Source organism: Variovorax paradoxus (genome assembly GCF_030815855.1).
GTDB lineage: Bacteria > Pseudomonadota > Gammaproteobacteria > Burkholderiales > Burkholderiaceae_C > Variovorax > Variovorax paradoxus_M.
In genome coordinates this window covers 3916499-4143171 of the sequence record NZ_JAUSXG010000001.1, presented here as the reverse complement: position 1 = coordinate 4143171, position 226673 = coordinate 3916499, and the positions used below count along the sequence as shown (strand labels likewise).

At 65.7% G+C, this 226673-nt stretch carries 208 protein-coding genes, 1 tRNA gene, 3 pseudogenes and 1 other annotated feature (2 of these 213 running past the window's edge); of the genes and pseudogenes, 136 read left to right on the top strand and 76 right to left on the bottom strand.

The annotated features are described in order from the left end of the window. A protein-coding gene (locus tag QFZ42_RS19900; RefSeq protein ID WP_307702615.1) for an MFS transporter crosses the window boundary here: on the top strand, nucleotides 1-1236 show its 3' portion. It extends 18 nt beyond the left edge of the window; the window shows 1236 of its 1254 coding nt (coding positions 19-1254); its start codon lies off the left edge, out of view; its stop codon occupies nucleotides 1234-1236. 9 nt (nucleotides 1237-1245) lie between these two features. Here QFZ42_RS19900 and QFZ42_RS19895 read toward each other — a convergent pair whose 3' ends face one another. From QFZ42_RS19895 to gspG, 15 genes are all read right to left on the bottom strand, one after another. After that, nucleotides 1246-3489 (bottom strand): phosphocholine-specific phospholipase C, encoded by a 2244-nt coding sequence (locus QFZ42_RS19895; protein ID WP_307702614.1) that lies wholly within the window; start codon nucleotides 3487-3489, stop codon nucleotides 1246-1248. A gap of 14 nt (nucleotides 3490-3503) precedes the next feature. Then, nucleotides 3504-5708 (bottom strand): phosphocholine-specific phospholipase C, encoded by a 2205-nt coding sequence (locus QFZ42_RS19890; protein WP_307702613.1) that lies wholly within the window; start codon nucleotides 5706-5708, stop codon nucleotides 3504-3506. Between the two features lie 52 nt (nucleotides 5709-5760). Next, entirely contained in the window at nucleotides 5761-5967 is a 207-nt protein-coding gene (locus QFZ42_RS19885; protein ID WP_307702612.1) for a hypothetical protein, read from the bottom strand. 198 nt (nucleotides 5968-6165) lie between these two features. Further along, nucleotides 6166-7065, bottom strand: coding sequence for a 5'-nucleotidase (locus QFZ42_RS19880; protein WP_307702611.1), 900 nt, complete (start codon nucleotides 7063-7065; stop codon nucleotides 6166-6168). Nucleotides 7066-7089: 24 nt separating this feature from the next. Next, nucleotides 7090-8325, bottom strand: coding sequence for a type II secretion system inner membrane protein GspF (gspF, locus tag QFZ42_RS19875; RefSeq protein ID WP_307702610.1), 1236 nt, complete (start codon nucleotides 8323-8325; stop codon nucleotides 7090-7092). A 19-nt stretch (nucleotides 8326-8344) separates the two neighbouring features. Continuing rightward, nucleotides 8345-9736 carry a GspE/PulE family protein gene (locus QFZ42_RS19870; protein ID WP_307702609.1) on the bottom strand — a complete coding sequence of 464 codons (1392 nt, stop codon included), beginning with the start codon at nucleotides 9734-9736 and terminating at the stop codon, nucleotides 8345-8347. A gap of 46 nt (nucleotides 9737-9782) precedes the next feature. Then, nucleotides 9783-12104: a type II secretion system secretin GspD gene (gene gspD / locus QFZ42_RS19865; RefSeq protein WP_307702608.1), complete on the bottom strand. Its 2322-nt coding sequence runs from the start codon at nucleotides 12102-12104 to the stop codon at nucleotides 9783-9785. 2 nt (nucleotides 12105-12106) lie between these two features. Continuing rightward, a complete protein-coding gene (gene gspN, locus QFZ42_RS19860; protein ID WP_307702607.1) occupies nucleotides 12107-12907 on the bottom strand; it encodes a type II secretion system protein N in 801 nt (266 codons plus the stop codon). A gap of 16 nt (nucleotides 12908-12923) precedes the next feature. Next, nucleotides 12924-13454, bottom strand: coding sequence for a type II secretion system protein GspM (gene gspM, locus QFZ42_RS19855; protein ID WP_307702606.1), 531 nt, complete (start codon nucleotides 13452-13454; stop codon nucleotides 12924-12926). Further along, nucleotides 13451-14662: a type II secretion system protein GspL gene (gene gspL / locus QFZ42_RS19850; protein ID WP_307702605.1), complete on the bottom strand. Its 1212-nt coding sequence runs from the start codon at nucleotides 14660-14662 to the stop codon at nucleotides 13451-13453. Before gspL ends, gspM begins: the two co-directional genes overlap by 4 nt. A gap of 136 nt (nucleotides 14663-14798) precedes the next feature. Further along, nucleotides 14799-15800 carry a type II secretion system minor pseudopilin GspK gene (gspK, locus tag QFZ42_RS19845; RefSeq protein ID WP_307702604.1) on the bottom strand — a complete coding sequence of 334 codons (1002 nt, stop codon included), beginning with the start codon at nucleotides 15798-15800 and terminating at the stop codon, nucleotides 14799-14801. After that, nucleotides 15797-16480, bottom strand: a complete 684-nt coding sequence (locus QFZ42_RS19840) for a PulJ/GspJ family protein (protein WP_373423399.1) — start codon at nucleotides 16478-16480, stop codon at nucleotides 15797-15799. The genes gspK and QFZ42_RS19840 overlap by 4 nt, the downstream gene beginning before the upstream one ends. 2 nt (nucleotides 16481-16482) lie before the next feature. Then, nucleotides 16483-16857 (bottom strand): type II secretion system minor pseudopilin GspI, encoded by a 375-nt coding sequence (gene gspI, locus QFZ42_RS19835; protein ID WP_307702602.1) that lies wholly within the window; start codon nucleotides 16855-16857, stop codon nucleotides 16483-16485. After that, on the bottom strand, nucleotides 16854-17324 hold the full coding sequence (locus QFZ42_RS19830) for a pilus assembly FimT family protein (RefSeq protein ID WP_307702601.1): 471 nt from the start codon (nucleotides 17322-17324) through the stop codon (nucleotides 16854-16856). The genes gspI and QFZ42_RS19830 overlap by 4 nt, the downstream gene beginning before the upstream one ends. Next, nucleotides 17299-17739 carry a type II secretion system major pseudopilin GspG gene (gspG, locus tag QFZ42_RS19825; protein ID WP_307702600.1) on the bottom strand — a complete coding sequence of 147 codons (441 nt, stop codon included), beginning with the start codon at nucleotides 17737-17739 and terminating at the stop codon, nucleotides 17299-17301. The genes QFZ42_RS19830 and gspG overlap by 26 nt, the downstream gene beginning before the upstream one ends. A gap of 49 nt (nucleotides 17740-17788) precedes the next feature. Between gspG and QFZ42_RS19820 the strand changes: the two genes are divergently transcribed. Then, the gene (locus tag QFZ42_RS19820; RefSeq protein ID WP_307702599.1) at nucleotides 17789-18418 is read left to right on the top strand and encodes a type II secretion system protein N; all 630 of its coding nucleotides are present in this window, start codon (nucleotides 17789-17791) and stop codon (nucleotides 18416-18418) included. A 12-nt stretch (nucleotides 18419-18430) separates the two neighbouring features. Here the strand turns inward: QFZ42_RS19820 and ilvA are convergent, their stop codons facing one another. Both ilvA and QFZ42_RS19810 read right to left on the bottom strand, forming a co-directional pair. Next, complete coding sequence (gene ilvA, locus QFZ42_RS19815) at nucleotides 18431-20020, bottom strand: threonine ammonia-lyase, biosynthetic (RefSeq protein ID WP_307702598.1); 1590 nt, start codon at nucleotides 20018-20020, stop codon at nucleotides 18431-18433. Nucleotides 20021-20097: 77 nt separating this feature from the next. After that, a pseudogene (locus tag QFZ42_RS19810) lies at nucleotides 20098-20635 on the bottom strand (porin); the annotation flags it as partial. A gap of 329 nt (nucleotides 20636-20964) precedes the next feature. On the opposite strand from QFZ42_RS19810, the gene QFZ42_RS19805 reads away from it, so the two are divergent. After that, nucleotides 20965-21414, top strand: a complete 450-nt coding sequence (locus QFZ42_RS19805; RefSeq protein WP_307702597.1) for an OsmC family protein — start codon at nucleotides 20965-20967, stop codon at nucleotides 21412-21414. 12 nt (nucleotides 21415-21426) lie between these two features. Here the strand turns inward: QFZ42_RS19805 and coq7 are convergent, their stop codons facing one another. Next, nucleotides 21427-22056 carry a 2-polyprenyl-3-methyl-6-methoxy-1,4-benzoquinone monooxygenase gene (gene coq7 / locus QFZ42_RS19800; RefSeq protein WP_307702596.1) on the bottom strand — a complete coding sequence of 210 codons (630 nt, stop codon included), beginning with the start codon at nucleotides 22054-22056 and terminating at the stop codon, nucleotides 21427-21429. Nucleotides 22057-22336: 280 nt separating this feature from the next. Here coq7 and QFZ42_RS19795 point away from each other — a divergent pair, with 280 nt between their 5' ends. The 8 genes from QFZ42_RS19795 to ygiD all read left to right on the top strand — a co-directional run bounded on the left by QFZ42_RS19795 (nucleotide 22337) and on the right by ygiD (nucleotide 31674). After that, nucleotides 22337-23530, top strand: a complete 1194-nt coding sequence (locus QFZ42_RS19795) for a porin (RefSeq protein ID WP_307702595.1) — start codon at nucleotides 22337-22339, stop codon at nucleotides 23528-23530. 193 nt (nucleotides 23531-23723) lie between these two features. Beyond that, nucleotides 23724-24704 carry an ABC transporter permease gene (locus QFZ42_RS19790; RefSeq protein ID WP_307702594.1) on the top strand — a complete coding sequence of 327 codons (981 nt, stop codon included), beginning with the start codon at nucleotides 23724-23726 and terminating at the stop codon, nucleotides 24702-24704. 1 nt (nucleotide 24705) lies between these two features. After that, nucleotides 24706-25971 carry a M20 aminoacylase family protein gene (locus QFZ42_RS19785; RefSeq protein ID WP_307702593.1) on the top strand — a complete coding sequence of 422 codons (1266 nt, stop codon included), beginning with the start codon at nucleotides 24706-24708 and terminating at the stop codon, nucleotides 25969-25971. A 33-nt stretch (nucleotides 25972-26004) separates the two neighbouring features. Further along, nucleotides 26005-27588 carry an ABC transporter substrate-binding protein gene (locus QFZ42_RS19780; protein ID WP_307702592.1) on the top strand — a complete coding sequence of 528 codons (1584 nt, stop codon included), beginning with the start codon at nucleotides 26005-26007 and terminating at the stop codon, nucleotides 27586-27588. A 71-nt stretch (nucleotides 27589-27659) separates the two neighbouring features. Continuing rightward, nucleotides 27660-28571: an ABC transporter permease gene (locus tag QFZ42_RS19775; protein ID WP_307702591.1), complete on the top strand. Its 912-nt coding sequence runs from the start codon at nucleotides 27660-27662 to the stop codon at nucleotides 28569-28571. 21 nt (nucleotides 28572-28592) lie between these two features. Continuing rightward, nucleotides 28593-29663, top strand: a complete 1071-nt coding sequence (locus tag QFZ42_RS19770) for an ABC transporter ATP-binding protein (protein ID WP_307702590.1) — start codon at nucleotides 28593-28595, stop codon at nucleotides 29661-29663. Beyond that, nucleotides 29660-30688 (top strand): ABC transporter ATP-binding protein, encoded by a 1029-nt coding sequence (locus QFZ42_RS19765; RefSeq protein ID WP_307702589.1) that lies wholly within the window; start codon nucleotides 29660-29662, stop codon nucleotides 30686-30688. Before QFZ42_RS19770 ends, QFZ42_RS19765 begins: the two co-directional genes overlap by 4 nt. 56 nt (nucleotides 30689-30744) lie before the next feature. Further along, a complete protein-coding gene (gene ygiD / locus QFZ42_RS19760; RefSeq protein WP_307702588.1) occupies nucleotides 30745-31674 on the top strand; it encodes a 4,5-DOPA dioxygenase extradiol in 930 nt (309 codons plus the stop codon). Between the two features lie 59 nt (nucleotides 31675-31733). Here the strand turns inward: ygiD and zwf are convergent, their stop codons facing one another. Continuing rightward, nucleotides 31734-33200, bottom strand: a complete 1467-nt coding sequence (gene zwf, locus QFZ42_RS19755; RefSeq protein ID WP_307702587.1) for a glucose-6-phosphate dehydrogenase — start codon at nucleotides 33198-33200, stop codon at nucleotides 31734-31736. 140 nt (nucleotides 33201-33340) lie between these two features. On the opposite strand from zwf, the gene QFZ42_RS19750 reads away from it, so the two are divergent. Genes QFZ42_RS19750 through QFZ42_RS19735 form a run of 4 tightly spaced genes read left to right on the top strand, consistent with a single transcriptional unit; the run spans nucleotide 33341 to nucleotide 38412 of the window. Beyond that, entirely contained in the window at nucleotides 33341-34354 is a 1014-nt protein-coding gene (locus QFZ42_RS19750) for an ABC transporter substrate-binding protein (RefSeq protein ID WP_307702586.1), read from the top strand. Continuing rightward, the gene (locus tag QFZ42_RS19745; protein ID WP_307702585.1) at nucleotides 34355-36628 is read left to right on the top strand and encodes an ABC transporter permease; all 2274 of its coding nucleotides are present in this window, start codon (nucleotides 34355-34357) and stop codon (nucleotides 36626-36628) included. It begins immediately after the preceding gene. Between the two features lie 59 nt (nucleotides 36629-36687). Then, the gene (locus QFZ42_RS19740; protein ID WP_307702584.1) at nucleotides 36688-37737 is read left to right on the top strand and encodes an ABC transporter ATP-binding protein; all 1050 of its coding nucleotides are present in this window, start codon (nucleotides 36688-36690) and stop codon (nucleotides 37735-37737) included. A 12-nt stretch (nucleotides 37738-37749) separates the two neighbouring features. Continuing rightward, nucleotides 37750-38412, top strand: coding sequence for an HAD family hydrolase (locus QFZ42_RS19735; protein ID WP_307702583.1), 663 nt, complete (start codon nucleotides 37750-37752; stop codon nucleotides 38410-38412). Here the strand turns inward: QFZ42_RS19735 and QFZ42_RS19730 are convergent. Beyond that, nucleotides 38399-39076 (bottom strand): lipocalin family protein, encoded by a 678-nt coding sequence (locus QFZ42_RS19730; RefSeq protein WP_307702582.1) that lies wholly within the window; start codon nucleotides 39074-39076, stop codon nucleotides 38399-38401. The genes QFZ42_RS19735 and QFZ42_RS19730 overlap by 14 nt on opposite strands. Nucleotides 39077-39319: 243 nt before the next feature. On the opposite strand from QFZ42_RS19730, the gene tal reads away from it, so the two are divergent. From tal to QFZ42_RS19715, 3 genes are all read left to right on the top strand, one after another. Then, nucleotides 39320-40279: a transaldolase gene (gene tal / locus QFZ42_RS19725; protein ID WP_307702581.1), complete on the top strand. Its 960-nt coding sequence runs from the start codon at nucleotides 39320-39322 to the stop codon at nucleotides 40277-40279. Nucleotides 40280-40281: 2 nt separating this feature from the next. Next, nucleotides 40282-41838 (top strand): glucose-6-phosphate isomerase, encoded by a 1557-nt coding sequence (pgi, locus tag QFZ42_RS19720; protein ID WP_307702580.1) that lies wholly within the window; start codon nucleotides 40282-40284, stop codon nucleotides 41836-41838. Nucleotides 41839-42022: 184 nt separating this feature from the next. Next, nucleotides 42023-42355 carry a DUF805 domain-containing protein gene (locus tag QFZ42_RS19715; protein WP_307702579.1) on the top strand — a complete coding sequence of 111 codons (333 nt, stop codon included), beginning with the start codon at nucleotides 42023-42025 and terminating at the stop codon, nucleotides 42353-42355. 97 nt (nucleotides 42356-42452) lie between these two features. On the opposite strand, the gene QFZ42_RS19710 is transcribed toward QFZ42_RS19715, so the two are convergent. Both QFZ42_RS19710 and QFZ42_RS19705 read right to left on the bottom strand, forming a co-directional pair. After that, nucleotides 42453-43520, bottom strand: a complete 1068-nt coding sequence (locus QFZ42_RS19710; RefSeq protein WP_307702578.1) for a 4-hydroxythreonine-4-phosphate dehydrogenase PdxA — start codon at nucleotides 43518-43520, stop codon at nucleotides 42453-42455. Nucleotides 43521-43555: 35 nt separating this feature from the next. After that, on the bottom strand, nucleotides 43556-44533 hold the full coding sequence (locus tag QFZ42_RS19705; RefSeq protein WP_307702577.1) for a Bug family tripartite tricarboxylate transporter substrate binding protein: 978 nt from the start codon (nucleotides 44531-44533) through the stop codon (nucleotides 43556-43558). 92 nt (nucleotides 44534-44625) lie between these two features. Between QFZ42_RS19705 and QFZ42_RS19700 the strand changes: the two genes are divergently transcribed. The 11 genes and pseudogenes from QFZ42_RS19700 (at nucleotide 44626) to xylB (ending at nucleotide 56669) form a co-directional block, all read left to right on the top strand. After that, nucleotides 44626-45561, top strand: a complete 936-nt coding sequence (locus QFZ42_RS19700) for a LysR family transcriptional regulator (protein WP_307702576.1) — start codon at nucleotides 44626-44628, stop codon at nucleotides 45559-45561. 176 nt (nucleotides 45562-45737) lie between these two features. Then, nucleotides 45738-47048 (top strand): ABC transporter substrate-binding protein, encoded by a 1311-nt coding sequence (locus QFZ42_RS19695; RefSeq protein WP_307702575.1) that lies wholly within the window; start codon nucleotides 45738-45740, stop codon nucleotides 47046-47048. 134 nt (nucleotides 47049-47182) lie between these two features. Next, on the top strand, nucleotides 47183-48040 hold the full coding sequence (locus QFZ42_RS19690) for a carbohydrate ABC transporter permease (protein ID WP_307702574.1): 858 nt from the start codon (nucleotides 47183-47185) through the stop codon (nucleotides 48038-48040). A 10-nt stretch (nucleotides 48041-48050) separates the two neighbouring features. After that, nucleotides 48051-48875 (top strand): carbohydrate ABC transporter permease, encoded by an 825-nt coding sequence (locus tag QFZ42_RS19685; protein ID WP_307702573.1) that lies wholly within the window; start codon nucleotides 48051-48053, stop codon nucleotides 48873-48875. Between the two features lie 17 nt (nucleotides 48876-48892). Next, nucleotides 48893-49930: an ABC transporter ATP-binding protein gene (locus QFZ42_RS19680; RefSeq protein ID WP_307702572.1), complete on the top strand. Its 1038-nt coding sequence runs from the start codon at nucleotides 48893-48895 to the stop codon at nucleotides 49928-49930. An 81-nt stretch (nucleotides 49931-50011) separates the two neighbouring features. Continuing rightward, nucleotides 50012-51400, top strand: coding sequence for a D-arabinitol 4-dehydrogenase (gene dalD / locus QFZ42_RS19675; RefSeq protein WP_307704272.1), 1389 nt, complete (start codon nucleotides 50012-50014; stop codon nucleotides 51398-51400). Then, on the top strand, nucleotides 51397-52185 hold the full coding sequence (locus QFZ42_RS19670) for an L-iditol 2-dehydrogenase (protein ID WP_307702571.1): 789 nt from the start codon (nucleotides 51397-51399) through the stop codon (nucleotides 52183-52185). Before dalD ends, QFZ42_RS19670 begins: the two co-directional genes overlap by 4 nt. 355 nt (nucleotides 52186-52540) lie before the next feature. Next, nucleotides 52541-53212, top strand: coding sequence for a transaldolase family protein (locus QFZ42_RS19665; RefSeq protein ID WP_307702570.1), 672 nt, complete (start codon nucleotides 52541-52543; stop codon nucleotides 53210-53212). Between the two features lie 17 nt (nucleotides 53213-53229). Further along, a pseudogene (locus QFZ42_RS19660) lies at nucleotides 53230-54199 on the top strand (carbohydrate kinase family protein). A gap of 11 nt (nucleotides 54200-54210) precedes the next feature. Continuing rightward, on the top strand, nucleotides 54211-55149 hold the full coding sequence (locus QFZ42_RS19655) for an AraC family transcriptional regulator (protein ID WP_307702569.1): 939 nt from the start codon (nucleotides 54211-54213) through the stop codon (nucleotides 55147-55149). 50 nt (nucleotides 55150-55199) lie between these two features. After that, nucleotides 55200-56669: a xylulokinase gene (xylB, locus tag QFZ42_RS19650; protein ID WP_307702568.1), complete on the top strand. Its 1470-nt coding sequence runs from the start codon at nucleotides 55200-55202 to the stop codon at nucleotides 56667-56669. Nucleotides 56670-56742: 73 nt separating this feature from the next. Here xylB and groL read toward each other — a convergent pair whose 3' ends face one another. The 7 genes from groL to QFZ42_RS19610 form a co-directional block, all read right to left on the bottom strand. Then, nucleotides 56743-58395, bottom strand: a complete 1653-nt coding sequence (groL, locus tag QFZ42_RS19645) for a chaperonin GroEL (protein WP_307702567.1) — start codon at nucleotides 58393-58395, stop codon at nucleotides 56743-56745. 85 nt (nucleotides 58396-58480) lie between these two features. Then, nucleotides 58481-58774, bottom strand: a complete 294-nt coding sequence (locus QFZ42_RS19640) for a co-chaperone GroES (protein ID WP_307702566.1) — start codon at nucleotides 58772-58774, stop codon at nucleotides 58481-58483. Nucleotides 58775-59381: 607 nt separating this feature from the next. Then, nucleotides 59382-63311, bottom strand: coding sequence for a hypothetical protein (locus tag QFZ42_RS19630; RefSeq protein ID WP_307702565.1), 3930 nt, complete (start codon nucleotides 63309-63311; stop codon nucleotides 59382-59384). Nucleotides 63312-63502: 191 nt separating this feature from the next. Then, entirely contained in the window at nucleotides 63503-68887 is a 5385-nt protein-coding gene (locus QFZ42_RS19625) for an ATP-binding protein (RefSeq protein WP_307702564.1), read from the bottom strand. 8 nt (nucleotides 68888-68895) lie between these two features. Further along, on the bottom strand, nucleotides 68896-70128 hold the full coding sequence (locus QFZ42_RS19620; protein WP_307702563.1) for a hypothetical protein: 1233 nt from the start codon (nucleotides 70126-70128) through the stop codon (nucleotides 68896-68898). A 589-nt stretch (nucleotides 70129-70717) separates the two neighbouring features. After that, a protein-coding gene (locus QFZ42_RS19615; protein WP_307701677.1) for an IS3 family transposase occupies nucleotides 70718-71949 on the bottom strand; the annotation gives its coding sequence in 2 pieces (ribosomal slippage) (nucleotides 70718-71661 and nucleotides 71661-71949; 1233 coding nt in all). Then, nucleotides 71555-71671: a sequence feature (AL1L pseudoknot), on the bottom strand. (Overlaps the previous gene by 117 nt.) Next, nucleotides 71912-72292 carry a DUF4124 domain-containing protein gene (locus QFZ42_RS19610; protein ID WP_373423352.1) on the bottom strand — a complete coding sequence of 127 codons (381 nt, stop codon included), beginning with the start codon at nucleotides 72290-72292 and terminating at the stop codon, nucleotides 71912-71914. The genes QFZ42_RS19615 and QFZ42_RS19610 overlap by 38 nt, the downstream gene beginning before the upstream one ends. 384 nt (nucleotides 72293-72676) lie before the next feature. Here QFZ42_RS19610 and QFZ42_RS19605 point away from each other — a divergent pair, with 384 nt between their 5' ends. The 3 genes from QFZ42_RS19605 to QFZ42_RS19595 all read left to right on the top strand — a co-directional run bounded on the left by QFZ42_RS19605 (nucleotide 72677) and on the right by QFZ42_RS19595 (nucleotide 74993). Next, on the top strand, nucleotides 72677-73627 hold the full coding sequence (locus QFZ42_RS19605; RefSeq protein WP_373423398.1) for a TRAP transporter substrate-binding protein: 951 nt from the start codon (nucleotides 72677-72679) through the stop codon (nucleotides 73625-73627). Nucleotides 73628-73887: 260 nt separating this feature from the next. Then, nucleotides 73888-74478, top strand: coding sequence for a Crp/Fnr family transcriptional regulator (locus tag QFZ42_RS19600; protein ID WP_307702560.1), 591 nt, complete (start codon nucleotides 73888-73890; stop codon nucleotides 74476-74478). Nucleotides 74479-74582: 104 nt separating this feature from the next. Further along, nucleotides 74583-74993: a VOC family protein gene (locus QFZ42_RS19595; protein WP_307702559.1), complete on the top strand. Its 411-nt coding sequence runs from the start codon at nucleotides 74583-74585 to the stop codon at nucleotides 74991-74993. Nucleotides 74994-75042: 49 nt separating this feature from the next. Here the strand turns inward: QFZ42_RS19595 and QFZ42_RS19590 are convergent. After that, a protein-coding gene (locus QFZ42_RS19590; protein ID WP_307702558.1) for an IS3 family transposase occupies nucleotides 75043-76286 on the bottom strand; the annotation gives its coding sequence in 2 pieces (ribosomal slippage) (nucleotides 75043-75989 and nucleotides 75989-76286; 1245 coding nt in all). A gap of 576 nt (nucleotides 76287-76862) precedes the next feature. Next, nucleotides 76863-77441 (bottom strand): TetR/AcrR family transcriptional regulator, encoded by a 579-nt coding sequence (locus QFZ42_RS19585; RefSeq protein WP_307702557.1) that lies wholly within the window; start codon nucleotides 77439-77441, stop codon nucleotides 76863-76865. Nucleotides 77442-77922: 481 nt separating this feature from the next. Between QFZ42_RS19585 and QFZ42_RS19580 the strand changes: the two genes are divergently transcribed. Beyond that, a complete protein-coding gene (locus QFZ42_RS19580; RefSeq protein WP_307702556.1) occupies nucleotides 77923-78816 on the top strand; it encodes an NAD(P)/FAD-dependent oxidoreductase in 894 nt (297 codons plus the stop codon). Between the two features lie 143 nt (nucleotides 78817-78959). After that, nucleotides 78960-79421 carry a methyltransferase family protein gene (locus tag QFZ42_RS19575; protein ID WP_307702555.1) on the top strand — a complete coding sequence of 154 codons (462 nt, stop codon included), beginning with the start codon at nucleotides 78960-78962 and terminating at the stop codon, nucleotides 79419-79421. 137 nt (nucleotides 79422-79558) lie between these two features. On the opposite strand, the gene QFZ42_RS19570 is transcribed toward QFZ42_RS19575, so the two are convergent. The 3 genes from QFZ42_RS19570 to QFZ42_RS19560 all read right to left on the bottom strand — a co-directional run bounded on the left by QFZ42_RS19570 (nucleotide 79559) and on the right by QFZ42_RS19560 (nucleotide 83005). Next, the gene (locus QFZ42_RS19570) at nucleotides 79559-80491 is read right to left on the bottom strand and encodes a universal stress protein (protein WP_307702554.1); all 933 of its coding nucleotides are present in this window, start codon (nucleotides 80489-80491) and stop codon (nucleotides 79559-79561) included. Between the two features lie 136 nt (nucleotides 80492-80627). Next, a complete protein-coding gene (locus QFZ42_RS19565) occupies nucleotides 80628-81029 on the bottom strand; it encodes a GreA/GreB family elongation factor (RefSeq protein ID WP_307702553.1) in 402 nt (133 codons plus the stop codon). A gap of 362 nt (nucleotides 81030-81391) precedes the next feature. Next, nucleotides 81392-83005: a phospholipase D family protein gene (locus QFZ42_RS19560; protein ID WP_307702552.1), complete on the bottom strand. Its 1614-nt coding sequence runs from the start codon at nucleotides 83003-83005 to the stop codon at nucleotides 81392-81394. 183 nt (nucleotides 83006-83188) lie between these two features. Between QFZ42_RS19560 and QFZ42_RS19555 the strand changes: the two genes are divergently transcribed. From QFZ42_RS19555 to QFZ42_RS19545, 3 genes are read left to right on the top strand one after another with little or no spacing between them, the layout of a single operon-like run. Next, nucleotides 83189-85291, top strand: a complete 2103-nt coding sequence (locus tag QFZ42_RS19555; RefSeq protein ID WP_307702551.1) for a TonB-dependent siderophore receptor — start codon at nucleotides 83189-83191, stop codon at nucleotides 85289-85291. 33 nt (nucleotides 85292-85324) lie between these two features. After that, complete coding sequence (locus QFZ42_RS19550; RefSeq protein WP_307704271.1) at nucleotides 85325-86524, top strand: PepSY-associated TM helix domain-containing protein; 1200 nt, start codon at nucleotides 85325-85327, stop codon at nucleotides 86522-86524. Next, nucleotides 86521-86700, top strand: a complete 180-nt coding sequence (locus tag QFZ42_RS19545; RefSeq protein ID WP_307702550.1) for a hypothetical protein — start codon at nucleotides 86521-86523, stop codon at nucleotides 86698-86700. The genes QFZ42_RS19550 and QFZ42_RS19545 overlap by 4 nt, the downstream gene beginning before the upstream one ends. 46 nt (nucleotides 86701-86746) lie before the next feature. Here QFZ42_RS19545 and metK read toward each other — a convergent pair whose 3' ends face one another. Beyond that, nucleotides 86747-87931 carry a methionine adenosyltransferase gene (metK, locus tag QFZ42_RS19540; protein ID WP_307702549.1) on the bottom strand — a complete coding sequence of 395 codons (1185 nt, stop codon included), beginning with the start codon at nucleotides 87929-87931 and terminating at the stop codon, nucleotides 86747-86749. Nucleotides 87932-88148: 217 nt separating this feature from the next. Between metK and QFZ42_RS19535 the strand changes: the two genes are divergently transcribed. Both QFZ42_RS19535 and QFZ42_RS19530 read left to right on the top strand, forming a co-directional pair. After that, the gene (locus QFZ42_RS19535; RefSeq protein WP_307702548.1) at nucleotides 88149-89048 is read left to right on the top strand and encodes a lysophospholipid acyltransferase family protein; all 900 of its coding nucleotides are present in this window, start codon (nucleotides 88149-88151) and stop codon (nucleotides 89046-89048) included. Beyond that, the gene (locus QFZ42_RS19530) at nucleotides 89045-89929 is read left to right on the top strand and encodes an LpxL/LpxP family acyltransferase (RefSeq protein ID WP_307702547.1); all 885 of its coding nucleotides are present in this window, start codon (nucleotides 89045-89047) and stop codon (nucleotides 89927-89929) included. Before QFZ42_RS19535 ends, QFZ42_RS19530 begins: the two co-directional genes overlap by 4 nt. 25 nt (nucleotides 89930-89954) lie before the next feature. On the opposite strand, the gene QFZ42_RS19525 is transcribed toward QFZ42_RS19530, so the two are convergent. Both QFZ42_RS19525 and yihA read right to left on the bottom strand, forming a co-directional pair. Beyond that, nucleotides 89955-90866, bottom strand: a complete 912-nt coding sequence (locus QFZ42_RS19525) for an alpha/beta fold hydrolase (protein WP_307702546.1) — start codon at nucleotides 90864-90866, stop codon at nucleotides 89955-89957. 80 nt (nucleotides 90867-90946) lie between these two features. Then, nucleotides 90947-91702, bottom strand: a complete 756-nt coding sequence (gene yihA, locus QFZ42_RS19520) for a ribosome biogenesis GTP-binding protein YihA/YsxC (protein ID WP_307702545.1) — start codon at nucleotides 91700-91702, stop codon at nucleotides 90947-90949. Nucleotides 91703-91772: 70 nt separating this feature from the next. Here yihA and QFZ42_RS19515 point away from each other — a divergent pair, with 70 nt between their 5' ends. The 5 genes from QFZ42_RS19515 to QFZ42_RS19495 all read left to right on the top strand — a co-directional run bounded on the left by QFZ42_RS19515 (nucleotide 91773) and on the right by QFZ42_RS19495 (nucleotide 97856). Beyond that, nucleotides 91773-92438, top strand: coding sequence for a c-type cytochrome (locus QFZ42_RS19515; RefSeq protein WP_307702544.1), 666 nt, complete (start codon nucleotides 91773-91775; stop codon nucleotides 92436-92438). A 116-nt stretch (nucleotides 92439-92554) separates the two neighbouring features. Next, nucleotides 92555-94726 carry a cytochrome c biogenesis protein ResB gene (locus QFZ42_RS19510; protein ID WP_307702543.1) on the top strand — a complete coding sequence of 724 codons (2172 nt, stop codon included), beginning with the start codon at nucleotides 92555-92557 and terminating at the stop codon, nucleotides 94724-94726. Then, on the top strand, nucleotides 94723-96039 hold the full coding sequence (ccsB, locus tag QFZ42_RS19505; protein WP_307702542.1) for a c-type cytochrome biogenesis protein CcsB: 1317 nt from the start codon (nucleotides 94723-94725) through the stop codon (nucleotides 96037-96039). Before QFZ42_RS19510 ends, ccsB begins: the two co-directional genes overlap by 4 nt. Nucleotides 96040-96157: 118 nt before the next feature. Next, the gene (gene msrP, locus QFZ42_RS19500; protein ID WP_307702541.1) at nucleotides 96158-97168 is read left to right on the top strand and encodes a protein-methionine-sulfoxide reductase catalytic subunit MsrP; all 1011 of its coding nucleotides are present in this window, start codon (nucleotides 96158-96160) and stop codon (nucleotides 97166-97168) included. Nucleotides 97169-97193: 25 nt separating this feature from the next. Continuing rightward, on the top strand, nucleotides 97194-97856 hold the full coding sequence (locus QFZ42_RS19495) for a sulfite oxidase heme-binding subunit YedZ (RefSeq protein ID WP_307702540.1): 663 nt from the start codon (nucleotides 97194-97196) through the stop codon (nucleotides 97854-97856). Nucleotides 97857-97878: 22 nt separating this feature from the next. On the opposite strand, the gene lysA is transcribed toward QFZ42_RS19495, so the two are convergent. Both lysA and lptM read right to left on the bottom strand, forming a co-directional pair. Beyond that, nucleotides 97879-99159: a diaminopimelate decarboxylase gene (gene lysA, locus QFZ42_RS19490; protein WP_307702539.1), complete on the bottom strand. Its 1281-nt coding sequence runs from the start codon at nucleotides 99157-99159 to the stop codon at nucleotides 97879-97881. After that, nucleotides 99156-99431: an LPS translocon maturation chaperone LptM gene (gene lptM / locus QFZ42_RS19485; protein WP_307702538.1), complete on the bottom strand. Its 276-nt coding sequence runs from the start codon at nucleotides 99429-99431 to the stop codon at nucleotides 99156-99158. Before lptM ends, lysA begins: the two co-directional genes overlap by 4 nt. Before the next feature lie 12 nt (nucleotides 99432-99443). Here lptM and cyaY point away from each other — a divergent pair, with 12 nt between their 5' ends. Beyond that, on the top strand, nucleotides 99444-99776 hold the full coding sequence (gene cyaY / locus QFZ42_RS19480) for an iron donor protein CyaY (RefSeq protein ID WP_307702537.1): 333 nt from the start codon (nucleotides 99444-99446) through the stop codon (nucleotides 99774-99776). Nucleotides 99777-99786: 10 nt separating this feature from the next. On the opposite strand, the gene QFZ42_RS19475 is transcribed toward cyaY, so the two are convergent. Beyond that, on the bottom strand, nucleotides 99787-102195 hold the full coding sequence (locus tag QFZ42_RS19475) for a penicillin-binding protein 1A (RefSeq protein ID WP_373423351.1): 2409 nt from the start codon (nucleotides 102193-102195) through the stop codon (nucleotides 99787-99789). 238 nt (nucleotides 102196-102433) lie between these two features. On the opposite strand from QFZ42_RS19475, the gene QFZ42_RS19470 reads away from it, so the two are divergent. The 34 genes from QFZ42_RS19470 (at nucleotide 102434) to QFZ42_RS19305 (ending at nucleotide 136038) form a co-directional block, all read left to right on the top strand. Next, entirely contained in the window at nucleotides 102434-103513 is a 1080-nt protein-coding gene (locus QFZ42_RS19470) for a pilus assembly protein PilM (protein WP_307702535.1), read from the top strand. Further along, entirely contained in the window at nucleotides 103510-104130 is a 621-nt protein-coding gene (locus QFZ42_RS19465) for a PilN domain-containing protein (protein WP_307702534.1), read from the top strand. Before QFZ42_RS19470 ends, QFZ42_RS19465 begins: the two co-directional genes overlap by 4 nt. Nucleotides 104131-104137: 7 nt before the next feature. Next, nucleotides 104138-104818, top strand: coding sequence for a type 4a pilus biogenesis protein PilO (locus QFZ42_RS19460; protein WP_307702533.1), 681 nt, complete (start codon nucleotides 104138-104140; stop codon nucleotides 104816-104818). Then, a complete protein-coding gene (locus QFZ42_RS19455; RefSeq protein ID WP_307702532.1) occupies nucleotides 104815-105357 on the top strand; it encodes a pilus assembly protein PilP in 543 nt (180 codons plus the stop codon). The genes QFZ42_RS19460 and QFZ42_RS19455 overlap by 4 nt, the downstream gene beginning before the upstream one ends. Next, nucleotides 105354-107492 (top strand): type IV pilus secretin family protein, encoded by a 2139-nt coding sequence (pilQ, locus tag QFZ42_RS19450; protein ID WP_307702531.1) that lies wholly within the window; start codon nucleotides 105354-105356, stop codon nucleotides 107490-107492. Before QFZ42_RS19455 ends, pilQ begins: the two co-directional genes overlap by 4 nt. A gap of 23 nt (nucleotides 107493-107515) precedes the next feature. Then, the gene (locus QFZ42_RS19445; protein ID WP_307702530.1) at nucleotides 107516-108064 is read left to right on the top strand and encodes a shikimate kinase; all 549 of its coding nucleotides are present in this window, start codon (nucleotides 107516-107518) and stop codon (nucleotides 108062-108064) included. A gap of 32 nt (nucleotides 108065-108096) precedes the next feature. Further along, nucleotides 108097-109209 carry a 3-dehydroquinate synthase gene (gene aroB, locus QFZ42_RS19440; protein WP_307702529.1) on the top strand — a complete coding sequence of 371 codons (1113 nt, stop codon included), beginning with the start codon at nucleotides 108097-108099 and terminating at the stop codon, nucleotides 109207-109209. Between the two features lie 22 nt (nucleotides 109210-109231). After that, complete coding sequence (locus QFZ42_RS19435) at nucleotides 109232-110362, top strand: deoxyguanosinetriphosphate triphosphohydrolase (RefSeq protein WP_307702528.1); 1131 nt, start codon at nucleotides 109232-109234, stop codon at nucleotides 110360-110362. Further along, the gene (locus QFZ42_RS19430) at nucleotides 110359-111621 is read left to right on the top strand and encodes an MFS transporter (protein ID WP_307702527.1); all 1263 of its coding nucleotides are present in this window, start codon (nucleotides 110359-110361) and stop codon (nucleotides 111619-111621) included. The genes QFZ42_RS19435 and QFZ42_RS19430 overlap by 4 nt, the downstream gene beginning before the upstream one ends. After that, entirely contained in the window at nucleotides 111618-112193 is a 576-nt protein-coding gene (locus tag QFZ42_RS19425; RefSeq protein ID WP_307702526.1) for a DUF1415 domain-containing protein, read from the top strand. The genes QFZ42_RS19430 and QFZ42_RS19425 overlap by 4 nt, the downstream gene beginning before the upstream one ends. Beyond that, the gene (locus tag QFZ42_RS19420; protein ID WP_307702525.1) at nucleotides 112190-113071 is read left to right on the top strand and encodes a class I SAM-dependent methyltransferase; all 882 of its coding nucleotides are present in this window, start codon (nucleotides 112190-112192) and stop codon (nucleotides 113069-113071) included. The genes QFZ42_RS19425 and QFZ42_RS19420 overlap by 4 nt, the downstream gene beginning before the upstream one ends. A 32-nt stretch (nucleotides 113072-113103) precedes the next feature. Continuing rightward, a complete protein-coding gene (locus tag QFZ42_RS19415) occupies nucleotides 113104-113799 on the top strand; it encodes a transposase (protein WP_307702524.1) in 696 nt (231 codons plus the stop codon). Between the two features lie 176 nt (nucleotides 113800-113975). Beyond that, nucleotides 113976-118724: a glutamate synthase-related protein gene (locus QFZ42_RS19410; RefSeq protein WP_307702523.1), complete on the top strand. Its 4749-nt coding sequence runs from the start codon at nucleotides 113976-113978 to the stop codon at nucleotides 118722-118724. Between the two features lie 35 nt (nucleotides 118725-118759). Then, entirely contained in the window at nucleotides 118760-120238 is a 1479-nt protein-coding gene (locus QFZ42_RS19405) for a glutamate synthase subunit beta (protein ID WP_307702522.1), read from the top strand. A gap of 65 nt (nucleotides 120239-120303) precedes the next feature. Continuing rightward, entirely contained in the window at nucleotides 120304-121161 is an 858-nt protein-coding gene (locus QFZ42_RS19400) for an ABC transporter ATP-binding protein (RefSeq protein ID WP_373423350.1), read from the top strand. An 82-nt stretch (nucleotides 121162-121243) separates the two neighbouring features. Continuing rightward, complete coding sequence (mlaE, locus tag QFZ42_RS19395) at nucleotides 121244-122026, top strand: lipid asymmetry maintenance ABC transporter permease subunit MlaE (protein WP_307702520.1); 783 nt, start codon at nucleotides 121244-121246, stop codon at nucleotides 122024-122026. A 37-nt stretch (nucleotides 122027-122063) separates the two neighbouring features. Further along, a complete protein-coding gene (gene mlaD, locus QFZ42_RS19390; RefSeq protein ID WP_126745807.1) occupies nucleotides 122064-122555 on the top strand; it encodes an outer membrane lipid asymmetry maintenance protein MlaD in 492 nt (163 codons plus the stop codon). Then, on the top strand, nucleotides 122552-123298 hold the full coding sequence (locus tag QFZ42_RS19385; RefSeq protein ID WP_307702519.1) for an MlaA family lipoprotein: 747 nt from the start codon (nucleotides 122552-122554) through the stop codon (nucleotides 123296-123298). Before mlaD ends, QFZ42_RS19385 begins: the two co-directional genes overlap by 4 nt. A 187-nt stretch (nucleotides 123299-123485) precedes the next feature. Beyond that, complete coding sequence (locus QFZ42_RS19380; RefSeq protein WP_307702518.1) at nucleotides 123486-124145, top strand: MlaC/ttg2D family ABC transporter substrate-binding protein; 660 nt, start codon at nucleotides 123486-123488, stop codon at nucleotides 124143-124145. A gap of 4 nt (nucleotides 124146-124149) precedes the next feature. Further along, nucleotides 124150-124422 carry an STAS domain-containing protein gene (locus QFZ42_RS19375; protein WP_307702517.1) on the top strand — a complete coding sequence of 91 codons (273 nt, stop codon included), beginning with the start codon at nucleotides 124150-124152 and terminating at the stop codon, nucleotides 124420-124422. Between the two features lie 78 nt (nucleotides 124423-124500). Continuing rightward, entirely contained in the window at nucleotides 124501-125448 is a 948-nt protein-coding gene (locus tag QFZ42_RS19370) for an ABC transporter ATP-binding protein (protein ID WP_307702516.1), read from the top strand. Nucleotides 125449-125530: 82 nt separating this feature from the next. Further along, nucleotides 125531-126295, top strand: a complete 765-nt coding sequence (locus tag QFZ42_RS19365) for an ABC transporter permease (RefSeq protein WP_307702515.1) — start codon at nucleotides 125531-125533, stop codon at nucleotides 126293-126295. 119 nt (nucleotides 126296-126414) lie between these two features. After that, nucleotides 126415-126657 carry a BolA family protein gene (locus QFZ42_RS19360; protein WP_307702514.1) on the top strand — a complete coding sequence of 81 codons (243 nt, stop codon included), beginning with the start codon at nucleotides 126415-126417 and terminating at the stop codon, nucleotides 126655-126657. Nucleotides 126658-126696: 39 nt separating this feature from the next. Further along, complete coding sequence (gene murA, locus QFZ42_RS19355; RefSeq protein WP_307702513.1) at nucleotides 126697-127986, top strand: UDP-N-acetylglucosamine 1-carboxyvinyltransferase; 1290 nt, start codon at nucleotides 126697-126699, stop codon at nucleotides 127984-127986. A 28-nt stretch (nucleotides 127987-128014) separates the two neighbouring features. Then, nucleotides 128015-128656, top strand: coding sequence for an ATP phosphoribosyltransferase (hisG, locus tag QFZ42_RS19350; RefSeq protein WP_307702512.1), 642 nt, complete (start codon nucleotides 128015-128017; stop codon nucleotides 128654-128656). A gap of 8 nt (nucleotides 128657-128664) precedes the next feature. Beyond that, a complete protein-coding gene (locus QFZ42_RS19345; protein ID WP_307702511.1) occupies nucleotides 128665-129075 on the top strand; it encodes a hypothetical protein in 411 nt (136 codons plus the stop codon). A 37-nt stretch (nucleotides 129076-129112) separates the two neighbouring features. Continuing rightward, entirely contained in the window at nucleotides 129113-130435 is a 1323-nt protein-coding gene (hisD, locus tag QFZ42_RS19340; RefSeq protein ID WP_307702510.1) for a histidinol dehydrogenase, read from the top strand. Nucleotides 130436-130473: 38 nt separating this feature from the next. Then, nucleotides 130474-131295 (top strand): hypothetical protein, encoded by an 822-nt coding sequence (locus QFZ42_RS19335; protein WP_307702509.1) that lies wholly within the window; start codon nucleotides 130474-130476, stop codon nucleotides 131293-131295. A 5-nt stretch (nucleotides 131296-131300) separates the two neighbouring features. After that, on the top strand, nucleotides 131301-131651 hold the full coding sequence (locus QFZ42_RS19330; RefSeq protein WP_307702508.1) for a hypothetical protein: 351 nt from the start codon (nucleotides 131301-131303) through the stop codon (nucleotides 131649-131651). Next, nucleotides 131648-132736, top strand: a complete 1089-nt coding sequence (gene hisC, locus QFZ42_RS19325) for a histidinol-phosphate transaminase (RefSeq protein ID WP_307702507.1) — start codon at nucleotides 131648-131650, stop codon at nucleotides 132734-132736. The genes QFZ42_RS19330 and hisC overlap by 4 nt, the downstream gene beginning before the upstream one ends. Further along, the gene (gene hisB, locus QFZ42_RS19320; protein WP_307702506.1) at nucleotides 132733-133356 is read left to right on the top strand and encodes an imidazoleglycerol-phosphate dehydratase HisB; all 624 of its coding nucleotides are present in this window, start codon (nucleotides 132733-132735) and stop codon (nucleotides 133354-133356) included. Before hisC ends, hisB begins: the two co-directional genes overlap by 4 nt. A gap of 19 nt (nucleotides 133357-133375) precedes the next feature. Next, on the top strand, nucleotides 133376-134032 hold the full coding sequence (gene hisH, locus QFZ42_RS19315) for an imidazole glycerol phosphate synthase subunit HisH (RefSeq protein ID WP_307702505.1): 657 nt from the start codon (nucleotides 133376-133378) through the stop codon (nucleotides 134030-134032). A gap of 63 nt (nucleotides 134033-134095) precedes the next feature. Continuing rightward, entirely contained in the window at nucleotides 134096-134839 is a 744-nt protein-coding gene (hisA, locus tag QFZ42_RS19310; protein WP_307702504.1) for a 1-(5-phosphoribosyl)-5-[(5-phosphoribosylamino)methylideneamino]imidazole-4-carboxamide isomerase, read from the top strand. Between the two features lie 20 nt (nucleotides 134840-134859). Further along, a complete protein-coding gene (locus tag QFZ42_RS19305; protein ID WP_307702503.1) occupies nucleotides 134860-136038 on the top strand; it encodes an AAA family ATPase in 1179 nt (392 codons plus the stop codon). Nucleotides 136039-136076: 38 nt separating this feature from the next. Here the strand turns inward: QFZ42_RS19305 and QFZ42_RS19300 are convergent, their stop codons facing one another. Continuing rightward, the gene (locus QFZ42_RS19300) at nucleotides 136077-136997 is read right to left on the bottom strand and encodes an amino acid ABC transporter substrate-binding protein (protein ID WP_307702502.1); all 921 of its coding nucleotides are present in this window, start codon (nucleotides 136995-136997) and stop codon (nucleotides 136077-136079) included. A gap of 8 nt (nucleotides 136998-137005) precedes the next feature. Beyond that, the gene (locus QFZ42_RS19295; RefSeq protein ID WP_307702501.1) at nucleotides 137006-138313 is read right to left on the bottom strand and encodes a dicarboxylate/amino acid:cation symporter; all 1308 of its coding nucleotides are present in this window, start codon (nucleotides 138311-138313) and stop codon (nucleotides 137006-137008) included. A gap of 189 nt (nucleotides 138314-138502) precedes the next feature. Between QFZ42_RS19295 and QFZ42_RS19290 the strand changes: the two genes are divergently transcribed. The 9 genes from QFZ42_RS19290 to tatC all read left to right on the top strand — a co-directional run bounded on the left by QFZ42_RS19290 (nucleotide 138503) and on the right by tatC (nucleotide 143362). Next, nucleotides 138503-139339, top strand: coding sequence for a D-hexose-6-phosphate mutarotase (locus tag QFZ42_RS19290; protein WP_307702500.1), 837 nt, complete (start codon nucleotides 138503-138505; stop codon nucleotides 139337-139339). Between the two features lie 21 nt (nucleotides 139340-139360). After that, the gene (hisF, locus tag QFZ42_RS19285) at nucleotides 139361-140140 is read left to right on the top strand and encodes an imidazole glycerol phosphate synthase subunit HisF (RefSeq protein ID WP_307702499.1); all 780 of its coding nucleotides are present in this window, start codon (nucleotides 139361-139363) and stop codon (nucleotides 140138-140140) included. Nucleotides 140141-140169: 29 nt separating this feature from the next. Then, on the top strand, nucleotides 140170-140568 hold the full coding sequence (gene hisI, locus QFZ42_RS19280) for a phosphoribosyl-AMP cyclohydrolase (RefSeq protein WP_307704270.1): 399 nt from the start codon (nucleotides 140170-140172) through the stop codon (nucleotides 140566-140568). Beyond that, the gene (locus QFZ42_RS19275) at nucleotides 140565-140945 is read left to right on the top strand and encodes a phosphoribosyl-ATP diphosphatase (RefSeq protein WP_307702498.1); all 381 of its coding nucleotides are present in this window, start codon (nucleotides 140565-140567) and stop codon (nucleotides 140943-140945) included. Before hisI ends, QFZ42_RS19275 begins: the two co-directional genes overlap by 4 nt. 13 nt (nucleotides 140946-140958) lie before the next feature. Next, on the top strand, nucleotides 140959-141348 hold the full coding sequence (locus QFZ42_RS19270) for a DUF4870 family protein (protein ID WP_307702497.1): 390 nt from the start codon (nucleotides 140959-140961) through the stop codon (nucleotides 141346-141348). Then, nucleotides 141338-141697 (top strand): histidine triad nucleotide-binding protein, encoded by a 360-nt coding sequence (locus tag QFZ42_RS19265; RefSeq protein ID WP_307702496.1) that lies wholly within the window; start codon nucleotides 141338-141340, stop codon nucleotides 141695-141697. The genes QFZ42_RS19270 and QFZ42_RS19265 overlap by 11 nt, the downstream gene beginning before the upstream one ends. A 62-nt stretch (nucleotides 141698-141759) precedes the next feature. Continuing rightward, a complete protein-coding gene (gene tatA, locus QFZ42_RS19260) occupies nucleotides 141760-142008 on the top strand; it encodes a Sec-independent protein translocase subunit TatA (protein ID WP_307702495.1) in 249 nt (82 codons plus the stop codon). 13 nt (nucleotides 142009-142021) lie between these two features. Continuing rightward, nucleotides 142022-142480, top strand: coding sequence for a Sec-independent protein translocase protein TatB (tatB, locus tag QFZ42_RS19255; protein ID WP_307702494.1), 459 nt, complete (start codon nucleotides 142022-142024; stop codon nucleotides 142478-142480). A gap of 75 nt (nucleotides 142481-142555) precedes the next feature. Beyond that, a complete protein-coding gene (gene tatC, locus QFZ42_RS19250; protein ID WP_307702493.1) occupies nucleotides 142556-143362 on the top strand; it encodes a twin-arginine translocase subunit TatC in 807 nt (268 codons plus the stop codon). 135 nt (nucleotides 143363-143497) lie between these two features. Here tatC and QFZ42_RS19245 read toward each other — a convergent pair whose 3' ends face one another. Then, on the bottom strand, nucleotides 143498-144658 hold the full coding sequence (locus QFZ42_RS19245; RefSeq protein WP_307702492.1) for a S1C family serine protease: 1161 nt from the start codon (nucleotides 144656-144658) through the stop codon (nucleotides 143498-143500). A 288-nt stretch (nucleotides 144659-144946) separates the two neighbouring features. On the opposite strand from QFZ42_RS19245, the gene QFZ42_RS19240 reads away from it, so the two are divergent. Genes QFZ42_RS19240 through pdxA form a run of 3 tightly spaced genes read left to right on the top strand, consistent with a single transcriptional unit; the run spans nucleotide 144947 to nucleotide 148124 of the window. Then, nucleotides 144947-146290 (top strand): MFS transporter, encoded by a 1344-nt coding sequence (locus QFZ42_RS19240; RefSeq protein WP_307702491.1) that lies wholly within the window; start codon nucleotides 144947-144949, stop codon nucleotides 146288-146290. Next, nucleotides 146287-147060, top strand: a complete 774-nt coding sequence (locus QFZ42_RS19235) for a Nif3-like dinuclear metal center hexameric protein (RefSeq protein WP_307702490.1) — start codon at nucleotides 146287-146289, stop codon at nucleotides 147058-147060. The genes QFZ42_RS19240 and QFZ42_RS19235 overlap by 4 nt, the downstream gene beginning before the upstream one ends. Then, on the top strand, nucleotides 147057-148124 hold the full coding sequence (pdxA, locus tag QFZ42_RS19230) for a 4-hydroxythreonine-4-phosphate dehydrogenase PdxA (protein ID WP_307702489.1): 1068 nt from the start codon (nucleotides 147057-147059) through the stop codon (nucleotides 148122-148124). The genes QFZ42_RS19235 and pdxA overlap by 4 nt, the downstream gene beginning before the upstream one ends. 21 nt (nucleotides 148125-148145) lie before the next feature. Here the strand turns inward: pdxA and mscL are convergent, their stop codons facing one another. Next, nucleotides 148146-148580 carry a large conductance mechanosensitive channel protein MscL gene (mscL, locus tag QFZ42_RS19225; RefSeq protein WP_307702488.1) on the bottom strand — a complete coding sequence of 145 codons (435 nt, stop codon included), beginning with the start codon at nucleotides 148578-148580 and terminating at the stop codon, nucleotides 148146-148148. Between the two features lie 186 nt (nucleotides 148581-148766). On the opposite strand from mscL, the gene QFZ42_RS19220 reads away from it, so the two are divergent. The 9 genes from QFZ42_RS19220 (at nucleotide 148767) to QFZ42_RS19180 (ending at nucleotide 159517) form a co-directional block, all read left to right on the top strand. Next, the gene (locus QFZ42_RS19220) at nucleotides 148767-149456 is read left to right on the top strand and encodes a phosphatase PAP2 family protein (RefSeq protein ID WP_307702487.1); all 690 of its coding nucleotides are present in this window, start codon (nucleotides 148767-148769) and stop codon (nucleotides 149454-149456) included. A gap of 415 nt (nucleotides 149457-149871) precedes the next feature. Then, nucleotides 149872-151002 carry a polysaccharide biosynthesis/export family protein gene (locus QFZ42_RS19215; protein ID WP_307704269.1) on the top strand — a complete coding sequence of 377 codons (1131 nt, stop codon included), beginning with the start codon at nucleotides 149872-149874 and terminating at the stop codon, nucleotides 151000-151002. Beyond that, nucleotides 150999-151454 (top strand): low molecular weight protein-tyrosine-phosphatase, encoded by a 456-nt coding sequence (locus tag QFZ42_RS19210; RefSeq protein ID WP_307702486.1) that lies wholly within the window; start codon nucleotides 150999-151001, stop codon nucleotides 151452-151454. The genes QFZ42_RS19215 and QFZ42_RS19210 overlap by 4 nt, the downstream gene beginning before the upstream one ends. Continuing rightward, the gene (locus QFZ42_RS19205; protein ID WP_307702485.1) at nucleotides 151451-153703 is read left to right on the top strand and encodes a polysaccharide biosynthesis tyrosine autokinase; all 2253 of its coding nucleotides are present in this window, start codon (nucleotides 151451-151453) and stop codon (nucleotides 153701-153703) included. Before QFZ42_RS19210 ends, QFZ42_RS19205 begins: the two co-directional genes overlap by 4 nt. A 341-nt stretch (nucleotides 153704-154044) precedes the next feature. After that, nucleotides 154045-154755, top strand: coding sequence for a sugar transferase (locus QFZ42_RS19200; RefSeq protein WP_307702484.1), 711 nt, complete (start codon nucleotides 154045-154047; stop codon nucleotides 154753-154755). Between the two features lie 13 nt (nucleotides 154756-154768). Continuing rightward, nucleotides 154769-155917, top strand: coding sequence for a polysaccharide pyruvyl transferase family protein (locus QFZ42_RS19195; RefSeq protein ID WP_307702483.1), 1149 nt, complete (start codon nucleotides 154769-154771; stop codon nucleotides 155915-155917). An 11-nt stretch (nucleotides 155918-155928) separates the two neighbouring features. After that, a complete protein-coding gene (locus tag QFZ42_RS19190; protein WP_307704268.1) occupies nucleotides 155929-157008 on the top strand; it encodes a glycosyltransferase in 1080 nt (359 codons plus the stop codon). Between the two features lie 53 nt (nucleotides 157009-157061). Further along, nucleotides 157062-158288, top strand: a complete 1227-nt coding sequence (locus tag QFZ42_RS19185) for a hypothetical protein (RefSeq protein WP_307702482.1) — start codon at nucleotides 157062-157064, stop codon at nucleotides 158286-158288. 2 nt (nucleotides 158289-158290) lie between these two features. Beyond that, nucleotides 158291-159517 (top strand): lipopolysaccharide biosynthesis protein, encoded by a 1227-nt coding sequence (locus QFZ42_RS19180; RefSeq protein ID WP_307702481.1) that lies wholly within the window; start codon nucleotides 158291-158293, stop codon nucleotides 159515-159517. 134 nt (nucleotides 159518-159651) lie between these two features. Here QFZ42_RS19180 and QFZ42_RS19175 read toward each other — a convergent pair whose 3' ends face one another. The 3 genes from QFZ42_RS19175 to QFZ42_RS19165 all read right to left on the bottom strand — a co-directional run bounded on the left by QFZ42_RS19175 (nucleotide 159652) and on the right by QFZ42_RS19165 (nucleotide 163804). After that, nucleotides 159652-162747, bottom strand: coding sequence for a YjbH domain-containing protein (locus QFZ42_RS19175; protein WP_307702480.1), 3096 nt, complete (start codon nucleotides 162745-162747; stop codon nucleotides 159652-159654). Beyond that, nucleotides 162744-163373, bottom strand: coding sequence for a YjbF family lipoprotein (locus QFZ42_RS19170; RefSeq protein WP_307702479.1), 630 nt, complete (start codon nucleotides 163371-163373; stop codon nucleotides 162744-162746). Before QFZ42_RS19170 ends, QFZ42_RS19175 begins: the two co-directional genes overlap by 4 nt. A 134-nt stretch (nucleotides 163374-163507) precedes the next feature. Then, entirely contained in the window at nucleotides 163508-163804 is a 297-nt protein-coding gene (locus QFZ42_RS19165) for a hypothetical protein (protein WP_307702478.1), read from the bottom strand. 295 nt (nucleotides 163805-164099) lie between these two features. Between QFZ42_RS19165 and petA the strand changes: the two genes are divergently transcribed. The 6 genes from petA (at nucleotide 164100) to QFZ42_RS19135 (ending at nucleotide 168419) form a co-directional block, all read left to right on the top strand. Beyond that, entirely contained in the window at nucleotides 164100-164717 is a 618-nt protein-coding gene (petA, locus tag QFZ42_RS19160; RefSeq protein WP_307702477.1) for a ubiquinol-cytochrome c reductase iron-sulfur subunit, read from the top strand. 14 nt (nucleotides 164718-164731) lie between these two features. Continuing rightward, nucleotides 164732-166168 carry a cytochrome b gene (locus QFZ42_RS19155; RefSeq protein WP_307702476.1) on the top strand — a complete coding sequence of 479 codons (1437 nt, stop codon included), beginning with the start codon at nucleotides 164732-164734 and terminating at the stop codon, nucleotides 166166-166168. A 29-nt stretch (nucleotides 166169-166197) separates the two neighbouring features. Continuing rightward, nucleotides 166198-166971, top strand: coding sequence for a cytochrome c1 (locus QFZ42_RS19150; protein WP_307702475.1), 774 nt, complete (start codon nucleotides 166198-166200; stop codon nucleotides 166969-166971). A 95-nt stretch (nucleotides 166972-167066) separates the two neighbouring features. Continuing rightward, nucleotides 167067-167678, top strand: coding sequence for a glutathione S-transferase N-terminal domain-containing protein (locus tag QFZ42_RS19145; protein WP_116908513.1), 612 nt, complete (start codon nucleotides 167067-167069; stop codon nucleotides 167676-167678). Nucleotides 167679-167719: 41 nt separating this feature from the next. Then, nucleotides 167720-168304 (top strand): ClpXP protease specificity-enhancing factor, encoded by a 585-nt coding sequence (locus QFZ42_RS19140; RefSeq protein WP_307702474.1) that lies wholly within the window; start codon nucleotides 167720-167722, stop codon nucleotides 168302-168304. Nucleotides 168305-168343: 39 nt separating this feature from the next. Continuing rightward, nucleotides 168344-168419: transfer RNA gene (locus tag QFZ42_RS19135), tRNA-Thr, on the top strand. 110 nt (nucleotides 168420-168529) lie between these two features. Here QFZ42_RS19135 and QFZ42_RS19130 read toward each other — a convergent pair. Continuing rightward, nucleotides 168530-168934, bottom strand: coding sequence for a hypothetical protein (locus QFZ42_RS19130; RefSeq protein WP_307702473.1), 405 nt, complete (start codon nucleotides 168932-168934; stop codon nucleotides 168530-168532). Nucleotides 168935-169084: 150 nt separating this feature from the next. Here QFZ42_RS19130 and QFZ42_RS19125 point away from each other — a divergent pair, with 150 nt between their 5' ends. After that, nucleotides 169085-169873: a YoaK family protein gene (locus QFZ42_RS19125; RefSeq protein WP_307702472.1), complete on the top strand. Its 789-nt coding sequence runs from the start codon at nucleotides 169085-169087 to the stop codon at nucleotides 169871-169873. On the opposite strand, the gene QFZ42_RS19120 is transcribed toward QFZ42_RS19125, so the two are convergent. From QFZ42_RS19120 to QFZ42_RS19110, 3 genes are all read right to left on the bottom strand, one after another. Then, nucleotides 169848-170870 carry an SDR family oxidoreductase gene (locus QFZ42_RS19120; protein ID WP_307702471.1) on the bottom strand — a complete coding sequence of 341 codons (1023 nt, stop codon included), beginning with the start codon at nucleotides 170868-170870 and terminating at the stop codon, nucleotides 169848-169850. The two genes, QFZ42_RS19125 and QFZ42_RS19120, sit on opposite strands and share 26 nt — an antisense overlap. 108 nt (nucleotides 170871-170978) lie before the next feature. After that, nucleotides 170979-172700, bottom strand: coding sequence for a single-stranded-DNA-specific exonuclease RecJ (gene recJ, locus QFZ42_RS19115; RefSeq protein WP_307702470.1), 1722 nt, complete (start codon nucleotides 172698-172700; stop codon nucleotides 170979-170981). Next, nucleotides 172697-173665: a hypothetical protein gene (locus QFZ42_RS19110; RefSeq protein ID WP_307702469.1), complete on the bottom strand. Its 969-nt coding sequence runs from the start codon at nucleotides 173663-173665 to the stop codon at nucleotides 172697-172699. The genes recJ and QFZ42_RS19110 overlap by 4 nt, the downstream gene beginning before the upstream one ends. A gap of 88 nt (nucleotides 173666-173753) precedes the next feature. Here QFZ42_RS19110 and QFZ42_RS19105 point away from each other — a divergent pair, with 88 nt between their 5' ends. The 3 genes from QFZ42_RS19105 to QFZ42_RS19095 all read left to right on the top strand — a co-directional run bounded on the left by QFZ42_RS19105 (nucleotide 173754) and on the right by QFZ42_RS19095 (nucleotide 176398). Further along, nucleotides 173754-175010: a lipoprotein-releasing ABC transporter permease subunit gene (locus tag QFZ42_RS19105; protein WP_307702468.1), complete on the top strand. Its 1257-nt coding sequence runs from the start codon at nucleotides 173754-173756 to the stop codon at nucleotides 175008-175010. Then, a complete protein-coding gene (gene lolD, locus QFZ42_RS19100; RefSeq protein WP_307702467.1) occupies nucleotides 175003-175710 on the top strand; it encodes a lipoprotein-releasing ABC transporter ATP-binding protein LolD in 708 nt (235 codons plus the stop codon). The genes QFZ42_RS19105 and lolD overlap by 8 nt, the downstream gene beginning before the upstream one ends. 94 nt (nucleotides 175711-175804) lie before the next feature. Then, nucleotides 175805-176398: an ATP-dependent Clp protease proteolytic subunit gene (locus QFZ42_RS19095; RefSeq protein ID WP_307702466.1), complete on the top strand. Its 594-nt coding sequence runs from the start codon at nucleotides 175805-175807 to the stop codon at nucleotides 176396-176398. Nucleotides 176399-176406: 8 nt separating this feature from the next. On the opposite strand, the gene QFZ42_RS19090 is transcribed toward QFZ42_RS19095, so the two are convergent. Further along, nucleotides 176407-176793 (bottom strand): RidA family protein, encoded by a 387-nt coding sequence (locus tag QFZ42_RS19090; RefSeq protein ID WP_307702465.1) that lies wholly within the window; start codon nucleotides 176791-176793, stop codon nucleotides 176407-176409. Between the two features lie 186 nt (nucleotides 176794-176979). On the opposite strand from QFZ42_RS19090, the gene QFZ42_RS19085 reads away from it, so the two are divergent. The 10 genes and pseudogenes from QFZ42_RS19085 to QFZ42_RS19040 all read left to right on the top strand — a co-directional run bounded on the left by QFZ42_RS19085 (nucleotide 176980) and on the right by QFZ42_RS19040 (nucleotide 188162). Further along, nucleotides 176980-178554, top strand: a complete 1575-nt coding sequence (locus QFZ42_RS19085; protein ID WP_307702464.1) for an ABC transporter substrate-binding protein — start codon at nucleotides 176980-176982, stop codon at nucleotides 178552-178554. 19 nt (nucleotides 178555-178573) lie between these two features. Continuing rightward, a complete protein-coding gene (locus QFZ42_RS19080; protein ID WP_307702463.1) occupies nucleotides 178574-179830 on the top strand; it encodes a lactonase family protein in 1257 nt (418 codons plus the stop codon). After that, nucleotides 179830-180783 carry an ABC transporter permease gene (locus QFZ42_RS19075; protein WP_307702462.1) on the top strand — a complete coding sequence of 318 codons (954 nt, stop codon included), beginning with the start codon at nucleotides 179830-179832 and terminating at the stop codon, nucleotides 180781-180783. The genes QFZ42_RS19080 and QFZ42_RS19075 overlap by 1 nt, the downstream gene beginning before the upstream one ends. A gap of 12 nt (nucleotides 180784-180795) precedes the next feature. Further along, nucleotides 180796-181635 carry an ABC transporter permease gene (locus tag QFZ42_RS19070; protein ID WP_307702461.1) on the top strand — a complete coding sequence of 280 codons (840 nt, stop codon included), beginning with the start codon at nucleotides 180796-180798 and terminating at the stop codon, nucleotides 181633-181635. Then, nucleotides 181635-182672 (top strand): ABC transporter ATP-binding protein, encoded by a 1038-nt coding sequence (locus QFZ42_RS19065; RefSeq protein WP_307702460.1) that lies wholly within the window; start codon nucleotides 181635-181637, stop codon nucleotides 182670-182672. Before QFZ42_RS19070 ends, QFZ42_RS19065 begins: the two co-directional genes overlap by 1 nt. A 157-nt stretch (nucleotides 182673-182829) precedes the next feature. After that, entirely contained in the window at nucleotides 182830-183807 is a 978-nt protein-coding gene (locus tag QFZ42_RS19060) for an ABC transporter ATP-binding protein (protein WP_307702459.1), read from the top strand. Between the two features lie 2 nt (nucleotides 183808-183809). Further along, complete coding sequence (locus tag QFZ42_RS19055) at nucleotides 183810-185120, top strand: amino acid deaminase (RefSeq protein WP_307704267.1); 1311 nt, start codon at nucleotides 183810-183812, stop codon at nucleotides 185118-185120. A gap of 13 nt (nucleotides 185121-185133) precedes the next feature. Next, nucleotides 185134-186045: a MurR/RpiR family transcriptional regulator gene (locus QFZ42_RS19050; protein ID WP_307702458.1), complete on the top strand. Its 912-nt coding sequence runs from the start codon at nucleotides 185134-185136 to the stop codon at nucleotides 186043-186045. Then, a pseudogene (locus QFZ42_RS19045) lies at nucleotides 186042-187518 on the top strand (N-acyl-D-amino-acid deacylase family protein). Before QFZ42_RS19050 ends, QFZ42_RS19045 begins: the two are co-directional and overlap by 4 nt. A gap of 35 nt (nucleotides 187519-187553) precedes the next feature. Then, the gene (locus tag QFZ42_RS19040; protein WP_307702457.1) at nucleotides 187554-188162 is read left to right on the top strand and encodes a flavin reductase family protein; all 609 of its coding nucleotides are present in this window, start codon (nucleotides 187554-187556) and stop codon (nucleotides 188160-188162) included. Nucleotides 188163-188186: 24 nt separating this feature from the next. Here QFZ42_RS19040 and QFZ42_RS19035 read toward each other — a convergent pair whose 3' ends face one another. The 16 genes from QFZ42_RS19035 to QFZ42_RS18960 form a co-directional block, all read right to left on the bottom strand. Beyond that, entirely contained in the window at nucleotides 188187-188981 is a 795-nt protein-coding gene (locus QFZ42_RS19035) for a CPBP family intramembrane glutamic endopeptidase (RefSeq protein ID WP_307702456.1), read from the bottom strand. After that, the gene (locus tag QFZ42_RS19030) at nucleotides 188978-189538 is read right to left on the bottom strand and encodes a methyltransferase family protein (protein ID WP_307702455.1); all 561 of its coding nucleotides are present in this window, start codon (nucleotides 189536-189538) and stop codon (nucleotides 188978-188980) included. The genes QFZ42_RS19035 and QFZ42_RS19030 overlap by 4 nt, the downstream gene beginning before the upstream one ends. Nucleotides 189539-189568: 30 nt before the next feature. Then, nucleotides 189569-190324, bottom strand: coding sequence for an SDR family NAD(P)-dependent oxidoreductase (locus tag QFZ42_RS19025; protein ID WP_307702454.1), 756 nt, complete (start codon nucleotides 190322-190324; stop codon nucleotides 189569-189571). Continuing rightward, nucleotides 190324-192384 carry a phenylacetic acid degradation bifunctional protein PaaZ gene (paaZ, locus tag QFZ42_RS19020; RefSeq protein WP_307702453.1) on the bottom strand — a complete coding sequence of 687 codons (2061 nt, stop codon included), beginning with the start codon at nucleotides 192382-192384 and terminating at the stop codon, nucleotides 190324-190326. The genes QFZ42_RS19025 and paaZ overlap by 1 nt, the downstream gene beginning before the upstream one ends. A 164-nt stretch (nucleotides 192385-192548) precedes the next feature. Further along, complete coding sequence (locus QFZ42_RS19015; RefSeq protein ID WP_307702452.1) at nucleotides 192549-193280, bottom strand: ABC transporter ATP-binding protein; 732 nt, start codon at nucleotides 193278-193280, stop codon at nucleotides 192549-192551. After that, nucleotides 193277-195184 (bottom strand): branched-chain amino acid ABC transporter ATP-binding protein/permease, encoded by a 1908-nt coding sequence (locus QFZ42_RS19010; protein ID WP_307702451.1) that lies wholly within the window; start codon nucleotides 195182-195184, stop codon nucleotides 193277-193279. Before QFZ42_RS19010 ends, QFZ42_RS19015 begins: the two co-directional genes overlap by 4 nt. Continuing rightward, entirely contained in the window at nucleotides 195181-196209 is a 1029-nt protein-coding gene (locus QFZ42_RS19005) for a branched-chain amino acid ABC transporter permease (RefSeq protein ID WP_307702450.1), read from the bottom strand. Before QFZ42_RS19005 ends, QFZ42_RS19010 begins: the two co-directional genes overlap by 4 nt. 170 nt (nucleotides 196210-196379) lie before the next feature. After that, on the bottom strand, nucleotides 196380-197525 hold the full coding sequence (locus tag QFZ42_RS19000; protein ID WP_307702449.1) for an ABC transporter substrate-binding protein: 1146 nt from the start codon (nucleotides 197523-197525) through the stop codon (nucleotides 196380-196382). Between the two features lie 39 nt (nucleotides 197526-197564). Beyond that, complete coding sequence (paaE, locus tag QFZ42_RS18995; protein WP_307702448.1) at nucleotides 197565-198656, bottom strand: 1,2-phenylacetyl-CoA epoxidase subunit PaaE; 1092 nt, start codon at nucleotides 198654-198656, stop codon at nucleotides 197565-197567. A gap of 6 nt (nucleotides 198657-198662) precedes the next feature. Next, complete coding sequence (paaD, locus tag QFZ42_RS18990; protein ID WP_373423349.1) at nucleotides 198663-199190, bottom strand: 1,2-phenylacetyl-CoA epoxidase subunit PaaD; 528 nt, start codon at nucleotides 199188-199190, stop codon at nucleotides 198663-198665. Further along, nucleotides 199187-199966, bottom strand: coding sequence for a 1,2-phenylacetyl-CoA epoxidase subunit PaaC (paaC, locus tag QFZ42_RS18985; protein ID WP_307702446.1), 780 nt, complete (start codon nucleotides 199964-199966; stop codon nucleotides 199187-199189). Before paaC ends, paaD begins: the two co-directional genes overlap by 4 nt. A gap of 172 nt (nucleotides 199967-200138) precedes the next feature. Then, a complete protein-coding gene (gene paaB, locus QFZ42_RS18980) occupies nucleotides 200139-200435 on the bottom strand; it encodes a 1,2-phenylacetyl-CoA epoxidase subunit PaaB (RefSeq protein WP_307702445.1) in 297 nt (98 codons plus the stop codon). Further along, entirely contained in the window at nucleotides 200432-201445 is a 1014-nt protein-coding gene (paaA, locus tag QFZ42_RS18975; protein WP_307702444.1) for a 1,2-phenylacetyl-CoA epoxidase subunit PaaA, read from the bottom strand. The genes paaB and paaA overlap by 4 nt, the downstream gene beginning before the upstream one ends. Nucleotides 201446-201491: 46 nt before the next feature. Next, nucleotides 201492-202808 carry a phenylacetate--CoA ligase PaaK gene (gene paaK / locus QFZ42_RS18970; protein ID WP_307702443.1) on the bottom strand — a complete coding sequence of 439 codons (1317 nt, stop codon included), beginning with the start codon at nucleotides 202806-202808 and terminating at the stop codon, nucleotides 201492-201494. Nucleotides 202809-202823: 15 nt separating this feature from the next. Then, complete coding sequence (gene paaI / locus QFZ42_RS18965; RefSeq protein WP_307702442.1) at nucleotides 202824-203267, bottom strand: hydroxyphenylacetyl-CoA thioesterase PaaI; 444 nt, start codon at nucleotides 203265-203267, stop codon at nucleotides 202824-202826. A 3-nt stretch (nucleotides 203268-203270) separates the two neighbouring features. Further along, entirely contained in the window at nucleotides 203271-204074 is an 804-nt protein-coding gene (locus QFZ42_RS18960; protein WP_307702441.1) for an enoyl-CoA hydratase-related protein, read from the bottom strand. Between the two features lie 150 nt (nucleotides 204075-204224). Here QFZ42_RS18960 and QFZ42_RS18955 point away from each other — a divergent pair, with 150 nt between their 5' ends. Then, the gene (locus QFZ42_RS18955; RefSeq protein WP_307702440.1) at nucleotides 204225-204827 is read left to right on the top strand and encodes a phenylacetic acid degradation protein PaaY; all 603 of its coding nucleotides are present in this window, start codon (nucleotides 204225-204227) and stop codon (nucleotides 204825-204827) included. Between the two features lie 64 nt (nucleotides 204828-204891). After that, a complete protein-coding gene (locus QFZ42_RS18950) occupies nucleotides 204892-205536 on the top strand; it encodes a TetR/AcrR family transcriptional regulator (protein ID WP_307702439.1) in 645 nt (214 codons plus the stop codon). On the opposite strand, the gene QFZ42_RS18945 is transcribed toward QFZ42_RS18950, so the two are convergent. Continuing rightward, complete coding sequence (locus QFZ42_RS18945; RefSeq protein ID WP_307702438.1) at nucleotides 205518-206321, bottom strand: SDR family NAD(P)-dependent oxidoreductase; 804 nt, start codon at nucleotides 206319-206321, stop codon at nucleotides 205518-205520. The two genes, QFZ42_RS18950 and QFZ42_RS18945, sit on opposite strands and share 19 nt — an antisense overlap. Before the next feature lie 142 nt (nucleotides 206322-206463). Between QFZ42_RS18945 and QFZ42_RS18940 the strand changes: the two genes are divergently transcribed. Beyond that, nucleotides 206464-207060, top strand: a complete 597-nt coding sequence (locus QFZ42_RS18940; protein WP_307702437.1) for a TetR/AcrR family transcriptional regulator — start codon at nucleotides 206464-206466, stop codon at nucleotides 207058-207060. Here the strand turns inward: QFZ42_RS18940 and QFZ42_RS18935 are convergent. From QFZ42_RS18935 to QFZ42_RS18920, 4 genes are read right to left on the bottom strand one after another with little or no spacing between them, the layout of a single operon-like run. After that, on the bottom strand, nucleotides 207044-208081 hold the full coding sequence (locus tag QFZ42_RS18935) for a VWA domain-containing protein (RefSeq protein ID WP_307702436.1): 1038 nt from the start codon (nucleotides 208079-208081) through the stop codon (nucleotides 207044-207046). The genes QFZ42_RS18940 and QFZ42_RS18935 overlap by 17 nt on opposite strands. Further along, nucleotides 208078-209067, bottom strand: a complete 990-nt coding sequence (locus tag QFZ42_RS18930; protein WP_307702435.1) for a DUF58 domain-containing protein — start codon at nucleotides 209065-209067, stop codon at nucleotides 208078-208080. The genes QFZ42_RS18935 and QFZ42_RS18930 overlap by 4 nt, the downstream gene beginning before the upstream one ends. Next, the gene (locus QFZ42_RS18925) at nucleotides 209048-210061 is read right to left on the bottom strand and encodes an AAA family ATPase (protein ID WP_307702434.1); all 1014 of its coding nucleotides are present in this window, start codon (nucleotides 210059-210061) and stop codon (nucleotides 209048-209050) included. Before QFZ42_RS18925 ends, QFZ42_RS18930 begins: the two co-directional genes overlap by 20 nt. A gap of 51 nt (nucleotides 210062-210112) precedes the next feature. After that, complete coding sequence (locus QFZ42_RS18920; protein ID WP_307702433.1) at nucleotides 210113-211111, bottom strand: S1C family serine protease; 999 nt, start codon at nucleotides 211109-211111, stop codon at nucleotides 210113-210115. 88 nt (nucleotides 211112-211199) lie between these two features. Here QFZ42_RS18920 and QFZ42_RS18915 point away from each other — a divergent pair, with 88 nt between their 5' ends. The 7 genes from QFZ42_RS18915 to QFZ42_RS18885 all read left to right on the top strand — a co-directional run bounded on the left by QFZ42_RS18915 (nucleotide 211200) and on the right by QFZ42_RS18885 (nucleotide 217947). Beyond that, on the top strand, nucleotides 211200-212060 hold the full coding sequence (locus QFZ42_RS18915; protein ID WP_307702432.1) for a TatD family hydrolase: 861 nt from the start codon (nucleotides 211200-211202) through the stop codon (nucleotides 212058-212060). A 131-nt stretch (nucleotides 212061-212191) separates the two neighbouring features. Then, nucleotides 212192-212590: a hypothetical protein gene (locus QFZ42_RS18910; RefSeq protein WP_307702431.1), complete on the top strand. Its 399-nt coding sequence runs from the start codon at nucleotides 212192-212194 to the stop codon at nucleotides 212588-212590. An 87-nt stretch (nucleotides 212591-212677) separates the two neighbouring features. Next, nucleotides 212678-213205, top strand: coding sequence for a DNA-deoxyinosine glycosylase (locus QFZ42_RS18905; protein WP_307702430.1), 528 nt, complete (start codon nucleotides 212678-212680; stop codon nucleotides 213203-213205). After that, nucleotides 213205-213987, top strand: a complete 783-nt coding sequence (locus QFZ42_RS18900; RefSeq protein ID WP_307702429.1) for a spermidine synthase — start codon at nucleotides 213205-213207, stop codon at nucleotides 213985-213987. The genes QFZ42_RS18905 and QFZ42_RS18900 overlap by 1 nt, the downstream gene beginning before the upstream one ends. Further along, nucleotides 213984-215780: a GspE/PulE family protein gene (locus QFZ42_RS18895; protein WP_307702428.1), complete on the top strand. Its 1797-nt coding sequence runs from the start codon at nucleotides 213984-213986 to the stop codon at nucleotides 215778-215780. Before QFZ42_RS18900 ends, QFZ42_RS18895 begins: the two co-directional genes overlap by 4 nt. A 151-nt stretch (nucleotides 215781-215931) precedes the next feature. After that, the gene (locus tag QFZ42_RS18890) at nucleotides 215932-216420 is read left to right on the top strand and encodes a tripartite tricarboxylate transporter TctB family protein (protein WP_307702427.1); all 489 of its coding nucleotides are present in this window, start codon (nucleotides 215932-215934) and stop codon (nucleotides 216418-216420) included. Between the two features lie 15 nt (nucleotides 216421-216435). Next, nucleotides 216436-217947 (top strand): tripartite tricarboxylate transporter permease, encoded by a 1512-nt coding sequence (locus tag QFZ42_RS18885; RefSeq protein ID WP_307702426.1) that lies wholly within the window; start codon nucleotides 216436-216438, stop codon nucleotides 217945-217947. A 131-nt stretch (nucleotides 217948-218078) separates the two neighbouring features. On the opposite strand, the gene QFZ42_RS18880 is transcribed toward QFZ42_RS18885, so the two are convergent. Then, nucleotides 218079-219005: a LysR family transcriptional regulator gene (locus QFZ42_RS18880; RefSeq protein ID WP_307702425.1), complete on the bottom strand. Its 927-nt coding sequence runs from the start codon at nucleotides 219003-219005 to the stop codon at nucleotides 218079-218081. A gap of 97 nt (nucleotides 219006-219102) precedes the next feature. On the opposite strand from QFZ42_RS18880, the gene QFZ42_RS18875 reads away from it, so the two are divergent. The 4 genes from QFZ42_RS18875 to QFZ42_RS18860 are packed head-to-tail and all read left to right on the top strand — an operon-like array spanning nucleotide 219103 to nucleotide 223495. Continuing rightward, a complete protein-coding gene (locus QFZ42_RS18875; protein ID WP_307702424.1) occupies nucleotides 219103-220077 on the top strand; it encodes a Bug family tripartite tricarboxylate transporter substrate binding protein in 975 nt (324 codons plus the stop codon). Nucleotides 220078-220091: 14 nt separating this feature from the next. Next, nucleotides 220092-221705: a gamma-glutamyltransferase family protein gene (locus QFZ42_RS18870; protein ID WP_307702423.1), complete on the top strand. Its 1614-nt coding sequence runs from the start codon at nucleotides 220092-220094 to the stop codon at nucleotides 221703-221705. Between the two features lie 21 nt (nucleotides 221706-221726). Beyond that, nucleotides 221727-222674, top strand: a complete 948-nt coding sequence (locus QFZ42_RS18865; protein ID WP_307702422.1) for a DMT family transporter — start codon at nucleotides 221727-221729, stop codon at nucleotides 222672-222674. Between the two features lie 26 nt (nucleotides 222675-222700). Further along, entirely contained in the window at nucleotides 222701-223495 is a 795-nt protein-coding gene (locus tag QFZ42_RS18860; protein WP_307702421.1) for an SDR family oxidoreductase, read from the top strand. 116 nt (nucleotides 223496-223611) lie between these two features. Here the strand turns inward: QFZ42_RS18860 and QFZ42_RS18855 are convergent, their stop codons facing one another. Then, nucleotides 223612-224517, bottom strand: coding sequence for a DMT family transporter (locus tag QFZ42_RS18855; protein WP_307702420.1), 906 nt, complete (start codon nucleotides 224515-224517; stop codon nucleotides 223612-223614). Between the two features lie 101 nt (nucleotides 224518-224618). Between QFZ42_RS18855 and QFZ42_RS18850 the strand changes: the two genes are divergently transcribed. Both QFZ42_RS18850 and QFZ42_RS18845 read left to right on the top strand, forming a co-directional pair. After that, on the top strand, nucleotides 224619-225602 hold the full coding sequence (locus QFZ42_RS18850; RefSeq protein WP_307702419.1) for a quinone oxidoreductase family protein: 984 nt from the start codon (nucleotides 224619-224621) through the stop codon (nucleotides 225600-225602). Nucleotides 225603-225725: 123 nt separating this feature from the next. Beyond that, nucleotides 225726-226136, top strand: a complete 411-nt coding sequence (locus QFZ42_RS18845) for a response regulator (RefSeq protein WP_307702418.1) — start codon at nucleotides 225726-225728, stop codon at nucleotides 226134-226136. Between the two features lie 31 nt (nucleotides 226137-226167). On the opposite strand, the gene QFZ42_RS18840 is transcribed toward QFZ42_RS18845, so the two are convergent. Continuing rightward, nucleotides 226168-226673 carry the 3' portion of a Na/Pi cotransporter family protein gene (locus QFZ42_RS18840; protein WP_307702417.1) on the bottom strand. Its footprint extends 1156 nt past the window's final position, so only the last 506 of its 1662 coding nucleotides appear in the window; its start codon lies off the right edge, out of view; the stop codon is at nucleotides 226168-226170.

Below are 226673 nucleotides of genomic sequence, written 5' to 3'. Positions count from 1 at the left end.
GCTATCCACCAGGCCGATTCACGCTATGCCATGCTGCGGCTCGGCATCACCTTGCTGGTGATGACGGTCGGCAGCAGCGGCATGTATGTCGTCTCTGTGATGCTGCCCGCCGTGCAGGCCGAGTTCGGCGTCGCGCGCGCCGATGCCTCCTTGCCGTACACCCTGCTGATGCTCGGCTTCGGCGTGGGCGGCGTGCTGATGGGGCGGTTGGCCGATCGCTTCGGCGTGATGTGGCCTTTGCTGATCGGCGCGTTGAGCCTCGGTATCGGCTATGTCGCGTGCGGCATGGCCGGCAGCATCGTCGGCTTCATTGCGGCGCAGGCCGTGCTGGTCGGGCTGCTGGGCAGTGCTGCGGCTTTCGCGCCGCTGGTGGCGGACACGTCGCTGTGGTTCGTCAAGCGGCGCGGCATTGCGGTGGCGGTGTGCGCAAGCGGCAACTATGTGGCCGGCGCCATCTGGCCGCCGATCGCACAGCACTTCATCGAGACGGTCGGCTGGCGCCAGACCTACATCGGCATGGGCATCTTCTGCGGCCTGGCTATGGCGGCGCTCGCGCTTTTCTTTCGTGCACGGCCGCCGGCATTGGCCGCCGCGCCGGTGGGCGCTGCATTCAGCGCGGCGCCTATGCGCGACATGACGCGGCCCTTCGGCCTCAGCATGGGCACGGCCCAAGGCCTGCTGTGCGTGGCGGGCGTGGCCTGCTGCGTGGCCATGGCGATGCCGCAGGTCCACATCGTCGCCTATTGCGGCGACCTCGGCTACGGTGCCGCGCGGGGTGCGCAGATGCTGTCGCTGATGCTGGGCTTCGGCGTGGTGAGCAGGCTCGTGTCGGGCGCCATCTGCGATCGCATCGGCGGGTTGCGCACGCTGCTGCTGGGCGGCCTGCTGCAGTGCGTGGCGCTGCTGCTGTTCCTGCCGTTCGACGGGCTGGTGCCGCTGTATGTGATCTCGGCGCTGTTCGGCCTGTTCCAGGGCGGCCTCGTGCCGTCTTACGCAATCATCGTGCGCGAGCACTTTCCGCCCGCGGAAGCAGGCGCGCGCGTGGGCACAGTGCTGATGTTCACGTTGTTCGGCATGGCGCTCGGCGGCTGGATGTCGGGCAAGATCTTCGACCTGACGGGCAGCTACCACGCAGCGTTTTTGAACGGCATCGGCTGGAACCTGCTGAACGTCAGCATCGCGGCGATGCTGACGTTCAGGATTCGGCAACTGTGGCTTCGCACTGCCGCGGCGTAGCGGGCGCCGTCAGAAATCGGCCAAGCCCATCGCCGGGTCGCTCACCGAGTGCTTGCCGGTTTCCACACGGCCGGCAAAGCGGCGCAGGTAACCGGAGTCGGCATCGCAGGTTACCGCGAAGTCATACCACTGGCCGCTGGTGGCGAGCTCCCAGTGCTGTTCGGCTGCGGCGCCCCCATTCACGGTTGCAATCCACGGACCGTCGTCGCGGTAAGCCTTGGCGCTCACCGTGAACTTGCAGCCCTTCGTTCCGCCGTTGCGCATGTCGAGGTAGACGTTGCCGTTGGCAATGTCGTAGCACACCCGTACTTCAGGGTTGGCGCCGCTCGTGCGCAGCGCGTCGAGATTGCCCTTGAAGTGACGGTGAAAACCGTTGGGGCCGAGCACCCACAGGTCGTAGAAGCCGCTGTTGTCGGCGGCCACGTTCCAGCTGTCGTCGAGCGTCTTGCCGGCTTCCACCGTGTAGCGGCGCGGCAGGCGGCCGAGGTTGAGCTTGTCGTACACATGGAACACCGCGCCTTCCTTGCCTGTGTTCGAGAACAGCAATTGCACCGTGCCGGCCGCCGCATCGGCGCGCGCGCTGGCATGCAGCTCGTAAGGCAGCGCGCGCGAGGGACGCGTGCCCGTCGGTTGGCGCGGCACCTGTGGGTCGATCGGCAACGGCACCTGGCCCAGCGCCTCCTGGCTCAGCCGGAGCTGGTCGGCCTGATCGCGGGTGCTGCGGCCCGCCAGCGTGGGCAGAGGTTCGTCGTTCGGGTTGGCGAAGTTGAAGGCGCTGGTGAGGTCGCCGCACACCGTGCGCCGGAAGGCGCCGATGTGGGGCTCCTTCACGCCGAAGCGCGCTTCGATGAAGCGGATCACCGACGTGTGGTCGAAGGCCTGCGAGTTGACCCAGCCGCCGCGGCTCCACGGCGAGATCACGTACATCGGCACGCGCGGGCCGGGGCCGTACACGCGTCCGTCCGGCGAAGGTTGTTTGGTGCTGCCGGGCGGTGCCGCCTGGGTGAAGTACTCGGGGACCAGGTCCGTATCGGGCAGCGTGGTCTTGCCGGCAAAGGTGCCGTCGCCGACCGGCGATGGCGCCGAAGGCGAGGGCAGATGGTCGAAGTAGCCGTCGTTCTCGTCGAAGTTGACGAGCAGCACGGTCTTGCTCCACACCTCGGGCACGGCCGTGAGCGCATCCAGCACCTCTTGCAGGAACCATGCGCCTTGCACCGGACTCGACGGGCCCGGATGCTCGCAGTAGATGGACGGCGCATTCATCCAGCAGACCTGGGGCAACTTGCCTTCGCGGATGTCGCGCCTGAAGGCGTCGAGGTAGTCCTCGGGCCGAGTGCCCGGCAGCGTGTTGGCCACGCCCTTGTAGAGCGGGCTCTTCGCGTCGTCGGTGGCAGGGTCGTAGGCGCGGTAGGGCAGGGGTTGGCCCGTATTGGCATACGGCGTGTTCGGCTTGCCGCCGCTGGACACCGGAAAGCCCGAGTCGAGGTTCGCCTGGCGAAACTGGCGGAACGCTCCCAGCATGTTGTCGCCCCATTCGTCGGGCATGTTCTGGTAGCTGATCCAGCGCACGCCCGCTTCTTCCAGGCGTTCGGCATAGGTCTTCCATGTGTAGCCGGTGTTCACCGACGCGGGGCGTCCGTCGATCCAGTCCCACTCGTTGGTGACAAAGGCGGTGCCGGCGGCGGTCGCGCCATTGGTGCCGGTGAGATGGAAGGCCCGGTTCGCATCGGTGCCGGTGTGCATGCTGCAGTGGTACGCATCGCAGAGCGTGAAGGCGTTGGCCAGCGCGAACTGGAACGGGATCTCCGCCTCCTTGTGATACCCCATGGCCCTGCTGGTCTTGTAGCGCGGCCACTGGTACATGCGGCCGCTGTCCCAGGCGTTCTGGCTGTCGGCCCAGTCGTGTGGCGTGCCGCCGTCGCGCTGGGCGTTGCCTTTGCGGCTGTCCAGGTGATAGGGCAGCACCAGCTTTCCGCTGGCGTCGGTCTGCTGCCACACGTTCAGGCCCTTGGGCAGCGGAATGGTGAAGCGGTCGCCGAAGCCGCGCACGCCCATGAGCGTGCCGAAGTAGTGGTCGAACGAACGGTTCTCCTGCATCAGGATGACGATGTGCTCGACGTCGTTGATGGTGCCGGTCTTGTTGTTGGCGGGAATGGCCAACGCGCGGCGGATGCTCGGCGGAAAGGCTGAGAGCGCGAGCGCGGCGGCGCTCGTGGTTGCAGCGCCTGTAAGAAATCTGCGGCGTGAGCTCATCGTGCGTGCAGCCCTCACAGGTCGGCCAGGCCCATCGCGGGATCGCTCACCGAGTGCTTGCCGGTTTCGACGCGGCCCGCAAAGCGGCGCACGAAGCTCGTGTCGGCATCGCAGGTCACGGCAAAGTCGTACCACGCGCCGCTCTTTGCCAGGTCCCAGTGCAGCTCGGCCTTGGCGCCACTCGCCACTGTCGCGGTCCACGGGCCATCGGTGCGGTAGGCCTTGGCGCGCACGGTGAACTTGCAGGCGCTCTTGCCGCCGTTGAGCATTTCCAGATAGACGTTGCCGTTGGCGATGTCGTAGCACACGCGCACCTCAGGCGCGGCCGCGTCGCCGCTGCGAAGGGCGTTCAGGTCGCCCTTGAATTGACGGTGGAAGCCGTTCGGCCCCAGCACCCACAGGTCGTAGAAGCCGCTGTCGTCGCTCGTCGAGTTCCAGGCGTCGTCCAGCGTCTTGCCGGGCTCGACCATGTAGCGGCGCGGCAGGCGGTCGAGGTTGAGCTTGTCGTACACGTGGAACACCGCCGCGGCGGTGCCGGTGTTGGCAAACAGCAGCCGGGCTTTCCCGCCGACGGCATCGATGCGGGCGCTCGTGTGCAGCTCGTAGGGCAGCGCGCGCGAAGGGCGCGTGCCCTTGGCTTGAAACGGCAGTTGCGGCAGCGCCGGAACCGCGACCTGCGAAAGAGCCTCTTGATCGATGCGCAGCTGGTCGGCCTGCGCTTTGGTCTTGCGGCCTGCGAGCGCGGGCAGCGCTTCGTCGTTGGGCGACACGAAGTTGAAGGCGCTGGTGAGATCGCCGCACACCGCACGGCGGAAACCGCTGATGTTCGTTTCCTTGACGCCAAAGCGCGCCTCGACGAAGCGCAGCACCGAGGTGTGGTCGAAGGCTTGCGAGTTGACCCAGCCGCCACGGCTCCAGGGCGACACCACATACATCGGCACGCGCACGCCGGGGCCGTAGACGCGGCCGTCGGGCGGCGGCTGATCGGTCGTGCCTGGCGGATTCGGATGGTTGAAATACTCGGGCGCAAGTGCGTCGAGCGGCAGCGTGGTCTTTCCGGCGGGCGTTCCGTCGGCGTTGATCGACGGTGCGGCCGGCGAAGGCACATGGTCGAAGTAGCCGTCGTTCTCGTCGAAGTTGATGAAGAGCACCGTCTTGCTCCACACCTCCGGTACCGCGGTGAGCGCGTCGATGGTTTCCTGGATGTACCAGCCGCCCTGCACCGGGCTCGACGGGCCGGGGTGTTCGGAATAGGCCGCGGGCGCGACGATCCACGACACCTGGGGCAGCTTGCCGTTCTTGATGTCCTGGCGGAACTGCTCGAGAAAGCCGCCGTCGGGCATGGTGTTGGCAATGCCCTTGTAGAGCGGGTTGCCTGCGTCATCGCTGGCGGGGTCGTAAGCCGGCGAGGCCGCGTCGCCGCTCACGGGCTTGCCGGAGGCTTCGTTGGCGAGTCGGTACTGCTTGAAGCCGGCCAGCGAGTTGTCGGTGAAGTTGTCGGGCATGTTCTGGTAGACGATCCAGCTGACCTTGGCTTCCTGCAGGCGCTCGGGGTAGGTCTTCCAGCTATAGCCATTGGCGGAGCTGTCGATCCCGTCCCATTCGTTGTTGACCGTGGCCACGTTCGCGCCGGTGGGGCCGTTGGTGCCGGTCCAGAGAAACATGCGGTTCGAATTGGTGCCGGTGTGCATGCTGCAGTGGTACGCGTCGCAGAGCGTGAAGGCGTTGGCCAGCGCGAACTGGAAGGGCAGTTCCGCCTCCTGGAGGTAGCCCATCGATTGCGTGAAGGGCGCCGTCTTGGTTTTCTTGTATTTCACCCACTCGTGCATGCGCCCGCCGGCCCACGCGTCCTGGCCGTCGCTCCAACCGTGCGGCGTGCCGGTCACGCGTTGTGCATTGCCCTTCGAGCCGTCGAGGTAGTAGGGCAGCACTTCCTTGCCGGTGGCGTCCAGTTGCTGCCACACGCTGCGTCCGTTGGGCAGCGGAATGGTGAAGCGGTCGCCGAAGCCGCGCACGCCCATGAGCGTGCCGAAGTAGTGGTCGAACGAACGGTTCTCCTGCATCAGGATGACGATGTGCTCGACGTCGTTGATGGTGCCGGTCTTGTTGTTGGCCGGAATGGCCAGCGCGCGGCGGATGCTCGGCGGAAAGGCCGAGAGTGCGAGCGCGGCGGCACCGGTGGTGGCGGTGCTTGTGAGGAAACTGCGGCGTGAAGTCATGGTCTTGTGGTGTGGGTTCATGTGCTGTTGCGATGGGCGCTTCGATGGGCGCTCAAGGCGCGCAGCGCATCTCGGGCTTCACGCCCGTGTCCGGAGCGGGCGGGTTCGGATTGGCCGGTGCGTCGGGTGCAACTGGCGTGCCGGTGCCGGGCAGGAAACCGGAGAAGCCGCCGCCCCCGTCGCCGCCGCCGCAGGCGGAAAGGGCGCAAGCCAGGATCAATGCGGGAAAGAGCCGCACGAAGGGGGATGAAAGTCGCATGGTGGGTTCCTTGGAGTAGTCGTGTGTGGACGCTCGGATGCGGCAAAAAAAAGGCGCCATGAAGGCACCGCGCACCGGACAGACCGCAAGACTAGGGAGAACCCGTTACACCGCCATGAAGGAGCGATGACAACGCGAAGGCGCAGGGTGCGCCGAGGGGGACGGGGGCGCCGCGAAGGCGCCTGCCCCGCAAGAGGCTCAGTGCTCGTTGCTGATGCCGCTGGAGACGTGGCCCGCCGGCACGTGGCGTGCCGCGGCATCGACGTGGCCGGTCTGGTCGTCGAAGAAGAAGTCGGGTTCGAACTCGCGCAGGAATTCGCCCTTGGGCAGCCCGCCGAGGAACATCGCTTCATCGACGCGGATGTTCCACTTCATCAGTGTGCGAATCGCGCGTTCATGCGCGGGCGCGCTGCGTGCGGTGACGAGGGCGGTGCGGATGCGCATCTGCGCATTGCCGGCCATCTGCAGACGGTGCAGCGCGGACAGCAGCGGCTTGAAAGGGCCTTCGGGCAGCGGCAGGTCGGCCTTGCTGAGCTCGTGTGCCTGGAAGGCGTCGAGGCCCTCGGCCTGGAACACGCGCTCGGCCTCGTCGGAGAACAGCACCGCGTCGCCGTCGAAGGCAATGCGCACTTCGTTGGGCCACGCATCGCTGGCCTTGACCGATTCGACCAGCACCCGCGCGGCCGGAAAGCCCGCGTTGAGCGCCTCGCGCACGTCTTGCGCATTGACCGACAGGAACAGGTGCGCGCGCAGCGGCCGCAGGTAGCCGAAGGGCGGGCGCCCCTGCGTGAACACGCCGCGCTGCAGCTTGATGTCGGCGGCTGCACTCGAACGGAAGATGCGCATGCCCGACACAGGATCGTTGCGCGAGAGGATGACAACCTCCACGCGCTGCACGCCGTCGTCATTGAATCGCAGCAGCTTGCGGATCAGCGAGTACGCGATGCCCGGCGCGGCCGGCACGTCGATGCGGTCGAGCTGCAGCTTCATGTAGCCCTCGTTGTCGCCGGCCTCGAAGATGCGGTTTTCTTCTTCGAGGTTGAACAGCGCGCGCGACGAGATCGCGACCACGAGTTTGTCTTCGAGCGTGACGGGCATGACGTGCAGTGCTTCCTGACGGTGTTACTTGACGAACTGGTTCAGCTGGATGATAGGCAGCATCACCGCCAGCACAATGAGCATCACCACACCGCCCATGGCCACGATGAGCAAGGGTTCGAGAATGGTCGCCAGGTGCATCGCGCGGCGCTGCACTTCGGCGCCCAGCTGGTTGGCTGCGCGCTGCAGCATCAGCGGCAGCGTGCCGGTTTGTTCGCCGAGGCGGGCGAACATCGACACCAGGCCCGGAAAGCGCTTTTTCTGCGCCAGCGCCGAGGCCAGCGGCGCACCTTCGCGCACCAGCACCAGCGCATCGAGCGCATCCGCCCGCATCGCGCGATTGCCGAGCGTTTCGGAGGCGGCTTGCAGCGCGCGCAGGATCGGCACGCCCGCAGTCGCGAGCATGGCCAGCGTGCTCGCAAAACGCGCCGCGTTGTAGCCGCGCGCGAGCTTGCCGACCAGCGGCAGCGTGAGCCAGGCCGCGTCGAACTTCAGGCGAAACGCTTCTTGCGCCAACGCCAATCGCGCGGCGATGGCGGCGAACACCACGCCGCCCAGCATCCACCAACCGTAGTTGCGCACCGCGGCGCTCAGCGACAGCATCACCGTGGTGAGAAAAGGCAGCGAGCGCTTGGTGCCCGCGAACACCTGCGCCACCTGCGGCACGACATAGCTCACGAGGAAGATCACGATCACGATCGCCACCAGTGTGACGATGGCCGGATACAGCGCCGCGCCGACGAGTTTTTGCTGCAGCGCTTGCCGCTCTTCGAGGTCGTCTGCGAGCCGGTCGAGCACGAGGCCCAGGTTGCCGCTTTGTTCGCCCGCACCGATCACCGCGGTGTAGATGGGCGAGAACTCGCGCGGATGCGCGGCGAGCGCGCGTGCGAACGGCGAGCCGGCATTGACTTCGGCGCGCAGCGACGCGACGAGGTTGCGCTGCGGCTCGGTTTCCGCCTCGTCGGTGAGCGCGGTCAGCGCGCGCTCGAGCGGCAGGCCGGAAGACACCAGGCCAGCGAGTTGGCGCGTCCAGACCGCGAGGCCGGTCGAGTTGAAAATCCTTGCGCCGCCGCCGAGCCACCGGCGCAGGCCGCCGTTGCCGGTGCCGTTGACGTGGCTGCTGCTTACCGGCGTGACCGACAGCGGAATGAGTGCCTGTGCGCGCAGCAGGCTGCGGGCGCTGCGCGCGGTGTCGGCTTCGAGCACGCCTTCGCGCGACTGGCCGCTGGCATCGATGGCTTCGAAGGAATAGGCGGGCATGGCAGACCGAAAGGGCTATTTATTCGCGCGTGACCCGCACCAGCTCGGCGCGCGATGTGATGCCGGCCTGCACCAGCCGTTCGCCGTCCTCGCGCATGGAGCGCAGGCCGCCGCGCGCGCCGGCCTCGAAGAGCTGGCTCTCGGCGGCCTTGCCGTGGATGAGCGCTTGCACTTCGTCATTGGCCACCAGCAGTTCGAAGATGCCGGTGCGACCCTGGTAGCCGGTCTGGCCGCAGACTTCGCAGCCGGCGCCGCCGCAGGCCGTGCAGACCTTGCGCACCAGGCGTTGGGCAAGCACGCCCAGCAGCGACGAACTCAGCAGGAAAGGCTCCACGCCCATGTCCGTCAGGCGCGTGACGGCGCTGACCGAATCGTTGGTGTGCAGCGTGGCGAGCACGAGGTGGCCGGTGAGCGAAGCCTGGATGGCGATCTGCGCGGTTTCGAAATCGCGGATTTCGCCGATCATGATCACGTCCGGGTCTTGCCGAAGAATGGCGCGCAGTGCCTTCGCAAACGTGAGCTCGATCTTGGCGTTGATCTGCGTCTGGCCGACGCCCGCCAACTCGTACTCGATCGGGTCTTCCACCGTCATGATGTTGCTGCGGCTCGCATCGAGCCGCGCCAATGCGGCGTACAGCGTGGTGGTCTTGCCCGAGCCGGTAGGCCCGGTCACCAGGATGATGCCGTGCGGCTGTGCGATGAGTTTTTCGAAGCGCTCCAGCGTGTCGCCCTGCATGCCCACCGATTCGAGCGTGAGCTTCGATTCGGTCTTGTCCAGAAGGCGGAGCACGGCGCGCTCGCCATGGGCGCTTGGCAGCGTCGAAACGCGCACGTCGACCGCGCGCGTGCCGATGCGCAGCGAGATGCGTCCGTCCTGCGGCAGCCGCTTCTCGGAGATGTCGAGGTCGGCCATGATCTTCAGGCGCGAGATCAATGCCGCATGCAGCGCGCGGTTGGGCTGCACCACTTCGCGCAGCGTGCCGTCGATGCGAAAGCGCACCGACGACGTGCGCTCGTAAGGCTCGATGTGGATGTCGCTCGCGCCGTCGCGTGCCGCCTGCGTGAGCAGCGCGTTGAGCATGCGGATGATGGGTGCATCGCCCGCGCTTTCCAGCAGGTCTTCGACCGCGGGCAGCTCCTGCATCATGCGCGAGAGGTCGGCGTCGCTCTGCACCTCGCTCACCACCGCGGCGGCGCTCGATTCGCCTTGCGCGTAGGCCGCACTGATGCGCTGCGCGAGCGGGCCGTCGGCCAGCACTTCGAAGGCCTGCACGCCGTACTTGCGCGTGACCTCGCTGATCGCGCTGCGCGAGGGATGGTTCGACATCCACAGCGTGCAGCGGCCGTCGTCGGCCTCTTCGAGCAGCAGTTGCTGGCTGCGTGCGAACGCATAGGGCAGGGGGTGGCGCATGGGCGGGGTCAGCGAGGCGAGGCCGTGGGAATGATGAACGCGTGCCTCAGGGCAGTTCGCGCGAAGTGGTCGGATCGGCCGTGGGCGGCAGGGCGCCGCGCAGCGGGCTCGGGCGCAGGCTGCGCGTGTCGGCCGGCGGACGTGGCGGCGGAATGAGCTGCGTGCCCTGGATGCGCTCGCTGCTGTTATTGCTGCTGCTTGTGCGGTCGGCCGGGCGTGGCGGCGGCGCTTCGGGCAGCACCGGTGCGGAGTCCACTCCGCGCAGCATGATGTTGTCGGTGTTCGGCTGGGCGCGCTGCTGCATGCCGCGGATCTCGTCGTAGCGGTCGTACGAAAACGCTTCGGTCGAGGCGCCGTCGCGCATGACCGCGGGGCGCAGGAACATCATCAGGTTGCTTTTGGTGCGCGAGCGGATTTCGTTCTTGAACAGGTTGCCGAGCACCGGAATGTCGCCGGCCAGAGGCACCTTCTCGATCGTGTTGTTGTAGTCGTCCGAGAGCAGGCCGCCGAGCATGACGAGGCCGCCGTCTTCCACCAGCACGCTGGACTCGATCGAGCGCTTGTTGGTGGTGGGGCCGTTGGGGTTGCTGACCGTGTTCTGGTCGACCGTCGAGGTCTCCTGGAAGATGGTCATCTTCACGGTGCCGTTCTCGTTGATGGTCGGGCGCACGCGCAACGTGAGGCCGACGTCCTTGCGCTCCACCGTCGTGAATGGGTTGATGCCCACCGAGCCCGAGGTGCTCGCGTACTGGCCAGTGACGAAGGGCACGTTCTGGCCGATGACGATCTTGGCCTCTTCGTTGTCCAGCGTGAGCAGGTTGGGCGTCGAGAGCACGTTGGCGTCGCCGTCGCTGTTGAAGAAGTTCGCAATCGCGCCCAGGATGTACTGGCCGCCGATCTTGCCGGCGATGCCGAGGTTCAACCCCGATGACGGCCGCACGTTGGCGACGTCGCGGGTGGCCAGTGCCTGCGTCAGTGCCAGGATGTTGGCGCTGGCCAGGCTCGAATTGGTGCCGATGACCCCGTTGTTGCCCAGCGCGCTCTGCCACTGCACGCCGAAGTTGGCGGCCTTCTTGGCGCTGACCTCGACGATCAGCGCCTCGATCATGACCTGCGCGCGCCGGCCGTCGAGCTTGTCGATCACCGCGCGCATCTGCCGGTATTGCGGCTCGGGCGCCGTGATGATCAGCGAATTGGTCGACGGGTCGGCCTGGATCTGCCCGCCGGTCGAAGGCTGGTTGGCGTTGTTCAGCGGCGCGTTGGCGGCCGCCGAGCCGCTTTGTCCGCCGAGGCTCATCTGCTGCATGGCCTGCGGGGCGCTGGCCTGCTGCGGCTGCGCCTGGCCGCCACCGGTGGCGCCCGGCGCGCCCGTGGTGCCCGGCAACTGGTTTGCGGCCATCGCGGCGCGCAGCGTGGCCGCAAGGCGCACGGCATCGGCGTTCTTCAGGTACACCACGTAGATGTTGCCGGCAGCGCCGTTGCTGCTTTCGGCCGGCGCGCGGTCGAGCTTCTCGACCAGCGTGCGCACCAGCGCCGCACGCGCCGGATTGGCCGCGCGCAGGATGAGTGCATTGCTGCGCGGGTCTGCCAGCAGGGTGGTGCGGAACGAAGAGTCGGCCGTGCCCGGCGCGGCGGCGCCCGGTGCGCCCGAGCCGCTGCCGTCGACAAGGCGGGTGATCAGCGGCAGCATGTCGGTGGCGATCGAGTGCTTGAGCGGAATCACTTCGATGTCCGACGCATTGGGCACGTCGAGCGCCGCGATGATGCGGCTGAGCCGGCGCATGTTGTCCGCGTAGTCGGTGATCACGAGCGAGTTGTTGCCCGGGTTCACGTTGATTGTGTTGTTGGGCGGAATGAGCGGGCGCAGCACCGGCAGCAGGCTGTTGGCCGACTCGTAGTTGAGCCTGAAGATCTGCGTGACGATCTGGTTGCCGGCAACGGAGCCCGCGCTGGGCGTGGCGGTATTGACGGTCTGGGTCTGCAGCTTGGCGTCGGCCTCGGGCACCACCTTGTAGAGCCCTTCGGACTCCACCACCGCGAAGCCCTGCAGGCGCAGCGCGGAAGCGAACTGGTTGAACGCGGCGGTCGGCGCAATGGCGCGGTCGGTCACGAGATTCATCGTGCCCTTGACTCGCGGATCGACCACCACGTCGCGGCCGGTGACCACTGCCATGGTGCGCGCGACGGCTTCGATGTCGGCGTTGGCGAAGTTGAGCGTGATGGGCTCGCCCCGGCGCGGCGCATCAGGGCTGCCGGCTTGCGCTAACGCAGGCGGCACGGCCTGCAGGAAGGTGGCGGCGATCAGCATTTGCGCTGCGAGTGCAACGATGCCGAGGCGGCTGCCGTGCGAAGTCGATGGCTTCATCATGATCAACCCAGGGTGATGATCGAACGCGTGTTGTCACGCCGTCCGATGATGTTCAACAAATTGGAAAGCGCGTCTTCGCGGCCGGGCGCGGCACTGGCTTCGCCGTTGAAGCGAAAGGCCGTGCCGTTCCAGCTGCCGCTGCCGTTCAGCTGGAGGCTGCCTTCGCGCGTGCTCAGCAGCAAGCTCGGCCGGTTGCCGCCTTCGAGCGTGAGCCGGTAGCTGCCCATCGGCTTCAGAGTCGAAAGGCTCGAGGACACATCGGTGGCGTCAAGCGTGGCCTGGCCCGCGATGCGCAGCACCGGGCCGTCCCACTGCATCGACAAGGCCTTGGTGGAAAGATCGAGAGTGCCCTCGAGCCTGAGCGTGTTCCAGGGTGCGCCCAGGCCGGTCAGCAGGGTGGCGGGCCAGCGCGAGCTGCCGTCGCCCCACTGAAGCTGCATACCGCCCGCGCGCGGGCTGGCCTTGAGCTGGAGCGGCCGGGCCGCGCAGCAGGGGAGGTCGAGCACGGCGAACATGCCGTTCCAGGTAGGCCGCATGCGCCAGTTGAGAGAGCCGGGCAGCGACACCGCTTCGGCGCCGCCCGCACCGTTTGCAAGCACCACCGCCGCCGCACCGTTCCAGACCGTGCCGCGCGGGTTGACAAGCAGCAGCCGGCCCTGGCTCCAGTTCGACAGCGCCGAGGCCAGCCACCGGGCCGGTGCGAACATGGCAAGCGCGAGCAAGGCGCCGACCACGATGCCGAGCAAGGCCCAGCGCCAGCCGCGGCCCGGGGTGGGCTCTGAGAGGGAGGAGCGCGTCACCATGCGGCGGTGCTCGTGCTCAGCGGGCCGCGGGCAGCGCCATCACGAGCGTGCCCTCCCAGCGCACCTTCGGCGGTTGCGGGTCTTTGCTGCCCGCCGCTGGCGGCGCCGCGGCGGCGCGGGTCAGGTGGGCTTCGCGCGGCACCGCGTGAGCATTGCCGCGCGCCTGCGAAAGCCACTGGGCCAGGTCGTCCGGCGTGGCGCGCAGCGTGACGGTGGCGGCACCGTCGCCGCTGGCCGTGATGAGCTGCGCATTGCTGCCAAGGCTCTGGCGCACGGAAGTTTCCAGGGCGCGTAGCGCATCGTCCCGGGTCAGGCGGGGCTGGGCCTGCAGCGCCTTTGCGCGGTTCTGCAAGGTGGCCATCTGCTGCAATTGCGCGTCGAGCCGTGCGTGTTCGGCCGGCGCCGCGGCAAGCGTGCGCAGCGCGGGCGCGAGCGCAATCCACCACAGCAGGGCGAGCACGACGAGCGTCACGGCGATGGCGACCATGCGCCGTTCGCGCAACTCGAGGGAAGCCCAGCGGGCCCGGAGTTGTTCGCCGACGTTCATCGCGACGCCTCGGCTTGCACCAGCAGCAGATCGCCTTCCGCGCGCACGCTGTAGCCGCGCGGGCCCATGGCACCCGAGAGTTGCGTGAGCTCGGAAGGCTGCAGGGCCAGGCCGCGCAGACGCAGCTGGCCGGCGCTGTAGTCGACGGCGGTGGGTATGCGGCCTGGCGGAAGGTTGGTGGCGAGTGCGCCGATCATCGGTTCGAAGTCGCTGCCGGCGACATCGCCCACGGCCTGCTGCAGCGCCGCGACTTCGCGTGCCATTTGCACAGGGGCATCGACCACCAGCTTCACGGAGGGAAAGGTCTCGGTCAGCATGGTCTTGACGGCTTGGCGCTTGGCGTCGAGGGCATTGCGTTCCTTCCAGGCCCAGGCGTTGAGGCCGATCAGGTGGGTGAGCAGCAGGGCAATGACGCCCCAGCGCGCGGCGCGCCATTCGGGCGCATAGCGAAGTGTCTGGACCACCGACGCAAATTTCTTGCCGGCGCGGGCGCGGCCCGTCACGGCAAGGTCGAACTGCGCGAGCTCCCACGGCGAACGCGAGGCCTGGAGCCAGCGCTGAGGTGCCTGCACGATGGGCAGCCGACGCTCGAGCAGCTGCTCGGCGGCTTGGGCCACGGCGGGTTCGGCGCTGATGACCGCGGTGTCGAGCGGCAGGCTGCCGGACAGCGCCAGCCCGGCACCCGCGAGCGGCAGCGAGACCACGCCGTCGGCGTCGCACACCGTGAGCTGCGGCGCCTCGGCTTCGCCGGTGATCTGCAAGAGCGGCGGACCGTCGGCGGGCTGCGGCGCGAATTCAGGAACGATGCGCACCACGCGCCGCCCTGCCGACTCCAGGCCCTGCACGACAGTGCGCAGCCAGATGCGGTTGCACGCGGCCACCCAGACCGGCGCGCCGGCCTTGGCCTCGGGTTCGAGCGCAAAGTGCAGCGCCTCGGGTTCGTCGAGCAGGTGTTCTTCGAGCAGGCCGTCGAGCACGGCCCGCAGCTTCGAGGTGCTGCCCATGCTGCCCTTGGGCAAGGTGACGCGGTGCCACGAGAGCGCCGCCGCGGGAATGCCGAGCGTGACTTCCGCGCTGGCCGGAAGCAGCGCGAGCAGCGCGCGGCCATGGTCGCGCAAAGCGATGCCATCGTCGCCTGCCTGGGCCCAGTCGTACTCGCCTGCGGCGTCGGCCGGAGGGAGCGGGGCAATGAGCAACAGCGGTGTCATTTCGATTTCGGAAGGGCGGGTGATTGTAGGGGTGCGCCGAGTGCGTCAGTGCTACTTTATTTGTAGCGTGTGACGTAGATGCGACGGGCGTTAAACGATAGTTCTGCTGCAAGAAAACTGGCGGGGAAGCCGGGACTCAGGGTTTAGCCGGAGGCGCTGTCATGCCGGCCCCGCGATTGCGCCAGATCGTCTTCACCGTGACGCCGTCGCGTTGCAGCAGCGAGCGTTCTTCCACCCAGGTGCGATCGAGCCGCAGCCTGCCGTAGACCTCGAAGAACTGGGTGCTGACGCTGTGCTGGCTGGCATTGAACTGGGTGCCGCCGTTGGGGAGGGCGGTGTTGGCGTCGGCAATCTGCTTGAAGAACGAGCGGGTTCGCTTCTCGACCACCTGGCGCGCATCGCTGATGCTCAAGGACGGCAGGCTTGCGCTGATGGCCTCTGCGCTCGCGGTGTTGATGTTGAGCGGGGTCCGTATCGGCAGGACAGTCACATAAGGCTCGAGGGCGGCCGCGGTCGAGGGCGAGAGGCCGAGCCACACCAGCTGCGAGACCTCTTGCGGCATGAGCGGCGCGGCGCCGGCATCGCCGCCGCTTGCAGCATCGGTTCCGGTCGCCAGCGCGCGCACGAGCGAGGTCGTCATCACGCTGAGCTCCGAGGCTGGCAGGCCCAGGATGTTGAACAGCTTGGTGAAGGTGGCAATGCTCGCCGGCACCGGCTTGTTGCCGTCCACCAGCGACAGCACGTTGAGCTTCGATTGCGCATCGACGACGCGGCCCGACAAGAACGCGTCGGGCAGTCCTTCGAGATTGTCGCTGGCCACGTTTTTCTCAGCGGACAGAAAGCTGGTGAGCCGCGCCTCCGCCAGCGGCACGGCCCAGGGTTCGGCCAGGTGGTCGGGTCCGCCGGTGAGGGCGTCTTCACGCAGGATGAGGCGCGACCAGTCGAGCGCGCCGATCAGCACCCACGCGGCCTGCACGCGCCCGCGTTCGGCGGCCTCGACTTCGGACGAGCGCCATTGCTGCCACAGCGCCGCGGCGGAGAAGGTGGCGACCAGCATCACGGTGAGCATTGCGGCGAGCAATGCGGCGCCGCGTTGGCGGTGCGGGCGTCGGCGGCTTGCGAAGATGGGCGCGGTCATGAGCGCGGCGCTCCGACCGTGGGCTTGACCCAGTCGCGCGTGAGCGTGCCCGCGAGCCCTTCGCCGGGCGACAGGTTCAGCACCAGCCGAATGCCGTCCGGCATGGTCACGATGGCGCCTGTCGGATTGGAGGGGTTCGCCGGATTGGGCGCACCGCTCGGCAACTCGCCCGCCGGCGCCCAGGTGTTCTCACGAAAGTAGTAGAGCTGCCAGCTGGCGACCGGCATCAGCGCGACGTCTCCGGCGCCGCCTTCCTGCGCCCACGACGCGGCCAGGTTCCAGGCCTGCTGCCATTCGCCGCGCGTGGTGAAGGGCGGCGATTGCCAGCGCCGCCAGCGGGTGCCATCGGCACCGGTGCGAAGCGTCCACGCCACCACGTGCACGGCCGGCGCCGACGCATCGCTGCCGCGGCGCGTGAGCCGCAGCAGGCGGCCGTCCCAATCGATCGGCCGGGTTTGCGCAAGCGCGGTCACCGCGTCGAGGTCGGCGCTCCATTGCGCGAGCGTGGTCTGCAGCGTCAGGACCGCATCGGAGCGCTGCTGATTCTGCGTGGTGGCGCGCGACATGCCGTCGAGGCCGCGCCAGCTCACGAGCGCCAGCAGCGCCATCACGGCAATGGCCACCAGCAGTTCGATCAGGGTGAAGCCGCGGTGGCTTCGTCGGCTCACGATGCGCGGCATCATCAGAAGCGGCCCACCACGGTCGAGATGCGCAGCACCGGCGCGTTCGCTTCGTCGCGCACCTGCACGTCGACGCGCCGGAAGTTCGGGTTGAGCGTGGCGAGGGTGGAGGTGGTGACGTTGAACGAGACGCCGGCTTGCACGCAGATCGAGCCCGAATCGCCCACGGCCGGCATTTGCCGCGCGAGCCGCGCCTTGGCGAGTTCGTTCTCGGCGCACAGGTCGGCCAGCAGCAGGTCCGACTGGCGCTGCGCATTGCGCGTCAGCGACATCGTGGCCTGCGAACCGGCCGCGAGCGCCAGCGCGACGATGCCGAGCGCAATCAGCACTTCGATCAGCGTGAATCCGCCGCAGGCCGAACGCTGGCGGGTGCTCATGGCGTGGTGACGGTGAACGGCCGCAAGCCGTCGGTGGCGACGCGCAGCGAACGCGCAGGCGGGCCTTCGGAATTCAGCACGATCTGCTGCGCGGCAATGATCGGATCGGGGCCCAGCTGCACGGCGGCAACCGGTGTGCCGTTGGCCAGCGAAGCCTGGGCGCTGATGCCGCTCGCGGCCCAGCCACTGGGCAGTGCATCGGGAGGCAATCCGTCGAAGACGAAGCTGCCGCCTTCCACGAGGCGCCAACGCACCGCGACGCCGCTTGCGCGCGACTGAGCGCGCGCCGATTCGAGCAAGGCGGCCAGCCGGTCGGCCTCGCGGTCGAGCGTGGCCGCGCTGCTGTCGCGCAACGCAAAGCTGACGCCGGCCGTGGCCATCGCGATGATCGCGATCACCACGATCAGCTCGAGCAGCGTGAAGCCGCGGGTGCGGCTACTGCTACTGCCAGCTGCCGATGTCGGCATTCTTGCCCTCGCCGCCGGCCTGGCCATCGGCGCCGAGCGAGAGCACGTCGATTTCGCCCTTGATACCCGGATTCATGTATTGGTACGGATGGCCCCACGGATCGTTCGGCAGCTTCTCGACGTAGGGCTTCCAGTTCGGCGCGGCCGGGCCTGCGGTCGGGCGCACGAGCAGCGACTGCAGGCCCTGCTCGGCCGTCGGGTAGCGCTGGTTGTCGAGGCGGTAGAGCTTGAGCGCCTGCATCAGGTTGTTGATGTCGGTCTTCGCGGCGGTCACGCGGGCGTCGTCGGCCCGCTCGATCACGTTGGGCACGATCAGCGCGGCGAGCACGCCGATGATGACCAGCACCACCATCAGTTCGATCAGCGTGAAGCCGCGCTGGGCGGTGCGGGCAGCGTCGCGAAGGATTTTTTTCATAGCTTGGATGACATGTTTCGGAAAGCGCGCTGCATGATAATCCGCGGCCATGACAAGTCCCTATTCCGCCGCCCGCTGGCACGCCCCCATTGCAACCACGGGGCTCTGGGCGCTGGCGGCCGGCGCCGCGGTGTTCTGGGGATTGCGGCTCGCGAGCCCGGCTGAGCCCGTGGCCGCCGCGGCAACAATGCCGCGCGCGGCGGTTTCGGCCGATGCGGACGCGGTCGCGCGGCTGCTCGGCGCGGCTTCGGACGTGGCGCCCACGGCGCCCGAGGCTGCCAGCCGGTTTGCGCTCTCGGGCGTGGTGGCGGACCCTTTCAACCAGGGGGCCGCGCTGATTTCCATCGACGGCAAGCCGCCGCGCCCGTTCCGCGTCGGTTCGCGTGTCGGCGACAACTATGTGTTGCAGTCGGTGGGAGTGCGCGCGGCAACACTCGGCGCCAGCGCACAGGGGCCGGCGGCGTTCACGCTGCAGTTGCCGATACGGGCGCCGATCAGCGTCAGCAGCCCGGGGTTGCCGACGATGCCGGCTGCGCCTTCGCCGGCCGCCCGGCCGAACGGACTTTTCCCGGCTACGGTGCCCCCCGTGATGGCACCGCCGCCCGCCGATGCGGCTGCGCAGCAGCAAATGCCGCCGCCAGCGCCCGGGCAGCAGCCGCCCGCGCAACTCGCGCAGTAGGCGGGAGCTCGGTCAGGCCTGCAGGAACAGGCGATACGCCGGGTTCGCCGTCTCCTCGACATAGGGATAACCCAGCGTTTCGAGGAAGGCGTCGAAGGCGGCCGCATCGCCCGCAGGCACCTGCAAGCCCACCAGAATGCGCCCGTAGTCGGCGCCCTGGTTGCGGTAATGAAAGAGGCTGATGTTCCAGTTCGGCCGCATCAGGTTCAGGAACTTGAGCAGCGCGCCCGGGCGCTCGGGAAAGACGAAGCGCAGCAGCCGCTCGTCGTGGGCAAGGCCCGTGCGTCCGCCCACCAGATGCCGCAGATGCTCCTTGGCGAGCTCGTCGTGCGTGAGGTCGAGCGCGTCGAAGCCGTGGGCGATGAAAGTCTGCGCGATGGTGCTCGATTCGCCGCGCGTCGACGTCGTCAGGCCCACGAACACGTGCGCCTTGGCCGCGTCGCTGATGCGGTAGTTGAACTCGGTCACGTTGCGCGGCGCGCCGCCGGTCGAGCCGGTTTCCCGCGATTCGCCGGCCGGCATTTCGCCGACCAGTTCGCAGAAGCGGCGGAAGCTGCCGCGCTCTTCGGGAATCGTGACCGCGAACAATGCTTCGCGCTCTTCTCCGACCTCGGCACGCTCGGCCACGAAACGCAGCCGGTCGAAGTTCATGTTGGCGCCGCAAAGGATGGCCGCGTAGGTTTCGCCATGGCGGCCGTGCCCGGCCACGTACTGCTTGATGGCGGCCACGGCAAGTGCGCCCGCCGGCTCGACGATGCCGCGGGTATCGACGAACACATCCTTGATGGCTGCGCACACGGCATCGGTATCGACCGCGATGTATTCATCGACGAGGTTGCTCGCGATGCGGAAGGTTTCTTCGCCCACGAGCTTGACCGCCGTGCCGTCTGAAAACAGTCCGACGTCGGACAGGCTCACGCGTTGATGCGCCGCCACCGATTGCATCATGGCGTCGGAGTCGTTCATCTGCACACCGATCACCTTGATCTCGGGACGCACCGCCTTGATGTAGTTGGCCACGCCCGAGATGAGCCCGCCGCCGCCGATGGCCACGAAGACCGCGTCGAGCCGGCCCTGATGCTGGCGCAGGATTTCCATGGCGATGGTGCCCTGGCCCGCGATCACATCGGGATCGTCGAACGGGTGCACGAAGGTCAGGCCTTGCTGCGCCTGCAGTTCGAGCGCATGCAGATAAGCATCGGAATAGCTGTCGCCATGCAGCACGACTTCGCCACCGAAGCCGCGCACCGCATCGACCTTGAGCCTGGGTGTGGTCACCGGCATGACCACCACCGCGCGCGTGCCGAGCTTGCGCGCCCCCAGTGCCACGCCTTGCGCGTGATTTCCGGCCGATGCACAGATGACCCCACTTGCCAGCTGTTCGGCCGTGAGATGCGCCATCTTGTTGTAGGCGCCGCGCAGCTTGAAGCTGAAAACCGGTTGCTGGTCTTCGCGCTTGAGCAGCACGGTGTTGCCAAGCCTCTCGCTGAGCGCGCGCGCTTTTTCGAGCGCGGATTCGACCGCCACGTCGTAAACGCGGGCGTTCAGAATTTTTCTGAGGTAGTCCGCAGGCGTCAGCGCCGGTACAGGGGCATCGCGCACGTTGTTTTTTCCAAGGGAGTTTTTATTGATAACTGACGATGATAAGAGGCATCGGGATTGCTTGCGGATATGACACGGCCGGTCGAGTTCTTCGGGGTGAAGACACCGGTGTTGATGAAAGCGGGGGCGCCAACGGTCAGCGCTGCACCGTTCTTGTTGCTCACGCGAGCAACGGTAGCGTACAGAGCCGTGCGCTTCGACAGGTTGTGCACGTAGCCGAGAGCCAACTTGCTGGCCTTCGGATCTGCTTCTGCCGGGAGGAACGGGCTTTGGACTTCGTTGAAGTCGTACTTGACGCGCGAGTAGGAAGCGCGGATCAGGCCAGCACCAACGGCACGGTCACGCCGAGCAGGTAGCCGGTCAGATCGGTGTCAGGACGGCCGCCGGTGAACAGCGGGGTGACTTCGTAGTCAACCTTGTTCTTCGGGCGCGACACTTCACCGAACAGCTTCACGGGACCGAAGTCATACACGAAGCGCCGAGGTTCAGCGTGTTGACCTTGCGTTGGCTGACCTTGACGCTGCCTTGGTTCAGATACGACGGGTTCAGGAGCGTGGCACCGTTCCGGTCACGCGAGCTGCTCGAATAGCCGCTGATCGACGCGTCGACCACACCGAAAAGCGTGACGGACGACTGAGCCGAGGCAACACCGGCAACAGCCAGGGCAGCCAGAGCAACTGCCCTTTCGGCGCTGAAACTAGAGTGGGTGCCGTCGTATCGGGCAACCGATGCGGAAAGAAAAAAGCCCCGAGCTTTGCAGCTCGGGGCTAAATCCACCAATTGGAAGGGTGGAGGAGACAACCGGTGCGCACGGCTTCGTGCGCGATGAAATAAAGTATATCGACTGTTTGCTGCGTTGCAACAAGCGAGTGACGCTTTTCCCACACACAAATTGATGTCTCTGCGAACTTTTTCGCCGAACGTCCCGATTGGATCTGACAAAGATGGAATGCACAGTAAGTTGGACCGGCGACGCCGGCACCCGCTCGGCCATGGGTTTCGTGGCCGAAACAGGCAGCGGCCACGTTTTGACCATGGACGGTGCGCCCGATGCGTCGAAGCCTGAAAACGGGGGGCAGAACCTGGCGCCCAGGCCCATGGAAACCGTGCTCGCGGGGACGGGGGGCTGCACGGCCTACGACGTGGTATTGATATTGAAGCGAGGCCGCCATCGTGTGGAGCGCTGCAGCGTCAAGCTGACCAGCGAGCGCGCGGAAAAAGACCCCAAGGTCTTCACGAAGATCCACATGCACTTCACCGTCGCGGGCAAGGGCATTCCCGCCTCCGCCGTCGAGCGTGCGATCGCCATGAGCCACGACACCTACTGCTCGGCCAGCATCATGCTTGCGAAGACCGCCGAAATCACCACCAGCTTCGACCTGATCGAAACCTGAGGCCGCGAACCCTCAGATCCGGTGCGCCACCGTGGTCATGACCCGGGAAGCGAAGCGCATCAGGGCCTTCGCCGGTGCCGGCAACTCCGCAGCGCCGGCATCGAGGGCCTGAGCGGCGTGCCGCGCTTCGTCGACTTTCATCTGCTCGACGACGGCCCGTGAGGCGCTGTCGGCGGGCGGAAGGCGGCCCAGATGGTTTTCCAGATGGGTTTCCACCTGGCGTTCGGTTTCCGCGACGAATCCCAGGCTGAGCGGATCCCCCAGGCGCCCGGCCACCAGTCCCAGGCTGAACGCGCCTGCATACCAGAGCGGGTTCAAGACCGAGGGACGGGCACCCAGTTCGTCCAGGCGCTGGCGCGTCCACGCCAGATGATCTGTTTCTTCGTGAGAGGCCTCGAGCAATCGAGCACGGAGGGCCGGATCGCGCGCCACGGCGGCCTGCGCCGTGTAAAGCGCCTGTGCGCACACCTCGCCGACGTGGTTCACGCGCATCAGCGCGCCGGCCTCGCGTCGTTCCGATTCAGTCATTTCACCCGGCATCTGGGTGGGCGATGGCATGGCCCGGGTGGGATGGGAGCGGGCAAAAAGAGTACGCAATGCCGCATCCGCCGCGGTCAGAACGGGATCGAGCGAGAAGGTCATGGATCTATTTGAACCCATGCGGAAAAGACGGAGCCCGGCACCCGTTCCATTTCACATGGTGAGTTGTGAGCTTGCCCGGCGCTTTGTTGCAGGACTGCAACGAAACGCGCGAGCGACCCGAGTTTTCGGGCGAATTGTTTTGCCCTGCCGCGGCGGCTCTGGTGCAATAGCATCAACTTCCCAAAAGGAGGTTGGCCCGGGGTCCGGTGGGAGCACAAAGTGCCAGTCACAGTGAGCCCTTCGCACCGGAGCCCTATGTTTAACCTTGGAGAAACTTGCAATGAAAAAATCTCTAGTTGCTCTGGCTGCCCTGGCTGTTGCCGGTGTTGCCTCGGCTCAGTCGTCCGTCACGCTTTTCGGTGTGGTCGACGCTTCGATCAGCAGCTACTCGTCTACCTCGCGTGACCTGAATGGCGCCACGCTCCTGAACCCGTTCTACCAGAACCAAGGCAGCGTCAAGGTTAGCCGCCGCGAACTGGCTAACTCGGGCTACAACTCCAGCCGTCTGGGCTTCCGTGGTACGGAAGACCTCGGTGGTGGCCTGGCAGCCAGCTTCTGGCTCGAAGCCCCGATCACCAATGACGACGGCGCTACCGGCGTTTCGACGTTCGCTCGTCGTTCGACCGTGAGCCTGTCGGGTGGTTTCGGTGAAGTCCGCCTCGGCCGCGACTACACCCCCACGTTCTGGAACCACACCGTGTTCGATCCGTTCGGCACCAACGGCGTTGGCACCAACCTGGTTCACACGGCTGCTGCCGACTTCGGTCACCCGACCCGCGCCAGCAACACCATCGGCTACTTCCTGCCGCCGAACCTGGGTGGCTTCTACGGTCAGCTGCAGTACGGCCTGAGCGAGAAGACCAAGTACAGCCCTGGCCTGGCTACGCCTGATGTCGCGAACAACTCGCGCACCGGCCGTAACATCGCTGGCCGCTTCGGTTACGCCAATGGCCCGCTGGACGTCGCAATTGCCTACGGCAGCAGCACGGTTGGCGACCAGTTCTACATTGGCACGACCACCAAGGTCAACACGCTGAACCTCGGCGCTTCGTATGACTTCGGTCCCGTGAAGCTGTTCGGTGAAGTGTCGCGCCTGAAGAACAAGGTTGACTACGAAGTCACCCCGCTGTTCACCGGCGGCCGTCCTGACACCGATCTGACCGGCTACCTGCTCGGCGTGACCGTGCCGGTTGGTGCTGGCCTGATCCGCGCTTCTTACTCGCGCGTCAAGTACGACTTCAACGAAGTCCAAAGCCCGTTCCTCCCGGCAGAAGCAGATCCGAAGGCCAGCAAGCTGGCTCTCGGCTACGTGCACAACCTGTCGAAGCGCACGGCTCTGTACGCCACCGTTGCTCGCGTGAGCAACAAGAACGGTGCAGCTCTGACCGTTGGCGGCCCCGCTTTCATCAACACCGGTGTCTTCACCCCGAAGAACTCGACCGGCTACGATTTCGGCATCCGTCACGCCTTCTAATTTGAGGCTGGCTTAGCCAGCTTTGAATCGAAAGACTCAAAAGCCACTCGACGAAAGTCGAGTGGCTTTTTTATTTGTGGCTTTGCCGGTGCATCGGCACAAGCAGAACGCACCATCGGCGTGCACCCCCGGGGAACCACCGTGCGGGCACGCACCTTGCACTGCTAGCATGCCTGCTCACTCTGTTTGCTGAATGATTGCTTTCGTCCTGCGCCGCCTGATCCAGGCCGTGATCGTCATGATCACGGTTGCGTTCATCGCCTTTCTTCTCTTTCAATATGTGGGCGACCCCGTCGTCTTTCTGCTGGGCCAGGACGCGAAGCCCGAGCAGATTCGCGAGCTGCGCGCCGCATTGGGGCTCGATCAGCCCTTCTTCGTGCAGTTCTGGCACTTTCTCGTCAACGCGGCTCAAGGCGAATTTGGCCTGAGCCTGCGCCAGGGCGCCAAAGTGTCGCGCCTCATCGGCGAGCGCTTTCCGGCCACGCTCGAGCTGGCACTCGTTGCGGCCGTGCTGGCCTTGTTCATCGGCATTCCGATGGGTGTTTACACCGCGCTGCGCCGCGGCACCTTTCTGAGCCAGGTCTTCATGACCGTGTCGCTGCTCGGCGTGTCGCTGCCAACGTTCCTGATCGGCATCTTGCTGATCCTCGTTTTTGCGGTATTGCTGGGCTGGTTCCCGAGTTTCGGGCGCGGTGAAACCGTGCAGTTCGGCTGGTGGAGCAGCGGCCTTCTCCGCGCCGACGGATGGCATCACATCGTGCTGCCGGCCGTGACGCTCGCAATCTTTCAGCTCACCTTGATCATGCGGCTGGTGCGGGCGGAGATGCTCGAGGTCCTGCGCACCGACTACATCAAGTTTGCACGCGCGCGGGGCCTCACGAACCGCGCCATTCATTTCGGCCACGCACTCAAGAACACGCTGGTGCCGGTGATGACCATCACCGGATTGCAGCTCGGCGGCCTCATTGCCTTTGCCATCATCACCGAGTCGGTGTTCCAGTGGCCCGGCATGGGGCTCTTGTTCATCCAGGCCGTGACTTTTGCCGACGTTCCGGTGATGGCGGCCTATCTGTGTCTCATTGCCTTGATCTTCGTGGTGATCAATCTGGTGGTCGATCTGCTGTATTTCGTCGTCGATCCGCGGCTGCGCGTCGGCAAGGCGGGAGGACATTGAAATGACGGTTGCTGCCGCACCGCGGCTGAAAGCCTCCGGAAGGGCGTTTGCGCACATCGCGAGCTTCTATCCGGAGATCGCGGCCTTTCGCCGTGACCTGCACGCCCATCCCGAGCTCGGCTTCGAAGAGGTCTACACCGCGGGCCGCGTGCGCGAGGCACTGCGTGCCTGCGGCGTGGACGAAATCCATGACGGCATCGGCAAGACCGGCGTGGTGGGTGTCATTCGCGGCCGGTCCACGGCGAGCGGGCGAATGATCGGCCTGCGCGCCGACATGGACGCGCTGCCCATGCGCGAGGACAACGACTTCGGCTGGCGTTCCGCCAACGACGGCCTGATGCATGGCTGCGGTCACGACGGGCACACGGCCATGCTGGTCGGCGCGGCGCGCTACCTGGCCGAAACGCGCAACTTCGATGGCACGGCGGTGCTGATCTTCCAGCCCGGCGAAGAAGGCTTTGCCGGTGCGCGCGTGATGATCGAAGACGGCCTCTTCGACCGCTTTCCGGTGCAGTCGGTCTACGCCATGCACAACTGGCCCGCCATGCCGGCTGGCACCGTGGGCATCAACCGCGGCGCCATGATGGCTGCGGCCGACCGCATCACGATCGAGATCAAGGGCAAGGGCGGGCATGGTGCCCATGCCTACCAGACCATCGATCCCGTGGTGGTGGCCGCACACATCATCACGGCCTCGCAAACCATCGTCTCGCGCAGCGTGCGCCCGATCGACGCGGCGGTCGTCAGCATCTGCGCGGTGCAGGCAGGCGACCTCGGCGCGATGAGCGTCATTCCCGGCGAGGCCACGCTCGTCGGCACCGTGCGCACCTTCAGCGCGCGCGTTCAGGCGCAGATCGAGCAGCGCCTGACCGAACTCTGCACGGCGGTGGCCGCGGGCTTCGGTGCCACCGCCACCATCAAGTACGAGCGCATCTATCCGGCCACCATCAACACCGCCCCCGAGGCGATGTTCGCGGCCGACGTGGCCGAGTCGCTGGTAGGCGCCTCCAACGTCGATCGCAGCATGGAGCCCAGCATGGGCGCCGAAGACTTTTCGTTCATGCTGCAGAAAAAGGCCGGCGCCTACCTGCGCATCGGGCAGGACGTCAGGAACGGCGCCTTCCTGCACAACAGCCGCTACGACTTCAACGACGAGATCCTGCCGCTCGGCGCCGCATTGCATGCGGGGCTCATCGAGCAGGGCATGCCGCTGGCTGCTACCCGCAGCGAGCAGCCCGTGAAAGACGCCGCTACCGCGACGTCTTGATGTTTTTAGGTTCCAACCCGAGGAGTGTTCTCAATGAGTTTCAAGAAGAAAGTGGCCGCGGCCACCGTTCTGTGCGCTCTCAGCGCCATCAGCCTGGTCGCGAGCGCGCAGACCGTCCGGATCGCGAACCAGGGCGACGCGCTGTCGCTCGATCCGCATTCGCTCAACGAGTCGCTTCAGTTGAGCGTCACTTCCAACGTCTATGAAACCCTCGTGGGCCGCAACAAGGACCTGAGCCTGGCACCGGTGCTCGCCAGCAGCTGGAAGCAGGCCACCCCCACCGTGTGGCGATTCGAACTGCGCAAGGGCGTGCAGTTCCATGACGGTACCCCGTTCACCGCCGACGACGTGGTCTTCAGCTTCGCCCGTGCGGCCGGCGAGGGCTCCGACATGAAGGCGCATGTGAGCGAGATCAAGGAAGTGCGCAAGGTCAACGACCTGACCGTCGAGATCGAAACCCGCGAAGCCTTCCCGATCCTGCCCGACGTGATCACGCAGATCATGATCATGAGCAAGAAGTGGTGCGAGACCAACCAGGCCAGCAAGCCGGTCGACCGCCGCAAGGGCATCGAGAACGCCGCCTCGTTCAAGGCCAACGGCACGGGCCCGTTCCGCGTGCGCGAGCGCCAGCCGAACGTGCGCACCGTGTTCACGCGCAACGGCACCTACTGGGGCAAGATCGAAGGCAACGCGCAAGAAATCATCTTCACCCCCATCGCCAACCCCGCCACCCGCGTGGCCGCGCTGGTTTCGGGCGAAGTCGACGTGATGGAGCCGGTGCCCGTGCAGGACATCGCCCGCATCAACGCAAGCCCCAACGCACGCGTGATCACCGGCCCCGAACTGCGCACGATTTTCCTGGGCATGGACCAGAAGCGCGACGAATTGCAGTACTCGAACATCAAGGGCAAGAACCCGTTCAAGGACAAGCGCGTCCGCCAGGCCTTCTACCAGGCCATCGACATCGCCGGCATCCAGCGCACCGTGATGCGCGGCGCCTCGCGGCCTACCGGCCTCTTGGTCGGCCCCGGCATCAACGGCTGGACGGCCGAACAGGACAAGCGCCTGCCCTACGACGTCGAGGCCGCCAAGAAGCTGCTGACCGAAGCGGGCTATCCGAACGGTTTCGAAGTGGCGATGAACTGCCCGAACGACCGCTACGTGAACGACGGGCAGATTTGCCAGAGCGTGGCCGCCAATCTCGCGAAGATCGGCGTCAAGATCAACCTCGCGGCCGAGACCAAGGGCACCTACTTCCCCAAGATCCTGCGCCGCGACACCAGCTTCTACATGCTGGGCTGGACGCCGACCACCTACGATGCGCACAACGCGCTGAGTTCGCTCACGGCCTGCCCCGACGACAAGGGCACGGGCCAGTTCAACCTGGGCGCGTACTGCAATCCGAAGCTCGACGAGCTGACGAAGAAGATCCAGTCCGAGACCGACAAGGCCAAGCGCAGCGAGCTGATCAAGGAAGCCTTCAAGCTGCATGCCGACGACATCGGCCACCTGCCGCTGCATCAGCAGTCGCTGGCCTGGGGCGTGAGCAAGAAGGTCGAGCTGGTGCAGCTGGCAGACAACTTCATGTTCTTCAAGTGGATCAGCATCAAGCCCTGATCGCAGAAACGGCCGCTCCGGCGGCTTGACCATGGGCCCGCTTCTTGCGGGCCCATCCTTTTTGCTGCACGATGAAAAAAACATTTGCCCGCTGGCTCGACAGCGATGTCGGCTACAGCTTTCGCACCTCGCCCGTGGCAATGGCGGCGGCGCTGATCGCGCTGGTCTGCGTGTTCTGTTCGGTGTTTGCCGGATGGGTGTCGCCGCACAACCCTTTCGACCTCGCGACGCTCGAACTGGGCGACGCGCGCCTGCCGCCCGCATGGAATGCCGAGGGCTCCTCCAAATACCTGCTGGGCACCGACGACCAGGGCCGCGACATCCTCTCGGCCGTGATCTACGGCGCACGCATCTCGCTGATCGTCGGCATCGTGTCGGTGGTGTTGTCGATCATGGTCGGCGTGGTGTTCGGCCTGCTCGCGGGCTTTCTCGGCGGCTGGCTCGACTCTTTCCTGATGCGCGTCTGCGACGTGATGCTGTCGTTCCCGCCCATCCTGGTGGCGCTGCTCATTGCGGGCGTCGGCCGCGCGCTGTTTCCCAATGCCCACGAGTCGCTGGCCTTCGGCGTGCTCATCATCTCCATCTCGCTGACCGGCTGGGTGCAGTACGCGCGCACGGTGCGAGGTTCCACGCTGGTGGAGCGCAACAAGGAATACGTGCAGGCCGCTCGCGTGACCGGCGTGGCGCCGTTGCGCATCATGCTGCGCCATGTGCTGCCCAATGTGATGGGGCCGGTGATGGTGCTGGCCACCATCCAGGTCGCGACCGCGATCATCACCGAGGCGACGCTCTCGTTCCTCGGCGTCGGCGTGCCGCCGACCTCGCCTTCGCTCGGCACGCTGATCAGCATCGGCAACCAGTATCTGTTCTCGGGCGAATGGTGGATCACCGTGTTTCCGGGCCTGATGCTGGTGCTGATCGCGCTCAGCGTGAACTTGCTGGGCGACTGGCTGCGCGACGCGCTCAACCCGCGCCTGCGCTGAGATAGAAAGGACAACGCCACCATGACGCTGCTCCAGGTCAAGAACCTTGTCGTCGAGTTCCCGCACCGCCGCGGCACGCTGCGCGCAATCGACGGAATTTCATTCGACATTGCCCCCGGCGAAATTTTGGGCGTGGTCGGCGAGTCGGGTGCCGGCAAGTCGCTCACGGGCGCGGCCATCATCGGGCTGCTCGAGCCGCCGGGCCGCGTGGCCAGCGGAGAAATCGTGCTCGAAGGCCAGCGCATCGACAACCTCGGCTTCGATGCGATGCGGCCCATTCGCGGCCGCAAGATCGGCGCGATTTTCCAGGACCCGCTGACCTCGCTGAACCCGCTCTACACCGTGGGCCGTCAGCTGACCGAGACCATTCGCGCGCACCTGCCCGTGACCGAATCCGAAGCACGCAAACGCGCCATCGGCCTGCTGCAGGACACCGGCATTCCCGCCGCCGAGCAGCGCATCGACCACTTCCCGCACCAGTTCTCGGGCGGCATGCGCCAGCGCGTGGTGATTGCGCTGGCGCTGGCGGCCGAGCCCAAGCTCATCGTGGCCGATGAGCCCACCACCGCGCTCGACGTGTCGATCCAGGCGCAGATCATCCAGCTGCTCAAACGCATCTGCAAGGACCGCGGCGCGGCCGTGATGCTGATCACGCACGACATGGGCGTGATTGCCGAAACCTGCGACCGCGTGGCCGTGATGTACGCGGGCCGCATCGCCGAGATCGGTCCGGTGCATGAAGTGATTCACCAGCCGGCGCATCCCTACACCTCGGGCCTGATGGCCTCGATTCCCGACATGGCGAGCGACCGCGAACGGCTCAACCAGATCGACGGCGCCATGCCGCGGCTCAATGCCATTCCGCAGGGCTGCGCCTACAACCCGCGCTGCCCGCGCACCTTCGCACGCTGCCTGGTCGACCGGCCCGAGCTCATGCACGCGGGCGCCACGCGCGCGGCCTGCTGGCTGCACGACGCCGCCGATCCGCACCAGGGCCAGGCCGAACTCGCGGCCCGGCACCATGCAGCCCAGCTGGCCGGCGAGCGCGCCGTGCCCGATGCGGCCGCACCGCTGGCCGAGGTGAGCCGATGAGCGCCGTGATCGAACCCCGCAAGACAAAAGGCGGCGAGCCACTCGTGGTCGCCCACGACCTGGCCCGCACCTTCGACGTGTCGCCACCCTGGCTCAACCGCGTGCTCGAGCGCAAGCCGCGCGTGCTGCTGCACGCGGTGGACGGTGTGAGCTTTTCCATCGAGCGCGGCAAGACGCTGGCGCTGGTCGGCGAATCGGGCTGTGGCAAGAGCACCGTGGCGCGCCTCCTGGTCGGCCTCTATGCGCCCACGCGTGGTGGCTTGCAGTTCGACGGCCAGGACGCGCACGCCGCATTCAAGACCTCCGAAGGCCGCAAGCTGCGCCGCCGCATCCAGATGATCTTCCAGGACCCCTACGCGAGCTTGAACCCGCGCTGGATCGTGGAAGACATCATCGGCGAGCCGCTGCGCGAGCACGGCATCCTCCGCGGCAAGGCCGAGCTGCGCGAGCGCGTCGGCGAGCTGCTCAAGTCCGTCGGCCTTTCGCCGCTGGACATGAGCAAGTACCCGCACCAGTTCTCGGGCGGACAGCGCCAGCGCATTTCCATCGCCCGCGCTCTCGCCACGCAGCCGGAGTTCCTGGTGTGCGACGAGCCCACCTCGGCACTCGACGTGAGCGTGCAGGCGCAGGTGCTCAACATCATGAAGGACCTGCAGCGCCAGCAGGGCCTGACCTATCTCTTCATCTCGCACAACCTTGCCGTGGTGCGGCACGTGGCCGACCAGGTCGGCGTGATGTACCTGGGCCGGCTGGTCGAAGTGGCCGACAAGCAGAAGCTCTTCGCGGAGCCGCAGCATCCGTACACGCGGATGCTGCTCGACGCGATTCCGCAGATGAAGCACACGGGTCGCCAGCGCACGCCGGTGCAGGGCGAGGTGCCGAACCCGCTGAATCCGCCGACCGGCTGCGCGTTTCATCCGCGCTGCCCGCATGCGAATGCGCGGTGCTCGGCCGAGCGGCCGAAGCTGTTGAACATCAGGGGCGTGCAAGTGGCCTGCCATGCGGCCGAAGAGGGCCGCATCTAGTCCAGCGTGTGCGCAAACGCACTGACATGCGCGGAAAGCCGGCGCAGAGTGCGGCCATGACAATGAAGAAGCACCCCAGCGAATACAGCGGCCAATCGATGCGAACGGAACTCGGCCGCCGTGGCTTCCTCATGAGTTCCGCGCTCGGTGCCACCGCGGCACTGGCATCCCTTTGTTCGTTGTCGCACGCTGCCGCCGGTGCGCCGTCGCAGCGGATGCCGGTCATCTTCATCGGCCATGGCTCGCCGATGAATGCGCTGGCCGACAACGCCTTCACGCGCCGCCTGGCTGCATGGGGCAGGGAGCTTCCGCGGCCCTCGGCCATCCTGAGCATTTCGGCCCACTGGCTGAGCCGCGGCGCCACCGGCGTCGGAATGCAGGAGCGGCCGAAGACGATTCACGATTTCGGCGGTTTCCCGCAAGCGCTGTTCGACGTCGAGTACCCGGCGCCGGGCCATCCCGCGCTGGCACGCGAAGCCGCCGGCGCGGTGAAGCCGACTGCGGTGGTGGGCACCGAGCAATGGGGCCTGGACCACGGAACGTGGTCGGTGCTGAAGCACCTCTATCCGAAGGCCGACATTCCCGTCTTCCAGCTCAGCATCGACTACGACAAGCCAGCGGCGTTTCACTACGCCGTCGGCCGCGACCTGGCGGCGCTGCGCGACAAGGGCGTGCTCGTGATGGGAAGCGGCAACGTGGTGCACAACCTGCGGGCCACCGACCGCGGGACCATCGACGGGCCGAAGGCGAGCCGGCCCTGGGCGCAATCGTTCGACGACGCGGTCAAGGCCGCGCTGGCGGGCCGTGACGACCGCGCGTTGATCGGCTATGAAAAGCTGGAAGGCGCATCGACCGCGGTCGCCATGCCGGACCATTACTTTCCGTTTCTCTACGCGCTCGGCGCGGGAGCGAACGAGCGCGCGAAAACGACCTTCGAAGGCTTTCAGTCAGGCACGCTGAGCATGCGCTGCCTGCAATTCGGCTGAGAAGGTGTGAATGAACCTGCTGCGCTCGCGACGGTTCCTTCACGCCTTCTGAGCGTCCGCTACTGCTCCTCGCTCCACGAGAAGCCGTCGCGCGCAATCATCGCGCTCGAGGCGCTCGGGCCCCAAGTGCCGGCGGCGTAGGGGCGCGGGCCGCCGTCCGATGCCCAGCTGTCGATCAGCGGTTCGACCCAGCGCCAGGCTTCTTCCTGCTCGTCGCTGCGCACGAACAGGTTCAGGCGGCCGTCGATCACGTCGAGCAGCAGCCGCTCGTAGGCACCCACGCGCTCGGCGCCGAAGCGCTTGTCGAAGTCGAGGTCGAGCTGCACCGGCGCCAGCTGCGCGGCGCTCTGGTGGCCGTTGCCGCGGCGGTTGTCCTGTGCCTGCGCGAGCATGTGCAGTTCCAGTCCGTCCTTGGGCTGCAGGTTGATCACCAGCTTGTTGACGGCGCCAGAGGGGGCGCGGTAGATCGCGTGCGGCGTCGGCCTGAAGTTGACCTCGATGCGCGCGTCGCGCGAGGCCAGCCGCTTGCCGGTGCGGATGTAGAGCGGCACGCCGGCCCAGCGCCAGTTGGCGATTTCGGTGCGCAGCGCCACGAAGGTTTCGGTGCGGCTTTCGGGGTCGACGCCGGGTTCTTCCTTGTAGCCCGGCACGCGCTCGCCGTAGGCCGTGCCGGCCGTGTACTGGCCCCGAATGGCGTGCAGCCCCAGTGTCTCGGGCGTCCAGGGCTTGAGCGCTCGCAGCACCTTGAGCTTCTCGTCGCGAATGGCATCGGCATGCGAGTTGATCGGCGGCTCCATGCCGATGGCGCAGACCAGTTGCAGCGCGTGGTTCTGCACCATGTCGCGCAGCGCGCCCGTCTGGTCGTAGAAGGCGCCGCGCTTTTCGACGCCCAGGTCTTCCGCAATCGTGATCTGGATGTTGGCGATGTGCTCGCGGCGCCAGATCGGCTCGAACAGCGCATTGCCGAATCGCATCGCGAACAGGTTCTGCACCGAGGGCTTGCCCAGGTAGTGGTCGATGCGGAACACCTGCTTTTCTTCAAGCACGTTGCGCACCGCGGCGTTGATCGCGCGGTTCGAGGCCAGGTCGTGCCCCAACGGCTTTTCGAGCACCATGCGGGTCGTCGGCCCGTTGAGGCCGGCGGCGGCAATCTGCTCCACCACCTGGGTGAAGAGCGCCGGTGCCGTGGCCACGTACATCACCACGGTGTCGGCATTTCGCTGCTTCAGCAAATCGGCAAGCCGGGCGTAGTCGGCCGGCTTCGACAGATCCATGCGCAGGTAGTGCAGCAGCGAGGCGAACTTCTCGAATTCTTCGGCCGAAGGGCGCTTGGCACCTTCGACGGCGTTGAATCGCGACTGGATCAATTCCCGGTATTGGTCGTCCGAGAGGTCGTCCCGCGCCACGCCGACGATGCGTCCGTCTTTCGGCAGGCTGCCGTGTCTGAAGGCCTGGAACAGCGCCGGCATCAGCTTGCGCCATGCAAGATCGCCAGTACCGCCGAACAGAACGAGATCGAAGCTCATGAGTCGAATTTCCTTTTGTCTTGATGCCGATGGGGCTGTTTCAACCGAATGGTACTTGTACCGATTCATGAAACCTGTACGAAAGCTACGCTCCACCCCGGCCGAAAGGCCTATTTTTGTTTTCGACGCGAGGTTTTCACATGAAGAAGCTTTTTACTGCAGCAGCAATGTTGGCTTTGTCGGCCGCCGCGTCGGCGCAGGGCACGGTCAACGTGATCTGCTCGGTTCAGGCCGAATGGTGCAACGTGATTGCGACCGTGTATGCGCGCACCACCGGTACCCGCATCAACATGTCGCTCAAGGGCTCGGGCGAGGCGCTGGCCCAGCTGATCGCCGAAAAGGACAACCCCAAGACCGACGTCTGGTTCGGCGGCACCGGCGATCCGCATCTGCAGGCGGCCGAACAGGGCCTGACGCTCGAATACAAGTCGCCCACGCTGGCGCAGCTCCATCCATGGGCCCAGCAGCAGGCCAAGCAGTCGGGCTACAAGACCGTCGGCATCTACTCCGGCCCGCTGGGCTTCGGCTACAACCCCGAGCTGCTCGCGAAGAAGAAGCTGCCCGTGCCCAAGACCTGGGCCGACCTGCTCAAACCTGAATACAAGGGCGACATCCAGGTGGCCAATCCCGCCTCCAGCGGCACGGCCTACACGATGATCGCCACGCTGGTGCAGCTCATGGGCGAAGACAAGGCATTCGACTACCTGAAGGCGCTGCACAGGAACGTGGGCCAGTACACCCGATCGGGCACCGGCCCCATCAAGGCAGTGGCGCGAGGCGAAACGGCCGTGTCGATCAGCTTCGTGCACGACGGTCCGGGCGAGAAGATGCAGGGCTTTCCGGTCGAAACCATCACCCCGAGCGACGGCACCGGTGCTGAAATCGGCTCGATGAGCATCATCAAGGGCGCCCGCAACCTCGAGGCCGCCAAGAAATTCTACGAGTGGGCGCTGACGCCAAGCGCGCAGGAGCTCGGCGCCGCCAACAAGCAGTTTCAGCTCCCGAGCAACGCGACCGCCAAGCTCGACCCGCGCATTCCGGACTTCAAGAAGATCAAGTTCATCGACTACGACTACGCGAAGTACGGTGCCAGCGCCGAGCGCCGGCGCCTGATTGCGCGCTGGGAAAAAGACGTCAACTCGCTGCCGCGCTAAGTGGCCGCCGTCCCTGCCGGCGCCGCGCCGGTCAACCCGGCCGCCGCGGCCTCGGCCCGGCGGTCGCAGCGCTGGATCTGGGCCTGGGTGGCGCTGGGCTTCGCGGCCTACCTCGTGCTGCCCTGGTATGCGATCCAGGATTCGACCTGGTACGAGGCCGTTCCCCAGGTGTTCGGCCAGGCGGAGGGCGCCAACGGCCTGATGCAGGCGGCTGTGCAAGGGCGCGGCTGGCTTTTCATCGGGCTCATCGGTCTGGCGATGTGCGCCATCGGCGCCTGGTTGCCGGCGGGACGGGCGCAGGGACGCTGGCTGCTGGCGGGTGGTGCCATCGGCGCCATCGGCCTGGCTGTCGCAGGCTTCAGCATCGGCGCCCGGGGCTGGAGCTTCGCGGCGCTGAATGCGCAGTTCGGCGAATTGGCGATCAACCAGTTCGGTATCGGCGCGGGTGGCTTCGTGGCGCTCACCGCGCTCACGCTGCTGGCCGCCTTCGGTATCGCGCGGCTCGGGCTCTTCAAGGGCGACCTGTTCGTGGCCGCCGCGGTCATCGGCTGCGGCGTGCTGATGGCGCTCTTCATTGCCTACCCGGTAAGCAAGGCGCTGGCCGGCGCCTTCTTCAACGAAGACGGGCAATGGTCGATCAGCGCTTTCATTGCGCGCGTGTTCACCGAGCGCATCTGGGGCCTGGGCTGCATTGCGGGCGGCGTGCGCTGCGGGGTGGCGTGGAACACGCTGGTGCTGGCCTTGCTCACGGCGGCCGGCACCACCTTTCTCGGCACGCTGATGGCGTTGATGGCCGAGCGCGGCAGCAAGCGCGGCCAAGGCGCGCTCAGGGTGCTGGCGCTGCTGCCGATCATCACGCCGCCCTTCGTGGTGGGCCTGGGGCTGATCCTGCTGTTCGGCCGCGCGGGCATCGTCAACCAGCTGCTCGAGAACGTGTTCGGCATCGAGCCGACGCGTTGGTTCTACGGCATGCCCGGCGTGCTGGTGGCGCAGCTTTTCGCCTTCACGCCCATTGCCTTCATGATCATGCGCGGCGTGGTGCAGGGCATTGCGCCGAGCCTGGAAGAGGCAGCGCAAATGCTGCGCGCCGACCGGCGCCGCACCTTCTTCACCGTCACGCTGCCGCTGCTGAAGCCCGGGCTGGCCAACGCGTTCCTGGTCGGCTTCATCGAGAGCATTGCGGACTTCGGCAACCCGGTGGTCGTGGGCGGGCAGTTCTCGGTGCTGTCGACCGATATCTTCTTCGCCATTGTCGGCGCGCAGTACGACCAGGGCCGCGCGGCTTCGCTCGCCTGGGTGCTGACGATCTTTGCACTCGGTGTGTTCGCGCTGCAGCGCGGGGTGCTCGGCAAGCAGAACTACACGACCGTGAGCGGCAAGGGCGACGCCGGCATCGCGATGGCGTTGCCCGACGGCGTGCGCCGCACCATCCAGTGCATCGCGCTGCCGTGGATCGCGTTCACCGCCGTGGTCTACCTCTTCGCCTTCGCGGGCGGCTTCGTGCAGACCTGGGGGCGCGACTACAGCTTCACCCTCAACCATTTCAAGACCGCCTTCGCGCTCGAGTGGGGCCAGTTCGGGCTCGTGTGGGCGGGCACGGCGTGGAATTCGCTCATCACCACGCTCAAGCTCGCGGGCATCTCGGCGCCGATCACCGCGGCGCTGGGGCTGCTGATCGCCTGGCTGCTCGCGCGCAACGAGTTCAAGGGGCAGGGCATCTTCGAATTCGGCGCGCTGCTGGCTTTTGCGATTCCGGGCACGGTGCTCGGCGTGAGCTACATCCTAGCCTTCAACGTGCCGCCGTTCGAGCTCACGGGCACCGGGCTCATCATCGTGCTGTGCTTCATGTTCCGAAACCTGCCGGTGGGCGTGCGGGCCGGCACGGCGGCCTTCAAGCAGCTCGACCGCTCGCTCGATGAAGCCTCGCTGATGCTGCGCGCGTCGACCTCGCAGACCCTGTTCAAGGTGGTGCTGCCGCTTTTGAAGCCTGCGCTGGTGGCCGCGCTGGTCTACAGCTTCGTGCGTGCGATGACGACCGTCAGCGCGGTGATCTTCCTGGTGACGGCCGAGAACGAGTTGGCCACCACCTACATCATCGGCCGCGTCGGCAATGGCGACTACGGCATTGCGCTGGCCTACTGCACGGTGCTCATGATCCTGATGTCGCTGGCGATTGCGCTGGTGCAGTTCGTGGTCGGGGAGCGCAAGCTGGGGCGGCGCGGGGCCACGCCCCCGCACCAGGGACATCACAAAATGGAAAGCCTCGCAGCATGAGCCGCCGGGCCGCTCGCTCCCAAGGCGAATATCGCAGTGCGCAGCACGGAGATTACTGAATGAACGGCATCGAATTCCGCAACGTGACCAAGCGCTACGGCACCGACAGGAACGGTCCGCTGGCCGTCAAGGGCATCAGCTTCGAGGTGCCGGTCGGCACGCTCACGACCATCCTCGGTCCCTCCGGCTGCGGCAAGACGACCACGCTGCGCATGATCGCGGGGCTCGAGTCGCCGACCTCTGGCTCGATCTTCATGGGCGGACGCGATGTGACCACGCTCGGCCCGGCCGAGCGCAACGTGAGCATGATGTTCCAGAGCTACGCGCTGTTCCCGCACATGAACGTGATCGAGAACGTGGGTTACGGCCTCCGCATGAGCGGCGTGAAGAAGGACGAGGCCACCTCGAGGGCGCGCGATGCGCTCAAGGGCGTGGGCCTGGTCGGCTTCGACGAGCGGCTGCCGAGCGAGCTCTCGGGCGGCCAGCAGCAGCGGGTGGCACTGGCGCGTGCGCTGGTGCTGGAGCCCGCGGTGCTGCTGTTCGATGAGCCGCTGTCCAATCTCGATGCCCGGCTGCGCCGCGAGATGCGGGAAGAAATCCGCGCGCTGCAGCAGCGGCTGAAGCTCACGGTGGCCTATGTGACGCACGACCAGAGCGAGGCGCTGGCCGTGAGCGATCAGATCATCGTGATGGACCACGGCGTGATTGCCCAGCGCGGTACGCCCGAGCAACTCTACGGCCGGCCCGAAAGCGAGTTCGTCGCCGGTTTCATGGGCGAGGCGATGGTGTTTCCGGCCACGGCGCAAGCCGACGGCAGCGTCACGCTCGGGCCGCTGCGCCTGCAGCCGCGGTATGCGGTGGCGCCCGGCACGGTGAAGGTGGCGGTTCGGCCCGAGGCCTGGCACATCGGGATGGGCGGGGCCGGCGAGGGACTGCCCGCCACGCTGCGCAAGGCGGCCTACCTCGGCAGCTTCTACGAGTACGGCTTCGACACCTCGCTCGGGCCGGTCTTCGTGGTGTCGACCGATCTTTCGCGCCCGCTGGCTGCCGGCGCAGAGGCCACGCTGTCGCTGGCGGCGCATGGCGTCAGCGTGGTGCCCGGCGCATGAAACAATGGCGCCATGAACGTGGTTTTCGATCTTGGCGCCGTGCTGCTGGCATGGGAGCCCACCCGGCTGGTGCAAACCCATCTTCCTGAGCACGCGCCGACGGAGCTTGCCGCCGCGGCACTGGGGCGGGCGTTGTTCCACCATGACGACTGGATGTGCTTCGACTGCGGCACGCGCTCGCTCGAAGATGCCATTGCGCGCATGGCACAGCGGCTTTCGCTGCCGGCCGCGCGGCTCGACGCCATGCTCGGCGATCTGGGTGAGCGCCTCGAGCCGATTCCGGTCACTGTCGAACTGCTCGAGGGATTGTTCGCGCGCCGCGATGCCGGCGAGGCGTTGCGCCTTTATTACCTCTCGAACATGCCTTCGCCCTATGCGCGCGCCATCGAGCGCCGGCATGGCTTCATGCGGCGTTTCGACGGCGGTGTTTTCTCGGGCGACGTGAAGTTCATCAAGCCGAATCGCGAAATCTACGAGCTGCTGGCGGTGCGCCATGCGCTCGATCCGCAGCAGACGGTGTTCATCGACGATTCGGCCGCCAATGTGGAAGCCGCGCGCGCCTTCGGTTGGCACGCCGTCCATTGCACCCATCCCGCCGCGCTGGCGGCGCAGCTCGGGCGCTACCTGCCGGCTGTTCCGGCGATCTCGGCTGCTCCCGCTGTTATCGGGCGGTGAACATCACCTTGGCGGTGTCGAACCCGAGGCTGGCGGCGTAGTCCAGCTCGGCCTTCAGCACCTCGTCTTCCAGGCGCGGGGCGCGCGAAAGAACCCAGAGGTATTGGCGATCGGGCGTGCCGACCAGCGCCACCTGGTAATCGCGGTCTAGCTTCAGAATCCAGTAGTCGCCCCACACCATCGGCAGCCAGCTCAGCCATGACGGCGCAAAGCGCACTTCGAGCCGGCCCGCGCCGGGCTGGCCCGCCACCGGCACCGTACGGGCCGTTCCCACCGCTTCGTCGAAGTTGCCGTCGGGCCGCACGCAGCGGTTGACCACCTGCACGGTGCCGTCCGGCTGGGGCGTGTACTCGGCGGTCACGGGGCCCGCGCATTGCTTCTGAAAGCGGTTGGGCAGGCGGGCCTGTTCATGCCAGATGCCGGCATAGCGCTGGAGATCGACCGGCGCCACCACCTGCAGCGGCGCGCGCATCAGCGGCGCGCCGTCGGCCGGGCCGGGCAATTGCGCACGGGCAGTGCGGCCGGCGCCCAGTGCGATCCAGGTGGCCACGCCGCCCACGACGAATGCGGTCGCCAGGGTGCCGATGGCGGCGCTGGTGCGGCGATCATCGAAAGGAGCGCGGCGGGAAGCGGCGGGCGCTGCGGTGCGGCGTCGGAAAGACATGGAAAGAGCACTCCTGTGGTCGAAAAGCATCAAGGCGGGAAGCCGCAGGCTAGCCCGCCAACCGGAATACCGCCGTCAGCGGCGGACCACAGCCTGTGTAGGGCAGGGCGGCCGGCGGACAACCCTGTCGGCCGAAGGCCGATGCGGCGCAGTGAAAACCCGTGCTAGGGTGCGCATGAAAACATCGGCCCGAGCGCAACAGCGTGCAGGACTTGTCATCACCCGCACAGGATAATCTTCGCCATGAATCAACTCGATGCTCTCCGTCAATGGACCACCGTGGTCGCCGATACCGGTGACTTCAAGCAACTCAGCATTTCCAAGCCGCAGGACGCGACCACCAATCCGTCGCTCATCCTCAAGGCGGTGCAAAAGCCCGAGTACCGGCCGCTGCTCGACGCCGCCGTCAAGAACCACGCGGGCAAGCCGCTGGACGAGGTCATCGACCGCCTGCTGGTGCGCTTCGGCGCCGAAATCCTCTCGATCATTCCGGGGCGCGTATCGACCGAGGTCGACGCGCGCCTTTCGTTCGACACGGCCGCCACCATCGCGCGCGGCGAGCGCATCGTGGCGCTCTACAAGGCCGAGGGCATCGACACCGAGAAGCGCCTGCTGATCAAGGTGGCCTCCACATGGGAAGGCATCCAGGCGGCACGGGCGCTCGAGCAGAAGGGCATCCGCACCAACCTCACGCTGCTGTTCTCGTTCGCGCAGGCCGTGGCCTGTGCCGATGCCGGCGTGCAGCTGATTTCGCCGTTCGTGGGCCGCATCTACGACTGGTACAAGAAGTCGGCCGGCGCCCAATGGGACGAAACCGCCAGCGCGGGCGCGAACGACCCGGGCGTGAAGTCGGTGCGCGAGATCTTCAACTACTACAAGCAGCACGGCATCAAGACCGAGGTGATGGGCGCGAGCTTCCGCAATGTGGGACAGATCCAGGCCTTGGCCGGCTGCGACCTGCTGACCATCAGCCCCGAGCTGCTGGCCGAGCTGGCTGCGAACAACGAGCCGCTCGAACATGCGCTCGATGGCGCCAAGGCCGCTGCCATGGCCGATGTGCAGAAGGTGAGCTACGACGAGGCCGGTTTCCGCTTCGCGCTCAACGAAGACGCCATGGCCACCGAGAAGCTCGCAGAAGGCATCCGCGCCTTCGCGGCCGACGCCGTCAAGCTGGAAAAACTCATGCAGGAAAGCGGCAAGTAAACATGGCCATGACCCTTCGCTGCGACCGAGCGCCCGCGTGGGCGCAACTGCAGAGCTACTTCGAGACCGCGGGCCGCCAGTTCGACGTGCGCCATGCCTTCGTCGACGACGCCGGGCGTTTCGAGCGCTTCAGCCAAGAGGCGCCCGACCTCTTCGCCGATCTGTCGAAGAACCTGATCGACGCGCGCACCGAGGAAATGCTGCTCACGCTGGCCCGCGAATGCGGCCTCGAGGCGCACCGCGATGCCATGTTCGCGGGCGAGCACATCAACAACACCGAAGACCGCGCCGTGCTGCACACGCTGCTGCGGGCGCCTGCAAACGCCTCAGTGGGCAAGACGGCCGGCGAGCTGCGCGACGTGCACGCCACGCTGGACGCGATGCTGGCCTATGCCGAGAAGGTGCGAGGCGACCACACGATCACCGACGTGGTCAACATCGGCATCGGCGGCTCCGACCTCGGCCCGCAGATGGCGGTGCTCGCGCTGGCCGAGTTCGCCGCGCCGGGCAAGCGCTTTCACTTCGTGTCGAACGTCGACGGCCACGAACTCGCCGGCGTGCTGCTCGACTTGGCGCCGGAGCACACGCTGTTCCTGATCGCGTCCAAGACCTTCACCACGGCCGAGACGATGACGAACGCGCTCTCGGCCAGGCGCTGGTACGAGCAATCGGGCGGCACCGACATCGCCGGCCACTTCGCCGCGCTCACCACCAACGTGGAAGCGGCGAACAAATTCGGCATCGACACCACCTTCGGCTTCTGGGACTGGGTGGGCGGGCGCTATTCGCTATGGTCGGCCATCGGCCTGCCGATTGCGCTGGCCATCGGCGCCGACGGCTTTCGCCGGCTGCTCGCGGGCGCGCATGCGATGGACGAGCACTTCCGCACCGCGCCGCTCGAGAAGAACCTGCCGGTGCGGCTCGGTCTGCTCGACGTCTGGTACCGCAACTTCCATCGCTTCACGAGCCGCGGCATCGCGCCGTACCACAGCGCGCTGAAGCGCGTGCCGGCCTACCTGCAGCAACTCGAGATGGAAAGCAACGGCAAGCAGGTCGACGCCAGCGGCGCGCCGCTGCCCGCGGGCCTGGGCACCTCGCCCGTGCTCTGGGGCGAGCCCGGCACCAACGGCCAGCACGCCTACTTCCAGATGCTGCACCAGGGCACCGACGTGATTCCGCTCGAGTTCGTGGCGGTGCGCGACGCGGCCCACGACCTCGAAGGCCATCATTCCAAGCTGCTCGCCAATGCGCTCGCGCAGGCGCAGGCGCTGATGGTCGGCAAGCTCGATGCCGGCGGCCACAAGAACTTTCCGGGCAACCGGCCGAGCACCTTCTTCGTGTTCGAGAAGCTCACGCCGGAATCGCTGGGCGCCTTCCTCGCGTTGTACGAGCACCGCGTGTTCACCAGCGGCGCGCTGTGGGGCATCAACAGCTTCGACCAATGGGGCGTGGAGCTCGGCAAGGTGCTCGCGAAGGACATCGAGCCTCGCCTCGCCTCGGGCGACATCACGGGGCTCGATGCCTCGACGGCGGGCCTGCTCAAGCGCCTGGGCGCCTGAGTTCCGAGCCGCTGAAAGCCGATTCAGGGCGCGCGTCGAGCCCGCGCATGCCCTGCAAGCCCCTGCAATAGGCCGTTTGTTTGCGGGACCGATAGCCGTTTTGGCCGAGTTTGTAGTTCGAGGACACGCCGATATGATCTTCCCGGGGAAATTTCCCCGGGGATCAATCAAGAGGAGTCGGTCAATGAATTTTCAAACAGCGGTCAAGACCTGTTTCAGCAAGTACGCAGATTTCAGCGGGCGTGCATCGCGTTCGGAGTACTGGTGGTTCGTGCTGGCCGAGGTGGTCGTTCTCATCGTGGCGAGCCTGATCAACCAATACGTCTATCTCGTCGCGGCGCTGGGGTTCCTGCTGCCCGTGCTGGCCGTGGGCACGCGCCGGCTGCATGACATCGGCAAGAGCGGCTGGTTGCAGCTGCTGATGCTCATTCCGATCGTCAATCTCGTGCTGATCTATTTCTACGTCCAGCCGACGCAGCCCGAGTCCAACCCCCACGGCGAGCCGGCGAGCGCCTGAGTTTGGCGGGGCGCCACGCGCGCTGTATCTGCGGGGCCGCGCAAGCGGCCTTTTTCCGTTTTGCTCTGGCCGCAAGGCTTGTGTTGAAGCGAGGCGCTCAGGCCGCAGCAGCTTGCGCCTTCGAGGGCGCCGGTACCGGCGCACTGCCGGCCATGCGCACGCACAGGTCGAAGGCCTGCTGCAATCCCTCGATCTGCGCGATGCCCTTGCCGGCGATATCGAAGGCGCTGCCGCTGGCCGACGTGGCCACCGGCACCGGCAGTCCGCCGTGCAGCGTCACGCCTTGCTCGAAGCCCATGAGCTTCATCGCGATCTGGCCCTGGTCGTGGTACATCGACACCACTGCGTCCACATCGCCGCGCCGCGCGCCGATGAACACCGTGTCGGGCGAGAAGGGGCCGCGCGCGTCGAAGCCCTCGGCGCGCAGCCGTTCGATGGCCGGCGCGATGATTTCGATTTCTTCCATGCCGATGGAGCCGCCGTCTCCCGCATGCGGATTGAGCCCGGTCACCGCGATGCGCGGCTGTGCCACGCCCGAGCGGCGCAAGGCCGAAGCGATGATCTTCACCGCGTCGCTCACGCCCTGCATCGTGATGTGGCTCGCCACCTCTTTCAGCGGTATGTGCGAGGTCACGCGCGAGGTCCAGAGCGAGCCCGTGAGGTTGAACTCGCAAACGAAGCCCGTCACCGCGAAACGCTCCTGCATGTAGCGCAACTCGTCCTCGTGCACGAGGCCGCCGAGCCGCAGCGAATGCTTGTTGAGCGGCGCAAAAAGAATCGCCTCCGCCTGCCCCCGCCGCACGGCCGAGGTGGCGAGCTCCAGCGCTTCGAACGAGGCGCGCCCTGACGCCTCGTTCGACTCGCCGAGCACCGGCTCCCGGCCCGCCATCCAGTCGCGTGCGATCAAGCTCGGCCGGCCGTCCTCGAAGCGCAGGTCGTCGAACCCCGTCACCTGCACCGGGTCGAGCTTTACGCCCGCCACGCGCTCGCCCGCGGCCAGCACGATCGGGTCGGCAATCAGCAACACGCGCGCGGCGTCCAGGTTGCGTTGGCGCGCCAGCAGGTTCACGGCCATTTCGGGGCCGATGCCGCTCGGGTCGCCGAGCAGCACGGCGACGCGGGGTTTTGCGGAGATCGCACTCGGGGTCTTCGATGAGGTTGGCATATCGGCAAGTTGAAGTGAAGAAATGAAGGGCGGCCTCATTCGGCCTTGATGTTGGCGTCGCGCACGAGTTGGCCGTAGTGCTCGAACTCCTGCCGGTTCATCGCTGCGAAGGCTTCGCCGGTGATCGCGCCGGGCTCGCCGCCCAGGCCCTTGATGCGCGCCTGCACGTCAGCCAGCTTCAGCGTGCGCGTGAGTTCGGTGCCGAGCCGTTCCACCACGGGCCGTGGCGTGCCGGCCGTCACGTAGAGGCCGTACCAGGTGGATACGTCCGCGCCCTTGATGCCCTGCTCGGCCAGCGTGGGTACGTCGGGCAGCTCGGGCGAGCGCTGCGGCGCGCTCACGGCCAGCGCGCGGAACTTGCCGGCCTTGATCTGCCCCATGGCGGAGGAGGTGCTGTCGAACATCATGTCGACCTCGCCGCCGATGATGTCGATGTGCGCCTGCGAGCTGCCCTTGTAGGGCACGTGGATCGACTTCATGCCCGTGGCCAGGTTGAAAGCCTCGCCGCCCACGTGCTGCGTGCTGCCGATGCCGGAGGAGGCGTACTTGAAGCCGCCCGGCTTGGCGCCCATGGCCGCCACGAGTTCTTTCACCGACTTGTAGGGCGAGCTGGCCGACACCACCAGCACGTTGGGCATCACGGCCACGAGGCCGATCGGATGCAAGTCTTTCAGCGGGTCGTACTTGAGCTTGAGGATGTGGGGCGCCACCGCCTGCGCGGTGTTGGTGGCGAGCAGCAGCGTGGCGCCGTCGGCCGCGGCACGCGCGGTGAGCTCGCCGGCAATGGTGTTGGAGGCGCCGGGCCGGTTCTCCACCGTGACCGGCTGCTTGAGCACCGGAGCGAACTTGTCGGCCAGCACGCGCGCGAGGATGTCGGTGCCGCCGCCGGGCGAGGCGCCGACCATGATGCGCAGCGGCCTGTCGGGGTAGGCGGGCTGCGCGCCGGCCGCGGCGGCGGCTGTCAGTGCCAGTGCAGCCAGGCTCGCGGCGCGGGCAAGGAAAGAAGGCTTCATCGGGTGTGTCTCCTGCTTGTTTGGCACGAGCGTACGGAGCTTTGCGCGCCCGATCCAATCGAAAAAGTCGGAAGCTCCATATACTTTTGTGCATGACTTCTGGTTCAGGCCTGACCGACGCCTCGCTGATGCTGCATGTGCGGCCGCGCCAATTGCTGCTGCTGGCCCGGCTCGATGCGCACCGCCACCTCGGGCGTGCGGCGGAAGCCATGAGCATCAGCCAACCCGCCGCTACCAAGCTGTTGCAGCAATTGGAAGACTCCCTCGGCGAAAAGCTCTTCGAACGTCTCGCGCGCGGCATGGAGCCCACGCCCTACGGCGAGATCCTGATCCGCTATGCCCGCCGCGTGCTCAGCCACTTCGGCAGCGCGCGCGAGGAAATGCTCGCGCTGCGCTCGGGCCTCAGCGGTTCGCTGCGCGTGGGCAGCGTGCCGGGGGCCGTGCCCGAGCTGCTGGCGCCGGCGCTGGTCGAGTACCGGCGCCGCCATCCGCAGGTGGCCGTGTCGGTGGTGGTCGAGACCAGCGACGTGATGCAGGCGCAGCTGGAGCAGGGCGATGTCGACCTCGTGCTGGGCCGGCTTACCGCGGGCCACGACGAGGCGAAGTATTCGAGCGTGCCGCTGCTGGGCGAGTCGATGGTGGTCGTGGTGCGTGCCGCGCACCCGGTGTTCGAGCGCGCCACCGTCACGCTGGCCGACATGGCGAACTGGTCATGGGTGCTGCAGCCGCCCGGCTCGCCGCAGCGCGGGCGCTTCGAGGCGGCGATGCGGGAGGCGGGCATCCAGGCGCGGCTCGACATCATCGAAACGGCATCGCCCATCGCCATCACGGCCTTGCTCGAGAACTCCGACATGGCGGCCGTGATGCCGGCTTCGCAGGCCAGCCACTATGCCCGGCTGGGCGTGCTGCGCACGGTGCCGCTGGAGCTGCCGGTGCGCGTACCGCCGATTTGCCTCGTCACGCGGCAGGACCGCGCGCTTTCACCGGCCGCGGCGCAATTTCGGCGCCAGCTCCTGGGCGGCACCTGAGGTCTTTGGCTCGCGATTTTCCATGCTGTATTGCATTGACTAGGGATTATCCTAGCCAACTGGTGCATGAAAGTACCATTGCTACCCGCCGCAGTACCAAAACCGCAAGCGCGTTTCTCCAGAATCCAGGCCACGGCGACCCAACCAGAGGGCGTCGCTCACCTCTAGGAGACAACATGCAGCGTTTTCTGAAAGCGGGCCTCGTCCTCGCACTCGCCGGCACGGGGCTCGCGTCCCAGGCCGCCACCGAACTCGTGATTGCGACCGTCAACAACGGCCACATGATCGAGATGCAGAAGCTCACGCCCTTCTTCGAAAAAGCCAACCCCGACATCAAGCTCAAGTGGGTGACGCTCGAAGAAGGCACGCTGCGCCAGCGCGTGACCACCGACATCGCCACCAAGGGCGGCCAGTTCGACGTGATGACCATCGGCCTGTACGAAGCGCCGATCTGGTCGAAGAAGGGCTGGCTCCAGCCCATTGCCACCGACGCCGCCTACGACGCCGACGACCTGCTGCCCGCCATCCGCGCCGGCCTGTCGTACGAAGGCAAGCTCTACGCCGCGCCGTTCTACGGCGAGAGCTCGATGCTCATGTACCGCAAGGACCTGGCCGACAAGGTCGGTTTCCAGATGCCCGAGCAGCCCACCTGGGTGCAGGTGAAAGAGCTCGCCGGCAAGATCCACGACCCCAAGGCCGGCGTGTACGGCATGTGCCTGCGCGGCAAGCCGGGTTGGGGCGACAACATGGCATTTTTGACCACGCTGGTCAACACCAACGGCGGCCAGTGGTTCGACATGCAGTGGAAGCCGCAGATCGACACCAAGCCGTGGAAGGACGCGATCAACTTCTACGTCGACATGATGAAGTCGTATGGCCCGCCCGGTGCCTCGGCCAACAGCTTCAACGAGAACCTCGCGCTCTTCAACGAAGGCAAGTGCGGCATGTGGGTGGACGCGACCATCGCGGCCTCGTTCATCAGCGATCCGAAGCAGTCGAAGGTGGCCGACAAGGTCGCATTCGCGCAGGCCCCCATTGCCGTGACGCCGAAGGGCGCCAATTGGCTGTGGACCTGGAACCTGGCCATTCCCGCCAGTTCGACCAAGGGCGCGGCCGCGCAGACCTTCGTGAAGTGGGCCACCTCCAAGGACTACGTCAACCTGGTGGCCAAGGAGCATGGCTGGGCCACGGTGCCCACCGGCACGCGCAAGTCGACCTATGCGAACCCCGAGTTCCAGAAGGTGGCCAAGTTCGCCGCGGCCGAGAAGAAGGCCATCGACAGCGCCAACCTCAGCGACAGCACGTTGCCCAAGTCGCCGTACGTGGGCGTGCAATACGCAGCCATTCCCGAGTTCCAGGCCATCGGCACCGGCGTGGGCCAGCAGATGAGCGCGGCGCTGTCGGGCAAGGTCACTGTGGACCAGGCGTTGAAGACTTCGCAGACCTTGGCTGAGCGCGAGATCAAGAAGTCGGGTCAGTACAAGTAAGTGCCTGTTTCCCTCTCCCCTCGGGGAGAGGGCCAGGGTGAGGGGGCGGCGTGCCCCTGGGTAGCGCCGCATGCCCTCACCCCAACCCTCTCCCGCAAGCGGGAGAGGGGGCAACAGCCTGAGAGGAACACAAGATGAAACGACTCCTGCCCCGGGCCCTCATGGCGCCCGCCGTGCTCACGCTCCTCCTGTGGATGATCGTGCCGCTTGCGATGACGTTGTACTTCTCGTTCGTGAACTACAACCTCATGCAGCCCGGCGAGCGCACGTTCGCGGGCATCGAGAACTTTCACTACTTCGTCACCGATCCCGACTTCTGGCCCGCGACCTGGAACACGCTGATGCTGATCGGCAGCGTGATCGTCATCACGGTGGTGTTCGGCGTGCTGCTCGCGCTCCTGGTGAACGAGCCCTTTCCGGGCCGCGGCATCGTGCGGGTGCTCTTGATCTCGCCCTTCTTCGTCATGCCCGCGGTCAACGCGCTGCTCTGGAAGCACATGATGATGAACCCCATCTATGGCGTGCTGGCCGACGTGTGGCGCTTCTTCGGCGCCCAGCCTGTCGACTGGCTCACCGACGTGCCGCTGTTCTCGGTGATCGTCATGGTGGCCTGGCAGTGGCTGCCGTTCGCCTGCCTGATCTTCATCACCTCGCTGCAGTCGCTCGACCGCGAGCAGATGGAAGCTGCGCGCATGGACGGCGCGAGTTCGTTCCAGCGCTTCTTCTATCTCACCATTCCGCACCTCGGCCGGCCGATGGCGGTGGTGATCATGATCGAGATGATCTTTCTGCTCAGCGTGTTCGCCGAGATTGCCATCACCACCAACGGCGGTCCGGGCAACGAGAGCACCAACATGACCTACCTGATCTTCAAGCAGTCGCTGATGAATTTCGACGTGGGCGTGGCCTCGGCCGGTGCGCTGTTCGCGGTGGTGCTGGCCAACATCGTCGCCGTGTTCCTGATCCGGATCATCGGCAAGAACCTGGACTGAAGGAGCGACCATGCAACCCAGCAATTTCCTTCCGCAACTGCTGCGCACCGCGAGTGCGTGGGCCGTGGCGCTGCTGCTGTTCTTTCCGCTCGGCTGGCTGTTCCTCACGGCCTTCAAGACGGAGCTGCAGGCGATCCACGTGCCGCCGCTCTTCATCTTCGAACCCACGCTCGACAACTTCGGTGAAGTGCAGCGCCGCAGCGACTACCTGCTGTATGCGCGCAACTCGCTCATCACCAGCCTGGGCTCGACCATCATCGGCTTGCTGATCGCGGCGCCCGCCGCGTACTCGATGGCGTTCTTTCGCACGAAGAAGACGCGCGACATCCTCATGTGGATGCTCTCCACCAAGATGATGCCGGCCGTGGGCGCGCTGGTGCCGATCTACGTGCTCGCGCAGACCGCGGGCATGCTCGATTCGCTCACCGCGCTGACGATCGTGTTCACGCTGTCGAACCTGCCGATCATGGTGTGGATGCTCTACAGCGCCTACAAGGACATTCCGAACGAGATCCTCGAGGCCGCGCGCATGGACGGCGCGAGCCTGTGGACCGAGTTCTGCCATGTCGTGCTGCCGCTGTCGGTCGGCGGGCTCGCATCGACCGGCCTCCTGTGCCTGGTGCTGAGCTGGAACGAGGCCTTCTGGGCGCTGAACCTCACCTCCGCGAAGGCCGGCACGCTCGCAACGCTGATCGCCTCGTACTCCAGTCCCGAGGGCCTGTTCTGGGCCAAGTTGTCGGCCGCCTCGCTGATGGCCATCGCGCCCATCGTCGTGTTCGGGTGGTTCAGCCAGAAGCAACTGGTGCAAGGCCTGACCTTCGGCGCCGTCAAGTAAAGAAAGGGAGACATCTCATGGCCTACCTGCAACTCAAAGACATCAAGAAGAGCTTCGGCGACGTCAACATCATCAAGGGCGTCGACCTCGAAATCCAGAAGGGCGAGTTCATCGTCTTCGTCGGCCCTTCGGGCTGCGGCAAGTCGACGCTGCTGCGGCTGATCGCGGGGCTCGAGCCCATCACGAGCGGCAACCTGCTGCTCGACGGCAAGGACATCACCTGGACGCCTTCGGGCAAGCGCGACCTGGCCATGGTGTTTCAGAGTTATGCGCTCTACCCGCACATGAGCGTGTACGACAACATGTCCTTCGCGCTCAAGCTGGCGGGCGTGTCCAAGAGCGAGATCAAGACCAAGGTCGACTATGCGGCGAAGACGCTCAACCTCACGCAGTATCTCGACCGCACGCCCAAGGACCTGTCGGGCGGACAGCGCCAGCGCGTGGCCATCGGCCGGGCCATCGTGCGCGCGCCGAAGGTGTTCCTGTTCGACGAGCCCTTGTCGAATCTCGATGCGGCGCTGCGCGGCAACACGCGCGTCGAAATCCACAAGCTGCACCGCTCGCTCGGCGCGACCACGATCTACGTCACGCACGACCAGGTCGAGGCCATGACACTGGCCGACCGCGTGGTGGTGCTCAGGGACGGTCTCATCGAACAGGTCGGCACGCCGCTCGAGCTGTACGACCATCCGGCCAACCAGTTCGTCGCGCAGTTCATCGGCATGCCGTCGATGAACATGGTGGCGGCGAGTGCCATACCGAGCTTTTCCGCCGCGACCGGCGGGCGCCTGCCGAGCGACGGCTTCCTGGGCGTGCGGCCCGAAGGCCTGCGCGTGCATCCGAAGCAGGGTGCGGCTGCGGGCGTTCAAGGCCGTGTCGAGTTGATCGAGGCGCTGGGCGCCGACACGCTGATCCACGTCGACGTGGGCGGCGTGCCGCTGATCGCGCGCCAGAACGAACGCACGCCGCTGCATGCGGGCGATGACGTGGCGGTCGAACTCGACCCGTCGGTGCTCCATTTGTTCAACCGCGAAGGCCGTTCGGTCTCCGCCTGATTTCTTCCGGACATTCCCGTGACCCTTGCCACCGCGCCTCTCGATGCGCCAACTCCACCTCTGGCTCCTTCGGAGTTCACGGTGCTTCACCTCGGACTCGGCTCGTTTCATCGCGCCCATCAGGCCGTCTACCTGCAAAGGCTGATCGAAGCGGGTGACACCCGCTGGTCGCTCTCGGGCGCCAACATCCGGCCCGACATGACCGACGTCGTTGCGGCGCTGCAGGCGCAGGGCGGGCGCTACACGCTCGAAACCGTGTCGCCGGCCGGCGAGTACCGCTACGAGCAGATCGAAGCCATCCGCGAAGTGCTGCCGTGGGAGCCTTCGTTGGCCGCCGTGGTCGCGCGCGGCGCCGCGCCGTCCACGCGCATCGTGTCCTTCACCGTGACCGAAGCCGGCTACTACCTCGACACCAAGGGCAAGCTGGACCTGTCGTTCGGCGACCTTGCGGCCGATATCGAGCGCGCACGCCGCCGTGAGGCGGGTGGCGAAGGCGTGACGATCTACGGCGCCGTCTGCGCGATCCTGCGCGCGCGCAAGGCCGCGCAGGCCGGGCCGGTCACGTTGCTCAACTGCGACAACCTGCGCCACAACGGCGAGCGCTTCCACGCTGGTTTGCTCGAGTTCATCGAGCGCGCGGGCGATGCCGAACTGCTCGCCTGGGTGCAAGCGAACACCGCCTGTCCGAACGCAATGGTCGACCGCATCACGCCGCGCCCGCCGCCCGAGCTGCGTGCGCGCGTGAAGACTGCGACGGGCCGCGACGATGCGGCCGCGATCACCGGCGAGAGCTTTATCCAGTGGGTGATCGAAGACAACTTCGTGGCCGGCCGGCCCGACTGGGGCCGTGTCGGCGTGGAGCTGGTCGAATCGGTGCAGCCCTATGAAGAGGCCAAGATCCGCATCCTCAATGCCACGCACAGCTGCATTGCCTGGGCCGGCACGCTGGCCGGGCTGAGCTTCATCCACGAAGGCACGCACCACGCGGCCATCCGCAAGATGGCGTATGACTACGTGACCGATGACGTGATCCCGTGCCTCAATCCGAGCCCCATCGACCTCGCGGCCTACCGCGACGTGGTGCTCGAGCGCTTCGGCAACCCCGCGATCCGCGACACCAACCAGCGCGTGGCCGCCGACGGCTTCTCGAAGATCCCGGGCTTCATCGCGCCCACGGTGCGCGAGCGGCTGGCCGCGGGGCAGCCAATCGACAGCGTCGCGATGCTGCCCGCGCTGTTCCTCGCCTTCTTGCAGCGCTGGCATCGCAGGGCGCTGCCCTATGCCTACCAGGACCAAGGCATGGACGAGGCCGTGGCGCACGCCATCTGCGGCGCCGCCGATCCGGTGCTCGCGCTGTGTTCGGACGCCGGGCTGTGGGGCTCCACCGCAGGCGATGCGCGGCTGATCGATGCCGTGCGAGGCGCGAGTAGGCGCGTGGCAGGTTTCGTGAATTCAGGAGCAACGACATGACCGAACGCTTGAAGAACCGCCACGTGCTGCTGACCGGTGCCGGCGGCGGCATCGGTCTCGCGGTGGCCGAGGCCTGCATTGCCGAAGGCGCGCGCTGCAGCGTGGTCGACCGCATGGCCGCGGCACCCGAAGCGGTGCGGGCTCTGTTGCAGCAGCATCCCGACCGCCTGGCCTACATCGCGGCCGACGTCACCGACACGCAGGGCATCTCGCACCTGCTCGCGGAGGCACAGGTCGCCTTCGGCCCGATCCACACGCTGTTCAACAACGCGGCCGTGTTCGACCTTGCGCCGCTGCTCGACAGCGACGAAGCATCCTTCGACAGGCTCTTCGCGGTCAACGTGAAGGGCATGTTCTTCGTCATGCAGGCCGTGCTGCGCCACATGGTCGAGGCCGGTACGCAGGGCGCGTCGGTCATCAACATGGCCTCGCAGGCGGGGCGCCGCGGCGAGGCCTTGGTGTCGCACTACTGCGCCACCAAGGCCGCGGTCATCAGCTACACCCAGAGCGCCGCGCTCGCCATGGCGCCGCACGGCATCCGCGTCAACGGCATTGCACCCGGGGTGGTCGACACGCCGATGTGGGACCATGTCGACAGCCTGTTCGCCAAGGCCGAAGGGCTGCCGCCCGGCGAGAAGAAGCGGCGCGTCGGCCTCGAGGTGCCGCTCGGCCGCATGGGCGTGCCGGCCGACATCGCGGGGGCGGCGGTATTCCTTGCCAGCGACGAGGCCCGTTACATCACGGCGCAGACCTTGAATGTCGATGGCGGTAATGTGATGAGTTGAGATGAAGGCTTGCTTTTCTGTTCGTCGCGGCGGGAGGCATTCAGGGCGCGCTCCCGCCGACGGGGTACCTTGCTCCGCGAATGTCCTCCGGCCTGCGGCCTCCCCCTTGATTTCGCTGCGCAAGGCACCCCATCAGCGGGAGCGTGATTCAGAGCGGTCGTTGATCGAACGGAACAAGCGCAGCGCTCGGTGTGCACAGGGCATCGGGTGCTCCCCGCAGCGAAATCAAGGAGGAGGCGAAGCCGGGGGACATTCGCGGAGGGGAGTACCCGGTGGCCTGTGCACGCGCCCTGAACAAACCCACCCCGGACAAACGCACCCCGAACGCACACATCCGTTGGCATAGTGCACACCCATGAACGAAGATTTCCATCTGTACCTCGACAGCGCCGACCTGGCAGAACTGCAGACCTGCCTGCCGCACCCCGTGGTGCATGGCGTGACGACCAATCCGACCTTGCTGCAGCGCGCCGGTGTGGGCCGCGGCGAAGTGCCCGGCTTGCTGAAGCGCTGCATCGAGCTGGGTGCACGACAAGTGCAGGCGCAGGTGTACTCCAGCGAAGTCGACGGCATGCTCGAGGACGCGCAGGCGCTGCTCTCGCACTTTGAGCCGGGCCGCCTCGTCATCAAGATTCCCGCCACGCGCCAGGGCCTCGATGCCGGTGCTCGGCTCATTGCGCAAGGCGTGCCCGTGACGTGGACCGCCGTCTACGCGCCCGAGCAGGCGCACTTTGCGGCACAACTGGGTGCCGCCTACGCGGCGCCCTACCTGGGGCGGCTCGAAGACGCCGGCATCGACGGGCTGGCGCTCATCGCGCAGATGCAGGCCCTGGTGGCGCAGCGGCCTTCGTCCGGCACGCGCCTGCTGGTGGCCAGCATCCGCTCGCGCGAGGCGTATCTTTCGCTGCTGGGGTTGGGCGTGGGAGCCATCACGATTCCGCCGCGCCTCTTTGCCGAACTGCTCGATCATCCCGCCACGCTGGCCGCAGAACGCGGCTTTCTGGCCGATGCTCGCGCCCTGTCTTGATCGAGAATCCAGCCACCATGCGCATTGCACTCACGGGCGAAGCCCTGATCGATTTCACCGCCACCGAGGCGGGCACCCTCGGTTTCCTGGGCCACGAAGGCGGCTCGCCGCTCAACACGGCCGTGGCCTGCGCGCGCCTTGGACAGCCGACCGGATTTCTCACCCAGCTGTCGACCGACCTGTTCGGCGAGCGCCTGATGGGTTTTCTCGAACGCAACGGCGTGGATACGGGCTTCATTCTGCGTACCCATGCACCGTCGACCCTGGCCTTTGTCGAGCGCACGCCGCAGACCAACCGCTATGCCTTCTACACGCGCGGCAGCGCCGACGCGACCTGGGCACCCGAGCCGCTGCCGCAGCTGCCGGCGGACTGCCGCTTTCTGCACTTCGGTTCGATCTCGCTGCTGCAGGAGCCCGCGGCCACGCGCATCGCCGAACTGGTCACGGCCAACGCCGGCCGCCGCGTGATCGTGTTCGATCCCAATGTGCGGCCCAGCCTGATTCCCGATATGGCGGCCTATCGTGCGCGCGTCATGAACTGGTTTGCGATGGCCGATCTGGTCAAGCTCAGCGACGAAGATGCCGAACTGCTGGCCCCCGGCTGGCCGGTCGACGCACTGGCGGCGGAGTGCCTGCAGGCCGGCGCGCGCGCGGTGATCGTCACGCGCGGAGGCGCGGGCGCCACGCTCTGGCGCACGGCGCATCCGCCGCTCACCGTGGCGGCGCCGCGCGTCGAGGTGGTCGACACCATCGGCGCGGGCGACACGTTCACCGCGGGCCTCTCGGTTGCGCTGCTCGCACAGGGCGTCGAGCACCCCGCCCAGCTCGGCGAACTGAGCGACGAAGCTTGGCACGAGGTGATGCGCTTCGCGGCCACCGCCGCGGCGCTGAACTGCACCCGCGAGGGGGCTGATCCACCCACACTGGAAGCCGTTCACATGGCGCTGGCGGCAGGAAGACAACCAGTCCGTCGCTTCCCGGCTCTGACCGGTGCTGCCATGACAACGTCCACACGCAAACGCTCGATTCCCCGTCAGCGCCAACCCGAGCTGGAGCGCGACATCGCGCGCTCGCCGTCGCTGGGCTACGAGGCTCCCGAAACCGGCCTGGTGCGCTGTCTGGCGCACGGCTTCCCGAGCCCGCTGGTGCGGTGGCACTTTCATGAAGACTACGAGCTGCACCTGATCACCGAGACCTCGGGAAAGGCTTTCGTCGGTGACTGGATCGGGCCGTTCCAGCCCGGGCACCTCGTGCTCTGCGGACCTCGGCTGCCGCACAACTGGATCTCTCTGGACGTGCCCGAAGGCGGCTCCGAAGGGCGCGACCGGGTGATCCAGTTCCGCCACGAGCCCATCGAGCGCGCCGCGGCCGAAATTCCCGAATTGCGCGAGGTGATGCAGCTGCTCGAACGGGCGCGCCACGGCATCGAGTTCTTCGGCCTCTCGCAGCAGGCGCAAACGCATTGGGACAACATCAAGGCCGCGCGCGGCGTGCGCCGGCTCGGGCTGTTCTTCGAGTTCATGGCCGACCTGGCGCAATGGACAGACTACCGGCTGCTGTCGAGTGTTCAGATGCAGGGCGCACACGGCATCGAAGGCGATGCGCAGGTCGACAAGATCAACGACATCGTCAACCGCATCACCGCCAACATGGCGGAGTCGATCTCGATGTCGGACGTGGCGGCCGAACTCGGCATGAGCGAAAGCCGCTTCAGCCGCTTCTTCAGGCGCTCGACCGGCAACAGCTTTACCGACTTCGTCAACCGCGTGCGCATCAACAGCGCCTGCCACCTGCTGATGCAGACCGATCACTATGTGACGGACATCTGCTACCAAGTCGGCTTCAACAACGTGGCGAACTTCAACCGGCGCTTTCTCGAGATCAAGGGCATGACGCCGAGCGAGTTCAGGCGGCAGGCCGACACCCGCTTCGGCTGACTTCAAGACAACGGCAGCAAGCATTCAAAGCGCAATCAGGGAGCACCATCTTGTATCTGGGACTCGACCTCGGCACCTCCGAGCTCAAGGCGCTGCTGCTTGCCGACGACCACCGCATCGTCGGCGTGGCACGCGCAGCACTCACGGTCGATCGGCCGCAACCGCTCTGGTCGGAGCAGGATCCCGGCCAATGGTGGCAGGCGCTCGAGCAGGTGATGGCCGAGCTACGGGAGGCGCACGCCGAGGCACTGCGCGCCGTGCGTGCCATCGGCCTTTCGGGCCAGATGCACGGCGCCACGCTGCTCGATGCCGCGGGCGAGGTGCTGCGCCCCGCCATCCTTTGGAACGACGGCCGCAGCGGCGCGCAGTGCGTGGCGCTCACGCGCGCCGTGCCGCGCCTCGCCGAAATCGCGGGCAACCTGGCGATGCCGGGGTTCACCGCGCCCAAGCTGCTGTGGGTGCGCGAGCACGAACCTGAAATCTTCAACCGCGTGGCGCGCGTGCTGCTGCCGAAAGACTGGCTGCGCTTCATGCTCAGCGGCGAGGCCGTCAGCGAAATGTCGGATGCGGCCGGCACGCTGTGGCTCGATGTCGGTGCGCGCGACTGGTCCGACGAGCTGCTCGCGGCCACCGGGCTGACGCGCGGCCACATGCCGCGGCTGGTCGAGGGCAGCGAGGTGTCGGCGCGGCTCAAGACTGAACTCGGCGCGCGCTGGGGCGTCGGCAGCGGCACGGTGCTGATCGCCGGCGGCGCGGGCGACAACGCCGCGAGCGCTGTCGGCATGGGGCTGGTGGAGCCGGGGCAGGGCTTCGTGTCGCTCGGCACCTCGGGCGTGGTGTTCGTCTCGACCGACCGCTTTCTGCCGAACCCCGCGCAGGCGATGCATGCGTTCTGCCATGCGCTGCCGAAGCGCTGGCATCAGATGTCGGTGATGCTCTCGGCCGCAAGTGCGGTGAGCTGGGCCGCGAAGACGTTCAAGTTCGCCGATGAGGCTGGGCTGCTCGAAGCTGCGGCATCGGTCGCGCTTGCGGACCGGGCGCGCTGCCCGCTGTTCCTGCCGTATCTGTCGGGCGAGCGTTCGCCGCACAACAATCCGAATGCCCAGGGGGCGCTGTTCGGCCTCACGCATGCGCATGGGCCGGCCGAGATCGCCTATGCCGTGGTCGAGGGCGTGAGCTTCGGACTGCGCGACGGCTTCGACACGCTGCGCCTGCCGGCCGACATGCCGCTGCGCGAAGTCGCGCTGGTGGGCGGCGGTGCGCGCAGCGTCTGGTGGGGCCAGTTGCTGGCCGACATCTTCCAGGTGCCGCTCACGCTCTATGCGGGCAGCGAGACGGGCGGTGCGCTCGGCGCAGCGCGCCTCGCATGGCTGGCCGATGGCGGCACGGTGGCCGAGGTGTGCACGCTGCCGCCGGTCAGGCAGCAGCTGGTGCCTTCGTCCCAAGGGGCCGATGGGCACAAGACGCGGCATGCGCGCTTCCAGGTGTTGTACATGGCGCTGCGAGACCAGTTTCGGTAAAGGTAGCGCGCAATAAAAAAGGGCCGCTTGCGCGGCCCTTTTCGTTTTGGTGAGCGTAAGGCTCAGCCGGACATTACATGCCCATGCCGCCCATACCGCCCATGCCACCCATGTCGGGCATGCCGCCGCCAGCACCCGATTCGTCCTTCGGTGCATCGGCGACCATGGCTTCGGTCGTCAGCAGCAGCGAGGACACCGATGCTGCATTCTGCAGCGCGGTGCGGGTGACCTTCGTCGGATCCAGGATGCCCAGCTCGAGCATGTCGCCGTACGTGTCGTTCGCAGCGTTGAAGCCGTAGTTGCCCTTGCCGGCCAACACAGCGTTCACCACCACCGAGGCTTCGCCGCCGGCGTTGTTCACGATTTCGCGCAGGGGCGCTTCGATGGCCTTCAGCACCAGCTTGATACCGGCTTCCTGGTCGGCGTTGTCGCCCTTGACCGAGTCGCCCACGGCTTGCTTGGCACGCAGCAGAGCCACGCCGCCGCCAGCCACGACGCCTTCTTCCACTGCAGCGCGGGTGGCGTGCAGGGCGTCTTCGACGCGTGCCTTCTTTTCCTTCATTTCGACTTCGGTGGCAGCGCCGACCTTGATCACTGCAACGCCGCCGGCCAGCTTGGCCACGCGTTCTTGCAGCTTTTCACGGTCGTAGTCGCTCGTGGCTTCTTCGATCTGCACGCGCACTTGCTTCACGCGGGCTTCGATGTCGGCCGCAGCGCCCGAACCGTCGATGATGATGGTGTTTTCCTTGCCCACTTCGATGCGCTTGGCTTGGCCCAGATCGGCCAGCGTCACCTTTTCGAGCGTGAGGCCCACTTCTTCAGCGATGACCTTGCCGCCCGTCAGGATGGCGATGTCTTCGAGCATGGCCTTGCGGCGGTCGCCGAAGCCAGGAGCCTTGACAGCCACAACCTTCAGGATGCCGCGGATCGTGTTCACGACCAAGGTAGCCAGGGCTTCGCCTTCGACTTCTTCGGCAATGATCAGCAGCGGACGGCCAGCCTTGGCGACTTGTTCCAGCGTGGGGAGCAGGTCGCGGATGTTGCTGATCTTCTTGTCGAACAGCAGCACGAAGGGGTTGTCCAACAGCGCCGATTGCTTCTCGGGGTTGTTGATGAAGTAGGGCGACAGGTAGCCGCGGTCGAACTGCATGCCTTCGACGACGTCGAGTTCGCTGTCCAGCGACTTGCCGTCTTCGACAGTGATCACGCCTTCCTTGCCGACCTTGTCCATCGCGTCAGCGATGAGCTTGCCGATGGTTTCGTCGCTGTTGGCCGAAATGGAGCCGACTTGAGCGATTTCCTTCGACGTGGTGGTGGGCTTCGAAGCCTTCTTCAGCTCGGCGACCAGGGCCGTGACAGCCTTGTCGATGCCGCGCTTCAGGTCCATCGGGTTCATGCCGGCAGCCACCAGCTTGAAACCTTCGCGAACGATGGCTTGTGCCAGCACGGTCGCGGTGGTGGTGCCGTCACCGGCGTTGTCCGAAGTCTTGGAAGCCACTTCCTTCACGAGCTGCGCGCCCATGTTCTGGAGCTTGTCCTTGAGTTCGATTTCCTTGGCGACCGACACACCGTCCTTGGTCACGGTGGGGGCGCCGAACGAGCGTTCGAGCACCACGTTGCGGCCCTTGGGGCCCAGGGTCACTTTGACTGCGTTGGCGAGGATGTTGACACCCTCGACCATGCGTGCGCGGGCTTCACCGCCGAAGACTACGTCTTTTGCTGCCATGTTTGATTACTCCGGAATCAGTTAATTAATCACTTGGGGACAGAGCAGTCAGCCGCTTCGCGCCTGCCTGGTCTGTCCCGCAAAATCACTTCGCTTCGACGACCGCGAACAGGTCGTCTTCCTTCATGACCAGCAGTTCGTCGCCATCGACCTTGACGGTCTGGCCGCTGTACTTGCCGAACAGGACGCGGTCGCCGACCTTGACGGTCAGTGCGGTCAGGTCGCCCTTGTCGGTGCGCTTGCCCGGGCCGACGGCCAGGACTTCGCCCTGATCGGGCTTTTCGGCGGCTGCGTCGGGAATGACGATGCCGGAGGCGGTCTTGGTTTCGCTGTCAACACGCTTGACGATCACGCGATCGGCCAAAGGACGAAGTTTCATTGCATCTCCTGGATAAGAAACGGGGTTGTGGTCGGGCGCCGAACCGGAGGCTGGCGGCCCATCGACTGGAAGCGAGGCTTGTTAGCACTCATCAGCAGCGAGTGCTAATGATAAGGGCAATCGGCGGAGTTTCAAGGCTCGCGAGTCTGATTCACGCGGCCTACTCCGCTGTCGGTTCTCAGCTAACTCAGAACTCTTCTCAGGTAACTCGGAACTGCACGACCGTGCTTTTTGGGGCGGGTATCACTGCTGGAGGCGGCTGCGGAACGCCATGAACACTTATGAACGGGCCCAGGACTGTCAGGCCGTTCGCTGAAATTCACCCGGACGAAATTTTGAAGGGGAAAGCTCCCAGACTCCGCCAAAACGATTCCTTGGCGTACGGGGCCTTACCGCCGACATTCCTTCGGCCTCTGAAGAATAGGGCCTCAATTTCCGCTCTCGATCAGTGGTCATGCAACATAAGACGCAGCGACCTGTCCAGTTTGAGATCACAGCCACCACACGCGACGCGCTTCAGAAATGGATAGAGGCTGCGGGCCTGAAGTCTGACAACTTCCTGTTCCCCAGCAGACTGCATAGCAGCACCGAGCAGCAAACGACTGAGTTACTCAAACGACTGCTCTCGAATGACGTCCATCGATCGATCCCCTTCGATACGCCGTTGCATGACCTTCAGAGCTTCCTGAGCCCAAGTCGCGATGACCAAATCGGCGTGCCCCGTGAGGCTCTCTGCGAGAGCCAAGTGAGGCGCCAGGGTCTGCGCAAGGCTGCCGGACCAGTGACTCGGGTGAAAATGCTTACTGAAGCCCTGAAGCACGGCTGCTTTGTCAGGTGCGAGTTCCAGAAGGCGTGCCGCCAATGGGCTCAGTCCCACCGCGCTCTCGTCGCTACTCAGTGCCGACACGACCTCCACGGTGCTCTTGGTGGCAAAGATGTTGATTTCCCGAGCCACCAGTGCAGCGCGGGTGTCAGGTGCGGCGCTTACCCACTGAATAAGAATTTCCTCAGGCGCACACTGCACCACAGGACCGTGGCGTGCGACAAATCGGGCGCGGAACCCGAAATGACGCTTGGGATTCGGCTTGCTCAGGAATGCGTCTAGCGCGACCAAGGGCTGCAGCTTGAAGAGGGTGCAGGCCAAGTCGCCGTAGTCGTCACCGTGAGTGCGGTAATCCTCCAGGGCGGCTGCAAACCGGGCGGCGAACTGCGCAGCCGAGTCAGCTGCTTCCGGACCCGAGAAGGCGAGCTTGGCCAACTCATTGACGCGCCAAGCGACGTTGGGCGTGCGGGCGTCGAAGGTGAAGCGCGCGAGCAGATGGCGAGCCATCAGCACCAGTTCAGCGGGAACGGCCGCCTTGCGAGCCTTCCATTGATGCAAATCGGTGCCTAGTTCATCGATGGCGGGGAGGAGGCCATTCTCCATCTGAGAGAGAACTTCCATAGCCTGGCAGAACTTCGCCACTGACAGACCTCCGTCCGTTCCGCGCTGTGTGCGCAAGAGATACCTGTGAGGCCTAGATACCGCGCGCTTCATGGAGGCAATTAGCCGGTCCCCGTCCGCGTCGTTCTGAGGCACGCCGAGCACGGCCGGGTAATGCACGTCGAGCTTTGTGTCGCCTGCGATGCCGTCCAGGATTGCGACGGCGCCTTCGAGGTCTCTTGTGCGCAAGCCGTGGACGAAGCCAGCCAGCACGGCAATGTTCGGCTCGCTGGGTGCCTGCACGAAGGCTTCATGAAGAAGCTTCCAGTGACGTTGCACGTCAGGCGTTCCTCTGCCCAGCCCTTGTCCCAAGAGATGCTGTCGGCCATTCTCATCAGAGAAAAGGTCTGGCAGCACCTGTTGCAAAACGACGTCGTCGGCAGCAAGAGCGGTACCCAGGTCGACGACCCTGTCGTTCACCCGCTCCCATGAGCCGACTGGGTTCTTCTCCTCAGCCTCGTCCGACTCGTCCACGGCATCGGCTACGTCCAGCAGGCCCCCTGCGTGGCCCAAGGTGTACGTTCGGACCTCTTGCACCAGCCCTTTCGGTGCAAGTGCCGGGTCTAGCTCTCTCAATGCTTTCAGCGATTCGGGCGACATCCCGTCACTATCGAACCGCATGGCGCTCCTCGCCGCCACCCATCCCGCGGGCCAACCGTCCGTACCAGTTAGCTCGACCACCAAAGCCGCGAATTGGGCGTTCAAGCCGAAGGCCCATACCTCGCGAAAGTGAGCCGCGACGGTCTGCCGTGCCATCTGCAGACCGTCAGTTCCTTGAGCTGCAACGCGGCGAATCAGCGAGAACGCGCTCTCAAACCATGCCACGATGTCGGCGTTCGATGAGGGCTCCCAGCCGAACCCGTGGGACCGCGCCCCGAACGAGAAATCGTGCGAGGAATTGATGTGATTGACGTCGAGCATAGCGTCGACTGCCGCCCACGTCAGCTCACGCCGCATACCGGTGCTTGCGGCCAGCAGGCGCTCCAACAGCCGAACACGCTGCCCTGGAGGGGCCAACGTCCCCGAGAGCCCGATGCGGAACATTTCTTTCCAGGCGCCGCGGCAGTCGACTGCATTGCCTTCCTCATGCTGCGCAAGGGCAAGGAGCAGAGTCGCGGCCTTATCAAAAGACTCTGGCTGGTAGGCCAGGTGCCGCAAGAGCGTGCTCCATTCGTGCACCGAGTCCTTATGCCGTAGCACGAAGTCGGAACTGCCTTTATCCAATGTGCGCTCCAAGGACGCAAGAACCTTGTCCGGTACCAGTGGAGCGAGGTTGATGAACAGCTTGCGGCCGAACTGGGTTAGTTGCGCGGGGTTGGCTAGCCACTTCTCGTCATCCATCCAGCGGCCGGCAATTGCGCAAGCTTCTTCGCTGTCGTGCAAATACTCGAGGCGGCGACTGAACGAGATGAGAAGGCGCTCGCTGACTTCAAACGCGTCGATGATGTCGGACGCTGGGACTTCCTGGAGAGCCCACTTGGCCAAGCGGTTAGCCAGCGCCGGCGGCAACACTGCACGCCACTTGCTTCGAGACTGCACCAAGTCTCGCCGCTTCAGAGTGCTCACGTGCCTGTACAGCTCCGCTGGCGTCATCTCAGCCAGCTGGGAAAGCGCCCTCATTTCTGCGGCATCGCTTCTGGTGTCCTCGCCATCGAAGGAATAGACGAGCGAGCAGACCTGAGCGGCCCTGAGCAACTCCGGGTCATCGTCTTGCCCCTGCCGGAAGAGCCGGCGAAACAGTTCGGCGTCATTCAGAACCCCAAGGGTCTCGCCCTTCGCAACGGTTCGGGCAAGGGCCAGCGCGATGCGTGCGTTACCGCCAGAGAACTCTGTGATGCGTTGGCGGTCAGGCCCTGAGACGTGAGGTACCAAGCGCTCTAGGATTTCCTCAAGTACCTTGTCCGACGCCGGCGCGAGCTCGTACACGTCTGTCGCGTCAGGGGCGTCGTCATCCGTGACGTCGTACTCGACCGTGAGAAGACTCAGGTGCGCTTTGTTCAGACTGACGACATCGGCCAGCGTCCGGTGCGTCTTCGGATTGCAGTTGTCGACAACGACGATGGCGCGCTGTTCCAGAGCACCCAGACGCAAAAGCATTTCTCGGGCACTTGGCTCAGGATCGTTCCCCAAGTCGGTGTAGAGCACGGATGCCTCGTCAAGCGGCTTGCCGCTTCCGACACCATCCTCAAAGAGCGCTTGCACGAGACGAGTCTTCCCCGTGCCGGACAGCCCGACGATGCGAAGTACGTGACCGGGTTTGCTCAAGGCCGCGCGAAGCCTGCCTAAACCTTCAGCGACTGGTAGCGCTGTCGCCGCGCTGCCTCCCGTACGTTCCACGAGCCTGGCCGTATCGTCAAGCAGGTAGGCAACGCCTTCCGGGCCGGCCCAGGCCCCATAACCTTGCCAGCCCTGCAGGCGCGCGTTCACCCGCCCGCGCAGCCACATCTCGACGCCTGGGTACTGTCGCACCCACCGGGCTAAGCGCTCTCGGTCGTAGAAGTCAACTTTCAACTGGGCATGGTCAGGCTGGTCGGCCACGGCGTCGCGCATCGCCTCGAGGCGCTTTGCAAGGAACGTATCGGCTACTGTCCCCTTTGAGCTCACGATGACATACGCCCCCTTGCGGGCAATGAGCTCCTTGATGGAGTCCCGCAGCACGCCCTTTGGGCGCATCTCGTCGGCGATTCCACCCGCTGGCATGTTCTCGCACTTCACCTGGAAGCCAGTATCTGCACGAGGAACAAAATCAAGCCCGAGAGTCGTGGTCTTAGAGCCATCCGCTGCGCTGGCAACCAGGGACTCAGTGGTGCTCACGGCCTCGGCGTCAAACCCGGCGACTGCGATTCTGGTGTCAAAAGTGTTGCCTCCGGCCTCGAATTGGATGCGAACATCCACTCCCCCATCCGGGGCGGTCTGATTGCCGCCTGACAGCACGACTGAAGAAGGTCGGCCGGTACGACGTAGCTCTGCCTCGCAAAGCTTTACTACAAGCAGCCTAAGGTCCTCGTCGCCAAGCTGGGCGACGTGTTCACCTGTGAGTTCGAGCTCGGGCACGGAAACGCTCCTGACTTAGTATGTATGCGGCGGGCTAGCTCCGTAGCAGCATTCAGGGGACGACGGCGCCGACTCGCTCTTCCATTATTCTGGCGGGAAGTCTCAGAGCTCGTATGGTCGGATGCAATACTCTATTAGCAACTGTGCCGACCCGCGTAACCCATTAGGGGGTAGCCGGCTCATCCTCTAACTCATTCGCGCGGGGGCAGGCGCACGCCGCGGAAGGCTTCCATCTGCTGCAGCGCAGCGCTGCGACGGTCGCCGAGATCTACCAAAGCATCCAGGACATGCAGTAGCTTTCTCGCCAGTTCCGCAGGCAAGGGCTGCCGGCGGTCCGCATGGGCCTGCACGAGTGCCGCCACCGCGGCCGGAATGCCGGTGCCTCGCCACCCCTCGGGCAGGCGCCCATCCACCAGTTGCGCGAGGATCTGGTCGGCAAAGGCCTCTGCCGGGTACGCTGCGCCAGCGCGCTCGCACAGGGTCATGAACTGGGTCGCCACGTACGGTATCCAGCCACCTTTCCGGAAAAGTTTGTCCACCAGCGGCAGCACTTGCGGCAGGTCATCCCACCGCCCGTTGGCGAACCGGGTGGCCCCGTTCGCGCCGTCGATGGCCACACACAGCAATACCTTGATCAATCCGGGCATGTCGAAGCCACTGATGATTCCGTCGCCGTACCCGGACCGGCGGAAGTCGCGGTGCTCCAGCACCCGGACAAGAACTGTGTCCAGGATGCCCAGCACGCCTGGATCCATACGAGGCGCATCTAAGATGGCAGAGGCGGCAAGGGCGCTGGTGAACGGGGCGAGCATACGCATCGCTGTCCCGTCGGGCTGATCCAGGATGGCCGTGAGTAACGTGGCGCGAAACTCTGCGGCAGGAAGCTGCTCTGCGACGCCTGCCAACAACCGGCCCAACTGGCGCTGCCACTGAAACTGGTCCGAACCGTCGCGTCCCCTGCCGCGGCGCTGTTCCGTGCGCCACGCAGGGTTGATGGTGTCCAGGGTCCAATCGACGAACCCCTCCAAGGATTCGACGTAGCGATCCCTCGCCGGACTCTGCATGACAGCCGCCACCGGGACCCGCTTCAACACCTCCGACGCAAAATCACTGAGCCAGATATCGTCCGACCGGCGCCATCCATCCTCTTCCTGGTGCCGGCGCACGTTCCCAGCCTCCCGCGGGGCCTGCGTCCAGGACGGCAGGGGCCGCACCCACGACGGAAAACCCTCGGTGGATACCAGGTCGTCCATCGCCTCGGACAAGGCAAGCATCCTGCGCTCCTCTTCCAATCGAGCGCGGGTCGGTGCATTAAGCCCGTGATCGCCGGGCGCGCTTCGGTATCGCGCAAGGCGAAGCCCGAGGTTGAAGCCGCACCAGGCGAAATGCGGATCATGCGCCCAGCAACTGGCAATTCCATCGAGCGCCGTCAGCGCGACCACCTCGAGAGGGTGCGTCACCAACCGGTAGAGCGCCTCGCGATCAGCTGCGTGCGCCTTGCCGCTTCGGAGGACGGCCGCCAGGGCCCTGGCCACAAACATCTTCGGGTGCCAGGGAATCCGGGACCTGGCGAAGATGTCGTCCCGGGGCGGCTCCACTTGGTCGCGATAGCCCTCTAGCGTGGCGCGGGCCCAGTCGATGTGTTCAGCCGGCCCGTCGAAGCACATCACGACCGCCGCCGTGCCGGCGATGCAACCATGCGCCACCGCATGGTCCGGCATCAGCGACGCCGCCGTTCCCGCGGCGACCGCCGTGGCCATCGCCGTCCCGCGCTCAACGGCTTCGGTGATCGACAAACCCGGCGCCAACGCGTCCGATTCGAAACACTTCTCCACCCACAACCACAGCTGCGACTCACGGGAGACCTCTTCGTAGTGCTGCCGGGCCGCCAGGATGTCCGGAGAGGAATGCCGGGCGCTGCGCAACTCGATGCCGACCACATCGTCCCGGCCGACGATTGGGACGGTGACGTAGTTTTCCTCGCGGCCGAACTCGGCCCACAACTCCGCATCGCGGCGCAGCTCGGCCAAAAGTTCTTCGCTTTGCGCTTGCTCTTCGTACTCCAGCTCCAGTTCGACAGGGAAACGATCCAGGGCGGCCCGCAATGCCCCGCGCAGCGCCGTGTCCGGCCCCAGCGCAAAGAGTTGCGCAAGCCAGCGGATGTCCATGCCTCGCTCCGGCAAGTTGCCCGCCTCGACGACCGCCTTGCGGTGCATGTCGTCGCTATCGAAGCCGATGAGACCGGCCGAGCGTAGCTGTCGCTCCTGCCGACTGCGCTCCACGTCCAGACGCCACAGCCGGTGGCTGGCCACCAGCGGTAGGCTCACGATAGAGACCTCCTTCGATCGCAAGGCGACGAGCACCGCCACACTCAACACAGCGACACTCGAGTGACCCTCGACCACCTCTCGCAAGATCTCGGTGGCGGGCCGGCCCGACGATAGCTGCCCAAGTGCCCAACGTTCCAAGGCCATCGTTGCGCACTGAACCGCATTGGGCCCCCCATGGCCACGCGCCCACATGTAGTGGTGAGCCCCACCCCAAAACTCCTGGCGACCCCACGGAAATGCCAGCACGAGCGGGGCAGGCGTGCCGCCGCGCCCGCTCTGCCGGTGTAGCTGGCGCCAGGCCAACGCCGCCTGGTTCGCCAAGTCTCGCACCAGGGCGCGCCCGACAACCGGTGCGTGCGTCAACAGCGCGTGGAACGGCTCGCGCAGCGGCGATGCCGGAAAGTACCCTTGCAGGTCGCCGCCGATCGATAGCCGGTCCCAATCATGATTCGAAAATGACCGGCCCGACATGAGCGACATCGGCAAGTGGTCGAGCGCGCGTTGTTCGTTGCGGGTCCGCTCCGCCTCCGGCTTGGCCCGGATGGCGGCGATGCGGGTCGCGCGATCCCTCGACTCTCGTCGCTCCCTGGCCTCCTGGTCATCCGGCAGCTCGTTCAGGAAACTCCTGCGAGCGACCTGCGCCAGAAGTTCCGGATGAGTCAGCGCGAGCAGTGACGCGTGCGACATCACCTGTTGGAACGAAGACTCCGTGAACCGCTCGATCGGCTCGATCTTGAGCAAGTAGGCGCGAACCACTTCGGGAAAACAGCGCGCCGCGCGCAGCACGAGAGACCGCAGTTCCGAATCGAGGCCCGAGGGGGCACGCACGGCCGGCGCTTCGGGTCCCTCTTCGTCCGCCGAGTACCACCGCGGGGATGCGCGAACATCCTCGATCGCGTGCAACCAGACAGCGCACTGGTCCACGATCCGCCGCGAGATCGGGTGCGGGAGGTCCATCAGCGGCACCTGCCACGTCATGAACAGTGCCACCAGATCCGGCAGGCAGGCGTCCGGCATTTCGGCGACATGGTCGAGCGCCCAGGTCAGCAAGCGGGCCCAGGCACCGAAGTCCGATGGCCACCCGAGCATGTCAGCGATCCGAAGGCGATCGGTCGGGGTCAGGTTCTCGCCGCCCATCTGACCCGACAGCACGAGCGGATTCGGGGTCGTCTTCTCGGCCCGCATCCATACCAGCAGCTTGCGCAGCAGCCGGTGCTCTTGCGCCGAGAGCGTCGTGGTGAAGGATTGCGCGTGCTCGTTGAAGTCAGGCGAAAACACCGGTGCGATGAGCCATGCCCGCAACCATTGCGGTCGCAAGGTGGGCGCCTCGAGCGCTTGCAGGTGCCGCCCCCACGCCGCCGGGTCGCCGTACATGTTCTGCGACAGCAGTTCCACCGTTCGCGCCAGCGCGGGCGGCTCACCGGCGGCCGTCAAGACGGAGATCCAGTCCTCACCTTCGTCCAGCAGCAGGTGCAAAAGCGCCCATTCGAAAAAGATGTCATGCGCGAACTGCGCCGTGAGGCCGGGCCGGACTTGCTGCACCAACCCATCCAGCTGCAGCGCCGGAAGGACGGCCTGCGTGGCCGGTGAAAGGGCACGAATCCGAATGTCCCGGCCGAGATCTGGCGCACTGCGTTGCGCGAGTTCGATCAAGGCCTGCTGCCGCGCCAGAACCTGCGCGTCATGCGCGTCGTAACCGCCACGTGCCCACCATGCGTTGATCAGGTCGAGCTCGGAACGTGGCACGAAGCCTACAGGGTAGGCCGCGCTTGTGAAGCCTCGGGCCAGAACCGAAGCGAAGAACGGACGGCGCGCGAGCGCCCGAACCCTGTCGTCGCCCCCGATCAAGAGCGGGCGCAATGCGGGCAGGTTCGCGACAAGACCCGCCGCCTCGTCGTCCGACAAATCCTGCACATCGACGTACCCGACACCGCTGCCCGAGATCAGCGCCGGGGGCACCCAGTTGCGCAGCGGCTCGATGCCCGCGTCCCGCGCCGTCGCGACGATTCGCCACTCGGCAAGCGCCGGGCTGGCCAGGATCTGGCCCAGAAGGTCGGTGACGACCGCCCGCTGCTCCGGCGCGATGCGGTCCAGGCCGTCGATGAACAGCACCGCGTGGCCGGTTGCCGCGACTTCGACCAGCAGCGGCTCGATGGCGACGATGGACAGTCCCATCGCGACCGCGTTTTCGGCCCAGCTGCGACCGGAAAGCCGGTTCGCCGTGAGCAACAGGGTGGTTCCATCGATGGAGCACCGCGCCAACAGGTCGCGCAACAGGACCGTCTTGCCGGTGCCCGGCAAACCCTTGATCAGCGTCAGTCGGTGCCGTCCCATTTCGGCCGCCAAGGCCGCCCGAAGATCGGTCCGATCAACGTGCGCGCCGCCGATGTCGTGAGCCTGCTGCGCCAGCCAGTGGCGGCTGCTCTCGCGCAAGACCTGCAAGTCGCCGACCAGGGCCGGGACGCCGGCGAAACGGTAGCCGCTGGGCAGGCGCCGCAGCACGGAGGCGCGGCTGAACTCTTCCCTGCGGCCCGCGCCATCACGCGCGAGTTGCCGCAGGTGGATCCACAGATCCTGCGCCCGTCCCTGCTGCACAGCCGCCAGCGCGCGCTGCAAGCCGGTGAGGACGGACGCCTCCGTGGTCGAGCCCTCGTGCAACAGATCGAACTTGATAAGGACCAGGTGCGAAAGTAGCCTATGCAGGGCTTCGTCCGCCAGCGGGCCGGCGTCGCCCAGCGCGCAAGTACGCACGGCGTCGACGACCGCCTGGTGCGCCTGCGACGCGCCGCCGCCGCAGCCGAATCGCTGGAAGAAGGAAGCCGGTGACTCGGACGCGCGTGCCCACTCGCACACGGTGGTGAAATTGCGGTGCGCGTCATCGGAGATGTTTCCCACGGCCGCACCCACCCGGTCGACTTGCTCGCGAAAATCAGTCTTCTGCAACGTCTGCCAACTGCGCTGGATCACCTCGCGGAAGTCGGTGTTGCTGGCCGCGTCTGAAACCGTCAACGATCGCTTGATCTGGAGCGACAGGCGCATCAGGGAGTTGTCGGCCGGCGCGAGGGCATCGACGATCACATCGTCGAGGGGCTCCCCGGCACCCGCCTGCTGCTGCGCGACGCGCTGCACCACACGTGCATCCAGGCCCGGCGCGGTGGTGCCGCCGACGAGGGCCGCGAGGTAGCAGGCCGCGGCGGCATCCTCAAAGGTAAATCCGGCGCCGCCGGTGAGTTCAGGCGATGGCATGGTGGGCGTTAAGTCGGCTTCAACCCATCATAGGCAGTCGTGTCGCGAACCATGCCTTCGACGTAGGCCAGGCACGCCGCGACGTCCGCACTCACGAAGCAGTCGAACTGCTCAAGAAGCCCCAGGTCGGGCCTGCTCACCAGCGTGCATAACGGGCCTTCCGTGAAGAAGGCGTCGCAGTAGGCAAGCGCCGCACAGGCGTGCTGAAAATCGAACAGATCATTGGCCTTCAGCGCCTGCCCCTTGTTCCACCGCACGGCCGCATGCAGGGTGGTGTTGATGTGCAGCGTGCGCAGGGCTTTCCGGCCCGCCTCCGTTCCAAAGGCGCCCACCAGGAACGCCAGGCACTGCCGATCGACCTCCGCGCGCTCCGGTGTTCCCTCCTTGGGCAAGGGTCCCGCCTCGGGCGGTAGTGTGGGCGCAAGGATGGTGGCCAGTTGACCGGCAAAGAGGTCCAGCACGCCGACCAGTTCGTGCTGGTAGGCAGTCTTCATGTTTTTGAGGCTGTCCGCATGGGCGCGGATCTGCTCGTTCACCCGGCCGGTGGTCTCGCGAAAGCGCAGCGGGTCGGCATGCACGAACTTGTCGCCGAGTATGTCGCACACCTGGATCAGTGTGACGTCGTCCCACATGTGGTCGAAAAAGGCTTTGCGCATGGCCAGGCTGGTGGCTGGGTCGAAGGCCATCGACACCGGATCGACGAAGCCCATCACATAGGCGGGCTTGGACCACACCAGCTCGCGCAGCGGATCGACCGCCTCCGGCGTTCGGGCCGCATGCACGTAGTGCGCGATCTCGGTGCCTACGCGCATGTCGTAAGTGAGGAGGGTGGCGCCAAGGCTCAGTTCGCTGATCAGGTCGGCAGTGGCGGCGCGCGACCGCGGATCGGCCTGCTTGAACATCTCCAGGAAGGTGCTGTCGGTAATCGGGCAAAACACCTGGCCCGCTGCCACGGCGCCGCGCAAGGCACACAGGAGACTCATCATCACCCCAGGCGTTTCGTAACGCGCTGCATCGCGCAAACCGATCCAGAACCGCAGGTCAAGGTACACCGCCTTGCGGGTCATCAGGCTGCGGCCGAAGGCGTGGACGCGCCGGCGCCGATGCTGCTCCAAGCTGACTTCGGGTGAGGCACGGTGCCGCTCGATGGACGAGCCGATCTTGTGCGGGTTCACGCCATGATGGCGGCCGGGAAATGCATGGGCGGACGGGCTGCCCGCATCAGGGGGAGGAGTGGACATGAGACATCATGTTGCCAGCTTCATCATGTCAGGCGCGCTAGCGTTGCAAGCCGGAGCGGTGTGGGCACTGACAGCCGCCGCCACGCGGCTGACTACCTCGACCGCCGGCTGGTTGCTGGATAAGGCCGGCTTCGACAGCGGGCGAACGGCCTGCCAAGCGGGCTGGAAATGCGACCAGCTGACATGCGACCAGACCAATGAGATAGCCCCCCTGATCCCCGGCCCCGTCCGATTATTGCCCCACTGACGCGGTTCTCTCTCTGCATCACTTTTGGATGGCGCTTCTTTGCCACAGAGCTGACGTTCAGAGCACGTCCTCGGCTGGCGGCAGACGCTGCAAAGCAGAAGTCCGGTCCACACGCTCGAAAGGTCCATAGAGGACCACAGGCCTTTCCGATCAAATTCACACCTAGAGCGGCGTGGACCCAGAAGCGATTAGCGCCAGGCGGATCGGAACGCTTTGATCTGCTTCCCGTATACCCGACGGACTTCGGCGATTCGGTCTCCATCATGGAGGCGCAGTTCCGAGCGCTCTTGTACTAACGCAGAATGAATCGCCCCGGCTTTCGTGGAGGCCGGTTGGTTTAAGTCATACCACCGCCGTGGCGGTCTGACTGGCGAGTTGCCGATAGTAGTTTGCCTCAGCTTCTGCAGGCGGGATGTAGCCGATCGGTTCGAGCAGGCGTTGGTGGTTGAACCAGGACACCCATTCGAGCGTTGCGAACTCCACCGCCTCCTTGGTCTTCCACGGTGCTCGGCGATGGATCAACTCGGCCTTGTAGAGCCCATTGATCGTCTCGGCCAGGGCGTTGTCATAGGAGTCGCCTTTGCTGCCTACTGACGGCTCGATGCCCGCCTCGCCCAGCCGTTCGGTGTACCGGATGCTGACGTATTGCGAGCCGCGATCCGAGTGGCAAATCAAGCTGCCGTCGCGCTCGGGCTGACGGTCGTACAGCGCTTGCTCCAAGGCATCGAGCACGAAGTCCGTGCGCATCGAGCTACTGACCCGCCAGCCCACAATGCGCCGGGCGAACACGTCGATCACGAAGGCCACGTAGAGCCAGCCCTGCCAGGTCGACACGTACGTGAAGTCCGAGACCCACAGCTGGTTCGGACGCTGCGCGCGGAACTGCCGGTTGACCCGGTCCAGCGGGCATGGCGCCCTGGCATCGCTGATCGTGGTCTTCACCACCTTGCCGCGCATCACGCCTCTCAGCCCCAAGCGCCGCATCAGCCGCTCGACCGTGCAGCGCGCCACCGCAGTGCCCTCGCGTGCCAGTTGCCTCCAGACCTTGTCGGCCCCATAGACCTGCATGTTGGCCTGCCAGACGCGTTGTATCGCCGTAATGAGGACATCGTCGCGGCGTGCTCGGGCGCAGCGCTTGTGCGGCTCGCGCAGCAGTGCTGCGTGTCGCCGGTAGCCCGACGGGGCAACCTGCAAGACCTTGCAGATCGGCTCGACCCCGAAGGTGGCGCGATGCTTGTCGATGAAATCCCTCAGGACTTCAGCCGGCGGTCGAGCTCCGCCTGGGCGAAAAACGCGCTCGCCAGCTTCAGGATCTCGTTGGCCCTGCGCAGCTCCTTGACCTCGCGCTCGAGTTCCTTCAACCGCTGCGCCTCGCTGGTCGTCACGCCTTCTCGCACGCCGTGGTCGATCTCGTCGCGTTTGACCCATTCGTTCAGCGTCTGCGGCACGCAGCCGATCTTCGGTGCAATCGATTCGATCGCAGCCCATAGCGACGGGTACTCCCCACGGTGCTCCTGCACCATCCTCACCGCGCGCTCACGCACCTCGGGTGAAAACTTGTTCGACTTCTTCATGGCTCAATCCTCTCAGAGTGTTGAGCCTCCACGAAATCCGGGGCGATTCATAGCCGCACCACTTGGCAGAAAAAAGCACCGTGTCGCGAGGCGGCGTGGCCGATGCTCGGGCGTCGGCTGACTTGCGCAGCTGTTCGACGTACGCGAGGGTGTCGGCAGACAAAGGACTGGCCGGCAGATTCTTGAATGTCAGCGTCTTGGAGTCGCGAGCCTGTGGTGGTGGAACATCGCTATAGATCGTTCTTCCATCAGGGCCGGTGGACTTGTAGAGCGTTGTTGCCGACCCATCAGCGGCGGACACTGCGGTTGCCCAGAAGAGCACAAATATGGACCAAAGCCGCATCCGATCCCCCTGAAGTTGATGGCCGTGAGAATAGCATCGGCCTCAATCTGCCGCGTAATAACCAAGATACGCGACCAGATGTCGAGCTAGGCAAAGTTCAGAGTTAAGTGAGACAGATGCGGAAAGATCCCGACTTAGATGAGACAAGAATTCCGCATGAGGTGAGGCAAGTTGCGCTAAGTCGTTGACTTACGAGGGCGCGGGATTCCGAGTTAAACGAACATCGACATCCGCGAGAATCAAGCTGTAAATGGGTACTAACCTATTAAAAAAAGAACAATCAACCTGACCGAGTTGTCAGGATTCCGGCGACCCTCTCTGCTAATCTGCGCAACACATTTGTTACGGGTCGTAATCATGCGTTCAGGGTTTTGCAGTTTTGTTCTGGCCGCTCTCTGTCTGGCGGGTTCTCTCGCCGAAGCCCAACCTACATCCTTGAGGGCCTGGAACACTCATCCTGACGGCTATCCGGTCACAGAGGCCATGAAGAGCTTCATCCAGGAAGTGGATACGGCCACCAAAGGAAAATACAAGATCGAGTTGTTTTCCAACGCCGTGCTGGGTGACCAGACCAAAGCGGTCGCCATGCTCAAGGCCGGCGAGATCGATGTCGCCGAGTTCAATTCGGCGCCCCTGTCCGAGGCCGCACCGGGTCTCAAGGCCTTCAATCTTCCATTCTTGTTCACCGACTCCGCCCATATGTTTCGCTACCTCGATGGTGAGACGGGGGCACGCCTGGAAGAGGCACTGAAGGCTTCGGGCTATGTGGTGCTTGGCTGGTATGACGGCGGCGCCCGCTCGTTCTACTGCGCCAACAAGCCGGTGACCAAGCGCGACGACCTGATCGGGCAAAGAGTCCGGGTGCAGCAATCCGAGGTGTACATCGAGATGGTCAAATTGTTGGGCGCCATCCCCGTGGTTGTGCCATACAAGGAAGTGCTCGATGGATTCCAGAAGGGCACCATCGACTGCGCCGAAGGCAACATGGCCTCGTACGAAGCCACCGGCCACTACAAGGCGGCCAAATACATGCTGCTGGACAGCCACATGATCTCTCCCGAAGCATTGGTTGTTTCCAGCAAGCTGTGGAACCGGCTCACCGCCGAGGAAAAGATCGTGTTCCAGAAAGCCGGAAAGAAGTCGGCGATCCTGATGCGCGAACTCTGGGAGAAACGCATCGTCGCCGCGCGTGCGGCGATGACAAAAGAGGGCGTCCAGTTTTCGAACGTGCAGGACTTTTCCCCCTACATCCGAAAGATGTCGCCGCTCTACACCAAATACATGGCAGACCCCGCAACCCGGGGCGCATTGTTCGCCATCGTCGGCAACCAGTAAGGGCTCACGGCTGTGGCCGATCGCGTGGTCGATGGCTGAATCATGTCGATCGAGTCATTCATCATCAAGGCGAGTGGTCGAACGCAGATTCAGTAGCTGGCGCGAAACCAGAATATCTATTGTCGGCGGCCGTTCGTCGGGCCATCCCACTCGCCACCGAGCGCGACGTGGAACACATCAGACTGGCAAATGGTGACTTTCATCCCAAGCAGCTTCCCGGCCCGAGCCCGGCGCCAAACATGCCTTCGAAAGGTGGATCAATGAGCGCCGATATGTTTTTCAAGAAAGTCCGCACCTACGCGGACCTCTCCAAAGAGGCAGAGCACGCTTGGGCATCGCTCCTGCGGCAGCGGCAGTACCGCAAGGAAGAGTCATTCATCGTCGCAGGCGATGTACCGACAACATTTGCGTTCGTCGTGGAAGGTTTGTTTTCGCAACACTATGTCGGCCCAGACGGCGACATGGTCATCAAGTACTTCTTTCCAGAGAGCCGCATCGCCGCGTCCGTCAGCGCGACCTTGCTAGGTCAGCCCGGCCTCTTCACGATCACTGCGATCGAGGACAGTACTGTTCTGGAGTACGAGTTTGCTGCCTTCAAGGCGCTCGTGGCCAGGTTTCCCGATGTCGCAGCCTTCTACATCCGGTATTTGGAGCGTCACTGGATCATCGAAAAGGAACCGGGTGAGATTGCCTTCCGCCACGACACGGCGATGCACCGCTATCGCGACTTCATCCGCAACGAACCGGACCTGCACAAGCGCTTGAAGCAGCACCATATCGCAGCATGGCTTGGCATTACCCCCGAAAGCCTGAGCCGTCTGCGCAAGGCCATTGCGCTAGGGGCTGGGTAGGCCTGAAGCAGCTCTTATCAAACATCAATGCTTGATGAATGGTCGGTCAGTATGGTTCCGCCAGGCAAGCACAAGGGCCTTGCCCCAACCTACGGAGACCTATCATGACCCGATCGATTTTTGTGAACCTGCCCGTGGCCGATCTGCCACGATCCAGAGCCTTCTACGAGGCCCTGGGCTTCACCAACAACCCACAGTTCAGCGACGGCACCGCCGCATGCATGGTCTGGAGCGAAAGCATCAGCGTGATGCTGCTCACTCATGCGAAGTGGCGCAGCTTCACCACTCGCCCGCTTCCGGCCGCTGGCTCGAGCGAGGTGATGCTGGCGGTCAATTGCGACAGCAAATACTCGGTAGACAGGATGAACGACGCCGCAGCAAGATGGGGTGGCACTGCCGATATCAACCCCAAGCAGGATCTAGGGTTCATGTACAACCGCAACCTGGCCGATCCTGACGGTCATGTCTGGGAAGCCCTGTGGATGGATCCGGCTGCGATGTCTTCGCTGCAATGAGCAGCGCCTGACGGGCATCTGATCTTGCCCCCGTATTTCAGGACACGGGCTATTTGCAATGTAGCGTCTGCTCGATCTGAGCAAGGCGCTGGTGGGCAGCGCGATGCTGCCTGAACTCCCTGGGTGATTTCATCTTCAATGCCGAGTGCGGATGCACCTCATTGAAGTGCTCGAAGGCTGCGGCCATCTGCGCCATCACCGTTCTCGCGTCGACAAGGTCCATGCGGCTGACGTAATCGCGCTTGAACGTGTTCACGAAGCTCTCAGCCATGCCGTTGCTCTGCGGGCTGCACACGGGCGTGTTGACCGGCTTCAAGCCCAGTTGTCGAGCGATCTGCCGGGTCTCGGCCGCGATGTACGCGCCTCCGTTGTCCGAGAGGAACTCCAAGGCGTGAGTCTCGGGGACGCCCTCGATGTCGCCGAAGCGCTTCTCCACGGCCTCGATGAGCATCTCGCGCACCGGCTCGCCCGGCAGCCCCTTACCTTCCCACGCCCGGTAAGCCAGGATCTCGCGGTCGCAGCAGTCCTTGGTGAAGGTCGCGGTCACGGTCTGCCCCGAATCACACTTGATCTCGAAGCCGTCCGAGCACCAGCGCATGTCGCTGTGCGCGACGGCCACCTTGCCCTCATGGGGCCGGCTGGACTGGCGCCGTCTCGGCGCCTTCGGTAGCAGCAATGCATGAGCCGCCATCACGCGGTAGATGCGCTTGGCGTTCACGCGCGCAGCGCCGGTGTTGGCTCGATGCCGGTTCACCAATGCGCAGGCGCGTCGGTAGCCGTAAGTCGGCAACTCGATGATTTGCGCCTTGATTTCATCGAGCAGCATGGCGTCGCTTGAGGGCGCCGTTCGTCGTGTGCGGGCATCGATCCACCCCTCGGAACGAACCTGCAGGCGATGAACATTCGAGCGCGCCAACCCCAAGGCCTGGCAGACAGCCTTCACTGGCCGTCCCCGTCCAGCAAGGGCGAGCGCGCAATCCACTTTTTTTCGGCGGCGTACTCCACAGCTTCCTTGAGGATCTCGTTCTCCAGCGTCTTCTTGCCAAGCACGCGCTGTAGCTTGGCGATCTCGGCACGAGCGGCTGCCAGTTCCGAAGCCGGCACCACAGCCTCGTCCGCCGATACAGCCGTCAGCGCCCCTTGCCGCTCCAGCTTGCGCCACTGGAACAGCAGGCTGGCGGCAACGCCTTCCTGACGTGCGACGAGCGACACGCTCATGCCAGGTTCGTAGCTTCGGCGAACCAGTGCGGCCTTCTCTGCAAGGGACCAGCGCCTGCGGCGCTGGTCCCTCATGATCACTTCGACGGTATCCGTATTCCTAGTCGTACTCACAGTCCTACTCCTATCTTTAAAGATAAGCGATAGACCGTGTCCTGTCATTCAAGGGGCCAGCTCACATCGTCCTTCGGATGCAGCTCGCGGCGGAGACTTATGCGTATCCCTGACTGCATTGGTCTCTGAAGAGGACCGGGGTCCGCCGAGACCGAAGGCCCAACCAGGCCAGCTCCTTCGGCTACGTGCCGAGCGAGCCAGGTTGTCACCGCGACGTGCAGGACGGCGTTAGCTACCACTGCCCATGTTTTCCGCCAGCCCTTTGCAGCCAGCCCTGCGGCCGCCGGCGAAACGCCGGTGTAATTCACAGCCGGGCGGCTGCACATCTAGCCCTATCAAAACAAGGCGGCGCGTTGGAGCCGCCCGGAGCCCGCGCGGCCTCGTCTTCACGCAGACGGACGTGATGCCCGCTGCGCCGAACGCCCGGCGTGCACCGTGAGCATCAGCAGGCCGCCCGCCATTGCGAAGTCAGCTGCGCACATGCAGAGATCTTCGCTTCCCGTCGCGTGCTCGCGACCTCAGGCTGCGTTGTGGAGCCTACGCGCGGTAGGCCGCCATGAAGACCCGTACGGCCTCGCGCAGAAGAGCCCTGTTTTCCCGCGAATCCGGCAACTCGAGCTTCAGCAGTCCACGGAAGTGCCCGGAGCCCAGGAACATCGACAGGAACAGGTCCGCGGCCTGAAGCGGGTTCCGCACCTTCAGCGTGCCCGCCGAGTGGGCGCGGCGCAGGTATGCAGCCAGCTCGCTTTTCGCACGCTCCGGGCCTTCCTTGTAGAACGCACGGCAGACTTCCGGCTGCGCCCCCGCGACGCCGTAGACAGAGCGCAACGCGCCCAGGGCGTCGTCCCCGCGCGCCAGTGCGAGAAACCGGTCGCCGATCGCCAGCAGCGCCTTCTCCGGCTGGTCGGGGTCCAGCGCCCCGGCGCCCGGGACGTCAGCCACCACCGTCGCCGTCCTGCCGCGCACGACTGCCTGGAACAGCCCCTCCTTGGAGCCGAAGTTGCTGTACACGGTCATCTTGGCAACACCGGCGTCCGCGGCGATGGCGTCCACGCTGGCACGCTCCAGGCCATGCTCGTTGAAGTGCCTTTGCGCCGCTTCCAGGATGCGCCGCACGCGCTCGGGATCGCGTGGCCGGCCGCGTGGGGGCTTGGGAACGGGAGCTGGGGGACGGGCCATCGGCATATTTAGTGGATTTGACAGTCCACTATAGTTCAGGCGCATTATTGGACTTGAAGTCCAGTAATTGACGGCGACCCGAGGAGCCCCATGACGCAACAGACGATCGACTCGACCTCGCAGCAGGGGTGACGGGCACCACCAGCGACGCCGCGGCGGGCGAGCCGTGAGCCGTGAGCAGCGACAGCAGTGGCCCATCAAGCATGGCGGACTGTGGAATATTAATTGGACTTGACAGTTTACTATTTGCGTATCACATTAATAGACTCATAGTCCAATAATCAATCGACCCATGACTTCCTTCTCCTGACGCAACCGCGGGCCGGCCCCGCTGCCCGTCTCGGGCGCGTAACGCCGGACGATATTTGCGCGCCAAGCCCAGCCCATCTCTTCCATCCAGAACACGGAGCCCATCATCATGAATGACGTCATCATCATCGGCGGCAGCTTTGCCGGCCTCGCCGCCGCTCTGCAGCTCGGCCGTGCCCGCCGCAAGGTCACCGTTCTCGATACCGGCCTGCCGCGCAATCGCTTCGCCGGCCATTCGCATGGCCTGCTCGGCCACGATCACAAGCCACCGCTGGACATCCTGGCCGAGGCGCGGCAGCAGCTGGCGCGTTATCCCGCGATCAAGCTGGTCAGTGCCCGGGCGGACAGCGTCTCCGGCGCCATCGACCATTTCTCCGTCCTCACAGGCGATGGCGAAAGCCTTGGGGCGCGCCGCCTGATCCTGAGCTATGGCGTCGCCGACCAGATGCCTGATGTTCCGGGCTTTGCCGAAAGCTGGGGCACGTCCATCGTGCCCTGCCCCTATTGCGACGGCTTTGAAGTCGCCGGCCAGCATTGGGGCCTCGTCTGGTCCGGCCCGCAGTCGCACAATCAGGCCAGGCTGTTCCTACATTGGACCGACAAATTGACTGTCTTCGCCGATGGTCACGATATTCCGCCCGACATCCAGGCCGATCTGGCGCGCCGCAACATACCTGTCGTCGATGGCCGGATCATCGAGATCGCCCATCACAAGGGCCACATCACCACCGTCAATCTCGCTACCCGCCGCAATATTGCAGTCGATATCCTGTTCGCCCATCCGCGCAACAAGCCGTCCGCAAGCGTCCATGAATCCCTGAACCTCGCCACGGTGGATACGCCTACCGGCATCGTCCTCAAGGTCGACGAGCGCCGCCAAACCAGCATGCCCGGCATCTACGCCGCCGGCGACCTCGCCACGCCGCTCCTGCCCTCGGTCACCCAGGCGTCATCCCAGGGCGCGATGGCGGGTATCTTCGCCCAACAATCGATGGTGGTTTGAGGGCATGGAGATTCCCTTCTCCGGTTGCCGCGGGCCATCGTCAGAAGGGCGATCCCGGCGAGGGCGCGATCCGCAAGACTTGCCGCTGATCAGGTGTGTGCGTGGCGGGTCATGCCGGACGCCAGGCCTCATCATGGAGTGATATGAGTGTGCTTGAACTGAAGGTTCCTCCCCCCATCGTGGCGCTTGTCCTGGGGCTTCTTATGTGGCTGCCGCCAGCCGCCGCGGGCCTTGTGCAGATTCCCTATCCGGCCCGCGTGCTCTGCGCCGTCGTTCTGGTGTGCGTCGGCCAAGGCATCGGCATCGCCGGAATGGTTGCGTTTCGGCGCGCCAGGACCACCGTGAACCCGATCAAGGCAAGCTTGGCGTCCTCGTTGGTCATCCGAGGCGTGTACCGCTATACGCGCAACCCCATGTATGTCGGGCTCTTGCTGACCCTGTTGGCGTGGGCAGTGTTTCTGGCGAATCCGCTTGCTGTCCTGTGGGTTGTCGTATACGTGCTCTACATCACGCGGTTCCAGATCATTCCGGAAGAACGCGTTTTGGCGTCTCTATTTGGGGCGGAGTACGAGGCTTACAAAGGCAGGGTACGCAGATGGGTATGAGGCCTGGCCGAATCGCCCCGGCTTCCATCGAGGCCGGTTGGTTTAAGTCAGGTTGCGATCTGACTGGCGAGTTGCCCTTCACAGCCAAGGCCGTCGCTTCCGAGCACGGCGCTGCGTCGGGAGTTAAACGTCAACGACTATGGCCGACCAGGCACCTGCGGTGCGCCAGCGCGCACCCGACGCCCACGCCGGAATTCTGCCGCGAGTCGATCGGTTGCGCGTGTGCTCGACACGGCTCGATAGCCATGGGGCACCACCAGAACATCGCTGGTGCTATGGCGGAGCACGCCCTTGGCAACGCTTTCGAAAAGAAAGTCCACCGCCGCCGATGAAGGATGCTTGCCGACAACGATGAGATCGGCCCCGCTGCGCTGCTGCTGCACAGCCACCTGCCTGGCCGGGCTTCCGTGCCTGATGGCGGACAGCACACGATTGCGGCGCGCATCATAGGAGTCTGTCAGCCAGAACATGCGGTCTTGTGCGTACCTTTGGCACTCCTCGCGGTACGCCTTGATAGCCTGTTCAGAAACCTCTGCATAGCGTAGCTTGCCCTCATTCGCCGTGCTGATCGCGTGGAACAACTCTACTTGCGCGTCCTTGCTGAGCGCAAATCCGAGCTCGATCAAGCCGCGCGATGCTTCAGAGAAGTCGACAGCCACGAGCATGCTGCGATAAGGCCCGTTGGCCGGTTCCCGCACGACGAGAACCGGCCGCGGGCACTTCCGAAGCATGCCTTCCATCGGCTGACCTCGAAAGAGTGACCGGATTCCTCCGGCCGGCGCGGTGCCCCAGACCAGGAGGTCGGCGCAGCGGGCCGCCGGGAGGATGTCCTCAAGGGTGAACGCGATCTGGTTCACCGAGTGCACGCGGATGCCATGACGCTGACCGAGCTGCAGCGCATGGTGCGCGAGCCGGCATCCGGCATTGGGCGGCGGAGGCTCACCAGGGTATGCCAGGTAGATGAGCTTGAGCGGCGCACCGTGCTCTGCGCACAGCTGTGCTGCACGAGAGAGGGCGTTGTCGCCATGCGCGGAAAAATCGGTGACGGCAAGGATGGAACGTGGGGTCACGGCAGAACTACTTTCGAAATGGCGCGCGCCACGCTTCCGGCGCCAAGCAGGAGCCAGGGAGCTGCGCAATGAAGAGGAGGCTCGAGTGCGAACCGGGGGAATGGGTTTGCTCAACTCCGCTGAGCAGTTGCCCCGTCTATCTCTGGTAGTCGCCAGCGGCCTCGGGCTGGAAGAGGATGGCCGCGACTTCAGCAGCGCAGCTGTCGCCATTCGGCGTCAGCCATTTCGCGACCTCCCCGACCTTCAGGCCCAGCAGGCTGCTGCCAACTGGAGAGAGCACTGAAATAAAACCAGCCGCGGCTTCGGCATCGGCCGGATAGCAGATCGTGAGCGTTTGACGCCGCGCGGTGTGTAGGTCGACGAGTTCCACCCGCGAGTACATCGTCACGACGTCGGATGGCACTGCGCGCGAGCTTGTCACTTCGGCGATCGCCAACAGGTCGGCCAGGCTTGGGGGAGGCTCGCGCCCGAGCAATTTGCTCAGGCGGGCGAAGTCAAGGTCGGTGAGCATGCGCTCGCCGTGAATCGTTGCATGCATTGACGCACTCCATCGAAATGCGAGCGTCGTCCGATGGGACGGCGATCGCTACCGCGCGAGATTTTGTGCCCGGCGGTGGATGGTTGCGCTGAAAGGGGAGAGAGCGGACCGCCGGGCTTAGGAATGTGCGGGCGTCAGCTGACGACGCACCTTCTTTGCGGCAGCACGGGCAGAGGTCGCTGCGAGAAGCAGCGCAGCCAAAGCAACGTGGATGCAAACAACGGTGGCGGTCATGCGGGAGAGTGTAGGCCGCGGGGCGCCGCCGTAGTTGTTGCGCAGGCAATGGCCTCACACCTCTTGCCAGATTAAGCCGCTGGACAATCTGCACCGGAAAGCTCGCGCAACTCGATGGCGCGCCGCAATCACAACTGGTCCGTCGGCACGAACCACGAGAACAGCAACAGCTGCAGGCGCGTGAGCAGGCTGGAGTCGGGCTCGCTGTCGAGCACCTCGTTGTCCACGTCGCCGGTGCCGATCCACTGCACGTTCTTGCCATCGGGCATGAGCACCACCCGGTACACGCCCTCGATGTCGTCGAGCTGATAGGCGTACAGCAGCGCCTGGCTCAATTCGAAACTGCGCACGCGCACGCCGAACTCGGTGTTCAGCAGCGCCGAGCGGGGATCGAGGTTCATGGAACCGAGCAACACCCATTCCCGGTCGACCAAGGCGAGCTTGGCGTGAAGGCGCCCGCGCGCTTTCTTGAGCAGCGTCCGGAACTGGCGGTTGCGCTTGAGCTGCTCGGTGCTGACCTCGTACAGGTTCACGCCGAGCTTCAGCATGTCGACGCGATAGCGGTTGTAGTTGATGTTGACCAGCGGCTCGTCGCTGTCCGCCAGCGAATTGGTGATGACGCTGATGCGCACGCCGCGCGCCCGTCCCTCACGGATGCGCGCCATGCCTTCCTCGCCGGGAATGAAGTAGGGCGAGATCACCACCACGTCCGAGCGCGCGCTCGCCGTCATTTCGTGGAACCGCGCCGCGAGCGATTCAGTTGGTGACGCGAGCGTGCCGAGTGCCTTGTGCGGGCTGTCGGCCGCGGCATGGGCGTCGGCGCGCATCCATCTCACCCGCCCGATGTCGGCCAGCTGGGCGCCGAGGGGTGGGTCGCCCAGCAGGTCCGTGCCGGAGAGGGGGGCGGGCGGCGGCGCGTGGGCCGGTGAGGTCGCGGCTTCGAATTCGGATTTCAGCGCTTCTGCGGTGCCGCTGGCGCCGGCAATCCGCTGGAGCGGGTAGACCACATCGCTGTTCCAGTAGGTGTCGAAGATGCGTGCCGCTTCCGGAACCACGGGCCCGGCCATGATCAATTCGAAATCGATGAAGTTGTCGCCTTCGCTGCGCAGGAAATACTCGTCGGCCAGGTTGCGCCCGCCGGCAATCGCCATGGCGCCATCGGCCACGAAGAGCTTGTTGTGCATGCGGTGGTTGAGCCGGCGGAAATCGCCGAAGAATTCCAGCCAGCGCGTGGCCGAGTGGTCGCGGGCGTTCACGAAGGGGTTGAACAGGCGGATCTCGGCATTGGGTTCCGCGGCAAGGCCGAGCAGCAGGCGGTCCATGCCGGCGGTGTAGAAGTCGTCCAGCAGCAAGCGCACCCGCACGCCCCGCCGCGCAGCATCGCGCAGTTCGCGCAACAGCAGCAGGCCCGTCTTGTCGTTGCCGAGCTGGTAGGTCTGCACGTCGAGGGAGGCTTGCGCGCGCCGCATCAGCTCGAAGCGGGCATCCAGCGCAAAGGAGGCCTCGACCAGCGGCCGGACGCTGGACAGCCCGTCTTGCGCGGCGTCCAGGCTCGCCGCGGCGCGGCCGAGCGTCGTGGCGGGAGTTGCGGCAATCGACAGTGTCGGCGGCTCGGGCGCGCGCGGGGGAAGACCGGCGCAGCCCCCGAGGACAAGGGCAACTCCAAGGCCAGATCCCAGGGCCATCAGCCGCAGAGCCGGACCGCACAGCGCGGGAAATGAAGAGGCAATGAGCTTGAGCATGAGACCTGCCAACACACAGGACGCACAGGATGTGCGGCCGGGGATCGTAGCCGCTTCGCGCTATACCACGGGTGCCTCCGCTGTTTGAACGCCCCTTGCCGCTCCCGGGAAATTGAAACAAATGAGACTTTATAACTATTAGAATGCGAATCGTTCTTAATAATGTTTCGGAGCGGGGCAGGAATGATGAGGTTTTTGGCGGGGCGCAACGTCGCATCGGTGCTGGCAGGCTGCGCGGCAATTTGCGTGCATCACCAGGTTCTGGCCCAGACCACTGCGCCTGGCGCGTTGCCGGAAATCCGGGTCGATGCAAGTGCCGAGACCGAGACCGCGACTTCACCGGTGATCGGTTATCGCGCGAGAAACGCCGCAACCGCGACCAAGACCGATACGCCGCTGTCGGAAACGCCCCAATCGGTGACCGTGGTCACGCGTGACCAGATCGTCGACCAGGGCGCGAACAATCTCCAGGACGCGCTCAACTATGCCGCCGGCGTGCGCTCCGATGCCTATGGCCTCGATTCGCGAACCGATTCCGTGCGCGTGCGGGGCGCCACGCCCGACATCTACCTCGACGGCCTGCGCCAGTCTTACGGCTACTACACGAGCACCACGCGCACCGAGCCCTATACGCTGGAGCGCCTCGAAGTGCTGCGCGGTCCCTCGGGCATGCTGTTCGGCGCGGGCACGGCCGCGGGCGTGGTCAACATGGTCAGCAAGCGGCCTTTGCAGGAGGCGCAGCGCGAAGTAGGCGTGCAGTTCGGCAGCTTCGGCCGCAAGCAGATCCAGGCCGACCTGACCGGTCCGCTGAATGCGGACGGCAGCCTGTCGTACCGGTTGATCGCCCTGCAGCGCAAGTCGGACACGCAGGTCGACTACGTGCCCGACGATCGCAGCGTGATTGCGCCGTCGTTGACTTGGCGCCCCAGCACGGCGACCTCGCTCACGTTGCAAGGCCTGTGGCAAAAGGACAAGAGCGGCAGCAGCTCGCAGTTTCTCCCGTGGGAGGGCACGTTGCTGCCGAACCCGAACGGGCGCGTTCCCTCCAGCCGCTTCATCGGCGAGCCCGGTTTCGACTACTACGACAGCGAGCGCAAGACCTTCGGCTGGCAGTTCGAGCACAAGTTCAACGACAACTGGACCGTGCGGCAGAACTTCCGTTATGCGCAAAACGAAAACGACAACCGCTACCACTATGGCGCGGCGTTCAGCGGGGCGGAAAGCTGGGACGCGACCGACCCCATCTTCAAGCGCGTGCTGGGCCGCTACTACGACAGCTACCTGACGCGCAACCGCACGCAGACGCTCGACAACCATGTCGAAGGGCACTTCCAGACCGGCGCCCTCAAGCACACGCTGCTCGTGGGCGCGGACTTCGCGCGCCAGCGCGAAAACGTCTGGGGCGGAACCACGTTCGACACCATCGACGTCTATGCGCCTGTCTATGGGCATGTCGACGTGCCCGAGCGCACCGCGCTGCCGCGCACCCGCCAACGCCAGAACGGCTTCTACCTGCAGGATCAGATCAAGCTCGACAACTGGATCTTCGTGGCGGGCCTGCGCCACGACAAGGCCGTGTCGAGTGCCGCGGGCAGCGACGCCGAGAAGAGCAGCGCAACGACCAAGCGCTTCGGTGTGATGTACGCCATGCCTTCGGGCTGGTCTCCGTACCTGAGCTACAGCGAGTCGTTCACGCCGCAGTCGCCGCGCAACGGACAGCTCTTCACGCCCTTGCGCGGCGAGCAGTGGGAAGCCGGCGTCAAGTACGAGCCGAAGGATCGCGCACTGGCGTTCAGCGCCGCGGTCTACGACCTGCGCGAGAAGAACCAGATCACTTCGCCGTCGATGAATGTGTACACGCAAGTCGGCAAGACCAAGACCCAGGGCCTCGAACTCGAAGCGAAGGGCTCGATCGGCTCCAATCTCGATCTGGTCGCGCACTACAACTACACCGATGCCGACGGACTGATCGAAGGCCTGCCGAAGCACCAGGCGAGCGTCTGGGCCAAGTACCGCTTTTCGATCGGCGGCCTTAGCGGGTTCTCGGCCGGCGCGGGCGTGCGCATGATGAGTTCGTTCCGCGATCTGCAATCCGGCACGGGCCCGCGGATTCCGGGCGTCACGCTGCTCGATGCGGTATTCGCCTATGAAAATACCAGCTGGCGCTATGCGCTCAACATCAACAACCTGGCCGACAAGACTTACTTCAGTACCTGTCTTTCACGCGGCGACTGCTGGTACGGCTCGCGCCGCAGCGTGGTGGCAAGCGCAACCTATCGCTTTTGATATTCCTCTTTCGACGGGAGCAGTGACGACATGATGAACAGCCGGAAGATCAAGACCTGGGCCTGGGTGCACAAGTGGAGCAGCCTTGTGTGCACCGTGTTCATGCTGCTGCTGTGCATCACCGGCCTGCCGCTGATCTTTCATCACGAGATCGGCCATCTGCTGGGCACCGAAGTCGAGGCGCCCAAAATGCCCGCGGACACGCCCCGCGTGAGCCTGGACCGCGTGCTCGAAACGGCGCGCTCGAAGCATCCCGACCGCGTGGTGCAGTTCGTCTCGCAGCCCGAGGACGACGACGGCCTGTGGCTCGTCACGCTCACGCCGACGCCCGAACCCACGGAGGACTTCAAGTCGGTCGCCATCGATGCGCGCACCGGCGTCGTGCTGGCGCAGCCGAAGTTCGACGAAGGCTTCATGTACGTGATGTTCAAGCTGCACGTCGACCTGTTCGCCGGGCTCGCGGGCAAGCTCTTTCTGGGCTTCATGGGCTTGCTGCTGCTGGTGGCCATCGTCTCGGGCGTGGTGCTTTATTCGCCGTTCATGCGCAAGCTCGACTTTGGCACCGTGCGGCGGGAAAAGCGTCCGCGCCTCAAGTGGCTCGACCTGCACAACCTGCTGGGCATCGTCACGCTGGTGTGGCTGTTCGTGGTGGGCTCCACCGGCATGATCAACACGTGGGCCGACCTGATCATCAAATACTGGCAGTACGACCAGCTCAGCACGCTGCTTGCGCCCTACAAGAACGAGCCGATCGTGCCCGCGGCCGAGCGCGCATCGGTGCAGCGCTCGATGGAGGTCGCGCTGAAGCAGGCGCCCGACATGAAGCTGTCCTTCATCGCGTTTCCGGGGACCTCGTTCTCGAGCCCGCACCACACCACCTTCTTCCTGCGCGGCAACGAGCCCTTCACCTCGAAGTTGCTGAAGCCGGTGCTGGTCGATGCCAAGACCGCCCAGGTGACGGCCTCGCCGGAGATGCCCTGGTACCTGACGGGACTGCTCGTGTCGCAGCCGCTGCACTTCGGAGATTACGGCGGCATGCCGATGCAGATCATCTGGGCGCTGCTCGACATCGCGACCATCATCGTGCTGGGCAGTGGGCTCTACCTGTGGCTCAAGCGCGGCAAAACCGTGCCTGCGCCTTCCCCGGTGCCGGCGAGCCCGGCATCCAGATCCGGGCCGCAGCACGGCGGACAGCAACCTGAACCGGCGCCTGCCATGAAGGTGCAGGCATGAAGCCGCGGCACAGCTTCTGGCACATGTGGGGCTGGCCAATCGTGCTCGGCGTGCTGACCACCCTCGGCCTGATCTCGGCGCTTTTCAGCGACGGCGGGGTGGGGGACGTGCTGGCCTGGTTCGCACTCGGCATTCCCGTTGCCGTGTGCGCCTGGTACGGCTGGCGCCGGGCCTGAGCGGCGCGTACCGCTTCCGACCCGCCGCCAACCGGGTTTCTCCTGCTTACTTGAGGCCGGCTGCCGCGCGCAGGGCGGCCGCTTGCGTGGTCGCTTCCCACGTGAACTCGGGCTCTTCGCGGCCGAAGTGGCCGTAGGCGGCGGTCTTCTGGTAGATGGGGCGCAGCAGGTCGAGCATCTGGATGATGCCCTTCGGACGCAGGTCGAAGAACTCGCGCACGAGTTCGGCGATCTTGTCGTCGGGGATCACGCCGGTGCCTTCGGTGTAGACCGTGATGTTCATCGGCTGTGCCACGCCGATGGCGTAAGCCACCTGGATCTGGCACTGGCGCGCCAGGCCCGCGGCCACGATGTTCTTGGCCACGTAGCGCGCGGCGTAGGCGGCCGAGCGGTCGACCTTCGACGGGTCCTTGCCCGAGAACGCGCCGCCGCCGTGCGGGCAGGCGCCGCCGTAGGTGTCGACGATGATCTTGCGGCCCGTGAGGCCGCAATCGCCCTGCGGTCCGCCGATAACGAAGCGGCCGGTCGGGTTGATCAGGTAGCGCGTGTTCTGCAGCCATTCCTTCGGCAGCACGGGCTTGATGATCTCCTCGATGATGGCTTCGTTGAACGAGGTCTTCATCTTGGTCGGCGTTTCGCTCTGGTCGGGGCTGTGCTGCGTGGAGAGCACCACGGTGTCGATGCTGTGGGGCTTGCCGTCGACATAGCGCATCGTCACCTGGCTCTTGGCGTCGGGGCGCAGGAAGGGCAGGCGGCCGTCCTTGCGCAGCTGGGCCTGGCGCTCGACGAGGCGGTGCGCGTAGTAGATGGGCGCCGGCATCAGCTCGGGCGTTTCGTCGCAGGCGTAGCCGAACATCAGGCCCTGGTCGCCGGCGCCGGTGTTCAGGTGGTCGTCGCTGGCGTGGTCCACGCCCTGGGCGATGTCGTTGGACTGCTTGTCGTAGCAGACCATCACGGCGCAGCCCTTGTAGTCGATGCCGTAGTCGGTGTTGTCGTAGCCGATGCGCTTGATGGTGTCTCGCGCGACCTGGATGTAGTCGACGTGCGCGTTGGTCGTGATTTCGCCGGCGAGCACCACGAGGCCGGTGTTCGTCAACGTTTCGGCGGCCACGCGGCTGCGAGGATCCTGCTCGAAGATCGCGTCCAGGATGGCGTCCGAGATCTGGTCGGCGACCTTGTCGGGGTGGCCTTCGGAAACCGATTCGGAGGTGAAGAGGAAGTCGTTCGCCATTTTGTTCAAAGCTCCTTGAAGTGATTTGGCGCGTTGCCAACTCTGCGGAGCCCTGGCGAACGCTTTAGCAGATGCCGATGAATCGACGGGGCACAATCGCCATGCGCTTGTGTTTGTCGCCCTGCAAGTTGTTCCGTAACTCGGCGACAATTTACATTCTATTCGAGCCGCGCCAATTCGTGCGCGCGCGTCCTGGTATTCACTCCCTGTCAGCTCCATGGTCACTCTGTTCCGCCTGCTTGCCCGCGTACCGATGCCCTTGATGCATCGGCTCGGCGCGTGGCTCGGCTGGATCGTCTGGTGGAGCGCGCCCGGCTACCGCCGCCGCTTCAGGGCCAACGCCGAAAGGGCGGGCTTCACGCCCGACCAATACCGCCCCGCCATCGCCGCTGCCGGCCAGATGGCCGCCGAGCTGCCGTGGCTCTGGCTGCGTCCCCAGGGCGAAAGCGTGCTGAAACGCGTGGTGCGCTGGGAAGGCGTCGAGGCCTTCGAGGCCGCCATGCAGGCGAAAAAGGGCGTGATCCTGGTGGCGCCGCATCTGGGCAGCTGGGAAATGTGCGGCCAAGCGATCGGCGAGCGCTTTCTCGCGGCCTACGGCCCGATCACGGCGCTGTTCCGTCCCGCGCGCAAGAAATGGATGGCCGAACTCATCGCCGCGGGCTCGCGCGACCGGCCCGGCCTGCAAACCCTGCCGACCAACAACACCGGCGTGCGCGGCCTGATCCGCACGCTGCGCAGCGGCGGCTACACCGGGATCCTGCCGGACCAGGTGCCGCCCGCGGGGCAGGGCGTCTGGGCGCCCTTTCTCGGCCGGCCGGCCTACACCATGACGCTGCTGCCGCGCCTCGCGCAGCAGACCGGCGCCGCCTGTTTCCTGAGCGTGTGCGAACGGCTGCCTCGCGGGGCGGGCTATGTCATTCGCTTCGAACCCATCGTGGGCACGGCGCTGACCGACCCCAAGGCCTCCATCGAAGATGCGGCCGCGGCGATGAACGACGGCATCGGCCGCCTGATCCACAGCCTGCCCGGCCAGTACGTGTGGGACTACGCGCGCTACAAGGAGCCGCGCGGCGATTCGGTCGTGGCGGCCACCGCAGACGGGGAGCAGGCACGATGAGTCTCGGATCAAGACTCGGCATCGGCTTCATGCGTGCGATTGCGCCGCTGCCCCTGCCGCTGGTGCGCGGCTTTGGCGCGCTGCTGGGCCGCGTGCTCCACACGGTCGCCGTGCCGCGCCGGCGTGTGGTCGACACCAATCTGGCGGTGTGCTTTCCCGGCAAAACCGAAGCCGAACGCCGCCGCATCGCGCGCGAAACCTTCGTCTATGTGGCGCAGTCGTGGCTCGACCGCAGCTGGCTCTGGCATGCGCCAGAAAAAGTGGTGGCCAGCCGGCTCAAGGTGGTGGGCTCGGCCCAGGAGATTCGCGAGATTGCCGATGGCGACGAGCCGATGATTCTGTTCGCGCCGCATTTCTACGGCCTCGATGCCGCAGCCACGGCGCTGACCATGCACACCGCCCGGCCTTCGGCCACCATCTACACGACCCAGCGCGATCCCATGGTCGACGACTGGATTCGCGAAGGCCGAACGCGCTTCGGCAACGTGGCGGCGCTCAACCGGGTCGCGGGCATCAAGCCGGTGCTCGGGGGCTTGCGCAAGGGCGGCCTCTTGTACTTGCTGCCCGACATGGATTTCGGCCGCGACCAGACGATCTTCGTGCCTTTTTATGGCGTTCAGGCGGCCACCGTGCCGTCGCTCTCGCGCTTCGCGCGGCTGGGCAAGGCCAAGGTGGTGCCGGTGGTGGCAAAGCTCACGCCCGGCGGCTACGAGATCGAGGTGAAAGCGGCCTGGCAGAACTTCCCGACCGACGACGTCGAGGCCGACACCGCGCTCATGAACCAGCGGCTGCAGGGCTACATCGACACGATGCCGTCCCAGTACTACTGGGTGCATCGCCGATTCAAGACGCGCCCCGAAGGCGACCCGTCGATCTATTGAAGCCCGAAGCCTCGTGGCGGCGGCCTCAGTTCCGCTGCAGGAAGGCCTCGATCTCGCGCGCCACCAGCTGCGGCTGCTCGTGCACGATCCAGTGCGTGGCGCCGGGCACCTTCTTGATCTCCAATTTCGGCACGTAGTCCTCCAGGCCCTCGAGCAGGCCCGGCAGCAGCGCCGCGTCGTCGAGCGCCCAGAAGACGAAGGTCGGCACCTCCACCGTGAGCCGTTCGCGCGGCAGCACCGGAATGCCGTCGACGGTCTGGCCCGGCAGCGGCGGCTTCATCGGCGTGACGCGGTAGAGATTGCAGGCGCCCGTGAGGCCCGCGCTCCACACCTCGCGGTACTGCTGCTTCACGCTGTCGGTCAGCCAGCCGAAGCCGTCGGGGCCGGCCTTCATCAAGGTGAAGAAGGGCCACATGCGCTTGAAGTCGTCGGCCGAGAGCAGGGCTTCGGCGTCGGGCCTGGCGAGAAAATTCATGTAGGCGCTGGCTTGCTGCTGCGCCGGGTTGTGGCGCAGTTCGCGCGTGAAGGTGCCGGGGTGCGGCGAATTGATGATGACCAGCCGGCCGACCTGCTGCGGAAATGCATTGGCGTAGCCCCAGCCGAAAGCGCCGCCCCAGTCGTGCGCCACCAGCGCGGCCATGGTGCCGTCGGCGCTTTCGGTGGCAACGAGCTGCTGGATGTCCTGGATCAGCAGATGGGCCTTGTATGCGGCCACCTCGGCCGGCGCGCTCGACTTCTCGAACCCGCGCAGGTTGGGCGCCACGCAGCGGTAGCCGCCGTGGGCCGGCTCGGCGAAGTATTCGAGCAGTTCGTCCCAGATGAACGCGGCCTCGGGGAAGCCGTGCAGGAACACCATCAGCGGCTGACCCGGCTTGCCGGTGGCCCGGCAGCTCAGCGTGGTGCCGTTGGGCAGGCCGCGTTGGAAAGTCTCGATCATGCTTCTTGTCTCCTTGTTGACTGCCGCGATTGCCTTGATAGTGAACTGCGCAGACGAGACGGCCGAAGCCAGCCCTTGCCTCAGGTGTCGTCTTGCGGCGCCGCCTCGGGCGGCTCCGGCGGTTCAGCCGGTGCGGTGCCGCCCTCGGGGTGCACCCAGCGCCACAGCAGCTCGGCCGCCTCTCCGACGCCTTGCTTCTTCAGCGCCGAGAACAGTTTGACCTCGCCGCCGCCGGCCTGGAGTCGCGTAATGGACAGCACCTTGGCGCCCTCGCTGCGGGTCAGCTTGTCCGACTTGGTCAGCAGAATGAGGAACTTGAGCCCCTGCTGCACGCGCGGGCGGATCACGTCGAGCAGGATCTCGTCGAGTTCGGTGAGGCCCTGGCGCGGGTCGCACATCAGCACCACGCCGCGCAGGCTTTCGCGCGTCATCAGGTAGTTGCCCATCACCCGCTGCCAGCGCAGCTTGGCTTCCTTCGGGACGGCGGCGTACCCGTAGCCGGGCAGGTCGGCCAGCACGGCATCGTCGACCTTCTGCTTGCCGACGCCGAAGAGATTGATGTGCTGCGTGCGGCCCGGCGTTTTCGAGGCAAAGGCCAGGCGCGTCTGCTGCGTGAGGGTGTTGATGGCGGTCGATTTGCCGGCATTCGAGCGGCCGACGAAGGCGATTTCGGGCAGGTCGACGGGGGGCAAATGCTCCAGCTGCGGGGCGCTGGTCACAAAGTGGGCGGTATGCAGCCAGCCCAGTGCCACGCGCTCGCGTTCGGCGACCTGCGGGTCGGCGGCAGGGGCTGCGCGGGGAGGATAAGCGGCGGACTTGGCGCGCGGGGAGGTCATCAATGAGCTTTCGGAACGGGCCGCCATTGTAGAATCGCGGGGTTTTGCGCCAATAAATCGAGCCCCCGATATGAAGTTGTTTGCCAATTTTCTGCTTGCAGCCCTCATGGGTGTCGCAGCCAGCGCGAGCCTTGCGGCCGACGAGCATGCCGCCGCACCGGCTGCACCCGCCGCGGCCAAACCGGCCAAGCCCGATCCCGCCAAGGGCGACACGGTGTTCAATTCCGCCGCCCAGGCCTGTGCCTCCTGCCACAACGCGGACGGCAACTCGGCCATTGCGGCCAACCCCAAGCTGGCGCAGCAGCACCCCGAGTACATCCTGAAGCAGCTGCAGGACTTCAAGTCCGGCAAGCGCAAGAGCCCCATCATGCAGCCCATGGCCGCGAAGCTGTCCGACGAGGATATGCGCAACATCGCCTGGTTCGTGGGCTCGAAGAAGGTCAAGACCGGCTTCTCCAAGGAGAAGGACACGGTGGCCCTGGGCGAAAAAATCTACCGCGGCGGCATTGCCGACCGCCAGATTCCGGCCTGCGCCGGCTGCCACAGCCCCAACGGCGCCGGCATGCCCGCGCAGTACCCGCGCCTGGGCGGCCAGCACGCCGACTACACGGTGGCACAGCTTGTTGCGTTCCGGGACAACGCGCGCCAGAACAGCGCCCCCATGACAGCCGTGGCCGCAAAGCTCAACGACCGTGAAATCAAGGCTGTTGCGGACTACATCGCCGGCCTGCGCTGACGCCACGCCCTTCAGCGTGAACTAACCGCCGATAAAAATCCCAAACAAAGGGCGGGCCGATCCAGCTGGATGGCCCGCCCTTTGCTTTTTCCCTATTTCTTTCTTCCCACCGACCGATGTCTGTCTCCACCCATGGCCTTCGCGTCCATCGCGGCCCGCAAGCGCTCCGCGCCGGGGTGGAGCTGTTCTCGTCGATGCGGTTCGCGATTGCGCTGCTCACCGTCATCTGCATCGCATCGATCATCGGCACCGTGCTCAAGCAGCACGAGTCGATCAACAACTACATCAACCAGTTCGGTCCGTTCTGGGCCGAGCTGTTCCGGGCGGCCAAGCTCGATTCCGTCTACAGCGCCTGGTGGTTTCTGCTGATATTGCTGTTCCTGGTGATCAGCACGTCGCTCTGCATCGCGCGCAACACGCCGCGCATTTTTGTGGACCTGAAGACCTTCAAGGAAAACATCCGCGCGCAGAGCCTCAAGGCTTTCGGCCAGCGCGCCGAAAACCAGCTTGCCGAGGAGCCGGCCGCAGCCGCCAATCGCATCGGCCAACTGCTCGTGAGCGGCGGCTGGAAGGTCAAGCTGCAGCAGCGGGAAGCCGCGGACGGCCAGGCCGGCATGGGCTGGATGGTCGCGGCGCGGGCGGGCGGCGCCCACAAGCTGGGCTACATCGCCGCGCACAGCGCGATCGTGCTGGTGTGCATCGGCGGGCTGCTCGACGGCGATCTCGTGGTGCGCGCGCAGACCTGGTTCAACGGCAAGAGCGTGTTCACCGGCGGCGGCATGATCGCCGACGTGCCGCCGCAGCACCGGCTCTCGCCTCGCAACCCGACCTTCCGCGGCAACATCCTGGTGCCCGAGGGCGGGCAGGGCAGCGTGGCCATCCTGCAGCAATCGGACGGCGTGCTGCTGCAGGAACTGCCGTTCTCGATCGAGCTCAAGAAGTTCATCGTCGACTACTACTCGACGGGCATGCCCAAGCTGTTTGCGAGCGAGGTGGTGCTGCACGACCGCGAGACCGGCGCCCAGGTGCCCGCGCGCATCGAGGTCAACCACCCGGCCAGCTACAAGGGCGTGGAAATCTACCAGTCGAGCTTCGACGACGGCGGCTCCAAGGTAAAGCTCAAGGCAGTGCCGATGTCGGCCGCGGCCAAGCCCTTCGAGGTAGACGGCATCATCGGCGGGCCGAGCACCGAAATTACCAATGGCCGCGAAAAGCTCACGCTCGAATATGCCGCGCTGCGCGTGATCAACGTCGAGAACTTTGCCGACGGCGGCGCGATGGGCAGCGGTGCCGACGTGCGCAAGGTCGATCTGCGCCACGACATCGAATCGCGCCTGGGCGCCGCCAACAAGACCAGCAAGCCGAAGGTGCTGCGCAACATCGGTCCGAGCATCGGCTACAAGCTGCGCGATGCCGCGGGGCAGGCGCGCGAGTACCAGAACTACATGGTGCCGGTCGACACCGGCGACGGGCAACCGGTGTTCCTGCTCGGCATGCGCGAGAAGCCCGAAGAGCCGTTCCGCTATCTGCGCGTGCCGGCCGACGAACAGGGCACCATGGACAGCTTCGTGCGCATGCGCACCTCGCTGGCCGATGCCGCGACCCGCACCCGCGCGGTCGAGCGCTACATCGCCAGGGCCGTGGATCCGAAGCGGCCCGAAATGGCCGAGCAGTTGAGCGTTTCGGCGGCGCGTGCGCTCGCGCTCTTCGCCGGCAGCGAGCGCGCCAAGGCCGATGCCACCACGCAGGGCGGCTGGCAGGCGATTGCCGAATTCATGGAGGCCAACGTGCCCGAGGCCGAACGCGAGCGCGCGGGCGCGGTGCTGGTGCGCATCCTGAACGACGTGCTGTTCGAAGTGCTCAACCTGAGCCGCGAAGGTGCCGGAATGGCCGCGCTGCCGAACGATGAGAAATCGCAGGCTTTTCTCACCCAGGCGGTGCTGGCCATCAGCGACGCGCATTTCTATCCGGCACCGGTCGCGATGATGATGACCGACTTCACCCAGGTGCAGGCCAGTGTGTTCCAGGTGGCGCGCGCGCCCGGCAAGAACGTGGTCTATCTGGGTTGCCTGTTGCTGATCGTCGGGATTTTTGCCATGCTGTACGTGCGCGAGCGCCGGCTCTGGGTGTGGCTGACACCCGATGGCGCGGGCCCAGGAGACAACACCACCACGGCCGCCACGATGGCTTTCTCGGTCAATCGCAAGACGATCGACAGCGACCGCGAGTTCGAGCACCTCAAGCACAAGCTGCTTGCCTTGAAAAAAGAAGGACCGGCGTCACCATGAACACCACCACCCTCACGCTTCACGAAAGCTGGTTTTCGCGCCGTAACCTGTTCGATTGGGTATTTGCGGCGCTGGTGCTGGCAGGCGGCCTGTTCGCCTTTGCGCGCCATGCGGGCTCGATGGACTCGTACGAGAAACCCATCCTCGCCGCAGCGATGATCTCCATCATTTCCATCGGCTGGTTCTGGCGCCCGCTGCGGGTGCTGGCCATCGTGGTGGCCGCGGCGTCGCTGCTGGCCATCAGCTCCTACCAGGGCGACCTGGCGCGCGCGGACACGGTGTTCTGGCTCAAGTACTTCCTGTCGAGCCAGTCGGCCATTCTCTGGATGAGCGTGCTGTTCTTCATGAGCACGCTGTTCTACTGGTTCGGTTTCTTCGGCGGCAAGCAGGGCGACACCTTCGACCTGATCGGTTCCCGCCTCGCCTGGGCCGCCATCACCATGGCGCTGATCGGCACCATGGTGCGCTGGTACGAAAGCCACCTGCTCGGGCCGGACATCGGCCACATCCCGGTCAGCAACCTGTACGAAGTGTTCGTGCTGTTCTGCTGGCTCACGACGGCTTTCTATTTGTACTTCGAATCGCGCTACGGCACGCGCACGCTTGGCGCGTTCGTCATGCTGGTGGTGAGCGCGGCGGTCGGCTTCCTGCTCTGGTACACGCTGGTGCGCAATGCGCACGAGATCCAGCCGTTGGTACCCGCGCTGCAAAGCTGGTGGATGAAGCTGCATGTGCCGGCCAACTTCATCGGCTACGGCACCTTCGCGCTCGCGGCCATGGTGGCGTTCGCTTATCTCATCAAGGAGCAGGCGAGCGAAACGCGCTGGTACAAGCTCACGCCGATCTGGCTCCTGGGCGTGGCGCTATGCTTCGTGCCGGTGGCGTTCCGCCAGCGCGTGCAGGAAGCCGGCGGCAGCTACTGGGTGATCTATGCGGGCATCTCCGCACTCATCGCGGCAGGCATTCTGCTCGGGCGCAAGCGCATTGCCGCGAGGCTGCCCGCCAACGAGGTGCTCGACGACGTGATGTACAAGTCGATCACCGTCGGTTTCGCGTTCTTCACCATTGCCACCGTGCTCGGCGCGCTGTGGGCGGCCGATGCCTGGGGCGGCTACTGGAGCTGGGACCCGAAGGAAACCTGGGCCCTGATCGTCTGGCTCAACTACGCGGCCTGGCTGCACATGCGGCTGGTCAAGGGTTTGCGCGGCACCGTGGCGGCCTGGTGGGCGCTGGGCGGCCTCGCGGTCACCACCTTTGCCTTCCTGGGCGTGAACATGTTCCTGAGCGGACTGCACAGCTACGGCACCCTGTAGGCGCCGGCGGCGGGCTTTTCGCGAAGAATTGAAACCACGCGCAGCGATTGCGCGTAACCGAATCAGGGAATTGCACGAACTACCCTGAGCACAACGATTCACGCGAAAGGCCATCACCATGTCGTTCCACTCCCGCCCGCACGGGCGCAGCAGCGGTTTCATCCATCCGCTCTCGAGCGAGATCACGCCGCGCGCTGTCTACGAGAGTCGGCGCGATCTGCTGAAGCTGATGGCCGGCGGCGCGGCCGGTGCCGCGCTGGCGAGCTTTGCCGGGCGCGAGGCCTTCGCCCAGGCGACGGGGCCCCACAAGCTGGCGCTGCTTCCGGGCGCGAAGTCCGTCGTGCCAGGTGCGCAAACGATGGAAAAGCTCACCGACTACAAGGACGCGACGAGCTACAACAACTTCTACGAGTTCGGCACCGACAAGGGCGACCCGGTCAAGAACGCCGGCACGCTCAAGACCCGTCCCTGGACCGTGGAGGTCGAGGGCCTGGTCAAGAAGCCCGGCAAGTACGGCATCGAAGACCTGCTCAAGCTCAGCGCGCAGGAAGAGCGCATCTACCGCCTGCGCTGCGTCGAAGGCTGGTCGATGGTCATTCCGTGGGTGGGCTATTCGCTCGCCGAACTCATCAAGAAGGTCGAGCCGCAGGGCAATGCCAAGTACGTCGAATTCGTGACCCTGGCCGACCCCAAGACCATGCCCTTCGTGGGCTCGCGCGTGCTCGACTGGCCGTACACCGAAGGCCTGCGCATGGACGAGGCTATGCATCCGCTCACGCTGCTGGCCTTCGGCATGTACGGCGAAGTGCTGCCCAACCAGAACGGCGCGCCGGTGCGTCTCGTGGTGCCATGGAAATACGGCTTCAAGTCGGCTAAGTCGATCGTGAAGATCCGCTTCGTCGAGAAAGAACCGAGCACGGCCTGGAACAAGGCCGCGGCGCAGGAATACGGCTTCTATTCGAACGTCAACCCGAACGTCGACCATCCGCGCTGGAGCCAGGCCACCGAGCGCCGCATCGGCGACGGCGGCGGGCTCTTCGCCAAGCGCAACAAGACGCTGATGTTCAACGGCTACGAAGCGCAGGTCGGCCAGCTTTATGCGGGCATGGACCTGAAGAAGAACTATTGAGCCGGCCCCGCCATCGGCCTTGCCCATGAACAAGCTGCTCGTGCATCCGGCGGCCAAGCCGGTCGTCTTCCTGCTGTGTCTGCTGCCGTTCGCGTGGCTGACCTACGGCGCGTTCACGGACGGGCTGGGCGCAAACCCGGCCGAGTTCCTGATTCGCGCCACCGGCGACTGGACCTTGCGCTTCATCTGCATCGTGCTGGCCGTGACGCCGCTGCGCGTGATGACCAAGGCCAATGCGCTCGCGCGCTTTCGCCGCATGCTGGGGCTGTTCGCATACTTCTACGTGGTGGTGCACCTGCTGTGCTACAGCTGGTTCGACATGGGCTTCGAATGGAGCGACATTGCCAAGGACATTGCGAAGCGGCCATTCATCCTGGTCGGGTTCTCCGCCTTCGTGCTGCTGACGCCGCTGGCCGCCACCTCGTTCAACCGCGCGATCAAGGCGCTGGGCGCGAAGCGCTGGCAGATGCTGCACAAGCTGGTCTACCTGATCGCGGGCCTTGGGTTGCTGCACTTCTTCTGGATGCGCGCGGGCAAGAACAACTTCGCCGAGGTGTTCGTCTATGCCGCGATCGTCGCGGTGCTGCTCGGATGGCGTGTGTGGCACTACGCGAGCAAGCGCAAGCCGAAGGAGACCGCGGGCGTGCGCGGCGGCAGCGAGAAGTCGCTGCGCAGCAGCGCAGGCTGACTCCTTCGCTGACCGACGCGGATCAGCCCTCGATCCGCTCGCTGCGCAGCTGGTCTTCCATCGTTTCGCGGCGGCGGATCAGCGTGGCGCTTTGGCCGCTCACCAGCACTTCGGCGGCTCGGCCGCGCGTGTTGTAGTTGCTGGCCATGCTCATGCAGTACGCGCCGGCCGACAGCACGGCCAGCAGGTCGCCGGCCACCACGTTGAGCGCGCGGTCGCGGCCGATCCAGTCGCCGCTTTCGCAAACCGGGCCGACCACGTCGTAGACCGGCGCGTTGCCGGCGCGGATCCGCAGCGGCACGATCTTCTGGAAGGCCTGGTACATCGCGGGCCGCGGCAGGTCGTTCATTGCCGCATCGACGATGCAGAAATTCTTGTCTTCGCCGGGCTTGGTGTAGAGCACCTCGGTCACGCACACGCCCGCATTGCCGACCAGTGAACGGCCGGGCTCGATCACGAGCTTGCGCTGCCCGAAGCCGCGGGCGTCGAGCTTGGCGAGCAGCTGCTGCCAGAGCGCATCGGCCTTGGGGGGCACTTCGCCGTTGTAGTCGATGCCCAGGCCGCCGCCGAAGTCCAGATGATGGATCGGCACGCCGGCCACCTCGATGGCCTCGACCAGATCGAGCACCCGGTCGCAGGCGTCCAGGTAGGGCGAGGCTTCGGTGATCTGCGAACCGATGTGGCAGTCGATGCCGACCACCTCGAGCCCCGGTAGCTTCGCCGCGTGGCGGTAGGCCTCGACCGCCCGGTCATGGGCAATGCCGAACTTGTTGCCCTTGAGGCCCGTGGAGATGTAGGGATGCGTCTTCGGATCGACGTTCGGATTGATGCGGATGCTGATGGGCGCGCGGCGCCCTTCGGCCAGTGCCACTTCGTTGAGCACGTCGAGCTCGGCTTCGCTTTCGACGTTGAAGCAGGCAATGCCCGCCGCGAGCGCCTGCCGCATTTCGGCCCGGGTCTTGCCCACGCCCGAGAAGATGATCTTGGCCGGATCGGCGCCCACCGCCAGCACGCGCGCCAATTCGCCGCCTGAAACGATGTCGAATCCGCAGCCCGCCTCGGCGAACACGCGCAGCACGCCGAGCGACGAATTGGCCTTCATCGCGTAGCAGATCAGGGCATCCCGGCCTTCGAAGCCGCGCTGGTAGGCCGCCAGCGCGTCGAGCATCCATTGCTTCGAATAAACGAACAGTGGCGTGCCGTGTTCGCGCGCCAGCGCATCGAGGCTCAGGCCTTCGACGTGGAGCGCGTCGTCGCGGTGCGCGACATGGGGGTGGCCGGGGAGGAGGGGAGCGTTCGTCACTTCGGCACTCCGGGGCTCGCGGCGTCGCCGCCTGCAGCCGGCGCGCTGCTGGCCGCAGCAGGCTTGGGCGCTGCTTCCGCATCGGAAGCGCGCGGGCCGCCGGGCGTGAGCAGCTGCGGCAAGGTGGCACGCTGGGCGGCTGCCGGATCGGTCGGAAGATAGAGCGGCCCACGCTGCCCGCAAGCGGCCAAGCCGGCCACCGTGGCAGCCAGGCAGACCATGAGCGCAGCGCGGCTGGGAGCGCTCACTAGAATTTGACGAACATTCAACATAGCGAAATTGTAATGACCGACTCCGAATACATGGACCGCGCCGAAGCCGCGCTCGCCGCCATCGAGCAAGGCTGCGACCGCATCAACGATGCGACCGATGCCGACATCGACAACCAGCGCGTGGGCGGGATGATCACGATTTCATTCAGGAATGGCAGTCAGTTGATCGTGAATCTGCAAAAGCCGCTGCAGGAGATCTGGTTGGCCGCACGTTCCGGCGGCTATCACTACCGGTTCGACGGCAAGGCCTGGGTCGATACCAAGACCGGCGAAGAATTCTTCGGGAACCTGTCGCGCGAGGCGAGCCTTCAGGCCGGGCAGCCGCTGGAGTTCGCGGCCGCCTGAGCTGTCGGCCTCAGTTCCTGAAGAGGTCGAGGATGCGATTGCGCTCCTCGGGCGGCGGAGGCGGGCTCACGGGTACGCCGCTCAATGACTCGGCGGGTGGCGCGGAGGGGGTATCGACGCCAAGGCTGGATACGCCGCGGCCCGGCGCATAGTCGTCGTAGTACCACTCGCCGCCGACGCTCACGATGCCGGCCGGCGGCGTGGCGGCGAGATCGGTCACAGGCACGCCCTTGATCGCTGTTTCCATGTAGTTGATCCAGATCGGCAGGCTCAGGCCGCCGCCGGTCTCGCGATCGCCCAGGTTGCGCGGCGTGTCGTAGCCGATCCACGAGATGGCCGTCATGGTGGGCTGGAAGCCGGCGAACCAGGCATCGAGCGAGTCGTTGGTGGTGCCGGTCTTGCCGTAGAGGTCGACGCGCTTCAGCATGGCCTGCGCCTTGGCGGCGGTGCCGGCGCGCGTGATGGATTGCAGCAGCGTGTCCATGATGAACGCGTTGCGCTGGGGAATGGCGCGGATCGTTTCGTTGAGCAGCGGCGGCTGCTTGTCGACCAGTACCTTGTCCTTGTGGTCGGTGATGCGGGTCACCAGATACGGATTGACGCGGTAGCCGCCGTTGGCGAACACCGAGTAGCCCACCGCCATCTGCATCGGCGTGACCGAGCCGGCGCCCAGCGCCATCGGCAGGTAGGCCGGGTGCTTGTCCTTGTCGAAGCCGAAGTTGGTGATCCATTCCTGCGCGTAGCGCGTGCCGATGGACTGCAGGATGCGGATCGACACCAGGTTCTTGGATTTCATCAGCGCGGTGCGCATCGACATCGGACCGTCGTAGCCGCCGCCGTAGTTCTTCGGCTCCCAGGGCTGGCCGCCGGTGGTTCCGGCATCGAAGAAGAGCGGGCCGTCGTTGATGACCGTCGAAGGCGTAAAGCCCTTCTCGAGCGCCGCCGAGTAGATGAATGGCTTGAAGCTCGAACCCGGCTGGCGCCAGGCCTGGGTGACGTGGTTGAACTTGTTCTTGCCGAAATCGAACCCGCCCACCAGCGCCTTGATCGCGCCGTCGCGCGGGTCCATGGCGACGAACGCGCCTTCGACCTCGGGCAGCTGGGTGATTTCCCAGGTGTTCTTGGGCGTCTTCACCACGCGGATCACCGCGCCGCGGCGGATCTTGATGTTGGGCGGCGCCTTGTCGGAAAGGCCGGACTGCGCGGGCTTGAGGCCTTCGCCCGTGATCTGCACCGCATCGCCGTTGCCCCGCACGGCCGAAATTTCCTTGGCGTTGGCCTTGAGCACCACCGCCGCCATCACGTCGCCGTTGTCGGGGTGGTCGGTCAGCGCGTCGTCCACCGCTTCGTCGAGTTCCTTCGGGTCGTTCGGAAGGTCGACGAACTTCTCGGGGCCGCGGTAGATCTGGCGCCGCTCGTAATCCATGATGCCCTTGCGCAGCGCCTTGTATGCGGCCGCCTGGTCGGCGGCCACCAGCGAGGTGTACACCTTGAGGCCGCGCGTGTAGGTGCTGTCGCCATACTGCGCATACATCAGCTGGCGCACGGTTTCGGCCACGTACTCGGCGTGCAGCCGGTTCGGGTCCGCGGCGTCGCGCAGGTGCAGTTCTTCCTTCTTGGCTTCGGCGGCCTGCTCGGCGGTGATGAAGCCCGCATCCTGCATGCGGTCGATCACGTAGAACTGGCGTCCGCGTGCGCGCTGCGGGTTGTTGACCGGGTTGTTCGCGCCCGGCGCCTTCGGCAGGCCGGCCAGCATGGCCGCCTGCGCGATGGAAAGCTCCTGCAGCGGTTTGCCGAAATACGCTTCCGAGGCGGCGGCAAAGCCGTATGCACGGTTGCCGAGATAGATCTGGTTCAGGTAGATCTCGAAGATCTGGTCCTTCGTGAGCAGGTGCTCCAGCTTGAAGGTGAGCAGCACCTCGTAGATCTTGCGGGTCAGCGTTTTCTCGGAACTCAGGTAGACATTGCGCGCCACCTGCATCGTGATGGTCGACGCGCCCTGGCTTTTCACGCGGTTCATATTGGCCAGGCCGGCACGCACCATGCCCTTGTAGTCGACGCCGCCGTGGTCGTAGAAGCGCGTGTCTTCGGCGGCCAATACCGCGTCTTTCACCACTTTGGGAATGGCCGCGATCGGCGTGAGGTTCCGGCGTTCCTCGCCGAACTCGCCGATCAGGGTGCCTTCGGCCGAGAAGACCCGGAGCGGCAGCTTCGGCCGGTAGTCCGACAGTTCTGAGATGTCCGGCAGATTGGGGTAGGCGACCGCCAGGGCGACTGCGAGAACGCACAGCACCGCCAGAATGCCGGCCGCGGCAATGCCCAGTCCCCAGGCCATGAAGCGCAGCAGCCATCTGAGCCAGGCTGGTCGGGAAGGTGGAGGAGTCTTGGTTGGCCCTTTGGGGCGTGAGGTTTCTTGCATGTAGGCCCGGAGAGTCACCCGACATTATAAAAAGCCGCCCTCTTGCCGAGGACCGAACTTTGGCGCATCGTGGCGCGCTAAACCAAAAGTTACTGAATGTGGCTTCAACGTCAGCTTTTGACAACGGTCCCTGCGTTTCGCAGTGCGGGTTGCTTGGTCGCCGGTACACCTGCTGCTAGCATGCAACCGAACGCACTTATTTCCATTAGTTACAAATGCAGGGGTAGAGGGACCTAACTTGGCTGCTTTCGGATCATTGTTTCGTCGTCAGAACGCCCCCATGCTCGGCCTGGACGTCAGTTCGTCCAGCGTCAAGCTGGTCGAGCTCGGCCGTGAGGCCAGCGGCAAGCTGGTTCTGGAGCGCTGCGCGATCGAACCCCTCGAGCGGGGCTGGATCACCGACGGCAACGTCGAAAAGTTCGATGAAGTGGCCGAAGCGGTGCGCCGCGTGGTGCGCAAGAGCGGCACCCGTACGCGCAACGTGGCGCTGGCGCTTCCTCCTTCGGCCGTCATTACCAAGAAGATCATTCTTCCTGGCGGTATGAGTGAGCAGGAGCTCGAACTCCAGGTCGAGTCCGAAGCCAACCAATACATTCCCTTCTCGCTCGACGAAGTCAGCCTCGATTTCTGCGTGACCGGACAGAGCACCGCCTCTGCCGGCGACGTCGAGGTGCTGATTGCCGCCTCGCGCAAGGAAAAGGTCCAGGACCGCGAAGGCCTGGCCGAGGCGGCCGGCCTGAAAGCGATGATTCTCGACGTCGAGTCGTATGCCTCCCGCCTTGCGACCGCTCGCCTGATCGAGCAACTGCCAGGCAAGGGGCTCGATGCGGTCGTGGCGCTTTTCGAAGTGGGAGCCTTCACCACCAGCATGCAGGTGCTGCGCAACCAGGAAGTGCTGTACGACCGCGACCAGGCTTTCGGCGGTGCCCAGCTGACCCAGTTGATCGTCCGCCAGTACGGTTTCTCCGCCGAAGAGGCCGAAGCCAAGAAGCGCAGCGGCGATCTGCCCGACGACTACGGCTCGAGCGTCCTGAAGCCCTTCGTGGAAAGCATTGCGCAGGAAATTGCCCGCGCACTGCAGTTCTTCTTCACGAGCACGCCGCACAACCGCGTTGACTATGTGCTGCTTGCCGGCGGTTCGGCCTCGCTGCCGAGCCTGACCAGCGCCGTCACGCGCCAGACCTCGTTCGCCTGTTCGCTCGTGAACCCGTTCGACGGCATGGAACTGGGCCCCAACATCCGTGAAAAGAAGGTTCGGCGCGAGGCGCCTTCCTATCTGACCTCCTGCGGTCTGGCCATGCGGAGGTTCGTGCAGTGATCCTCATCAACTTGCTTCCGCATCGCGAAGCCGCGCGCAAGCGCCGGCGCGAAGCGTTCTACGGCACCCTCGGCGCCGCGGCCATCCTCGGCGGCCTGATTGCGGGCCTCGGCTATCTCTGGTTCGAGGCGCAAATCTCGGCCCAGCAGGCCAAGAACAATTTCCTCAAGACCGAGATCACCAAGCTCGACGCCGAAATCAAGGAGATTTCGACGCTGCAGGACGAAATTGCAGCGCTGCGCGCGCGCCAGCAGGCGGTCGAAGACCTTCAGGGCGACCGCAACCTGCCGGTGCATCTGCTCAACGAACTGGTCCGGCAGCTGCCCGACGGCGTCTACATCACCAGCATGAAGCAGGACAACCAGACCGTCACGCTGCAGGGCATGGCGCAGTCGAACGAGCGCGTCTCCGAGTTGCTGCGCAACCTGGGCAACAACAGCCCGTGGCTGGTCAAGCCGGAGCTGGTCGAAATCACTTCGGCAACGGTGAACCTGAGCCAGCGCGACCAACGCCGCGTGGCGAACTTCACGATGCGCATCGGCCTCAAGCGGCCGACCGACGCGCAGAAGGCCGCGGCCGACAAGGCCCTGGCCGCAGCGGCGCAAGTCAAGGGGTAGACGGATCATGGCAAGCAATCGCCCCTCTCAAAAGATAGACGTCGCCGCCGCAATGCGCGGTTTCGGCGACCAGTTCCGCAATCTGAATCCGAACGATCCGGCCAGTTGGCCGCCGGTGCCCCGCTATGCCTTGTGCCTGGCGGTGACCGCGCTGGTGCTGGTCGGCCTGTGGTTCGTGTGGCTCACCAACTCGAACGACGAGCTCGAAAGCGAGCGCTCCAAGGAAGTCACGCTGCGCGCCGACTATCAGAAAAAGGTCGCGCTGGCCGCCAATCTCGACCTGCTGAAGAAGCAGCGCGAGCAGGTGCAGCAGTACGTGACCTTGCTTGAAAAGCAACTGCCCAGCAAGGCGGAGATGGATGCGCTGCTGTCGGACATCAACCAGGCCGGCCTCGGGCGCAGCCTGCAGTTCGAACTGTTCCGGCCGGGACAGGTTTCGGTCAAGGACTACTACGCGGAGCTGCCGATCGCCGTGCGCGTCACCGGGCGGTACCACGACATCGGCTCCTTTGCCGCCGACGTCGCAGGCCTGTCGCGCATCGTGACGCTGAACAACCTGACGATCGCTCCGCAAAAAGACAAGGACGGCACCCTGACGATGGATGCCACGGCCCGCACTTACCGCTATCTCGATGACGAAGAGCGCGCGGCCCAGAAACGCGCTGCGGCGCCGAAGGCGAAGAAATGAGGACGATCGCCAAACTCCTGTGGCTGGTAGCGGCCGCAGCGGGCCTGAGCGCCTGTGCCGATTCGGAGCAGGAAGACCTGCGCCGCTGGATGGTCGAGCAGCGCGCCCAAGTCAAGCCCACGGTGCCGCCGATCACCGAGCCCAAAAAATTCACGCCCCAGGCCTACACGGAAGGGGCTGCGTTCGAACCGTTCAACTTGCTGAAGCTCACGCAGGCGCTGCGCCGCGAATCGAACCAGCCGAGCACGTCGGAGCTGATCGCGCCCGAATTGGCGCGTCGCAAGGAAGCGCTCGAAGCCTTCCCGCTCGACTCGATGGCCATGGTGGGCAGCATGAACCGCCACGGCCAGCCGGTCGCGCTGGTTCGTGTCGACAAGCTGCTCTACAAGGTGCGTGTGGGCGAGTACCTGGGGCTCAACTACGGGCGCATTACCCGTATCAACGAAACCGAAGTCGCCTTGCGTGAAATCGTGCAAGACGCCGCCGGTGAATGGATCGAACGCGTGGCGACATTGCAGCTGCAAGAGAGTGCGAAATGAATCATAAAAAATCAACAATGGCACAGCGGCTGCGAGCTGCCGGGCTGGGTCTGCTGGCATTCGGCGCGTTCGCTATCGCGCATGCGCAAAACGCCATCGAAGCGGTAACCAGTTCGACGCAATCCGGCGCCGAGGTCATCCGCATCGATCTGGCGCAGCCGCTGACGGCAGTGCCGACCGGTTTTGCCGTTCAAACGCCCGCGCGCATCGCGCTCGACTTTCCGGGCGTCACGAACGCCATCGGGCGCTCCGCCATCGAAGTGAACCAGGGCAACCTGCGTTCCGTGAACGTGGTTCAGGCCGGTGAACGAAGCCGCGTGGTGCTGAACCTCAAGCAGGCGACAGCGTACAAGGCCGAGATCCAGGGCAAGTCGCTGCTGGTGATTCTGGAGCCGGTGGCCGGCACGGCGCTGGCGTCCTCCACGCCCACCGTCTTCGCCGAGAACCGCAACCGCGACACGCTGCCGCTGCGCGACGTCGACTTCCGCCTCGGTTCCGACAACACGGGCCGCGTGATCGTCGACCTGCCGAACAACCAAGTGGGCGTGGACGTCAAGCAGCAAGGCAAGAACCTGGTGGTCGAGTTCACCAAGTCGACGCTGCCCGAGGGGCTCCGCCGGCGCCTGGACGTGGCCGACTTCAACACGCCGGTTCAGCTGATTACCTCGCAACAGTCGGGCGACCGCGTTCGCATGACGATCGAGGCCAAGGGCGATTGGGAGCACAGCGCCTACCAGAGCGAAAACCAGTTCGTCGTCGAGGTTCGTGCCCGCAAGGTCGATCCGACCAAGCTGACACAAGGCGTCGGCTACAACGGCGAGAAGCTGTCGCTGAACTTCCAGAACATCGAAATCCGCTCGCTGCTGCAGGTGATCGCCGACTTCACGAACTTCAACATCGTGACTTCCGATTCGGTCACCGGCGCTCTGACGCTGCGGCTGAAGGACGTGCCCTGGGACCAGGCCTTGGACATCATCATGCAGGCGAAGAACCTCGGCATGCGCAAGAACGGCAGCGTGCTGTGGATTGCGCCCAAGGACGAAATCAACGCCAAGGAAAAGCTCGAGTTCGAGGCCAAGGCCGCGATCGAGAACCTGGAGCCGCTGCGTACCCAGTCGTTCCAGCTCAACTACACCAAGGCGATTGCCATTGCCCAGGGCTTGACCGGAACCGGTGCCTCGTCGGGCGGCGGTGGCGGCTCCGGCACCACCACACGCATCCTGAGCCCGCGCGGCAGCGTGATCGCGGAGTCGCGCACCAATCAGCTGTTCGTCTCCGACGTTCCCTCGCGCCTCGCGCAAGTGGCCGACCTGATCCAGAAGCTCGACATCCCGGTTCGCCAGGTGCTGATCGAAGCCCGGATCGTGGAAGCATCCGACACCTTCGGCAAGTCGCTGGGCGTGCGGTTGGGCGGCGGCATTTCTGGCGAGCGTGTTGCGTCGTCGGGTGGCAACCGGGCCTTCGGCACCGTGGGCGTGATGCCTGTCACGGGCACAGGCACCACCGGCCCGACCACCACCTGGACCAACTCCAACTTCATCAACCTGCCCGCAGGCGATGCCGGCGGTACCGGCAATGCGGCAGGCGCCTTCGCGATCTCGCTGTTCAATTCGAGCTTCTCGCGCATGCTGAACCTCGAAATCTCGGCGCTCGAAGCCGACGGCAAGGGCAAGCTGGTGTCCAGCCCGCGTGTCATTACCGCCGACCAGACGAAGGCTTTGATCGAGCAGGGCGAAGAAATTCCCTACCAGCAGGCCACGTCCAGCGGCGCCACCTCGATCTCGTTCCGCAAGGCGGTGCTGAAGCTCGAAGTCACGCCGCAGATCACGCCCGAAGGCAACATCATCCTGACGCTCGACGTGAGCAAGGACGCCCGCGGCGTTAACACGTCGGCCGGCCCGGCCATCAACACCAAGCACGTGCAGACGGAGGTGCTGGTCGAGAACGGCGGCACGGTCGTCATCGGTGGTATCTTCGAGCTCACCGAAACCAATGACGAATCGCGCGTGCCGGTGCTGGGTGAAGTGCCCTATCTCGGGGCACTGTTCCGCAAGCGCGAACGCGTTGCCAACAAGACCGAAATGCTCGTCTTTATCACTCCGAAGATGATTACCGACCGCAACGCCGCGCGCTGACGCGCAGGCGTAGCAGCCACCGCGTGGCGGTCGCACTTGTCGGCTTGCCCGGCGCCGGTAAATCCGCAGTGGGGCGGCGCCTGGGCGCACGCCTGAACCTGCCGTTCGTCGATACCGACCACGTCATCGAGCAGCGCATCGGCTGCTCGATTCGCGACTACTTCGAACGGGAGGGCGAAACGGCCTTCCGGGATCTCGAGCAGACCGTCATCGCGGACCTGGCCGCGCAGCCGCATGGCGTGTTGGCCACCGGCGGCGGCGCGGTCCTGCGGGAGGTCAACCGCAAGCAGTTGCGAGATCGCTTTCATGTGATCTACCTGCGCTCTTCCCCCGAAGACCTGTTCCGGCGCTTGCGCCACGACGTCAAGCGGCCCCTTCTGCAGGTGGCCGATCCGCTCGGGCGACTGCGTGAATTGCACGATGCGCGCGACCCGTTCTATCGGGAAACGGCCCATGACGTGGTCGACACGGGCCGCCCCTCGATCGCCATGCTGGTGAACATCATCGTGATGCAGCTGGAGCTCGCCGGCATCGTTGCGCCGGGTGCTCACCCGGAAGAGCCCTCCGCCTGAGCAACCGGCCCGCAGCGCCTAAACTCGCTGCCATGCCATTGCCCGCACACTCCGCACCGCCAGAACGCGTCGACATCCAGCTCGGCGAGCGCAGCTACCCCATCCTGATCGGCGCCGGCCTGCTCGGCGACCCGTTGAGCTTCGCCGCAGCGCCCGCCGCCGCCAGCGCGCTGATCGTCAGCAACACCACGGTGGCACCGCTCTATGCCAAGGCTCTGCGCGCCGCGCTGGCCAACCGCTTTCGCACGGTGCATCTGCTCGAGTTGCCCGATGGCGAGGTGCACAAGAACCTTGAGACCCTGAACCTGATCTTCGACGCCTTGCTTGGCCACGGCAGCGATCGCAAGACCGTGCTGTTCGCCTTGGGCGGCGGCGTGGTGGGTGACATGACGGGCTTTGCCGCCGCCAGCTACATGCGCGGCGTGCCTTTTGTTCAGGTGCCGACCACGCTGCTGGCGCAGGTCGATTCGTCGGTCGGCGGCAAGACCGCCATCAACCACCCGCTCGGCAAGAACATGATCGGCGCGTTCTATCAGCCGCAGCTCGTGGTGTGCGACCTGGCCACCTTGCAGACTTTGCCGCCGCGGGAACTCAGCGCGGGCCTGGCCGAAGTCATCAAGTACGGCCCGATCTACGACATGGCTTTCTTCGACTGGATCGAGGCGAACATCGATGCGCTGGTCGCCCGCGATGCGGCCGCACTGGCCTATGCGGTCAAGCGCAGCTGCGAGATCAAGGCGCTGGTCGTCGGCCAGGACGAGCGCGAGACCGGCCTGCGCGCCATCCTCAACTTCGGCCACACCTTCGGCCACGCGATCGAGTCGGGCCTCGGCTACGGCGAATGGCTGCACGGCGAAGCGGTCGGCTGCGGCATGGTCATGGCGGCGCATCTGTCGCAGCGGCTCGGCGGCATCGACGCGGCATTCGTCGAACGGCTCACGCGGTTGATCGAACGCGCCGGCCTGCCGACCGTCGGCCCTGCCCTGGGGGCCGACCGGTACCTCGAGTTGATGCGGGTCGACAAGAAGTCCGAAGCCGGTGAAATCCGCTTCGTGGTCATCGACAAGCCGGGCTCCGCCGCTGTCAGCAGCGCACCCGATGCGCTGGTGCGCGAAGTGCTCGCGCAGTGCTGCAGCGCGGGATGAGCGCAGCGCCAAGGGTGCGTCGATGAGCCTTGCGGCCTATGCCTGCCACCCCGCGCGCTCGCGCGGGCGCCGCCATGCCGAACCCCCGGCGCCGACGCGCGATGCCTTCCAGCGCGACCGCGACCGCATCGTGCATTCCACGGCGTTTCGGCGGCTGGTCTACAAGACGCAGGTGTTCCTGAACCACGAAGGCGACCTGTTCCGCACCCGGCTCACGCATTCGCTCGAGGTTGCGCAACTGGGCCGTTCCATCGCGCGCGCCTTGCGCCTCAACGAAGACCTGGTCGAAGCGATTGCCCTCGCGCACGACCTCGGCCACACACCGTTCGGCCATGCGGGGCAGGACGCGCTCAACGCCTGCATGGAAGGCCACGGCGGCTTCGAGCACAACCTGCAGAGCCTGCGCGTGGTCGATGCCCTGGAGCACCGCTATCCGCAATACGACGGCCTGAACCTCGGCTTCGAGACCCGCGAAGGCATCTTGAAGCACTGCTCGCGCGCCAACGCGGAGCGCCTGGAGCTCGCCGAGCCCCACGGTGTGGCGCGGCGCTTCCTCGACCGCACGCAGCCGGGCCTGGAGGCGCAGCTCTGCAACCTGGCCGATGCAATCGCCTACAACGCGCACGACATCGACGATGGCGTGCGTTCGGGGCTCGTCAGCGTCGAGCAGCTCGGCGAAGTGGACCTGTTCGAACGCTACCGCCGCGAGGCGCTTGCCGAGCATCCCCGGTTGGAAGGGCGGCGCGTGTTGTACGAGACGATCCGGCGCATGCTGAGCGCCCAGGTCTACGACGTGATCGACGCCACCCGCGCGGCGCTCGAAACGCTGAAGCCCGCCGATGCAGACGGCGTTCGGAACTCGCCGCCGATCGTTGCGTTCAGCGACGCCATGCAGGCGCAGTCCAGCGAACTCAAGAGCTTTCTGTTCCACAACCTCTACCGGCATCCGCAGGTGACGCAGACCACCGATCAGGCGCAGCAGGTCGTGCGTGAGTTGTTCGGGGCGTATCTCGAACGCAGCGCCGAGATGCCCGATTCCTATGCGGGCCGCAGCGACCGGCACCGTGCCGTCGCCGACTACATCGCCGGAATGACCGATCGCTTCGCCATGCGCGAGCATGAAAGGCTGACCGGCCGGCGGGGAATTGCATGAGTTCGGCGGCCGCGGCTGCTGTGCGCGTTCCCGCCGCTGCGTTCGCCGTTCTTCTGGGCGGAGTCAGCGCGGCGCTGCACCTGGGCAAGCTGCCGCCCGCCGTGCCGGCGCTGCAGGCATCGCTCGGCATCGGCCTGGTCGAGGCGGGTTTCCTGCTGTCGCTGGTGCAGGTGGCCAGCATGGTTCTGGGGTTGATGGCCGGGCTCGCGGCCGACGCCATCGGTCTGCGGCGCAGCATGCTGACGGGACTTGGGGTGTTGACGGCGGCCAGCCTGCTCGGCGGAGCCGTCGGTGCCGGGTTTTTCGGCGATGCTCATGCGGTGCGCTGGCTGCTGGTTCTGCGTGCCGCCGAAGGCATCGGCTTTCTGCTGGCGGTCATGCCGGGCCCTGGGCTGATCCGCGCGTTGACGCCGTCCGGTGCGGACAAGGCCGCGCTGGGGCTGTGGGGTGCGTACATGCCGCTCGGCGTCGCACTCGCGCTGCTGCTGGGACCGGCCTTGATCGCCTGGGGCGGGTGGCCCGACTGGTGGTGGGCGCTGTCGGTCGTTTCGGCGGCCGCGGCGCTCTGGCTGTGGCTGGCCGTGCCCGCGGACGGGGTCCGTTCCGCCGCGGCGGGCGGCGCGGCCGAGGGGTGGTCGTCGCGGTTGCGCGCCACTGTGGGCGCACGCGCCCCCTGGATGATCGCGCTCACCTTTGCCGTGTATTCGGCCCAGTGGATGGCCGTGATCGGCTTCCTCCCGGCCATCTATGTCGGCGCGGGCGTACCGGATGTCTGGAATGCGGTGCTCACCGCCATCGCGGCCGCGATGAACATCGTCGGCAATGTGGCGGGCGGGCGCTGGCTGCAGCGCGGTGTCGCGCCCGAGCGCTTGCTGAAGTGGGGTTTTGCGGCGATGGCGCTGGGCGGCGTCGCGGCTTTTGCGCAAGTGGGGCAAGGAGCCGACGCGTTCGGCCTGCCGCCCGCGCTCCGCTATGTCGCGGTCTGCGCCTTTTCGCTCGGCGGCGGGGTGGTGCCGGCCACCCTGTTCCTGCTCGGGGTTCGCCTCGCGCCTGGGCCCCAGACCGTTTCCACGACCGTCGGGCTCATGCAGCAGGCCTCTTCTCTGGGCCAGTTCCTGGCGCCACCCGCGGTGGCCTGGGTCGCGCACCGGGTCGGCGGCTGGCACTGGACATGGACGGCCACGCTGGCCTGCTCGCTGGCCGGCATGGCCATGGCGCGGCAGCTCGGACGAATACGCCCTTCGGCGGCAGTGGCATGACAGGCACGGCGACAATCGGAGCCATTCAGGCCGAAGCCGATACGCGGCGCTGGCTCGAGCGCGCGGTCATCGGGCTCAACCTGTGTCCGTTCGCGAAGGCGGTGCATGCGAAGGCGCAAATTCATTACGCCGTGTACCTGCCGGCCGACGACACGGCGCTGATCGACATGCTCCTCGCCGAGGCCCATGAACTTGCCGCGCTCGACGCCTCGGTGCGCGACACCACCTTGCTGATAGCACCCAATACCTTGGCGGATTTTCTGGACTTCAACGATTTCACGGCGCGCGCCGAACGCAAGCTTGCCCGCGCGGGCTTCGACGGCGTGTTCCAGCTCGCGAGCTTTCATCCGCAGTTTCAGTTCGGCGGCACCGAGCCGGACGACATCACGAACGCCACCAATCGCGCGCCGTATCCGACGCTTCATTTGCTGCGTGAAGACAGCGTGAACCGCGCGGTCGAGGCGTTTCCCGAAGCCGAAGCCATTTTCGAACGCAACATCGAGACGCTTGAAGCGCTGGGCCCGGCGGGCTGGGCCGCGCTCGACGTGGGACCCGGGAGTGCCCGATCATGACGACGCAGACGGCCAAGGCCGTAAAAACGAACAAGGCCGCCAAGGCCGACGCCGAGCTGTCCGAGGTGCTGCGGCCGGGCCAGTCCGTCGAGCTCCTGAAGGAATTGCACATCCTCACGCGCGAGGGCCGGCTCAACCAGGACTCGCGGCGCAAGCTCAAGCAGGTGTACCACCTGTTCCAGTTCATCGAGCAACTGCTGCGCGAACTCCCGGACGGCGGCGCCGAGGCCACGCTGGCCGACCACGGCGCCGGCAAGTCGTACCTTGGCTTCATCATCTACGACCTGTTCTTCCGGTCGCGCGAGGGCGGCCATGTCTACGGTATCGAAACGCGAAGCGAGCTGGTCGAGAAATCGCGCGCGCTGGCACGGCAACTCGGCTTCGGCCGGATGTCGTTCCTGAATCTCACCGTGGCCGAATCGGCGCAGGCAAGCGAACTGCCCGAGCGGATCGACGTGGTCACCGCGCTGCATGCCTGCGACACCGCCACCGACGACGCGATTGCCTTCGGGCTCGCGAAGAAGGCGCGCTGCATGGTGCTGGTGCCGTGCTGCCAGGCCGAGGTGGCGGCGTGCCTGCGCGAAACCAAGGCGCTGGCCTTGTCGCGCACGCCGTTGGCCGAGCTCTGGCGCCATCCGCTGCACACCCGCGAAATCGGCAGCCAGCTGACCAACGTGCTGCGCTGCCTCTATCTCGAGGCCAACGGCTACAGCGTCACGGTCACAGAGCTGGTGGGCTGGGAGCACAGCATGAAGAACGAACTGATCCTTGCGCGCCACACCGGGCAGCGCAAGGCCAGCGCCGCCGCTCGGCTTGGCGAACTGCTCTCGCAGTTCGGGCTCGATGCCTTGGGCGACACGCGCTTTCGCCTGTCCTGATCTTTTTTTCAAGCGCGCGCCGCTGTCACGCCATGGCCCGTCTGCCCCGCCTCACGCTCGCCGACATGCCGCACCACGTGATCCAGCGTGGCAACAACCGCCAGGCGATCTTTGTCGACCGCGCGGACCACGAACGGCTGCTCGGTCTGCTGGCCGACGCCGCCCCTCGCTTCGGCATTGCGCTGCATGCCTATGTGCTGATGGACAACCATTTCCATCTGCTGGCCACGCCCGGCACCACCACCGGGCTGCCGCAGTTCATGCAGTCGGTAGGGCGCAGCTATGTGCGCTACTTCAACGACCGCCATGGCCGCAGCGGCACGCTGTGGGAAGGGCGCTACAGGTCGACGCTGATCCAGACCGATCGCTACCTGCTGACCTGCATGGCGTACATCGACCTCAATCCCGTGCGGGCGGGCCTCGTGTCCGACGCGCGCGACTTTCCCTGGTCCAGTTACGCGCACTACGCCGGCCTGCGGCAGGACAAGCTGCTGACGCCGCATCCGCTGTACTGGGAACTGGGCAACACGCCTTTCGCCCGCGAAGCCGCGTATGCCGAACTGGTGCGCGCGGGCGTGCGGGCGGCCGACCAGGGGACGCTTACCGAGGCCACTTTGCGAGGGTGGGCCGCCGGCGATGCGAATTTTCTCGCGTCGCTTCAGAAATCGACCGAACGACGCGTGGCCAAGGCCAAGGCGGGGCGTCCGCCGTCGGCTCCGGGTTCCTGAGTCGACGGGCGTGCGGCCGGTAACGCAGCTCCCCGCCTTCAACTAACATGTCCCCAATTTAATGCCGACCAGAAAGCTCGGGATTTAATGGGAATCTGACCCCCAATAAAGTATTTGGCATTCTTTGTGCATCGCAATATCCTTCTCTTCCCTGCGAAAAACTGAAGGAGTGCGCCATGACGACGGCTGCCGAGATCGAACATCTCCAACAACACGGTCTGTATTCCGGTGCCGACGAGCACGATGCCTGCGGCGTCGGCTTCGTGGCGCACATCAAAGGCGAGAAGAGCCACGCCATCGTGCTGCAGGGCCTGAAGATCCTTGAAAACCTCGACCATCGCGGCGCAGTGGGCGCTGACAAGCTGATGGGCGACGGCGCGGGCATCCTGATCCAGCTGCCCGACCATCTGTACCGCGAAGAGATGGCCAAGCAGGGCGTCACGCTGCCGCCGCCTGGCGAATACGGCGTGGGCATGATCTTCCTGCCGAAGGAACACGCCTCGCGCGAAGCCTGCGAACAAGAGATGGAACGCGCCATCAAGGCCGAAGGCCAGGTGCTGCTGGGCTGGCGCGACGTGCCGGTGAACCGCGACATGCCCATGTCGCCCACCGTGCGCGCCAAGGAACCGCTGCTGCGCCAGGTCTTCATCGGCCGCGGTAACGACGTCATCGTGCAGGACGCTCTGGAACGCAAGCTCTACGTCATCCGCAAGACCGCCAGCGCCAACATCCAGCGCCTGAAGCTCAAGCACAGCAAGGAGTACTACGTTCCGAGCATGTCGAGCCGCACCGTGGTCTACAAGGGCCTGCTGCTCGCCGACCAGGTGGGCACCTACTACCTCGACCTGCAGGACAAGCGCTGCATCTCGGCCCTGGGCCTGGTGCACCAGCGCTTCTCGACCAACACTTTTCCCGAGTGGCCGCTGGCCCACCCGTACCGCTACGTCGCCCACAACGGCGAAATCAACACGGTCAAGGGCAACTACAACTGGATGAAGGCGCGCGAGGGCGTCATGTCCTCGCCCGTGCTCGGCGCCGACCTGCAGAAGCTGTACCCCATCAGCTTTGCCGGCCAGTCCGACACCGCCACCTTCGACAACTGCCTCGAGCTGCTGACGATGGCCGGCTACCCGATCAGCCAGGCCGTGATGATGATGATTCCCGAGCCCTGGGAACAGCACGCCACCATGGACCCGCGCCGCCGCGCGTTCTATGAATACCACGCCGCCATGCTCGAGCCGTGGGACGGCCCGGCTTCCATCGTGTTCACCGACGGCCGCCAGATCGGCGCCACGCTCGACCGCAACGGCCTGCGCCCCTCGCGCTACTGCGTGACCGACGACGACCTGGTCATCATGGCGTCGGAATCGGGCGTGCTGCCCGTGCCCGAGCAGAAGATCGTTCGCAAGTGGCGCCTGCAGCCCGGCAAGATGTTCCTGATCGACCTGGAGCAGGGCCGCATGATCGACGACGAGGAGGTCAAGGCCACCCTCGCCAACAGCAAGCCGTACAAGCAGTGGATCGAGAACCTGCGCATCAAGCTCGACAGCGTGAAAGCCGAGCCGGTCTCGGCGCCGCTCTCGCAAGTCGCGCTGCTCGACCGCCAGCAGGCCTTCGGCTACACCCAGGAAGACATCAAGTTCCTGATGAGCCCGATGGCGCAGGCCGGCGAAGAAGGCATCGGTTCGATGGGCAACGACAGCCCGCTGGCCGTGCTCTCGAGCAAGAACAAGCCGCTCTACAACTACTTCAAGCAGTTGTTCGCGCAGGTGACCAACCCGCCGATCGACCCGATCCGCGAAGCGATCGTGATGTCGCTGGTGTCGTTCATCGGCCCCAAGCCCAACCTGCTCGACATCAACCAGGTCAATCCGCCGATGCGGCTCGAAGTGAGCCAGCCGATTCTCGACTTCGCCGACATGGCCAAGCTGCGCGATATCGGCAAGTACACGCAGGGCAAGTTCAAGAGCTACGTGCTCGACATCACCTACCCGCTCGCCTGGGGCGACGAAGGCGTCGAAGCCAAGCTGGCGTCGCTGTGCGCCGAGGCGGTGGACGCCATCAAGGGCGGCCACAACGTCCTGATCGTGAGCGACCGGGGCGTGAGCCCGACGCAAGTCGCGATTCCCGCCGTGCTGGCGCTGTCGGCAGTGCACCAGTACCTGGTGCGTGAAGGCCTGCGCACCACGGCCGGCCTGGTGGTCGAAACCGGCTCGGCGCGCGAGGTGCATCACTTCGGCGTGCTCGCAGGCTACGGCGCCGAAGCCGTGCACCCCTACCTCGCCATGGAGACGCTGGCGGCCATGCACGCCGACCTGCCGGGCGACATGAGCGCCGAGAAGGCGGTCTACAACTACGTGAAGGCCATCGGCAAGGGTCTGTCGAAGATCATGTCGAAGATGGGTGTCAGCACCTACATGAGCTATTGCGGCGCGCAGTTGTTCGAGGCCATCGGCCTGAACACTGCCACGGTCAACAAGTACTTCACCGGCACGGCCAGCCGCGTCGAGGGCATCGGCGTGTTCGAGATCGCCGAGGAAGCCATCCGCATGCACAAGGCGGCGTTCGGCGACGATCCGATCCTTTCCAACATGCTCGACGCCGGCGGCGAATACGCTTGGCGCACACGCGGCGAAGAGCACATGTGGACGCCCGACGCCATCGCCAAGCTGCAGCACAGCACGCGCTCCAACAACTGGAACACGTACAAGGAATACGCGCAGCTCATCAACGACCAGAACCGCCGCCATCTCACGCTGCGCGGCCTGTTCGAGTTCAAGCTCGATCCGGCCAAGGCCATTCCGGTGGACGAGGTCGAGCCTGCGGCCGACATCGTCAAGCGTTTCGCCACCGGCGCGATGTCGCTCGGCTCGATCAGCACCGAGGCGCACGCCACGCTCGCGATTGCCATGAACCGCATCGGCGGCAAGAGCAACACGGGCGAAGGCGGCGAAGATCCGGCGCGCTACCGCAACGAGCTCAAGGGCATCCCGATCAAGCAAGGCGACACGCTCAAGAGCGTGATCGGCGCGGCCAACGTCGAGGTCGACCTGCCGCTCCAGGACGGCGACTCCCTGCGTTCGCGCATCAAGCAGGTGGCCTCGGGCCGCTTCGGCGTCACGGCCGAGTACCTGCATTCGGCCGACCAGATCCAGATCAAGATGGCGCAGGGCGCCAAGCCGGGCGAGGGCGGCCAGCTGCCGGGCGGCAAGGTCACCGAGTACATCGGCAAGCAGCGCTACGCTGTGCCGGGCGTGGGCCTGATCTCGCCGCCGCCGCACCACGACATCTACTCGATCGAAGACCTGGCGCAGCTGATTCACGATCTGAAGAACGCCGCGCCGCACGCGAGCATCAGCGTCAAGCTGGTGAGCGAAATCGGCGTGGGCACCATCGCGGCCGGCGTCGCCAAGTGCAAGAGCGACCACGTGGTGATCGCGGGCCATGACGGCGGCACGGGCGCATCGCCCTGGTCGTCGATCAAGCATGCGGGCAGCCCGTGGGAAATCGGCCTGGCCGAAACGCAGCAGACGCTGGTGCTCAACCGCCTGCGCAGCCGCATCCGCGTGCAGGCCGACGGCCAGATGAAGACCGGCCGCGACGTCGCCATCGGCGCGCTGCTGGGCGCCGACGAGTTCGGCTTTGCCACGGCCCCGCTGGTGGTCGAGGGCTGCATCATGATGCGCAAGTGCCACCTCAACACCTGCCCGGTGGGCGTGGCCACGCAAGACCCGGTGCTGCGCAAGAAGTTCTCGGGCAAGCCCGAGCATGTCGTCAACTACTTCTTTTTCGTGGCCGAGGAAGTGCGCCAGATCATGGCGCAGCTGGGCATCCGCAAGTTCGACGACCTGATCGGTCGTGCCGACCTGCTCGACATGCGCAAGGGCATCGAACACTGGAAGGCTTCGGGCCTGGACTTCAGCCGCCTGTTCGCGCTGCCGACCGTGCCGGCCGACGTGCCGCGCTTCCATGTCGAGAACCAGGACCACGGCCTCGAGCGCGCGCTCGACGTCAAGCTCATCGAGAAGTCGCGTCCCGCCATCGACAAGGGCGAGAAGGTGCAGTTCATCGAGGTGGCGCGCAACGTCAACCGTTCGGTGGGCGCCATGCTGTCGGGCGCGCTGACCAAGGTACACCCGCAAGGCCTGCCCGACGATTCGATCCGCATCCAGCTCGAAGGCACGGGCGGCCAGTCGTTCGGCGCCTTCCTGGCCCGCGGCATCACGCTCTACCTGATCGGCGATGCCAATGACTACACGGGCAAGGGCCTCTCGGGCGGCCGCGTGGTGGTGCGTCCGAGCCTCGATTTCCGCGGCGAAGCCATTCGCAACACGATCGTCGGCAACACCGCGCTCTACGGCGCGACCACCGGCGAAGCCTATCTGTGCGGCGTGGCCGGCGAGCGTTTCGCGGTGCGCCTTTCGGGTGCCACGGCGGTCGTCGAAGGCACGGGCGACCACGGCTGCGAATACATGACCGGCGGCACGGTCGCGGTGCTCGGCAAGACCGGCCGCAACTTCGCGGCCGGCATGAGCGGCGGCGTGGCTTTCGTCTATGACGAAGACGGCCAGTTCGCCACGCGCTGCAACCTCTCGATGGTGTCGCTCGACAAGGTGCTGACCTCGGCCGAGCAGACCGCGAGCGTGCATCGCAAGATCTGGCATGGCGGTGAGACCGACGAAGCGCAGCTCAGGAAGCTGCTCGAAGAGCACCACCGCTGGACCGGCAGCAAGCGCGCGCGCGAACTGCTCGACAACTGGGCCGTGGCGCGCACCAAGTTCGTGAAGGTGTTCCCGAACGAATACAAGCGTGCGCTCGCCGAGCTGCACGACCGCAAGGTCGAACTCACGAGCAGCGGCAACAACGCGCACATCGGCCTCGAGCCGCACGCGCTGGCCGCACCTGCCGCGACGGCCGCCGTCTGAGCGCGGCAACAGATACGAAGAACAGAGGAACCGCGATGGGAAAGATCACTGGCTTCATGGAGCATGAGCGTGTCGAAGAGGGCTACAAGCCCATCGAAGAGCGCGTCAAGCACTACAAGGAATTCGTCGTCGGCCTGAGCAACGAACAGGCCAAGGTGCAGGGCGCGCGCTGCATGGACTGCGGCACGCCGTTCTGCAACAGCGGCTGCCCGGTCAACAACATCATTCCGGACTTCAACGACCTCGTGTACCGCAACGATTGGCAGAACGCCTTCGCGGTGCTCGACTCGACCAACAATTTTCCGGAGTTCACCGGCCGCATCTGCCCCGCGCCCTGCGAGGCGGCCTGCGTGCTCAACGTGAACGACGACCCGGTCGGCATCAAGTCGCTGGAACACGCGATCATCGACCGCGCCTGGGACGAAGGCTGGGTGGCGCCGCGCGTCGCCAAGCACAAGACCGGCAAGAAGGTGGCCGTGGTGGGTTCGGGCCCGGCCGGCATGGCGGCCGCGCAGCAGCTTGCACGCGCCGGTCACGATGTGACGCTGTTCGAGAAGAACGACCGCATCGGCGGCCTGCTGCGCTACGGCATTCCCGACTTCAAGATGGAGAAGACGCACATCGACCGCCGCGTCGAGCAGATGAAGGCCGAGGGCGTGACCTTCCGCACCGGCGTGATGGTCGGTGCCGCGAAAGACCCGCTGGGCAAGGGCTCCAAGGTGACCAACCTCGCCAAGGAAACCGTCACGCCCGAGCAACTGCAGAAAGAATTCGACGCCGTGCTGCTCACCGGCGGCGCCGAGCAGTCGCGCGACCTGCCGGTGCCGGGGCGTGACCTCGACGGCATTCATTTCGCCATGGAGTTCCTGCCCCAGCAGAACCGCGTCAACGCGGGCGACAAGGTCAAGGGCCAGCTGCGCGCGGACGGCAAGCACGTCATCGTCATCGGTGGCGGCGACACCGGCTCCGACTGCGTGGGCACGAGCAACCGCCACGGCGCGGTCAGCGTTACGCAGTTCGAGCTGATGCCCCAGCCGCCCGAGGAAGAAAACCGCCCGCTGACCTGGCCCTACTGGCCCATCAAGCTGCGCACCAGCTCCAGCCATGAGGAAGGCTGCGAGCGCGAGTTCGCGATCTCCACCAAGGAGTTCATCGGCGAAAAGGGCAAGATCACGGGCCTGAAGACCGTTCGCGTGGAGTGGAAGGACGGCAAGATGCAGGAAGTGGCCGGCAGCGAACAGATCCTCAAGGCCGACCTCGTGCTGCTCGCCATGGGCTTTGTCAGCCCCGTGGCCGCTGTGCTCGATGCCTTCGGCGTCGAGAAGGACGCACGTGGCAATGCCAAGGCCACGGTCGATTTTATCGGTGGCTACGCCACCAACGTGCCAAAGGTGTTTGCTGCGGGCGACATTCGTCGCGGCCAGTCGCTCGTCGTGTGGGCGATTCGCGAAGGCCGTCAGGCTGCGCGCTCGGTGGATGAGTTTTTGATGGGATTTAGCGACTTACCGCGCTGATTTTTGTTTCAATTTTGCGGGGCCGGTCACGGCCCCGCTATCATTTGCGGAAACCGCATGCCGGGATGCCTGTCAAGGCGCCCGGCTTTTTTATTGAGATGGACCCAGCCGCACAGCCACACCCTTTTGTAGAGTTCCGCGACGTCACGTTCGGCTATGGCGCGCGCGCGATCCTCGACGGTGTGTCCTTTGCCGTTCCGCGCGGCAAGGTCACGGCGCTCATGGGAGCCTCGGGCGGTGGCAAGACCACCGTGCTGCGTCTCGTCGGCGGACAGCAGCGGGCGCAGCGCGGCGAGGTGCTTTTCGACGGCCAGGATGTCGGCAAATTCGACGCCGGGGGCCTCTATGCGGCGCGGCGCCGCATGGGCATGCTCTTTCAATTCGGGGCCTTGTTCACCGACATGAGCGTGTTCGACAACGTGGCGTTTCCGCTCCGCGAGCACACACAGCTGTCGGAAGCGCTGGTGCGCGACATCGTGCTCATGAAGCTCGACGCGGTGGGTTTGCGCGGCGCGCGCGACCTGATGCCCAGCGAAGTTTCCGGCGGCATGGCGCGCCGCGTGGCGCTGGCGCGCGCCATTGCGCTCGACCCCGACCTCGTGATGTACGACGAGCCGTTCGCCGGACTCGATCCGATTTCGCTGGGCACGGCGGCGCGGCTGATTCGCCAGCTGAACGACACGCTCGGGCTGACCAGTATCGTGGTCTCGCACGATCTCGAAGAAACATTCCGCATCGCCGACCACGTGATCGTCCTCGCCAACGGCAGCATCGCCGCGCAGGGGGCGCCCGATGAAGTGCGGCAGAGCGCCGATCCGCTGGTTCACCAGTTCGTCAATGCCTTGCCCGATGGGCCGGTGCATTTCCATTACCCGGGCGTCGGCGTCGAACAAGATTTCGGCAATGAAGGGGGAAGGGCATGAGCGCAGCGCTGGGCCGCCCCGAGCAAGCGACGGCCCCCTCGGGGGGCAGTGAGGACACGAAGTGCCGAACGTGGGGGCTCATATGACTTGGTGGAAGCCCGCCGATGTCGGCTTCGCCGTTCGCAGCAAGCTCGCCGACCTGGGCTATGGCGCCAAGCTGTTCATGCGCCTGGCATTCCAGGGCGCGCAGAGCCTCCGGCGCTTCAGCCTGGTGCGCGACCAGATTCACTTTTTGGGCAACTACTCTCTGGCGATCATCGCGGTGTCGGGCCTTTTCGTCGGCTTCGTGCTGGGCCTGCAGATGTATTACGCGCTGCAGCGCTACGGTTCTTCCGAAGCGCTCGGCCTGCTGGTCGCCCTGAGCCTGGTGCGCGAACTCGGCCCCGTGGTGGCGGCCCTGCTTTTCACCGGGCGGGCCGGCACGTCGCTGACCGCGGAAATCGGCCTCATGAAAGCCGGCGAGCAGCTCAGCGCCATGGAAATGATGGCGGTCGACCCCGTGCGGCGCATTCTCGCCCCGCGTTTCTGGGCCGGCGTGATCACCATGCCGCTGCTGGCGGCCGTGTTCAGCGCAGTTGGCATCATGGGCGGTTATGTGGTGGGCGTGCTGATGCTGGGTGTCGACCCGGGCGCCTTCTGGGGCCAGATGCAGGGCGGCGTCGACGTCTGGCGCGACGTGGGCAACGGCGTGATCAAGAGCATCGTCTTCGGTTTTACCGTGACCTTCATCGCGCTGCTGCAGGGCTACGAAGCCCAGCCCACGCCTGAAGGCGTGTCGCGCGCGACCACGCGCACCGTGGTCATGGCGTCGCTTTCGGTGCTCGGCCTCGACTTCCTGTTGACCGCCATGATGTTCAGTATTTGAAGGGGCTTTGCTCCCATCGTTCTAGAGAGTGCAAACCATGCAACGTTCCACCAACGACATCTGGGTCGGCCTGTTCGTGCTGATCGGCGGCGCGGCGCTGCTGTTCCTCGCGCTGCAGTCGGCCAACCTGCTGAGCCTGAATTTCCAGAAGACCTACAACGTCACCGCGCGCTTCGACAACATCGGCGGGCTCAAGCCGCAAACGGCGGTCAAGAGCGCGGGCGTCGTGGTCGGGCGCGTGGAGTCGATCTCGTTCGACGACAAGTCTTTTCAGGCCAGCGTCACGCTGGCATTACAAAACCGTTACAGTTTTCCCAAGGACAGCTCGCTCAAGATTCTGACCAGTGGCCTGCTCGGCGAGCAGTACATCGGAATCGAAGCGGGCGCCGAGGAGAAGAACCTGCAAGCCGGCGACACCATTACCGCGACGCAATCGGCCGTGGTATTGGAAAACCTGATCAGCCAGTTCCTCTATAGCAAGGCGGCCGAGGGAAATACTTCGACGCCGGGAACAGCCAACAAAAAATGAAAACAAGCCTTTTTGCCTCGCACGCTATCAATAACGTAGCGAACCATGTCCGCTGGATCAGCGCGACAGCCGTTTTTGCGGTGATCGCAGGCTGCGCAAGCGGCCCCCACGCCAATCCCGCGGACCCCTTCGAACCGATGAACCGCGGCGTCACTCGTTTCAACGATACGGTCGACGAAGCGGTGCTGGTGCCGGTGGCCACGGCCTACACACGCGTGCTGCCTTCCATGGTGCGTACCGGCGTGAGCAATTTCTTCGGCAATCTGGGCGACGTCTGGAGTTTTGCCAACAGCGTGGCCCAGCTCAAGCTGCAGAACAGCGCCGAGACCTTCATGCGGGTCAACGTCAACACTTTCTTCGGGCTCGGCGGCCTTCTCGATATCGCCACCGAGGCGGGCATCGATCGCCACGAGGAAGATTTCGGCCAGACGCTCGGCCGCTGGGGTGTGGGTGCCGGCCCGTATGTCGTGTTGCCGCTGTTCGGTCCCTCGACCCTGCGCGATACGGCGGCACTGCCGGTGGACCGCGCGGGCGGCGTGGTGTCGAACATGCACGACGTGGCCTGGCGCAATTCGCTGTCGTTCGTGGAAGCTGTGGACACGCGGGCGAAGTACCTGCGCGCCGGCCGCCTGCTCGATGACGCGGCCCTCGACAAGTACACCTTCACGCGCGACGCCTTCCTGCAGCACCGCCGCAACGATGTCTACGACGGCAATCCGCCCGATGACGAAGGCGGGAAGTAGGGGCCGGAAACGCGCAGAGAAGAGGCTGTTCACCGCCGGATGAGGCGTTTTCTGCTTGCATCCGGTTTCAAGGCTTCACCTGCGCTTCAGGGAACCCGGTCGTCTCCAGACCCGTCGAACACGTTCTTTCCAGCAGGCGCGCCTTTCGCGTGGGCCTTGTGGATTTTCAAAACTTGAGGGAATTGACATGAACAACAATATCTTGCAGCGACGCAGCCTTGGCCGCCTGGTACTCGCGAGCGCATTGCTCTTTGCTGGCGCCGCGGCCTTCGTGCGTCCGGCACACGCCGCGGATGAAGCGCCCGACGCATTGGTGAAGCGCCTGTCGACCGACGTGCTCGAAACCATCAAGGCCGACACCTCCATCAAGGCAGGCGACATCAGCAAGATCATGCTGCTGGTCGACAGCAAGATCATGCCGAACGTCAACTTCCAGCGCATGACGGCTTCCGCCGTCGGCCCGGCATGGCGTCAGGCCACGCCCGAGCAGCAAAAGAAGCTGCAGGACGAGTTCAAGACCTTGCTGGTGCGCACCTACGCCGGCGCGCTCGACCAGGTGAGCGACCAGACCGTCACGGTGCGTCCGTTCCGCGGTTCGCCCGAAGACACCGAAGTGCTGGTGCGCACCGAGGTCAAGGGCCGCGGCGATCCGGTGCAACTCGACTACCGGCTCGAGAAAACGCCCGGCCAGGGCGGCGGCTGGAAGGTCTACAACCTCAACGTGCTGGGCGTCTGGCTGGTCGATACTTACCGCACCCAGTTTTCGCAGGAGATCAACGCCCGCGGCATCGATGGCCTGATTGCGGCGCTGGCAGCGCGCAACAAGGGCAACAGCGGCAAGAACTGACGCCATGCTGGTGCTGCCGACGAAACTCACCCACGAGGAAGCTCCCGCCTGCATGCGCATGCTGCAGCAGGGGCTGGCAGGGCAGACCGACACGTCCACCGTGGTCGACGCCAGCGCCTTGGCGCACTTCGATTCCTCGGCGCTGGCTGTGCTGCTGGAGTGCCGCCGCGAATCGAGCGCCCTCGGCCGCGGCTTCGCGGTGAAGGGGCTTTCGCCGCGGCTGCGCGAACTGGCGGCCCTGTACGGTATTGCGGGCCTTTTGCCGGCGGCGCCCTGAGCTGAGCCGCGGCCGCGTCAGGCCATCCGGCCGCTGCGCAGCAGTTTGCGGGGCGGGCCCGTAAAATCGCCGGCTCTCATGCCCGCGATCTCATTCCAATCGGTCTCCAAGACCTACCCCCCCTCCAGACAGCAACGGGCCCAAGGCAAGCAAGGGCTGCGCGCCGTCGACGAGGTCAGCTTCCAGATCGAGCCGGGCGAGTTCTTCGGCTTGCTTGGCCCGAACGGCGCGGGCAAGACCACGCTCATCAGCATGCTGGCCGGCCTGTCGCGTCCCACCGCCGGCGCGATCAGCGTGCACGGCTTCGACGTGCAGCGCGACTATGCCGAGGCCCGGCGCCAGCTGGGCATCGTGCCGCAGGAACTGGTGTTCGACCCCTTCTTCAATGTGCGCGAATCACTGCGTATCCAGTCGGGCTATTTCGGCATCAAGAACAACGAAGCCTGGATCGACGAACTGCTGCAAAGCCTCGGCCTGGCCGACAAGGCCACTGCCAACATGCGCCAGCTCTCGGGCGGCATGAAGCGCCGCGTGCTGGTGGCGCAGGCGCTGGTCCACAAGCCGCCGGTGATCGTGCTCGACGAACCCACTGCCGGTGTCGACGTCGAGCTGCGCCAGACGCTCTGGCAGTTTGTCGCGAGGCTCAACAAAGAGGGCAGCACCGTGCTGCTCACCACGCACTACCTCGAAGAGGCCGAGGCGCTGTGCAGTCGCATCGCCATGCTCAAGCTGGGCCGCGTGATCGCGCTCGATCGCACCAGCGACCTGCTGAAGTCCGCCGCCAGCAACGTGCTGCGCTTCAAGACCGACGCCATGCTGCCCTGGGCCATTGCCCAGCATGCGCGCATCACCGGGCGCATCGTGCAGCTGCCGGCGCAGAACGCGCATGAAGTCGAACAACTGCTGGCTGCCATCCGCGAAGCCGGCGTCGCGGTGGAAGACGTGGAAATGCGCAAGGCCGATCTTGAAGACGTGTTCATCGATCTGATGGCGGGTGAGCAAACACCGCTGGAGGTGTCGCGATGAGCGCCGCGCCGGGCCGCCCCAACCAAGCGAAGCTCCCCCTCGGGGGGAGGCGAGGACACGCAGTGCCGAGCAAGGGGGCTCTATGATGGCCGTTACGGGGTGGCGCGCGCTTCTCTACAAAGAAACTCTGCGCTTCTGGAAGGTCGGTTTCCAGACCGTCGGCGCGCCGGTGCTTACCGCGCTGCTCTACCTGATGGTGTTCGGCCATGTGCTCGAAGACCACGTCAAGGTCTACGGCTCGGTCGGCTACACCGCCTTCCTGGTGCCGGGCCTCGTGATGATGAGCGTGCTGCAGAACGCCTTCGCCAACAGTTCCTCGTCCATCATCCAGAGCAAGATCATGGGCAACCTGGTGTTCGTGCTGCTCACGCCGCTCTCGCACTGGGGCTGGTTCTTTGCCTACGTGGGCTCGTCGGTGATCCGCGGGCTGGCCGTGGGGCTCGGCGTGTTCCTGGTCACCATGTTCTTCGCCATGCCGAGCTTCGTGGCGCCGATCTGGATCCTGGTGTTCGCGCTGCTGGGCTCCGCGATGCTCGGCACGCTGGGGCTCATTGCCGGGCTCTGGGCCGAGAAGTTCGACCAGATGGCCGTGTTCCAGAATTTCCTCATCATGCCCATGACTTTTCTCTCGGGCGTGTTCTATTCGATCGGTTCGCTGCCGCCGTTCTGGCAATCGGTGAGCCATCTCAACCCGTTCTTCTACATGATCGACGGTTTCCGCTACGGCTTCTTCGGCGTGAGCGACGCTTCGCCCTGGCTCAGCCTGGGCATCGTCGGCACCGCCTGGCTGGTGATCAGCGCCATCGCGGTTCATCTGCTGCGAATCGGCTACAAAATCAGAGGCTAGAACGTGGCTCTCCCCCAGTCTTCGCGCACTTCGTGTCGCTTCGCCAACCCCCTTCCGGGGGCAACACCTGCGGCCCGGCAAAGCCGGTTCCGCGGTGTTCCCCAGTAAATGCTCATCCCATGACCGCTGACCAGCTCCAAGCCATCATCACCGCCCACCTGCCGTGCGAGCACATCTCGCTCGAGGGCGACGGGCGCCACTGGTACGCCACCATCGTCTCGGCCGAATTCGAGGGCAAGCGCGCCATTCAGCGGCATCAGCGGGTCTACGCCACCCTCGGTGCGAAAATGCATACCGACGAGGTGCATGCGCTCTCCATGAAGACCTACACGCCGGCCGAATGGGCGGCGTTGGAAAAATAACTCTCCGGCCCCGCGGGGCCCTGATTCGCTGGAAATTCGATGGACAAACTTCTGATTCGCGGCGGGCGCCAGCTTCGCGGCGAGGTACTCATTTCCGGCGCCAAGAACGCAGCCTTGCCGGAGCTTTGCGCCGCGCTGCTGACCGACCAGCCCGTGACGCTGCACAACGTGCCGCGCCTGCAGGACGTGTCGACCATGCTCAAGCTGGTGCGCAACATGGGCGTCGTGGCCGAGCGCGATGACAACGGCACGGTGCAGCTCAATGCCGGCGACCTCGGCAACCCCGAGGCGCCCTACGAACTGGTGAAGACCATGCGCGCCTCGGTGCTGGCCCTCGGCCCGCTGCTCGCGCGCTTCGGCCGTGCCAAGGTCTCGCTGCCGGGCGGCTGCGCCATCGGCTCGCGGCCGGTCGACCAGCACATCAAGGGCTTGCAGGCCATGGGTGCCGAGATCGTGGTCGAGCACGGCTACATGATCGCCAGCCTGCCGGCCGGGCGCACCCGCCTGAAGGGAGCGCGCATCCTGACCGACATGGTCACCGTGACCGGCACCGAGAACTTCCTCATGGCCGCCGCGCTGGCCGAGGGCGAGACGCTGCTCGAAAACGCCGCGCAAGAGCCCGAGATCGTCGACCTGGCCGAAATGCTGATCCGCATGGGCGCCAAGATCCAGGGCCATGGCACCAGCCACATCCGCATCCAGGGCGTCGAAAAGCTGCACGGCTGCGAACACGCCGTGGTGGCCGACCGCATCGAGGCCGGCACCTTCCTGTGCGCCGTGGCGGCCACGGGCGGCGATGTGTTCCTGCGCCACGCGCGCGCCGAACACATGGACGCCGTGGTCGACAAACTGCGCGACGCCGGCTGCACGGTCGCCTCGGAAGAGGGGGGCGTGCGCATCCGTTCCAAGGCCCCGGCCAGCGAGCACCTGAAAGCGCAGAGCTTCAGCACCACCGAATACCCGGGCTTCCCGACCGACATGCAGGCCCAGTTCATGGCCCTGAACGTGGTCGCGCGCGGCGCCTCGATGGTCACCGAAACGATCTTCGAGAACCGCTTCATGCACGTGAACGAAATGGTGCGCCTGGGCGCGACCATCCACGTCGAGGGCAAGGTGGCGATGGTCGAGGGTGTGCCGCAGCTTTCGGGCGCCACCGTGATGGCCACCGACCTGCGGGCCTCCGCGAGCCTTGTGATCGCCGGCCTCGTGGCCGAGGGCGAGACGCTGATCGACCGCATCTACCACCTCGACCGTGGTTACGACCGCATGGAAGCCAAGCTGCGCGGCATCGGTGCCGACATCGAGCGTGTGGCGGGAGCGTCCGCATGATCACCCTGGCATTGCAGGAGTCGCAATCATGATCACGCTTGCTCTGTCCAAGGGCCGCATCTTCGAAGAGACGATGCCCCTGCTGGCGGCCGCCGGCATCGAGGTCACCGAAGACCCCGAGAAATCGCGCAAGCTGATCCTCGCGACCACGCGCCCCGACGTGCGCGTGGTGCTTGTGCGTGCCTCCGACGTGCCCACCTACGTGCAATACGGCGGCGCCGACCTCGGCGTGACCGGCTCCGACGTGCTGCTCGAGCACGGCAACCAGGGCCTGTACCAGCCGCTCGACCTGCGCATTGCGGCCTGCCGCCTCAGCGTGGCAGTGCGCGCCGATTACGACTACGCCTCGGCCGTGAAGCAGGGCTCGCGCCTGCGCGTGGCGACCAAGTACGTGGGCCTGGCGCGCGAGTTCTTTGCCACCAAGGGCGTGCACGTCGACCTGATCAAGCTCTACGGCAGCATGGAGCTCGCACCGCTCACCGGGTTGGCCGACGCCATCGTCGACCTGGTCTCGACCGGCAACACGCTCAAGGCCAACCACCTGGTCGAGGTCGAACGCATCATGGACATCAGTGCCCGCCTGGTGGTCAACCAGGCCGCGCTCAAGCTCAAGCGCGAGCCCATCCGCCGCATCATCGACGCCTTTGCGTCGGCCATTCCTCGGCCTTGAGGAGCACCGTGTCCGAAGAGAACAAGAGGAGCTTTTTTTCGAAACTCGACAGCCACTACGCGGCAGTCGAGATGATCAGAGACGCCTCCAAGGCACTCTGGATCATTGCAGCGCTGCAAGCGATCTCGGCGCTGATCGGCGACAAGGTCGGATTGGTGGATGCCGCGTTGAATGCCGCCTGCGCATTTGGCATTGCCCGCTTCCGTAGCCGGGTTGCCGCGAGCATTGCGCTGGTATTCGCGCTCGGAACCTTGATCTTTGCCGGATATGGCATTGCCGCGGGTGGCCGGGTCAGCGGGGCGGGCGTGTTGATCGCGATATTCGCCGTTTGGGGCGCGGCCCGCGCGCTTGAAGCGACCGTCAAAATACGCGGTACCTTGGCCAACAAACCCTCGCGTCTTTCGATCGACCTCGAATGAACAGCCGTCCCGTTGGACATTTTTCTCGATACATGCGATGAAACTGAAAGCAGCCCCCGCCCGTCTCTCCACGACTTCAGCCAGCTTCGACGCTGAATTCAAGGCGCGGCTGCATTGGTCCGCGGACGCGGACGCGGCCATCGAGAAGGTGGTGGCCGACATCCTGGCCGATGTGCAGAAGCGCGGCGACGAAGCGGTGCTGGAGTACACCCACCGCTTCGACAGGCTGGGCGCCGCGGCGTTGCCCGAACTCGAGCTCACGCAGGCCGAACTGAAGGCCGCCTTCGAATCGCTGCCCGTCACGCAGCGCGACGCGCTCGAAGCCGCCGCGCGCCGCGTGCGCAGCTATCACGAGGCCCAGAAGAAGGCGAGCGGCGAGAGCTGGAGCTACCGCGATGCGGACGGCACGCTGCTTGGACAGAAGGTCACGCCGCTCGACCGCGTCGGCATCTACGTGCCCGGCGGCAAAGCGGCCTATCCGTCGAGCGTGCTGATGAATGCGATTCCGGCGCACGTGGCCGGCGTGGCTGAAATCGTCATGGTGGTTCCGACGCCGGGTGGCGAGAAGAACCCGCTCGTGCTCGCCGCCGCCTACGTGGCCGGCGTTACGCGCGCCTTCACCATCGGCGGCGCCCAGGCCGTGGCCGCGCTGGCCTACGGCACCGCCACCATCCCCGCGGTCGACAAGATCACCGGCCCCGGCAACGCCTACGTGGCGGCCGCCAAGCGGCGCGTGTTCGGCACCGTGGGCATCGACATGATCGCGGGCCCGAGCGAGATCCTGGTGCTGGCCGACGGCACCACGCCGCCCGAATGGGTGGCCATGGACCTGTTCAGTCAGGCCGAGCACGACGAACTCGCGCAGAGCATCCTGCTGTGCCCCGATGCGGCGTATATCGACCGCGTGCAGGCCGAGATCGACCGCCTGCTGCCTGCCATGCCGCGAGCCGAAATCATCGCCGCATCGCTGAACGGCCGCGGCGCGCTCATTCACACGAAGAGCATGGAAGAGGCCTGCGACATCAGCAACCGCATCGCGCCCGAGCACCTCGAAGTCAGCAGCAGCGAGCCGCAGCGCTGGGAGCCGCTGCTGCGCCACGCGGGCGCGATCTTCCTCGGCGCCTTCACCAGCGAAAGCCTGGGCGACTATTGCGCCGGCCCGAACCACGTGCTGCCGACCAGCGGCACGGCGCGCTTTTCAAGCCCGCTCGGCGTCTACGACTTCCAGAAGCGTTCCAGCCTGATCGAGGTCAGCGAAGCCGGCGCCCAGGTGCTCGGCCCGATCGCCGTGACGCTGGCCGAAGGCGAAGGCCTGCAGGCGCATGCCGAAGCCGCCCGCATGCGACTGCGTAAGATCTGAAGCTCCACAAGAACCCGTTCCCGGGAGGAGCTGTCCAGATGATTCACGGTCTTTATCGTTCGCGCTTTTTCAAATTCGCCACAGGCCTCGTTGCAGGCGCAGCCTTGCTCGTCGCCTGCAGCCAGATGCCGCAGGTTCCGCGCAGCGAATCGGCCGCCTTGTCCGCAACGCCCAGCGCCGCCGCGCCCGCGCCGGTCCAGCTCGGCACCCAGTGGGGCGAGGGCATCGAGTCGAAAACCCGCTCGGTCTCCGCCAAGCGGCTGTCCGCGCAGCCCGACGAAGTGGCTTCGCTCGGCTACAACGAAGCGTCGGCCGTGCGCCGCGAGGCGGGCAACAACCCCGAACGCCGGCTCAACCTGCAACTGGCGCAAGGCGATGTCGAATGGTCGGTGCTCGACGAGAGCGACCGCCCCCTGCCGCTGCAGCGCGCGCGCCGCAGCACCGACATGTTCCGCCTGGCCGGCGTCGAAGGTTCGCGCTACACCCTGCGCTTTCGCAACCTGAGCGACCGCAGCTACGAGGTGATCGCCACGGTCGACGGCCTCGACGTGCTGAACGGCAAGCCCGGCAGCCTGCGCAACGGCGGCTACGTGCTGCGCCCGCAGCAGGTGCTCGACATCGAAGGCTTCCGCAAGAGCCAGAGCGAGGTCGCGGCCTTCCGCTTTGCCGCGCCGGGTCGCGCCTATGCGGCGAATACCGAGGCCGGCGACGTGCGCAACATCGGCGTGATCGGCGCCGCTCTGTTCGAGCTCGAGCAGCCCGAGGCGCCGCGCCGCCCGCGCCGTGAAACCACGCCCCCGCAGCCCAGCGCCTTTCCGGCCGACAGCGCGTACGCGCCGCCGCCGCGCTACCGCAAGTAAGAGCCGTGAAGCGCACCGCCGTCCTGCTGCTGCTCGCACTGCTGGCCGGCACCGGTGCGCGGGCGATGAGCATTCGCGAACTGCGCACGCTCGAAGCCAATGAGAAAGACGGCAAGGCCTATGCGAGCTACTACCTCGTCGGCGTGCTCGAAGGCTTGCGCGAAGGCGTGGAAGCGTCGCAGCGCAACGGCCAGAAGCCGGTCTTCTGCGTCGAAGGCCGCCGCCTCGAGCCTTCGATGGCGCGCTCTCTCTATCAAACCGAGCTGACGCGCAACGCCGACAGCTATGAAGCCGACATGCCCGTGCAACTGGTCATGTCCGGCGCCCTCAGAAACAGCTACCGCTGCACCCGATGACAACCACCCCCGCCGCTCGCCCGATCGATCGCATCCGCCCCGACGTCCAGTCCATGCGCGCCTACGCCGTGCAGGACGCACGCGGCTTCGTCAAGCTCGACGCCATGGAGAATCCCTTCGGCCTGCCGCCCGCGCTGCAGGCCGAGCTTGGCGCGCGGCTCGGCGCGCTGGCGCTCAACCGCTACCCGGGCGAGCGCGGCGCCGATCTGCAGCGCGCGCTGGCCGCGCATGCGCAAATGCCCGAAGGCTTCGCGCTGATGCTGGGCAACGGCTCCGACGAACTGATTTCGCTGCTGGCCATTGCATGCGCCGTGCCCGGCGCCGCGGTGCTCGCGCCGCTGCCCGGCTTCGTGATGTACGCCATGAGCGCGCAGCTGCAGGGCCTGCGCTTCGTCGGCGTGCCGCTGACGGCCGACTTCGAGCTCGACGAGGCCGCCATGCTGGCCGCCATCGCGTACGAGAAGCCCGCCATCGTCTACCTCGCCTACCCGAACAACCCGACGGCCAATCGCTGGGACGATGCCACCATCGAGAAAATCGTCGAGGCGCAGGGCCGGCAGGGCGGCCTGGTGGTGATCGACGAGGCCTACCAGCCCTTCGCCGCCCGCAGCTACATCGATCGGCTCGCGAAGCATGGCCATGTGCTGCTGATGCGCACGCTCAGCAAGTTCGGGCTGGCCGGTATCCGCCTGGGCTATCTCATGGGGCCGGCCGCGCTGATCGCCCAGATCGACAAGGTGCGCCCGCCCTACAACATCAGCGTGCTCAACTGCGAATGCGCACTGTTCGCGCTGGAGCACGCCGAGGTGTTCGAGGCCCAGGCGAAACAGATCCGCGAGGAGCGCGATCGCCTGATGACGGGTTTGGGCCGCCTGCCGGGCGTGAAGACATGGCCGAGCGACGCCAACATGATCCTCGTGCGCGTGCCAGATGCCACCAAGACCTTCGAGGGCATCAAGGGGCGCGGAGTTCTGGTGAAGAACGTTTCTAAAATGCACGAACTGCTCGCAAATTGCCTGCGCCTCACCGTCGGAACGGCCGACGAGAATGCGCGAATGCTCGCGGCACTCGAAGCCTCACTATGACCACCCCCCAAATCGCCGACACGGGCACCGCCGCGCGCACCGCCTCGGTGACCCGCAACACCGCCGAAACCAAGATCACCGTCAGCGTCAACCTCGACGGCACGGGCAAGGCCAAGCTCGCCACCGGCATCGGCTTCTTCGACCACATGCTCGACCAGATCGCGCGCCACGGCCTGATCGACCTCGACATCGACTGCCAGGGCGACCTGCACATCGACGGCCATCACACGGTCGAGGACGTCGGCATCACGTTCGGGCAAGCCGTGGCCAAGGCCATCGGCGACAAGAAGGGCATTCGCCGCTACGGCCATGCCTACGTGCCGCTCGACGAGGCGCTGAGCCGCGTGGTCATCGATTTCTCGGGCCGCCCGGGCCTGGTGATGCACGTGCCGTTCACGAGCGGGATGATCGGCACCTTCGACAGCCAGCTGACCTACGAGTTCTTCCAGGGCTTCGTCAACCACGCCTTCGTCACGCTGCACATCGACAACCTCAAGGGCGTCAACGCGCACCACCAGTGCGAAACCGTGTTCAAGGCCTTTGCACGCGCGATGCGCGGCGCGCTCGAGCTCGACCCGCGCTCGGTGGGCGTCATTCCCTCGACCAAGGGTTCGCTCTGAAATCCTCCAGCGGACAGCCATGAAATCTGCAGCAAATACCGTCGCGGTCGTCGACTACGGCATGGGCAACCTGCACTCGGTGTCCCAGGCTGTGCGGCATGCGGCCGACCAGGTGGGCGTCGAGGTCTTCGTCACCTCCGACCCCGAGGTGGTGCGCAAGGCCACCCGCGTGGTGTTGCCGGGGCAGGGCGCCATGCCCGACTGCATGCGCGAACTGCGCGACTCCGGTCTTCAGGAATCGGTGCTCGAAGCCGCGGCGAACAAGCCGCTCTTCGGCGTGTGCGTGGGCATGCAGATGCTGCTGTCGCGCAGCGACGAAGGGCCGACCGACGGCCTGGGGCTCATTCCCGGCGAAGTCGTCAAGTTCGACCTGGCTGGCCGGCTGCAGCCCGACGGCAGCCGCTTCAAGGTGCCCCAGATGGGCTGGAACCAGGTGCGGCAGGCCCAGCCGCATGCGGTCTGGGCGGGCATCCCCGACATGAGCTATTTCTACTTCGTGCACAGCTTCTACGCGCGGCCGTCGGACGTCCGGCACAGCGTGGGCGAGGCGGATTACGGGGCATGCTTTACCGCAGCCATCGCACGCGATAATATTTTTGCCACCCAGTTCCACCCGGAGAAGAGTGCGGACCACGGGTTGCAGCTCTACCGAAATTTCCTCCACTGGAATCCCTGACCTTATATTTCCGCCCGGGCCGAATCTTTCTCAGCCCGGATTCCGCACACTCGCGTCACTTCCATGCTCCTCATTCCCGCCATTGATCTCAAAGACGGCCACTGCGTTCGCCTCAAACAAGGCGACATGGACCAGTCCACCATCTTCAGCGAAGACCCTGCCGCCATGGCCCGCAAGTGGGTCACGGCCGGCGCGCGGCGGCTGCACCTGGTCGACCTGAATGGCGCATTCGCCGGAAAGCCGCAGAACCACGCGGCGATCAAGGCGATCCTGAAGGAAGTCGGCGACGACATCCCGGTGCAGCTCGGCGGCGGCATTCGCGACCTCGACACCATCGAGCGCTACATCGACGACGGGCTGCGCTACGTGATCATCGGCACCGCCGCGGTCAAGAACCCCGGCTTCCTGAAGGACGCCTGCGTGGCCTTCGGCGGCCACATCATCGTGGGGCTCGACGCCAAGGACGGCAAGGTGGCCACCGACGGCTGGAGCAAGCTCACGGGCCACGAGGTGGCCGACTTGGGCAAGAAGTTCGAGGACTACGGCGTCGAATCGATCATCTACACCGACATCGGCCGCGACGGCATGCTCTCGGGCATCAACATCGATGCCACCGTCAAGCTCGCGCAGGCGCTGACCATTCCGGTGATCGCCTCGGGCGGCCTGTCGAACATGGCCGACATCGACCAGCTCTGCGCGGTCGAGTCCGAAGGCGTCGAAGGCGTGATCTGCGGCCGCGCCATCTATTCGGGCGACCTCGATTTCGCGGCGGCGCAAGCCCGCGCCGACGAGCTCGCCGGCGCCTGAGCCACTTCGCATAGCGCGGCGTGCTCTCCGCGCTTGCCATTGCCAATTACCGGTCGCTGCGCCAGCTGACGGTGCCGCTCGGGCGGCTCACGGTTGTGACCGGGCCCAACGGCAGCGGCAAGTCCAGCGTGTACCGCGCGATGCGGCTCCTGGCCGACATTGCCAACGGCGGCGTGATCCGTTCGCTGGTGCGCGAAGGCGGGCTCTCTTCCACCCTCTGGGCCGGTCCTGAGCGCTTTTCGGCCGCCATGCTGCGCGGCGACGCGCCGGTGCAGGGCACCGTGCGCAACGAGCCGGTGAATCTGCGGCTCGGCTTCTCGGGTGTCGAAGCGGACGACTTCGGCTACGCCATCGACATCGGCTTGCCGCCGCCGGTGCCGCCGACGGCCTTTTCGCGCGACCCGGAAATCAAGCGCGAGGCCATCTGGAGCGGCCCGGTGCTGCGGCCTGCCACGCAACTGGTCGACCGCAAGGGAGCCTCGCTGCGGCTGCGCGGCGAGCGCAGCGGAAGCTGGGAGCCCGTAGGCCGGCCCATCGCCCATTTCGCCAGCATGATGACCGAGTACGCCGACCCGCACGCCGCGCCCGAGATGCTCACGCTGCGCGAGCAGATGCGCTCCTGGCGCTTCTACGACCACTTCCGCTCCGATGCCGATGCGCCCGCGCGCCAGCCGCAGCTCGGCACCTACACGCCGGTGCTCGCCAACGACGGCTCCGACCTGGCCGCCGCGCTGCAGACCATCCGCGAAATCGGCGACAACGACGCACTCGACCGTGCCGTCGACGATGCGTTTCCAGGCGCCCGTGTCGAAGTGCGGGTCAACGAAGACCGTTTCGAAACACTGATGCACCAGCACGGCCTGCTGCGGCCCCTGACCGCGGCGGAACTCTCCGACGGCACCTTGCGCTATCTGCTCTGGATCGCCGCGCTTCTCACGCCCCGTCCGCCCGCGCTGCTGGTGCTCAACGAGCCCGAGACCAGCCTGCACCCCGACCTGCTGCCGGCGCTGGGCCGGCTCATCGCGCAGGCCGCGCGCGAATCGCAGGTCATCGCGGTGTCGCATGCAGCGCGGCTGATCGCCGCGCTCGAAGACAGCGACGACCTGCAACCGGTGGTGCTCGAAAAGCGCCTCGGCGAAACCCGCATCGCCAACCTCGACATGAGCGAGATACCGCATTGGGCGTGGCCGGCGCGCTGACCGCCTGGGTCCCGTTTTCACTCGCGCCGCCGGCCCGGCTACTCCGCCTTCACCGACATCGTCTGGATGATCGCTTCGAGCTGCGCGCTCATCGGCAGGTTGATGCTCTCCCCCGTCGGCAGCTTGCGCAGGAACCAGCGTTTGTACTGGCGCTCGATTTCGCCGTCCTCGGCCAACACCTGGAAGGTGTCGTTGATCACCTTGGCCAGCTGCGCATCGCCCTTGCGGTACATGATGCCGTAGGGGTCGTAGGAGAGATAGTCGCCGACCACTTCGTACTCGGCCTTGGCGGCGTCCCGTGCGATCAGGCCGTAGAGCAGCACGTCGTCGGTGGCAAAGGCATCGGCCTGGCCGCTCTTCACGAGCCCGAATGAATCGGCGTGGTCGCGCGCCACCACCAGATCGATCCCGAGCCTGAACTTCTGCGAAAGCTCGCGCAGCGTCTTCTCGTTGGTGGTGCCAGCAGTCACAGCGACCCGCTTGCCGGCCAGGTCGCGAAACGACTTGATCGGCGAACCCTTCTTCACCAGCACCTTGGTGCCCGAGACGAACATCGTCGGCGAGAAGCTCACGCGCTTCTGCCGCTCGAGGTTGTTGGTGGTCGAGCCGCACTCGAGATCGACCGCGCCGCTCTCGACCGCGCCGATGCGCGAATCGGAGGTCACCGGCACCCACTTGATCGCGAGGCTCTTGTTCACCGCGTCCTCGATGGCCGTGACCAAGGCGCGGCAGAGCTCGATCGAATAGCCGATCGGTTCGTTGCGTGCATTGAGAAAAGAAAACGGCACCGACGATTCGCGGTAGCCGATGGTGATGGCACCGGTCTGGCGCGCCTTGGCGAGGGTGCCGGTCAATGTCTCGGGGGCTTGCTGCTGCGCCCGCGCCGGGGCTGCGGCGACAAGCGCGGCGGCCGCCAGCAGGCCGGCAATGAGAACCGGCAGCGCGACCTTGAGCTTCATGGCGCGCCTCACGCGTGGGCCGGATGGGCGAGCGTGGCGGCGGCTTCATCGTCCAGCGCCTTGGCGTTCACCGCTGCGTCGCTCTCGGAGAGCAGCTCGCCTTCCCACTTGGCCACCACGGCGGTGGCGATGGAGTTGCCCACCGCGTTCGTGGCCGAGCGCCCCATGTCGAGGAAGGTGTCGACGCCCAGGATCAGCAGCAAGCCGGCCTCGGGAATGTCGAAGTGGTTGAGTGTGGCGGCAATCACCACCAGCGAGGCGCGCGGCACGCCCGCCATGCCCTTGGAGGTGAGCATCAGGATCAGCAGCATGGTGATCTGCGTGCTGAGCGGCATGTGGATGTCGTAGGCCTGCGCGATGAACAGCACCGCAAAGGTGCAGTACATCATCGAGCCGTCGAGATTGAACGAATAGCCCATGGGCATCACGAAGCTCGAGATCTTGCGCTTCACGCCGAAACGGTCGAGCGCCTGCAGGATCTTCGGGTAGGCCGCTTCCGAACTCGCCGTGGCGAACGAAAGCAGAAAGGCCTCCTTGATGAGCACCAGCAGCTTGAAGACGCGCGGGCCCAGGAAGGCAAAGCCCGCGAAGATCAGCACGCCCCACAGCACGAAAAGGCCCAGGTAGAAGTCGCCCATGAAAACGGCGAACTTGAGCAGGATGCCCAGGCCGTTCGTCGCAACCGTGGCGGCCATGGCGGCCATCACCGCGAGGGGCGCCAGCTTCATCACGTAGCCCGTGATCTTGAGCATCGCGTGCGAGAGTTCGTCGATGGCGGCCACCAGCGTCTTGGCCTTGTCGCCGAGCGAGGCGAGCGCCACGCCGAAGAACATCGAGAACACCACGATCTGCAGGATCTCGTTGTTGGCCATCGCCTCGGCGAAAGACTTCGGAACCATGTGGCTCACGAAGTCCTTGAGCGTGAACTTCGCAGTGGCCAGGTTGGCCGAAGAGCCGATGTCCGGCAGCGGAAGCCCGAGGTTCTCGCCAGGCTTCAAGAGATTGGCCATCACGAGGCCGATGACCAGCGAGATCAGCGATGCCGTGAAAAACCATCCGAGCGACTTGCCGAACACGCGGCCCACCGACTTCGCATCGCCCATGTGCGCGATGCCCACCACCAGGGTGGAGAACACCAGCGGCCCGATCAGCATCTTGATGAGACGCAGAAACACGTCCGACACGATCGAGACATAGCCCGCGATCTGCGCGGCAGCCTTCTTGTCAGGGAAGCTCGCGAAGATCATGTAGCCGACGAGAATGCCGAGCACCATGGCAATCAGGATCCAGGCGGCGGCCGGCAGTTTCTTTCTCATGGTTGTCCCTTTGACGTGTGTGTGGTTTTGGGGCGCGAGCGCATCGGCCGCCACCCTCTCCTTGTGCGGCAGGCAGAGGGTATCCAAGAAGGTCCCCTGCGTGCAACCGGCACCGGCGCGGCGGTGATGAAGTCTTAAGTCTCCAATGCCAATTTCGTGCCACGGAATTTCGCTGCCTACAATTCTCCAATGGACATCTGCTCGATCGAGTTTCGCGGCCAGCCGGCGCTTCGTGCCACCGGCGGCGACGGCAGTGCCTTCACCGTGGCTCTACACGGGGCGCAGCTGCTTTCCTGGACCACGGCCGACGGGGCCGAGCGGCTCTATCTGAGCCCGCGCGCCGTGTTCGACGGGGCGGCGGCAATCCGCGGGGGCGTGCCCATTTGCTGCCCCCAGTTCAACCAGCGCGGCATGTTGCCCAAGCATGGTTTCATGCGCAATCTGCCTTGGGAAAACCGGGGCATCGACGCCACTTCGGGCGAACTGACCTTGCGGCTGCGCGACAGCGAGGCCACGCGCAAGCTCTGGCCGCACGCTTTCGAGGCACGGCTGCAGGTCGGCATGGGCCCGGGACGGCTTCGCGCCGCGCTGACGCTGCTCAATGTCGACCATGCGCCATTCAGCTTTGCGGCGGCGCTGCACACCTACCTGCGCGTCGACGACATTGCCGAAGTGCGCCTGGAGGGGCTGCAAGGCGCCAACCGCTGGGATTCGCTGCGCGACGACCGCCACGTGGAAACGGCGCCGGCGCTGCGCTTCGATGCCGAGTTCGACAGTGTCTATGCCGCTCCGGCCAAGCCGCTGCGCCTGGTGCAGCCGAGCGGCACGCTCGAAATTTCGCAAAGCGCGAGCTGCAGCGAAACCGTGGTCTGGAACCCGGGCGCCGCGCTGGGTGCGAAACTCGCCGACATGCCGGAAGACGGCTACCGGCACATGCTGTGCGTCGAGGCCGCGCGCATCGACGAGCAGGTGCTGCTGTTGCCCGGTGCCCAGTGGCAGGGCTGGCAGCAGCTTCGCGTGCTCTGATTTTTCTTCTTACGACCGACCATGCTCGCAAAACGCATCATTCCCTGTCTCGACGTTACCGGCGGCCGCGTGGTCAAGGGCGTCAACTTTCTCGAGCTGCGCGATGCCGGCGATCCGGTCGAAATCGCCGCGCGCTACAACGCGCAGGGCGCCGACGAACTCACTTTTCTCGACATCACGGCCACCAGCGACGGCCGCGACCTGATCCTGCCGATCATCGAGGCGGTGGCCTCGCAGGTCTTCATTCCGCTGACGGTGGGCGGCGGCGTGCGCACCGTGGCCGATGTGCGCCGGCTGCTCAACGCGGGCGCCGACAAGACCAGCTTCAACTCGGCGGCCATCGCCGATCCGAAGGTAATCGAGGACGCGTCGCAGAAATACGGCTCGCAATGCATCGTGGTCGCCATCGACGCCAAGCGCCGCGGCCCCGAAGAAGCCGCTACGCGTGGCGCGGGCTGGGATGTGTACAGCCATGGCGGCCGCAAGAACACCGGCCTCGACGCCGTGGCATGGGCGACCGAGATGGTGCGTCGTGGCGCCGGCGAAATCCTGCTCACAAGCATGGACCGCGACGGCACCAAGAGCGGCTTCGACCTCGAGCTCACCCGTGCGGTGAGCGACGCCGTCAACGTGCCGGTCATCGCATCGGGCGGGGTGGGCAATCTCGACGACCTGGCCGACGGCATCCAGAGCGGCGGCGCCGACGCGGTGCTGGCCGCCAGCATCTTCCACTACGGCGAACACACGGTCGGCGAGGCGAAAGCCCGCATGGCCGCGCGGGGCATTCCCGTTCGGATGTGATCCGCTTCCCGGCCGCCCGGGGTGGGACAATACCTGCCATGAATTGGCTTGACGAAGTGAAATGGGACGCGAACGGCCTGGTGCCCGTGATCGCGCAGGAACAAGGCAGCAACGACGTGCTGATGTTCGCCTGGATGAACCGCGAGGCGCTCGAGAAGACCGCCGAGCTGGGCCGCGCCGTCTATTTCAGCCGATCGCGCGCCAAGCTGTGGTTCAAGGGCGAGGAATCGGGCCATGTGCAGACGGTCCACGAAATCCGCCTCGACTGCGACAACGACGTCGTGCTGCTCAAGGTCACCCAGCTGGGCCACGAGCCCGGCATTGCCTGCCACACCGGCCGCCACAGCTGCTTCTTCAGCAAATACGAAAACGGCCGTTGGAACGCGGTCGAGCCGGTCTTGAAAGACCCGGAGTCGATCTACAAATGACGGCCACAGTGAACACCGCCGACGCTCTCGCACGTCTGGCTGCCGTCATCGAAAGCCGCCTGCCCGCACGCGGCGGCGATCCCGACAAGAGCTACGTGGCGCGCCTGCTGCACAAGGGGCCTGATGCCTTTCTCAAGAAGATCGGCGAGGAAGCCACCGAGGTCGTCATGGCTGCCAAGGACGCCGACCATGGCGGCGACCGCACGAAAATAGTGAACGAAGTGGCCGATTTGTGGTTCCACACCATGGTGGCGCTGGCGCACTACGGTTTCTCGCCCAGTGAGGTGATTGCGGAGCTCGAGCGCCGCGAGGGCACCAGCGGCATCGAGGAAAAAGCCCTGCGCAAGGCGCAGGCCCGCGAGGCATCCAACGATTGAAAGGACATCTCCAATGGCCAACGACATCGTGAACGTGGAACCCGACGACTCCCTCAAGACCTGGGGTTGGGTCAGCTATGTCCTGCACCTGATCGTGGCCGTCGGCGCGGTCCTGCCGGGCGCACAAGCTTCGGTGCTCCTCTTGCTGCTGGCGCTGGTGATCGATTTCGTCAAGCGCGACGACGCCGCCGGCACTTGGCAGGCGTCGCATTTCAGCTGGCGCATCCGGTCGGTGCTGTGGGCCGGCCTGCTGTACGTGGTCACGTCATGGCTCTGGCTGCTGTTTCTGGTGCCGGGCTGGATCGCCTGGAGCCTGATTTCGCTGTGGTTTCTCTACCGGATCGTGAAGGGCATGATCCGCATGAACGCCAGCCGCCCCATGGAACCCAAAGATGTCATCTGATCCGAACTGCGTCTTCTGCAAAATCATCGAAGGCAAGATCCCCTCGCGCAAGGTCTACGAAGACGACGAACTGTTCGGTTTTCACGACATCTCGCCCTGGGCGCCGGTGCATTTCATGCTGGTGCCCAAGAAGCACATCGCCTCGATGGCGCAGCTCACGCCCGACGACGCCGCGCTGATGGGCAAGATCATGACGCTGGCCCCGAAGCTGGCGCTGGAGCAGGGCTGCAGGCCCTATCCCGAAGGCGGCTGGCGCGTCGTCATCAACACGGGCACCGAGGGCGGACAGGAAGTTCACCATCTCCATGTCCATGTCATGGGCGGTCCCCGGCCATGGCTTCGCGGCTGAACATTAGGCCAAACTGTCACATTTAGCCCGACTAAAATCGGACACATTCTTAGGAGTCTTCCATGGGTTCATTTTCAATCTGGCACTGGCTGATCGTGCTGCTCGTCGTGGTCATGATCTTCGGCACCAAGAAGCTGCGGAACATGGGTTCCGACCTCGGCGGCGCCGTCAAGGGCTTCAAGGACGGCATGAAGGAAGGCGGCACCACCGACGCATCCGCTGCTTCGTCGGCCCCCGCTGCCCAGGTGACCGGCCAGCCGGCCAACAGCGACAAGTCGGCGATCGACGTCGAAGCGCGTCAGAAGTCCTGAGCGCGGGTCCTAAGTGCTCGACCTCGGTATTGAGAAGCTGGCGCTGATCGGCGTCGTGGCGCTGATCGTCATCGGCCCGGAAAAGCTGCCCCGGGTGGCGCGTACGGTCGGCACCTTGCTAGGCAAGGCGCAGCGCTACGTGAACGACGTCAAGGCCGAGGTCAATCGCTCGATGGAACTCGAAGAGCTGCGCAAGATGAAAACCACCGTGGAGGATGCGGCGCGCGATGTCGAGCACAGCATTCATACCGGCGCGACCGATCTCGAAAAGCAGTTCTCCGGCTCGGGCGAAACCCTCTCGGCCCTGGCCGAACCCGAGCCTTCGGTGCCTGAATACAGGCACCCGCGCAAGAACTGGCGTCTGAAGCAGGGCGCCACGCCGCAGTGGTACAAGGCCCGCAACGGCGTGCGCACCAAGGCGCTGTCGGGTGCCGCGCGCGTCGCCCGTTTCCGCCCGCACAAGATCAACTAGCGGCTTTCACTTCCCGCGTCCTCGTGCGCCGCACGCCGGCCGAAGCCACGCTTTCTCCTGCTCCTTTTCCTTCCAATGGCCGATTCCGACAACAAGAACAAAGACGCAGAAGACGAGTTGGCGGGCACCGAACAGCCGTTCGTGCAGCATCTGGTCGAGCTGCGCGACCGCCTGCTCTATTGCGTCTACGGACTCGTGGTCGCGGGCGTGCTGCTGGCCATCTGGCCCGGCCCGGGCGGGCTGATCGATCTCATCGCCGTGCCGATCCAGGCCCACATGCCGCCGGGCGCCAAGCTCATCGCGGTGGGTGTGTTCTCTCCCTTCTTCGTGCCGCTGAAGGTGCTGGGCATGACGGCCGTGCTGTTGGCGCTGCCCTGGCTCATGTACCAAATCTGGATGTTCGTGGCGCCGGGGCTCTATAGTCATGAAAAGAGGTTCGCGCTGCCGCTGATCTTGTTCGGCAGCCTGCTGGCCTACGTCGGCATCGGCTTCGTGCAGTTCTTCGTGCTCGACAAGATGTTCGGCTTCATTCAGAAATTCACGCCGCCGAGCGTGAATGCCACGCCTGACATCTCGTCGTACGTGGAGGCCATCTTGTCGCTCTACATCGCGTTCGGCGTGGCGTTCCAGGTGCCGATCGTCGTGATGCTGCTGGTGAAGTTCGAGATGGTGACCATCGAAAAGCTGAAGTCCTTCCGCGGCTACTTCATCGTGGTGGCCTTCGTGGTGGCGGCGGTGCTCACGCCGCCCGACGTGGTGTCGCAGCTTGCGCTGGCGGTGCCGATGTGCCTGCTCTACGAGGTGGGCATCATCGGCGCGCGCTACTTCGCGAGCGGCAAGAAGACCGAAGAGGAAGAAGAAAGCGCCGATTCATCGGCGTAACTGGCTCACCCCCAGTCTTCGCGCACTTCGTGTCGCTTCGCCAACCCCCTTCCGGGGGCCACACCAGCGGCCCGGCAAAGCCGGTTCCGCGGTGTTTCTGGCGAAGAGGTTGCCCGGTATGGGCTGCTCCGATACCTACTCGGGCTGGTTGGGCACCTGCCGCACCGGGCTCTTGGGCCGCAAGCCCGGCGTCACGTCCAGTTCCATCTTGTCGGTGCCGCGCTGCAGCGCAAAGCGTGCGGTGCTGCCCGGCTTGAGTCCGGCCACCGCGGTCAGCAGGGCCTGCACGTTGTCGGTCTTCTTTTCGCCCACCGAAGTGATCACGTCGCCCGGACGGATGCCGGCCTTGGCTGCGGGTCCGTTCTGGAGCACGCCGGTGATGATGACGCCGGTATCGGCCTTCACGCCGAACGTCTCGGCCAGTTCCGGCGAGAGCTCGTTCGGCTCGACGCCGATCCAGCCGCGGCGCACCTGGCCTTCCTTCACGATGCCTTCGAGCACGATCTTGGCCATCGAGACCGGAATGGCGAAACCGATGCCCATGCTGCCGCCCGAGCGCGAGTAGATGGCGGTGTTGATGCCCTGCAGGTTGCCGTTGACGTCGATCAGCGCGCCGCCCGAGTTGCCCGGGTTGATGGCGGCATCGGTCTGGATGAAATTCTCGAAGTTGTTGATGCCCAGCTGGTTGCGTCCGAGCGCCGAGACGATGCCGCTGGTGACCGTCTGGCCCACGCCGAACGGGTTGCCGATGGCCAGCACCTGGTCGCCCACCTGGAGCTCGTCGGAATTGCCCAGCACGATGGCGGGGAGCTTGTCCATTTCGATCTTGAGCACGGCCAGGTCGGTGTCCGGGTCGGTGCCGATCACCTTGCCGCGCGTGTGGCGGCTGTCGTTGAGCGTGATCTCGATTTCGTCCGCGCCCTCGACCACGTGGTTGTTGGTCAGTACGTAGCCGTCGGAGCTCACGATCACGCCGCTGCCCAGGCCGACCTGGGGCTGATCGCCCTGGTCGCCGAAGAAAAACCGGAACCACGGGTCGTTGCTGCGCGGATGGCGCTGCGCCGCCTTGCTGGTGTTGATGCTGACGACCGCGGGCGAAGCCTTCTTCGCCGCCGCGCTCAGGCTCCCGGGGGCTGCTATCGCGGCCGTGCCGGCCGGTGCCTGGACGACCGACACCACGCCGCCCAGCGAGGTGGCGCGCCGGTTGATCCACTCGGGCTTGAGGGTGGCAACGACGAAGTAGGCCGCCAACAGGACGGTCACGGCTTGGGCAAAGAGCAGCCAGGTGCGTTTCATGGAATCTTGTGAACGGATAAGCACGCCGCGTCCAGTGCGGCGCTATGGGCCGATTGTCCCTCAAGCCCCGTTCGGCAGAAACCGCGCCGCCCGGTCGAGATTGACAAAGGTCACATGCGCCAATAAGGGATAACCCGTAGCATCGTGAAGCGAGCCCACCCGGCTCCGAACTCCGGCCTTCCGCAATCGCCCACCCGGCGGACGCGGCCAGGTGTTTCGCCGGCGCGCTGCCTTCCGCTTTCAATCCCTTCTGCGACCCGGTGCGCGGCAATGACCTCCCTGCCAGCCATGACCTCTCACGCAATTTCTCCGGACGGCGCCCAGCCGGTTCCGGCCCGCACGCTCGACGCGCGCGACTACAAGACCCTGGCCCTGTCCGCTCTCGGCGGAACGCTGGAGTTCTACGACTTCGTCATCTACGTTTTCTTCGCCACCGTCCTGGGCGCGCTTTTCTTTCCGGCCGACATGCCCGACTGGCTGCGGCAACTGCAGACTTTCGGCATCTTCGCCGCCGGCTACCTGGCCCGGCCGGTGGGCGGCATCGTCATTGCGCACTTCGGCGACCTGCTCGGCCGCAAGCGCATGTTCACGCTCTCGATCTTCCTGATGGCGGCGCCGACGCTGGTCATCGGCCTGCTGCCCACTTACGCGAGCATCGGCATCGCGGCGCCGCTGCTGCTGCTGGCGATGCGCGTGCTGCAGGGCGCGGCCATCGGCGGCGAAATGCCCGGCGCGTGGGTGTTCGTCGGCGAGCATGTGCCGGCGCAGCGCTACGGCTTCGGCATCGGCACGCTGACCTCCGGCATTACGGGCGGCATTCTGCTGGGCTCGCTCGTGGCCGTGGCCATCAACCGCTACTACCCGCCCGCCGAGGTGAGCGGCTTCGCCTGGCGCATTCCCTTCGTGCTGGGGGGTGTGTTCGGGCTTGTCTCGGTGTACCTGCGCCGGTTCCTGCACGAGACACCGGTCTTCAAGGAGCTGGCGGATCGCAAGACCGTGGCGCGCGAACTGCCGCTGCGCACGGTGCTGCGCGAGCATCGCGCGGCGAGCGTCTATGTGGGGCTGCTGACCTGGGTGCTGTCGGCCGCCATTGTGGTGGTGGTGCTGTACACGCCCACCTACCTGCAGAAAGTGCACCACATTCCGGCCGCGCTGGCGCTGGAAGCCAATGCGCTCGCCACGCTGACCCTGACCATCGGCTGCGTGTTGGTCGGCTGGGCCAGCGACCGCATCGGTACGCGCGCCGTCATGCTCATCGGCTGGGGTGGACTGTTCGTGACGGCGTATCTGTTCTACACAGGGCTGCCCGGCACGCCGGCCACGCTGTTCTGGCATTACGGCCTGGTGGGCTTGTTCGTGGGCACCATCGCCACGGTGCCGATGGCCGGCGTGCGCGCGTTTCCGGCACCGGTGCGTTTCACCGGGCTTTCGTTTGCCTACAACATGTCGTATGCGGTGTTCGGCGGACTGACGCCCGTGATTCTCACCGTCTGGCTGCAGCACGACACCATGGCACCGGCGCACTACGTGGCCGTGCTGGCAGCCCTGGGCTTCGTGCTGGCCCTGTGGCCCCTGGCGGCACGCGGCCATGCGATGCGCGGCGGTGAACGGAGCGCGACAATGTCGCGATGAGCACCACTCGCCACGAATTGCTGCACGCCTTCGACCTGCTTCTTGCGCCCTCCCGCTTCAAGGACTACGGACCCAACGGCCTGCAGGTCGAGGGCCGCACCATGGTGCGGAAGATCGTCTCGGGCGTGACCGCGAGCCGCGCGCTCATCGAAGCCGCCATCCACGCCGAGGCCGACGCCATCTTTGTCCATCACGGCCTGTTCTGGCGCGGGCAGGACGCCTGCGTCACCGGCTGGATGAAGCAGCGCCTGGGCCTGCTGCTGGGCGACGACGTCAACCTGTTCGCGTACCACCTGCCGCTCGATGCGCACCCCGAGCTCGGCAACAACGCCCAGCTCGGCCTGCAACTCGGATTGCTGGCCCATGCCGGCTCGACCGGGCGCTTTGGCGACCAGGAGCTCGGTTTCCTGGGCGCGCGCGACAACGGGGAGAGCTTTGCCAGCGCAAAGGAACTCGCCGCGCACGCCGAAAAGGTTCTCGGGCGGCCCGTGACCCTGGTCGATACCGCCCACAAAGCCATCAAGAACATCGCGTGGTGCACGGGCGGCGCCCAAGGTTACTTCGAGGCCGCCATTGCCGCCGGGGCCGATGCCTTCATCACCGGCGAGATCTCGGAACCCCAGGCTCACTACGCACGCGAGATGGGCGTCGCCTTTCTGGCCTGCGGCCACCATGCCACCGAACGCTATGGCGCCCCGGCGGTCGCCGCGCATGTGGCGGCCCAGCTCGGGCTGAAGCACGAGTTCATCGACATCGACAATCCGGCATGAGCGGCCAGGCCCCCCTCGCTTCTGTCGCCGCCCCCATCGCCATCACGCTGGGCGACCCTGCGGGCATCGGCCCGGAAATCATCGTCAAGGCTTTCCAGCAGGCGCCCGACGCCACGCACGGCGCCTTCGTGGCCGGCGACGTGGCCACGGTGCGCCGCGCATCGCAGGCCCTGGCGCTGCCCGGGCAACCGGCGTGGCCGGTAGCGGAAATCGAACACGTGGCCGAAGCGGCCGACGCCCCGCCGGGTTGCATCCCCGTGCTGCAGGTGGTGGCGCCGCCGCGGAACATCGTGCCCGGCCGCATCAGCGCCGAAGCCGGACGCGTGGCCGGCGACTGCGCGGTCTGGGCTGCGCGCGCCGCATTGCGGGGCGACATCGCCGCCCTCGTGACGGCGCCGCTGCACAAGGAAGCGCTGGCGGCGGCCGGCTTTCCGTATCCCGGGCACACCGAACTGCTGCAGGCCGAGGCCGCCGCCCATGCGGGCCTTGCGGTGGACGGCATGCCGGTGCGCATGATGCTCGCCAACGACGAGCTGCGCACCGTGCTGGTCAGCATCCACATGTCATTGCGCGACGCCATCACCGCCGTGAGCTTCGGCGGCGTGCTGGAGACGCTGCGCATCACCCACCGCGCGCTGCACCGCATGCTCGGACGGGCGCCGCGCATCGGCGTGGCCGGCCTCAATCCGCATGCGGGCGAGGGCGGCCTGTTCGGCTCCGAAGAGCGCGACATCATCGCGCCGGCCATTGCGGCAGCTCGTGCCGAGGGCATCGATGCCGACGGACCGCATGCGCCCGACACGGTCTTCATGCGCGCGCGCACCAAGGCGGGCGCGCCCGGGAGCGGCGAGTTCGACGTGGTGGTCGCGATGTACCACGACCAGGGGCTCATTCCGGTCAAGTACCTCGGCGTGGAGAAAGGCGTGAACGTGACGCTGGGCCTGCCGCTGGTGCGCACCAGCCCCGATCACGGCACCGCTTTCGACATTGCGGGCACCGGCCGGGCCGACGCCTCGAGCCTCGTCGAGGCCCTGCGCATGGCCAGAACGCTGGCAGGGGCTTGAGGAGAGGAGCCCCCGGCGCGCCTAAGGACGATTCTTCAGGCTGTCGCGAATCTCGCGCAGCAGGGCGATGTCTTCAGGCGGTGCCACCGGAGCCGCGGGCGCGTCGGCATGGACCTTGCGCAGCTTGTTGATCTGCTTGACCATCATGAAGATGATGAAGGCAAGGATCAGGAAGTTGACCGCGATGGTGATGAAGTTGCCATAGGCCAGCACCGGCACGCCCGCCTTCTTGAGGTCGGCCAGGTTGTTCGCCACGCCCGCCGGCGCGGCACCCAGCACCAGGAACAGATTGGAGAAATCGAGCTTGCCGAACACCACGCCGACCACCGGCATGATGATGTCGCTCACGAGCGAGTCGACGATCTTTCCGAACGCAGCGCCAATGATCACGCCCACCGCGAGATCGATGACATTGCCCTTGACGGCAAACTCCTTGAATTCACTGAGGACGCTCATGATTTTGAGGTGCGGGGCGCACGGGCGTTGAAGATGCCGCGAGTATGCCTGCGGAACAATCCGCCCGCCTGGAACTCGATCGACACGTGGCTGTAGTCCGAAAGAGTTCCCCGGCGGACCGGGGCTTCAACAATAACGAATCAATCGCCGGCCCTGCACCGAGAAGGCGCAATTCCAATTAAATCGATGAATAGTTTCTGGTTAATGGTCACCGGGCTCGGTGACAGCGGCTTTCTATTGCCCGCCGCACTGTGGATCGCAATTTGGCTGGCGGTCCACCGCAGCACGCGTCCGGCGGCGGTGCATTGGGCGCTCTTATTCGGTGGATGCGGCTTTGCCGTGATGTTGTCCAAACTGGCTTTTCTGGGCTGGGGAATCGGCAGCGCCCGGTTCGATTTCACCGGCTTTAGCGGACACACCGCATTGGCAACGAGCGTCTGGACGGTTGTCTTCTGGCTTGTGGCGATGCGGTTTGCACCATTCTTGCGCATTGCGGCGGCCATCGCGGGATGGGCGTGGGGCGTCGCCATCGGAGTGTCGCGGCTGGCGCTTGAAGTGCACTCCACCGCAGAAGTGGTGACAGGCGTGGTGCTCGGCACGGTTGTGAGCGCAAGCTTCGTTTGGCTGCAGCGCAACAGCCTGCCCATCGCGTCATTGCGCACGCCCCGCTGGCTTGCCGCGGGCGTGGTGGTGCCGTTGTTGTTGTTCGTCACCGTGGGGCGGCCCGCACCCACTCAGTACGCGCTTGAATCCGTTGCCGCCTGGATGGCGGGCATCGAGCGCCCGTACAGGCGCAGCGATCTTCTGCACAACCGCGCACCTGCCCGCGCACCCGGATCGAATTCACAGGTGCTTACAAAAGAGCAAACCTTTTAGCCGACCGGCCAATGCGCACCAATTGTCGCTTGGATGCCACAATTGATCCGTTTAATGGTTAATTGATAGTTCACATTTGCAAACCGTGCGCAGCGGCTTTGCATGTCCACCGAAGGTTTTCATTCCCCAATGAAGAACCGCCCTTCGGCATTGCAGTCGAACATTCCCCTGCACGACCTCGGGATATTCCACAGATAGACACATTTTTTTCGTCTATTCAACGGAAAACAGGTGATGCGCGGGCAGCGACAATTCGCGCGGTGCGCCTGACGGCAACGCGCAGGCCCGCTTTCACGAACCGTGACAAAAAGGTCCCGGCCCAAATACGGATTGGGCTCGGGCCTTGCATATGAATCGCGGATGTTGAAAAACCAATTTGTGCAATGGGGATCAATTGACACGCTACGTGCACCCGATGGGGTGGGGTTTTGCCCTAATCGGCGCGTTATTGCTGCAGGGTTGCGCGCCGGGTTTCAGTTCCGTGGCCGCCTACGAGGCGGACCAGAGCCTGCCGCCTGAGTTCCAGTACCTGCCGGCCGACGGCGCACCGGACGGGGTCATCACGTCGATTTCGCCCGCCCTGATCCGTGCCATGGCCGAGGCGCAGCCGACGGCCGTTCCGATCGATGTGAAGGCTCTTTTCGGCGAGGCGCCGGTCTACACCATCGGGCCGGGCGACGTCGTGGGCGTGATCGTCTACGACCACCCGGAACTCCTGCCCAATGCGGGCGCGGTGATCACGCAGCAGGCGGACCCGACAGGCATCAGCGTGGCGCCCGGCTTCATCGTCGGCGCGGACGGGCAGATCACCTTTCCCTACATCGGCCGCGTCAAGCTCCAGGGGTTGACCGAAATCGAGGCTTCCGACCTCATTGCGAAACGCATCGCGACCTACATCAAGGACCCGCAGGTGACGGTGCGCATCCAGTCCTTCAGAAGCCGCCGTGCCTTCGTCGAAGGCGAGGTGCGAACCCCCGGCCTGCAGATCTTCACCGACGTCCCGATGACGCTGGCCGAGGCCATCAGCCGGGCCGGAGGCATCACGGCGAACGGCGACCGTTCGTTCGTGACGCTGCAGCGCGGCGGCAAGTCCACGCTCATCAACTTGCCGAACCTCCAGGACCTGGGCGCCGACGCCAGCCAGATTCCGCTGCGCAATGGCGACGTGGTCCAGGTGCGGCACCGCGACGAGAGCAAGGTGTTCGTGATGGGCGAAATTGCCCGTCCCTCGGCCTTGCTCATGCACAACGGGCGGCTCAGCCTGAACGAAGCGCTGGGCGAGGCCGGCGGTCCCAACCTGGCTGCGGCCAACACGGGGCAGGTTTACGTCATCCGCAACAACGCGAGGGGCCTGCCCGCCATCTTCCACCTGAACGCGAAGAATCCGGCCGCATTGGCGTTGGCCGAGCGCTTCCCGCTGCAGCCGCGCGACGTGGTCTACATCGACTCCGTGCCGCTCGTGACCTGGAACCGCCTGGCCAGCCTGATCCTGCCGGCAGCGCAAGTGATCAATGCCGGCGACGAAGTCTGGAGCCGCCACAGATGAAATCCGTCCTGACAGTCTGCATCGGCAACATCTGCCGCAGCCCGATGGCGGAAGGGCTCCTGGCAGCGGGGCTTCCGCATCTGCGCGTGGCCTCCGCCGGCATCGGCGCGCTTGTCGGCAAGCCGGCCGATGCCACGGCGCAAAAGCTCATGCAGCGGCGCGGCGTCGACATTTCCGGCCACGTGGCGCAGCAGGTCAGCCAGTTGCTGTGCCGCCAGGCCGACCTGATCCTGGTGATGGACGCGGAGCAGCGCCGCTATCTCGAATCGACCTACCCCTTCGTGCGGGGCAAGGTCTTTCGCATTGCCGAGGCGGCCAAGCAGGACGTGCCCGATCCCTACCGAAAAGACGAGGCGGCCTTCGAGCATGCCCTGGCACTCATCGACGTGGGCGCCAGGACCTGGATCGATCGCATTCTGAAAATTACAAAACCCGAGCAGCAACCGACATGAACGCACCCCAGCAAGCCGCCCTGCCGATGCCAGCGCTGGAAGAGGAGAGCGACGGGGTCAACCTCGTCGAGTACCTGGACATCCTTCTCGACAACCGCTGGCTCATCGCCATTGTTGCCGCCGCGGCCTTGTTCCTCGGCGTTGCCTATGCCCTTTTCGGAAAGCCCATGTACGAAGCCAACGTGGCGGTGCAGGTCGAAGACTCCGGCAACTCGGCAGGCAGCTTTCTGGGCGATGCCGCTTCTTCGCTGCTGAGCGTGAAAACCCCCGCCGCGGGCGAAATCGAGATCGTCAAGTCGCGCGCCATCCTTGCGCAGGCCGTGGAGAACACCAAGCTCTATATCGGCGCGCAACCCCGCTATGCACCCGTCGTGGGCAGCTGGCTTGCGCGGCGCGCCACCGATCTGTCGAACCCCGGCTTCATGGGGCTCTCGGGCTACGTGACCGGGACCGAGAAGATCGTCGTTCCCCAGTTCGACGTACCGGCCGATCTCGAAGAGCAACAGTTCTTGCTGACTGTACAAGCCGGCAACCGCTACGAACTGGCTCATCCCGCCATCGAAACTCCGCTCAAGGGCGTCGTCGGAATGCCGCTGACCGCCAACCTTCCGGGCGGCAACCTGCGGTTGTTGATCAGTTCCATCAGCGCCAAGCCCGGCGCCCAGTTCCAGCTGGTCCGCTTTTCGAAGCAGTTGACGCTCCTGTCGTTGCAGGACGGCCTCAAGGTGGTCGAAAAGGGCAAGCAGTCGGGCGTGATCGACGTCAGCTGGAAGCACCCCAGTCCCGAGAAGCTGACCCAGCTGCTCAATGAAATCGGGCGCCTCTACGTTCGCCAGAACATCGAGCGCAAGGCAGCCGAGGCCGAAAAAACCCTGGGCTTCCTCGATACCGCGCTGCCCCAGTTCAAGAAGCAACTCGAGCAATCCGAAGACCTCTACAACCGCTATAGAAACGAGAACGGCACCGTCAGCCTCGACGATGAGGCGAAAAATGCGCTGACCCAGACGGTCGACCTTCAATCGAAACTGCTCGAGGCGCAGCAGAAGCGGCGCGAACTCTCCGCGCGCTTCACGGACAAGCATCCAAGCATCCAGACACTCGATACGCAAATTGCGGCATGGAGGGGCGAGATCGCATCGGTCGATTCGCGAATCCGAAAGATGCCGCTGCTCCAGCAGAACACCGTGCAGATGCAGCGCGACATCAAGGTCAACACCGACCTCTACGTGTCGCTGCTCAACAGCTCGCTGCAGATGCGGTTGGCCAAGGAGGGCAAGGTCGGCAACGTGCGCCTGCTGGACGACGCCATCGTCCCGGAAGAACCGGTCTGGCCCAAGCGGCCGCTGATCGTCGCCATCTCGCTGCTCCTGGGGCTGATGGCCGGGGTTGCCGCGGCGATCGCCAGAAACTCGTTCTTCGGCGGCATTCGCAATCCGAGCGAAATCGAGATGCACACAGGGCTCAACGTCTACAGCAGCATTCCCCTGAGCGGCGCGCAGCGGATGATCGACAGGAGCATCGAAAGCAAGGCGCCCGGCGTGCATATCCTGGCGCTCCAGCATTCCGAAGATCCGGCGGTGGAAAGCCTGCGCAGCCTGCGAACCGCCCTGCAGTTCGCCATGCTGGAGGCACCCAACAATCGCCTGCTCATCTCCGGGGCGACCCCCGGGGTGGGGAAGACTTTTGTTTCCGTCAATTTCGCGGCAATTACCGCTGCATCCGGGAAAAAGGTTCTTCTGGTCGATGCCGATTTGCGCAAGGGCCGGGTTAATCAGTTCTTCTCAATATCCCGATCTTCCGGTTTATCCGAATTGATCGCCGGCACATTGAGTCTGGAAAAAGCCGTTCGCTCGTCGATTCTGCCGAACCTGGATGTGATCACGACCGGCGTGCTTCCACCCAACCCGGCCGAATTGCTCATGAGCGAGTCTTTCTCGCAAATTTTGGAAAAATTGTCGCCGGCCTACGACTTGGTCATCGTCGATACGGCGCCGGTGCTGGTGGCGGCCGACACGGCTTCGGTGGCACCGCTCGCAGGCTCGCTCCTGCTCGTTGCCCGAGCGGAGAAAACCCAGCTCGGCGAATTGAACGAAAGCGTCAGAAGGCTGGCGCATGCGGGTTGTTCGGCCAATGGCGTAATTCTGAATGCTATGGACTTATCTCGACGTCACGCCGGCAGCAGCAGCTACAAATACGGTGGTTACCGTTACATACACTATAAATATAAAAACAACAGGGATATCACCTAGTCTTTGCAGATTCTTCTGTGAAAATTAGACCAGAGTGTGAGATTTATCACTCAGTGCACTCAATCGGTGCCTGTGCTCAGAAGCTAATAACAAAGACCTAGGGTCAAGTGCTTCGTTCTTTTGTATTACGTGGTTGAGTCGCTTGGATGGCGCAATGTTTTCTCCACGCGACATCCTGCAAGGCTCCCGGGCAAAGCCGTAATGGCTTGAAGCCCTGGCCGCAACTTATCACCGACCCGAGAGGGGCAAGCGCGTGCTTGTAAGACGAAAGGTGCTCCAGCAATGAGAGTTCTCAAGTTAGAAACTTGTCTCTGCTTCAAATGTGAGAATGGGGCATTCCAATGACCAATTTTCGCCAAGAGGAATTGACCGAGCCAAGAAGCGAGGAAATGCGCAGCGAATTTGCAGATGCGGCGTGGATAAAAATCCGCCATCCGACCATGCTGCGCGCTGGCAAGAGAGCGGTGGATATTGCTGCTTCTTTGTTCTTTTTTACGGCTTTCGGCTGGCTGTATGTTTTGCTGGCAATTGGTGTTTTTCTCAGTTCCGGGGCCCCCGTGTTGTATTCGCAGCCGCGTTTCGGCCGGGGTGGGCGCGTGTTCAAGTTCTACAAGTTCCGCTCGATGCTGCCGAACTCCGCCCAGATCCTCGAGGAACACCTTCGGAAGGATCCCGTGGCGCGCCAGCAGTGGGACGACTACCAGAAGCTCGAGAACGACCCGCGCATCACCCGGTTCGGCAAGTTCATTCGGAAAACGAGCCTGGACGAGCTGCCGCAGTTCTGGAATGTGCTGGTTGGCGACATGAGCTTGGTCGGCCCTCGGCCGTGCATGCTCGATCAGAAGGGGCTCTATGGCGCCGACTGGTCGTTCTATTGCGCCGTGCGGCCCGGAATCACCGGCCTGTGGCAAGTCAGCGGCCGCAACCAGCTGAGCTACAAAAAGCGCGTGGCGCTGGATGTCGCTTATGTCGAGACGCTTTCCGTCGGAAGGGATATCGGCATTTTCATCAAGACCATCTGGGTGGTTGCCGTGGGCCACGGTTCGCGGTGAGACAGATTCAAAGATGAAAAAGATTTTGATTTGCGCCGTGCCTTTCAGCGACAACCTGGGCGACGGGGTGATCGCCGCATCGTTGGCTCATATTGCCGGGCTGAAGTACCCGCGGGCCAGCGTCGAGTTTCTGGACATTGCCGGCCGCCTCGGGTTCGAGGAGGAAAATCTGCGGGGGGGCGGAGCCTTCCGTGTGTTTGCAAAACTGCCATCCTTGCTGCGATCGCTGATTGTCTTTCTGTACTGCCTCAAGGGCTATTTTCTGGGCTGGCAAAAAAACTGGAAGGCCGCGGTCAGCGATGCCGATCTGATCGTCATCGGAGGCGGGCAGTTGTTTTGCGATGTGGCGCTCAACTTTCCGGCCAAACTGTTTCTCCTGAGCCGGCTGCTGCGCGGAAAGCGGGTGGTGATCGTGTCGGTCGGCGTGACGGCGCGGTGGTCTTTTATGGGCCGGTTCCTGGTCAAACGCTTTTTCAGGAATGCACGGCCGGTGTTCTACGCCACGCGCGACAAGGAGTCGGCCAACAACCTGCACACGCACTTCGGAATTCCGAGGGGAAGCATCAGGGTCGTTCCCGATCCCGCGCTTGTTTGTGCCGATGCGTTTGCTGAAGGGCTCTCGCGCGAGAAGAACTGGGACATCGGGATTTGCGTCAGCAGCCTCGATGCGCTGGTCATGAATTCCGAATATGCCAATTCCAATTCGACGGAATCGGCCCGGTTTTTTTCGACGCTCGCCGAATCGCTGCGGGCCGAAGGAAAGCGGGTGCTTTACTTCACGAATGGCGCGTCCGAAGACAACAAGATCTTGAATGAGATTTTTTCGGAAGCCGGTGCGAAGGAATCCAATTTCCTCGTTCCCCGCCATCCGGACGAACTCGTTTCGCTGATCAGCGCCTGTTCATGCATTGTTGCCCACCGGCTCCATGCCAACATCGTTGCCTACAGCCTGAACATTCCTTCCATAGGAATGAATTGGGACAAGAAGGTCGAATCGTTCTTCGAATTGACCAAACGGAAGCGCTATCTCTTCGATTTGTCGCCCAAGGTGGAAAAACTGGAAGCCTCGGTGCTGGGGCTGCTGAGCGAAAAGACTCCGGACCGGCAAACGCTCGACTTGCTGAGAGGCGAGGTGGTTGCCGGAATTCATGCCTTGATCTGACTGCGCAGGCCATGAAAATATTGCACGTTGCCGAAACGCTCAAGGGCGGGCTGGAGACCTATCTTCGGATGGTTTCGGGCTTCCAGCAGAGCTCTCCCGTCATCAGCCAGGCGAAGTTCATTTTGCCGGGACCGGTGGAATGGCTGAGTTCGCAGGACACCCACGTGGTTCCCACCGCGCGCAGTCCGCTGGCGCTTGCGAGTTATGCCGCCGAAGTCAGGAAAATCATCCGGACCGAGCGGCCCGCCGTTCTTCATCTTCACAGTTCGATTGCCGGCGGAGTGGTGCGCGCGATGGCCTTGCTGGGCCAGGTGCCGCAGGAGACAAAGATCGTCTATTGCTCGCACGGCTGGGCATTCGACCAGATCGGTCCTTCGTACAAGAAGTCGATCTACCGCTGGGTCGAATGGCTGCTGTCGTACTGGAGCGACGCGATCATTTGCATCAGCGACCATGAACTGCGCATTGCGGAAAAGTTCGGCATCAAGAAGTGCCGGTGCATTCCGAACGGAATCACCCCGGCAGCGCCGGCGGTCCCCGATCAGCAAGCGGCGGTTGTTCCCAAGGAAGAATCGCAGAGGACCCGAAGAGTTTTGTTCGTGGGCCGGCTCGACCGGCAAAAGGGTATCGACGTATTGCTCGATTCCTATGCCCGGGTTCGGCCGAAATTCAAGCTGACCATCGTCGGCGGCGCCGTTCGAAACGATCTTTCCCTGGCGCCCTCAGGCGATATCGAGTTCAAGGGCTGGCTCGAGAAGGAGGCGCTCGACGCCGCTTACAAATCCTGCGACGCGGTCATCGTGCCGTCGAGATGGGAAGGCTTCGGCTTTGTCGCCGTGGAGGCCATGGCGCGGAGCAAGCCGGTTTTCGCCTCTGCCGTTGGGGGCCTCGTCGACATCGTCGAGGACACGATCAGCGGGCGGCTGTTTCCGCTCGACCGCCTGGACGAAATGCTGCGCGAAATCGACCAGACCCCGGACGTGGACCTGGTGCGAATGGGACAAGCCGGGCGAGAGATTTTCGAAAAGAAATACACCGCTGACCGAATGAATTCGGCCATCGTCGATCTCTACAAGGAGTCGGTCCTTTGACCAAGTTTTCATCCCTTGTTCCTGCCTCGGGGCGCCTGTCCGGAATCTTCGGGTTGTTCTGCGTCTTTGTGGCGGTTGCTGCCATTTCGGTCTCGGCGCAGGCCCGCGGCGTCAGCGGGTTGAGCACGGAGTACCCGACGGCCCTGAGCGTACAGATCGACCCGGCCACCATTTCGAACGAAGACCTGAACGAAATCAGGGCCGCGGGATTCGAGTTCGTTCGATTCGGCGTGCGGCCTCCGTTGAAGAGCGTCAACCCGGCACTGATCGACTATCCGAACCTGATCCGGCGCGTGAAGAACGCCAGGTTGGAGGCCATCGTGACGCTGTTCGGAGGCAGGGAGATCTGGGGCCACGATCCCTCGGACCTGGGTGCCGGCGGCCAAAGGGAAAAGCTGTTCGCGAACTTCGCTCTCGACTTCATGAACGCGCACGCCGCCGACGTGGCGGTTTGGGAACTGTGGAACGAGCCCGACCACAAGACCTTTCTGAACCCCGCGCTCTTTTCGGACTTTCAAACCGCGACCGCGGAGTTCTGCCGCAGCATCGCGCAGATGAAGACTCCGCCGAACGTCGTCATGGGCTTTGGTTTTGCGAAGCTTCCTTTCAGCCAGGGCCAGGTTCCTCTGCAACTCGAAAACGCCTTCGTGTCGGCGGCCAAGGCCAACTGCCTGACGGACATCTCTATCCATCCCTACCGCTCCGTGCCCGAAACGGCCGTGGCCGACTATGGAAAGCTGCGCGGCAAGCTGGACGAGCTGCAGCTCGGAAAAGTCGGCATCGTCGCTTCCGAATGGGGCTATGCGTCGTACCTGCCGGTGCGCGACCGCAACACCCAGGCTTCGCTGATCTTCCGCGAGTACCTCACCAACGTTGCGGCCGGCATCAAGCTTTTGAACCTCTACGCCTGGCAGGACCGGGGAACGTCGGCGATTTCGAGAGAAGACAATTTCGGTCTCAAGTCGAAGGGCGGCGAGAAAAAGGAAGCCTTCTCGAGCCTCAGCGAGTTTCTCAAGATCGCCAGGAATTCCAGGAAGGTTTCCTACGAGAGCGGCTCCGGCTTGAACAAGCTGGTGCTGAGCCGTGGAAATTCGCTGCTCCACGTGGTGTGGACGCAAAGCTCGGAGCAGAACGTGGTGGTTCCGGCCGCCAAGGGAAAGAAGTGCACGCGCGTCGACTTCTTTCCGCAGGTGCGCCATGGAACCTGCGGCAATCCAGTGGACGGGGGCTTTGCGGCCAAGGCAACCGCCTATCCGTTCCTGTTGTCGATTTCTGATTAGGGATGGCGTCCTTCTCGGGAATTCGAAAGCGCCTTGGACCGGTCTATGCCGTTGCAGATCAATGCATCTATAGCGCGAGCCAGCTGCTGCTGAGCTTTGCGCTGGCCCGGGTGCTGTCGCCCTCCGACTTCGGTATTGCGTCGGCTTTCCTCGCGATCGTCAGTTTCCAGTACATCCTGCATACGGCGGTGGTGCATGAACCGCTCTTGATCAAGCGCTACTACGAGGATCGCTCCGCCGCCTGGTGGAGCTGGGCGATCGTCGTCGCGGTATCCGTGGCCGGCTTCCTGGTCTGGCAATTCACGGGGTTCCCGGGGCCTCTCAACTGGGCCGGCGTGGCCTTGATCGTCGGCTACGAGATATTCTGGATTTCTCGCAGCGTCCTGCTCGTGGGGCGCCGGTTCGCGGTGCTGTGCGTATCGGGTGTCCTGATCTGCATCGGCTATGTGGCGGTCCTGATCGGCTTGCGGCCTGCCTCGTGGACGCAGGCCTTGCTGTGGATTGCCGTGATCCAGCTGCCGTTCCTCGCGTTGATTGCCGGGAGCCTGAAGCATGTGATTGCGCCTCTTCCGGCGCCGGCCGACTCGCAGGCCCTGACCATCCGGGAAGCCACCGCCTATGGCTGGAAAGCCAGTCTGTCGCAGCTCATGAGCTGGATCATGACCGGGGGCGCCATCTTGCTGTTGGGCTCCTCGGCGGATTCAGCCCAAGGCGGCTTGCTGAAGATCTACATCACGTTCCTGCTGCCCATGCAATACGTGCTGCTTGCGTTGGGCTACTACATCCTGCCGAAGCTCGCGGCCAGCTGGAAATCCGACGACCGAAGAGAGGCGTTTCGCCTCTTCATCAAGTTCGTCGTTTTCGGATTCCTGGTTGCGGAGATCGGCGGCGTGGTGCTGGGGCTGCTGGGGCCTTACCTCGTGGTTCTGGCGTTCGGCAAGAACTACGGCGGAATGGATTTTTCGCCGTTCTTCTATGCGCCCGCCATCTTCGGCCTCACGATGTGCCTGAGAACGGGGTTCAGGGCGGCGGCGCGTCCGGGTGCTCTCCTGTGGTGCTCGATCTTCGGTGCGCTGGTGTTCGCGGCGCGCATGCTCATCGCGAAGCCCCCGATTTCCTACATCCAGACCATCAACGCCATGACGCTGGGCTTCGCCTGCATGGCGGCCCTGATGATCGGCTGGCTGTTCTTCATCATGCGCGGCGCCGCTGCGCCGACGGCCCGCTGAACCGGCAACGCATGAAAACAGCCCCGCCCTGATTCAGAAACACCGCGGAACCGGCTTTGCCGGGCCGCTGGTGTTGCCCCCTTGAGGGGGGAGTCGAGCTACACGAAGTGAGCGAGGGACGGGGGTGGGTCGTCCTACCGCCTTTCGAAGTTCAGGATGTTGTCGCCCGTGCCCGGCGCGCCGCTGTCCGGCGGCGCGAACTTGAAGGCACTCGGGTCGCGGGCGGATGTCATCTCGTAGAGCGGATGGATCCGACCCAGTCGTGCGCCGCCGTCGCGCACCAGCGGTGCCCACGCGAAGTTGGCGGTGAACTTGTTCGAGCGCGGCAGCAGCGCGTCGAAGGGCACGGAAATATAAATGCCCTTGTCGAAGCTGCCCTCGCCGAACTGCCTTGCCGACACATTGGTCTTGGTGGCGTAGGCGCCAAGCACCACGCCGTTGTCGAAGCGGCGGCTGATGTCGATGGTGACGCCGCGATCGCCCGCCAGGTACTGGCCCGCGCTGATCTTGGCCAGCACGCCGTTCCAGCCGGTATCCCAGTACAGGGTGGCGTGGCCGGTGTTCACCTTGTAGTCGCGCAGACCGAAGTCCTGCTCGAAGTCGCGCTGCCGCACGTGGTTGAAGTCGACGCCAATCGCCATGCGGCTGCGCCATGGCCGATAGAGCCATTCCGCCCCGACGCCCGCATACATGCTTTCCAGCGCACCGCCGTACACGCTGTAGTACTGGTTGTCGGTCAGCTTGCCGACGTGCGTCAGCTGCAGCACCGGCATGGTCAGGCGCTTGGAAGTGACGTACTCGCGCTGGAGGGTTCGCACGCGGGGCAGGTTGCTGGGCGCGGTGTAGGTGAACTTGTCGAAGTTGTCGACGAGGCGCAGGTTCAGTGCGCCGTTGACCCAGGTGCTCGGGGTGAAGCGGTATTCCGCCACCGCCTGCACGCCGATCTGGTAGAGCACGAATGCATTGGGGCCGCCGAGAATCTGGCCGAGGCTGGGTGTGAGCCCGATGCTGAACTTCGAGCTGCGGCGCTCCCATGGCGCCAGTGCCTTGTTGTCGTCCACGATGCCGGAGGCGTCTCTGGATGCGACGGCGGCATTGGCGCTGTCGCCCTTCGAAGCGCCGGAGGCCGCGTCGTCGGAGCCGATAGGCGGCGGTGCGTAGTCGCGCTGGCTGGCCGCGCGGGCCTCGCTGGGCGTCTGCGCCTGGTAGTGCGCCGTGACCCATTCGTTCCGGTCGACCACTTGCGCGTGCATCGACAAGCCTCGTTCCGAATAATGGATGACGAAATTCTTGATCGAGCCCGGCGCATCGCGATGCAGCACGGCGATGATCTGTTCGACGCGGGCGTTCCGGTACACGGTGGCGCTTTCGGTGATCCAGACGTGCAGCATCTGGCCTTGCGGCGCAATGCGTTGAACGGTCCATTCCGTGCGGCTTTCGATGTCCGCCGCAGTGGCCGCCCAACCCGGGGACTCGGCGGGTGGTGTCGGCGAAAAGCGCGGCGCCGGAGCATCCGCCGTCTTGGCCATCTGCATCGTCGCCAGATTGGTCTGCAGCGTAAGGCCCACCATCACTTTGTTGCCGCGCTCGAACCCGGCGGAGAACGTCACGCCGGGGGCATAGCGGTATTCCAGGCCGATGTTGAACGGGGAGCGCCGCGGCTGGTTGTTGTTGAGCGGCTCGTTCTTGTAGTCGTTGCCTTCGAATTCGAGCTTGAGCGTCAACGGGTCCCAGGGCGTGCGCCATTGCACGCCGCCAAAGAGTGCGGTGGGCCCTCGGAAGAGGCGGCCGAAGTTGGCGCCGCCCCACGTCGTCTCGCTGACGCGGGTCTTGAAGCGGCTGCTCAGTACGCCGAAGGGGTTGCTGATGGTCCCGCTGCTTCCCATGTAGCCCCAGCCGATGCCGAGACTGAAATCCAGGTCGCCATGGCGCTTGCTTGCCACAAGGTACTCGGAAGAAAAGAGACCGGTGCCGCCGATGTCGCGAAAGCCCAGGGCCACTTCGGGAAGGTAGGCCGATTCTTTCCACAGCCGCGCCTTGAGGTCGATGCTCTTGTCCTTGTAGCCCTGGTTGCTGAGGCCGATGCCGTAGATCCGGTTGCTGATGGACGTGTAGCGGAAGCCGGCTTCCAGCCAGTCCAGCGGCTGGAACATCACGTTCAGCCGCGTATAGGGCCAGACGTGGGTGATCGACGTGCGCATGTCTCCCGTTTGCCCCATGCGGGCCGAGGGTGTCTGCAGCAAGCCGGTTTCGCCCCAGTCATTGCCGCTGGACTGCAACGCGCGGTACTGCGGCGCCGCCTCGGGACGCACCGAAACGACGGTCGGCCGGAATGGCGCGGCCGCCGGTGCCGCGGGCTCGGACGAAAGCCCGGCCTGCGGCATGGGCGGTGGTGCCGCAGCCGCAGCTTCAGCGGTCACGGGGGACGCTCCGGTCATGGCCGCCATGGCGCCGCCTTGCGGCGACGGTCCCTGGGTGGCCAGGAACTTGATCATGCCCTCGGAAACCGTCTCCAGGTCGTCCATGCCGCGAGGCGCCGCCCAGACCCATGCGCCCGGTGCCGGCTCGTCCGAAAGATGCGCGTTCCACTTCGCCATGCCGACGCGGGCGGTTCGGCCGTCGGGCTGCGCCACCCATGCCCAGTCGTGCTTGCCTTCGGGGTCGCAGGCGGCGACATAGTCCCACGCCGTGCGGCCGGGCTCATGAGCGACCTGGCAGAGCTGCCCATCGGGTTGCACCACCGAAATCGTCTTCACGGCGGGCGGAGGCGCAATGAGCTGCTGGCCCGCCGTCAGCACCGGGTCTTCGTCCGGATGCGCTTCGAGCCAGCGTGGATCGACGATGCCGAGTGCGACCCGTCCGGTCACGGGGAGGTTCTGCAGCCATGTGATCAGCTGCAGGCGCTGACCCTGCTCTTCCCGGGGCGCGCGCCGCCTCGCGGCCTCGAGCCGCAGCAGCACCTGGTTCTTGAGGAACTGCTGCGCCAGGCGCTCCTGCGGAACGCGCCACGCCAGGCCGGGCGCCGCCGTCTCGGCGGGCTGGCGAAGCAGCCAGGCACTCAGCCGCTCGCCGGGGCGAATGTCTGCATCGTTGGCGGGAGTCTTGTTGTCGACGGGATTGCCGCCGACTGGCTGGGCGCCGGCGGTGCAGCTCGCCGCGAGCGCGCAGGCTACCGCAGCGCGGAGCGGCCAGGGATGTCTGCGAAAGCCACGGGGAAGCAAACCGCTCATGTACCAGCGCTCGCCGCTGCGACGGGTGCTGGGGAGGAGGAAGAAGGCGTCCACTGCTCGAAGCTCATACACAGATCATTGGAAATACATTGCTCGGAATAAACGACCCGAGGGGTTCCGCCCGCTTGCGAAACGCCGAAGCGCGCGGGAGGCAACGAGGCGGTCGCCGGGCGAGAAACGCTGCGCTCTTCATACCAGCGCAGCGAAGCAGCAGCCGTGCCAGCCAGGGCCGCTTGCTGCGGCGCGGCAATGGGCGTCAGCACGATTTCGTCGCGAATGCCGAAGCGGTAGCCCGGCATCATGTCGCGCTGGCGCTGATAGGTTTTCGCGATGGGCGGGCTGCTCGCATCGGCGGTCCACGCGGGCAGGCCGGAAAACCGCACCTCCCGCCAGTCGGTGGAAAGGCCGGTGGTTCCCACAAGGCGCCCGTCGAGCAACCTGACAACCTCGCCGCTGCCGCTGTACCAGACTTCGACAGCACCTTCGGGGCGCTGGTCGATATAGCCGAGCACCATGAAAACCGCTTCGTCGCCCGTCGCTACGCGCAAATAGCGGTAATTCGGATTGAAGGTGGGTTGGGGGGCGGCGGGTTTGCCGCTATAGATATGCCGCGCCGTCGCCAGCATGGCAGAGGATCCGGAAGAACAGCCGCCAACGCCCAAAAGAAATGCCGCCAGAAGACAGCATTCAACAAGTCGCGTGGCGTGGCCAACGCGCGGACTTTTCAGCGAATGCCCTCCCGCGAGGAGGGCCCGCACGATTAATTCGTGCCGGTCGTGCCTGTACCGCCCGTGCCGCCCGTACCACCGGTGCCGCTGCCGCCACCGCTGTTGCCGCCGTTGCCGCTCGCAACAGCAGCGGCCAGTCCGACACTGGCTGCGACGCCGCCAGCCTGACCGGCGGTAATGCGGCCGAATGCGGAATTGGTGGCGCCCGTGGCGCTTGCCGGCTGCGGGCCGGGCGTTTGAACCGGAGGCGGGGTTTGGGCCAGCGCCGAAGAAATACCCAGCGCGGCGACGACTATGACGGTTGCGGAAACCAGTGGCTTGATTCTCATGGCAAACATCCTTCGAATTGACGATTAACAATTGGGTCAAGATTAGCAGCTAGCGAAGTGTGCCGCAACTAATTTAGCCCTTTGTCGCCCCTTTGAACGTGCAAATCGGTGTGTCGAAATGTCTTGTTAATAAGTTGCAAATCAATACTAATTAATTGTTCTTAATAGCGCTTGCGAGTGGCTGGGCGAGGCGCATTCGCGCGTGCTCCGAACCGGCGGCGTTGAATATGCCCGCAACAGCCCGCTACAATCGCCGGTTGACCCTGCTCCAGCGAAGAAGACTTAGAGGATCCCCATGAGTGACATGACCTCCGGTTCCCCCCGGATCGACACAAGCAAGCGGACGTGGTTGATCGCATCCAGCTGTGCCGGCGTAGCGGGAGGCGTGGCCACCGCGATTCCCTTTGTGAGTACATTCCAGCCCTCCGAAAAGGCCAAGGCCGCGGGCGCCGCCGTCGAAGTGGACATCGGCGGCCTCAAGGTCGGCGAGAAGATCACCGTCGAGTGGCGCGGCAAGCCCGTCTGGATCCTCAAGCGCTCGAATGAGCAATTGGAAGAGCTGGCCAAGCTCGACGGCCAGCTGGCCGATCCGCTTTCCAAGCGGCATCCCGACGAATTCACCCCCAAGTACGCGCAGAACGAGCACCGTTCGATCCGGCGCGATGTGCTGGTGGTGGTGGGCATCTGTACCCACCTCGGCTGTTCGCCGGTCGACCGCCTCCAGGCCGGTCCGCAGCCTTCGCTGCCGAACGACTGGGAAGGCGGCTTCCTGTGCCCTTGCCATGGCTCCACCTTCGATCTGGCCGGCCGCGTCTTCAAGAACAAGCCCGCGCCCGACAACCTGCCTGTGCCCCCGCACATGTACCTGTCGGACACCAAGCTCCTGATCGGTGAAGACTCCAAGAAGGCCTGAGGCAGAAGAAGAACATGGCTGAATTCCACGAAATTTCCCCCAACGCGCCCGCGGGCGAGAAGCTGCTCAACTGGGTCGACAACCGTTTCCCGCTGACCAAGCTCTGGAACGACCAATGGGGCAAGTACTACGCGCCGAAGAACTTCAACTTCTGGTACATCTTCGGCTCGCTCGCGATGCTGGTGCTGGTGATCCAGATCGTGACCGGCATCTTCCTCGTCATGCACTACAAGCCCGACGCGAACCAGGCGTTCGCTTCGGTCGAGTACATCATGCGCGACGTGCCCTGGGGTTGGCTCATCCGCTACATCCACTCGACGGGCGCCTCGGCGTTCTTCATCGTGGTGTACCTGCACATGTTCCGCGGCCTCATGTACGGCAGCTACCGCAAGCCGCGCGAGCTGATCTGGGTCTTCGGATGCGCGATCTTCCTGTGCCTGATGGCCGAAGCCTTCATGGGCTACCTGCTGCCGTGGGGCCAGATGAGCTACTGGGGCGCCCAGGTGATCGTGAACCTGTTCGCGGCCGTTCCGTTCATCGGTCCTGACCTGGCGCTCTTGATTCGCGGCGACTACGTGGTGAGCGACGCCACGCTCAACCGCTTCTTCAGCTTCCACGTGATCGCCGTGCCGCTGGTGCTGCTCGGCCTCGTGGTGGCCCACCTGATTGCGCTGCACGAAGTCGGTTCGAACAACCCCGACGGCATTGAAATCAAGGCCAACCGCGGTCCCGACGGCCACCCCCTCGACGGCATTCCGTCGCATCCGTACTACACGGTGCACGACATCTTCGGCGTGGTGGTGTTCCTCACGATCTTCTCGGCCGTGATCTTCTTCGCGCCGGAAGCGGGCGGGTACTTCCTCGAGTACAACAACTTCATTCCGGCCGATTCGCTCAAGACGCCGAACCACATCGCTCCGGTCTGGTACTTCACGCCGTTCTATTCGATGCTGCGTGCAACCACCGACGACATGGTCAACGTGTTTGCGCTGATCATCGGCCTGGCCGCCATCCTGAACTTCGTCAAGGGCAAGTCGAGCACGGCACTGAAGATCGCAGTCGTCGTCGTGGCCGCCGTGGCGATCTTCCTGCTCAAGGCCTTCGACGCCAAGTTCTGGGGCGTGGTCGTGATGGGTGGCTCGGTCATCATCCTGTTCTTCCTGCCTTGGCTCGACAAGAGCGAAGTCAAGTCGATCCGCTATCGCCCGAGCTGGCACAAGTATGTCTACGGCGTCTTCGTGTTCTTCTTCCTGATCCTGGGCTATCTGGGTATCCAGGCGCCCGGCGTCTGGGGCAGCCTCGTCATCGGTTCGTTCGCGCTGGACATCGCGCAGACCATTTCCCAGATCGGCACGCTTTTCTACTTCGGTTTCTTCCTGCTCATGCCCTGGTGGAGCAGCAAGGGCGAGTTCAAGCCCGTGCCCGACCGCGTGACCTTCGCCGCCCATTGAGAAGCCCCAAAGAGCTCGAGAGAAACACGATGAAGAAATGCATTTCTGGCTGGCTCGCGGTTGTGGGTCTGGCGCTGGGCCTGACCTTTTCCGCAGCCGCATCGGCCGAATCCGGCGGTATTGCGTGGGACAAGGCGCCCAACAAGACCACCGACGTGGCCTCGCTTCAGAACGGCGCCAAGCTGTTCGTCAACTACTGCCTGAACTGCCACTCGGCAGCCTTCATGCGCTACAACCGCCTGCAGGACATCGGCATCACCGAGCAGCAGATCAAGGACAACCTTCTCTTCTCGACCGACAAGGTCGGCGAAACCATGAAGGCCAACATCGACGTGCGCCAGGCCAAGGACTGGTTCGGCACCACGCCGCCCGACCTGACGCTGGTTGCGCGTTCGCGCGCCGGCCACGGCGGCACCGGCGCCGACTACCTGTACACCTACCTGCGCACCTACTACCGCGACGACACCAAGGCCACCGGCTGGAACAACCTCGTGTTCCCGAGCGTCGCCATGCCCAATCCACTGTGGGAACTGCAAGGCGAACGCCGTCCGGTCTACACCAAGGTCGAGCAGCACGGCCATGCCACCGAAGTGTTCAAGGGCTGGGAGCAAGTCACTCCCGGCACCATGACGCCGCTGCAGTTCGACAATGCGGTGGGCGATCTGGTGAGCTACCTGCAATGGATGGCCGAACCGGCACAGAACACACGCATCCGCATCGGCGTGTGGGTGCTGCTGTTCCTGGTCGTGTCCCTGGTTTTCGTGTGGCGACTGAACGCCTCGTACTGGAAAGACGTCAAGTAGTTCCGTCCACGCCGACCGGGCGCGCCATGCGTCCGGTCCCACAGAGTGGGTTGCCAACGCGACCCACTCTTTTTGATTTTTAGGAGTCTCTCGCCATGATGGTCTTGTATTCAGGAACGACCTGCCCCTTTTCCCACCGCTGCCGCTTCGTGTTGTTCGAGAAGGGCATGGACTTCGAAATCCGCGACGTCGATCTCTACAACAAGCCCGAAGACATCAGCGTGATGAACCCGTACGGCCAAGTGCCGATTCTGGTCGAGCGCGACCTGATCCTGTACGAGTCGAACATCATCAACGAGTACATCGACGAGCGCTTTCCGCACCCGCAGCTGATGCCCGGCGACCCGGTCGACCGCGCGCGCGTGCGCCTGTTCCTGCTCAACTTCGAGAAGGAACTGTTCGTTCACGTGGCCACGCTCGAGAACCGCACCACCAAGGGCAACGAGAAGGCCATCGAAAAGGCCCGCTCGCACATCCGCGACCGCCTCACGCAACTGGCGCCCGTGTTCCTCAAGAACAAGTACATGCTGGGCGACAACTTCTCGATGCTCGACGTGGCCATTGCGCCGCTGCTCTGGCGCCTCGACTACTACGGCATCGACCTCAGCAAGAATGCGGCGCCGCTTCTGAAGTACGCCGAGCGCATCTTCTCGCGCCCGGCCTACATCGAAGCACTGACTCCGTCCGAAAAGGTCATGCGAAAGTAAGTAAGCTGCGTGCTTGCTTCCATCGCTTTTCGCCGTCTTTCATGATCAACGCGCTCGAGTCGTCCTCCACCCGCCCCTACCTCATTCGGGCGCTGTACGAATGGTGCACCGACAACGGGTTCACGCCCTATGTCGCGGTGCAGGTCGATGACACCGTCCAGGTGCCGCGCGAGTACGTGAAAAACGGCGAGATCGTGCTGAACATCAGCTTCGATGCGACCAGCTCGCTCAAGCTCGGCAACGATTTCATCGAGTTCAAGGCACGTTTTGCCGGCAGCGCGCGCGAAATCATCGTGCCGGTGGGCCGCGTGATTGCGATCTATGCGCGCGAGAACGGGCAGGGCATGGCTTTTCCCGCTCCCGTGCCGGCCGGCAGCGGCGCCGAGGGCGGTGCTGCTTCCCCGAATGCGGGATCGCCCCAGGGCCCCTCCCGCATGCCGCTGCGCGACGCGTCGCGCGGCACCGAGGGCGATGCCGGCAAGATCGTTCATCTGGTCACAGGTGAAGACGCGGACGAAACAGTCGATGTTGGAGACGACATCGGTTCGCCCAGCGAGCCCACCGACGAGCCGCCGCGTCCACCGGCCGGCGGCGGCAGCCGTCCGTCGCTCAAGCGCGTGAAGTAGGCCGGCTCCGCACCGCTAAAATCCTTCAAGAGAATTCGTGCCGCTTTAGCTCAGTTGGTAGAGCACCCGCCTTGTAAGCGGAAGGTCGTCAGTTCGATTCCGACAAGCGGCACCACATCGAAATCCCGGACGGCACTCGCCTGGACCGGCAAGCAAGAAGCGGCGATCTGCTCGCCCCCTTCTCGCCCATTCCCCTGCTGTTTCCCGTAGCTGCTGAAGATCAGATCAGCAGCGTCCCTTCTTGGCCTGACCCGGAGGGCAGTGGTGTCCGCCACCGCCACGATGGTCATCGCCGTGATCGGCGTGGCGAGGCTGTTCCGCACGGCGCCAGTTGCCTTCCATCCACCGCCATCCGCCGTCTGCCTGAACCCAGCGACCCGGTGCATAGGCGTAGTCCGGCCGTGCTGCCTGCCAGAAACCGGCGTGCCAGACGTAGGCGCGTTCGTTCCATTGCCAACGCCCCGGCACCCACACCTGGCCCGCTCTTGGTCCGGGCATGGGCTCATAGCGAGGCGCGGGAGGCGCCACCTGGATCAGGCCGGGCAGATTGATGTTGACCGACACCTGTGCCGCGGCGGGCAGGGCCGACGCGACCAACGCGGCGGCCACCAGAAGAGCTGAGACTTTCATTGGAACCTTTGGATATGTGAACACGTATGCACAACGCAGACCGGTGCAAAGTGTAATCAGCACATTCCTCAGGGCGGCCGCATGAAAACCATGGTATGCAGCGTCTGGCCCAGCTGCCAATGCTAGAGTCCAAGTGCAAGTTGCACGCTGATGCGCAGACTCCGCTTTCTTACCCACCGGCACCGCGCCCCTTCCACGAATCGGGCGCTCGGCCTGTTGCTGGCCTTCAACGCCGGTGCGGTCAATGCGGGCGGCTTCCTGGTGCTGCACATGTACACCTCGCACATGACGGGCTTTGCGTCGCAGTTCGCCGACGGGCTGGTGTTGGGCAACACCAAGCTGCTGCTGAACGCGCTGGGCGCCATCCTGGCCTTTATTTCGGGTGCAGCCGTCTGCGCGATCCTCGTGAACTGGGGTCGCCAGCATCACTTGCGCAGCGTCTATGCGGTCCCACTTCTGCTCGAGGCCGCGCTCATGTTCCCTTTTGGCCTGATGGGCGCCATCACGCTGACATGGTCCACGCCGTTCGCCGTGCCGCTCACCGTGCTGCTGCTGTCCTTCATCATGGGCCTGCAGAACGCCGTCGGATCGAAGACCTCCGGCGGCAGCATCCGCACCACGCACATGACAGGCAACATCGCCGATCTGGGCATGGAACTGGGCAAGCTGCTCTACTGGAACCGCCATGCGACACCGGCGCGCGCGATGGTGCGCCACAACCGCCGCCGCATGCAAGCGGCGGGCGGGTTGATCGGCATGTTCGTGCTCGGCGGCGTCGTCGGGGCGCTCGGCTTCAGTTACGTCGGCTTCGTGTGCGTTGTGCCGCTCGCGGCATTGCTGCTTGCCATCTCGGTGCCGCCCCTCACGCGGGACGTGCCGCGCTCCAGAACGCTGCAGAAACTCCTGAGGGCATTCAGACGGCACCCACACTGCCAGTGACCGGCAGCACGATGCCCGTGATGTAGCTGGCGCAGCTCGGCGCGGCCAGGAACACGTAGGCTGGCGAGAGTTCTTCGGGTTGTGCCGGTCTTTGGATGTCGGTGTTCTTGCCGAAGTCTTTCACCTTCTCGGGCGGGCTGTCCGCCGGGTTCAGAGGCGTCCACACCGGCCCCGGCGCCACCGCATTCACGCGGATGCCCTTGGGCAGCAGGTTGCTGGCCAGCGACTTGGTGAACGCATGGATGGCGCCCTTGGTGGTCGAGTAGTCGAGCAGGTGCGCGCTGCCCTCCAGGCCAGTGACCGAGCCGGTGTTGATGATCGACGAACCCTGGCCCAGATGCGGGACAGCGGCGCGCGCCATCTGGAAGTAGCCGAAGACATTGGTCCTGAGCGTCAGCTCGAAGCGCTCGTCGGTAATGTCCTCGATCGAGGCCGCGTGCAACTGGAAGGCCGCGTTGTTCACGAGGATGTCGAGCTTGCCGAAGGCTTCGAGCGTCTTGTCGACCGCTTCGCTGCAGAACGCCGGGTCGCACACGTCGCCTTTGATCGTGATGCAGCGCGTGCCCTCGGCCTCGACGTAGCGCCGGGTTTCCTCGGCGTCCTCGTCTTCTTCCAGGTAGGCGATGGCCACGTCCGCGCCCTCACGGGCATAGAGCAGCGCGACGGCGCGTCCGATGCCGGAGTCGCCCCCCGTGATCAGCGCCGTCATGCCCTCGAGCTTGCCGCTGCCCTGGTAATCCGGCGCCTCGAAGCGGGGGCGCAGCGCCATGTCGGCTTCAAGGCCCGGCTTGCTCAGGTGCTGCGCCGGCATCGGGTTGACCGGCTGGGGGCGCGAGCCTGCCTGCGCGGGTTGGCTGGACTTCTTGGCGGCGGGTTTCGCGCTGTCCTTTTCATCTTGCGCGCGCTGAACTTCCCGATGCTTGGCTGCCGTGTGGGCTGCTCCCGCGGATTTGGATGACTTGGCGGATTTCGGGGGTGATGCGGTGGTCGATTTCATGGTGCCTGGGCTCCTCATGCAAATGACCACCGTAAAACTCCCCGGCCCCGCCCGCGTAGGAATCGGTCGCGACCGCATGCCCGCCGTGTCGCGCGCGAGCCAGGAGCGTTAGATCTCCGCGCCCTCGACCAGGAAGCGCACGCGCCGCACCCCCTGCCATTCGTCGGCATCGAGCCTGAAGGCGAGCTTCACGCGCGCAGGCAACGGCTCGGTGTGGCCGAACCAGATGCCGTCGACCGGCTGCCCCTGGTGCCGCAGCTTGAGCGCCAGGTGCTTCTCGCCCACGAGGCGCTGCGACACCACTTCGACTTCCTCGCTGAAGGTGGGCGGCGCGAAGCCCTGGCCCCACACTTCGCGGTGCAGCGTGTCGACCAGGTCGATGCGCATGTACTCGCGCGCGATCGGGCCATCCGTTTCGATCTGGCGCGTGAGCGCGGACGCAGCCAGCCACTCGTGCGCTACTTCGGCCAGCGCGCGCTCGAACACCTCGAACTTCTCGCGCGCCACGGTGCAGCCGGCGGCCATGGCATGGCCGCCGAAGCGCAGCAGCACGCCCGGGTGCCGCTTGGCCACGAGGTCGAGCGCATCGCGCAGGTGAAAGCCCGGAATCGACCGGCCCGAGCCCTTGAGCTCGTGCTCCTTGCCGGGCGCGCCGCTGGCGGCAAAGACGAAGGTCGGGCGGTGGAAGCGGTCCTTGATGCGCGAGGCCACGATGCCGACCACGCCTTCGTGGAAGTCGGCATCGAACACGCTGATGGCCGCGGGTGGTGCCTCGCTGCCGTCGGCCGCGGGGCCGAACAGCGACTCGGCCAGCAGCAGCGCCTGGTCGCGCATGCCGCCCTCGATGTCGCGGCGCTCGCGGTTGATGCCGTCGAGCGTGCGTGCGAGCTCGTCGGCGCGGCCTGCGTCGTCGGTCAGCAGGCATTCGATGCCCAGTGTCATGTCGGCGAGCCGGCCGGCGGCGTTGATGCGCGGGCCGAGCGCAAAGCCGAAGTCGAAGGTGGTGGCCACCGCGGCGTTCCGTCCGGCCGCCTTGAACAGCGCCGCAATGCCCGCCGGCAGTGCGCCGGCGCGGATGCGCCGCAGGCCCTGCGCGACGAGGCGGCGGTTGTTGGCGTCGAGCTTCACCACGTCGGCCACCGTGCCGAGCGCGACCAGCGGGAGCAGCGTGTCGAGCTTCGGCTGCGTGGCCGCGGCGAAGACGCCACGTTCGCGCAATTCGGAGCGCAGCGCCAGCAGCACGTAGAACATCACGCCGACGCCGGCGATGCTCTTGCTCTCGAAGCCGCAGCCGGGCTGGTTGGGGTTCACGAGCACGTCGGCCGCCGGCAGTTCGGGGCCGGGGAGGTGGTGGTCGGTCACCAGCACCTGCAGGCCGCGCGCCTTGGCGGCGGCCACGCCCTCGACGCTGGCGATGCCGTTGTCGACGGTGATCAGCATGTCGGCGCCGCTGTCGGCCACGCGCTCGGCAATCGGCGGCGTGAGGCCGTAGCCGTCCACCACGCGGTCGGGCACCAGGTAGCTCACGTTTTTTGCGCCGAGCAGGCGCAGGCCGCGTACCGCGACCGCGCAGGCGGTGGCGCCGTCGCAGTCGTAGTCGGCCACGATGCACAGGCGCTTGTCCTGCGCCATCGCATCGGCCAGCAGCACCGCCGCTTCGCGCGTGCCGTGCAGCGTGCCCGGCAGCAGCAGGCGCGCCAGGCCATCGTCGAGCTCGTCCTTGGCCAGCACGCCGCGCGCGGCGAACAGGCGGGCCAGCAGCGGATGCACGCCGGCCTGCTCGAGTGCCCAGACCGAGCGGGGCGGAATTTCTCTCGCAATGATCTTCACAGGGCCTCCAGCACGCTGGCGGCGCGCGGCCGGTCGAACAGGCTCCGGGCCCAGCTCATGAGCCCGCGCTGCTGCACCGCATAGCGCTGCGCTGCGCGGTCGCCGCACAGCGTGAGCGTGATGTCGGCACCGGCGGTGTAGTCGGCCAGCAGTCCCGCGATGGCGCCTGTGTCCAGCGCCTGCCAGGCTTCGGCCCAGGCCGCGCCATCGTCGCGCAGCGCGGCCACGCGCAGCGCATCGCTCACGGTCGGTGCGGTCGTGTCGGCCAAAGGAACGCCGGCCTGCAGCGCGCCCGTGCCGCTGAGCCAGAAAGAGTTGATCGGCGGTACGCCGCGCGCGGCGCGGTCGTCGTTCACGCGCTGGGTGTAGAGCAGCATCTGCATTTCATTCTGAAGGCGGCGCAGCGGCCGCGCGGCTTCGGCCAATGGCGACCATTGCGAAATCGGATGGCCCACCGCGCGGTCGATCGACGCTGTTGCCAGGCCGTTGAAGATGGGCGCGCGCGCCAGCCAGCGGCCCGGCGTCCGCGAGGGGTGCAGCGCAATGCCGTCTTCCTCGAAGAAAGGGTGGGCGGCGGCGAGCAGCGCGGCCGATTCGGCGGCGTCGATCTCGATGGCGGCCGGGTCTCCCAGCACCACGTCGTCGATGCCCACCTGCCAGTTGCACAGCGCCACCAGGCCCCAGCCTTCGCGGTCGCCGGGCTCGGCGATGCCGATCTGCCTTGCTTCGAGCGCGGCCCAGGGAATGCAGCCGTCGGGTGCGGAAACACCGAGCGCTTTTGCCAGCGCCCGTTCGTGGGGCGGTGAGCGCGTGCTTTCGTCCTGCATATCGGTCTCCACGAGCGAGAGCCGGGAGAGCAGGGACTCGAGGCTGGGCAGCCGAAGCGAGGGCAGGGCCGCGCGGCATGCAGGGGAACCGCGGCCGGCAAAGGGAATCAACAGATGACGTGGGAGAGGTTCGGCCATTTCCCTATTGTCCGGGAATGCCACAATCCCGAGGATGCAACGCCCCGAAGCGCCCTTGGCGCCGGAAGCGCGTTAAACAACTGAAAATATGCGACTTCCTTATGAACTGCAGCTCGGCTGGCGCTATACGCGCGCTGGACGGGCGACGCGGCGCAACGGCTTCATCTCTTTCATTTCCGGCGTGTCGATGCTTGGCATCGCATTGGGGGTGGCGGCGCTGATCATCGTGCTCAGCGTGATGAACGGCTTCCAGAAAGAGGTGCGCGACCGCATGCTCGGCGTGGTGTCGCACATCGAGATCCTTTCGCGCGACGGCCAGGCCCTGCCCGACATCGATGCCATCACCGCGGCCGCACGCAAGAACCCCGAGGTGATCGGCGCCGCGCCCTTCATTGCCACGCAGGCGCTCATTGCGCGCGGCGAGGACATGAAGGGCACGCTGGTGCGCGGCATCGTGCCCAAGCTCGAACCCGAGGTCACCGACATTGCCACCACCGCGCAGAAGGGCACGCTCGACAAGCTGGTGCCGGGCCAGTTCGGCATCGTGCTCGGCGGCGAGCTGGCGCGATCGCTCTTCGTGCAGCCGGGCGACCAGGTCACGCTGGTGGCGCCCGGCGGCCAGGTCACGCCCGCGGGCGTGGTGCCGCGGCTCAAGCAGTTCACCGTGGTGGGCACTTTCGATTCGGGCCACTACGAGTACGACTCGGCACTGGCCATGATTCACGCGGAAGACGCGCAGCGCGTGTTCCGGCTCGACGGGCCCACCGGCATCCGCATCAAGCTCAAGGACCTGAACGAGGCACGCGACGTGGCCGACCAGATGGCCGTCACGCTCCCGGGCCAGTTCCTGATCCGCGACTGGACGCGCCAGAACAAGACTTGGTTCGCGGCCGTGCAGGTCGAGAAACGCATGATGTTCATCATCCTCACGCTCATTGTGGCGGTGGCCGCTTTCAACCTGGTGTCCACGCTGGTCATGACCGTGACCGACAAGCGCGCGGACATCGCCATCCTGCGCACGCTGGGCAGTTCGCCGCGCAGCATCATGGGCATTTTCGTGGTGCAGGGAGCCATGGTCGGCGTGATCGGCACCGTGGCCGGGTTGCTTCTGGGGCTGGGCATTGCCTACAACATCGACGTGATCGTGCCGGCGCTCGAGCAGCTCTTTCACGCGAGCTTCCTGCCGAAAGACATCTACCTGATCAGCAAGATGCCGAGCGATCCGCAGCGCAGCGACATCATGCCGATCGCGATCATTTCCCTTGTCCTGGCCTTCCTGGCCACGCTGTATCCGAGCTGGCGCGCGAGCCGCGTCAACCCCGCCGAGGCCCTGCGCTATGAGTGAACAACAAGATACCGCCACGCCCGGCAACGGCGTGGTGCTGAAGGCGCGCGGCCTCACCAAGCGTTTTCACGAAGGGCGCATCGACCTCACTGTGCTGCACGGCGTCGACCTCGATGTGCGCGCCGGAGAAACGCTGGCCATCGTCGGCGCCTCGGGCTCTGGCAAGAGCACGCTGCTGCACCTGATGGGCGGGCTCGATGCGCCCACCTCGGGCAAGGTCGAACTGCTCGGCAAGGACATCGCGCACGCCGATGCGGCCGAGCAGGGGCGGCTGCGCAATCAGCACCTGGGCTTCGTCTACCAGTTTCACCACCTGCTGCCGGAGTTCAGCGCGCTCGACAACGTGGCGATGCCGCTCAAGATCCGGCGCACCGAACCCGCGCAGGCTGCGGCCGCGGCCACCAGAATTCTCGAAAGCGTGGGCTTGGGCGGCCGCCTGCACCACCGGCCGGCCGAACTCTCGGGCGGCGAGCGCCAGCGCGTGGCCATTGCGCGTGCGCTGGTCACGCAACCGGCCTGCGTGCTGGCCGACGAGCCCACGGGCAACCTCGACCGCAACACGGCCGACACGGTGTTCGCGCTGATGATCGAGCTTGCGCACAAGCACCGCACGGCCTTCGTGATGGTCACGCACGACCAGGAGCTTGCAAAGCGCTGCGACCGCGTGCTGCAGCTCGTGGCAGGGCGGCTGGCGGGCTGAGTTTCCGGTGCCGCTTGCCACGGCCCATGGAATGTCGCGAAACTGTTCGCCTGTCCGGCAAGATGCCGTTCAATCACAGGAGTGCTTCTTCATCATGGAAACCGACGACGACACCACGCCCGCCGCCACCGCGGAGCCGCGCAATTCCTACCTGGAAGAAAAAGCCTTCAAGTCGCGCACGCTGCTGATCTTCGGCAGCATCACCGACTCGGTGGCCGCCGACGTGACGCGCAGGCTCATCGCGCTCGACGCCGACAGCCCGGAGAAGCCCATCGACATCCTCGTGAGCTCGCCCGGCGGCCACCTGGAGTCGGGCGACGCCATTCACGACATCGTGCGCTTCATTTCCGCGCCGGTGAACATGATCGGCACCGGGTGGGTGGGCAGCGCCGCCACGCACCTCTACCTGGCAGTGCCGCGCGAGCGGCGCGTGTGCCTGCCGAACACGCGATTCCTGATCCACCAGCCCAGCGGCGGCGCGGGCGGCCAAGCGACCGACATCGCGATCCAGGCGCAGGAAATCATCAAGGCCCGGCAGCGCATCGCGCACGAAATTGCGCGCGAAACGGGCAAGCCCATCGACGTGGTGCTGACCGACATCGAACGCGACCGCTGGCTCTCGGCTGCGGAAGCGGTCGAATACGGGCTCGTCTCGCGGATCATCCAGCGCAAGACCGAGCTGCTGTAGCAACCGATTTACTTGGGCTTGTAGGCCACGACGTCGATCTCGACCTTGGCGTCGACCATCAGGCGCGCCTCGGTGGTCGAACGCGCCGGCTTGTTTTCACCGAAGTAGCCCATGTAGATGCGGTTGAACGCACCAAAGTCGCGCGCGTCCTGCAGCCAGACGGTGCTCTTGCACACGTCGTCGAGCGTGGCGCCGGCCAGCGCGAGCACCTTCTTCAGGTTTTCCATCACCTGGCGCGTCTGCGCCTCGATGCCGCCCACCACGATCTCGCCCTCGGCATTGGCGGGCACCTGGCCCGACACATAGATGAAATCGCCTGCGCGCACGGCCGGGGAAAACGGGCGAGCCTGACGGTCCGAGGCGATGGGCGGGGCGCCGAGGTATTCGAGCGGCATGGGGAAACTCCTGAAGTGAAAAAGAAGAAAAAGAGGATCGCAAGTATCGATCCAATCTGAAAATTAGTTTCAGAAAATTCTTAAAACAAGGGTTAACACGGATGATTTGGCATGGATACTGCTTCAAAGTCCGGGCCGAAAAGAAAATTTCTTTCACAACCTGCCCGCCCCATGAAGGAGTTCCCCATGCCTCACGCCGGTCTTGTCCAGCGCCTGCCGCACCTGTCGACGCGCAGCCTGCTGGGTGCTTCCCTGCTCGCACTGCTGTGCGCCGCGCTGCCCCATCAGCCGGCCCAAGCCCAAGGCCCGCGCAACTTCGCCACGCTGGCGATGGTGGCCGAGCCGCAGACGCTCGATCCCATGGCATCGACCGCCGACCTGGTCGGAACCATCATGCAGCACGTGTACGAAACGCTCTACACCTTCGACGCCAAGTGGAACGTGGTGCCCATGCTGGCCGAGACGATGCCGAAGATCTCCGCCGACGGCAAGACCTACGCCATCACCCTGCGCAAGGGCGTGATGCTGCACAACGGCCGCGAACTCACGGCCGACGACGTGGTGGCCAGCCTGCAGCGCTGGATGGACCAGTCGCCGCGCGGCAAGGCCGTGGGCAAGGAGATCGAGAGCCTCAAGGCCAAGGGCCCGCTGGGCGTGGAAATCGTGCTGAAGGCGCCGTATGCGCCGCTGCTCTCGCAGCTTGCGCTGCCCAGCGGCATGGCGGCCATCATGGCCAAGGACTCCATCGCCTCGCCGTTGAAGGATTTCGTCGGCACCGGCCCCTACAAATTCAAGGAGCGCCGCCCCGACCAGTTCGTGCTGCTCACGCGCTTCGACAAGTACACGGCGCGCAAGGAGCTGGCAAGCGGCTACGGCGGCAAGCGCGAGGCGGCCATCGAAGAGCTGCGCTTCGTGCCCGTGCCCAACGCCAGCACGCGGGTCGAAGGCGCCCTGGCCGGCCAGTACGACTTTGCCGACCTGCTGCCGGTGGAAGCCCTGCCGCGCCTGGAGAAGGCGGGCGGCAAGACCGTCCCGATCATGACGCCGTCGTTCGGTTTTCCGTACCTCGTGCTCAACACCAAGGAAGGCGTGGCCGCCAACCAGGCCCTGCGCCAGGCGATCCAGTCGGCGCTCGGCGAAGGCGAGATGCTCGCGGCCGGTTTCGGCGACACGCGCTTCTTCGTGGCCGAAGGCAACCACTTCCCCAAGGGATCGCCTTTCTATTCGACCGCCGGCACCACGCTCTACAACGAGCGCAACGCATCCAAGGCCAAGGAGGCCGCGGCCAAGGCAGGCTACAAGGGCGAGCCGATCCGCGTGCTCACCAGCCGCCAGTACGACTTTCACTACAACATGTCGCTGCTGATGGCCGAGCAGCTCAAGCGCGCCGGCTTCAAGGTCGACCTGAACGTGGTCGACTGGGCGACGCTGGTGCAGCGCCGCAACGACCCCAAGCTGTGGGACATCTACGTCACGCACTCGGGCCAGTTCCCCGAGCCGATGCTTTCGCCGCCGCAGCTGGGCGACGGCGCACCCGGCTGGTGGGATTCGCCCGCCAAGAAGGCGGCATTGCAGGCCTTCAATGTCGAGAGCGACCCGGCCAAGCGCGGCGCGCTGTGGGGCAAGGTGCAGCAGGTGGTCTACGAAGAGGTACCGTACATCAACGTCGGCAAGTTCAACGGCCTCTCGGCCAAGAGCCCGGCGCTGGACAACTACCAGCCCGCGACCTGGCCGTTCTTCTGGAACGCGAAGATCAAGTAACGCGGGAAGGAACAACGCCATGCCATCGCGTCGCCAACTTCTGCAAGCCAGCGCACTGGCCTCCGGCCTCGGAGCCCTCGGCCTCTCGGCTTCTTCCGTGCAAGCCGCCACATCCGGTCCTGTGTACGCCTACGTCGGTACCTACACCGATGGCGGCAAGCCGTGGCGCGGCGGACGCGGCCTCGGCGTGCACCAGTTCGTGGTGGACGGCGCAACCGGTGCGCTCAAGCCCATTCCCGGCGCACCGCCTGCCGTGGCGAGCACCGGAGACGACGCCAAGCTGCGCAACCCCGCATCGCTCGCGCGCCATCCGACGCTGCCGCTGCTCTACGCCGCCAACGAATTCGAGGCCGGCTCGGTGTCGGCCTTCCGCATCGGCGCGAACGGCGCGCTGTCGTTCGTGGCCGAGATGGCCTGCGGCGGCAAGGACCCGGCGCACATCAGCGTGCATCCCGATGGCCGCTTCCTGTTCACGGCCAACTACGCGAGCGGTGACGTCAGCGTGATCGCGCTGCGCGCCGATCGCGGCTTCGAAACAGACCGCGCGGCGGTCGTCTACAAGGATGCGGCCGCTTGCGGCGCGGCGCCCTGCAAGCCCGGCGCCGACGCGGTGCCGGCCGCGGCCCGTTCGCACGAAGGCTTTGCCACCAGCGACCACGACGGCCCGCATGCGCACATGGTGCACAGCGATCCCGGAGGCAACTTCGTGCTGGTGGCGGACCTCGGCCTGGACCGCGTGATCTCATACCGCTTCGACCGTGCGACCGGCGTGCTGAGCCAGCCCAGCACCGTCGCCGTTTCCGAAAGCTCGGGCGCGCGCCACTTCGTTTTTCACCTGAACGGCAAGTGGCTCTACCTCGTGAACGAAGAGGCCTCGACCATCGCCTTCATGCGCTATGACGCCGGCACGGGCGTGCTCACGCCGGTGAGCGAAACCTCGGCGCTGCCGAAGGGCTTCAAGGGCACCAGCTATGCATCGGGCATCCGCATGCTGCCGGACGGCCAGCACTTCGTGTCGCTGAACCGCCTGCACGATTCGATCTCGCTGTTCAAGATCGATGCCCGCACCGGCGCCCCCACGCTCGTGCGCGAAGAGTGGTCGCGCGGCAACTACCCGCGCAGCTGCACGCTCGACCCGAGCGGCCGATTCCTCTATGTGTGCCACAACAAGCAGGGCGACAACGTGACGGTGTTCCGCGTGCAGAAGGGCGACATCAAGTTCACCGGCCAGTACGTGGCGGTGGGCAGCGCGGCCGCCATCGAGTTTTCCGCGTGATGAAGAAGTCTTCGCTTCGCTACATCGCCTCGCGCGCGGCCGGCATGCTCGTCGTGCTCGCCATCGTGGCGGTGCTCGTCTTCGTGCTCACGCGCGCGGCCTCGGGCGACCCGGTCTCGGTGCTGCTGGGTGACCAGGCCACCGCGGCCGACATCGCCCGCGTGCAGAAAGAGTACGGCCTGGACAAGCCACTGCCCGTGCAGTTCGGCTACTGGCTGCGCGAAGTGTTGCAGGGCAACCTCGGCACCTCGATCTTCCTGCAGCGGCCGGTGACGCAGGCGCTGTGGGAGCGCGCCGAGCCCACCACGCTGCTCGCGCTGATGGCGGTGGCCATCGCCGCGCTGATCGGTGTGCCCTGCGGCATCGTTTCGGCCGTGTTCCGCGGACGGGTGGTCGACCAACTGTTCACCGGCGTGGCGATGCTGGGCGCGAGCATTCCGAGCTTCTGGCTGGGCATCGTGCTGATCCAGGTCTTTGCGGTGTCGTTCGGCTGGTTCCCGGTGTCGGGCTACGGCGCGCCCGATGCGGCACTGGCCGAGCGGCTGCATTCGCTGGTGCTGCCGGCCACGGTGCTGGGCTTGTTGAATTCAGCGCTCATCATCCGCTTCACCCGCGCCTCGATGCTCGACGTGCTCGGCGAAGACTATGTGCGCACCGCGCGCTCCAAGGGTTTGAGCGAAAGCACTGTCGTGCTCAAGCATGCGCTGCGCAATGCGCTGGTGCCCATCGTCACGGTGATCGGCCTCACGGTCGCGCTGATGATCGGCGGCGCCGTCATCACCGAAACCGTGTTCGGCCTGCCGGGCGTCGGCAATCTCGTGGTGAGTGCGGTCCTGCGGCGCGACTATCCGGTGATCCAGGGTGCGCTGCTGGTGATCGCCGCGATCTACGTGCTGATCAATTTCTCCATCGACCTGCTGTACGCCGTCGTCGATCCGCGCGTGAAGGTCTGAGGGAAGAACAAAATGCAGATGCCCCGAATGCTCCGCCAGCTGATGCACCGGCGCATCGTGATGGTCTCCGCGATGGTGCTGCTGGTGATCGCGGTGCTCGCCATCGGCGCGCCGCTGTTCGCCTCCATCGATCCCAACGACACCGCCGTGCTGCAGCGCTTGAAGGGTCCGAGCGCCGAGCACCTGCTGGGCACCGACGAGCTCGGCCGGGACATGTACTCGCGCATCGTGCACGGTGCGCGCTACTCGCTGGCCATCGCGGCGCTCACTGCGCTCGGTTCGGTCGTCGCCGGTACCGTGCTCGGCCTGATGGCCGGCTTCTTCCGCCGGCTCGACACGCCGCTGATGCGCGTGGTCGACGCGATGATGTCCTTCCCCGACATCCTGCTGGCCATCGCGCTGGTGGCGATCCTAGGGCCATCGCTCGTCAACACCGTGCTCGCATTGGTGCTGGTCTACACGCCGCGTGTGGCGCGGGTGGTGCGGGCATCGACACTGGTGGTGCGCGAGCTGCTGTTCGTCGAGGCGGTGCGGGCATTGGGCGTGCGCACTTCGCGCATCCTGTGGCGCCACATCCTGCCGAACCTGATGTCGCCGATCCTCGTGCAGGTGTCGTTCATCTTCGCCTACGCCATCCTGGCCGAGGCGGGCCTCTCGTTCCTCGGCGTCGGCGTGCCGCCCGAAATTCCCACCTGGGGCACCATGGTGGCGGGCAGCCAGCAGTACGCGCACCAGGCCTTCTGGGTGGTGCTGTTCCCGGGGCTCGCCATCATCTTCACCGCGCTTTCGCTGCAACTGCTGGGCGATGGCGTGCGCGACCTGCTGGACCCCAAGCTGAAGAAGACCGCGTGATGACGAACGCCACGAACACCCCACGCCTCACGGTCAACAACCTGAGCACCAGCTTTCCCACCGAGGACGGCCTGATCCGTTCGGTGGCCGATGTGAGCTTCTCGATCCAGCCCGGCAAGACGACCGCGCTGGTCGGCGAATCGGGCTCGGGCAAGTCGGTCACCAGCCTCACGCTGATGCGCCTGTTGCCCAAGACCGCGAATGCGCAGGTCAGCGGCTCGGCCTCTTTCGTCACCCGGGAAGGCAAGGTGCTCGACCTGCTGCAGATCGGCGAACGCGAGATGCGCAGCTTGCGCGGCAACCAGCTGTCGATGATCTTCCAGGAGCCGATGACCAGCCTGAACCCGGTCTTCACCATCGGCGAGCAGATTGCCGAAAGCGTGCGGCTGCACAAGGGGCTGGACCGCAAGGCGGCCATGGCCCACGCGCTGCGCATGCTGGAGCTGGTCGAGATTCCGGCGGCGGCGCAACGGATCCACGAGTACCCGCACCAACTCTCGGGCGGCATGCGCCAACGCGTGATGATCGCGCTGGCCATGGCCTGCGACCCGACGCTCCTGATTGCGGACGAGCCCACCACGGCGCTCGATGTGACCATCCAGGCGCAGATTCTCGAGCTCATGCGCCGGCTGCAGGCCGAGACCGGCATGAGCATCCTCTTCATCACGCACAACCTCGGCGTGGTCGCGCACCATGCAGACGATGTGGTGGTGCTCTATGCGGGCCGCGTGGTCGAGAGCGCGCCGGTGCGGCCGCTGTTCGCGCAGCCCGAACATCCGTACACGCAGGGCCTGCTGGCCTGCCTGCCGGGCAAAGCGCGCCTGCCGGGGCAGCCCAAGCCCAAGCGGCTGTTCGCGATTCGCGGGCAGGTGTCGAGCCCGCTTGCGCCGCCGCCCGGTTGCGCCTTCGAGCCGCGCTGTGACCACGCACTGCCGGCTTGCAGGGAAGAGATTCCGCCGTTGATCGATATCCGCCAAGACCGCCAGGCGCGCTGCATTCGCGTGCAGCCGGACGCCCGACTCGCGAGGGTCGCATGAGACGCCCGCTGCTGCCCCTGTCTTGCTCCCTCCCCTTCCGGGGGAGGGCTGGGGTGGGGGCACGCGGCCATTCCATCTTCGCGACGGTCTCCACCGCCCAGAGCCCCCACCCCAACCCTCCCCCGGAAGGGGAGGGAGCCAATCCCCCATCCCCACGATGACCACCGCCGCCCCTCTCATCGAAGTCCGCGGACTCAAGAAATACTTCGGCAGCAGCGACCGCCCGGTGCGCGCGGTCGACGATGTGTCGTTTGCCATCCGTCCCGGCGAAACGCTGGGCCTTGTCGGCGAATCGGGCTCGGGCAAGAGCACCATCGGCCGCACCGTGCTGCGGCTGGTCGAACGCACCGAGGGCCAGGTGCTCTACCGCGGCGACGACATCGGCGCGCTCTCGGGCGAGCGCATGCGCAAGCTGCGCAGCAAGCTGCAGATCATTTTCCAGGACCCGTATGCAAGCCTGAATCCGAAGATGCGCATCAGCGCCATCCTCGGCGAGGCGCTGTCCACGCACGGCCTGCACAAGGGCGCCGCCGCGCGCGACAAGCGCATTGCGGAGCTGCTCGAAACCGTGGGCCTGCGCGCCGAGCACGCGAGCCGCTTTCCGCACGAGTTCTCGGGCGGCCAGCGCCAGCGCATCGGTGTGGCACGCGCGCTTGCGGTCGAGCCGGAGTTCATCGTGGCCGACGAGCCGCTCTCGGCGCTGGACGTGTCGATCCAGTCGCAGGTCATCAACCTGCTGGCTGACCTGCGCGAGCGGCTCGGGCTCACCATGCTTTTCATCTCGCACGACCTCGACGTGGTCGAGTACCTGTGCGACCGGGTCGTGGTGCTGTACCTCGGCAAGGTGATGGAAGTGGCCACCACCGATGAGCTGTTTGCGCGGCCCTCGCACCCCTACACCCAGGCGCTGCTGGCCGCGAGTCCGAAGCCCGACCCGACGCTTGCCACCGAACGCATCGCACTCAAGGGCGACATTCCCAGCCCGATCTCGCCGCCTTCGGGTTGCGTGTTCCGCACCCGTTGCCCGCACGCCATCGAAGCCTGCGCGCAGACGGTGCCGCCGCTCGACGAGATTTCTCCCGGACACTACAGCGCTTGCATCCGCAAGGAACTGCTTTCCCACATTGCCGCATGACCATGACCGACACAGCCGCTCTCGCCGACAAGGACTTCAACGACCCGATGCTGGGCAGCAACTTCAAGGGTTACCCGCGCACCCAGCCGCCGCGCCGCCGCAGCGAGGTTGGCGCCGCGGGCTGGAACGTGCTCGCGGGCGACCTGCCGCTGCCGCTGGCCGTGCTCAAGCGCGAGGCACTCGAGCACAACCTGGCCTGGATGCAGTCGCGCGTGCGCGAATGGGGCATCGACCTCGCACCGCACGGCAAGACCACCATGTCGCCGCAGCTCTTCCAGCGCCAGCTGAATGCGGGTGCCTGGGGCCTGACCTTCGCCACGGTGACGCAGCTTGCCGTGGGGGTGGCGGCCGGCGCGCGCCGCACGCTCATCGCCAACCAGGTGGTCAGCGACGAAGACCTGGCCGGCATCCAGCTGCTGCTGCAGGCGCATGCCGACCTGCGCGTGGTGTTCCTCGTCGATTCGCTGGCGCAGCTCGCGCTGGTCGAAGACTGGTCGAAGCGCCATGCCGAGAGCGTGCCGTTCGAGGTGATGCTGGAGATCGGCGTCGAAGGCGCGCGCACCGGCTGCCGCACGCATGAGGAGGCGGTGGCGCTCGCCACGCGCCTGCGTGCCAGCGATGCGGTCAAGCTCGTGGGCATCGAGACCTATGAAGGGCAGGGCGCCACCGGTGCCAGCGAACCCGACACGGCCTACGCCGACACACTGATGGACCGCGTGGAAGCCATTGCGCGCCATTGCGACACACAGCAGCTGTTCGAGGCCGACGAGGTGCTGGTCTCCGCCGGCGGCTCGGCCATCTTCGACCTGGTGGCCGGCCGCCTGAAGCCCGCGCTCGGTTCGCCCGTGCGCGGCCTGCTGCGCTCCGGCTGCTATGTCACGCACGATCACGGCTTCTACAAGCGCATGGTGAGCGCGGTGGACGAGCGGCTGGGCTGCCATTGCGGCGAGAGCCTGCGCCCCGCGATGGAAGTGTGGGCCACGGTGCAGTCGCGTCCCGAGCCCGGCTTGGCGATCCTGGCCGTGGGCAAGCGCGACATCTCCTTCGACCTTTCGATGCCGGTGCCGATCGCGCGTGCCACACGCGGCGTGCTCGAAGCGCAAGGCGTGCCCGAGGGCTGGAAGATCACCGCACTCAATGACCAGCACGCCTACCTGCGCTGGGACGCTTCCGAAGAAGCACAGGCACCCGCGGTCGGCGACCGTGTCGGCCTGGGCATTTCGCACCCCTGCACCACCTTCGACAAATGGCACTGGATGCCGGTGGTCGAAGAGAACTACCGCGTGAGCGACGCCGTCGCCATGCACTTCTGAACCACATCCACCGATGACCCCCTCATTGCTTCAGAAGATCGGCGAAATTCGCAGCAGCGCACCGGCCACGCGCCGCGCGATTCTGGATCTGATCCTCGAAGACCCCGACCGCGCCCTCGAGGAAAGCTTCGAGCAATTGGCCGAGCGCTCGGGCAGCTCGGTGCCCACCATCATGCGCACCTGCCGCGATCTGGGCTTTGCGGGACTGCGCGAGTTCAAGCTCGCGCTCGCGCAAGAGCTCGCGCTGGGCGGCTCGCCGCTGCACCGGCGCGTGAACATCGAGGACGCGGCCGATGAAGTCGTCAGCAAGATCGCGCGCAGCGCGGCGGCTTCGGTCTCGGGCGTGCGCGGGCAGCTCGACATGCAGGTGCTCGACGGTGCCGTGGCCGCCATTGCGGCCGCGCCGCACGTCGACTTGTACGGCGCGGGCGCCACGTCGTGGTTCATGGCCAACGACCTGCAGGCGCGGCTCTTCAGGCTCGGCCTCTCGGCCAACGCCTGGGCCGACTACCACCTGCAGCAGGTGGCGGGTGCGGCGCAGCGTCCGGGCGGCGTGGTCATTGCCATCTCGCACGTGGGCGGCATGCCGTCGCTGCTTGACGCGGTGGACATTGCGCGCGGCCAGGGCGCCAAGGTGGTCGCGCTCACGCGCCCTGGTACGGCGCTCGCGGCCAAGGCCGACTTTCTGCTGGGCCTTTCGGTGCCCGACGATGCCGTGATGCACGTGGGCATCGATGCCTACCTGACGCATCTCACTGCCATCGAGATTCTCACGGTGCTGGTGGCGCAGCGGCGCGGCGAGCCCGCGGTGCAGCGCCTGCAGCGCGCGCGCGAAGCCTTCCAGCGCCACGGCATCGACGCCGCCACGCACCCGCTGCAAAGCTGGGACGGCGGCGGCATCAACACGGGAGGCCGCGCATCGTGAGCGGAGCCAAAGCCATATTGCTCGAGGCGGGATTGGTGGTCGACGGCTCGGGTGGGCCTTCATGGACCGGCGACGTGCTGCTGCAGGGCGATCGAATCGTTGCGCTCGGCGAAGGACTGCGTGAGCGGCTGCCCGAGGGACTCGCGCTGGCCGATATCGACATCGTCGACTGCCGCACCAAGGTGATTGCGCCCGGCTTCATCGACGCGCACACGCACGACGACGCCATCGTGCTTCGCGACCCGCTGTGCCTGCCGAAGGTATCGCAGGGCATCACCACCGTGGTGACCGGCAACTGCGGCATCTCGCTCGCGCCGTACCGCACGCCGCAGTCCAAACCGCCGCTCACGCTGCTGGGCGCAGAGTCGTTCAAGCACGCCACCATGGCCGAGTACCGCGCGGCTGTCGATGCGACGCAGCCCGCACTCAACGTGGCGGCGCTGGTGGGCCACACCACGCTGCGTTTCGCGGCGATGGAGGCGCTCGATCGCCCAGCGAGCAGCGACGAACTGGCGCGCATGGCGGCCCTGCTCGACAGCAGCATGGCCGAAGGTGCGCATGGCATGTCGTCGGGCCTGTTCTATGAAGAAGCGTTTGCCGCACCCGCCGAGGAAGTGACTGCGCTCGCGCGCGTCGTCGCAAGGCACGGCGGCGTCTACGCGACGCATCTGCGCAGTGAAATGCAGCAGATCATCGAGGCGCTGCACGAAGCGGGCGACACCGCCTTCAGCGCCGGCGTGCCGCTCGTCATCTCGCACCACAAGTGCGCCGGCCCCGCCAACTGGGGCCGCACGAAGGAAACGCTGCCGCTGATCGAGGCGCTGGCGGAGCGCCAGCAGATCGCAATGGACGTGTACCCCTACGTGGCCGGCTCCACCGTGCTGCGCGAAGACCTGGTCGACGGCGTCATCGACGTGCTGCTGACCTGGTCCGATCCGCACCCCGAGATGACCGGTCGGCTCATCTCCGACATTGCGCGCGAGTGGGGCACCACCGAGCAGGAGGCCTGCCTGCTTCTCAAGCCCGGCGGCGCCTGCTACTTCCAGATGCAGGAAGAAGACGTGGAGCGCGTCATTGCCCACCCGCTCACCATGATCGGCAGCGACGGCCTGCCGCACCGACCGCCATCCGCATCCGCGCCTGTGGGGCGCATTTCCGCGCGTCTTCGCGCGCTACTGGCGCCAGCGCCGCCTGTTCACGCTGGAGCAGGCCGTGCACAAGATGACCGGCATGACCGCGCGCAACCTGCGGATTGCCGACCGCGGGTTGCTGCGCGTGGACGCCATGGCCGACGTGGTGGTGTTCGACCCCGAAACCATTGCCGACACCGCCACCTATGACAAGCCGCATGGCGTGAGCCTGGGCGTGGAACGCGTGTTCGTGAACGGCGTGCTGGCGTATCGCGGAGGCCAAGGTGCGCCGGCGAGCGTGCTCGCGCGAGCCGGCCGCATGCTCACGCGCGCGAGCGCATAGCAGCCGCCTTGGCGCGCGCCGGTAGGATGCGGTGCATGAACGCCATTCACCGCCGGCCAGTCCCGCTCGCCAAGGCTTACCGCCTGCTCAACCACGGCCCCACCGTGCTCGTGAGTGCCGCCCATGGCGGCCAACGCAACATCATGGCCGCGGCCTGGGCCATGCCACTGGACTTCGACCCGCCCAAGGTGGCCGTGGTACTCGACAAGAGCACCTGGACACGCACGCTGCTCGAGGGCGCCGGCACCTTTGCGCTGCAGGTGCCCTCACGCGCCCAGCTCGACCTGACGGAAGCCCTGGGCAACAGCTCGGGCCGCGAGATCGTCGAACGCGATGGACACGACAAATTCTCGGCCTACGGGCTGCAGACTTTCGCAAGCGAGGCAACCGATGCGCCCCTGCTGGAAGGCTGCGTGGCATGGCTCGAATGCCGGCTGCTGCCAGAGCCGCAAATTCAGCAGCGCTACGACCTGTTCCTGGGCGAGGTGATCGCCGCGCAGGCCGATTCGCGTGTGTTCGCAGAGGGGCGCTGGAACTTCACGGGGCATGACGAACTGCGCACGCTGCACCATGTGGCGGGCGGTCACTTCATCGTCGACGGCGAGGCGGTGGATGCGCGGCCGTTTCCGCCCGTGCAAGCCTAGTTTCCTGAAGGATGGGGCGCGGGTTCAGGGCGCCGGCCTGCGCGCAATGGGCGCCATCAGCATGTGCCGCAAAGCCAGCACGCCGCACGCGGTCGCCAGCACGATCAGCAGCAAGGCCAGCGCGGTGTCGGAGAGAGAAATGGTTTCGGGCAGGTCGCTCGCGAAGATGGTGCCGGTGTTGTAGGCCGCATGCAGTGCGATGCAGGGAATGAGCGAGCGTGTGCGCTCATAGAGCCATCCGAGCACCGTGCCCATGACCAGGCCCACCACGAACTGATAGATGTTCAGGTGCGCGGCCCCGAAAAGCAGTGCCGAGCCCACGATGGCCTGCCACCTCGAATAGCGCTGCAGGAACCCGCGCAGCACGATGCCGCGGAACAGCATTTCCTCGAGCAGGGGCGCCATCACGCATACCGCCAGCGTGGCGGCAACGCTGCCGTCGGCCATGCGGCTGAACATCGATTCCTCCCAGGCGGAAAGCGGCACGACCCGCATCAGCAGGTTCATCGCGGTCACGATCACCACCATCAGCCCCGGCACGAGCAGCAGAACAGGCGGCACGATCAGCACCAGCGTGGCCCTGGCAGAGGCCGGCGACTGGTGGAACAGCTCGCGGTAGGTGAGCTGCTGGAAGTGCATGACGCCCGCGAACACGCAGCCGTTGCCCAGCACGGCGGAAAGCACGCCGAGTTGCATGTCGTTGAGTCCGAGCCATCGGTTGGCGTCGCGCAACGCAACGGCAATGACGAATTCGCACAGGAACAGCGCCAGGAACAGGAGCGCGGCCTGTACCCCGCTGGGAAAGCCCGGGCTTTTCACAGCACGAACGGAATGAAGCGCCGCGTGCGGCGCATGTACTCGCGGTACGCGTCGCCAAAGTGCGCGATGCATTCCTTTTCGTCGCTGCGGGCCGTCAGAAACAGGAGCGCCGTGGCCGCCAGCACCAGCGCAAGGGTCAGCCAGGTGAACTGCTTGAGGAAGGCACCCCAGGCCAGCAGCATCAGTGCCGTGTACATGGGGTGGCGAATGTAGCGGAAGGCGCCAGCGGTCACGATCGACGAAGTCTTCTCGAAACCGTAGAGGGCCGGGTCGTCGTTGCGGGCCTCGGTCGGTTTGCCCTGCGCCTTGAGCAGCTTCACCGCGTGGATCGGCAGCCAGATCGAGAGCGCCAGGAACACGCAAGAGAGCAACTGGGTGAACGACAGCGGGTCGACATGCCACACCGGCAGGTTCACGATGATCAGCGCCAGCATGCATTCCCAGGCGAAAAAGCGGTAGAAGCCGTGCGATCCGGGCTGGCTCAGCGGACCGCGCGAGACGTACAGCAGCGCGACCGTGCCGGCGACAAAAAGAAAGATCTGAAACCAGAGAAGCATGGCGGCCGAATTTACACGGCCCGCCCGACTTCAGCCAGAGATGGAAAATCCGCCGTCCACGGGGATGGCTGTACCGGTCACATAGTCCGAGGCCTGACTTGCGAGAAACACCGCGGTGCCGGCAATGTCGGACGGCTGGCCCCAGCGGCCCGCGGCGGCGCGGGCGACCACGCGGTCGTACAGGCCTGGAATCTGGCTGCGTGCGCCGTCGGTCAGCTCGGTTTCGAACCAGCCGGGGAGAATCGCGTTGACCTGGATGTTGTCGGCCGCCCACGAAAGCGCGGTCGACTTTGTGAGTTGTACGATGCCCGCCTTGCTCGCGGCATAGGCCGGGGCATAAGGTGCGCCGAAGATCGACATCATCGAGCCGATGTTGATGATCTTGCCGCCCGCCTTCTTCAGATGAGGATGCGCGGCGCGGCTGCACAGAAAGGCGCTGGTGAGGTTGGTGTCCATCACCTTGTGCCACTCGTCCAGCGCGAGCTGGTCGACCGGCTTGCGCACCGTGGTGCCGGCGTTGTTGATGAGGATGTCGAGCCTGCCGCAGCGTTCGGCCGCTTCGTCGAAGGCCTTCTGCACCGAGGCTTCGTTGGCCACGTCGACTTCGAGCGCGAAGCTGTCGCTGCCCAGCGCCTTGAGCGCCTCGACCGCGGCGGCCGATTTCTGGGCGTTGCGCGCGGCCACGATGACGCGGGCGCCAGCCTTGGCAAGGCCCTGGGCCATGCCCAGGCCGATGCCGCCGTTGCCGCCGGTGACGAGCGCTGTTTTTCCTGTGAGATCGAACATCAGGTGGATTCTGGTTTCTTGGAGACGAGGGTCAGGATATCGTAGCTCGCGACCAGTTCGCCGTCCTGGTTCGTCACCTCCACGTCCCAGGCCACCACGCCCTGGCCCTGGCCGCTCGCGTCCTTCTTGTTGCGGTCGATCTTGCGCTTGCAGGTCAGGCGCGCGCGGATGGTGTCGCCAATGCCCACGGGCTTGACGAAGCGCAGCGTGTCGAGGCCGTAGTTGGCGAGCACCGGCCCCGGCGCGGGCGAGACGAAGAGGCCTGCGGCGGCGGACAGCACGAAGTACCCATGCGCGATGCGCTTGCCGAAGGGCGACTCCTTGGCCGCCACCTCGTCGAAGTGCATGTAGAAATAGTCGCCCGAGATGCCGCCGAAGGCCACGATGTCGGCCTCGCCGACGGTGCGGCGGTGCGTGAGCAGCGAGTCGCCGATGCGCAGGTCTTCGAAATAGCGGCGGAAGGGATGCACCTCGCTCTCGCGCACGGCCGCGCCGCGCACGTGCTCGCCGGTGATCGCGGCCAGCATGGTGGGCGAGCCCTGCACCGCGGCGCGCTGCAGGTAGTGCTTCACCGCGCGCAGGCCGCCGAGCTCTTCACCGCCGCCCGCGCGGCCGGGGCCGCCGTGCTTGAGCTGCGGCAGCGGCGAGCCGTGGCCAGTCGATTCGGCGGCGGCTTCCCGGTCGAGCACCAGCAGGCGGCCATGCCACGCGGCAGCGACCGGAATGGCCTTGGCCGCGATGGCCGGGTCGCGCGTGACCAGCGTGCCGACCAGGCTGCCGCGGCCGCGTGCGGCCAATGCCAGCGCTTCGTCGATGCCGTCAGTGCTGTCGTAAGGCATCAGCGTGCTGACGGGGCCGAAGGCTTCGACGTCGTGCGCGGCATCGTGTTCGAGCGGCTTGCGACTCAACAGCAGCGTGGGCGCGAAGAACGCACCTTCGCTCACGCCGTCGCCTACGGGCGAGAAGCCGTCGCGCTCGCCGTAGACCAGTTCTGCGCCTTGCAGCAGCGTGGCCACACGGTCGGCCACGTCGGACTTTTGCGCATGCGAGGCGAGGGCGCCCATGCGCACCTCTTCGCGCGAAGGATCGCCGACGACGGTCTTGGCAAGCCGCGCGCGCAGCCGCTCGGCCACGGCATCGAGGTGCTGGCGCGGCACGATCGCGCGGCGGATGGCGGTGCACTTCTGGCCGGCCTTGATGGTCATTTCGCGTGCCACCTCTTTCACGAAGAGATCGAACTCCTCGTCGTCGGGCGTCACGTCAGGCGCAAGGATCGCGCAGTTCAGCGAGTCGGCCTCGGCGTTGAATGGAATCGAATGGCGCACCAAGTTCGGGTGCACGCGCAGCCTGGCCGCGGTGTCGGCCGAGCCGGTGAAGGTGACGACGTCCGGGCCTTCGAGCCGGTCGAGCAGGTCGCCCGTGCCGCCGACCACGAGCTGCAGGCTGCCTTCCGGCAGGATGCCCGACTGCACGATGAGCCGCACCAGCGCTTCGGTCACGTAGCTTGTCGCGGTGGCCGGCTTGCCGATGCACGGCATGCCCGCGAGAAAGCTGGGCGCGAATTTTTCGAGCAACCCCCACACCGGAAAGTTGAACGCATTGATGTGCACCGCCACGCCGCCGCGCGGCACCAGGATGTGCGTGCCCGCGAAGCCGCCCTTCTTGCCGAGCGGGAAGGCCGGGCCTTCATGCACCAGGTTTCCGGAGGGCAGCTCGTTGGTGCCGATGCCCGCGTAGGCGCTCAGGGTGCCGGCGCCGCCCTCGATGTCGATCCAGCTGTCGGCGCGGGTCGCGCCCGTGTGGGCCGAAATGGCGTAGAGCGTTTCCTTGTTGGCCGCAAGGTATTTGGCCAGCGCCTTCAGGCGCTCCGAGCGCTGCTGGAAGTCGAGCGCCATCAGCGCGGGCAGGCCGGTTCTGCGTGCGTGGTTCAGCGCCTCGGCGAAGTCGATGGCCTCGGCATGCGTGCTGGCCACGGGCTGGCCGTTGACGGCGCTGCGCAGCTGCTGGGCGCTTTCCTTGCCGATCCAGCGGCCGGCGATGTAGCTTTGAAGAGTGGTCATGGTGATGTCCTTTGGCTTTGTATTGGCTCCTTCCCCTTCCGGGGGAAGGCTGGGATGGGGGCAGGCGGCGTTCGTTCGGCGCAGTGCTTTATCAAGTGCCGTCGTGCCCCCACCCCGACCCTCCCCCGGAAGGGGAGGGAGAAAGGCAGGGAAAGGAAGACCGTTCAGTGTTTGTTGCCGATGCCCAGATAGGTGTCGATGATTCGCTGGTCGTGCAGCAGGTCTCCGGCCTTGCCTTCAAGCGCCACGGCGCCCATCTCGAGCACATAGGCGCGGTCGGCCACCTGCAGCGCGGCGCGTGCGTTCTGCTCCACCAGCAGCACCGAGACGCCGTGGCTGCGCAGTTGCGACACCACGCGCAGCACTTCGCGCACCACCAGCGGCGCCAGGCCCAGCGAGGGTTCATCGAGCATCAAGAGCCGGGGTCGCGCCATCAGCGCGCGGCCGATGGCCAGCATCTGGCGCTCGCCGCCCGAGAGCGTGGAGGCCAGCTGCGGCTTGCGCTCGCGCAAGCGCGGAAAGATCTCGAACACTTCTTCCATGCGCGCACGCTGGTCGCGCTTGCCCTTGCGCCATTGATAGAAGCCGCCGAGCAGCAGGTTGTCTTCGACGGACATGTCGCCGAACAGCTCGCGCCGCTCGGGCACCAGTGCCACGCCGCGCGCCACCAGGGTCTCGACACCGGGCCGGGCAATGCGCTCGCCGTGCAGGGCCAGCGTGCCGGTGGAAGGAAGCAGCCCCATGGCCGCGCAAAGCAGCGTGGTCTTGCCCGCGCCGTTGGGCCCGATGACGGTGACGATCTCGCCTTCGTTCACATGCAGGCGCACGCTGTGCACGGCCTCCACGGTGCGGTAGGCGACGCAGAAACCATCGAGCTGAAGCAGCGGATGGCTCATCGTGCGTGCTCCAGCAGCTGGTCGTCGGCGCCGCCCAGGTAGGCCTCGAGCACGCGCGGGTTGGCCTGCACTTCGGCCGGCGTTCCGGTGGCGATGACGGTGCCGAATTCGAGCACGGTGATGCGGTCGGCAAGATTCATCACAAATTCCATGTCATGTTCCACCACGAGAATGCCGAGGCCTTCGGCGCGCAACTGGCTCAGCAGCACGGAAAGCGCGCGCTTCTCCAGGTGGCGCAGCCCGGCGGCGGGTTCGTCGAGCAGCAGCACCGAGGGCTGGCCGGCCAGCGCGCGCGCAATCTCGACCACGCGCTGCTGGCCGAGCGAGAGCGATGCGGCCGGCGTATCGGCATGCGCGCCAAGGCGGCAGCGTTCGATCTGCCGGCGGGCTTCGGCCATCAGCGCGGCTTCTTCCGCGCGGTCCAGCCGAAGCATGGCGGCGAGCCAGCCCCGCCTGGCACGCAGGTGCGCGCCCAGTGCCACGTTCTCGACCACGCTGCGCTGCCCGAGCAGCCGCACATGCTGGAAGGTGCGGCCCAGCCCGAGCGCGGCAAACACGCGCGAAGGCTTGGCCCCCATTGGCTGGCCTGCCAGCCGCACCTCGCCGGAGCTCGGATCGTCCACGCCCGAGATCATGTTGAAGAAGGTGCTCTTGCCCGCGCCGTTCGGCCCGATCAACGCGTGGATCTCGCCGGCCGCGAGCGTCATCGAGATGTCGTTGTTGGCCACGAGGCCGCCGAATCGCTTGCTGACGCCGGTGGCCTGCAGCAGCACCTCTCCCTTGGCGGGCAGGTTGCGCTGCGCCAGTCGCACCGCGGGCGCGGAGGGCTGCGAAGCGTCGATCTCGGCACCGGCATGTGGGCGCACCCAGCGCCTGGCAATGCGCGCGAGCGTCGGCCACAGGCCATCGGCAAAGCGCTGCAGCACAAAGAGCATGAGCAGGCCGAACACGATCACCTCGAAATTCCCGCTGCTGCCGAGCAGCGAGGGCAGCACGTCCTGCAGCTTTTCCTTCAGCAGCGTGATGAGCGCCGCGCCCAGCACCGCGCCCCACAGGTGCCCCGCGCCGCCGACCACCGCCATGAACAGCAGCTCGATGCCGATGTTCAGGTTGAAGGGCGTGGGGTTCACGAAGCGCTGCAGGTGCGCATAGAGCCAGCCCGACACGGCCGCCAGCAGGGCGGCGAGCACGAAGAGCTTCACGCGGTGGCGGGCCGTGTCCACACCCATCGACTCGGCCATGAGCCGCCCGCCCTTGAGCGCGCGGATGGCACGGCCTTCGCGGGAATCGAGCAGGTTGTGCATGGCCCACAGCGCCAGCAGCAGCACGGCCCAGATCACCACGCCAAGCGCACGCGGCGTGGCCAGCGAGAAGCCTGCAATCACCAGCGGCGGCACGCCGGTGATGCCTGTTTGTCCGCCGAGGAAATCCATGTTGCCGAACAGGTAGTAAAGGCTCAGCCCCCAGGCAATGGTGCACAGCGGCAGGTAGTGCCCCTGCAGCTTGAGCGTGACCGCGCCGAGCGCCCATGCTAGGGCGAATGTCAGCAGCAGGCCCAGCAGCAGCCCGGCCCACGGCAGCAGGGCGGGGCCGACGATGCTGCCCATCCATGCCGCCGCCGTTGGCGACGTGCAGATCCAAGCGGTCGCGTACGAGCCGACGCCCACGAATGCGGCCTGGCCGAAGGACGTCATGCCGCCCACGCCGGTCAGCATGACCAGCCCGACCGCAACCAATGCATAGAGCCCGATGTTGCTGAGCACCGACACCGTGAACTCCGGGAGGAAGCCCCAGGCCGCTGCGAGCAGCACGACAAAGCCGAGCGTGAGCTGCCGCGGCGTGACCAGCGTGCGGCCACTGGGCGGCGGCGCGGCCGCGGTGTTGTTGGCGGAGGTGTCGTTCATTCCTCGTCCTCCACATGATGGCTGTGCAGCGAACGCCACCACAGCACCGGAATGATCAGCGTGAAGACCAGCACTTCCTTGAACGGGCTGGCCCAGAACGAAGCGAAGGCTTCGAGTTGCCCGACGAGCAGCGCGCCCGCCAGCGCCAGCGGATAGCTCGCGAGCCCGCCCACGATGGCGGCGACAAAGCCCTTGAGGCCGATCAGGAAGCCGGTGTCGTAATACACCGTGGTGAGCGGCGCAATCAGCAGGCCCGAAATTGCGCCGATGAGCGCCGCGAGCGCAAAACTCAAGTCGCCGGAAAGCTCGGTCGGAATACCCGACAGCCGCGCCCCGACCCGGTTGATGGCGGTGGCGCGCAGCGCCTTGCCGATCATCGAGCGGCCGAAGAAAAGGAACATCGCAATCACCAGCAGCAGCGTGACACCCACCACCACCAACGATTGCCCGCTGACCGGAATGCCGCCAAGGTCGAAGCGCTCTTCGGAAAACGGCGCGGTGCGGTAGCCTTCGGCGCCGAAGAAGAGCAGGCCGAGCCCCACCAGCACGCCGTGCAGCGCGACCGAGACGATCAGCAGCATCAGCACGCTGGCGTCGGCCAACGGCCGGTAGGCGAGGCGATACAGCAGCGGCCCGAGCGGCGCGATCAAGACCAGCGTGGTGACGGCCTGAGCCGCCATCGAGGTGGGCTTGAGCAGCATGACCAGCGCGGCCGCGGCCAGCGGCAACACGACGCACCACGCAAGTGCGGAAGCCCAGTCGACGACCGCGCCGCGCTTCCAGCGCCAGAACTCGACCACCAGCACCATCGCGGCGAGCGCAATCAGCAGCCACAGCGTCGCCGGCACGCGGCCCGTTTGCAGCATGGCCATCGACAGCGCCCCGAAGGCGACGAACTCGCCCTGGGGAATGAAGATGACGCGCGTGACCGAGAACACCAGCACCAGGGCGAGCGCCATCAATCCGTAGACGGCACCGTTCACGATGCCGTCCTGCCCCAGCAAAAGGGCGATCTGCAGATCCATAGAAAACCTTTGGGCTCAGCCCTTGTATCGAATCAGTGCCTGCATTGCTCCTTCCCCCTTTGGGGGAAGGTTGGGATGGGGGCGGCCCCCGCGTTCACGGCTGCACGAAGGTCGATGCCGTCGTGCCCCCACCCCGACCCTCCCCCGGAAGGGGAGGGAGCGAGACCAGGTCAGGGCTGGTATTTCCAGGCGCCGTTTTCGATCTTGACCATGACGCGCGCACGCTGGTCCAGGCCCAGGTGGTCGTTGGCGGTCAAGTTGAATACGCCGTGGGCACCGGCCACGTTCTTCACCTGCTCGAGCGCGTCGCGCAATGCGGCGCGGAATTCGGGGGTGCCCGGCTGCGCCTTCTTCAGCGCCACCGGCACGGCGGACGTCATCAGCAGGCCCGCGTCCCATGCGTGCGCGCCGAAGGTCGACACCGTGTTCTTGCCATTCGCGCCCTCGTAGGCGGTCACGTAGGCCATGGCCGATTTTTTTACCGGATGGCTGGCGGGCAGCTGCTCGGCCACCAGCACAGGCCCCGCGGGCAGGAAGGTGCCTTCCACGTCCTTGCCGCCGACGCGCAGGAAGTCGGCGTTCGCCACGCCGTGGGTCTGGTACATCTTGCCGGTGTAGCCGCGTTCCTTGAGCGTCTTCTGCGGCAGCGCGGCCGGCGTGCCCGAGCCCGCGACCAACACCGCGTCGGCCTTGGCCGCCATGATCTTCAGGGCCTGGCCGGTCACCGAGGTGTCGGTGCGCGCATAGCGCTCGTTGGCCACGATCTTGAGCTTCTTCAGTTCGGCCGCCTTGGCGAACTCCTGCGACCAGCCTTCACCGTAGGCATCGGAAAAGCCGATGAAGGCCACCGTCTTCACGCCGCTGGCGGCCATATGCTCGGCAATGGCCAGCGACATCATGATGTCGTTCTGCGGCGTCTTGAAGACCCACTGCTTCTTGGCGTCCATCGGCTCGACGATGCGGGCCGAGGCAGCGATGGAAATCATCGGCGTCTTGGCTTCGCTCACCACGTCGATCATTGCGAGCGAGTTGGGCGTGGTGGTGGAGCCCAGAACGATGTCGACCTTGTTCTCTGCAATGAGCTTGCGCGTGTTGGCCACGGCCGCCGTGGTATCGGAGGCGTCGTCCAGCACGATGTAGTTGATCTTCTGGCCGCCGATGGTCTTGGGCATCAGGGAGATGGTGTTCTTCTCGGGAATGCCGAGCGAGGCGGCCGGGCCGGTGGCCGAGAGCGTCACGCCGACGTTCACATCGGCCCAGGCCACGGCGGCTGTGGCGCACAGCGCGGCAATCGCCAGGGGCTTGAAGAATTTCATTTTGGTTTGTCTCCGGGTTGAAAAATCGTTGTTGTGGTCTCAGCGCTCGTCGAACGACAGGGTGACGCGTTCCGTCAGAGGGTGCGCCTGGCAGGTCAGCACGAATCCTGCGGCCACTTCATTCTTGTCGAGCGCAAAGTTTCTTTCCATGCGGACTTCCCCCTCCACCAGCTTGGCGCGGCAAGTGCCGCATACGCCGGAGGTGCAAGAGAAGGGCACTTCGAGCCCCGCCGCCGAGGCCGCGTCGAGGATGCTCGGCTGGCCTTCGGTAAAAGCGATTTCGCGCTGCAGGCCGTCGCGCACGATGGTGATGCGCGCCTGCTTGGCATCGCCGGGCAAGGCCTCGTGCACCACGGCTCCGACCTGGGCTGACGTGGCCGAAGGCAGCGCGATGCCGAAGCGCTCGATGTGGATGCGCTCCTCGGGCACACCCGCGGCAAGCAGCGCGGCCTCGGCCTCGTCGTTCATCTGGAACGGACCGCAGACGTAGACGTGATCGATGCTCCGGGCAGGAACCACGGCCTGCAGAAACTCGCCGATCTTTTCGCGGTTCATCACGCCGCGGCCCAGCGGCGAATCGGTGTGCTCGTCGGAGAACACATGCTGCAGCACGAGGCGCGTCATGTAGCGGTTCTTCAGGTCCTCGATTTCTTCCTTGAACATCGTGGATTGGAGCTGCCGGTTGCCGTAGATCAGCGTGAAGCGGCTCCGGGGTTCGCGCGCCAGCACGGTCTTCATGATCGAGAGAATGGGCGTGATGCCACTGCCGCCCGCAATGCCGACATGGTGGCGCGCGGCGCCGGGTTCGATCGGCACGAAGAAGCGGCCCTGCGGCGCCATCACCTGCACGGTGTCGCCGGGCTGCAGGTGCGCGTTGATCCAGTTGGAGAAAACGCCGCCGCGCACCTTGCGCACGCCGACGCGCAGCTCACCGTCGTCGAGGCCGGCGCAGATCGAATACGAACGGCGCAGGTCCTGCCCGCCGACGTCGCGGCGCAGCGTGAGGTATTGGCCCTGGGTAAAGCCGAAGGTTCCCCGCAGGTCGGCCGGTACTTCGAACGAGACGATGACGGCCTCGGCCGTGTCGGGCTCGATCGCCTTCACGCGCAGCGGGTGGAAGAGGGTGCTCATCGCTTGTCAGATCGGCTTGAAGTGTTCGAAGGGTTCGCGGCAGGCCATGCAGCGGTAGAGCGCCTTGCATGCGGTGGAGCCGAAGGCGGAGAGACGTTCGGTGCGCTCGCTCGCGCAGCGGGGGCAAGCGATGCGTTCGCCGCCGGCCATGCGGCCGAAAAGGCGGATGGGCATCGCCGTGTGGGCCGCGGCTTCTGGCGTGAGGTGCGCGGGCGGCGCGATGCCGTAGGCCTTGAGCTTGGCGCGGCCTTCGTCGCTGATCCAGTCGCTGCTCCAAGCGGGTGCGCGGCGCAGCGTGGCGCGTGCGCGGCCGAGGCCGGCCTGCTCGATGGCGGCGAGCACGTCGTGCTCGATGGCTTCGGTTGCGGGGCAGCCGGAGTAGGTCGGCGTGAGCACGATCTCCAGTCCGTCGTCATGTTCGATCACCTCGCGCACGATGCCGAGGTCGCAGACGGACACGGCCGGCACCTCGGGGTCGAGCACGGTGTGCAGCACGGCCCACGCCGCACCGACGCGCGAGGCGACGGCGTTCACCACACGCCTCCCGGGTAAGAGCGCTGCAGGTGCTGCATCTCGGCCAGGATGTAGCCCATGTGCTCGCTGTGCACGCCGTGCTTGCCGGTGCTGCGAAAGGCGGCCTCTTTCGGCATAGGGAGGCCGGCTGCATCGAGTACTTGCTGCATGTCGGCGAGCCACGGTTCGCGCAATTCGCTCCAGGCCGGACCGAGCCCGCTGGCGCTGGCTTCGGCATCGACCGCATCGCTTTCGAACAGCTCGGGCATGTAGAGCCACAGCTGTTTGAGGGCCTTCTCGGTGCGGCGGCGCGATTCTTCGGTGCCGTCGCCGAGCCGAACGACCCAGTCGCCCGAATGCTGCTGGTGATAACGCGCCTCCTTCACGGCCTTGCCGGCGATGGCGGCCACCTCGGCGTCGTTCGATGCGGCAAGGCGCTGCCACAGCAGCTTGAGCAGCGTGGCGACCATGGTGTTGCGCACCACGGCAAAGGCGAAGTCGCCGCGCGGCAGTTCGACCAGCGTGAGATTGAAGTAGTCGCGTTCGTCGCGCAGGTAGGCCAGCTGGTCTTCGTCATGCGCGCGGCCTTCGCCTTCGAGCTTGCCGGCATGGGTGAGCAGCGCGCGGGCCTGGCCGACGAGGTCGAGCGCGATGTTGGCCATCGCGATGTCTTCTTCCAGCACGGGCGCATGGCCGCACCATTCGCCGAGGCGTTGAGCGAGCACGAGGCATGTGTCGCCTATCCGCAGCAGGTATTGCACGGCGGGGGTGCGGTTCAGTTCGATCGAGGCTTGCATTCAGTGGCTCCAACTCTGTCTTGCTCCCTCTCCCCTTGGGGAGAGGGTGGGGGTGAGGGCGTGGGCGGTGGAAGAAACCCGTCGGTGGCGAGGGCCGGCGGCCCTCACCCTGGCCCTCTCCCAGAGGGAGAGGGGACGACACGAAGTCCACTCGCGCGCGCTCATCAAGGTCTCACATGTGGTCGACCGACTTCGGCAGCGCATAGAAAGTCGGATGCCGGTACACCTTGTCTTCCGCCGGATCGAAGAACATGTCCTTGTCCCCCGGGTCGCTCGCCGCGATCTGGTCCGAGCGCACCACCCAGATGCTGCTGCCTTCCTGCCGGCGCGTGTACACGTCGCGTGCCAGCTGGATCGCCATCTTCGGATCGGCCGCGTGCAGGCTGCCGCAATGCTTGTGGTCGAGCCCCGCCTTGCTGCGCACGAACACCTCCCACAGCGGCCACTCTTGTTGGACATCGGCGCTCATGCGGCCTCCTTCATCGGTTGCTTGTTGGCGTGGGCCATGGCGGCTTCGCGCACCCACGCGCCTTCTTCCCAGGCGTCGACGCGGGCCTGCAGGCGCTCCCGGTTGCAGGGACCGTCGCCGCCCACCACACGCCAGAACTCGCTCCAGTCGATCGCGCCGAAGTCGTGCGCCTGGCGCTCTTCGTTCCACTTCAGGTCGGGGTCGGGCAGGGTCACGCCGAGGATGCGCGCCTGCTCCACGGCGGCGTCGATGAACTTCTGGCGCAGCTCGTCGTTGCTGAAGCGCTTGATGCCCCAGCGCATCGACTGCGCCGAGTTGGGCGATTGGTCGTCCGGCGGGCCGAACATCATGATCGAGGGCCACCACCAGCGATTGACCGCGTCCTGCACCATGGCCTTCTGCGCCTCGGTGCCATGCGTCATCATCGTCAGCAGGGCTTCGTAGCCCTGGCGCTGGTGAAAGCTCTCTTCGCGGCAGATGCGCACCATGGCGCGCGCATACGGCGCATACGAGCAGCGGCAGATCGGCACCTGGTTCATGATGGCCGCGCCGTCCACCAGCCAGCCGATGGTGCCCATGTCGGCCCAGGTGAGCGTCGGGTAGTTGAAGATCGAGCTGTACTTGGCCTTGCCGCTGTGCAGCGCATCGAACATCTGGTCGCGCGAGGTGCCCAGCGTTTCGGCGGCGGCGTACAGGTACAGGCCGTGGCCGCCTTCGTCCTGCACCTTGGCCAGCAGGATGGCCTTGCGCTTGAGCGTGGGCGCGCGGCCGATCCAGTTGCCCTCGGGCAGCATGCCCACGATTTCGGAATGCGCGTGCTGGCTGATCTGGCGCACCAGCGTCTTTCGGTAGTGCTCGGGCATCCAGTCCTTCGCCTCGATGAATTCACCGGCGTCGATGCGGGTGTCGAAGCGTTCTTCGAGCCGCATTTCGTCGGCGGAGCGCACGGTTTTTTTCTTGCCGTCGTCGCCCGTGTCCTTGCCCATGGTGTCCATTGCCTGGGTGTACATGTGCGTGTCCTTTGTCTGCAAAAAGAGAATGGAAAACGGTGTGCGTTCAGCGCGGCCGTGTATCGATCACGCGGCGGGCCTTGCCGGTCTGCGTGCGTTCGATGGAATCGGGGTCGAACACGCGCACCGTGGTCGAAATGCCGACCAGCGTCTTCACGCGGTCCTGCACCCAGCCGGCGATGGCCTCGCGTTCGGCTTCGTCGATGGCGGCGTTGCGGTGGTCGAGTTCGCAGTGCACTTCGACCTCGTCGAGCAGGCCCTCGCGGCGCACGTGCACCTGGTAAAGGCCCGAGAGGCGCTTGTGCGCCAGAACGACTTCTTCCACCTGCGTGGGAAACACGTTGACGCCGCGGATGATCATCATGTCGTCGCTGCGCCCGACGATCTTGCCCATGCGGCGGAAGGCGCGCGAGGTGGGCGGCAAGAGGCGCGTGAGGTCGCGCGTGCGGTAGCGCACGATCGGCATGGCCTCCTTGCTGAGCGAGGTGAAGACCAGTTCGCCTTCTTCGCCGTCGGCCTTCAGCTCGCCGGTGTCGGGATCGATGATCTCGGGGTAGAAGTGGTCTTCCCAGATCACCGGGCCGTCCTTGCTCTCGACGCATTCGCTGGCCACGCCGGGGCCCATCACTTCGGAGAGGCCGTAGATGTCGACCGCGTCGAGGCCGGCCTTGCCTTCGATGTCGCGGCGCATGGCCTCGGTCCAGGGCTCGGCGCCGAAGATGCCGATCTTGAGCGAGCTGTTTCTCGCGTCGAGGCCCTGGCGCTCGAACTGCTCGATGATCACCTGCATGTAGCTGGGCGTGACCATGATGATGTCGGGCTTGAAGTCTTGAATGAGCTGCACCTGCTTTTCGGTTTGGCCGCCCGACATCGGAATGACGGTGCAGCCCGCGCGCTCGGCCCCGTAGTGCGCCCCGAGACCGCCGGTGAAGAGGCCGTAGCCGTAGGACACGTGCACCATGTCGCCCGGCCGCCCGCCCGCCGCGCGGATGGACCGCGCAACAAGGTCGGCCCAGGTGTCGATGTCCTTCAGGGTGTAGCCCACCACGGTCGGCTTGCCGGTGGTGCCCGACGAGGCATGGATGCGTGCCACCTGCGTGCGCGGCACGGCGAACATGCCGAAGGGATAGTTATCGCGGAGGTCGCTCTTTACCGTGAACGGAAATTTCGACAGATCGGCGAGCGACTTCAGGTCTTGAGGGTGCACGCCCTTGGCATCGAAGGCCTTGCGGTAGTGCGGCACGTTGTCGTACGCGCGCTGCAGCGTGGTGCGCAGGCGGCTGAGCTGCAGGGCGGCGATCTCGTCGCGGCTCGCGGTTTCAATGGGCTCGAGCTCGCCGGGCGCGGGGTGTCTGGCTGTCATGGTGCGTGTGTCTCCTCAGGCGGCAACGGCGGGTCGGCCCTTGGCGGTGTACGAGCGGCCGCGGAACATTGCGATGCGCTCGCCGCGCTGGTTGGTGATTTCGGTGTCGTAAACGCCGGTGCGCCCGGCCTTCGAAACTTCGAAGCAACGCGCGGTGAGCACGTCGCCTTCGCGTGCCGGTGCAATGAAGTCGATGGAGAAGCCCGAGGCCACCGTGAGTTCGTTGTACGAGTTGCAGGCGAATGCAAAGGTGGAATCGGCCAAGGTCGCCATGAAGCCGCCGTGGCAGATGGCGTGGCCGTTGAGCATGTCTTGGCGCACCTGCATCTGCAGGGTGGCCTGGCCGGGGCCGACCTCGACGATGCGCATGCCCAAGCCCTTGGTGGCGTTGTCGTTCGCGAACATGCCGTCGCGGACGTATTCGGCTGTCTGTTGCGGGGTGCGGGTGCTGTCGGTCATGGCTCAGCGATCCTTGAACACCGGTGCACGCTTGGCGCGAAAGGCTTCCACGCCTTCGCGGTAGTCGCCCGCATTGCCCAACTCGCGCTGAGTGCGTGCTTCTTGGGTGAGTGCCGTGTCGAGGTCCATGTCTTGCGCGGCTGCCATGGCCTGGCGGGTGGCGACCAAGGCGCGGGTCGGCATGGCGGACAGCTTCGACGCGAGTGCGGCGGCCGTATCGGCCAGTGCCGCATCGTCCACGCACTGCCATATCAGTCCGATGCGCGCCGCTTCTTCGGCCGGGAGCTTGTCTCCCAACATCGCAATGCCGAGTGCGCGCGCCGTGCCCACAAGCCGGGGCAGCAGCCAGGTACCGCCCGTGTCGGGCACAAGGCCGATCTTGGTGAAGGCCTGGATGAAGCTTGCCGACCGCGCGGCCACCACCAGGTCGCAGCACAGTGCAAGGTTGGCACCCGCACCGGCGGCCACGCCGTTGACGGCGGCGACCACGGGCACCGGCATCGAACGCAGGCGCGCGACCAGCGGTGCGTAATAAGTGGAGATGACGTGACCCAGGTCCTTGGGGCTGGCGCCAGGCGTGAGGTCGGGTGCGACCGAGGGATCGGCCAGGTCCTGCCCGGCGCAGAAGGCGCGGCCGGCGCCCGTGAGCACCACGCAGCGCACGCTGTCGTCCTTGGCTGCGAGTTCAAGTGCCGCCATCAACTCCGCATGCATTTCCGTCGTGAAGCTGTTGAGCGCGGCGGGGCGGTTCAGGCTCAGCGTGCGGACGGCTTCGGCGTCGCTGGTGAGAACTAAAGGTTCTGGCATGGGCTTGTCTCTCATCCTTGTTTTGGCGGAATCGGCATGCAAACACTATTGACCGACCGGACGGTAGATTTTAGGATCGACCTTGAATCCCGCACAAGCGGGGTTGATTCAGGGCAAACCCTGAGCCCCTGAAAAAAGGAGACCGACCGAATGCCCAGCTATTCCATCGACGGCGTCATACCCGTCGTCGACCCCACCGCCTATGTGCATCCCAGTGCCGTGTTGATCGGCGACGTGATCGTCGGCGCCAACTGCTATGTGGGCCCGTGCGCCAGCCTGCGCGGGGACTTCGGACGCATCGTGCTGGAAGAGGGCTCCAACGTGCAGGACCATTGCTGCATCCACGGCTTTCCCGACCAGGATACGGTGGTCGAGGTCAACGGGCATATCGGCCACGGCGCCATCCTGCACAGCTGCATGGTGCGGCGCGATGCACTCGTGGGCATGAACGCGGTGGTGATGGACGAGGCCGAAATCGGCGAACAGGCGATCGTGGCGGCCTGTGCCTTTGTGCCGGCCGGCATGAAGGTGCCCGCGCGGTCGCTGGTGGCGGGCATTCCCGCCAAGGTGAAGAAGATGCTGAGCGAGGAAGAAATTGCCTGGAAGCTCGAGGGCACGCAGACCTACCAGGCGCTGACAGTTCGCAGCCTGGCGAGCCTGCACGAGGTGGCGCCGCTACGGCAGATGGAGCCCGATCGCCCGCGGCTGCCTGCCGCTGAGGTGCGTTCGCTGATTGCGACCCGGCGCGGCTAGCCGGCGCGCTTCATGCAAGATCGCGGGTTGCCCGCAACTCCAATCAAGGAAGAAAGAAGACCCGATGCCGCGTGGAAGATCCGCAACCTACGACGACCAGCGCGAGTTCATCCTTGCGCAGGCCGCCCAACTGTTCGCGCGCAGCGGCTATCCCGCCACCTCGATGAACCAGGTGGCCGAAGCCTGCAATCTCTCCAAGGCCACGCTGTATCACTACTACAAGGACAAGAGCAGCCTGTTGATCAGCATCGCCGAAACGCATGTCTCGAAGCTCGCGGCGCTGGTGGCTGAAGAGGAAGCATCGACGCACACCGATGAAGAGCGGCTGCGCCGCTTCATCTACCGCATCGTCGAGGAATACGCCGGCGCGCAGGACGCGCACCGCGTGCTGACCGACGACGTGCGCTTTCTCGAAGAGGAAGACCGCGAGCGCGTGCTCGACAAGGAGCGCGAGGTGGTCGCGGGCTTTGCGCGCGCCGTCTCGGCGCTCAGGCCCGGCGCGCCGAGCGACGACCTGGCCAAGCCGCTGACCATGCTGCTGTTCGGCATGATCAACTGGATGTTCACCTGGATGAAGCCGGGCGGAAAGCTCGACCACGCGGCCATGGCGCCTATCGTGGCCGACCTGTTCCTGGGCGGCATCGGGGCGGTGAAGTCGCCGGACCGCACCGCGATGGCCGCGCAGGCCGATCAGGCCGTCGCCAAATAGCGCGCGGCCGGCTTGCTGGTCTGCGAAGCGCCGAACAGCTTGGCGCTCGCGTCGGTAAAGCCGGTGAGCAGGGCGGCGTCGTTCACCGACGGCAGCGTGATCGCTTCGCCCAGGTCGAGGCCGGCCAGCGCGGCGTCCACGCACTCTTCGGCCTGCATGACGGTGCCCTCGGCCAGCGCCGACACCGGCACGCCCGAGAGCTCCCAGATGTCGGTGGCCGTGGCCGCCGGCAGCACCAGCTGCACCTTCACGCCGGTGCCCGCCACCTCTTCCTGCAGCCCGCGCGTGAACGCCACCACGAAGGCCTTGGTGCCGCTGTAGATGCTGCTGATCGGCAGCGTGTAGAAGCCGAGCACCGAGCCGATGTTCACCAGCGTGCCGCGGTCGCGCGCCTTGAAGGCGGTCAATGCGGCACGGCTCAGGTGAGCGAGGGCGTTGATGTTCACGTCGAGCATGCTCTGCAGCTGCGCGCTCGTGGTCTGCGCGACGGGTGCGAGCGTGGAGAGGCCGGCGTTGTTGATCAGCAGCGTGATCGACGGGTCGGTGGCAACGGCCTTGGACACGCGCTCGAGGTCGCCGGCGACGGCGAGGTCGGCTGCGAGCGTTTGCACCTTGACGCCATATTGGGTTCGCAGGGAGGCCGCGACTTCTTCCAGCAGGTCGGCGCGACGCGCCACCAGCAGCAGGTCATGGCCCCGACGGGCCAGGCGGTCTGCGTAGATCTTGCCGAGGCCGGCCGAAGCGCCGGTGACGACGGCGGTGCCGAGGGTTGCTTGTTCGCTCATTTTGAATCCGTTCAAAGGTAGGTTGGAGGCGCTGTCTTGCTACAAGCATGATGACCATCATGTTTGAGGTGTCGAAGCATGATGGTTATCATGCTTAGCGTCAAGCCATGCCTTGAAGTACCCCGGAACAGAAAGAGGTCACATGCGATACCCCGCAGCGGAAACCGCCGAAAAGCACCAGAAGATCCTTGCCGAGGCCTCGCGCCTCTTCAAGGAGCGCGGCTTCGACGGCGTGAGCGTGAGCGAGATCATGAAAGCCACCGGGCTCACGCACGGCCCGTTCTACAACCACTTCGACTCGAAGGAGGCACTGATGGCGGAGTGCATTGCCCACTCCGGGGGCGCCGCGCTGGCAGACCTCGATGCGGCCGGCAAGACGCCCGAAGGCATGCGCGCCTATGTGCGGAGCTACCTGAGCCCCGAGCACCGCGATAGCCGCGCCCGCGGCTGCCTCGTGGCGGCGTTTGCCGCGCATGCGGGGCAGCCGGGGAGTGAGCAAGCCATCGGTGCGCCGCTGACGGCCTACTTCAAGCTGTTGATCGACCGGTTTGCCAGCAAGTTTCCATGGCGATCGAAGAAGAACCCCCGCGGCGACGCGATCCGCATTCTGGCGTCGATGTACGGCGGCGTGGTGCTGGCCCGCGCCATGGACGACAAGGCCTTGTCCGAAGAAATCCTGCGCGAGGTGCTCGCCGGCCTGCCGGCCGCCGCCAAGGCCGGAGCTAAAGAATCCGGTTGAACCAGAGCAGCGACAGCCCCGCCGACAGCAGCGTGAGAATGGCCGCACCCAGCGCGAACAGCGCCGAGATTTCGGTTTCCTTCTTCTCGACCGTGAGCTTGGAGCTCAGCGTTTCGTACACCTTCTTCAGGTCGGCGGCGGTGCCCGCATAGAAGTACTCGGCATTGGTCTTGTTGGCCACGGCCTTGAGCGTTTCCTCGTCGAGCCGCACGCGCATCGACCAGCCTTCGAAGCCGATGGTTTCGCCGTCGACCGTGCCCACGCCCACCGTGTAGATGCGCACGCCGCGGTCGGCCGCGGCCTTGGCGGCATCGAGCGGATCGACGCCCGTGGTGCGCTGCCCGTCGGTCAGCATGATGACCGCGGCCGAGGTGTAGGAGCCCGGCGCCACCGGCGTGAATTCCTTCGCCTGCTTTTCCGTCTGGTCGATGGGCGTGCCGCGCTGGCGGCTCGGTGCGCTGAACTGCGACACGTCGATGCCCGCGTCGGGAAACAGCGTGGCAAGCGACACCACGATGGCGTTGCCCGTGGCCGTGGCGCGCTGCAACTGGAAGCTGTCGATCGCGGTCACCAGGTCGTCGTGGTTGGTGGTGGGCAGTTGGGCCACCTGCGCACTGCCCGCGAAGGCCACGATGCCCACCTTGACGTGGCGCGGCAGGTCCTTGATGAAGCTCTTGGCGGCTTCCTGGGCCGCGACCAGCCGGTTGGGCAGCACGTCGGCCGCGCGCATGCTGCCCGACACGTCCATCGCGAGGATGATGGTCTGCTGGTTCGAAGGCAGCAGCACCACGGCCATCGGCCGCGCGGCGGCGACCAGCATCGCGGCCATGGCCAGCAGAAACAGCAAGGGCGGAATGTGCCGGCGCAGGCTCTGGCCGGCGCCCATGGCTTCGCGCACGATCGACAGGCTGGCATAGCGCACCGCCAGCTTCTTCTTGCGGCGAATCAGCCAGATGTAGAGCAACACCAGCAGCGGCAAGGCCGCCAGCAGCCAGAGGAATTGAGGCCAGAGAAATGTCATGCTGCCACCGCCTTCACGCTGCCCGAACCGATGCGCGTGCGGCGCTTGCGCATGTCGGCAAAACGAACGATGGCTTCCACCAGGTCGTCATTGGTGGAAAGCTCGAGGGCGTCGACACCGGCCTTCGCGAGAGAAGCACGCAGCGTGGCTTCGCGCTCGGCCGCCAGACGCGCGAAGCGCTTGCGAAAACCGGCATCGTGGGTGTCGACCCAGAGCTGTTCGCCGGTTTCGGCATCGCGCAGCGGCACCAGGCCGAGGTCGGGCAGCTCGAGTTCGAGCGGGTCGAACAGGCGCACGGCAATGACTTCATGCCGCTGCACCAGCTGGCCGAGCGGGCGTTCCCAACCGGGCTCGCTCAGAAAGTCGGACACCACGAACACGGTGGAGCGGCGCGGCATCAGCGTGGCGGCCGACTTCAGCAGGTCGGCCAGCCGCGTCATGCCTTTTTGGGTGGGCGCTTTTTCGATCTTGTCGGCACGCCGTTCCATGGCGTGCAGCAGGTGCAGCACATGCCGGCGGCCGCTGCGCGGTGGAATCACGGCTTCGAGGTCGCTGCCGTAGACCAGCGCGCCGACCCGGTTGCCGTGGCGCGTGAGCAGGCGCGCGAGCACGCCGACGAAGCCGGCGGAAATTTCGCGCTTGGCCTTCAGGCCTGAACCGAAATCGACCGACCGGCTCAGGTCGAGCACGAACCACGCCGACATTTCGCGGTCTTCGGTGAAGACCCGCACATGCGGCGTCTGCAGCCGGGCCGTGACGTTCCAGTCGATGTGGCGCACGTCGTCGTGGTGCTGGTACTCGCGCAGGTCGGCCAGGTCGAGCCCGGTGCCGCGCATCAGCGTGCGGTAGTCGCCCTGCAGCAAACCGTCGAGACGGCGGATGACGGTCCATTCAAGCCGGCGCAGCGCGCGCTCGGCACCCCCGGCCTCGGCGATGAGCCGTTCGTCGTTCGCGGCCGCAGGGGCCTTACGCCACCAGCTTTTCATGTTCCAAGGGTTTAGGGGGAGCGGGGACGGCCTTCATGATCTTCTCGATCAGGCTGTCGGGTGTGAGGCCTTCGGACAAGCCTTCGTAGGAAAGCGTCACGCGGTGGCGCAGTACGTCGGGCACCAGCGCGGTCATGTCTTCGGGCAGCGCATAGCTGCGGCCACGCAGCAGCGCCAGCGCGCGTGCGCCTTCGGTGAGGCTGATGCTCGCGCGAGGGCTCGCGCCGAAAGTGATGAAGCGGCGCATGTCCTTCAGGCCGTGCTTCTCGGGCGTGCGCGTGGCCGATACGAGCTTGACCGCGTACTGGATGAGCGAAGGGTCGACGTACACGCGCCGCGCCTCGGCCTGCAGCGCTGCAAGCTGCTCGGTCGTCGCAACAGGATTGACCTCGACCATCGTGCCGATCACGCGCTGGACGATGACGAACTCTTCCTCATCGCTCGGATAGTCGACCAGCACCTTCATCATGAAGCGGTCGACCTGCGCCTCCGGCAGTGGATAGGTGCCTTCGGTCTCGATCGGGTTCTGCGTGGCCATGACGAGAAACGGGCGCGGCACCCTGTGCGTTTCGCCGGCAATGGTGACCTGGCGCTCCTGCATCACTTCGAGCAGCGCACTCTGCACCTTGGCCGGCGCGCGGTTGATTTCGTCGGCCAACAGCAAGTTGGCGAACACCGGCCCGAGCGAGGTGCTGAACTCGCCGGTCTTCTGGTTGTAGATGCGCGTGCCCACCAGGTCGGCCGGCACCAGGTCGGGCGTGAACTGGATGCGCTTGAACTGGCCGCGCACGGTCTCGGCCAGCGTCTTGATGGTGAGCGTCTTCGCAAGACCCGGAACGCCTTCGACCAGCAGGTGGCCGCCCGCGAGCATGGCCACCATCACCCGCTCCAGGAAGCGGTCCTGGCCCACCACCACGCGCTTGACTTCGTAGAGGATCTGCTCCATCAGCTCGGCCGTGGCGGTAGAGGTGGAAAAGGGGGTCTCGGTGCTCATGCGATGGCCTCTCTGTAGACAGTCGGAAATGCGAAGTGGCGAAGTGCGGTCCTAGAACGGCGGCGAGCCGGCGGCCGAGGCCGCGTTCTCGATCGGCACGGCAAAACCGATGCCTATGAAGGTGCGCTGCTGTGTTGGATTGAGGATGGCGGTGACGATGCCGAGCACCTCGCCGTCCATGTTGATCAGCGGGCCGCCCGAGTTGCCGGGATTGGCTGCCGCGTCGAACTGGATCAGGTTGCCGAGTTCCTGCTTGCCCTCGGGCGAGCGGAACGAGCGCTTCAGGCCCGACACCACGCCGGCCGACACCGACGGACCGATACCGAACGGAAAGCCGACGGCCACCACCTGGTCGCCGGATTGCAGGTCGGCCGTTGAGCGCATCACGGCGGGAATCAGGTCGTCGGGAATTTTCTGGGCCTGCAGCACCGCGAGGTCGTTCTCGGGTTGCACGCCGGTGATGGTGGCCACGGCCTCGAGGCCGTCGGAAAAAGTGACTTTGATGGTCTCGGCGCCGGCCACCACATGCAGGTTGGTGAGGATGACGCCCTTGTCGACAATGACCACACCGGTACCGACGCCGCGCTCGACCTCGCCCGGCGGGGCATCGGCTTCGGGCGGCTTGCCCTTGGCGAGATTGCGGCCCCGCTTCTGGATCTTGGCCTCGGGCGTCGCTTTCTCGGGACCGTAGCCGACCACGCGCACCACCGAAGGCCGGACGATCTCGGCGGCCTTGGCGGCGGGCGAGGGGAGCGTGTGGGTCTGCAGCGTGCGCAGCACGGCCGAATCGATGTCCTTCTGAGTCAGCGCCTTGGCCCCGTGGCGGGGCCACCATGTGGCGCCGCCCGCAGCGAGTGCGGCGCTGAGCACCACCATGAAGGCCAAGCTGCGCCGGCCGGGCTGCCAGCCCGGCTTGGCCGCTTGCGGGGAGTTTGGCTGCGCGGTATTGCCTCCGCCATCGGGAGACGGCACGGCCTCATCGGCGGCCGCGGAATCGGCCGCTCGAGGCAGCGTGCGGGGCGAACGGCTGTAGAAAGCGGGCCTGCGCATCGAAACACCTCCGGCAAAGGATGACGGGTGAGGGGGTCACAGTAGCACGCTTTCTTCTGCCTTGCATCCCTTCGGGCATCATCTCGCAATGGCTGTATTCATCGACACCCACTGCCATCTGGACGCGCCCGAATTCGGTGCGGGAATGCCGACCATCCGCGCCCGCGCTGCTGAACGGGGCGTGGCGCTGTGCGTCATTCCGGCCGTGGCCGCGTTCAATTTCGCAACCGTGCGCGAATTGGCGCACGTGCAGGGCGATGCCTATGCGCTCGGAATCCACCCGCTGTGCACCGGCAATGCGCAAGAGGCCGACCTGGAGGCGCTCGACGCCGAGCTGTCCACGCGCATCGGCGATCCGCGGCTGGTCGCGGTCGGCGAAATCGGCCTCGACTATTTCGTGGAAGGACTGGACAGCGACAAGCAGCAGCACTTCTTTCACACTCAGTTGCAACTCGCACGCAAATACGAGTTGCCGGTGCTCATTCATGTGCGCCGCTCGGTCGACAAGGTGCTCAAGCATCTGCGGCAGACCGCGGCCGGCCGGCCATGGCAGGGCATTGCGCATGCGTTCAACGGCAGCGAGCAGCAGGCCAGGGCCTGTATCGACATCGGCCTGAAGCTGGGATTCGGCGGCGCCGTGACCTTCGACCGCGCGTTGCAGCTGCGCCGGCTCGCGGCCACGCTGCCGCTCGAATCGATCGTGATGGAAACCGACGCGCCCGACATCCAGCCGCACTGGATCTACCGCACAGAGGCGCAGCGCGCGGCCGGCGAAGCGCAGGGCCGCAACGAACCGGGCGAACTGCCGCGCATCGCAGCCGTGGTGGCGCAATTGCGCGGTATCGGCACCGACGAACTGGCCGAGGCCACGACCCGCAACGCCCTGGCAGCCCTGCCTCGGCTCGAAAGCCTTCTTTCCATGTCGGAAGGCCGGCCGCACCGCGCGTAGGCCGATGCCCCGTCTTGCGATTACGCAAGAGAGGCGTGCACTTTTACTGTCATCCTCGGCGTTCGAAGTGGCGTTGTTTGTTCAGTGGCAAGTTCGTCACTCCGACACTTCATCCAAAAAGGAGTCTTTACATGACCACATCTTTCATTCGCACCGTGCCCGTCGTGCTCGCCCTCGCGCTTGCTTCCATCGGCGTGTCCGCCGTGGCGCAAACCGCCGCACCCGCAACGACCACCGCCGAACCCACCACCACCGAGAAGGTGAAGGAAGCCGGCAAGGACGCGGTCGATGCCACCGCGCGCACGACCAAGAAGGCCGTGAACGCCACCGAGCGCGGTACCAAGAAGGCTTGGAACGCAACCAAGCGCACCACCAAGAAGGCGGCCGACGCCACCAAGAACGTGGCCGCCAAGACCGGCGACGCTGTTGAAACCGCAGGCCACAAGACGGCCGACGGCATGCGCAGCACCGGCAAGGCCATCGGTGAAAAGGTGCCCGGCACCGCCGAACACGAAGCCGCCAAGAAATAACTGGCGATTGCCTTCAGCACAACCCGCTTCGGCGGGTTTTTTCATGGGCGATCGAAATTGCCGACAGTGCCAAGATAGAGGCTGTTCATGAAACCACCAACTGCACCCGACACCACAAGCGCAGTGCTCACGGGCCTTGCGCCCATCGTCTCGCCCGCCACGGTCGTATTGATACTCGGCAGCTTCCCGGGCGTTCGGTCGCTCGAGCAGCAGCAGTACTATGCGCATCCGCAAAATCAATTCTGGAAAATCTTGCAAGCCGTTTGGCCCCACCACCTGCTCCCGATGGGCGCAGACAGCTATCCCGAAAAGAAGAAGTGGTTGCTCGCGCGCGGCCTGGGCGTGTGGGATGTGTATGCGGCTTGCGAACGCGAGGGCAGCCTCGACTCGGCGATCCGCGCACCTGTTGCCAACGACATCGCGGGGCTGCATCTTCCCAAGCTCGCCGCTATTGCGCACAACGGCGGCGAGAGCTTCAAGCATGCGCGCCACACGCGCACCCTGGGGGTGCCGGTCTATCAGCTGCCTTCCACCAGTCCCGCCAACGCGTCTTGGAGCTTCGAGCGCAAACTCGCAGCCTGGCGCGAGGTCTTTGTCGCCCACCACCTTCTTTGATGGCCACGAGCAAAACTCCCGTTCTTCCCGAAGTCAACTTCTCCGACTGGGGCGACATTCGCTACCTGCACCTTGGCACCGAATGGGTCCAGGGCTCGATGAAACTCGATGCGCCGTTCGAAATCGAGCTCGAATACGTGCAGCGCATGATGGCCTGGCTGCTGTTCGCCGACCCGAAGAGCGTGGCGAGCCGCCATGCGATGCAGCTCGGCCTCGGCGCGGCCACGCTCACCAAGTTCTGCCGCAAGACTCTGCGCATGCGCACCACCGCAGTCGAGCTGAATCCGCAGGTGGTGTCGGCCTGCCGCGGCTGGTTCAAGCTGCCCGCGGACGATCCGAAGCTGCGCGTGGTCATTGCGGATGCGGCGCTCGAGATTCGAAAAGCCGAATGGCACGGCACGGTCGATGCGTTGCAGGTCGACCTGTACGACCATGAAGCCGCCGCGCCGGTGCTCGACAGCGAAGGCTTCTATGCCGATTGCCGCGCGCTGCTCACCGAAGACGGCTGCATGACGGTCAATCTCTTCGGCCGCTCGTCGAGCTACGAGCGCAGCCTGGAGAAAATCGCCGGCGCATTCGGCGCGGACGCAGTCTGGGCCTTCAAGCCGACGCGCGAAGGCAACACGGTGGTGCTGGCGCAGCGCACGCCAAGCCGCCCGAAGCGCGAAGCCCTTGCCGAGCGCGCCCAAACGATCCAGACTCGATGGGGACTTCCCGCGCCGAAATGGCTGCGCGTGTTCAAACCGCTGAATCCCACTCTCACCCGACCTTCCGGCTCATGAGCGCTGTTCCCGCCGCTTCCGCACCCAAACCCTCGGCCGACCGGCATGAAGGCCCGCTCGACCTGCGCCGGCTGATCGAATGGCTCGCCACCGACGGCGTCATTTCCCCGATGGAAGCCAAGCGCACCATCGCGCGCTGCGCCCAGGCCGAGAGCCGGCAGGCGCCGCTGGTCCGGCTGGCCAACGTGGCCATGACGCGCGAAAGCGACGGCAAGCCGCTCGATCTCGAAATGCTCACGCAGTGGCTGGCCGGCCGCGCGGGGCTCACCTATTTGCGCATCGATCCGCTCAAGGTCGACGTGGGCAAGGTGGCCGACACCATGAGCGCGGCCTATGCCGAGCGCCACAAGGTGCTGCCGATACAGGTGTTGCCCAACGAAGTGGTGGTGGCCACGGCCGAGCCTTTCCTGACCGACTGGATCGCCGAGGTGGAGCGCCAAGCGCGCCGCACGGTGCGCCGCGTGGTGGCCAATCCGACGGACATCCAGCGCTACACGGCCGAGTTCTTTGCGCTCGCCAAGTCGGTGCGCGCCGCGCAGAAGGCCGGTGGCAATACCGGCGGCGCGAGCTTCGAGCAGCTGGTGGAGCTGGGCAAGAGCACCAAGCAGCTCGATGCCAACGACCAGAGCGTGGTGCAGGTGGTCGATTGGCTCTGGCAATACGCCTTCGACCAGCGCGCCAGCGACATTCACCTGGAGCCGCGCCGCGAGCAGGGCGTGATCCGCTTCCGCATCGACGGCATCCTGCATCCGGCCTACCAGATGCCCATGGGCGTGATGAACGCGATGGTGTCGCGCATCAAGCTGCTGGGCCGCATGGACGTGGTCGAGAAGCGCCGCCCGCTCGACGGCCGCATCAAGACCCGCAACATGCGCGGCGACGAGGTCGAAATGCGCCTGTCCACCTTGCCGACCGCGTTCGGCGAGAAGATGGTGATGCGGATCTTCGACCCCGACACGGCGGTGAAGGACCTCGATGCGCTCGGCTTCTCGCAGCATGACGCACACCGCTGGGAGCAACTCGTCACGCGGCCCAACGGCATCATCCTGGTGACCGGGCCCACGGGTTCGGGCAAGACCACCACGCTGTACTCCACGCTCAAGCGCGTGGCGACCGAAGAGGTCAACGTGAGCACGGTCGAAGACCCAATCGAAATGATCGAGCCCTCGTTCAACCAGACGCAGGTGCAGCCGCAGCTCGACTTCGGGTTTACCGAAGGCCTGCGCGCGCTGATGCGGCAGGACCCGGACATCATCATGGTCGGCGAGATCCGCGACCTTGCCACGGCCGAGATGGCGGTGCAGGCCGCGCTCACCGGCCACCTGGTGTTCAGCACGCTGCACACCAACGACGCGCCGAGCGCCATCACGCGGCTGATGGAACTGGGCGTGCCTTCGTACCTCATCAACGCCGTGATGCTCGGCGTGCTGGCCCAGCGGCTGGTGCGCACGCTGTGTCCCAACTGCAAGCAGCCCGACGACACCGTCACGCGCGAGAAGCTCGAAGCCATCGTCAAGCCGTGGCAGATCACCGGCTCGGTGCGCGCCTACAAGCCGGTGGGTTGCGTCGATTGCCGCATGACGGGCTACATGGGCCGCATGGGCCTGTACGAACTGCTGAGCATCAGCGAAGACTTCAAGGCCCAGGTCACCAAGGAGCCCAACCTCGCCGGGCTGCGCCGCCAGGCCGTGATCGACGGCATGCGTCCGTTGCGCCTCGCGGGGGCCCTGCGCGTGGCCGAGGGCGTGACGACCATCGAAGAAGTCCTGAGCGCGACGCCTCCCCTGGAATGAGCCTGGCAGAGCCGATTCCGCGGTGTCGCGGGGTCGGGCTCTGTGAAGTCTTTCGGGTTATCCCTAGGCCTTTCGTTAGTGGAATCCACATCGGCCTGACCACCAGCTGACTCGACAATCTCGCATCGAAATTTGTTCGAGGAGACTGTTCGTGAAAATCAAGAGTCAGAAAGACTTTTTCTCGGGTCTGATGTTTACGGTCGTGGGCGTGGCGTTCGCATGGGGCGCCACCACCTACAGCGTAGGCAGCGGCGCCCGCATGGGGCCGGGATACTTCCCGTTGATGCTGGGCATCCTGATGGCCGTCATCGGTCTGGGAATCATGTTCAGCGGCCTGACCGTTGAAACCACCGACGGCGAAAAAATCGGCAAGTGGGCCTGGAAGCAGGTCGTGTTCATCCTGGGCGCCAACCTCGCGTTCGGCATTCTGCTCGGCGGCCTGCCGAGCATCGGCGTGCCGGCCATGGGAATGATCATCGCCATCTACGCGCTCGTGATCATCTCGAGCCTCGCGGGCCACGAGTTCAAGCTGCCGAGCGTGCTGATCCTGGCCACCGTGCTGGCCATCGGCAGCTATGTGGCCTTCATCTGGGCGCTCAAGCTGCAGATCCAGGTCTGGCCGACCTTCATCACCGGTTGAGAAGAAAGCGCTCTCATGGAATTGTTTGAACACCTCTCGATGGGTTTTGGCGTTGCCTTTACCTTCACCAACCTGCTGTACTGCCTGGTCGGCTGTATTCTGGGTACGCTGATCGGCGTGCTGCCGGGCATCGGCCCGGTCGCGACCATCGCAATGCTGCTGCCCGCCACGTACGCGCTGCCGCCCGTGTCGGCGCTGATCATGCTGGCCGGTATCTATTACGGCGCGCAATACGGCGGCTCCACCACCGCGATTCTGGTCAACCTGCCGGGCGAATCTTCGTCGGTGGTGACCGTGATCGACGGCTACCAGATGGCGCGCAAGGGCCGTGCAGGTCCGGCGCTCGCCGCGGCCGGCCTGGGTTCGTTCTTCGCGGGTTGCGTGGGCACGCTGATTCTTGCTGCCTTCGCACCGCCGCTGACCGAGCTGGCCTTCAAGTTCGGCCCGGCCGAATACTTCTCGCTGATGATCCTGGGCCTGATCGGCGCCGTGGTTCTGGCCTCGGGCTCGCTGCTCAAGGCCATCGCGATGATCGTGCTGGGCCTGCTGATGGGCCTGGTCGGCACCGACGTGAATTCGGGCGTGGCGCGCTACAGCTTCGACATTCCTGAACTGACCGACGGCATCGGCTTCGTTGCCATCGCCATGGGTGTGTTCGGTTACGGCGAAATCATTGCCAACCTCTCGCGTCCGGACGACGAGCGCGAAGTGTTCACCGCCAAGGTCTCGGGCCTGTTCCCGACCAAGGAAGACTTCAAGCGCATGGTGCCTGCTGTTCTGCGCGGCACGGCCCTGGGTTCGGCGCTCGGCATCCTGCCCGGCGGCGGTGCGTTGCTGGCGGCCTTTGCAGCCTACACGATCGAGAAGAAGACCAAGCTGAAGCCGGGCGAAGTGCCGTTCGGCAAGGGCAACATCCGCGGCGTGGCGGCACCCGAGTCGGCCAACAACGCCGGCGCGCAGACCTCCTTCATTCCGCTGCTGACGCTGGGCATTCCGCCCAACGCCGTGATGGCACTGATGGTGGGCGCGATGACGATCCACAACATCCAGCCCGGCCCGCAGGTGATGACCAGCAACCCCGAGCTGTTCTGGGGCCTGATCGCCTCGATGTGGCTCGGCAATGCGATGCTGATCATTCTGAACCTGCCGCTGATCGGCATGTGGATCAAGCTGTTGTCGGTGCCTTACAAGTACTTGTTCCCCGCGATCGTGCTGTTCTGCGCCATCGGCGTGTACTCGACCAACAACAACACCTTCGATATCTGGATGGTGGGGATCTTCGGTCTGGTGGGCTACACCTTCTTCAAGCTGGGCTGCGAGCCTGCACCGCTGCTGCTGGGCTTCATCCTCGGCCCGATGATGGAAGAAAACCTGCGCCGTTCGCTGCTGCTGTCGCGCGGCGACTGGAGCGTGTTCGTCACGCGTCCGATCTCCGCCAGCCTGCTCGCTGCGGCCGCGCTGCTGCTCGTGATCGTGCTCTTGCCGGCGGTGAAATCGAAACGCGAGGAAGCGTTCGTCGAGGAATAACCCACCCGTCCCTCGCTCACTTCGTGTAGCTCGACTCCCCGCTCAAGGGGGCAACACCAGCGGCCCGGCAAAGCCGGTTCCGCGGTGTTCCACGAAGAATTCGACGGCGCCTTCGGGCGCCGTTTCTTTTTTCAGAGCTTGTTTGCGCGCGGCGGCTTCATGTGCTGCCGAGCCATGGCCAGGAAGGCCAAGGCGGCAGGACTGAGCGGATGCTTGGCCAGCCGCACTGCGACAACCGGATACTCCAGGACGGGACGCGTCACCGCCACGGCGCGCAAATTGCCCGGCATCAGCACTTCCACATAGCGCGGCAAGAGCGCCACGCCCGCGCCGGCCTGGATGAGGCCGAACGCCGTCGACAGCATCGACACGTGATGGACCACGCGCGGGTACACGTTGGCCACGCTCGAGAGTTGGCGGCTCACGGCGCGCCACACGTTGGCATCGGGGTTGACGTGAATGAAGGGCAACGCCTCCAGATGCTTCGCATCGACCACCACGCGCTGCGCCAGTGGGTGGTCGTCGCGCACGAACAGGGCCATGCGTTCGGAGAAAAGCGGCTCCGTCGCCAGTTCCGAATGCTTCTGCCCGATGTCCGAACCAAAGCCCAGGTCGGCCTCCTGCGAGAGGATGCGCGAGATCATCTGCTCCGCGGTGCTGTCGAGCAGCGTGGTGGCCAGCGTGGGGTGCTTCTGGGAAAAAAAGCTGAGCATCGGCGGCAGCAGGGCGCCGGCTGTCAGGTGCCCCACCGCGAGCACCACGCGCCCTTCGCGCAGCTGCGACTGCGAACGGCACGCATCCACCGATTCATCGATGAGCCGCAGCGCGCGCACGGCCGTCTCGACCATCACCTGCCCCGCGCTGGTCAGCTGGATCCGGCGGCCCCGCACGACCAGCGGTTGCCCGAGCTCTTCCTCCATGCGCTTGATCAGGTGGCTGATGGCGGGCTGCGTCAGCTGCAGGGTCTCCGCCGCTCGCGTGAAGCTGCCCGATTCGGCCACCGCCGCCAGCGCGCGCAGCTGCTGCAACGAAACCTCTTCGGCGGCATTCTTTGTCATAAGCAGGGCTCATAGTTGAATAAGCGGCATTATCTGGCTTGATGCGCGGCGGCTGCATAGCATGCAAGGTTTCTCCACCGGGCCAGAATCCAGCACCATGAAACGAATCCAGTTCCTTCAAGGGGTGGCCGCCGCGCTTTGCATGGCTGCATCGACGGCCAGCATCGCCCAGGGCTATCCAAACAAGCCGGTGCGGCTCGTCGTGCCGTTCCCGGCTGCGGGCGCCACCGACCTTTTTGCCCGCACGCTCGGGCAGAAGATGAGCGAAAAGCTCGGCACCACGCTGATCATCGACAACAAGCCCGGTGCCGGCGGCGCCATCGGGTCCGACCTGGTCGCGAAGGCGCCGGCCGATGGCTACACGCTGCTGCTGGCCACCACCAGCACGCATTCGATCGGCCCGGCCATCGCCAGCAAGCTGCCCTACGACACGGTGCGTGATTTCTCGCCCATCGCGCACGTGGGCGATGCGCCGAGCATCATGCTGGTGCCGGTCAATTCGCCCGCGAAGACCGTGCGGGAATGGATCGATTTCGCAAAGAAGAACCCGGGCAAGCTCAACTACGCCTCGAGCGGCAACGGCACCATCGTGCAGCTCACGGCGGAACTCTTCAAGGCGCAGGCGGGCGTGTTCGTCACGCACATTCCCTACAAGGGCACGGCGCTCGCCATCCCCGACCTGATCAGCGGCAAGATCGATGTGCTGTTCGACTCGCTTCCCACCGGCATGCCGCACGTGCGCGACGGCCGCTTGCGCGCGCTCGGCGTCACCACGCTGAAGCGCAGTCCGCTCGCGCCTGAGTTGCCGCCCATTGCCGACACGCTGCCGGGCTACGAGTCGAACACCTGGTTCGGCTTCTATGGGCCCAAGGGCTTGCCGGCGGACATCGTGGCGCGCGTCAACAAGGCGGCCAACGAAGCGCTGGCCGACTCCGAAGTGAAGGACAAGCTTTCGCGCCTGGGCATCGAGCCCGCCACTGCCGGAACGCCCGAGCAGTTCGCCAGGATGGTGGCGGCCGACGCCGCCAAGTGGAAAAAAATCGTGGTCGAACGCAAGATCACCAACGAGTAGCGAGACAAACCGACATGAACTTCGATTTCAACAATCCTTATCTCTCCACCCGCATTCCGATCTTCGCGCGCAACGTGGTGTCGACCTCGCACCCGCTCGCGTCGCAAGCCGGGCTGCGCATGCTCCAACAGGGCGGCAATGCCGTGGACGCGGCCATTGCCACGGCGGCCGTCATGATGCTGGTCGAACCGGTGAGCAACGGCCTTGGCAGCGACGCGTTCTGCATCCTGTGGGACGGCAAGGAGCTGCATGGCCTCAACGCCTCCGGTCCCGCACCCAAGGCCTGGACGCCTGAATACTTCAAGGCGAAGTACGGCGCCGACGCGGTCACGCCGCCGATGCGCGGCATCGACTCGGTCACGGTGCCGGGCGCGGTGCGCGGTTGGGTGGCGCTGAGCGATCGTTTCGGCAAGCTGCCTTTCGCCGACCTGCTGGCACCGGCCATCGACATCGCCGAGCGCGGCTATCTGGTGCCGCCGGTGGTGCAGGGCAAATGGGTCGCGGCCACGTCGCTGCTCGAGTCGCAACCGGGGTTCGCGCAGACTTTCCTGCCTCGCGGCCGCACACCGGAGATCGGGGAGCTGTTTCGGTTCGCCTCTGCCGCGCGCGCGCTCAAGGCCATTGCGCGCACCAAGGGCGAGGCCTACTACAGCGGCGAGATCGCCGAGGCGCTCGCCAAGTTTTCGAGGGAGCAGGGCGGCTCGCTCACGGTGGCCGACCTGTCGGCCTACCAGCCCGAATGGGTCAAACCCATCTCGCGCGACTACCGCGGCCACACGCTGCACGAGATTCCGCCCAACGGGCAGGGCATCGCGGCGCTGATCGCGCTCGGCATTCTCGAGAAGTTCGACATCGCCTCGCTGCCGGTCGACTCTGTCGCTTCGCAGCACCTGCAGATCGAGGCGATGAAGCTGGCTTTTGCCGACGTGTACCGCTACGTGTCGGAGCCATCGTCGATGACGGTGACCCCCGCGCAAATGCTCGATGACGCCTACCTGGCATCGCGTGCGAGACTCATCGACGTGAAAAAGGCACAGGACTTCAAGGCCGGCAACCCCGTGAAGGGCGGCACCATCTACCTCACGGCCGCCGACGAGAGCGGCATGATGGTGAGCTTCATCCAGAGCAACTACATGGGCTTCGGCTCGGGCTGCGTCGAGCCCGAGTTCGGCATCAGCCTGCAGAACCGCGGCCACGGCTTCAGCCTCAAGGCCGAGAGCCCGAACGTCGTCGCACCGGGCAAGCGGCCCTTCCACACCATCATTCCAGCGTTCCTGACCAAGGACGGGCAGCCGGTGATGAGTTTCGGCGTGATGGGCGGCAACATGCAGCCGCAAGGCCACATGCAGACGCTGGTGCGCATGCTCGACTACAAGCAGAACCCGCAGGCCGCCTGCGACGCGCCGCGCTGGCGCTTCAACGCGGGGCTCGAGATCAACGTCGAGGCCGCGATGAACCCGAACACCGTGCAGGGCCTGCGCGACCTCGGCCACCACCTCGACGTGATCGACGACTCCTACCAGGACTTCGGCGCGGGCCAGTTCATCTGGCGCGCGGGCGACCCGTCGGTGGAAGGCTATGTGGCCGCCAGCGATCCTCGCCGCGACGGCGTGGCTGCAGGGTTTTGACGGCCACGCGATGATCGAGGGATGACCAAGTCCGCCGTACAGACCGGCATCCCCCCTTCGCAGAGCGGCGCAAAGAGCATTGCGTCCGGCCTCGTCCTCGCTTCGCTGGGCGCCATCGCGTTCAGCGGCAAGGCCATCATCGTCAAGCTGGCCTACCGCTATGGCGTCGATGCCATCACGCTGATCATGCTGCGCATGTTGTTCGCGCTGCCGCTGTTCGCCGTGATGGCGTGGTGGGCCGGCCGCGGCAAGCCTGCGCTCACCTTGCGCGACTGGCTCGGGGTGATCGGGCTCGGTTTCTCGGGCTATTACCTTGCGAGCTTTCTCGACTTTGCCGGGCTCGCCTACATCTCGGCCAGCTTCGAGCGGCTGATTCTTTATCTCAACCCCACGCTGGTGCTGCTGTTCGGCTGGCTCCTGTACCGGCGGCGCGCGACGCGTCCGCAGGTGCTGGGCATGATCGTGAGCTATGCCGGCGTGCTGCTCGTGTTCGGGCACGAACTCTGGATCGGCAGCGGCGGCAAGGGCGGCGGGGCGGCGGCCTGGGGCGCGTTTCTCGTGTTCCTGAGCGCCGTGAGCTATGCGGGCTACCTCGTCTACAGCGGCGAGTTCGTCAAGCGCCTCGGCTCGCTTCGGCTCGTGGGCCTGGCCACCACCGTCGCCTGCGTGCTGTGCATCCTGCAGTTCGTGCTCACGCGGCCCATGAGCGTGGCGATACAGGTGGCGCCTGAAGTCATCTGGCTGTCGGTGCTCAATGCCACGCTGTGCACGGCGGTGCCCGTCCTGATGGTCATGATGGCCATCGAGCGCATCGGGCCGGCCATGGCCGCGCAAACCGGCATGATCGGGCCTCTTTCGACCATCCTCATGGGGGTGGTCATACTCGGCGAGCCGTTCACCGCGTGGATCGCGGCCGGCACGGTGCTCGTCATTGCGGGCATCTTCGTTTTCACACGCACGGGGCGCTAGCGTCCCTGCAGTTCAGGAGCAGCAACATGGATTTGGGCATTGCAGGCAAGACCGCGCTGGTATGCGGCGCGAGCAAGGGACTGGGCTACGGCTGCGCCGAAGCGCTGGTGCGCGAAGGCGTCAACGTGGTGATCGTGGCGCGCGGCGCCGAGGCGCTCGAAGCCGCGGCTTCCAAGCTGGCCGCCGCGGCCGCCGGTTCGCCCGCGCCGTTCGTCAAGCACGTGGCAGCGGACATCACCACCGAAGCGGGCCGCGCGGCCGTGTTCGCACTGGGCCACGAGTTCGACATCGTCGTCACCAACGCCGGCGGCCCGCCGCCCGGCGACTTCCGCAACTGGGACCGCGAGGCGTGGATCAAGGCGGTCGACGCCAACATGCTGACGCCCATCGAACTCATCAAGGCCACGGTCGACGGCATGGCCAAGCGCGGCTTCGGGCGCATCGTGAACATCACCTCGAGCTCGGTGAAGTCGCCCATCGACATCCTCGGCCTCTCGAACGGCGCGCGCAGCGGGCTCACCGGCTTCGTGGCGGGCGTGGCACGTACGCCCATCGCGGCGCAGGGCGTGACCATCAACAACCTGCTGCCCGGCTCCTTCGACACCGACCGCCTGAAGGGCACCATGGCCGGCGCGGCGCAGAAGTCGGGTCAGGATTTCGACACCGTGTGGGAAGCCCGCAAGAAGAACATTCCGGCCAAGCGCTTCGGCACGCCCGCCGAGTTCGGTGCCATCTGCGCCTTTCTCTGCAGCCTGCAGGCGGGCTACATGACCGGACAGAACGTGCTGGCCGACGGCGGCGCCTACCCCGGCACGTATTGAGCTCGCCCCCAGGCTTCGCGCACTTCGTGTCGCTGCTCCTGCTCCTTGCCTGAAGCAACACCAGCGACCCGGCAAAGCCGGATCCGCGGTGTTCGCTTGAAAGGGGCGCTGTCCGATCAGCGCCGTGACGAGACCACGATGCCGCCCGCGATCAGCAGAAACGCCGCGCCGTGGTACCAGTGCGGCGGTTCGCGCAAAAAGGCGGCCGACAGCAACGCGGCGAACAGCGGCGTAAGGTTCAGGAAGAAGCTCGCCGCCTGCGGCCCCGCATGCTGGACGCCGCTGCCCCAGCAGCGGTAAGCCAGAACGGCCGGTCCGATGCCGATGAAAACCAGGGCCGCGAAAAGGGGCCAGCCCATCACGATGCGGGCGTCGGTCAGCGTCCACTCCCCGGCCGCGAACACGCCGGACCACGCGACGCCGAATACCAGTTGCGCCATCAGGAACGCGGCCCAGTCCTGCCGCACCGCTTGCGGCTCCCGCGTGCGCACCAGCATCCAGCTGTAGAACGCCCAGGCGATGGTGCCGAGGATCATGTACAGATCGCCCGGCACCAGGCGCAACGCGAGCAGCTGCCGCCATTCGCCCCGGCTCAGCACCAGCAGCACGCCCAACATCGAGAGCAGCGCGCCGCCGATTTCGCGCCCGCTGACACGGGCTCCGAAGAAGAGGGCGCCTGTCGCGAGCATCCACAGCGGCAAGCTGGAGCCCACCAGCGTGACGTTGATCGGCGTGGAGGTCTGCAGCGCCAGGTACTGAAACGCGTTGTAGCAACCGATGCCGAGCAGCCCCAGTACCGCGTAGCGCTTCCAGTGCACCCACATCGGGCTGGCGCCGCGCAGCACCGGCCATGCGAGCGGCAGCAGCAGCACGAAGGAAATCGCCCAGCGCACGAAGTTCAGCGTGAGCGGCGACACCAGGTCGCGCACCAGGCGGCCGACCACGGCATTGCCGGCCCACAGCAGCGGCGGCACGGTGAGCAGGAAGACGGTGGAAGGCGTGAGGCGCTGCGAGGTCTGCATGGCCGCCGACTCTAGCGGGCATTGCCCGCCGTCGCCGCGGAAAGGCCAAACGTGGCACGATGCGCGTCTTCTTTTCCGTGTGCCTGGAGACTGCAAAGATGATGAGCAAAGCCGTTCGTATCGACCGCCATGGCGGTCCCGAAGAACTGAAGATCGTCGACGTGGAGGTCGGCGAGCCCGGCCCCGGCGAAATCCGTATCCGCCACAAGGCCGTGGGCCTGAATTTCATCGACACCTACCAGCGCAGCGGCCTCTACCCGTTCCAGATGCCCTTGCAGTTGGGCATGGAAGCCTCGGGTGTCGTCGAGGCCGTGGGCGAGGGCGTCACGCACCTCGAGGCGGGCGACCGCGCCGCCTATGCGAGCCAGCCGCCCGGCGCTTACAGCGAGCTGCGCGTGATGCCGGCCAAGAACGTGTGCAAGCTGCCCGATGCCATCTCCTTCGAGACCGGCGCGGCGATGATGCTCAAGGGCCTGACCACGCAATACCTGCTGAAGAAGACACTGCCGGCGGAAGGCCTGCAACCGGGCGACTTCGTCCTGTTCCATGCAGCGGCCGGTGGCGTGGGCCTCATCGCCTGCCAATGGGCCAAGGCGCTGGGCCTTCGGCTGATCGGCACCGCCGGCAGCGACGCCAAGTGCAAGCTCGCACTCGAATACGGCGCGGCGCATGCCATCAACTACAGCACCGAAAACTTCGCGGCCCGGGTGAAGGAGATCACGGGCGGCAAGGGCGTGAAAGTGGCGTACGACTCGGTCGGCAAGGACACCTGGGAAGGCTCCATCGACTGCCTGCGCCCGTTCGGCCTCTTGGCGGTGTTCGGCAACGGCTCGGGCCCCGTGCCGCCGATCAGCCTGGGCACGCTCGCGTCCAAGGGCTCGCTCTACGTGACACGGCCGACGCTGTTCACGCACATGGCCACGCGCGAGAGCACGCAGGCCATGGCGGACGACCTGTTCGCGGTGGTCCAGAGCGGCGCGGTGAAGATCCCGATCGACCAGCGCTATGCGTTGGCCGACGTGCAGCAGGCGCATCGCGACCTGGAAGCGCGCAAGACCACCGGCTGCACGATCTTGACGCTCTGAACATGCGCAATGGCTGGCCCGCCGGCAGGCCAGCGTTGTCCTACCCGCGATGGCGTGTCATGCCTTCGTCTTGTGCCAGGCGCACTTTGTAGCCTCCATCAAAGCTCGAGAAACGCCGCTGCCATGGATACCGTCAGAACTTTCGTCGTCGAGGACAACCCCACCATCCGCGAAAACCTGATCGGCACCCTGCGCGAGGTGGCACGGGTCGATCCGGTGGGACAGGCGGAATCGGAACAGGAAGGGACGCGCTGGCTGACAGGCAACCTGTCGCTGTGGGACTTGGCGATCGTCGACCTGTTCCTGAAGGACGGCACGGGCTTCAGCGTGCTCGAAGCGTGTCGCAACCGGGAGCCGGCGCAGAAGATGGTGGTGCTCAGCAACCACCTCACGCCGGAGATGCGCCGCAAATGCGCGCAGTTGGGTGCCGATGCCGTGTTCGACAAAGCCACGGAAATCGACGACCTGATCGACTTCTGCCTGCGGCGCCGACAGGAGCAGTTCACGGCCGCGCCGCTCGGCGCGGCGCACTGACCCGCTCGCAGCCTCTTTTCCGGCAGGCGAATCAGCCCTCGATCTTCCCCAGCCGCGATTCGCGCAGGCGGCTCGGCGCCAGCGCGCCCGCCGATTCCAGAATGGGATAGGCAATGGAGCAGATGTGCGAGTTGATGCGCTTCAGATCGCTGATCAGGTCGATGTGCAGCGAACTCGTCTCGATGCTCAGCGTGGTGCGGTCTGACAGCCGATCGAGGTGGGTCGTGGCATAGGCGCGTTCGAGATCGCGGAAGCGGGCTTTTTCTTCCAGCAGCTTCTGCGCATCGCGCACGTTGCCGTTGAGAAAAACGCTCATGCTCAGCCGCAGGTTGGCGACCAGCCGGCCGTGCAGTTCCACGATTTCCGCCGTGCCCGCTTCGGAGAAGTTGCGCTGCGGTTTGATCTTCTTGTCTTCGATGTCGATGATCACGCGCTCGATGATGTCGCCGATCTGCTCCATGTTGATCGTGAAGCTGATGATGTCGGTCCAGCGCCGGCTTTCTCCCTCGCCCAGGGCCTCGCGCGAGATGCGCGTCA

Bases quoted from the DNA above. Each gene is read 5' to 3' on its own strand.
- QFZ42_RS18950 (WP_307702439.1), top strand. From the start codon at position 204,892: ATGCCGCGTGGAAGATCCGCAACCTACGACGACCAGCGCGAGTTCATC.
- QFZ42_RS19150 (WP_307702475.1), top strand. From the start codon at position 166,198: ATGAAGAAATGCATTTCTGGCTGGCTCGCGGTTGTGGGTCTGGCGCTG.
- QFZ42_RS19560 (WP_307702552.1), bottom strand. From the start codon at position 83,005: ATGCTCAAGCTCATTGCCTCTTCATTTCCCGCGCTGTGCGGTCCGGCT.
- lolD (WP_307702467.1), top strand. From the start codon at position 175,003: ATGAGTGAACAACAAGATACCGCCACGCCCGGCAACGGCGTGGTGCTG.
- metK (WP_307702549.1), bottom strand. From the start codon at position 87,931: ATGGCGAACGACTTCCTCTTCACCTCCGAATCGGTTTCCGAAGGCCAC.
- QFZ42_RS19475 (WP_373423351.1), bottom strand. From the start codon at position 102,195: ATGCAAGAAACCTCACGCCCCAAAGGGCCAACCAAGACTCCTCCACCT.
- QFZ42_RS18915 (WP_307702432.1), top strand. From the start codon at position 211,200: ATGGCTGTATTCATCGACACCCACTGCCATCTGGACGCGCCCGAATTC.
- QFZ42_RS19870 (WP_307702609.1), bottom strand. From the start codon at position 9,736: ATGCGCCACCCCCTGCCCTATGCGTTCGCACGCAGCCAGCAACTGCTG.
- QFZ42_RS19055 (WP_307704267.1), top strand. From the start codon at position 183,810: ATGACCGACACAGCCGCTCTCGCCGACAAGGACTTCAACGACCCGATG.
- QFZ42_RS19405 (WP_307702522.1), top strand. From the start codon at position 118,760: ATGGGAAAGATCACTGGCTTCATGGAGCATGAGCGTGTCGAAGAGGGC.
- QFZ42_RS19690 (WP_307702574.1), top strand. From the start codon at position 47,183: ATGAAACGACTCCTGCCCCGGGCCCTCATGGCGCCCGCCGTGCTCACG.
- QFZ42_RS19030 (WP_307702455.1), bottom strand. From the start codon at position 189,538: ATGCTTCTCTGGTTTCAGATCTTTCTTTTTGTCGCCGGCACGGTCGCG.
- QFZ42_RS19805 (WP_307702597.1), top strand. From the start codon at position 20,965: ATGGAATGCACAGTAAGTTGGACCGGCGACGCCGGCACCCGCTCGGCC.
- QFZ42_RS19670 (WP_307702571.1), top strand. From the start codon at position 51,397: ATGACCGAACGCTTGAAGAACCGCCACGTGCTGCTGACCGGTGCCGGC.
- coq7 (WP_307702596.1), bottom strand. From the start codon at position 22,056: ATGACCTTCTCGCTCGATCCCGTTCTGACCGCGGCGGATGCGGCATTG.
- QFZ42_RS19455 (WP_307702532.1), top strand. From the start codon at position 104,815: ATGAGGACGATCGCCAAACTCCTGTGGCTGGTAGCGGCCGCAGCGGGC.
- QFZ42_RS19060 (WP_307702459.1), top strand. From the start codon at position 182,830: ATGACCACCGCCGCCCCTCTCATCGAAGTCCGCGGACTCAAGAAATAC.
- QFZ42_RS19085 (WP_307702464.1), top strand. From the start codon at position 176,980: ATGCCTCACGCCGGTCTTGTCCAGCGCCTGCCGCACCTGTCGACGCGC.
- QFZ42_RS19790 (WP_307702594.1), top strand. From the start codon at position 23,724: ATGATTGCTTTCGTCCTGCGCCGCCTGATCCAGGCCGTGATCGTCATG.
- QFZ42_RS19075 (WP_307702462.1), top strand. From the start codon at position 179,830: ATGAAGAAGTCTTCGCTTCGCTACATCGCCTCGCGCGCGGCCGGCATG.
- QFZ42_RS19830 (WP_307702601.1), bottom strand. From the start codon at position 17,324: ATGCCGACATCGGCAGCTGGCAGTAGCAGTAGCCGCACCCGCGGCTTC.
- QFZ42_RS19300 (WP_307702502.1), bottom strand. From the start codon at position 136,997: ATGAAGCTCAAGGTCGCGCTGCCGGTTCTCATTGCCGGCCTGCTGGCG.
- QFZ42_RS19710 (WP_307702578.1), bottom strand. From the start codon at position 43,520: ATGCCAACCTCATCGAAGACCCCGAGTGCGATCTCCGCAAAACCCCGC.
- QFZ42_RS19565 (WP_307702553.1), bottom strand. From the start codon at position 81,029: ATGCATGCAACGATTCACGGCGAGCGCATGCTCACCGACCTTGACTTC.
- QFZ42_RS19680 (WP_307702572.1), top strand. From the start codon at position 48,893: ATGGCCTACCTGCAACTCAAAGACATCAAGAAGAGCTTCGGCGACGTC.
- gspD (WP_307702608.1), bottom strand. From the start codon at position 12,104: ATGATGAAGCCATCGACTTCGCACGGCAGCCGCCTCGGCATCGTTGCA.
- paaB (WP_307702445.1), bottom strand. From the start codon at position 200,435: ATGAGCGCCGATGTCCAACAAGAGTGGCCGCTGTGGGAGGTGTTCGTG.
- aroB (WP_307702529.1), top strand. From the start codon at position 108,097: ATGCCATTGCCCGCACACTCCGCACCGCCAGAACGCGTCGACATCCAG.
- QFZ42_RS19640 (WP_307702566.1), bottom strand. From the start codon at position 58,774: ATGAAACTTCGTCCTTTGGCCGATCGCGTGATCGTCAAGCGTGTTGAC.
- QFZ42_RS19070 (WP_307702461.1), top strand. From the start codon at position 180,796: ATGCAGATGCCCCGAATGCTCCGCCAGCTGATGCACCGGCGCATCGTG.
- QFZ42_RS19600 (WP_307702560.1), top strand. From the start codon at position 73,888: ATGAGCGCCGATATGTTTTTCAAGAAAGTCCGCACCTACGCGGACCTC.
- QFZ42_RS18955 (WP_307702440.1), top strand. From the start codon at position 204,225: ATGCCCAGCTATTCCATCGACGGCGTCATACCCGTCGTCGACCCCACC.
- mlaE (WP_307702520.1), top strand. From the start codon at position 121,244: ATGACTTGGTGGAAGCCCGCCGATGTCGGCTTCGCCGTTCGCAGCAAG.
- QFZ42_RS18865 (WP_307702422.1), top strand. From the start codon at position 221,727: ATGACCAAGTCCGCCGTACAGACCGGCATCCCCCCTTCGCAGAGCGGC.
- QFZ42_RS18870 (WP_307702423.1), top strand. From the start codon at position 220,092: ATGAACTTCGATTTCAACAATCCTTATCTCTCCACCCGCATTCCGATC.
- QFZ42_RS19155 (WP_307702476.1), top strand. From the start codon at position 164,732: ATGGCTGAATTCCACGAAATTTCCCCCAACGCGCCCGCGGGCGAGAAG.
- QFZ42_RS19515 (WP_307702544.1), top strand. From the start codon at position 91,773: ATGAAGTTGTTTGCCAATTTTCTGCTTGCAGCCCTCATGGGTGTCGCA.
- QFZ42_RS18880 (WP_307702425.1), bottom strand. From the start codon at position 219,005: ATGACAAAGAATGCCGCCGAAGAGGTTTCGTTGCAGCAGCTGCGCGCG.
- QFZ42_RS19270 (WP_307702497.1), top strand. From the start codon at position 140,959: ATGGCCAACGACATCGTGAACGTGGAACCCGACGACTCCCTCAAGACC.
- QFZ42_RS19885 (WP_307702612.1), bottom strand. From the start codon at position 5,967: ATGCGACTTTCATCCCCCTTCGTGCGGCTCTTTCCCGCATTGATCCTG.
- msrP (WP_307702541.1), top strand. From the start codon at position 96,158: ATGTCGTTCCACTCCCGCCCGCACGGGCGCAGCAGCGGTTTCATCCAT.
- QFZ42_RS19705 (WP_307702577.1), bottom strand. From the start codon at position 44,533: ATGAAGCCTTCTTTCCTTGCCCGCGCCGCGAGCCTGGCTGCACTGGCA.
- gspI (WP_307702602.1), bottom strand. From the start codon at position 16,857: ATGAGCACCCGCCAGCGTTCGGCCTGCGGCGGATTCACGCTGATCGAA.
- QFZ42_RS18875 (WP_307702424.1), top strand. From the start codon at position 219,103: ATGAAACGAATCCAGTTCCTTCAAGGGGTGGCCGCCGCGCTTTGCATG.
- groL (WP_307702567.1), bottom strand. From the start codon at position 58,395: ATGGCAGCAAAAGACGTAGTCTTCGGCGGTGAAGCCCGCGCACGCATG.
- paaI (WP_307702442.1), bottom strand. From the start codon at position 203,267: ATGACCGACAGCACCCGCACCCCGCAACAGACAGCCGAATACGTCCGC.
- QFZ42_RS19170 (WP_307702479.1), bottom strand. From the start codon at position 163,373: ATGCTGGCGACGGCGCGGCATATCTATAGCGGCAAACCCGCCGCCCCC.
- QFZ42_RS19535 (WP_307702548.1), top strand. From the start codon at position 88,149: ATGGTCACTCTGTTCCGCCTGCTTGCCCGCGTACCGATGCCCTTGATG.
- QFZ42_RS19175 (WP_307702480.1), bottom strand. From the start codon at position 162,747: ATGAGCGGTTTGCTTCCCCGTGGCTTTCGCAGACATCCCTGGCCGCTC.
- hisB (WP_307702506.1), top strand. From the start codon at position 132,733: ATGACCACCCCCCAAATCGCCGACACGGGCACCGCCGCGCGCACCGCC.
- QFZ42_RS19400 (WP_373423350.1), top strand. From the start codon at position 120,304: ATGCCTGTCAAGGCGCCCGGCTTTTTTATTGAGATGGACCCAGCCGCA.
- gspM (WP_307702606.1), bottom strand. From the start codon at position 13,454: ATGAACGTCGGCGAACAACTCCGGGCCCGCTGGGCTTCCCTCGAGTTG.
- QFZ42_RS19215 (WP_307704269.1), top strand. From the start codon at position 149,872: ATGGGGTGGGGTTTTGCCCTAATCGGCGCGTTATTGCTGCAGGGTTGC.
- gspG (WP_307702600.1), bottom strand. From the start codon at position 17,739: ATGAAAAAAATCCTTCGCGACGCTGCCCGCACCGCCCAGCGCGGCTTC.
- QFZ42_RS19775 (WP_307702591.1), top strand. From the start codon at position 27,660: ATGAAAAAAACATTTGCCCGCTGGCTCGACAGCGATGTCGGCTACAGC.
- paaA (WP_307702444.1), bottom strand. From the start codon at position 201,445: ATGTACACCCAGGCAATGGACACCATGGGCAAGGACACGGGCGACGAC.
- pdxA (WP_307702489.1), top strand. From the start codon at position 147,057: ATGAGCGGCCAGGCCCCCCTCGCTTCTGTCGCCGCCCCCATCGCCATC.
- hisA (WP_307702504.1), top strand. From the start codon at position 134,096: ATGCTCCTCATTCCCGCCATTGATCTCAAAGACGGCCACTGCGTTCGC.
- QFZ42_RS19005 (WP_307702450.1), bottom strand. From the start codon at position 196,209: ATGGATCTGCAGATCGCCCTTTTGCTGGGGCAGGACGGCATCGTGAAC.
- zwf (WP_307702587.1), bottom strand. From the start codon at position 33,200: ATGAGCTTCGATCTCGTTCTGTTCGGCGGTACTGGCGATCTTGCATGG.
- QFZ42_RS19385 (WP_307702519.1), top strand. From the start codon at position 122,552: ATGAAAACAAGCCTTTTTGCCTCGCACGCTATCAATAACGTAGCGAAC.
- QFZ42_RS19010 (WP_307702451.1), bottom strand. From the start codon at position 195,184: ATGAACGACACCTCCGCCAACAACACCGCGGCCGCGCCGCCGCCCAGT.
- QFZ42_RS19430 (WP_307702527.1), top strand. From the start codon at position 110,359: ATGAGTTCGGCGGCCGCGGCTGCTGTGCGCGTTCCCGCCGCTGCGTTC.
- QFZ42_RS19435 (WP_307702528.1), top strand. From the start codon at position 109,232: ATGAGCCTTGCGGCCTATGCCTGCCACCCCGCGCGCTCGCGCGGGCGC.
- tatA (WP_307702495.1), top strand. From the start codon at position 141,760: ATGGGTTCATTTTCAATCTGGCACTGGCTGATCGTGCTGCTCGTCGTG.
- QFZ42_RS19165 (WP_307702478.1), bottom strand. From the start codon at position 163,804: ATGAGAATCAAGCCACTGGTTTCCGCAACCGTCATAGTCGTCGCCGCG.
- gspL (WP_307702605.1), bottom strand. From the start codon at position 14,662: ATGACACCGCTGTTGCTCATTGCCCCGCTCCCTCCGGCCGACGCCGCA.
- QFZ42_RS19335 (WP_307702509.1), top strand. From the start codon at position 130,474: ATGATTCACGGTCTTTATCGTTCGCGCTTTTTCAAATTCGCCACAGGC.
- QFZ42_RS19375 (WP_307702517.1), top strand. From the start codon at position 124,150: ATGCTGGTGCTGCCGACGAAACTCACCCACGAGGAAGCTCCCGCCTGC.
- ccsB (WP_307702542.1), top strand. From the start codon at position 94,723: ATGAACACCACCACCCTCACGCTTCACGAAAGCTGGTTTTCGCGCCGT.
- QFZ42_RS19130 (WP_307702473.1), bottom strand. From the start codon at position 168,934: ATGAAAGTCTCAGCTCTTCTGGTGGCCGCCGCGTTGGTCGCGTCGGCC.
- QFZ42_RS19820 (WP_307702599.1), top strand. From the start codon at position 17,789: ATGACAAGTCCCTATTCCGCCGCCCGCTGGCACGCCCCCATTGCAACC.
- QFZ42_RS19665 (WP_307702570.1), top strand. From the start codon at position 52,541: ATGAACGAAGATTTCCATCTGTACCTCGACAGCGCCGACCTGGCAGAA.
- QFZ42_RS19415 (WP_307702524.1), top strand. From the start codon at position 113,104: ATGGCCCGTCTGCCCCGCCTCACGCTCGCCGACATGCCGCACCACGTG.
- QFZ42_RS19025 (WP_307702454.1), bottom strand. From the start codon at position 190,324: ATGTTCGATCTCACAGGAAAAACAGCGCTCGTCACCGGCGGCAACGGC.
- QFZ42_RS19080 (WP_307702463.1), top strand. From the start codon at position 178,574: ATGCCATCGCGTCGCCAACTTCTGCAAGCCAGCGCACTGGCCTCCGGC.
- QFZ42_RS19770 (WP_307702590.1), top strand. From the start codon at position 28,593: ATGACGCTGCTCCAGGTCAAGAACCTTGTCGTCGAGTTCCCGCACCGC.
- pilQ (WP_307702531.1), top strand. From the start codon at position 105,354: ATGAATCATAAAAAATCAACAATGGCACAGCGGCTGCGAGCTGCCGGG.
- QFZ42_RS19000 (WP_307702449.1), bottom strand. From the start codon at position 197,525: ATGAAATTCTTCAAGCCCCTGGCGATTGCCGCGCTGTGCGCCACAGCC.
- QFZ42_RS19495 (WP_307702540.1), top strand. From the start codon at position 97,194: ATGAACAAGCTGCTCGTGCATCCGGCGGCCAAGCCGGTCGTCTTCCTG.
- QFZ42_RS19050 (WP_307702458.1), top strand. From the start codon at position 185,134: ATGACCCCCTCATTGCTTCAGAAGATCGGCGAAATTCGCAGCAGCGCA.
- QFZ42_RS19190 (WP_307704268.1), top strand. From the start codon at position 155,929: ATGAAAATATTGCACGTTGCCGAAACGCTCAAGGGCGGGCTGGAGACC.
- paaK (WP_307702443.1), bottom strand. From the start codon at position 202,808: ATGACAGCCAGACACCCCGCGCCCGGCGAGCTCGAGCCCATTGAAACC.
- QFZ42_RS19685 (WP_307702573.1), top strand. From the start codon at position 48,051: ATGCAACCCAGCAATTTCCTTCCGCAACTGCTGCGCACCGCGAGTGCG.
- hisC (WP_307702507.1), top strand. From the start codon at position 131,648: ATGACAACCACCCCCGCCGCTCGCCCGATCGATCGCATCCGCCCCGAC.
- QFZ42_RS19530 (WP_307702547.1), top strand. From the start codon at position 89,045: ATGAGTCTCGGATCAAGACTCGGCATCGGCTTCATGCGTGCGATTGCG.
- mlaD (WP_126745807.1), top strand. From the start codon at position 122,064: ATGCAACGTTCCACCAACGACATCTGGGTCGGCCTGTTCGTGCTGATC.
- tatC (WP_307702493.1), top strand. From the start codon at position 142,556: ATGGCCGATTCCGACAACAAGAACAAAGACGCAGAAGACGAGTTGGCG.
- QFZ42_RS19625 (WP_307702564.1), bottom strand. From the start codon at position 68,887: ATGCCATCGCCTGAACTCACCGGCGGCGCCGGATTTACCTTTGAGGAT.
- QFZ42_RS19140 (WP_307702474.1), top strand. From the start codon at position 167,720: ATGATCAACGCGCTCGAGTCGTCCTCCACCCGCCCCTACCTCATTCGG.
- QFZ42_RS19195 (WP_307702483.1), top strand. From the start codon at position 154,769: ATGAAAAAGATTTTGATTTGCGCCGTGCCTTTCAGCGACAACCTGGGC.
- QFZ42_RS19205 (WP_307702485.1), top strand. From the start codon at position 151,451: ATGAACGCACCCCAGCAAGCCGCCCTGCCGATGCCAGCGCTGGAAGAG.
- QFZ42_RS18895 (WP_307702428.1), top strand. From the start codon at position 213,984: ATGAGCGCTGTTCCCGCCGCTTCCGCACCCAAACCCTCGGCCGACCGG.
- QFZ42_RS19620 (WP_307702563.1), bottom strand. From the start codon at position 70,128: ATGTCCACTCCTCCCCCTGATGCGGGCAGCCCGTCCGCCCATGCATTT.
- QFZ42_RS19125 (WP_307702472.1), top strand. From the start codon at position 169,085: ATGCGCAGACTCCGCTTTCTTACCCACCGGCACCGCGCCCCTTCCACG.
- QFZ42_RS18855 (WP_307702420.1), bottom strand. From the start codon at position 224,517: ATGCAGACCTCGCAGCGCCTCACGCCTTCCACCGTCTTCCTGCTCACC.
- QFZ42_RS19765 (WP_307702589.1), top strand. From the start codon at position 29,660: ATGAGCGCCGTGATCGAACCCCGCAAGACAAAAGGCGGCGAGCCACTC.
- gspK (WP_307702604.1), bottom strand. From the start codon at position 15,800: ATGACCGCGCCCATCTTCGCAAGCCGCCGACGCCCGCACCGCCAACGC.
- QFZ42_RS19065 (WP_307702460.1), top strand. From the start codon at position 181,635: ATGACGAACGCCACGAACACCCCACGCCTCACGGTCAACAACCTGAGC.
- QFZ42_RS18860 (WP_307702421.1), top strand. From the start codon at position 222,701: ATGGATTTGGGCATTGCAGGCAAGACCGCGCTGGTATGCGGCGCGAGC.
- hisH (WP_307702505.1), top strand. From the start codon at position 133,376: ATGAAATCTGCAGCAAATACCGTCGCGGTCGTCGACTACGGCATGGGC.
- ygiD (WP_307702588.1), top strand. From the start codon at position 30,745: ATGACAATGAAGAAGCACCCCAGCGAATACAGCGGCCAATCGATGCGA.
- tal (WP_307702581.1), top strand. From the start codon at position 39,320: ATGAATCAACTCGATGCTCTCCGTCAATGGACCACCGTGGTCGCCGAT.
- yihA (WP_307702545.1), bottom strand. From the start codon at position 91,702: ATGACCTCCCCGCGCGCCAAGTCCGCCGCTTATCCTCCCCGCGCAGCC.
- QFZ42_RS18925 (WP_307702434.1), bottom strand. From the start codon at position 210,061: ATGAGCACCGAGACCCCCTTTTCCACCTCTACCGCCACGGCCGAGCTG.
- QFZ42_RS19360 (WP_307702514.1), top strand. From the start codon at position 126,415: ATGACCGCTGACCAGCTCCAAGCCATCATCACCGCCCACCTGCCGTGC.
- QFZ42_RS19235 (WP_307702490.1), top strand. From the start codon at position 146,287: ATGAGCACCACTCGCCACGAATTGCTGCACGCCTTCGACCTGCTTCTT.
- paaC (WP_307702446.1), bottom strand. From the start codon at position 199,966: ATGCAAGCCTCGATCGAACTGAACCGCACCCCCGCCGTGCAATACCTG.
- QFZ42_RS19240 (WP_307702491.1), top strand. From the start codon at position 144,947: ATGACCTCTCACGCAATTTCTCCGGACGGCGCCCAGCCGGTTCCGGCC.
- QFZ42_RS19245 (WP_307702492.1), bottom strand. From the start codon at position 144,658: ATGAAACGCACCTGGCTGCTCTTTGCCCAAGCCGTGACCGTCCTGTTG.
- lptM (WP_307702538.1), bottom strand. From the start codon at position 99,431: ATGTTGAATGTTCGTCAAATTCTAGTGAGCGCTCCCAGCCGCGCTGCG.
- QFZ42_RS19090 (WP_307702465.1), bottom strand. From the start codon at position 176,793: ATGCCGCTCGAATACCTCGGCGCCCCGCCCATCGCCTCGGACCGTCAG.
- QFZ42_RS18905 (WP_307702430.1), top strand. From the start codon at position 212,678: ATGAAACCACCAACTGCACCCGACACCACAAGCGCAGTGCTCACGGGC.
- QFZ42_RS19610 (WP_373423352.1), bottom strand. From the start codon at position 72,292: ATGCGGCTTTGGTCCATATTTGTGCTCTTCTGGGCAACCGCAGTGTCC.
- QFZ42_RS18940 (WP_307702437.1), top strand. From the start codon at position 206,464: ATGCGATACCCCGCAGCGGAAACCGCCGAAAAGCACCAGAAGATCCTT.
- QFZ42_RS18845 (WP_307702418.1), top strand. From the start codon at position 225,726: ATGGATACCGTCAGAACTTTCGTCGTCGAGGACAACCCCACCATCCGC.
- QFZ42_RS18920 (WP_307702433.1), bottom strand. From the start codon at position 211,111: ATGCGCAGGCCCGCTTTCTACAGCCGTTCGCCCCGCACGCTGCCTCGA.
- QFZ42_RS19695 (WP_307702575.1), top strand. From the start codon at position 45,738: ATGCAGCGTTTTCTGAAAGCGGGCCTCGTCCTCGCACTCGCCGGCACG.
- QFZ42_RS19550 (WP_307704271.1), top strand. From the start codon at position 85,325: ATGAACAGCCGGAAGATCAAGACCTGGGCCTGGGTGCACAAGTGGAGC.
- QFZ42_RS19525 (WP_307702546.1), bottom strand. From the start codon at position 90,866: ATGATCGAGACTTTCCAACGCGGCCTGCCCAACGGCACCACGCTGAGC.
- QFZ42_RS19740 (WP_307702584.1), top strand. From the start codon at position 36,688: ATGAACGGCATCGAATTCCGCAACGTGACCAAGCGCTACGGCACCGAC.
- QFZ42_RS18935 (WP_307702436.1), bottom strand. From the start codon at position 208,081: ATGACATTTCTCTGGCCTCAATTCCTCTGGCTGCTGGCGGCCTTGCCG.
- QFZ42_RS19750 (WP_307702586.1), top strand. From the start codon at position 33,341: ATGAAGAAGCTTTTTACTGCAGCAGCAATGTTGGCTTTGTCGGCCGCC.
- murA (WP_307702513.1), top strand. From the start codon at position 126,697: ATGGACAAACTTCTGATTCGCGGCGGGCGCCAGCTTCGCGGCGAGGTA.
- QFZ42_RS19265 (WP_307702496.1), top strand. From the start codon at position 141,338: ATGTCATCTGATCCGAACTGCGTCTTCTGCAAAATCATCGAAGGCAAG.
- QFZ42_RS18900 (WP_307702429.1), top strand. From the start codon at position 213,205: ATGGCCACGAGCAAAACTCCCGTTCTTCCCGAAGTCAACTTCTCCGAC.
- QFZ42_RS19425 (WP_307702526.1), top strand. From the start codon at position 111,618: ATGACAGGCACGGCGACAATCGGAGCCATTCAGGCCGAAGCCGATACG.
- QFZ42_RS18910 (WP_307702431.1), top strand. From the start codon at position 212,192: ATGACCACATCTTTCATTCGCACCGTGCCCGTCGTGCTCGCCCTCGCG.
- QFZ42_RS19275 (WP_307702498.1), top strand. From the start codon at position 140,565: ATGACGGCCACAGTGAACACCGCCGACGCTCTCGCACGTCTGGCTGCC.
- QFZ42_RS19040 (WP_307702457.1), top strand. From the start codon at position 187,554: ATGAACGCCATTCACCGCCGGCCAGTCCCGCTCGCCAAGGCTTACCGC.
- QFZ42_RS19575 (WP_307702555.1), top strand. From the start codon at position 78,960: ATGAGTGTGCTTGAACTGAAGGTTCCTCCCCCCATCGTGGCGCTTGTC.
- QFZ42_RS19200 (WP_307702484.1), top strand. From the start codon at position 154,045: ATGACCAATTTTCGCCAAGAGGAATTGACCGAGCCAAGAAGCGAGGAA.
- QFZ42_RS19510 (WP_307702543.1), top strand. From the start codon at position 92,555: ATGTCTGTCTCCACCCATGGCCTTCGCGTCCATCGCGGCCCGCAAGCG.
- QFZ42_RS19095 (WP_307702466.1), top strand. From the start codon at position 175,805: ATGGAAACCGACGACGACACCACGCCCGCCGCCACCGCGGAGCCGCGC.
- QFZ42_RS19795 (WP_307702595.1), top strand. From the start codon at position 22,337: ATGAAAAAATCTCTAGTTGCTCTGGCTGCCCTGGCTGTTGCCGGTGTT.
- hisF (WP_307702499.1), top strand. From the start codon at position 139,361: ATGCTCGCAAAACGCATCATTCCCTGTCTCGACGTTACCGGCGGCCGC.
- QFZ42_RS19780 (WP_307702592.1), top strand. From the start codon at position 26,005: ATGAGTTTCAAGAAGAAAGTGGCCGCGGCCACCGTTCTGTGCGCTCTC.
- mscL (WP_307702488.1), bottom strand. From the start codon at position 148,580: ATGAGCGTCCTCAGTGAATTCAAGGAGTTTGCCGTCAAGGGCAATGTC.
- QFZ42_RS19380 (WP_307702518.1), top strand. From the start codon at position 123,486: ATGAACAACAATATCTTGCAGCGACGCAGCCTTGGCCGCCTGGTACTC.
- QFZ42_RS19580 (WP_307702556.1), top strand. From the start codon at position 77,923: ATGAATGACGTCATCATCATCGGCGGCAGCTTTGCCGGCCTCGCCGCC.
- QFZ42_RS19700 (WP_307702576.1), top strand. From the start codon at position 44,626: ATGACTTCTGGTTCAGGCCTGACCGACGCCTCGCTGATGCTGCATGTG.
- QFZ42_RS19105 (WP_307702468.1), top strand. From the start codon at position 173,754: ATGCGACTTCCTTATGAACTGCAGCTCGGCTGGCGCTATACGCGCGCT.
- QFZ42_RS19295 (WP_307702501.1), bottom strand. From the start codon at position 138,313: ATGAGAAAGAAACTGCCGGCCGCCGCCTGGATCCTGATTGCCATGGTG.
- QFZ42_RS19015 (WP_307702452.1), bottom strand. From the start codon at position 193,280: ATGAGCCATCCGCTGCTTCAGCTCGATGGTTTCTGCGTCGCCTACCGC.
- QFZ42_RS19110 (WP_307702469.1), bottom strand. From the start codon at position 173,665: ATGGCCGAACCTCTCCCACGTCATCTGTTGATTCCCTTTGCCGGCCGC.
- QFZ42_RS19365 (WP_307702515.1), top strand. From the start codon at position 125,531: ATGATGGCCGTTACGGGGTGGCGCGCGCTTCTCTACAAAGAAACTCTG.
- QFZ42_RS19655 (WP_307702569.1), top strand. From the start codon at position 54,211: ATGACAACGTCCACACGCAAACGCTCGATTCCCCGTCAGCGCCAACCC.
- hisG (WP_307702512.1), top strand. From the start codon at position 128,015: ATGATCACGCTTGCTCTGTCCAAGGGCCGCATCTTCGAAGAGACGATG.
- QFZ42_RS19180 (WP_307702481.1), top strand. From the start codon at position 158,291: ATGGCGTCCTTCTCGGGAATTCGAAAGCGCCTTGGACCGGTCTATGCC.
- QFZ42_RS19410 (WP_307702523.1), top strand. From the start codon at position 113,976: ATGACGACGGCTGCCGAGATCGAACATCTCCAACAACACGGTCTGTAT.
- QFZ42_RS19890 (WP_307702613.1), bottom strand. From the start codon at position 5,708: ATGACTTCACGCCGCAGTTTCCTCACAAGCACCGCCACCACCGGTGCC.
- QFZ42_RS18930 (WP_307702435.1), bottom strand. From the start codon at position 209,067: ATGAAAAGCTGGTGGCGTAAGGCCCCTGCGGCCGCGAACGACGAACGG.
- paaZ (WP_307702453.1), bottom strand. From the start codon at position 192,384: ATGACCACTCTTCAAAGCTACATCGCCGGCCGCTGGATCGGCAAGGAA.
- petA (WP_307702477.1), top strand. From the start codon at position 164,100: ATGAGTGACATGACCTCCGGTTCCCCCCGGATCGACACAAGCAAGCGG.
- QFZ42_RS19735 (WP_307702583.1), top strand. From the start codon at position 37,750: ATGAACGTGGTTTTCGATCTTGGCGCCGTGCTGCTGGCATGGGAGCCC.
- gspF (WP_307702610.1), bottom strand. From the start codon at position 8,325: ATGCCCGCCTATTCCTTCGAAGCCATCGATGCCAGCGGCCAGTCGCGC.
- QFZ42_RS19145 (WP_116908513.1), top strand. From the start codon at position 167,067: ATGATGGTCTTGTATTCAGGAACGACCTGCCCCTTTTCCCACCGCTGC.
- QFZ42_RS19370 (WP_307702516.1), top strand. From the start codon at position 124,501: ATGCCCGCGATCTCATTCCAATCGGTCTCCAAGACCTACCCCCCCTCC.
- paaE (WP_307702448.1), bottom strand. From the start codon at position 198,656: ATGAGCACCCTCTTCCACCCGCTGCGCGTGAAGGCGATCGAGCCCGAC.
- QFZ42_RS19220 (WP_307702487.1), top strand. From the start codon at position 148,767: ATGAATAGTTTCTGGTTAATGGTCACCGGGCTCGGTGACAGCGGCTTT.
- hisD (WP_307702510.1), top strand. From the start codon at position 129,113: ATGAAACTGAAAGCAGCCCCCGCCCGTCTCTCCACGACTTCAGCCAGC.
- QFZ42_RS19785 (WP_307702593.1), top strand. From the start codon at position 24,706: ATGACGGTTGCTGCCGCACCGCGGCTGAAAGCCTCCGGAAGGGCGTTT.
- pgi (WP_307702580.1), top strand. From the start codon at position 40,282: ATGGCCATGACCCTTCGCTGCGACCGAGCGCCCGCGTGGGCGCAACTG.
- QFZ42_RS19290 (WP_307702500.1), top strand. From the start codon at position 138,503: ATGGACATCTGCTCGATCGAGTTTCGCGGCCAGCCGGCGCTTCGTGCC.
- QFZ42_RS18885 (WP_307702426.1), top strand. From the start codon at position 216,436: ATGGAATTGTTTGAACACCTCTCGATGGGTTTTGGCGTTGCCTTTACC.
- QFZ42_RS19555 (WP_307702551.1), top strand. From the start codon at position 83,189: ATGATGAGGTTTTTGGCGGGGCGCAACGTCGCATCGGTGCTGGCAGGC.
- QFZ42_RS19595 (WP_307702559.1), top strand. From the start codon at position 74,583: ATGACCCGATCGATTTTTGTGAACCTGCCCGTGGCCGATCTGCCACGA.
- QFZ42_RS19460 (WP_307702533.1), top strand. From the start codon at position 104,138: ATGGCAAGCAATCGCCCCTCTCAAAAGATAGACGTCGCCGCCGCAATG.
- QFZ42_RS19210 (WP_307702486.1), top strand. From the start codon at position 150,999: ATGAAATCCGTCCTGACAGTCTGCATCGGCAACATCTGCCGCAGCCCG.
- QFZ42_RS19545 (WP_307702550.1), top strand. From the start codon at position 86,521: ATGAAGCCGCGGCACAGCTTCTGGCACATGTGGGGCTGGCCAATCGTG.
- QFZ42_RS19880 (WP_307702611.1), bottom strand. From the start codon at position 7,065: ATGCCCGTCACGCTCGAAGACAAACTCGTGGTCGCGATCTCGTCGCGC.
- QFZ42_RS19730 (WP_307702582.1), bottom strand. From the start codon at position 39,076: ATGTCTTTCCGACGCCGCACCGCAGCGCCCGCCGCTTCCCGCCGCGCT.
- QFZ42_RS18850 (WP_307702419.1), top strand. From the start codon at position 224,619: ATGAGCAAAGCCGTTCGTATCGACCGCCATGGCGGTCCCGAAGAACTG.
- cyaY (WP_307702537.1), top strand. From the start codon at position 99,444: ATGACCGACTCCGAATACATGGACCGCGCCGAAGCCGCGCTCGCCGCC.
- gspN (WP_307702607.1), bottom strand. From the start codon at position 12,907: ATGGTGACGCGCTCCTCCCTCTCAGAGCCCACCCCGGGCCGCGGCTGG.
- QFZ42_RS19120 (WP_307702471.1), bottom strand. From the start codon at position 170,870: ATGAAATCGACCACCGCATCACCCCCGAAATCCGCCAAGTCATCCAAA.
- QFZ42_RS19895 (WP_307702614.1), bottom strand. From the start codon at position 3,489: ATGAGCTCACGCCGCAGATTTCTTACAGGCGCTGCAACCACGAGCGCC.
- QFZ42_RS19840 (WP_373423399.1), bottom strand. From the start codon at position 16,480: ATGCCGCGCATCGTGAGCCGACGAAGCCACCGCGGCTTCACCCTGATC.
- QFZ42_RS19420 (WP_307702525.1), top strand. From the start codon at position 112,190: ATGACGACGCAGACGGCCAAGGCCGTAAAAACGAACAAGGCCGCCAAG.
- QFZ42_RS19715 (WP_307702579.1), top strand. From the start codon at position 42,023: ATGAATTTTCAAACAGCGGTCAAGACCTGTTTCAGCAAGTACGCAGAT.
- QFZ42_RS18960 (WP_307702441.1), bottom strand. From the start codon at position 204,074: ATGCCAGAACCTTTAGTTCTCACCAGCGACGCCGAAGCCGTCCGCACG.
- QFZ42_RS18945 (WP_307702438.1), bottom strand. From the start codon at position 206,321: ATGAGCGAACAAGCAACCCTCGGCACCGCCGTCGTCACCGGCGCTTCG.